This is a genomic window from Nocardia sp. NPDC058666 (genome assembly GCF_042714895.1).
Taxonomy (GTDB): Bacteria; Actinomycetota; Actinomycetes; order Mycobacteriales; family Mycobacteriaceae; genus Nocardia.
Genome location: NZ_JBHXRY010000003.1, coordinates 169584 through 400269, shown reverse-complemented (window position 1 = coordinate 400269; position 230686 = coordinate 169584). Strand labels below are relative to the sequence as shown.

Below are 230686 nucleotides of genomic sequence, written 5' to 3'. Positions count from 1 at the left end.
TTTTCCCTGCCCGACGATGCCGGGTATCGGCCATTTCCGGCGGTGCGCGCCGACTTCGCCGATCAGCACCGGCTCACCCGCGAGTTCGGGGTTCCGGTGCGCACCTACCTGCGGCTGGATTCTCGGCTGGACACGCTCGGCCTGGAGGCTCTGACGTGGGCGCCGTTCTTGCAGGCTGTGGCGCCGGCGCACATGCCCGGCAGCAGTGATCGGTGGGTGGCGCTGGCGCGGGCCGCGGACGGTTCGACCAGGTCCGCGACCGGTCGGGGGCAATCGCTGGCCACGGCGGTGGTTGCCGCGATTACGGTTCGTGCGCTGATCCGGAATCCGGTGTCGGCTCCCACCTGGATCCACCAACTTCTCTCGCTCGACGACATCAGTGCCGACCCACTTGCCGCCGATATTCGATTCCACCGCTGAGCGGGTTCACAGCGCGTTGATGCGGGCCAATGCTTCGAAGGCCAGGTCGCCCGCTTGCCACAGGGCGGTGATCTCGGCGCGGATCACGGGCGCCAACGCTGGGTCTTGCAGGGCTAGGCCGTTGGTGAAGATCACGGTATTCGCACCGAGGTCTGCCGCGATGAGCATCTGCTCGGTCGCCACACCGGCACCGAACAGCTGGTCCAGGCCTTCGCCGACGAAGTAGAACCGCCAGAGTGGGCCGAGGTCGGCGCCGTAGGCAGCTTTGGTGCGGTCGACGATCACGTCACCGACCGAGGCGATGCCTGCCACGATCTTGAAGTAGTCCCCGGCGTTGTCCGGCCTGCTGCGCACCGCCGCCACCGCGTTCGTCAGATCGACAGTGAGATGCGCGTTGTACCCGGCCATGGCGGTGCGGGCGCGCGAGGCACCACAGTCTTGCGCGAGCGAAAAGTAGTGCGCCCATTGCGGTTCCGCGGTCCCGCCGGTGAATTCCGCGTGCAGGTTGTCGAGGAATCTACGCAGCAGGTCGAAGCTGATCGCGTGCGCGTACTCGCGATCCGCGAACGCCGCGGGGTCGCGCTGCATCGGCATCACCGCGGCATATTCGACACCGTCGAGGCCGATCGCGAACAACCCCCGCAGATCGCGGTGCTCGACCAGGATCTCGGTGATCCGATGATGCCGCGCCACCGCGTCCTCGAGCCGGTCCAGACTGCCGGCGCCGGAGATCGCCGAGGTGTCCGATAGGCGCGCGACTTCGGCGACGTCGGTCGGCGACAGGGTCGACCCGCACGCGGTGTCCCGCACAGCACCCTGTGCCGGACCCGCAGGCAGGGCCAAGGTGACTACCGCGACGAAGGCGGCTATTCCACTGGATACGCGCACGCGCCGATTCCACCACCTGCTGCCCGGTTCGTCGCTTCGACGCGCACGATCACCGGCGTGTCGGGGTCTCCGGCCGTCCTGGCCCCTAGGCTGGACCGATGCCGGAGACGATCGCGATTTCAGGAGCCAGCGGACATATCGGCGGCCGCGTTGCGCGGCTACTGGCACCGTCCGGCGCGCGGTTGCGACTGCTCGGGCGCAACGTCGACCACATAGCCCCGATCGACGGTGCCACCACCGCGGCCATCGACTTCGCCGATCCGACCACCGTGGCCGCCGCCCTCGACGGTGTGCAGACCTTCTTCTTCGTCTCCGCCACCGAGAGCGCTGACCGAGCAGACCAACAAATCGCGGTCGTGCGGGCCGCGAAAGACGCGGGCGTGCAACGAATCGTGTACCTGTCGTTTGTCGGTGCGGCCCCGGACAGCACCTTCACGTTCGGGCGCGACCACTGGTACACCGAACAAGCCATCCGCGCCTCCGGCCTGGCCTTCACCTTCCTGCGCGACAACCAGTACCAGGACATCATCCCCCACTTCGCCGATGAGAACGGCGTGATCGAAGGCCCCGCGGGCGACGGCAAGGTCGCCGCGGTGACCCGCGGCGACGTCGCCGATTGTGCGGCGGCAGTACTCGATTCGACCGAACACCATGGCAAGACCTTCGACGTCACGGGCCCACGGGCCTTCGATCTCGCCACCGCCACCGCCGACATGACCGAAATCCTGGGCCGCCCGTACCGGTACGTCGACCAAACTGTCGACCAGGCCTACGCCTCCCGTGCGAAGTACAACGCACCGAAATGGGAAGTCGACGGCTGGGTCAGCACCTACACCGCGATCGCGCAGGGCGACCTCGACCAGGTCACCGACGCGGTCCAACATCTGACCGGCCATCCGGCCACCGACTTTCGCGACCACCTCGAGACCCTGACAGACAAGTCCTGAGGTAGTCGCCAGCTGTCACACGTCGACCGTGTCCGCCTCGGGGATTGCCGCGCTGGGCACCAGCGAGTAGGCCGCGCAGACCAGCGCGAACAGCAGGTATCCCAGCGCTACGCCGGGTGCGGCGGCCCATTCGACCGCGTGCGCGTGGATCAGGCCGATCCAGCTCAACGCCGCGCCGATCAGCGCCGCCGCTGACGCCGCGCGGAATCGTTTGTCGAGGATGAACGTGACGATCGCGCCCAACACCAGGCCGGCCAGCACCGCGCCGGAGCCGAATACCTTCAGCCCGTCATAGACGACACCGGCTTGGCCCAGTGCGTCCGAACCGACCTCGGCCGCCGAAGTCCCTGCGGCGGCCAGCGCGTTGTCGATCTGGGTGACGGCCCATTCCGCGAGGTTGGGCAGCAGTGCGGCCACGACCGCGACCGCGTGGATGCGCGGCACCGCTTGGAAGGCCTGCGCGCCGATCAGCAGGCCGATGTAGAGCAGGATCGGCACGATCGCCGGGATCGGCAGCAGGGTCGCCAGCACTCCGAAAAGGCCTAGGAGACACATGATTGCGATGGTCGCGCCGCTGGCCAGTGAGTAGCCTGTGCGCCCGCCCGCGTCCTTCCAACCGGGGTGGCCGATGTAGACCGCGGGCGGGAACGGGGAGCCGAAGCCCGCGCCGATCACCGCGCCGAAGCCGTCGGCCAGCAGCACACTGCGCAGGTTGTAGTTGTCGCCCGCCGCCGCGGCGCTTTCCACGTTGCTCATCGCTTCGGTGAAGTTGTAGATGCCCAGCGGGATGGCGGTGGCCAAAAGCGGTGCGAGGTTGCTCAGGCCGTCGAACAGCAGACCCAGGCGCAGATCGGGCAGACCCAGTGCGATGTCGCCGGCGGCCTGGGCGACGTCGGGTACAGACATGTACCCGCCGATCCAGCCGATCGCGGTGCCGACCAGCAGTGCCACCAGGCCGACCGGGATATTGCCCGGCAGTTTCACGTCGGTGAAGAAGCCGACCAAGATGATGGCCAGCACCGGCAGCCCGATCCAGGCCACCTCCCACATCTGCGCGGCGGGGCGCATGGCGATGAACGTGATGGAGATACCGGCCAGGGTGCCCAGCATCGCGGCGCGCGGGGTGACCTTGCGAATGTAGGGGCCGACGAACGCGCCGATCATCACGATCACGCCGATCATGAAGGCCCACGCGAGGCCGGCGGCCCACGCCCGCAGCGGATCTCCGGTTGCCAGGTAGATCGGCAGCATCACCACGAACACGACGATGAACATGTGCGGCACGCTCGGCCCGTAGGGCAGCGCGGTGACGTCGGACCGTCCCTCGCGGCGGGCCAGGCGCCGGGCCAGCACCATGTAGTACAGATTGCCCAGCACCAGGGCCACGCCGAGCGCGGGCAAGACCGTGCCGAGCACATCGGTGCTGGGGATCTTCACCACGGCGATGGTCAGGGTGGTCAACGTGAGCACGTTGACCAAGATGTTGAAGGCCAGTCCGAAGAAGGCATTGGTGTCGCCCCTGGTCCACCACGGAAGTGCCAGTGGCGGTGGGGGTTCGGGGGCGGTGGTAGTTTTCGACGTGTCGACCGACATCGTGGATCCTGTTCGTTAAGCCGTGACGGGAGCTGTGGTGGTCAGTGCGGTGATGACGTCCGCGGAGTCCGCGACCCAGCCGAAGATCGCGCCCTGGGCGGCGATCATCGCCAGGCCCACGCGCTGGAACTCGGGGAAGTAGGAGCCGACGCAATCGGCGACGACCACACATTCGTAGCCGCGGTCGTTGGCCTCGCGGACCGTGGTGTGCACGCAGACCTCGGTGGTCACGCCGGCCACGAGCAGGGTGGCGATCGAATTCTGTTGCAGCACATCGGCTAGTTCGGTGGCGTAGAACGCGCCCTTGCCCGGTTTGTCGATCACGGTCTCACCGGCGATGGGTGCCAGTTCGTCGACGATGTCGTGGCCGTATTCGCCGCGAATCAGGATCCGACCGAAACGGCCGGGGTCTCCTATGCGCTGAGAAGGGTTGCCGCGCCGCAGTTTTGCCGGTGGGCAGTCCGACAGGTCGGGCAGGTGGCCCTCCCTGGTGTGGATGACGGTGATACCGGCGGCTCTGGCGCAGGCCAGCAGTTCGGTGAGGGGTTCGATGACCGCGCGCAGCAAGGTGACGTCGTTGCCCAGACTTTCGCCGAAACCGCCGGGCAGCAGGAAGTCTCGCTGCATGTCGATGACGACCAGCGCGGTGGTCGCCGGGTCGAAGGGCAACGGCGTTGGGGTGGCGGGGATTTCGGTCATCGTCGCTCCTGGAGGGATACCGGTCCGAAGTCGTACAGCGTGGGGGTACGGGGTTCGTCCAGCAGGCGGGCGGCGGCGGCCAGGACGACGTCGTCGGCGAGCGCGGGTCCGAACACCATGAGCGACACCGGTCTTCCGTCGCGCGTGGTGCCGGCGGGCACGGCGATCGCGGTGAGGTCGAGCAGGTTGCCGAAGTGGGTGTAGTGGCCGAGCACGGTATTGGTGGCGATGGGGTCGGCCAGCACGTCGGCGACGGTGAAGGTGGTGCCGATGGTCGGCACCACGATCGCGTCGACCGTGTCCCATAGTCGGGCGACCTCCGCACGTAGCTGCTGCAACCGCTGCTGCGCGCGGAAGACGTCGACGGCGCTGAATGTCCTTCCGCTGTCCAGGATTTCCCGAATCACTGGCAGGATCGAATCGGGGCGTTCGGTGAGGAACTGTTCGAACTCGACCAGCCGTTCCGCGACCCAGGGACCCTGGTAGAGCAGTGCGCCCGCCGCGAGGAACGGTGCGAGGGTGGTCTCCACACACTCGAACCCATTGCGTGGCAGCTGGTCTCGCGCAGCCAGGTGTGCGGTGCGCATGGCCTCGTCGCCGAAGAACTCGAGTTCGCGTGGGGCCGGGAGGCCGAGTCGGATCGCGCCGCCATGAAATCGTAGGCCCCGCGCACGTGACCACGGGTCGTCATGGTCGACCGCCATGATCACGTCGGCGACCAGGTCGAGGTCTTCGATCGATGTCGCCATCAGAGTCAGGCAATCCAGCGACTTGCAGGCGGGGACCAGACCGACGGTGCTGATCAGACCGCGTGACGGCTTCCAGCCCACGATGCCGTTGAGCGCGGCGGGCACCCGGCCCGACCCGGCCGTGTCGGTGGCCACGCAGAACGGCACCTGACCCAACGCCACGGCCAGCGCCGAGCCGGAACTGGAGCCGCCGCTGATCAGGTCACCGCCGAATACGCTGCGCGGCACCGGGTATGGCGTTCGGGTGCCGTTGAGCCCGGTGGCGAACTGGTCGAGATTGGTCTTGCCCACGAACAGCGCGCCCGCGTCGAGCAGCCGCTGCACGGCGGGCGCGGTGCGGGTGGCTACGTAGGCGTAGTCGGGGCAGGCCAGGGTCGTGGGATAGCCCGCGACATCGATGCTGTCCTTCACCCCGAACGGCACCCCGTACAGCGGTAATGTGCGAGCACCCGGCCGACGTTCGATAGCTGTTGCCGCACTGAGTAATTCCGCGCGCGATACCGGGGTGATCCAGGTGCCGTCGTCGCCGCGCGCGGCCATCGCGTCGGCCACCCGTGCGGCGGTCCGGGTCGGCGAGCCGCTGCCACTTTGGTGCTGGGCGAGAATTTCGGTGACCGTAGAGCCTGTCATCTTGTCGATTGTCGACAGAATGTGTGACGGCGGTGGTAGCGGTCTGTATCGGATGTGTTAGCAGATACCGAGTTTCAGGTATGTTTGCTCGCCGTGCCTGCGCAGCGCCGCCTCGGCCCGCACCGGGTCGTTGGTCTCCAGGGCGGTCAGCAGTTCCTGATGCCTGCGCACTCCATCACGACGGGCACCCGCCTCGGTTTCCTCGCGCAGGTTGCGTGCCATGGCCAGTTGCAGCTTCACCAGGACCTGCTCATACACCAGGTCCAGCTGCCGATTACCCGCCAGGGCAACGATTTCGGCGTGGAAGCGGCGGTGGGCGTCGTCGCGGGCAACCCAATCTTTGCGCTTGTCCGCGGCGGTCAACTGCTCGAGTGCCGCGCGCACGCCGCCCAGGCGCAACTGCGCGCACGGCAGCGCGGTGGTCAGCGCGTGCTGTTCCAACGCACGCCGCACCTCGAACAACTGCACGATGTCGTGCGCGGACCACACCACCACGCGGTATCCCCGGCGCGGCAGATGCTCGACCAACCCCTGTTCGGCCAAGCGCCGCAACGCTTCCCGCACCGGCGCCCGACTGATCCCCAGCTGCGCGCACAGCGCCTCCTCACCCACCCGCTCCCCCGGCGCCAACGCACCGCCCAGCACCTGCGCGCGGACGTGGTCAGCGGTCATCTCCACCAGACTCGCCGGCAGGTCAGTCGAGTTCGATGCGGCTGCGGTCATGAGTCGAGTCTACGAACACTGCGCCCGATGCCGCCGCGGCCGCTAGGACAGACGCAGACTTTTGATCATCGTCTTGGCCTGGTCGGCGGTGAGCTCGCCGGTGGCGTTGCGGTCGACGAGGATGGTCAGCACCAGCAGGGTGTTGGCGGCGTTGCGGAAGCCGAAGGTGTAGATGGAGTAGGCGTTGGCGGTGCAACCCGGTAGCGACGGGGTCCACGGGCCTGCGGATTCTACGAACTGGCCTTCGATGCCGCTGTCGGTCTTCATCGCGGTAGCGGCGGTGATCTTGCCGCCGGTGTCATCCGAATAGCCGCCTGCCGCAGAGCTTTTCGCGATGGCGGTGGCCGCGGCTGCGGGGTCCTTCTCGGTGGTCGAGGTCACTGCGGCCATGGCGCGATAGGCCGAGCCTGGGCAGTAGGCGGCGCCCTCGGTGGCTTGGCCGCGTCCGTCGATCGTGCCGAACTGGTTGGTGATTTCCAGTGGGTCGGTGGAGGCGTGGATCTTCCAGGCGGCCGGTACGTCGTAGGCGACTCGATAGCTGGAGACCAGCACGCCCTTCGAGCCGGGAGTGATGGGGGCGGTGCTGGTGCCCGATAGTGGGGCCGCTTTTGTGGTGGTGACGGGGGCGGTGGTCGTGGAAGTCGGTGCGGCAGTGGTCTGTTCGGACGAACTGGTCGCGAACGCCACCGTGACCGCTATGCCGATCGCCAGCACGGCGATTACTGCTACGACCGCGATGATCTTCCCCGAGCCGCCTCGGCGTGGGGGTGCCGGAAGTGGTTGTGGGGCAGGGGCGTAACCGTAGGGCTGTTGACCGTAGCCCGGCTGGGCGAAGGGTTGCTGGGGTGAGCCGAACTGCTGGCCGTACGGCTGTTGCGGGTACGGCTGTTGGCCTGTGCCGGGGTGCTGCGCGTAGGGATCTTGGCCCATCCCCGGCTGCTGCGCGTAGGGATCTTGGCCCATCCCGGCTTGCTGCGGGAAGGGTTGTTGCCCCGTGCCTGGCCGCCCGAACTGCTGTCCAGCCGGCGCGTACGGGTGCTGGCCGCTACCGGATGGTTGCTGCCACTGCGGCTGCTGACCGTACGGCTGTTCGCCGCTGCCCACCGGCTGACCGAACACGGTCGGTGGCGCCTGCTGATATTCCCCGCTACCGGGCTGCGGTGCCCCGAACTGCTGGCCTGGTCCCGGCTGACCGAAAACAGTCGGGGGCGCCTGCTGGTACTCGCCACTGCCGGGTTGCCCCGGTCCGGGTTGCTGACCGTACGGCTGCTGGCCCGGCCCCGGCTGACCGAAAACTGTCGGGGGCGCCTGCTGGTACTCCCCGCTACCGGGCTGTCCCGTTCCGGGTTGCTGCCACTGCGGCTGCTGCCCGAGACCGGGTTGCTGCCACGGCTGGCCGCCGATCCCCGGCTGGCCGACCACCGTGGGATCAGCGACCGGATGTTGTCCGCTGCCAGGCTGTCCCGTTCCTGGCTGCTGCCACTGTGGCTGATCATCCGTTCCAGACTGTTGCCCGACAGGCGGCTGCGCACCGTCTTGCGGTGCGGCGCTGGGCTGTTCGGGACCCCTGGGTGGTCGCAGGATGGTCTGGTCCGCGGCGGGTGGTGCGGCGGGGTCGGGGGTCGGGCCGGAGAGTCCGGGCGCCTCCCACCACCGATCGGCGTCGTTTGCCACGTCCGTAGTCCTTCCTCACCCTCTGACCGCGCGACCGTGGAGCGGGTCGCGTTCAGTCAGATCCATTCGTCAGCGTAATGGCGAAACGCCGCTATCGAGTACTCGAAGCCGACTGATCGAAACCCGTTCGGTGCGAAAAGTGCTCGAGAGCACACAATCCAGGCGGTCTGCTGCCCCATGCCGGACGGCGAGACAGTTGCGACAGGCCGGCAGGCGGCGCGCTACTCCACCAGTTCACCGAGTGCGATGCGATCCGCGCACGCCATTGTCGCCGCGCCGAGTTCACTCAGTTCCGCGGCGGACAGCCGGGTGTCGGGGCAGCTGACGACCGCTGCGACGACTGCACCGTTACGGTCGCGGATGGGAGCGGAGAGAGTGACGACGGCGTTTTCGGGGCCGAGCTCGTCGGGGAGGTAGTCGATGGTGATCAGTTCGGTGATGACCGAGCCGAGTTGAGCGCGCAGGGCCGCGGTGACCGGTGAATCACGCAGGCCCGCCAGCACTTCCAGCATCGGCGTCGAGTCGTCGACGAGGCGTTCGACGGAATAACCGCGCGTGCGGATTTCGGCCAGCACGCGAGCCAGCCGGTCGCGATGGGCCGGGTCGGCGGCTTCCAGCCAGGTCTTTCGCGCGGATTCCGGTGCCCAGGCGACGAATTCGCGACACACAGGTGGCGCGAGCGGCAGCCGCCGTCCGGGTCGAATCCAACCGGCCGATGGCTGCCCGACCACCTCGGTGACAACGATGCTGTCCCCGGCCCGTTCGGCGAGGAACACCGGAACGCCGGCCGCCTCCGACAACTGATGCAGATGCGCAATAGCTGTGCGGCGCAACGGAAATGCCGCCTCGGCCCGTCGAGCGACCGTCAGTAGCCGAAGCCCGATTCCGTAACAACCATCATCATCACGCACGGTCCACCCGTCGGCAGTGAGCTGAGCGAGCACGGCATGAGCGGTGGCGCGAGAAAGCCCCGCTTCCCGCACGATCCGGGCCAGCGACAGATGTTCGGTCGCTCGCCTGGACAGCAGTTCCAGCACCTTCACTACCCGATGCGTCGGCGGTGACGCGGCGCCGGGAATCTCGGCATCGCCCAATGAATGCGGGTTCACCTCTTGACCGGCGCCCTCGGCCCGGCTTATCGTCGGTGTCACAATACCGAACGATAGCGTCGAATAGTCGACACCGCAACTCGTCGGAGAAAGTTTTCCGACGAATCGCGCGAACGAAGAGGGTGAACAGTGCAAGCGGGGTACGAGTTATCGCATCTGGCGGCCTTGGAGGCCGAGTCGGTGCACATCTTCCGGGAGGTCGCGGCCACGCTCGCGCGACCGGCCCTACTGTTCTCCGGCGGCAAGGATTCCGCCGTGCTGCTACTTCTGGCACGCCGCGCGTTCTGGCCCGCGCCCCTGCCGTTTCCACTGCTGCACGTGGATACCGGCCATAATTTCGACGAGGTGATCGAGTTCCGCGACCGCACCGTCGAGCGCACCGGAGCACGACTGGTGGTCGCCCGAGTCCAGGACGACATCGACGCGGGCCGCGCCGTAGAACGTCCGGGAGGCACCCGAAACCCCTTGCAGACCACCACGTTGCTGCGCGCGATCGGCGAGAACAGGTTCGACGCGGCCTTCGGTGGAGCCCGGCGCGACGAGGAGAAGGCCCGCGCCAAGGAGCGAGTCTTCAGCTTCCGCAACAGTTTCGGCGAATGGGATCCCCGCGCGCAGCGGCCCGAGGTGTGGAACCTCTACAACGGTCGTCATCAGCCCGGCGAACACATCCGGGTGTTCCCGCTGTCGAACTGGACCGAGCTCGACATCTGGGAGTACATCGATCGCGAGGCCGTCGAGCTGCCGTCGCTGTACTACGCGCACCGTCGACAGGTCATCGAACGCGACGGAATGCTGTTGTCGGCAACACGATTCGTCGACGCGGCCCCCGATGAACGCACCTTCGAGACCACCGTCCGTTTCCGCACGGTAGGCGACGCCACCTGCACCGGCTGCGTCGAAAGCACCGCCGACACCCCGGCGAAGGTGATCGCGGAAACCGCCGCCACCCGCCTCACTGAGCGCGGCGCCACCCGCGCCGACGACCGGATCTCCGAGACCGGCATGGAAGACCGCAAGCGAGAGGGCTACTTCTGATGCGCCGCAACCTTTTACGAATCGCGACCGCGGGCAGCGTCGACGACGGCAAGTCCACTCTGATCGGCCGACTGCTCTACGACTCCAAGTCGCTGTTCGACGACCAACTCGCCGCCATCGAGAAGGTCAGCACCGAACGTGGCGGTGCCGCAGCGGATCTGGCGCTGGTCACCGATGGTTTGCGCGCCGAACGCGAGCAGGGCATCACCATCGACGTCGCCTATCGCTACGTGACCACTCCGCGCCGCAAGTTCGTCATCGCTGACACCCCTGGCCACGTGCAGTACACGCGCAATATGGTGACCGGCGCGTCCACCGCGGACCTCGCGCTGATCCTGGTCGACGCCCGCACCGGCGTGTCCGAACAGACCCGCAGGCACGCGTTCCTGGCCACGCTGCTGGGCGTGCCGCACCTGGTGGTGTGCGTGAACAAGATGGACCTGGTCGACTGGTCGCAGGAGCGGTTCGAGGAGATCCGCACCGAATTCGCCGCGTTCGCAGCCAAATTGACCGTCGGCGACCTGAGCTTCGTTCCCGTGTCCGCCCTGCTGGGCGACAACGTTGTCGACGGTTCGCAGCACATGCCCTGGTATCCGGGGCCGCCGCTGCTACGCCATCTCGAGGACGTGCACATCGCCTCGGATCGCAATCTCATCGATGCCCGACTGCCGATTCAGTACGTCATCCGGGCGCAGGAGGGTCTCGACCACCGCAGTTACGCCGGCACCGTCGCGGGCGGGATCTTCAAAGCCGGTGACGAGGTGGTGGTGTTGCCTTCGGGTCGCGCGACCCATGTTCGGGAGATCTGGGGTCCGGGCGGCACGAAGGTCGACGAAGCGTTCACCGGCATGGCTGTCTCGCTGACACTGGAAGACGACATCGATGTCGGGCGCGGCGACCTACTGGCCCGGCCTGGCAATCGCCCGCATATCGGCACCGAACTGGACGCGATGGTGTGCTGGTTCTCCGAGACTGCTCAATTGCGTGCGGGAGCACAGTATTTGGTGCGCACCGCCGCGCAGACCTCCTCCGCGGAGGTCACCGCCATCGACTACCGGCTGGATGTGAACACCCTGCATCGGGTCGAGGACGTGGAGTCGTTGTCGCTCAACGACATTGCGCGCATCCGACTGCGCAGTCGTCATCGGATGCTGTTCGATTCGTATCGGGAGAATCGGCGCACGGGCAGTTTCATCCTGATCGATCCCGTGACCGACCAGACGGTCGCCGCCGGGATGGTGACCGGTCGGGAGACCGGGTTGGACCACGCTGAGCGGACATTTCTCGCATCATCGGTCGAATCCGCGACCGAAAGCGACGCAATTGTCCGCCCAGCGTGGTCTCTGACCTGGCATCGCTCGGCGGTGACTCGCACCGAACGCGGGCACACCGGCACGACCATCTGGCTGACCGGCCTGTCCGGGTCGGGGAAGTCCACCGTCGCCGTCGAGCTGGAACGTCAGCTGGTGGCGGCCGGGCGGCCGGCCTACCTGCTCGACGGCGACAATCTGCGCCACGGCCTCAACGCAGGCCTCGGCTTCTCCCCCGCCGACCGGGACGAGAACGTGCGCCGCGTCGCCGAAGTCGCAGCATTGTTCGCCGATTCCGGTGCGGTGGCGATCGTGTCGGTGATCAGCCCGTTCGCCGCGCAACGGGCCGATGCCCGCACCACCCATGCCGACCGGGAACTGCCCTTCCATGAGGTCTTCGTCGACACGCCGCTGCCGGAATGCGAACGCCGCGACCCGAAGGGCCTCTACGCCAAGGCGCGCGCCGGTGAGCTGCCCGGCTTCACGGGGATCGGCTCGCCGTATGAACGCCCTGAGCATGCCGATCTCGTCATCACGCCCGACCTCGGGTCCCCGTCCGACATCGCTACCCACATTCTCCGAGAGCTAGGAATCGCAGACCGTTGACCCACTCCAGTACGACCACCGTCGCACCACCCGATCCACTGACCGCCCCCTTCCTCGCCGCGGTCGCGCAGGCCGAAACTCTCATCGCCAGTGCGGAATTCGTTCGCAGCGACCAGGATCTGGCCGAGGGTTACGACTATCTCGCCGCCAGTATCGCAGCCTGCCTGCGTCTTTCGGGCGCGCACGGCACCTCGCATCCGTACTTCGTGTCCTCGACCGGCCCCTACGCGAAAATGGGCCTGGACAACCCGGACACGCTCTACTACCACGCCAACATCGAGCCGACCGCCGAGTACGTGGTGACGGGGGTGCGCGGCAGCACCGTCGACCTGAGTTTCCAAGTGCTCAAAGGTGATTACACCGCCACCGACGTGCCCGGCGGCGCCGACGCGTTCGACGACCGGCGCATTCCGATCGCTGACGACGGTAGTTTCACCCTGCGCTTCGGCCCTGCGAAACCTGATGCGGCTCCGGACTATTTTCCGCTCGGCGAGGGCGCGTCCATGCTGGCCGTGCGCGAGGTCTACGGCGACTGGTCGCAGCGCAAGGGTTCTATTCGGATCGAGCGCGTCGACACCATCGGCACCGCGCCCGTCGAACCGGACCTGGCGCGCATCCGCAAACGATACGGCGCGGCGGCGAAGATGCTGCTCACGCGCGTGCACACCTGGTTCAACTTCCCCAAGTGGTTCTACCTGGACCTGCCGGTGAACACGCTGACCGCACCCCGGCTGACCCCCGGCGGGCTGAGCACCCAGTACTCCTCGGTCGGGCATTTCGATCTCGCCGATGATCAGGCGCTGGTGATCACCGTCCCGAAATCCGATGCGCCGTACCAGGGTTTCCAGCTGGGCAGTCTCTGGTACATCTCCCTGGACTATGTCAACCACCAGACCAGTCTCAATCACGCTCAGGCACAGGTGGATTCGGACGGGATGATTCGGATGGTGGTGAGTAGGCAGGATCCGGGCATTGCGAACTGGATCGAGACCACCGGCCGGACGCGCGGAATCCTGCAGTTCCGGTGGCAGCGCACCGATCGCCCTATGACCGAGGTCGATGGGCCGACGGTCGACGTGGTGGCGATTGATCAAGTCGCGCAACACCTTCCCTACTTTGAAGACAACCGGATCGACGCCGCTGGATGGCGTGACCGGATCAGTGCCCGTCAGCGGGCCTTCGCAGATCGGATGCTGGGATGAGTGGGGCATTGTTGGACGGGAAAGTTGTCGTCGTCTCCGGGGTCGGGCCAGGTCTGGGCCGGTCGATCTGTTTGGAAGCGGCCGCGGCCGGTGCGACGGTGGTGCTCGCGGCGCGCACCGAATCACGACTGCTCGAGGTGGCCGGCGAGATCGAGGCCGCCGGTGGCGCGACGCTGAGCGTGCCCACCGACATCACCGACGAGGCGGCGGTCCACAATCTCGTGGCGCGCACGGTCGACACCTTCGGCCGGGTCGACGCGTTGGTGAACAACGCGTTCTCGGTCCCGTCGATGAAACCGCTGGACCGCACGGATTTCGACCATATTCGGTCGAGTTTCGACATGACGGTGCTGGGTGGGTTGCGAATGACCCAGGCGTTCACGCCCGCGCTCGCCGAGTCCAAAGGTGCTGTGGTGATGATCAATTCGATGGTCGTGCGGCATTCCGAACCGCGGTACGGCAGTTACAAACTCACCAAAGCCGCGCTGCTGGCGATGTCACAAACCCTGTCCACCGAACTCGGCGCCAAGGGCGTGCGCGTGAACAGTGTTCTGCCGGGCTATATCTGGACCGACCAGCTGAAGTGGTACTTCGGTCAGGTCGCGGAGAAGTACGGCATCACCGTCGAACAGGTCTATGAGCAGACGGCGTTGAAGTCGGATCTGAAGCGGTTGCCCGAACCCGACGAAATCGCCCGTGCTGTGGTGTTTCTCGCGTCGGAGTGGTCGTCGGCGATCACCGGTCAGACCCTCGACGTCAACTGCGGCGAATACCACAACTAGGAGCTTCGATCATGACTGTGCGCACCGACGTCGGCACCGTGGCCGACCTGCACGCGTCCGCCACCAAACTCACCGGCCTCACCGATTTCGGCCCCGACGACTACCTCGAGGCACTGCAGGTCCTGCTGGACTCCTATCGTGACGAAGCCGGGCTCACCGAACTCGGCAGCAAGATGTCGCGATTCTTCCTGCGCGGCACGCTGATTGCCCGCGCGCTGAGCGAGGCCGCATGGGCAGCCAACCCCGAGTACGTCGAAACACCGGTCACCCGACCGATTTTCGTCACCGGACTGCCTCGCACGGGCACCACCGCCCTGCACCGCCTGCTCGTCGCGGACCCGGCCAATCAGGGCCTGGAAATGTGGCTGACCGACTTCCCCCAACCGCGCCCGCCCCGCGACACCTGGCCGACCAACCCCGCCTACCAGCAAATCGACGCGGGCCTGCGCCAACACCAGGTCCAGAACCCCGAATTCATGGGTCTGCACTACATGAGCGCCGCCGACGTCGAGGAATGCTGGCAGCTTCTGCGCCAATCCGGCATGTCGCACTCCTACGAATGCCTGGCCTACGTCCCCGGCTATTCCCGCTGGCTGGCGGCGCAGGACTGGACCCCCGCCTACGCCCGCCACCGCCGCAACCTGCAGCTCATCGGCATGAACGACCCCCGCCGCTGGGTCCTGAAAAACCCCAGCCACCTGTTCTGCCTCGACGCCCTGCTGGCCACCTACCCCGACGCCGTCATCATCCAAACCCACCGCGACCCCGCCACCATCATCGGCTCGGTGTGCAGCCTCAACGACCACGCAACCCGAGGCTGGTCCACCACGTTCACCCCCGAAACCATCGGCCGAACCCAACTCGACCTGTGGTCCCGAGGCCTGTCCGACTTCACCGCCGCCCGCACCCGCCACCCCGAAGCCACCTTCATCGACGTCGACTTCGACGACCTACGCACCGACCCCCTGGCCGTCGTAGACCGCATCTACCGCACCACCGACACCCCCCTCACCTACACGGCCCGCACCGCCATCACCACCCTCGACACCGAAAGCCGCACCGGCACAAGAAAACCCACCCACACCTACTCGCTGTCCGACTACGGCCTGACCGAACAGATGATCACCGACCGTTTCAACGCCTGAAAACACCCCGATCCACAGGACCGCCGCCAACGAATAGTGGACAGGCGGGTCGGCCAGGTGCCAATCACACCCTCTTCACTCCCCATGAAGCCGACCCGCCTGCTTTTCACCGAACCTCGACCGTCCGTCACACCGTAGACGTCGACGAATGGGCCTCGCCCAAGCGACTACTTCCCGCCCATCGCTACCTGGTAAAGGGCGGTGAGGGCGTCGTCGATGGGGTGGGGCTTCGGTTTTCCGTCGGGGCCCAGCTCGTTCCAGCGGACCAGGTTCATCGTGACCGACATCTGGCGGGTGCCGTCGGCGCTGGTCAGCGAGAGGGATTGGGTGCCGAAGACGCTGCCGTCGTGGCCCCAGAATATTTCGCCCGCCGGGGTTCGCACCTTGTGCAGGCCGAAACCGTACTCGAGGTGCGAGCCGTCCAGGGCGATGACGGGGACTGTGCGCTGCATCTGCGTCAAGGAATCCTGACTCACGATCTGGCCGCTGAGCAGCATGCGGTAGAAGCGGTTCAGGTCCGACATGGTCGAGACCAGGCCGGCGCCGGGCAGTGCCCACGACATGTCGTAGACGCTGTAATCGCGTGGTGGGTCGATCATTCCGAACAGCGCCTCGTACATGCGCGGGTGCGCAGCGGTCAGGGTCGGCCCGTCCGGGAACGCGGTGTGTTCGAGTCCGGCGCGTGCGATCACGTTCTCGGCGATGTAGGTCTGGAACGCCGTTCCGGTCACCTTCTCCAGCAGTTGGGCCAGCAGGAAGTAGTTGGTGTTGGAGTAGACGCCGGGAGTCGCTCCGGGCGCGCTGGTGGCGGGCGGGGCGCTGACGCCCATGCCGATCAGCTCGACCGGGTCGAACTGGGTGAACCGATGCTCGTCCAGGCTCTCCGACGACAGCTGCGTCCCGCCGAAAAAGGCTGCCAGAGAAGGGAATGAGTACGGCAGATGTTCGGCCAGCCCACTGGTGTTGTCGAGCAGCATCCGGACGGTGATCTTCGCGCCACGCTCACCGGGGACCAGCTGCGGCAGGTAGTCGCCGATCGAAGTGTCGAGACCGATGCGCCCCTGTTCGACCTGCTGCATGATCGCGGCCGCGACGAACGTCTTGGTGATGCTGCCGACTCGGTGAACCATGTCGGGCCCGATGGGTGCGCCGGTGGCGATGTCGGCGACCCCTGCCGTGCCATTCCACGTCTGGTCGCCGTCGCGTACCTCCATGTACACACCGATCATCCCCGCGTCGCGGACCGCGTTCAGCGCGGATTGCAATGCGGCTGGTCGCAGTCCGGAACCTGTTGGCATGCCATCTGTTTCGCTGGACGCTGACTGCATCGTGCACGCGCTGAGGGTCAGCACGGCCACGCCTACCGATATTGCCAGTGGGAACTTCACGATTTCTGTCCTCTCGTGGTCGGCCGCTGTAATTCGAAGCGGCGCACCATTACCGTGGCAGGTGTGACCGACGAGGCGCTTTCGAAATCGTGTGGTCCGGTGGTCTGGATCAGGCCGGGTCATGCCGGGTATCTCGGGCCCGAGCTCGGCGTGGACATGCACTCCGGTTCGGTCCCGGTGCTCACCGTCGGACTCGACGGGCCCTTCGTCCTGGAGACCGCCACCCACGGTGCGATGACCACCCGCAGCGCGTACGCCCCCGCTCGCGCGGTGCACCGGGTGAACACGCTCGGCAGACCGATCTTGCTGCTGTTCGTGGATCCGGCATGGTCGCCGTCCGCTGCTATCGAAGCGCAGATGGCCGACACGGCGGGCCCGTACCGGCTCGATCACTGTCGCGAACGCGAATTGGTCGAACAATGCAACCAACCGGAGCTGGACCCGAGCCGCATTGTGGCGCTGGCCGCCGCGGGGCCCGTCCCGGTTCCCGATCCCCGTCTCGAACGAGTGGCGGCCGCGATCCGACGACACCCGGATCGCACGTTCCGGGCCGAACCGATCGCCTCGGATCTCGACCTGTCCACGTCACACTTTCTTCGCCTGTTCGTCCAGCAGTACGGGACCACGTTCCGCCGATATCAACAGTGGTGCCGCATCATTCACGCGATGAGCAACGTCGCCGCCGGCCACGATCTGACCCGATCCGCGACCGACGCGGGTTTCGCAACGCCGTCCCACTTCAGCGAAACCTTCCACCGCATGTTCGGCATGTCCGCGAACGCGACGCTGCGCACCGGGATCCGATTCGACCTCGAAACCGTGCCGTAACCGGCGAACCTATTCAGTTCCCGTCCGGGCGAACTGGGCGTACCAGCCCAGCAGGGCGGGGTTGTCGACGGCGCTGGGGTCGACAACGGTGGTGGGGTCGGCGCCCTGGAGGAGTTTCTTGATGGGGACTTCGAGTTTTTTGCCGGTGCGGGTTCGGGGGATCCCGGGGGCGGCGATGATGTCGTCGGGGACGTGGCGGGGGGAGGTTTCGGTGCGGATGATCTGCCGGATTCGATCGACGAGATCTTCGGTGAGCGTGAAACCTGGTGCGGGGACGATGAATAGGGGCATCCAGTAGCCACCGTCGGGTTGTTCGGCGCCGATGACCAGCGCGTCGGCGATTTCGGGGAGTTGTTCGACCGCTTGGTAGATGTCGGCGCTGCCCATGCGGATGCCGTGGCGGTTGAGGGTGGAGTCGGAGCGGCCGTGGACGATGATGCTGCCGTGGTCGGTGCGGGTGATCCAGTCGCCATGTCGCCAGATACCGGGGTAGGTGTCGAAATATGCTGCGCGGTACCGGGATCCGTCGGGGTCGTTCCAGAAGCCGACGGGCATGGAAGGCATGGGTTCGGTGATGACGAGTTCGCCGACCTCGTTGTGAACCGAGTTGCCCTGGTCGTCCCAGGCTTGCAGGGACACGCCAAGGTAGGGCGCGGACAGTTCGCCGGGCCAGACGGGGACGGTGGGTGCGCCGCCGACGAAGGCCGAGACTACGTCGGTGCCGCCGCTGATCGCCGCGACCGGTATGTGCGCACCGACGTTGTCGCGCAACCAGATCGACGACGATGGTGGCAATGCTGAGCCGGTGACGCCGATCAGACGCAGAGCGGTCAGGTCGTGGTCGCGGGAGGGGACGACTCCGGCTTTCGCACAGGACAGCACGTAGCCGGGACTGGTGCCGACAACGGTGGCGCCCACACGGGAGGCGATGTCCCACAGTGCATCCGGCGTCGGATAGCTGGGACTGCCCGCGTAGCAGACGATCGTCGCGCCGACGAGCAGTCCGGCGACCTGGAAGTTCCACATCATCCAGCTGGGGCTGGTGTACCAGAGAAACGTGTCGGCGGGTCCGATATCCGATTGCAGCTCAATGGCTTTCAGGTGTTCCAGCAGCACCCCGCCGTGCCCGTGCACGATGCCCTTCGGCAGGCCCGTGGTGCCCGAGGAGTACAGCACCCACAGCGGGTGATCGAAGCCGACCTGGGCGGTCGAGATCGTGGATCGATCACAGCGCTCACAGGCATCCTCCCAGGCCAGCGTGCCGGAGACGGGCTCGTCGGATACCAGCACGGTCGCCACCAGCGTGGGGAGAGCGGCGCGCAGTTCGGCGACCTCGTCGGTGCGGGAATGCGCCTTTCCGCCGTAGCGGTAACCGGCAGCGGCCACCAGCACCACCGGCTCGAGCTGCCCGAGCCGATCCAGCGCTGCCTTGGCCGAGTAGTCCTGCCCGCACGCACTCCACACGGCCCCGATACTCGCGGTGGCGAGGAAGGCGATCACGGCCTCGGGGATGTTGGGCAGGTAACCGGCCACCCGGTCCCCTGCCCGAACACCGAGCCCGCGCAGGGTCTGCGCGAAACCCGCGACCCTGGCCAGCATGTCGTCCCACGACAACTCGGCGACCGAACCGTCCTCTTCCACCGTCACGATCGCGGGCCGATCGGAACGGGCCTGCCGGATCACCTGGTCGACATAGTTCAGCGACACCGAGGGAAACCATTGCGCCCCCGGCATTTCCGCCGAAGCCAACACCGCACCCGGCCGGTCTCCGAGCTCGAAGTAGTCCCACAGCGAACCCCAGAACCCCTCCAGATCGTCGACCGACCACTGCCACAGCGCGTGGTAGTCGGGCACCGCGATGCCATGCCGCGCAGCCACGAACCGAGCGAAGTCGGTGATCCGAGCCCGATCGATGTCGTCACCGTTGGGCACCCACTGCGGTGCCGCTACCACGTTGTTCATCGGGCGCTCCACCCTCCATCCATCACGTACGACGACCCGGTGACCATTCCGGCCGAATCGGAGGCCAGCCAACCGACCAGTGCCGCAACCTCTTCCGGCTCGATCAGCCGTTTGATAGCACTCTCGGTGAGCAGCACCTTCTCGAGCACTTCCTGCTCATCGATCCCGTGCACAGCTGCCTGATCAGCGATCTGCTTGTCCACCAACGGTGTTCGCACATAGCCGGGGCTGACGCAGTTGCTGGTGACCCCGTGCGCGCCGCCTTCCAGCGCCGTCACCTTCGACAGCCCTTCCAGCCCGTGCTTGGCGGTCACGTAGGCGACCTTGAACTGCGACGCCCGAATCCCGTGCACCGACGAGATATTCACGATCCGCCCGAACCCCTGCGCGTACATGTGCGGAAGGGCCGCGCGAATCAACAGGAACGGCGCTTCGACCATCAGCGTCTGCATGGTGCGGAACTGGTGCGGCGCGAAATCCTCGATGGGGCTGACGCTTTGCACGCCCGCGTTGTTGACCAGGATGTCGGTTTCCAGGCGCAACTCCGCCAGCGCGTCGACCTCGAGCAGGTCGACACTCCATGCGTGCCCGGCGATTTCGTGCGCGATCCTCTTCGCTCCGACTCCGTCGATATCGGCGACGGTCACCTCGGCCCCGCGTGCGGCGAGTTCACGCGCGCACGCGGCGCCGATTCCACTGGCGGCACCGGTGACCAGCGCCTTGCGTCCGGTGAGCTCTGCCATCAGGCAACACCTTTCGATGCAGATGCGTCAGCGAGGTCGAGGGTTTCCAGGTCGATTCCGCGAGTTTCCTTGGCGCACAACACCGCAACGATGGTGACGCTCGCCGCGATTGCTAGGTACCAGGCGATCGGCACCGAGGAGTCGAACTCCGACAGCAGTTTCACCGCGATGATCGGCGCCAGCGAACCCGCCACGATCGAGGTGACCTGGTAGCCCATCGACACACCCGAGTACCGCATCCGGGTCGGGAACATCTCGGCCATGATCGCGGGCTGACCGGCGTACATCAGCCCGTGGAACATCAGTCCGATCACGATGGCGGACAAGATGATCATGTGGTTGCCGCTGTCCATCATCGGAAAGGCGAAGAAGCCCCAGGTCGCCGCGGCGACGGCGCCGATCAGGTAGACCGGACGGCGGCCGATGCGGTCACCGAGCCTGCCGGCCAGCGGGATCACCATGATGTGCACGGCGTGCGCGATGAGCAGCCACCACAGGATGTTCTTGGTGTCGGCGTGCACGTGCACCTTGAGGTAGGTGATGGAGAACGTGACGACCAGGTAGTACATGATGTTCTCGCCGAACCGCAGGCCCATGGCGGTGAACACCCCACGCGGGTACTTGCGCAGCACCTCGAAGGGGCTGAACGACGCGGCCTTGACCTGGTCGATCTCCTGCTGCGCGGCCACGAAGATCGGGGCGTCGGTGACCTTGGTGCGCACGTAGTAGCCCACGAGCACGACCACCGCCGACAGCCAGAACGCCACGCGCCAGCCCCAGCTCAGGAACGCTTCGTCGGACAGGGTCGAGGTCAGCACCAGCAGCACGACCGTGGCGAGCAGGTTGCCCGCGGGCACACCGGCCTGCGGCCAACTCGACCAGAAAGCGCGGCTCTTGCTGGGGCTGTGTTCGGCCACCAGCAGCACCGCACCACCCCATTCGCCGCCGATCGCGAAGCCTTGGATGAAGCGCAAGGTCACCAGCATCGCCGGTGCCCAGTAGCCGATTTGGGCGAAGGTCGGCAGACAGCCCATCAGGAACGTTGCCGCGCCGACCAGCACCAAGCTCACCTGCAACAGCTGCTTGCGGCCGTAGCGGTCGCCGAAGTGGCCGAAGACGATGCCGCCGATCGGGCGGGCCGCGAAACCGACGGCGTAGGTGACGAACGCGGCCAGGATCGCGTCGAGGTCGCTGGTGTCCTTGGAGAAGAACACCTTGCTGAACACCAGCGTCGCGGCGGTGCCGTAGAGGAAGAATTCGTACCATTCGACGACGGTGCCCGCCATCGAGGCGGCCACCACCCGCCGCAGTCCGGTGGGGGCTTCGTCCGGGTCGTCACCGGTGGGCCGGGTCGCGCTACGCACGCTCATCGCAAAACTCCTTCAATGATCCAGATCACGCCACCACAAAAATGTGACGTGACCCACAAGCTGTGAGGAGAGTATTCGTGCAGATGCATCTCGGTGACAATGGCCAGTTTCGCAGCGGCTATCTGCGAAACTGCACACGTGAGCCATTCTCCTTCGACGTCGGGACGCCGGCCCAGTGCTGACGATTTGCTGGTGCTGCTCGCGGTCGGCCGGTCCGGGCGGTACATCACCGCCGCCGAAGAGCTGGGCATCAACCACACGACGATCTCCCGGCGCATCGCGGCACTGGAACACGCCATGGGCGGGCGGGTGCTGACCCGTGTCACCGGCGGCTGGGAACTCACCGACCTGGGGCGCGAGGCACTGACCGCCGCCGAAGCGGTGGAGGCCGCGGTCAAATCGCTGGGCTCGACCGCGGGCGAACGCACCCTCGAAGGCGTGGTGCGCATTTCCGCCACCGACGGTTTCAGCGCCTACCTGGCCGCGCCGTCGGCCGCGCGCGTGCAACGCAGACATCCCGGCGTGGCCGTGGACATCATCGCCGCCACCCGACGAGCATCCACCCAGCGAACCGGCCTCGACATCGAAGTGGTGGTCGGCAAACCCCAAGTCCACCGCGCCGAAGCGATCGAACTGGGCGACTACTGCCTGCGCCTGTACGCCTCCCGCGACTACCTCGCCGACCACGGCACCCCCACCACGGTCGCCGACCTGGCCCACTACCCCCTGGTCTACTTCATCGAATCCATCCTCCAAGTCGACGACCTCGACCTGGCCCTGGCCTTCGCCCCCGCCATGCACCGCTCGGTCTCCTCGACCAACGTCTTCGTCCACGTGGAAGCGACCCGAGCGGCCGCCGGGATCGGCCTACTCCCCTGCTTCATGGCCGACCGGCACGCCGATCTTGTTCGTGTGCTGCCCGACGAAGTGCGCGTTCAACTCACGTACTGGTTGGTCATCCGGCCGGAGACTTTGCGCCGCCCGGAAGTCGCCGCGGTTGTCGAGGCCCTGCGAATGACGGTCCGCGATCTTCGCGAGGACCTACTCGGCGACCGCCCGAACACCTAGAACGGTGTCTGCCCCTTGTCTGCCGGTCAGCTCCTTCTCCATGAGCGTGAACGACTTCGGCACACCACCCGGCTGCGGCTTGCCCGCCTTGTGGCCGACGACTCGGTAGCCGAGGTTCGAGTAGTAGGCGTTCAGAGGCACGTTGCCGGCGAGGCAGTCGAGCCGCACGAAATTGCGGCCCACTGCGGCAACCCGGCGCTCTGCAGCCTCCAGCAGAAGCCGCCCAGTACCCGGCTCGGCGACGCTACGATCCACCATCAGCCGATGCACATAGCCGGCCACCGGCGGCTGCGATCCCCAGGCATCCTCGTCGTCCCACCACAGCTCCCACGCCCCGACCACACGACCACCGACCTCGGCGACCCAGACCTCACCCTGCGCCATGGCCTTCCGGAAATGATCCTCGCTCAATTGGCCGGGCTGCCATTGGCCGGTGATTCCGTGGGCGAGCATCCAGTGCGCCGCGTCGTCGCGCAGGCGCACGAGGGTTGCGAGGTCGGTATCCGCCGCCAGTCGGAAGCTCAGGTCGTTCACTTGGCGATCCGCCTTACGTGTCCACCGATTTCGATCGAGCCATCGGGCTTCGGGAAAGTCAGAATCTGCGAACCTCGACCCTGCGTGATCGTCAGGGCCCGGCCGAGAGTTGCCGTCAACAGCAGTGCCGCGGCACCCGTCGCCTCGTCCTCGTCGATGCCGTCGCCGCGACCGGGGAAAGCCCGCGCCCGAACGTGACCGGCCGACTCGTCCTCCCACGCCCACGCATAAATCCATTCACCGGGTCGAGGGACGTCGAGCTCGTTCACCTGCTCGGCCGAGCTGTACTGCCGAAAAGTCCTGGGCGGCACCCACTCCGGCCGCGCCGTGATCCAACTGACCCCGCCTACGCGGCGCGCGGTGACGACCCCTGCAGCGGTGTCGAGTTGCGGCGCATCCAGCAACCACGCCGCGCCGACGCAGGGATGTCCGGCGAACGGCAGACTCACCGACGGTGTCCAGATATCGATGGCGGCACGAACCGGGTCGTCGATGAACACCGTCTCGCTGAACCCGAGGTCGCGCGCGATGCGCAGTCGTTCAGCGGGAGACGCACCCTCCAGACCCTGCACCACGCCGAGTTCGTTGCCGAATTCTCCTGCTGGCCCGCAAAACACGCTGAGGACATCATGATCGATCACGGACTCATTCAACCGTAAGCACCGGTGCACCCTCTGCTGGCGTGGGTGAATTCGGTGAGCAAATCGGTGAATTCGGCGTCACCGATTGCTGTCGATGGCGGCTTTCCTGCCTACCCTGCTCGGTCACCGGTGATTTCCTCCATCAACATGCGGAGCGTCAGCGAATGCTTCTCCGGTGGCAGCGCGTCCAGCGCGGTCTGCGCGTACGCCACTCCGGCATTGCGATCACCAGCGCGAACAAGCATCAATCCTCGGTGCATCTCGAGGTGCGTCGAGAACCTGGGCAGCGTTGGTGGCAGCAGCCGTCTCGCCTCGTCTTGTGCGTCGACCGCCTCGGCTTCGTCACCGAGCCGGGCTCGGAGCAAGGATCGAAAGACCCCGAGTCGCCAGTACGGAACCGCGTAGTCCGACGCTTCGGCATCCTCCGATCCCGACTGGTCGAACATTCGTCGGCCGTCGGCATCGAGCGCTCGCGCGGTGTCTGCGTCGCCGGTGATGGCGGCGGCGTGGGCTTTGCCATAAATGGCGTTCAGTCGGCCTAGAGATGGCTTGTCCGATATCGCGATTGCCTGGTCGGCGAACATGTTCGCGATCGGCAACGAGGCACCCTCGTATCCGAGTGCGATTGCCGCCCGACCGCGCACCCATACTCGGGTGTTCACATCGCCGGATCGGTCGGCGGACTCTGCGGCCATCCGGTACCACTGCACGGCTTTCGCACCGTCGGAGCCAGGAAATGTCTTGGCGAACAACGTCATCAGCCGTGCAGCGTGCGCCCACATCCGGGGGTAGTCGCACTGCTGCTGGATGATCGCGAGGTCGACGGCCAGCCGCTTCTGGATTTCTGCGGCACCAGAGGTCATGTAGTCGGCTCCGTAGCCGACCAGGGTGTGCTCCCATTGCTCGATCCCCGGCCCCGCACCTTGCAGACGAGCCGTAAACCCTTGCGCCAGTAGGTCTGACGCGATCCCAGGCGCTACCGCAGTGGCCGCGAAACTGGCCAGAAACTTGCGTCTATCCACATCGGACTCCATCACTGCCAACGGAACATCCAGCACCGCGGCCAGGTGCCGCAACCAAAACGGAGAGGGCTGATACTTACATGACTCCCACCGCCGGGAGATGTATTCCCGGCTGATCGGGACGCCGGCGTGTTCGGTGAGTTCGTCGGCGAGCCGGGCCTGCGACCAGCCACGCGCAGTCCGCAGATCGCGAATGAGCTTCCCCGTCGTCATCGACCCATCATGCCCGCGCGACCACGAAACCGGCAGGGTGCCACTAGGAATGCCACTGCGGCTGAACATCACTGAGCGCAACGATTGACACGGAGCGGGGAGAGGTCCCGTTGCCACCGGGCCGCCCAGGTGACTTGACCCAGCTCGGTTGCCTGGGCGGGCTCGCCACCGAAAGGACGGAACCGTGCTCGCACAACATATTTCCGAGACCGAACACCCGGTCGAGATCACCCCGCCGGAGGTGATCCGGCGATTGCTCGCCGCGCTGGACCAGTGGGCGCCGAAGCGGCCCGCATGAACAAGCCTGACCGGTTCCAACTGCTGGCCGCCCGCGCTGCGCAGCGGTCGATGACGGTCCGCAAGGCCGAGGAACGGCACGTGTGGGAGTTGGCGAACCCGTGGCGCGTGGTCTGCACCGGATCTTTCGAGAACATCGACGCTTGGCTGACTGCCGCCGAGTCGACCGATCGGCGATGACGATTATCGGCGGTCGTGCCAACTGCCATCGATCAACCGCTACAGCTGAGGCACGCGGCGCCACGTGGACTGAATCCCCGTACAGCCGTGACTAATCTTCTTGTACCGTAAGGTCGTTGGGTATGGGCACCCTCGGAGCGAGCGGATTGAGTTGGCCAAGCAGGTGAATGGCGACACGAAAATCGGCGATGAGCTCGTCACTCGAATCCGGGACGCGGGCATCTCTGATCGCGAGCGCACCACTGCTACGATGGAATTGCTGTCCAGATTGTTCGCTGGTTACGACATTCGGCGGATTGCACCCCTACTTCGCAGCGAAAATACCAACGTTGTACGGGCCGGAACATTTCTAGCTGCGGAACTGTCTGATCGCGCCGGTCCTCTTCTCAACGATATCGGCAGACTTCTGGCCAATTCCGATCCGTGGGTGCGTCATGACGCGATCCAAGTGATACTTGCGGCCGGAACCGCAAGGGACGCACGATTGGTTGCGAAGGCCATCGGCCTCATTGACGACACGAACCCGGCTATCCGCCGGGATGTGATGCAGCTCCTTGCATCGGCGGATTCAGATGTCTTGCGCGGCAGCATAGACCACCTCGATTCTCGTCTAGCGAGTTTTACCCGGTTGTTGATCGACGATGCATCAAACGAGGTGGGTGACCCGGCTCGCGACCTTGCCGACCCCGACGCGATGAAAAGAAGATTCGCTGCTATCGCCATTGTTCGGCTGACCCCCGCAAACACGATACTGCTCGCCGAGGCCGCACGTTCGAACGACCCCGATGTGTCGGCATTTGCCCGCACTCAGCAACGTTCAAAGGGTTGCAGATAGGTTCAGCTACGATCCGGGGCCGTCACAATCCAACTAGCCTATTCGATACCTATGTCGACACAATCTTCAACTGCGACAGCACGGATTCCGGGTTGTTGATGTAGTTCCAGCCATCTATCGGCAGGGTGAACTGACCGAGCACGTTGGCCAATTCACCCCGTTCAGCCTCGGTGACGGGGATCTGACGTTTGACGAGAGTTGCGCACAAGACGTCGACGAGCATGGCCCACTCCCCTGCATCGCTGTACCCCCGATACGTCTGGAGAACATCGGGCGGCAACCGATCGGCGAGATGCTCCAGCAGATCACGTGATTCGGTATGCATCCGATTGATCCGCTGATTTCGCACCGCTACAGCCACAGGGTCTTGCAATCGCTTTCTGGCCTCGCGCGCAGCCCTTCCCTGATTCATCGCCCAGCCTTCTCATCTGATCGGTTGCCTTCGGCGTCGTTCACCCCAACCCTCGAACTGCAACCCGAAGCATAACCATCAGGGCGAAATCATGCGGCGCAGAAGAACTCTCAGATAGCCGATGCAAATCGCTGTTTCATCTAACGGGACGCTGGCTGATCCCACGCGAGGGGGTGGCTTGGATCCGCCGGGCCGAGCACTACACGCGATCGCCGAGCGTGGCGACAAGCGTCGATCTACCGGCCCGGGTGTAGAGACCAGCGATGCCCTTAGCGGTGATCTCCGCCGCCGGGACGACCCGTGGGTCGATGAGCTTGTAACGCTTACCCGCCCGCTGGAGTTCGCCCCCACCGGCGGCGAGCAGGTTTTTGACCCAGTGGCTCTGCGGCCCGTAGAGGATCGGGATCGCAAAGCCTTCCGGGGTCTTGAAGCCCATAATCGGCGTCTTGAACGCGCGGCCCGAGGACCGGCCCGTGTGATGCACGACCGCCCACGGCGGGAGCAGCCACGCCCAGAGCCCCTGGATGTGGTTGGTGACGTACTTGTTGAATGTCGCGACCGCACGGAACTGCACGACGCCGACACTACCCCGAACAGGGATGACCACCGCCTGGATCACGCCACGACCCGCATTCTCAATCACCCAGTGGGCCATGGGAATTCCGCCGATGCGCGGTGTCACCCCCGATGGCCACTTCGCAGCTCGAGACCACGTCGCGCGGTTCGGGCGAAGCAGTTTGTGGCGCAACCATGTCGAGCGGGCATAGGACGTAAGCGATCTTGGTTGAGACAACAGTGTTCACCTCTGCGGGTCGGCCCCGTCTTCACCCGCTTCTGGCTGGGCGATTCAGTCCCTACGCGTTCGATTCCGGGGCGGCGGTGGATGACGCGACGGTCGAACTGCTGCTCGAGGCTGCGCGGTGGGCGCCGTCGGCGGGGAATTCACAGCCGTGGAGTTTCTATCCCGTCCGGCCCGGCGAGGTGGAACACAAGCGGATCGCGATGCATCTGGCACCCAGTTCAGCTCGGTGGGCGTTGGACGCCGGTCTGTTGATCGTCACGTTGACGCACAGATTCGTCGACGATTCCCGCATCCCGTACTCGGAATTCGCCGACTACGATCTCGGCCAAGCCGTCGCCCATCTGACCATCCAAGCCCAGGCCATCGGCCTCGCCTGCCACCAATTCCGCGCCTTCGACCTCGACGCCCTCACCACCGACCTCGCACCGACCGCCGGTTGGGTGGTGATGTCGATGATCGCCGTCGGAGTTCCGCTCGGTGAACCGCGCCGCGGACAGCGGCTCTCGATCGAGGACATGCGGGCGGCACCCTGGAATACCGACAGCCAGTGACGCAATCCGCGAATCCCTCTGGCCGCAGGTCTCAGCGGAACAGTCGTCACCAGCGCGGTTCCCACTCCAGAGCCGTGGCGATCCAACTAGAAGAGGTTCTGGTGGCCGATGTCGAGCACGTCGCGCAGCCGCGACAACCTGCCGTGCCACATCCGTTCCATTCCGTTGCGCGCCATCTTCTGTCGGCGGTCTTCGATATCGAATCCGCTGTGCGTCAACAACAATCGAGTGCCACGCCCCTGCGACAACAATGTCCAGTCGATAACCCAGCGGGTCGGCCGTTCTGCTCGCAAGTCGACCCAGCTCAGGGTCAGCTGCTCACTCGGACGGGCCGTTAGAACTTCGCAGGCGATCTCACCGACAGAGGTCGCTTGCCGCCTGGCCGCCGACGATGGCTGTGGCGGGACGGTGAAGACGAAGTGGGTTCCCACTGATGCGACGAATCCGGTAGACGGCATCAACCACCGTTGCACCACACTCGGATCGGTGAGCGCGTGCCACACGTCGGACGGCGCATGGGGAAGGAAGTTGCCGATCTCGACCGACGCAGGGTCGCGTGTCGGGTCGGATATCACCACGCCACCGCTGCCCAAGTCGTCAACCGATCACAGCGCCAGACCACCGCGCTGCAGATGTATCCCGTCCGCTGCGACACCGTCAAGGGTGGGGTTGCATTCATCGGTCAAGCCTATGCCGCAGACTCCTGTGCCCGTCGATGTTCGGGTCCTTCCCGAGAAGACCGCACCCTGCCCGGGTTTCAGGCGGCGGCCGTGGCGCGCAGGAATCATCCCCCGCACCACGCGCACGCACTACCTCAGTCGTTACTGCGCGATGTTCGGACTCCGATCCCGTTACTCCCGTGCAGTATTCGCGGCCGTGATGAACGCGATCTGCGCGGGCGACGGTCCGCAGTACTCACTTTCGATTCGGGCGGACTCCTCGGCCTGCATCCGATACATGCTGTCGCGCAAGCCCTCATCACCCCCATGGAACCCTTCCAGAAGCTCCATCCACTGGGCAGCCATGCGCCCCGCCTCGGGCGAGGTGGGGTCCATTCCCGCCGCGATCGCTGCGTCGACCTGGGGGATCAGCACAGCCCAGTCGGCTTCGACTTGCTGAATGTGCTGTTCGCCCAACTCTTCTCGGCGCACGGCCAGCTGTGTCAGCTGCTCCTCGGTGAAGTAGTTCTTGATGGTGTCGTCGACCATGACGGTCCTCCTGATCAGTTCCAGGAAGTGGTCGGTGGATGTTTCCGGCTTGCTCTGCGCGGTGGTTGCCAGTGCGTCGACCAGGGCGTGCAGGTCCCTGGTCGCCGCCAGTTGCGCCGCCAGGTAGTCGCGATGGGCCGTCAGAACCTGTGCCATCGGCACGGCACCCTCGAGCAAGTCCGCGATCTGGTCCAGGCCGAGGCCCAGCTGGCGCAGGGCCAGGACCTGGTAGAGGCGCTCGACGTCGCTTTCGGTGTAGAGCCGGTGGCCGGTATTGGTCCGCTGCGCGGGGTGCACCAGTCCGATGCGGTCGTAGTGGTGCAGTGTTCGCACCGTCAGTCCGGCCTCGGCCGCGAGCTCGCCGACCTTCCACACGCGCTGGTCCATCCGTGTCATCCCACTTCCACCAGCGCACTGTGCGCCGGTGTTGTCGACGGTAGGACCTGACCTTACGTCAGGCGCAAGCCCGGATTCGACGCTGTTCTAGACCCGGTCCAGCGCGGTCCACGGTTCGGGCGGCAGTTCGACGAGGATGCTGTCGCCGGGCTGGATCTCGCCGCCGGCGGTGACCACGCCCATGATTCCGGCCTTGCGTACGACAGCGCCTGTCGCGTCCTGGTGGACGAGTTGCTTCAACAGGCCGTCTTGGAATCTGTCGATCTGGGCGCAGGGGTTGCGCAGGCCCGTCACCTCGACGACGGCGTCAGGGCCGATTCGCAGAACTGTGCCCACGGGCAGGGCGAGAAGGTCGAGTCCGGTCGTGGTGATGTTCTCGCCGAGATCGCCGGGCAGTACCTCGAATCCGTGCTCGGCGACCTCGGTGAACAGCTCTTGGTGCATGAGGTGAACTTGGCGCAAGTTCGGTTGGGTCGGGTCCTGCGCGACGCGAGAGCGGTGTTTGACCGTGGTTCCGGCGTGGACGTCACCTTCGACGCCGAGGCCGGCCAGCAGACGGATGCTGGGGCGGGTCGGCTTGGTGAACGAGTACTCACGGTTGCTGTTCACTGCTATCACTGTGCCGCTCATAGTGTTCGAGGCTAGCCGCGCAATATGCTGCGCAACAAGTGAATTCGAGCTCAGCGAGGGGTCGGGCACTCGCCCTCGTAGCGGCTCAAACCGAGGCCGCTGGCCTTCTTGCTGCGGCCGACCGGGCCGTTCTTGGCGGAGCGGACCCAGTTCCCTTCGGTGTCGAGGACGGGCATCCGCTCGCTGAAAGCGCGGCTGTAGCGGATGGTGCCGTCGACGGTGAGGATTCCGTCTTGGACGTCGATGTGGGCGACGGTGGCCCAGAAGGCGTTCTTTCCGTTGCCGACGATGACGGTGATCTGGTCGGCGTCCTCGCCCGGGAGGCCGTCGGGGCCGGGGCGGCCGTAGCGGACTCGAACTCGGGGGTTACCGAACTTGTCGATCGCGCCTGCGCCGTTGTCGACGGATTGGTACACATTCAGGAGCAGGTCGCCGTTTTCGGTGGGGCGGACAATGACTTGTTCACGGGCGGGTTGGTTGTTGGCGCCGGGGCCGCGGGAGTCGCCCTGGTGATGGATGAACGGCCACTTGGTGATGTCGCCCTGGTGGCCCTTTTCGCCGCTCAGGACCACATAGTCGCCGGTGATCTCGTTGCGGCAGAAGAAGTAGACGTCGAGGTCGCCTTCTCCGCGCTTGGTGCAACGGCCGTAGTCGTCGTACACCGCGCCGCGGCCGTCCCATTCGAGGCCGACGGTCAGGACATAGCCGGGGTCGCCCTTGCGCAAGTCGATGGTGGCGCGGCGGTCGGGGGAATCTTTGGTCAGGACGACGTCGACCTTGCGGAGATCGACCGAAGGCGACGGGGCAGCAGCTTGCGGCGTTGGCGTAACAGCTTGCGGTGCAACCACTTCGGTCGGCTCTTCGTCCGCGTCGACAACGATGCCGTGATCGGTCGCGAACGCAGCCAGCCCGGCGCTGTACCCCTGACCGATCGCGTCGAGCCGCCACCCACTCCCCCGTCGATACAGTGCGACAGCTTGCAGCACCGTCTCGGAGTCCAGACCGGGCGGCACGAACGTCACCGACTGGCTCGCCCCGACAACGGACACCCGCAGCCCGACAACCGCCCCGAACCGCATCCCCTGCGCCTCGGTGCTACCGGTGATCACCACCCGGTGAATCTCAGCAGGCAGCGCCGAAAGATCCACCGCGACAACAGCATCGGATTCCAGGCTCACACCGGGCGCGGTCGGATTGTTGAAGAACACGAAATCAGCGTCGGAGCGAACCTTGCCATCGGCGGTCAGCAGCACCGCGGCAACGTCCACCGCACCGGCCGGGCTGTCGAGGTCGAGGCGCACCGTGTACCGCCCGTCGACAAGATCAGTCTTGGACCCTTTGCCCACCTCAACCATCGTTGCCGCGCTCCCACTCATAGCCCTCGCCCCTCATCAGTCGACTGGGTGCCAGGCTACTCGCCTCACTTCGACTCCCTCACCGCCGAGATCGGGTCACTGCGGGTACTTCTCGTTCTTACGTCGCATCTCCGACTGGCCGGCTTCGCTGAAGGCGGCGAGCTTCTTGGCAGGGAAGGCTTTGATCGCCGCGTTGTTGTCGCGGTACTCCGCACGCAGCGTGTCCTTCTCGCGAGTGGTGATCGCGTCGACGGCATCGAGGAACTCGGTCCGCTTCTCGCCGCACTGACCCGCGCGGGTGGTGTCGTTGAGCTCGCCGGTGCCGAAGACCTTCTTCCTGGCCTCCACCTCGGGAACGATGTCGCCGTTGAACTTCCACAGGTGCATCTTCTCGGCTTCGGTGTAGTCGTGGTAGAAGGCAGCGTCGTGAGCCTCGGTGCAGAGGTAGGCCACTACTTGGTCGGTTGTCCATGGTGCGGCGGTCGCGGGTCCGGCGAGCACTGCGGGCAAGACCACGGTGGCGCCGAGAACACACATCACTGTCCTGAGTTTCATGTCGTTCAGCCTCGCGCGGGCGCGCCATTTACGGGTTGATCCGCCCGTCCCAACGGCGAGTCGCGCAGCCCGTTCGCGTCTACACGGCAACCAGACCGAAGTCGAGTTTCACCAACTGATCCGCGCAGTCGAAGTAGCGGTCGTCGTGGGTGATCACGATGACCGTCTTTCCTCGGCGCTTCAGGTCGGTGAGGATCTCGCGGTAGAACACCTCGCGGAAGCGGGGTTCCTGGTCGGCGGCCCATTCGTCGAAGACGTAGATCTGGCGGTCTTCGAGCAGGGCGGTGAGCAGGGCCAGGCGTTTGCGTTGGCCTTGGGATAGGTCGACGGTGGACAGGCTGCCGTTTTCGACGGTGACCTTGTGGGCGATCTGCAGTTCGTGGAGGTAGCGCTGGACTTCGGCGTCGATGCCGGGGCGGTCGAAGCCCAGGTAGTCCTCGAACAGGTGGAAATCGGTGAACACCGCGGAGGAGTTCTGGCGGTACCACTCGATGTTGTCGTGGTCGATCCGCTCGCCGTTGAGCGACAGCGAGCCGGTGCGTGGGACGTACAGGCCGGTGATGAGCTTGGCGAGGGTGGACTTTCCGCTGCCGTTGCCGCCGACGATGAAGGTGATCTGGCCGGGTTCGAAGACCAGGTTGATCGGGCCTAGGCGAAAGCCGGCGTCCTGAGCGTCGTCGAGGGCGGGCGGGGGTGCCAGGGGGCGAATGTCGTTGCCGCCGTGGTCGATCCACTTCTTGCCGTTGACGTCGACCGCGCCGCCGCCGGGATGGGCGGGGTGGGGGTGGCCGTTTCGTGGCGGCATCCCCGGACGTGGCGGTGGTCCACCGTGCCCGCCCGGGTGCGCTCCAGGTGGCGGTGGCACCAAAGATGGTGCGTCGCTGCGGTATACGTAGCTGACGTCGGTGAGTTCCAGCTTGGCCTCCCCCACCGCCGGACGCTCGACATACGGCAGCGCCTGCTCGTCGTGCAGCGTGGTCATCGACAGGTTCATCGCGCGAATCTTGTCCAGGGCGACATCGCCGCGCAGCAGATCGGGAATGCGGTGCATGAAGTTCTGCATCGGCATCGCCAGGAACGTCGTGACCAGCACGTACCCGACCATCGTCTCGCGCGGCAGCTCCAGCGCGGCCGCGATGCCGAACAGGATCAGCGCCATCGTGCCCAACTGCAGCGCCTGGCCGAACCCTTGGGCGTAGGAGAATTTCGAGCCGGCGTCGGTGTTCTGATCGCGCAGGGTGCCCGCCGAACCGAGCAGGTGCCGGTCCATGAAGTCGCGGCGGCGGCCACGGTGCAACTTGAGTTCCTTGATGCCGAGAGTGACAGCCTGGAACGACCGCAGCAGCGCGTCCTCGTTCTCACGAGCTTCCCGGTAGATGCCGCGCACGCGCTTGAGAACCATTTCGACACAGGCGATTCCGACCAGCGTGCCACCCACGGTGATCGCGAAGATCGGCCCCGACACCACCGCGAGGAACACGAAGCAGCCGACGATGGTCGCCACGTCCACGCAGATCGACGGGATCGCGGTGACCGCCTGCGACAGCGAACGCACGTCCTCGGTGAGCGTGGCCATCAGACGGTGCATACCGAGACGTTCGAGGTGTTCCAGTGGGGCAGAGACGATTCCGGAGCTCAGGTCACTGCGCAGCCGGTAGATCGCCTCTTGGGACAGGCGGATCAACAGAACTTGCGACAGCACACCGCTGACAAGAATCACCGAACCCGTTGTGCCGAAACGAAGCAGCAGGTTGTCCGGTTGCGGACGTGGTGAGACCACCGCGTTGATCAACGTCACCAGGTAGGTGTTGGCGGCGCCGCAGATCAGGCCGGCGGCCACGACCGCGGCGATCCTGGCCGGTGACAGCGCGGCGAGAAAACGGAGCAAATGCATGATGGACGGCTCTCAGCTGCGGATGACATCGAACACGATGCCCTCGAGGGTGACACCGGGTGCGAACGAGAACGCCACACCCGTCGAGATCGGTGCGGTGGTCTGCGCGTCGCGAATCATCCGCTCCAACACGAAGATCAGCGAAACACTGAGCATGTTGCCGTGCTCGGCGAGCACCTCCCAGCTCGGCGCGGCCAGCTCGGCCGGGAGACCGAGCGAGCGCGCGGACTCCTCGATGATGCGAGGACCACCGGGGTGGATCGCCCACAGTTCGATGTCGGATTTGCCGAGTCCGTTGCGCGCCAACACTTCCGAGACCACCGGGTCCACGCCGCGGTAGATGTAGTCGGGCAGACTGGTGGCCAGTTCGCAGGTGATGCCCGCGTCTTTCACGCCGAGCACGATGCCGTCTTCGGCGTCGTCGAACAGATGGGTGAAGCTGTCGCGGATCACGACACTGCCCGGGGCGAGCGGCTTGTGCACCTGACCGGCGCCGATCACCACCGCACCGCAACCGTCACCGAACAGGCTGTGAGTGATCACGTCATTGACGTCGTCGTCGAAAACGGCGTTGACCGAAGACAATTCGATGCACAGCACCATCGCCTTCTTATCCGGATGCGCCCGAACGTAGTCCACGGCGGCTCGGATGCCATTCATGGCCGCCGCACAACCCATGAAATTGATGACCATCCGGCCGACCTTGGGCGACAGGCCGAGCTGCTTGACCACCGCGACATCGACGCCGGGGGCGATGAACCCGGTGCTGGTCACGAAGATCAGCTGCCCGATGTCTTCAGCCGGGTTCTCCAAACCCTCGACCGCACGCCGGGCCACGTCGACCGCCAACGGCACCGCGTGTTCGAAGAACAGGTTCATGCGTTCCCGGATGGTGCCCGGCCTGCGGCTGAATTCGAGGAACTCGGGGTCCAGCGGGTCGATCGCCAGGTGGCGGGTGTCGATCCGGGTCTTGGCGTAGATGCGCGGAATGCGCTGTCGCTGAGCAGGCTCGGAGAACAGTTGCGCGACCCGGTCCGCGTTGACCGCCTGATCCACGACCAGCGACGGGGAGCCGGTGGCGACCGCCTCGATCACGCCGACCGTGGTGGGCGGCGTGGGCGGTAGCAGGTCGTGCCCGCGCTCGACATCGGGCTCGCGGAGCAGGTCAAAGGAGAGAGACACGGGCACAATTCCTTTCGAAACAGAACAGAGGTGGCAGCGGGCCGGGTCAGACGGTGCCGATGCCGGAGAAGCCCTGCGCGGTATAGGTCACGCAGGTCTTCAACGCTGAGGGTGCGCAGTGTTCGCGCACGAAACCCCACCGGTTCTCCTGTGCTTCGCGAGACGGCGCGAGCAAGTAGATCCGGACCAGCTTGGGGAAACGATCTCCGAAGAAGCTCTTGGCGGGCAGCCATTCCACGCCGAACTTCGCGGCTTCCTCGCGCACCACGTTCTCGGACGCGATATTGGCAAACCCGCTGCGCTGGAACGGAAGTACGTGATGCGCGCGATGCGAGCTCAGACCCGCGGACAGGAAGCAGTCGACGTACTTGTTGCCGACCACCGTCAGGTCATAGGCCTGCTCGAGCTGGTTGACCGCCCAGTCTTCGGTCTCGGTGTGCAGTTCCTCGGTGGGTACCTCGAAGTCGTGACTGGCCACCACCATGAAAGTGCTGATCCACAGCGTGATCACGAACTGCAGACCCCACGCCAGCAGGTCGCCCGCGAACGCGAAGGCCACGAATTCGGCCACCAGCAGGAACCGCATCCCGAACGAGCCGATGAAGTGCGGCAGCGCGCCACGCCAGGTGCCGTACATGTCCTTGATGCCGACCTTGCGGGTCAGGCGACACACGTCCAGCAGTCGAATGATCATGCCCGTCAACAGATGTCCGAACTTGTGCACGGTGTGCACCGGCACCCGATACAGGCGCGGGATCTGCATCATCATCGTGAAGACGTTCTTCTTGATGTCGACTTCACTTTGGGTATGCGGGTGGTGCAGCAGGGCGTGACCGTCGGCGGTGACGAAAGACAGTGCGACATAGTTCATGTCGAACGCGTTGACCGCGTACTTGTTCCAGCCTTTCTGCGCGCGGTGAATCGCGTAGTGGCCGAAGCCTGCCAGCGAACTACGCAACAGCACCATCGCGATCACGAAGGCGGGCAACGGCATCCAGCTCGTGTCATACAGGCGCAGGGCCTGCACCGCGATGTAGGCGAAGATCAGTACGCCGACCACGATGTCGAATGCGCGGTCCATCCGCTTCAGGCGGGCCGCCAGCTCGGGTTCCTTGAGCCTGGCCTTCACCTTGTGCAGCAGGTCATTCTTGTTGTCGAACTTATACTTCGGCGTGTCATCCCAGCTGTTGAAGCCGTCCTTGAACAGGAAGTCCGGGGCGTTGTTCTTCGGATGAATGTCCTCGGGGATGGCATCGCGACCGAGGCTGTAACGCTCGATCATCCGCGCGATTTTTTCCGGATCACGGTGGTACGAACCGATAATCGAGGTGATGTCGCGGTTCTTGGTGCGGCCGATGAAGAATTCACCGCCTGGATGCTTGGAAATCCAGTCACTGAGGTCGTAGGCTTTCCCGTTATAGACCCAGACATTGTTCACGGGAGGCCGACCCCCGGGCGGGGGCGGTGCGGGGAGCTCGCGCTCGTCTTCATCGGGTCGATCATCGATCGTCATTAGTTCTTCCTCCGTGTCCGATCGGCGTCGAAGCGTGTTGCCTGCCGACCAGCGTCCCGACACGTATAGTCCTTGCGGCGCCTTGCATCTGGCTGAACATTCTCTTATCGGATGCGCTTGCGGGCGAACATGATTCGCGTTTCGCTGGGCACACCCAGACGACACACCGGTCCGGGGCCGCGGAGCGCACTCCACTGACCCCGGACCGGTGTGGTTCGATCCGGTACGTCCGGGATCTAGCCGGCGGGCTTGACGATGTTGACCGGCTTGGCCCAGTTCGACAGGCCGACAGTGACCTCGCCCTGGTCCTTGGTCACCACGGCGCGAACCAGATTGGGGCCGTCGCCGGTGGACGGCGCGTCCGAGGGCTTGGTCGAATCCGACGCGGGCGGGGCGGTGTCCTTGATCCACACGGTGATCGGCATCGTGCCCGCGTTCTGGCCGATGCGGGGCACGATCGGGTCGATCACGGCGGCGTCGATGGTGCCCGACACCTTCACGGTGTTGACCCCGTCGATCACCTCACGACCCTGCGTCTTGGCGTTCTGGATATTGGCGATCACGTTCGCGATGCCCTTGTCCTTGTCCAAGATGACGCCCGGATCGTAAACCTTCTCCGCCGGGCCCGCGGGCACGTAACGGCCGGCGGCCTGGGTGTACAGGACCTTGTCCACCACAAGGAATTTCGCCTCGGTGAACTGCGACTCGGGCGTGAGCTTGACCTTCGCGTCACCCATCGCCGCACCCGAACCCTGCGTCTCGTTGGTGACATCGGCGGACACCGATTCCACCGGCAGCTCGGGCAGGTTCTTGACGTTGATCTTCAGGTGCACGTTGTGCAGGGTCTGCGTGGTCTTCGCCGACTCCTTCACGATCTGCGCACCATCGGGCAGCGCACCGGTGGGCGCCGGGCCCGCAGTGGTGTCCGAATCAGCCTTCGTGCAGCCCGATACCAGCGCCGCGCACACCGCCGCTACCGCGACGACCGAGGTGATGCCGGAACGTCGCACGGAACGGCGACGCGGGGTGGGGTTCGGTGTCATGTCGATCAAGTTTTCATCCCCTGGAGATGGTCGTATAACGCTCGTGACGGGGCAGCCGTAGCTGCCGCCGCCTGCGACCTACTTCCACAGACAATCGGACATCTCGTGCTCCCCCGTCGGCGATAGTACCCGAGGATCTCAGTCTGCGAACTGTCCGCGTGCACAATCGATTTCGGGCATCCGACTGCCTGCCCGTACGGGACCTCCCACCAACGCCCGCGAACAACCTGACACCGAATACATTGTCCGAGTGATCAACTCAGCACCACCGGCAGATTCGCGGCCGCACGCCGAACCCGGCCCACGCCGAACCATCGCTTTCGCTATCGCCTCGTCCGTGGTTGTGGTCGTGACTGTGTCGATCGCCGGCGCGGCTGTCATCGGTGCGTCGTCGGGATGGTGGTGGAAGGAATTCGGCGTTCCGATAGGGGTGGTGGCCGCGTCGTTCTACGTACTTTCGATGCTGACCCCGATCACCGTGGCCGCTGCGGTAGCACTCGGCATCACCGTGCCCTGCTCGGCGCTGGTTCACACCGAGGCGAAACGTGGCCGCATGGCGGCGGCCTGGTCCGCCTGCATCCTCGCTACGCTCGTCACCACGGCCTTGCTCTGGTGGGCGACCGCGTCCGCCTCCTTGTACATCTCGCTGCGTACCGCGTCATGGGCAGGCGGTGTGACATCCAACGTCGCCGAACATTACCTGTGGCAGGATTTCGACCCCTCCAGGTTCTTCTGGTCAGCCGTGCAGACGTCGGTGGTCGTCGCTTTCGTTGCGCTCGCACCCCTGGTCGTCGAACGCCGTTGCGGGCCGGCTGATCCCGCAACAAGCCTCCGACGTGTGCGCATCAGCGCCGCCGCGGTACTCATCGTCTTCGGCGCCGCCTACGCAGCGGTCGCCGTCTACCAAGCGCGCGTCGCCCCTGTTTATTTCGGTCTGAGCTAGCGTTCGGGGCTCCGCGTGCCCCGGCATATAGTCGGAAACTCCGCCGCCGGACCCCGCGTCTGCGGTAGTGGGATTTGGCCCTTCGGAGCGCGCACCGTCCGGTGAACCCAAAGCAAGGGCAGCGCGTTCGGCCGAGATCGACACAGGCACCTGCCGCCGCCGAAGCTCCGAGGGTGAACGGGTTCGAGGATCGTCAGGCGTAATTGTCGTAGGCCGACGCTAGATTGGGCGGGTGACTAAGTTCGTGGACTTCAATCTCAAGCTGGCAGTTATCGAAGAACTCATGTACGGCGAGTCCCCCAAGCTCGAGCCTTGGTCGCTCGAAGAGACGCTGGAAGCCCAGGGGTTCGATGGTGACCTCTGGGAGTACTCCGCCGACAACTACTACGACCAGGTCATGCCGGAAGCTCAGACATACTTCGAGAGCCTCGAGCTTTCTGCCGAACTGCTCGCGGGGATTGAACAGCTCATCTTCGACGGGGGCTGCCAGGTTTACGCCGAATGCTGCCCACACTGGGACGGCGAGGGCGAGCAGTTCGACGTCGCAAGTCTCGACGACCTCCATCGTCTCCCGAATCTGAAGCGCGTTCTAGGTGCGCAATTGCTCGCGCCCCACCTCCAGGCGGTCTTGCGGTCCCGAGGCATCGAGTTGATCCACTAGCCTGATCGCCGTCGGCGCGATGCCAACGCGGCACAGCAGCCGAGGTAGCCCGAACGACCAATGTCCAAGGAACCATTTCTGGCGGGACGCCCCTCAGCGCTGTGTCCGTTCACTGGATTGACCCTTCGGAGCGCGGCTCGGGAAGAGTCGCCGACCAGAGACGGATTCGGTCTTGAATCAGACGGACTCGTCGATCCGGTGGGCGTTCCACACTGCGGCGGCCTGTTCATGAGAGTCGACGCCGACGAAGAAGGCATCCGCGATCGCATCGTAGTCGGGTTCGTCGAATCCGCTGGTCCCCAGGAACTTCAGCCTGTACACGGCGAACCCCTCCGCTGCCGTGTGCGGTCGAAATGGGATAGCCATCCGCACCGATCGTCGTGGCGAGGAGTACTCGACAGCGGTGATGACCAGCGCATCGGTTCGCCCCGTCGGCGAGCGCAGGAACGAATCGACGACGAGCGCGGCGTGCAGCCAGCCCGGCCGGCCCGTCTCCAGCCGCTCGGCTGCGATCCGCGCGGCGTCACCGACGTCGTCGGCAAGGAATCGCTCGAGCCCTACGGATCCGTCGGCATCGACGTAGCCGATGAGCGGAACCAAGAGGTCTGCGTCGCTCACACTCCAGATCCCGTGCGCACCACTGTAACCCGCCGTTTTCGCAATCTCGTACACGGTGCCCGAGCATAGATGGGTTCGACGCTACTGCCACGATGCAAAGAGGGATCTCGAGCTCGATCCACCTCGCGGAGTCAGCCCGCTGCATGTTGGGATGATGCATGGACGCCGACGGCTCAGGCAGTCGAACGCGCTCGCCGGACCAGCGAACGACCCGGGAAACTGACTCCGCGCGTTGAGTTCTCACGTCTGCTGCCCACCTGTCTGGCCGAGGCTGCCGAAGCTCAGCTTCGAGTCACGTCGGTTTCCGCGATCTCGCCGAAGCATTCCAGCGCTGCGATCACCGCATCGTCAGCACACGGAACGGGCCCGCATGCGGCGCGCACCATGTCCAGCGTGGCCGCGGGGCCGGCTGCGACCAATGCGGCGAGGGCACCGAGGTCTGGGGTGTATTCGGGCTCCGTCCAGTCTTCGTCGTCGGATAGCTCTTCGGCGAGGTCGTCGATGACGTCCTGGTAGGCGAGTTCCAAATCTTCGACAATTGAGCGGATTGTGGCCGCGTCGGAGGCTACCGACTCCAACAGGTGCTCGGCACCGTCGTCGTGCTCGTAGGAGGCGCGGCGCCAGCCGGAATCGTCGAATCCGTAAACGAAACCGACGGGACGCTGCCGGTCCGACAATTCGCCGAGGGCTGCGATCCACCACTCGGGCATCCCGGCGACGTGAACCGGAAGTTTTTCTTCGGGCCAGGGCTGCACAAACTGCAGCTCAGAGCTTTCGTGGTCGTTGCCGCAGAGCAGCGCTCGGCCATCACCGAGGCAGGTCAGCTGAGCCCAGTTGCCACCACCGTCGTCGAATGCCCACACCGTCGAATCCGGTGTCCGGCGCATCGAAATCGTGTCGTCGTCGACACCGATCGCGTGATGGATCAGCGCGGATGCAGTCCACCGTCGGTGAATGTCGGCGGGAAGCGGTGGGTGTGCGGAGGTCATGCTCATGGTCACCTTCTGAAGAATCCGATCGACGCATCGTATCGATAGCAACGGGGAACCGACTCTTCAGCGGGGCACTGACGCACATGGCTGGCATACTCTCCGCATGGGATTTCGTGATCAGATCACACGAGGTCGGGGGAAGCTTCGGTCGGTGGTTCGCGCGCGCGTGGTGTTGCGGGTCGTCGCGGTCGCTGTCGGACTCGCCGCTCTTGTCGGGCTCAGCTCGATTGCCTGGATTCGGCACGCGGCCAGCGATTACGCCTACTCCGTCGATTCGGTGCCCGCCGCGCAAGTCGCGTTGATCCCCGGTGCGCAGGTCTACACCGACGGCCAACCCTCGCCATACCTGGCCGCGCGACTCGATCTCGGCCGCCGACTGCTGGAGTCGGGAAAGGTGAAAGCGCTTCTTCTCACCGGCGACAACGGGCGAGCCACCTACGACGAGCCAACCGCCATGCGCGACTACCTCATTCGAAAAGGTGTGCCCGCCAACAAGATCGCGCTGGACTACGCCGGGTTCAGCACCTACGAATCGTGTGCCCGCGCCCACGAGATCTTCGGCGTCGAACACGCGATCGTGGTGACGCAGGACTTCAGCCTGCCGCGCACCATCGCCCTGTGCCGCGACGCGGGCATCGACGCGACCGGAATCGGCGACGACACCCAACCCCACAACGGCATCTACAACAAATGCTGGTTTCGCGACCAACTCGCGGCGACCAAAGCCGTGTACGAGATCCTGTTCAACCCCTCGCCGACCTTCCTCGGGCGCCAAGAATCGACCGTTCGCGACGCGGTCAACGCCCAGTAGGCGGGTTGGCGAGCCATGTCCAGGTAGCGATCTCCCGGTCGGGTCCATCTGCTCTTCGTCGCCGTTCGGCGGGGCGTCTGAGAACTCAGGCGATCAGGGCGGCCGCCTCGGCGCGGGCCTGGCGCAGCCAACTCGCGCGTTCCTCCACCGTGGCGTCGGTGACGGCGCGAAAGACGACTCGTCGGACGTCGTCGACGCCCACGTACGGCAGGACACACGAGGCCCAAATCCGTTGCAGCGGATCACCGAACTCCGCCAACTCTCGATCCAGCGGGGTATCGGAAGTGTTCAGGATCAGAGCCCGGCCCGCAGTCAGCAGCCCCGCCGGTTCCCCGTCGGCGGTGCCGAGTTTGTAGGCGACGCCGGGGGCGAGCACCCGCTGCAGCCAGCCGGTCAGGATCGCAGGGGGCATGCCCCACCAGTTGGGATGGATGAACACCAGCGCGTCCATCCCCGCGATTTCCCTCCGGTGCCGCGCTACTTGCGGATCCTCGGCCGTAGGCGCTGACTCGACCGTGCCGGTCTCGCCGCTCGACAGCGCTGGGTCGAAACCCTCGGCGTACAGGTCGCACGCGCGAACATCGCATCCGCGCCCTCGTAGTTCATCGACGACGGCATGGAAGAGCGCGTGATTGAAGCTGGATCGGCGCGGGTGCGCGAGATAGACCCCGACGTGCATGGACGCCAATGTACAACCGGGTCAACGGAAGTGGGTCCGAGCCCATAGGAGGGCGGCCTGGACGCGGCTGAGCCGATGGACAGCACCGTCTCGGTCGAGCGGATTCGCGCAGCTAGTGGTGCGTGGGCCGGTGAGTTTCGGGTTCGTTCGAGTCGCGATCGTCCAATTCGGTTGGGAGGCAGACGTCGTGGATCGACTGCGCATTCGTCGTACTGAGGGCTTTCACGACCGACGCGGCCGGGGAGACGAACACCTGCGGGTAGTCGACCTCGCCGAGAGCGGGATCAACCGGCCACGCCAGCTGTTCAGCCGTCAGGGAGAACTCGGCCGCGATCCCCGCCTTGTTGCCCCGCGGGTCCTGGCGGTGCCACTTGCCGTCCAGGTACACCGCTACCAAGCCGTGGAGGACGTGACCGTCACCGTGGGTAAGTCGCTGGTAGCAGAGTCCGGTGGGGATGCCGCCGACCCGCAGCACGGCGGTGAGGAGGTGGGACTTCGCGTAACACAGGCCGACTCGCTCCCGCAGCACTTCGCCCGCGGTCAGGGTCACGCGAGGGTCGCCGACGTCGAACGAGTGTCCGACTCGGTCTCGGACCCAGACGAACGCGGCCCGAGCGAACTCGACGTCATCGGGGTTGCCTCGCCGCAGGTCGTGCGCGAGTGCGAGCACTCCCGTGTCGTCGAGTTCGACGACGGAGTCGCCGTGCAGGTAGGCCGATGGATGTTGAGCCTGGGGGACGAAGGATTGTCCTGTCACACAAGACAATCTAGTTTTCGTATGGATGCCGTTGTCGCGTTGGGGCCTGGATCCCGGAGACGGCAATGGATGAAACGAGGTGGGTGTCATCTGCCCTCAGTCACCATTCCTGTTGCGGCACTGATTATTTGAGTACTCGGACGCACAGCGTGGTCCTCATGAAGTCCCCCATCGGCCCTGTTCGGTCGATGTTGATGATGGCGTCGGCGAGCGGAAATTTCCGTCGGCACCAACCCACGGGCGTCGAGTCGACGCCCAGCACTTCGACCTGAGCTTTCGGGTCGGTGCAGGGTGCCAGTTCGAGGTCAGGTCGCGGGTCTTCGATCCAGGTTTCGGACTTCCGGTTGTACAGGCAGTCCCCGGCCGTGGCGGTGCCCGCCCACGGCGTGGGTGGGGCGGATGTCGTAGTCGGTCCGAGCGCCCAGGCCGGAATCGGAGTTTTGGGCGGTGCGGACAGCGTCGGATTCATCGCAGCCGAGATCGCCGACGCCACCAGTGCCGTTGCCGCGATCGGCACCACGAAGCCGACGACCTGCCAACGTCGATACAGCGGCTTCCCCGGCGACATCGGTGGCCACGGGTGAACCTCGGGCGGTGCGAGCGCACCGAGCCTGATCCGGTGGTACAGATTCGCCAGCATAATCACGGGGTTGACCAGCAACGAGAACTTGCCCCACCAGCCGCGCCACAAACTGTCCGCGGTGAGCTCGCGATACGTCGCCAACCCACAGTCACGACAGAACGGACCGTCTACCTTGCTGTTCTGTGACGTGAGAAGCATGCCGCGGTGTCCGCGGAGCACTGCACGGACGGCCGGTTCCGCGCCGCAATGACGGCAGCGAATCGCGGTGGCGAGACGGCGAAACTCGTTCGAGAACAACGGGACCCGATCTGCGAATGGTGGAACTCGGTCCCTCCGCGACGTGCATGTCAGGCGATCGTAGCGCGCCCCTGCTGAACGTCGGCCAGGTGACGTTCGAACAGCGCGACGCTGTGCCACTGAGGGCCGAGGTCGCGGCGACCGACCTGGTCGAAGCCGGCGCGCCGGTAGTACTCGCAGAGAGCTTGGTTGCCTTCGACGCAGTCCAGCCGAAGCAGGGGCGCTCCTTGTCGTCGGGCGGTATTCGCTGCCCAGTCCAGCAGTCGTAGACCGAGCCCGGTTCCGGCGTGGGCTCGGTCGATGACCAGCGAGTGAACGTATCCAGCGAAGGTGTCTCGGTCTTGCCAGACGAAGGGGTCGGTCCAGAGCAGTCGCAGCGTGCCGACGATCTGCGGCCGACCGCTCGTGCGGGCGACGAAGAACTCGCCCGCATCGATCTGCCGGTGAAACACTGGCTCGGGGATTTCGCGCCGTCCCCATTGCTCGACCCCGCTGGTGGCGAGCCAGTCCTCGGCGGCGTGGCGCATCGCAACGACTTCTGCGGCATCGGATTTCGTGGCACGGACGACGTCAAGCACGGCAAGCTCCGGGTTGCTCGAAATGGTGGAGCACCCAGGCGGGCGATGCTCCGACTTCCGCTCCCCGGTGGTAGTCCACCCGTCGCCAGTTGCGTTGCGTCAGCCTATCGGACGAGCGGACCAACGCTGTCGTGGATGCGTGAGGTACGCGACTGCGGTGCAGCGATGGGGCATTGGCGATGCTGGTGCCGTCAGGTCAGCTCAGCTCCGGCGGAAGTGCCAACGACGGGACGAGTGTTGCCAGGTCGACCAGCTCGATGCGTCGGCCGTGAGTACGAACGAAATCCGCGACGGTGAAATCGCTCGCAGGCCCGAAACGTTGCTCAAACCGGGCCCTGGTGTGCGGGGACGACCGGCCGAGAGCCCAGGTGATCGTCGACTTTGATGCCGTAAGAAACCTGACAGGCAACGCACCGACGACGAAAAGCTGAGCGCGCCGACCGCTTTCGTCCAGTGCCAAATGGACAAGGTCTGAGACGACACCTCGTTTGCGCATGGTGTCGGCCCCTTTCCACTGCGCAACTTTGAACTCGGCAATCCGACGGTTCGTTTCTAGATCGAACGGCCGCGACGGATCATTTCCCGCTCCCAAAGAGGGCCGTCGGATGACAACCTCTCCTTCTTCCAAGATGTCGGGTAGCACGCGTGCGATGACGGTCGCATGAATGACGTCATTGAGGCGCCCGACGTGTGCGCGCACTGCCAGCGCGGAGTCAAGAAGGTCGTCGCTGAATCCGTACCTGGTGGTCACGTCCCGGCTCGCCTCAGATCCAGCATGATGGAAATCAGCCTCCGCGGCAGCGAGGTGCGCTGTCAGGTCGTGGTCGGTGAGAAACCGCGACAGCGTCGCGAATGACTCGGCCAATTCAACGATGCCACCGGATCTGTCGGAGGATGCCGACCGATCAGCCTCGACCGGCGGCGGCGTGTAGACGCTGGTGGACAGCCCCAACTGGCGCAACTCTGAGAGGGCGCGATGCGACGTATACGCCGAGCGTGGCAAACCGGTGATCAGCTGATACACCTGCTTGGGCGGATATCGCCTGTTCGCGACAATCACCCAATGCTCGCGGATCGGCTCAGGTTCAACCCTGCTGATCGCTTCGAGCACCGAAGGCTCGATCGATTCTTCCATTCCCGAGAGGTTTCACCACCACCGGTGCGCACGGCAAATCGCTGACAGTGAATTGCGCCCACAAGATGCACAACCGGCGGCAGGAGAGTCCGTTCGATCCGTAGCACTCTCGACCCGCGATGCCCTGCCAATCGCTCGCAGTACCGTCAGTCGCGGATGTGCTGAGGGCGGCGAAAGCGATCACGGCTTGCCGGGCGCCGAAGTCTGCGGAAGTACTGGCCGCGGAACCGGCGTTGCATCGTCTCCTGACCCGCCACCGAATCCTCGGGGTGGTATGGATGTTCGACGGGCGTCGGCGCCCGACGGTGACCTCGTCTCATTGTCTCATTGGTTTCACCGCAAGTTGGTATGACGTCAGACGACGGAACCTGCCCATCCTGGACTAGCGTGGCAGCATGCACGAGCTCAGGGCCGGGGATGTGCTTGCCGGTTATCGGATCGAGCGGGTGCTCGGGGCTGGTGGGATGGGCAGTGTTTATGCGGCTCGGCATCCTCGGTTGCCTCGGGTGGTCGCGGTGAAGTTGTTGCATTCCTCGTATTCGGCGGATCCGGTTTTTCGGGGGCGGTTCGAGCGGGAGGCGGAGCTGGCGGGGCGGTTGGATCATCCGAATATTGTGGCGATTCATGATCGTGGGGCCGAGGGTGGACGGCTGTGGATTGCTATGCAGTATGTGGCGGGGACTGATGCTGAGTCTGCTGTTCGCGCAGGGGGTTTGGGGGCGGAGCGGGCGTTGCATATTGCGCGGGCGACTGCGGATGCGTTGGATTATGCGCACGCCGCGGGGTTGCTGCATCGGGATGTGAAGCCGGCCAATATTTTGTTGGGTGAGGGGGTGGGTGGGGAGCGGGTGTTGCTCACCGATTTCGGGATCGCGAAGGCTGTTGACGAGGGGACGGCGCTGACGCAGACGGGGGCGTTGGTGGCGACGTTGCGGTATGCGGCGCCCGAGCAGCTGGATGGGCGGGGTGCGGGGACTGCGTCGGATCAGTATTCGTTGGGGTGCACGTTGTTTCATCTGCTCGCGGGGCGACCGCCGTTCACCGCGACCAATGCGGGGGCGTTGGTGGGTGCGCATTTGATGCAGCCGGTGCCGCGGATCAGTGAGGTGGTGGGGATGCCCGCCGCGGTGGATCTGGTGTTCGCGCGGGCGTTGGCCAAGGATCCGGGGCAGCGGTTCGGCAGTTGTGCGGAGATGGTGGCGGCGGCCACCACCGCGTTGACGACCGGAGTCGCTCCGACGCAGCCGCTGACCGACGCTGGCGTAGCTTTCGGGTCAGGCCTCACCGCCCCTACTCCTGGCACGGAGATGGATCAAGACGGTCCGGCTTCGGCCGCGGTGCACGGACGACACTGGGGCACAATGGGAGTCGGCTCCGCGGGTAATCGAGCGGTCGGCGTCGGAAGTCGGCGGGATGTCGATGGTCGGGTTCGTCGAGGTAGAACAGCGTGGTGGGTAGCGGGGATCCTCGGACTCGCGGTGGCGATCGGGGTGGCTACCGCGGTTGTCATCAGTCGCGACTCCGGGAGCACCGGCACCTTGCCGACAACCACGACCGTCGCACCCACCACCACGATCGATGCATGGGCGGCGGCCCGACCGACCATCGCGATGTTCCCCGATCTACTTCCTGCCAGCCCCGACAGCGAGGGGTATCGAGGTTTGAAGTGCAGCTTCGCGACGAAGAGCCCAGAAGCAGTGTGGGACACGGGATTTGACTGCACCGACCGCGAAGGCTTGCAACTGCAGGTGATGGCGCACAAGGACGCCGACACCGTCGGGAAGTTCATCGCCACCCTGCCCGCCGGGGCGACCCAGCAGTTGCGATCCCGCTACGGCCGCCCCCTGACCGTGCGCAGTTTCAACGGCTCCACCGGACCATGGTTGCTGGTGCACTTCGACACCGCGCCGTATTCGACTGTGCTGCTCCAGGTTTACTGGAAGGGCCACACCCATCAGGAGATGATCGACCAATGGTTGACCACCGCACCCCTGTGACCGCGCGCTTGGCACTGGGCGCGCTCGCTGTTCTGCTCGTGGGCTGCGGCACCGTCGACGGTGCGGCGGTGCCGGGTGAGATCGATGTGCGAACCCTGGATGTGGGCAGTCATACGACCGCGCCCGCCGATATCGAGGCGGGCCGGAAGCCGACGGACGGGCCGATTCTCGAAGGGTTGAGAATGGCTGGGGCGGTGGTGTTTCCGCGCGAGGTCGATTCGACGCTGCGCCATAACTGGGGCAGCGATGTGCTGGACACACCGCGGCGGACGTCGGACGTGTCGGCGATCTCGAATGTCAATCTGCCGGTGCTGGAACGGCATCGGATGATCGTGGGGTTCGACATCGCGGAGGGCAGTCAGGCGTTCGACAAGGCGAAGCCGGCGATCGAGACCGACGCGCGGGTGACGCGGGTGGTGTTGTTGCGGTTTCCCGGCAAGGAAACCGCCGCGACCGCGGCACGCGAGCTGGAGGCCGCCGATTTCGGGGTCAGCCCGGACAACCAGCCCGTTCCGATTCCCGGTTACCCTGCCGCACACGCACATTGGCGACCAGGTATCAAAACGATCGGTGCGACCTTCGCGCACGGTGAGATCGTGGTGAGCATGTTCCTGCAGCATCCGACACCGGATATCGACGCCCTGGCCCGTCGGGTCGCCGCGATCCTGGACGCTCAGGTCCCGCTGCTGGACGAGTTCACCCCGACCGCACCGGATCGCATCGCCGAACTCCCCCGCGACCCCGATGATCTGTTGCGCCGCACCCTGATTCCCGGCCCGAGCAATCAGCAGATCGCGATCTCCTCGCGCGAATTCTCGGCGTGGATCGGTCGGGCGAGCCTGCACTACCGACCCGCCGAGCCCGAGGAGTTGGGTGCGGCTTGGGATCGCGGCGGGGTGGACGCGGTCGCGAATTCGTACAGCACCACGCTGTTCCGGTTCCGCGACGATGCTTCCGCCACCGACTTCGGCACGACGTGGCAGGAAACCCTCAGCACCGCAGCACATCCCGTGGCCGCACCCGATGACGTGCCGGGTGCGCGTTGCGCGGAGCGGCGCGAAGGCAAGGCGCTGACCCGCTGTTACGTGAGCTACCGCGACTACGGTGCGTTCGTCAGCGGCGCGGAAGCCACCGGCGTGCGCCAGCAGGCGGCCGCGCAATACGCGCTGCTGGCGAACGCCCAGTAGGTCAGAGCTGGGCTTCGATCGCCTGCACGACCTCGTCGGCATCGGGGGTGGTGCGCGGACGGAAGCGGCCCGCGACCGTGCCGTCGCGGGCGACCAGGAACTTCTCGAAGTTCCACTGCACGTCGCCTGCCGCGCCCTCGGCATCGGCGGTCTCCACCAGCGCGCTGTAGAGCGGGTGGCGGTCGTCGCCGTTGACGTCGGCCTTGGCCAGCAGCGGGAAATCCACGCCGTAGGTGACCGAGCAGAACTCCTGGATCTCCTGCGCGGTGCCGGGTTCCTGACCCATGAACTGGTTGCTCGGGAAGCCGATCACGGTGAAACCGCGCTCGCCGTAGGTCTTCTGCAGGTCCACCAGGGCGCCGTACTGCGGGGTCAGGCCGCACTTGGAGGCCACGTTGACCAGCAGCACCGCCCGGTCGCCCGCCAGGTCGCCCAGCGTGGTGTCCTCGCCCGCGAGGGTCTGCACCGCAATGTCTCGAATGTTGCCGCTCATCGGTTCCACCACCAGTTCGTTGTCGTGACGTCTGTACTCGCGCCACGGTACCCGAGCGCGCCGATACACCTTTCTGAAACACGTTCTTGTTTTGTGGGCGGCCAGGCGGCACCATTTCGGTACACACACCGACACCGGAGGCCAGCGTGACCGAAGAACCACCCCGCATCGACACCGTGCGACCGCTGCGTGCCAGTGCGGTGACGCAGTGGGATATCGAGGCCGATGTCGTCGTGGCCGGGTACGGGATCGCGGGGGTGTGCGCGGCCATCGAGGCGGCGCGCGCGGGGGCGAACGTGGTGATCCTCGAGCGGACCGGCGGGTGGGGTGGGGCGGCGGCGCTGGCGGGCGGGTTCGTGTACCTGGGTGGTGGCACGGCGCTGCAGCGGGCGCTCGGGTTCGATGACACCGCGGACAATATGGCGACGTTTCTGACCGCGGCGCTGGGGCCCGGCGTGGACCAGGCCAAGATCGACGATTACTGCGCGGGCAGCGTCGAGCACTTCGACTGGCTGGTCGACTGCGGGGTGCCGTTCAAGGAGTCGTTCTGGGGTGAGCCTGGCTGGGAACCGCCGCATGACGAAGGGCTGATGTATTCGGGGGGCGAGAACTCCGCGCCGTTTCTCGATCTGGCGAAACCCGCACCGCGCGGGCATGTTCCGGAGTTCGCGGAGAAGAAGATCGGCAGGCGCAGCGGCGGGTACATGCTGATGAAGCCCCTGGCGGAGACCGTCGAAAAGCTGGGCATCGCCGTCGAATACGACACCAGGATCCGCCGGTTGATCGTCGATGAGGATGATCGCGTGGTCGGCGTGCTGGCGACCAACTACGGCAAGCCGGTCACTGTGCGCGCGGCGCGGGGAGTCGTGTTGGCCACGGGCAGTTTCGCCTACGACAAGGACATGATCGCGCGCTACACCCCGAAACTGACCGGGCGACCCGGTGCGGCCATCGAGGAACACGACGGCATCGGCATCCGGCTGGCGCAGGCATTGGGGGCGGAGCTCGCGCACATGGATGCCAGCGAGGTCGCGATCTTCGGTGATCCGCAGATGATGGCGCGCGGCATCCTGGTCAACGGGCGCGGCCAGCGCTACATCCCCGAGGACACCTACGCGGGCCGGATCGGGCAGGCCACGCTGCTGCAGCAGGACAATCAGGCGTTTCTCATCATCGACGAGAAGTCACTGGAAGAAGCGCTGGACACGGTGACCGCGACCCCGTTCTTCCGGTTCCCGCCGAAGTGGGTGGCCGAAACAGCGGCCGAACTCGAAGCCGAAATGGGTTTGCCCGCACAGGCTTTGCAGACCACGATCGCCACCTACAACCAGCACGCCGAGAACGGCGAGGATCCGCTGCTGGGCAAGAAACCCGAATGGGTGCGGCCGATTTCGGGGTCGATCGCCTGCTACGACCTGCGCGGGTTCACCGCCGGATTCACCCTGGGCGGGTTGCGCACCGACCTGGATTCGCGGGTGCTGCACGTGAGCGGGGAGCCGATCGCGGGGCTGTTCGCGGCGGGTCGTTGCACGTCGGGGCTGTGCGCGGGCGGGTACGTCAGCGGGGCGTCACTGGGCGACGGCAGCTTCTACGGTCGGCGCGCGGGCAAGGCCGCCGCAGCGGGCTGAGGCGCAGACAACCCATCGCGGGCGCAGTGTCAGTACTCTGCTTGCAGCGCCACGCCCGACGACGAGTCCGGCTGTGCTCGCGGGCTTTTCATGCCCGCGAGCAGGCGCGCCGAATCAGTGACGCAGTGCAGATCGGAGTTGGACAGTGCAAGCAGGTGGGACGTCCGCGGATTACGTGATCGTCGGCTCCGGATCCGCGGGGGCGGTGCTGGCGAATCGGCTCAGCGCCGACCCCGCCACCACGGTCGTACTGTTGGAGGCCGGACCGGCCGACGACGACAAGTTCTGCCACATTCCGGCAGCGTTCTCGAAACTGTTTCGCAGCGAACGGGATTGGGACTACTCGACGGTGCCGCAGGCCGCGCTGGGTGACCGGGAGATCTACTGGCCGCGCGGCAAGACCTTCGGCGGATCGTCGTCGATGAACGCGATGATGTGGGTGCGTGGTTTCCGCGCCGACTACGAGGAGTGGGGGCTGCTGGCGGGCGAGCAGTGGAACTTCGCCGCCGCGGTGGAGCAGTTCCGCAAGATCGAGAACGTGCAGGACGCGCAGTTCCCCGACGAGGGGTCGAAGGGGCCGCAGTATGTGCAGCGGCAGCGCAACCCGCGCGCGTCCACGCACGCGTTCCTCGAGGCCGCGCGTCAGGCCGGTCACGAGCTCGAGGCGGCCAATCGTCCCGCACCCGAGGGGTTTACGCAGACGATGGTCACGCAGCGTGAGGGTCGCCGGTGGAGTACCGCCGACGGGTACCTGCGTCCGGCGATGAAGCGGTCGAATCTGACCGTGCTGGCCGAATCGTTGGCTACGCGTGTGCTTTTCGAGGGCACCAAGGCCGTGGGTGTGGAGTACCGCAAGGGCGAGCAGACGCAGACGGTGACCGCCAACCGTGAGGTCATCCTGTGCGGTGGGGCGATCAACAGTCCTCAGCTGCTGCAGCTTTCGGGCATCGGCGATCAGGAAGACCTGAGAGCACTGGGCATCGAGGTGGTCGCGCACTCCCCCGAGGTCGGCGCGAACCTACAGGACCACCTGATCGCGGCGCTGGGCTACGGCGTGGAATCGGATTCGCTGTACACCGCGGAGAAGCCCCTCGAGCTGATCAACTACCTGGTCCGCCACCGCGGCATGCTCACCTCCAATGTCGGTGAGGCGTACGGTTTCGTGCGCAGCGAACCCGACCTCGAGCACCCCGATCTGGAACTGATCTACGCACCCGCGCCGTTCTACCACGAGGGTCTGGTCGAGGCTACCGAACACGGTGTGGTGCTGGGCGCGATCCTGTTGCGTCCGCGCAGCCGCGGCAAGATCAGCCTGGCCAGCGCCGACCCCACGGCCAAGCCTGTCATCGATCCGCAATACCTGTCCGACCCCGACGGCGCCGACCGCGCCGCGCTCGAGGCCGGACTGCGTCTGTGCGCCGGGCTCGCGGGCCAGCCCGCGCTCAAGAGCGCACTGGGCGACCTGATCTACCCGCCGCAAGCCCCCGAAGATCTCGAGGGCACCATCGCGTTGACCATCGAACAGTTCTCGCACACCCTGTACCACCCGATCGGCACCTGCCGCATGGGCACCGACGCCGCCAGCGTCGTGACCCCGGACCTGAAAGTCCGTGGCGTGGAAGGCCTTCGCGTGGCCGACGCCTCGGTGATGCCGTTGATCATCCGCGGCCACACCAACGCCCCCGCCATCTTCATCGGCGAACAGGCAGCGGACTTCATCCTCGCGCAGGACTGATTTCACCGTCGGCGGTGCGTCCCCTGTGGGCGCGCCGTCGTCGTTCGCCGGGCGCGATCAGAACGCGGGCACGCGGGCGAAGCCCAGGGGTGGGGTGGGGGCTCGGTCCGAGCGCAGGTTGTGGCGGAAGTCCGGGAGTAGCGGGAGCATGTCCGCGTTGCGGGCGGCGTAGCAGCGGACCATCGGCAGCGCGCGGGAGACTTCGGCGCGTTCGATCGGTTCGGCGTCGAGGAAGGCCAGGGAGTCCAGGCCTAGGCCCAGGGTGCCGGCGATGCGGACGATCGAGGCGGATTTGCGGCCCCAGCCGACCTCGACCGCCGAGAACATCTCGTAGACGCCGTGCCGGTACAGGGCGCGCAGGGTTGCGGCGCGGTCGCCGCGGGCGGCCACGGCGTGCAGGATCCCGCGCTCGCTGAGCATGGTCAGCGTGCGCAGCGCCGGCGGGCGCAGCAGGGTGCCGGTCTGGTCGTGGACGACACCCTCCCACAGGGTCTCGTCCAGTTCCCAGACCAGACAACGAACAGCAGGTCGCATGGCGCAGAACTCTACAACCACTGATAGCTCAGAACCAGACTTGTGACCTGTCACTACCCCGTCGCACAGACCTGGGCCCCGTACCCATAACCTGACAATCCATTCCGGTTTGCTTTGTAGTTCGTTAGGGTGGGGTTCGCTGGACAGCGGGGGGTACAGCCGAAATCAGGCGAAGGGAATATAGATGTCCGTCCACAATCCACCCCGGCCGTCATTGACCGTCTCGGGCAAGCCGATGTCGTTGCCGCTGAAGGACGTTCGCGCGTTGTCCCGGCAGATGGTCGGGCATTTCGTGGCAACCGTGGCGCCCTGCGGCACGCTGCCCGGTGACGCCATCTCCGGCGATGTCACCACGATCACCCGGATCTGCCTGGAATTCGCCGTCGGAATGCTCGACGGACGCGATATTCCCAGCAAGCAACAGCGTCTGCAGGACGCGGCCAGCGCGTGGGCTCGCGAGGGCGTGCCGATCGACACGATCCACCACTCGATCGCCGAGGGCTTCAAAATGGGCCTTGATCTGGTGGTTTCCAGCGCCTCGGGCCAGGATTTCGACAGCCTGGTCGGCGGTGTCAAGGTCGTGATGGAACTGCTGGACACCATCACCGCCCAGATCTCCCTGGCCTATGTGCGGGAGCTGCGCGGGGTGGTCAGCGAACATCACACCGCCGTGCACACGCTCACCTCGGCGCTGCTGGGCGGGCACAGCACCTCCACGATGGCCCGCGAATGCGGCATCACCATCGCCGAGACCTACACGGTGCTGGCGCTGTCGATCCCGCAGCATCGCGAGGAGGCCAACCCGGCGCTGGACGCCAAGGTCGTGGCCCGTCGCAAGCTGCGCCGCGTGCAGGCCGAACTGGCCAAGCGCTGCGGTGACTCCGCGTTGTCGCTGCTCAGCGTCGACGGCGGCACCGTGTTGATTCCGGCCGACGCGTTCGATCGCGACGGTCTGGCCGCCCTGGTCGCCCAGCTGTCGCAGGCCGCGCAGGTCGGCATCACCGCCGCGATGGTCGAATGCACCACCACCGGGGTGCCCGACGGCGCCGATCAGGCCCACGAGCTGCTGGACATGGTGCAGCGCCTGGAAGTGACCTCGGGCCTGTACCGGTTCGACGAGCTCGCGTTGGAATACCAGCTCACCCGCCCCGGCCCCGGCCGCGAATTCCTGGGCTCGCTGCTGGACCCGCTGGATCAGTACCCCGAGCTGCTGGAAACGCTGCAGCGGCACATCGCCAACAACCTCAACCGGCAGCGCACCGCGCGTGTGCTGCACGTGCACACCAATACCGTGGACTACCGCCTCAAGCGGATCGGCCAGCTCACCGGGTTCGACCCGACGCAGCCCTCGGGGCTGTGGTACCTGCGTTCCGCGCTGGTCGCGCGCAGTTACCGTTCCGTTCCTGCCTGACTCGACTCACAACAAAGGCGCTGTCCGCGTACGGGCAGCGCCTTTGTTGTGTTGATCCTTAGAGGGAACCGCCACCTCCGATCAGCCACGGGTTGAACGCGCAGGTCAGCTGCGGGTTCTGCACCGGATCCAGCGCGCGCAACACGATCGACAGCGCACGCGGGGAGTACATCAACGTCAGGTGGTCGGAGACGTCCTGTTCACACCCGTCCTGCAGGGTGATGTTGTTGACCGTGGCACCGGGACCTGCCTTCAGGAAGGTCAGGTCGTAGGGGTTGGTCACCTCGTCGTACCGGGTACCGACCACGGTGTAGTTCACACCGGGAACGGTGTCACCGTTGGCGTTGAGGTTGTTCACGAAATCCGAGCCGATGGTCTGCTGGATACCGGCGTGCCCGACGAAGATCTCGATCGGACCGAGAATGTCGATACCCAGGTTGTTGATCATGCGGCCCAGTGCGCCGATGCCGTCGAGGCTGGTGCCGTGGTGCGTGGCACCGAAGGTGATCAGCTTGTCGACCTTGGCCGCGCCACCCTCGAACTTCGTGTAGTGGTTGGCCATGGACCCGCCCTGCGAGTGCGCGACGATGTCGACCTCGTCGGCGCCGGTGGCCGCGAGCACGCGGTCCACGAACGCCGCGGTCTGCTTCGCCGAATCCTCGATGTAGCCGGTGCCCATGACGCCGGGCAGGAACGAGCCGAGGCCACCGCCTTCCATCATGTTCGAGCGGCCGTAGTTGAACGTGAACGTGCAGTAGCCGGCGTCCTTGATGGGCTGACCCATGAAGGCGTAGCCGTTGTAGGCGTTCATCCACGTGCCGTGCAGCAACACCACCGGGCGCGGATGCGCGTCGGTGGGCTTGCAGTTCCAGTCGTTGGTGCCGGGCGCGGCGGCGTCGGGATTGCCAAGGCCGTACGCGAACGCGGCGAGGAACGCCGTGGACGCAGGACCGTACGCGCCGGGGTCGGAGGAGTAGCCGCCCGAAGAGCCGGAGCTGGAACCCGAACCGCCGTAGCAATCACCGGATCCGTTACCCGAACCGGCACCACTGCCCGAGGTGCACGCGGAGCCGGTGCCCGCGCTTCCGTCGACCTGACGGCCTTCGGAGACGATGTCGGCCAGTTCGGCCTCGGTCGGCGCCGCAGCGGGGGCCGCGCTCGCCCCCGGCCCGGTGAACACCATGGACAGCGCGCCGAACCCGGCGAATGCCGCCGTGGCCAACGAACGTCTGCGACTAGGAGTTTTCATGTGTTGACTTGTCTTCCTGTGCGATTCGATATTCGCCGCCCCTTTTCTGCCGGGAGAACGAATGGCTTGTCGAAACCGCCCAAAACATATGCCGCGGAAATCGTGACTCCACGCTTGTCACCTGCGGTCTGGGCAGGTCACCACGTCCCGCCGAAAACTGCCATGACGGGGCACAGGAATTTTTCGAGGTCGTTCACCGGGCACTGTGAAAGATCATCTGTGCGTTCAGCATTCGCTGTGAGCGGGGACTCCGAGCAGTCGTTGGTCCAGCCACAGCATCGCCTCCGGATAGCCCGTGGCCGCCCCGATCAGATGTTCGCCCAGCACCCCGCGATACACCGCGTTCGCACCGAGTTCGCACTGCTGCGCGTAGAGATTGCGGGCACCTTCGGCCGGGATCCACCATTCCTGGTCACCGTTGTAGATATACAGCGGCGTTGCCGAACGCATACCTTGCATTCGGGTCACCTCGTAGATGCCGGTGGCCAGTTCCGAGCGCAGTGGGTCGGCGATATTGGCACCGACGTCGATCGGCAGATGCAGGATTCCCGGTGCCGCGAACACGCTCAGGCAGGTGTCTTTCAATACCGAGGTGGTCGCCCAGCGGCCCAGATTGTTCATCGCGGCGAGGATTTCCGGACGTTCCCGGCCGATCGCGAAGGTCGCGGCCATGAAAACTCCGGAGGCGAGGTTGCCGTTCATACTGCGCGACAGGATCTCGAAATCCGCGGGCACTCCGCCCAGTGCCGCGCCCACGATCGCATCGGCCAATTCCGGTGCGTAGGAGTCGATCAGCTTCGCGGCACCGTGCGTGGCGATGGCACCGCCGGAGTACCCGGTCATCGCGAAGCGACTGTCGCCGTAGGTGACCGGGTCGCTGCCGCGCACCGCCCGGATCGAGTCGAGCACGGCGTGCCCGGCGACATACGGTTCGGCGTAGGCCATCCACGGGCCCTGGTGGTCGGGCACCAGCACCGCGTAGCCGCGCAATACGGCCAGCTGGGTGGTCGGTGGGATGAACTCGGTCGCGCTGGACTGGGTCGAAAGTCCGTGCGCCAGTGAGTAACCCGGGGTGCATTTGCGGCCCAGCGCGTCGATCGGCAGGTTGTTGACCAGCACGGGGCGGTCGCCGGGGCCGGTCCACGCGGTGGCGGGCACGATCAGGGTCGCGGTGGCGTAGGAGGGCCTGCCCTGCGAATCGTCGGTGCGGAATTTCAGCAGGGTCGCCGAGCGGATCGGGACCAGCGTCAGCCAGGCCGCGGTCGCGGTGATGTCGCGCGATTCGATCAGGTCACCCGGCGACAGATCGGCCAGGTCGGCCGGCCAGTGATCGAAGATCGGATCACCCACCGGCGACGGCAGCACCGCGGCGTGCAAGGCCGCCAGTTCCGCGTCGGGATCGGCGGGATCGGACTGGATCGGCGACGGGATCACCTGGTCGATCCAGCGTTGCAGATCGGGCAGGAAACCGGGTGTGCCCAACTGGGGCACCGGGAACTGATGGGTCGGCGGCGGCTGCGCGGCCGCGGTACCGACCGCGAACGTGCACAGCAGCAGCATCGAAAGAATAAGAGCTCGAACAGATCTCATGACACACACGCCTTCGGGTGGCAACAGATTCGTCGATGACGTGCCACAACGGATGTGCTTCGACCCCCGCCGAAACTCCCCCACCGCGCCGTCGTCAGAGTTTCCACGCTACGGGCGGGCACCGCACGGCATCGGCGTTGTTGCCCAGTCGTGTGCGCAATGCCGCTGTATCGCAACAGAATCGGCATGCGAAAAGAAGGTATCGACCCGGATCCGTATCGGGGCGTGCGGATCCGGGTCGAACCCGAACCGGGCTCAGCAGGTGCTGGGCGCCGGTTCCCCCTGCAGCCGGGCATCGAGCCAACTCAGCGCGGAAGGCAATCCGAGCACAGCTGCGGTCAGGTGGTCTGGGACCGGTGTCTCCTGGCTGACGACCTTCGCGCCCGCCGCGCACCACCGGTGCATGGTCGAGGTGATCGCGCCGACGGGAATGAGACCGTCGATGGGCGAATGCCATTCGAACACCGGCATTGTCGGCGCACCGGGGTACAACTCGAGACTGTTCTCCTCCACTACCGCGCGTGCTTCGGGATCCTCCACCAGCGACGTGGTGGCGGCGAAGTCGAGAATGCCGCGGCCAGCGCCGGCGCCGAGGATGTCGTTGGTGCAGGCATCGCGGATCGACGCCCGCGCGGCCAGACCGCTGGCGTTCATCTGCTCGCTGATCGGAAAGCGTTGCGGGTATTCACGTTCCAGGCCGATCCCCGCGGCCAACGCCAGTCCGAAGACCGGATGCGCGCCGAAGCCCAGCCCTTCCAGCATCGACACCAGGTTCATCGGCACTCCGCCCATCGCGGCCCCCGCGATCTCGAGCTCGGGCGCGTACTCGGGCTGCAGGGCCGCGGCCCACGCGGTGGCCATGCCGCCGCCGGAGTACCCGGCCATCGCCACCCGACTGCCGCCGACTCGCAGTTGCTCGACCTGGCGCACCGCCCGGATGCCGTCCAAGGTCACCTGTCCGCCCAATTTGGCTGCGCCATAAGCGAAGTTGGGGCCAAGGTGATCGGGCACCGCCATCGTCCAGCCACGTTTGAGCGCGAAGTTCCACGCCACCGACTCCCGCACCATCAGGTCCGGGTCGTCGGTGTAGAGCACCTTCGACACCGAGCAGCGGGTACCCAGCCCGTTGATGATGTGTTGGTAGGACAGCACAGGGGCGTCGGGGCGGTGGTTGGTGGGCTGCAACACCGTGGTCGTGGCGGCGATCGGGTCGCCCGCGGAATTGGTGGAGCGGAACTGGATCAGGGTGATCGTGGTGTCGGGGAACATCGCCAGCGGCGGCATCGCGCGCACGCCGAGCACGTCGCCGGGCTTGTGGTCTTTCAGATCGGTCGGCTGAGTGTAGAAGGGGTCGGCGTCGGCAGTGGGATACAGCGGTGCGGTGTGGCCCGCGGCGGTCGGCACCACGGTGAGCACCGCTGCCGCCGCGCAGGCCAAAAGTGTTCGGTGCCAGATCATGCAGCTGTTCCTCCCGTGTCGCTACTGTCCACAGCGATCCTCGCCGGTACCGTGGCTGATCGTCGCCGGGTCGCACGAACATCGGCGGAGCTCACAACCTGCGCGGTGCGAGGTTGTGACCGGAGGTAGCCCGCGCGACCGTATGCGCGCACACCGCCGCAGCCACGGATGGGTTGTGAGATCTCCAAGCGAAATCGGAACGTGTTCCTGTCGATGGTGGAAGCCCTACCGTCGAGTAGGAAGGCGCTCACCAGCGCCGGGGCGAAAGGAGTACGCCATGATTCCCATCGACGAGAACATCGCCGCCACGGCCCACCGCACCGACCAGGACGAGATACCCACCCGGCGGATCACGGTGTACTTCGACGGGCCCACGCCCGAGGACGCCCTGGTGCTGGAATACGCGGCCACACAGGCCGAGGCGTGGGAATTCACTTCGGCGGCGGTGCATTCGGGGCTGCTGGTGACCGTCGACGGGCAGGTCGAACCCGGTCTTCGCCGACTACCCTGCCGGTCGCTGTGGCACTGACATCGCACTAGGCTGGTCGCGCGGGCGCGGGCCCCGCGGTGGCCGAAGGGGGCGTTGGTGGCACGGCAGTTCCGATTCGTACTGGCCGCGAGCGTGGTGGCTCTGCTGGCCGGTTGCGGCTCGGCCGAGGAAGTGACTGTCGCGGACCCGCCGCCCACCACCACCATCCGGGTACCTGCCACAATCGCCCCGCGCACCCCCGCCGTCGACCCGTACGCGGGCCTGCCGCTCATCGACCACGTGACCTGGACCTCGAACATCGACGGGCCACGGCTGCTCGTGTTCCCCACCGAGGCGGGTCGTAAAACCGCCGCACCGGGCACCGACGAGCTGGCCTGGCAGGAAGTGCGCGCGCTGGACCCCGATGCCGACGCACCGGGTATGCGCGACCAGTTCGTCTGCCACTGGGTGTGGGCCAGGATGGTGGCACCGGACAAGCCGAGCTGGAATCTGGAACCGTGGCGACCCGACGTCGGCTATCAGGCCACGGTGTCGGCGAACTGCAACCCCGGCGGGCCCGAACGTTGACAATGCCGTTCGGCGCATCGGCCAACACGACTGTGCGATTGCCATAAATTAACTGTCGCAACATATTTCGAACGAGTTACAGCAAACTCACCAGGTGGGGTGCCCCGGTTTTCGGCTCGTGAACACGGCTAACCGCCGGTCACGCCACTATTCGCGGACCGCACCGGGTGAAGTCGGTCCCACGAACCCGGATTCGCCACCCAGAAGCCGGGATATACACCGCATCGAGACGGAATCGATCGTGCAGATGTGCTTGCATCTGAAAGTGACTGCGTCCTAAACTCAGGGCCGCAACACAATTCAGGGGATAGTCAGGGGAGGCCGCGAGCGGCATACCCGGGGCATCAGTTGCCTCGAGTTTGCCACTGCCTGAGCACAGGGGCATTACATGAATAGCACCAACGGTCGATACGGCCTCGCTGATCGCGCAGCGGCCACCCACCCCGAGCACGCGCGGTGGTCACGGGAAAGCGCGGTCGCGTTCGTCATCGACGCGGTGGAATCCACCGGCGCGGCCACCCGCAACGACTTCGATATCGAACGCATCGTCAGTACCGCGCACGAATTGGCCGACGACTGGGATCTGCAGACACTGACCCCCGACACGTTTTGGCGGATCGCCGCCGGCTGTATCAAATACTGAGCGGTAACACATACTGCGCCCTCTCGGATACCGCGCAGTAGCCGCAGCTGATTCAGTCTCGCTCGGCGTGCTCGAGCAGGATCTCGCGTGAGCGATCCGGTCGTTCCGCCTGCACACTGAGCTGATCCATCACCGACAGGTACAGCGCGAGGTCCTGGCGCCGCTCCAGGTACAGCGCGCTGGTGAGTTGCTCCAGGTAGACGATGTCGGGCAGTTCCGGTTCGCCGAAGCGCAGAATGCTGAACGAACTGCCCGCCGCCGCGTGTCCGCCCGCCGCGTACGGCAGCACCTGCACGGTGACATGGGGCAGCGCCGCCAGTTCCGCCAGGTAGCGCAGCTGCGCTCGGTGCACTTCGCGTCCGCCGATCGGTCGGTGCAGCACCGCCTCGTCGATCACGGCCCAGACCACCGGCGGGTTCACCCGGTGCAGTACGTCCTGGCGCTTCTGCCGGACCTGGACTCGACGGTCGGTTTCCGCGTCGTCGACGCCGAGCGTGACCACCGCCCTGGTGTATTCCGGTGTCTGCAACAGGCCGGGCACCAACTGCGCCTCGTAGGTACGGATCTGACTGGCCGCTTGTTCCAGGCCGAGGTAGGTGCTGAACCACGAGGGCAGCAGGTCGCTGTAGCGGTGCCACCAGCCGGGTTCGCTTGCCTGCCTTGCCAATTCGAAGAACGCCGTGCGCTCCACGGGATCGAGCACACCGTAGAGGGTGAGCAGATCCCGGATGTCGCGTTCCTTGAAACCGGTGCGGCCCAGTTCGAGTCGGCTGATCTTGGCGTGTGACCCACGGATCGCGTCACCGGCCGCCTCGCGGGTGATGCCTTTGCCTTCGCGCAACTTGCGCAGCTGACCGCCCAGCGCGATGCGCAAGACGGTGGGGCCGCGGTCGACAACCGGTTGCACGCGACCGATCTCGTGGGGTTCAGCCGTCATAGGTCCAGATGGTACCGATTACCCGGTCAGGTAGTCGAACTCTCCGGCCTTCGCGCCGCGGATGAACGCGTCGATCTCGGGGCGGGTGTAGAAGATCACCGACCCCTGCGGATCGCGCGAGTTGCGCACGGCCACCGAGCCGTCGGCGGCTTCGGCCACTTCGACACAGTTGCCGCTGGGGTTGCTGTAGGTGCTCTTGCGCCACGCCCCGATTTCCGGGCGTTCACGCTGATCATGCTGCATTCCGGACATACCGCACTCCTCGTTACTCGATGACACCCTCGGTACGAACATTGCAGATGCACGCACAAACGTTCTTGCATCCGCGTTGCGCGAGGGCGAGATTAACACGCGCGCAGCTACCGCGCACCGGTCGGTACTTACCCGATCTCAGCACCGGGACGCACGGTCCACCCCGGTGTCCAGCCCCCTGAATTTCCCAGCGCCACAAGCCGATAGCGGCCCGAAACGACCGCATCGACCGTGCAGATGTGCTTGCATATGAAAACGAATCGGCCATCGTCTCGGGCCGCGAGATCACCGGGAGCAACACCGGCGCACACCGGCCGGCACGGCTTCCGCCGCCGGATGCGAGGGGCCATGCGATGAGCAGTCCGTTTCAGCGACATCTCGGTGCCGCGGGCGCACCACCGACCACGTGCGCCGACGAACCGAACACGCTGACCTACCGGCAGGCGCGCGACATGCTGCGCCAGCACGACATCCACGGGCCGCAGTGTCGCCAGTGGCTGGCCGCGGCGGCCTACCTGTCTGCGGGGCTGGACGACGAATAGCGCGGACGTGACGTCTTCGTGCTGGTCACCGGCGTACGGTCAGGTCATGCTGGGGGGCGACGTTTCGATGCGGACAGGCGGCCACGGATGCGGATAGCGGAGATTCTGCGGAACAAGGGCACGGCGGTCACCACGGTGCCGCCGCAGACCACGGTGCGGGAATTGTTGACGGTGTTGGCGCAGCACAATATCGGTGCGGTGGTGGTGTCGCCCGACGGTGCGGCGATCGCGGGCATCGTGTCCGAACGCGATGTGGTGCGACATCTGCCTACCCACGGTGCGCAACTGCTGGATCGCCCGGTCACCGACATCATGACGGCGAAGGTGCGCACCTGTGCGCCGACCGAGGATGTGTCGTCGTTGCGAGATGTGATGACCGAGCATCGGATTCGGCACATGCCGGTGGTGGAATCGGACCGGCTGATCGGGATTGTCAGCATCGGCGATGTGGTGAAGAGCGAGATCACCGAGTTGGCCGCTGAGCGTGAACATCTGGTCGAGTATCTGCAGGGCAACTACTAGCGCGCGGGCCTGATAGTACCGAAAAGTGTTGTCGCCGAGAATTCTTCGGCGGTCGCGCCGGGAACGTGCGTATCGTTGAACGGGTGCACCCCGCCCGGCCCGAGTTCGCCGCCGCCACGGTGATCCAGCACGCGCCCACGCCGGTGCCGTCGTCTGTTCGTGCGCGGTTTCCGGCGTTGGCCGATCCCTCGGTGGTGTATCTGGACAGTGCGGCGACCACGCAGAAGCCCGATACCGTGATCGCGGCGGTCACCGCGTATCACCGCGAGCACACCGCCAATGCGGGTCGGGGTACGTACGGGTGGGCGACGTCGTTGTCGGCTCAGATCGCCGCGGTGCGTGCGCGTGCGGCGGGTTTTGTCGGGGCGCAGCACGCGGACGAGATCGTGTTCACCGGTGGCGCGACCGCGGCGCTGGGTGCGGTGGCGTACAGCTGGGGTCTGGCGGCGTTGAACGACGGCGACGAGATCGTCTACAACCCCGCCGATCATGCCGCGAACGTGCTGCCCTGGCACCATCTGCGCGACACGCTCGCTCGGTTCGGTCGGCGAATCGTGTTGCGGCCCTATCGAAGTACGTCGGCGGGTGAGGCCGATGTCGAGGACATTCTCCGCGTGGTCGGGCCGCGGACCCGGCTGATCACCACCAGCCACCTGCATCACGTGTACGGCGGGCTGACCACCCTCGAAGAACTGCACGGGCGCATCGATCCCGAGATCCTGCTGTGTTTCGACTGTTCGCAAAGCGGTGGGCATCTGCCGGTGGACGTGACCGTTTTGCGTGCGGATTTCGCGGTGTTCGCGGGGCACAAGATGTTCGGCGCGCCGGGTACGGGGCTGCTGTATTGCCATCGCCGGGTACACGATCGGCTGCGGCCGTTTCTGCCGGGTGGGCAGTCGGGGGTCCAGATCACCGAGGCGGGCCTGGTCGGTACGGGGATGCCCTCGCTGCTCGAGGGCGGAACTCCCAACATTCCCGGCATTCTTTCTCTCGCACCGGCTTTCGATCTACTCGATGAACTCGATCGGTTCGCGGTCGCGGCGCACAACCGGGTGCTCACCGTCCGGCTCATCGAGGGTCTGCGGCAGGTTCGTGGGGTCGAGTTCCTGCCCGGTCCCGCGCATGCGGGGTGTGAAGTCGGGTACGGGATCGTCTCGTTCACCCTCGACGGGATCAGTGCGGCCGATCTGGGGTTCGTGCTGGCCGAATCCGGTTTTCTGGTGCGGACCGGGGCGCACTGTGTGCCCGCTGCGGGTGGCGGGGATGGTTCGGTGCGGGTGAGTACGCAGCTGTACAACACCCTCGATGAGATCGATCGATTCGTCGCGTGCGTGTCCGGGATCGCCGGACGCTGACGCGCGCTGTTCTCCAAGTCCCCCGACGCCGAGGAGCAACGATGGATACGCCTATCGCTGATCGTTATGATCGCCGCGCCGCGTCTCGAGTGCTGGCCGGGTTGGCCGCCGCCGGGCTCTTCGCGGCCACTGAACCGTTGTCGCCGGTTCGAATCACCTTTCGTGCCACGGCGTTACGGCCCGAGGATGGGGCAGCGCTGACGCAGTCGCAGCGGATGTATCTGGAGCGGTTCATGCGGCCGTGTCGGCCCGAGCAGGTGACCAGTGCTACGCATCGGATCACGTGGACCGACAGTGCGGGGATTCCCAACGCCGGGTACTTCCATACTGCCGGTGCGGGACCGGAACTCGCGATTGTCGCCCGGGAAACTGTTCTGACGCTGTGGCATTCACTTGCGGCATCGGGGCTGCCGCAGCGTGCTGTTTCGGACCGCGACCGCGCGGTGCTCGAGGCGACCACCACTGATCACGATCCGCACGAGATCTTCCGGGTCGGGGTGGAGGCTGCTGGGCGCGCGCTGGTCCAGCACGGGTTGATCGCCGCCGATACTCCATATGGCGGGATCGTCGAATTCGCCAGGGGGATGCACACTTCCGGCATCTTCACCGCCGTGGCTACGCGGTGGTTCTGGGAGTTGCAGGCGTCGACGTTTCGACGGGGGATGATCCCGGTGCGGTTCGCTCTGCAGCCGGACGGGTCGGTGCGGTACACCGCCGATTCGATTGCGGTGTTGCGGGCGATGAAGGATGCCACTATTGCCGATGCGCGGGCGGTGATGCGGCGGGCTACCACGGAGGAAGGGCTGTCTGTCGAGGCGGCGGTGGCGAAATACCACGACGACCTGGACTTGATTTCGCGGCAGTACGCGTTGCTTCCGGCGGGTGCGCGGCCTGGGTGTTTGGCGGCGGTGCCGCACGATGTCGACGGGGCGTTGGTCAATGTGCTTGCGTTGGTGGCGGATCGGTTCGTCGAGACGTTCGCGGCGTTGGCCGGCTCGGTGGAGGTGGTCGAGGATCTGACCGAGGCGCAGCACGGAACCAGCGACGACGGGGTGTTCTACGTTCCGGATATGAGCTGCCGGCATTGTGTCCGCACGATCACCGCGCTGCTCGAGTCGATGGACATTGCCGTGGTCGAGATCGATCTGGAGTCCAAGCGGGTGATTGCCCGGATTCGCAGTCCGCGCAATCGGTTCCGGGTGTTCGAGGCGCTGCGGGACGGTGGCTACAATCCGGTCGACGAGGTGCCCGCGCAGGTGCCCGGTGCGTCGGTGGGATGATTCCGCCCGCCGTTCCAGCCGCGTTGCATCCACTGGTCGCCGCATTCCTGGCCGAACAGGTTGGTGTGCGAGAGATGTTGCGCCGCTTCGGGTCCCCCGTGCACCTGGTGTTCCCGCAGGTTTTCACCGACAACCTTGCCGCGTTGCACGGTGTGCTCGATGGTCGGTCTATGCGTTATCGGATCTGCTACGCGCACAAGGTGAATCGATCGGCGGCTTTTGTACGTACCGCCGCTCATGCGGGAATCGCGGTCGATGTGGCGTCGGCGCAAGAACTGCGTTCCGCTGTCGGCGCCGGGTTTGCGCCCGAGCTTATCGAGGTGACCGGCCCTAAAGGTGCCGCGATGCTGCGCACTGCGCTGGCGGCGGGGGTGACGATCAACGTGGACAATCTCTGGGAACTCGCGACACTGGCCGAGGTGGTCGCCCCGGGGTCCGCCGTGCCCGTGCTGCTGCGGGTTTCGGGGTTTTCCGGTAGTTCGCCCAGCCGCTTCGGCATCGATCTTCGCGATGCGGGCACCGCGTTGGACTTGCTGGTGCGATTTCGAGAAGGACTGCGACTGTTGGGGTTTGCTTTCCACCTCGACACCGCAGCAACCACCGAGCGCGTCACGGCCGTGGGTGATTGCCTCGAACTGATCGAACGCGCCTACGCACACGGTCTCGCGCCGACAGTCCTGGATATCGGTGGCGGTCTGCGCCAGGTGTTCACCGCTGATGCGCAGGGGTACCACGCCTACGACCACGCGTTACGGGTCGGCTTGCTCGGGCGTGGCCCCGCGATGCACTGGGGCAACAACACTTTCGGCTATCACGTCGCCGACGGAATGGTGCACGGCGGACCTGTGTTCCACAAGTACGCCAACACCGAAACCGCGCCCGCGCTGCTCGCCGAGCTGCTGGACTCCCCACTGCCTGGACACGGCGGGCGGGCGCTGGGGGCGGTGCTGGCCGACAACCTCCTAGAACTGTGGCTGGAACCCGGCAAGGCCCTGGTCGATCACGCCGGAATCACCGTGGCACAGGTGGAATTCGTCAAACAGGCGGGCAACGGCGCGACCCTGGTCCACCTGGATCTGAGTCGCGACACCGTCACCGCCGCCGACCAGGAGGTACTCATCGACCCGATCGTGTTGTCCGAGGAAGGCGAATCCGAGCCTGCCGGTGTCTATTTCGCCGGGCATCTGTGTTTGGAGCGGGACCTGATCACTCAGCGGCAAGTCCGAGTCTCACGGATCCCCGAACCCGGCGACCCAGTGGTGTTCGCCAATACCGCCGCGTATCACATGGATCTGTCGGCGGCGCAGGCCAGTATGCACCCGGTTCCGGCGAAAGTCGCTGTGCTGCACCGTGATGGGCGGTTCGTGCTGTGCCCGGATGCCGACTACCGCCCCGGGGACCGCTGATGGTCTACACCCATATCACCGAGCTCATCGGCAACACTCCCCTGCTGCGCCTCGACCCCGCTGTCCACGGCCTGCCCGATGTCGACCTCTACGCGAAACTGGAGTCGCACAACCCTTTCGGCTCGGTGAAGGACCGGGTCGCGTGGGCGATGATTCGCGACGACCTCGACACGGTTGCGGCGGGCGGACAGTCGTTCATCGAGGCGTCCAGCGGCAATACCGCAAAGGCCTTGCGGGTGCTGGGCGCCCTGCACGGCATTCCGTTGCGTGCGGTCACCAACCGGATCCGAGTCAGCGAGGTCCGACAACTGCTGCAGCTGCTGGGCACCGAGATCGTGGAGCTGCCCGGCCTGTCCGAATGCCCGGATCCCCATGCGGCCGATGATGTTTCGGCCGTCATCGACCAGACCACCAGCCAGGCACCGGACCACTGGTTTCACCCCTCCCAGTACACCAACGAACGCAATATCGCGGCCCATCACGACGGCACGGGCACGGAGATCGCCAGCGACCTTGCGCAGGCGGGCATTACTGACCTGGACTACCTGATCGGTGGCCTCGGTACCACCGGGTCCACGCGTGGCACCGCCACCGCACTATTGCCCCAGCATCCGGGCCTGCGCACCATCGGTGTCGTGTCGGACCGGTTCGACTTCATACCGGGCATTCGATCCGAACGGGAGATGTGGGATGTGGGGCTTTTCCGGCCGGATTTCTACGATGAGATCGTCACCGTGGACTCCGCCGCCGCCATCTCCGCCACCCTGGACCTGGTCCACGGCTACGGCGTGCTCGCCGGACCCACCAGTGGCGCAGCCTATTTCGCCGCACTGCGCACCCTGTCCGCGGCACCGCGACCCGAAGGCCGACCCCTGGTCGCCGTGCTCATCGTGTGCGACCGGATCGAACCGTACCTGTCCTATTTCGCCAAGCGTCGACCTGATCTGTTCGGCAAACCGGCCGCGCCGACACCCCCTAGCCCGGCCGATGCCGCGCCGACCCTGTCCCCCGCCGCCCTGGCCGAACTCGACCGCACCGGCAGACCCACCATCGTCGACACCCGTGGCGCCATGGCCTACCGGGTCGGGCACGTCCCCGGCGCGGTCAATATCCGCGACGATCAACTCGACGACCTGCTCGCGCAAGGAGTGCCGTTTCCCCGGTCGCGGCCGGTGGTGTTCGTGTGCCCGGTCGGTGAGACCTCGCAGCGGTTCGCGGCATCGGCGCACGCGGCGGGCTTCGACGCGTTCGGTCTCGCGGGTGGCATGGTCGCGTGGCGCGACGCGGGCCTGCCCATGGAACGCGGTTGATCACCACCCGGAGATATCCACTTTCCACCGAAAACGCCCAAAAGCCGCGTTACAGTAGCGGCGGGAAAAGTTGAGCGAGGAGTGTGTTGGTGTCCAACGGGAAATTGGTGTCGTTCGATGGGTCACGGGGTTTCGGGTTCATCCGGCCCGATGACGGCGGTCCCGATGTGTTCGTCCACGTCAACGACATCGGCCTCGACGAGGACGAATTGCGCCAGGGTCGGCTGTTCGAATTCGATGTCACCGAGGGTGATCGGGGACCCAAGGCGATCAACCTGACCGCGGTCGGCCCCTCCACCACCTCACCCAAGTCCCGCAAGGGTGACCGACTGGGCCCCGACGAACTGCGTCAGCAGATCACCGAACTACTGCTGGAAGCCTCCCCCGCGCTCACCGCCGCCGAGATCATCACCATCCGCGACCGGTTCACCACCTTCGCCGACGAACACGGCTGGCTGGACCACTGAGCTCGCGCCTGCGCGGCGAACGCCCCCCGGGCACCTAAACTCCGGCCTGATCCCCGGCGCAACGCGCGCCATGGGACCGATCAGGTACAGGAGAACCGGTGACGAGCAAACACACTCGCCCACGTTTCACCCGATGGCTGCTCGACGGCACCGACGAACCCGGCCACGCGCAACACCCCGGCCCGATGCGTTCGGTCGAGCACGCCGAACCGCATCAGCGGCCCTGGTGGAAGGTGATGTGCCTGACCGGCGTCGACTACTTCTCCACGCTGGGCTATCAACCGGGCATCGCCGCGATCGCGGCAGGCGTGCTGTCCCCGTTGGCCACGTTGGTACTGGTGTTGCTGACGTTGCTGGGCGCGCTGCCGGTGTATCGCAGGGTCGCGCGCGAGAGCCCCAATGGTGGTGGCTCGCTGCAGATGTTCGCCGACATCATGCCGCGCTGGTCGGGCAAGCTGTTCATTCTGGTGCTGCTGGGATTCGCGGCCACCGACTTCGTCATCACGATGACCCTGTCCGCGGCCGACGGTGCCGCCCACATCGTGGAGAACCCGTTCACCCCCGCGAGCTGGCACGACGAACGGCTGCTCATCACGTTGGTGATGCTTGCCCTGCTGGCGGCGGTGTTCCTGAAAGGTTTCGCCGAGGCGATCGGCATCTCGGTCGTGCTGGTCGGGGCGTTTCTCACGCTCAACGCGATCGTGGGTGTGGTCGGGCTGTGGCACGTGGTCACCGCGCCGGATCTGGTCGTGGACTGGACGCACGCGATGACCGCCGAGCACGGCAATATCTGGTTGATGGTCGGCGTGGCACTGCTGGTGTTCCCGAAGCTGGCGCTGGGCCTGTCCGGCTTCGAGACCGGGGTGGCGGTGATGCCCCTGATCAAGGGCGAACCCGGCGACACCCCGGCTGATCCGCGCGGACGGATCATCGGTGCCCGCAAACTGCTCACCACCGCCGCCCTGATCATGAGCGTGTTCCTGCTGCTGTCCAGCTTCATCACCGTGGTGCTGATCCCGGAGCAGGAATTCCAACCCGGTGGACAGGCCAACGGTCGCGCGCTGGCCTATCTCGCGCACGAGTACCTGGGCAACGGTTTCGGCACCGTCTACGACGTCGCGACCATCGCGATCCTGTGGTTCGCCGGCGCCTCGGCCATGGCCGGGTTGCTGAATCTGGTGCCCCGCTATCTGCCGCGCTACGGGATGGCGCCGGAGTGGGCGCGCGCGGTGCGGCCGCTGGTGCTGGTGTTCGCGGTGGTCGCGTTCGGGATCACCTGGTATTTCGACGCCGATGTCGACGCGCAGGGCGCCGCGTATGCCACCGGCGTGCTGGTGCTGATCACGTCGGCGGCGGTCGCGGTGACGATGTCGGCGCACCGAAACCGTGAGCGCGGCAAAGTGATCGGGTTCGGGCTGGTTTCGCTGGTGTTCACGTACACCACGATCGTGAACGTGTTCGAACGGCCCGAGGGCGTGCATTTGGCGTCGCTGTTCATCGCGGCGGTGATCGTGGTGTCGTTGGCCTCGCGAGTGCATCGGGCGTTCGAGTTGCGGGCGATCGAGGTGACGTTCAGCCCGGAGGCGGGTGCGCTGATCGATGCGGCCGCGGCCACCGGCGTCATCCGGATCGTGACCCATGACGTGGATGACCATCGGCCCGAGGAGTACGACGAGAAGGAGCGCGTGCAGCGCTGGGAGAGTCACATTCCCGACACCGATTCGATCCTGTTCCTGGAAGTGGTCGTGGCCGACCCTTCCGACTTCAACGCCGACCTGCGCGTGGACGCGGTCGATGTGGGCCGCCACCACATTCTGACTGTCACCGCCGCCGCGGTGCCCAATTCGGTGGCGGCCATCCTGTTCGCGATCCGCGACCGGACCGGGCTGGAACCGCACGTGTATTTCGAATGGACCGAAGGCAATCCGATCGTGAATCTACTGCGGTTCCTGTTCGTCGGCGAAGGTGAGGTCGCGCCGGTGACCAGGGAGATCATCCGCCGGGCCGAGCCCGATCAGGCGCGTCGACCGCACGTGCACGTGGACAGCTGACGACACCGCGCCCGCGATGTCCGCGCACCTGTCGGTACCCCGTCCTACGATCGCCTCACACACCGATGAATCGGGCGTGCTCGCATCGTCGATACGGGTGAACCCACCCGCGAGGAGGATCGCATGGATCTACCGGTGATGCCGCCAGTGCGCCCCATGCTGGCCAAGTCCACACCGTCGCTGCCGCGCGAGCCCGGGCTCAGTTTCGAGCCCAAGTGGGACGGCTTCCGGTGCATCGTGTTCCGCGACGGGGACGAGATCGAACTCGGTTCCCGCAACGATCGCCCGCTCACCCGGTATTTCCCCGAATTGGCCGAATTGCTGAAAGAGGCACTGCCGCAACGGTGTGTAGTGGACGGGGAGATCGTGGTCGTCACCGATCAGGGCCTGGACTTCGACACCTTGCAGCAGCGGTTACACCCGGCGGCCTCGCGGGTGGCCAAGCTCGCCGCGGAGACGCCGGCCAGTTTCGTCGCGTTCGATCTGCTCGCCATCGGCGATCGCGATCTCACCGCCGAGCCGTTCAGCGAACGTCGGCGCGAGCTCGAGTCGCTGCTGGATGCCGCGCCGGGGCGGATCCATCTCACGCCGATCACCCACGATCCCGATGTCGCGCAGGATTGGTTCACCCGGTTCGAAGGCGCGGGTTTCGACGGGGTGATGGCCAAGTCCGACGATCTGGCCTACCTGCAGGACAAGCGCGTGATGCTCAAGATCAAGCACGAGCGCACCGCCGACTGTGTGGTCGCGGGGTATCGGATGCACAAGGACGGGGAAGGGGTCGGGTCGCTGCTGCTGGGGCTGTTCGACGACGAGGGCAATCTGCACCACGTCGGCGTGGCGTCGAGCTTCACCGCGGCCCGGCGCAGGGAACTGCTGACCGAGCTGGCACCCCTGCGCGAGAACGCACTGGTCGACCATCCCTGGCGTGACTGGGCCGACGCGGCCGCGCAGGCCAGGGCCGACGGCAAGATGCCCGGCGGGGTGAGTCGCTGGAGCGGCGGCAAGGACCTGTCGTGGGAGCCGTTGCGGCCGGAATTGGTCGCGGAAGTGCGCTACGAGCACGTGCAGTCGGGGCGATTCCGGCACGGCGGGCGACTGGCCCGATTCCGGGCCGACCGCACCCCGGATTCCTGTACCTACGCCCAACTCGACGAAGTGGCACCCGCCGAACTGGACGCAATTTTCGGAGCACGACGATGAGCGAAGCAGTAGAGATCGACGTCGACGGCCGCACACTGTCGATCACCAATCCCGACAAGGTGTACTTCACCAAACGCGGGGACACCAAGCTGGATCTGGTGCGCTATTACCAGGCGGTCGAACAGCCGCTGCTCGCGGCGATCGGCGGGCGGCCGCTGCTGTTGGAACGGTATCCCGATGGCGCGTCGGGGAAATCGTGGTTCCAGAAACGGGTGCCCAAGTCGGCGCCGGACTGGTTGCAGACCGTGGAGGTATCCACCCCCAACGGCACCACCAGCGACGCACTGGTCGCGCACGACCTCGCGCACATCCTGTGGGCGGTGAACCAGGGCTGCTTGGGTTTTCACGTGTGGCCCAATCACGTACCCGATCTGCGCATCGCCGACGAGTTACGCATCGACCTCGACCCCTCACCCGGCATCTCCTTCGACGACCTGCGCCGGGCCGCGGTGCTCACCCGCGAACTGCTGGCCGAACTGGGCATCGACTCCTCGATCAAGACCTCGGGTTCGCGTGGGCTGCACATCTATTCCGCGCTGGAACCACGCTGGGACGGCTACGAAGTACGCGCGGCCGCGGTGGCCCTGGCACGGGAGCTGGAACGCAGGCACCCCGACCAGATCACCGCGCAGTGGTGGAAAGAGGAACGCGGCTCGCGGGTGTTCATCGACTTCAATCAGAACGCCCCGCACAAGACCGTGTTCGGTGCCTGGTCGGTGCGGCCCAAGGTCGGCGGCCAGGTGTCCACACCGATCGCCTGGGCCGACCTGGACACCGTGGTCCCCGACGAACTCACCCTGGCCACCGTGCCCGCCCGCCTCGCCGAATCCGGTGATCCGTGGGCGAACCGGGCACCGCAGTCGATCGAACCACTGCTGGCGATGTCCGAACGCGATATGGCGGCCGGACTCATGGACGCGCCCTGGCCACCGCAATATCCGAAGATGCCCAACGAGCCACCGCGCGTGCAACCCAGCCGGGCGAAGAAGGAGTGAGACCTACTCGCTGATCCAGGGGGTCCAGACGCCGGTGCCGGCCTTGCCCTCGCACACCAGCGCGTGGTTGTCGGAGGTGCGGCCCGACTTGTCCACCGACGGATCACATTTCGCGCCCGCGGTGTAGTACGACCCGGACACCCGGAACGGCCCCGACCAGTGGTGACCACTCGGCCCGCGCAGGCACAGCAGCGTCGCGCCGTCGGCGGCGACACCGAGCAGGCCCGCCTTCTCGGGGGCACACTCGGTGCCCTTCTCCACGATGCTGCCCTTCTCCACCACCGAGGTCACCGGCACCGGGTTGGTCGCGGACGGCGAACCGTACGACGTGACCGACACCGGCGTGGTCGCCGCGGCCTGCGCCAGCTTCGGCACCTCCACATCCAACCCGCCGAACACCGACAACCCGATCGCCACCGCGACCGCCGCCTCGGACAGACCCAGCAGCAACGCCAACACCGCGATCCCCCGCCCGCGCGGATGCCCGAACGACAGCAGCCCGAACACCACCGCGATCGGGAACAGCAGCACCAGCGCGGCAGCCAACGCCACCATCGCGTACGGATTCACCCGCGGCGGCTCACTGCGACGACCGCCCACCGACCCGTCCGAGGCCACCTGCGGCCACCGCTGACCGTCCCAGCGCCGATCGTCGGACTCCTGCTCGGGGTCGTCGTCCCATTCCTCATACCGTGCCATCAACCCCGGGTCCCTCTCCGATCTCCCCGGGCGCACACAGAAACCGGTGCGACGCCGGGTTACGCGACGAGAATAGGGACTGAAAGCCCGGTATGACACCTCAAACGCGAAATAGGGTCACAGTGACATAACGTGCGACCCCACCCCTGCCCGGCCGGTAACGAACCAGCTAACACCTTTGCCACCTCGCCACGACAGGGTTCATGCTGGTCATCAGGTGAACCACTGCGCGCACCCCTAGTTCGCGAGGAGACCACATGTCCGACAGCACGCGTTCGGCAGACCGTCCATGGCACGCCCAAGCCGGTGACCTGCTGGCCGACGATTACAACGTCCCCGGCATCATCATGTGCGGCATCGCGGTGGCGGGACTGGCCTGCACGTTGGTCGCGGCGGGCACCGAGCACACCGGGTGGGCCATCGTCGCCGGGGTGGTGACGCTGCTGTTCCTCGTCGGCGGCATCGGCGCGCTGATGTTCGAGCATCGCCGGGAACAGAAGATCGAGAAGGCCATCGGCCGCACCGGGCACGCGCCGGGGCGGGCGTCCGCGCAGCGGTACAGCGCCGCCCGGCGCTTCGTGCCCGGCGAGAACAAGCCCGCGCGCCCGGGCCTGTCGAGCTAGCGGTCGGAACCGGGCTCCGCCACCTGCATACTGGGAATGGTCTCGGTGATCATCGTGAGCAAGGTATCGGCCAGTAGTCGATGCACCTGCACCCTGGTCAGCGTGCCCCGCGTGATCCACTCGCGCCCGGCCACCTTCACCAAGCCCGCGTAGGCCAAGACCAGTGCGCGCAACGATGCACTGTGTGCCAGATCGGCGCGCCCGATCAGCACCAGCATGCGTTCGGCGGCCGCGTCATCGGCCTGGTCGAGAATCTGCTGCACCTGCGGGTCATCGCCCACGCCTTCGTGGCTGGTGACCTTCACCCAGGTGGTGCCGTGTTCGGCGATGGTGTCCAGCAGCCAGCCCACGATCGCATCGACCCGTTCCTGCGGGGTGCCGTCGGGGATGGTCACCTTGTCCTGGCGCGGCAGCGTCACCATGCGACGCACCACCGCCAGATACAGGTCGCGTTTGTTGCCGAAATAGTGGTTGATCAGGCCGCGCGCCACTCCCGCGCGCTGGGCCAGTTCCGCGGTCGACACCGCCGCGTAGGGGCGTTCGCCGAACATGTCGATGGCACAGGCCAGGATCTGCGCGCGTCGCTCGTCGGGTTCGAGCCTGCGCCTGCGCGGCGCGTCTGCGGTGTCGGTGTCCAGCGGGGAAATCGGGGTGCTCCGTCGAGTTCGCATCGTCCTCGCGTGGTTGCGGTGACGGTCCATCACGATACCCAGCGGGTCGCGCGCGCGGCCAATGCGACAATAGATGTTGTCCCCCGCTGTCGCACGAAGGAATGTCGCACTCCCCGATGACCGAGAACATGATCGATCCGGACGAGTTGGCGACCTGTCTGCGGGTGCTGGAACGCGCCGGACAGCTGGAGAAGGAACACCCCGATTCCATCGCGGTACAGCGCGCGGTCGGGCACATGTTCAAAAAGCTCAAGACCCGCCGCCGCATCGAGGCCAGAGAACAGATCTCGGCCAACGACCGCGCGGTGATCGCCGCGACCGCGACCGGCTCCCCGCAGCGCATCGACGACGAGACCGCGGGCATCCCGATCAGCTCCGCCGCCGCGGGCGCCAGCGCGGGCACGCTGCTCAAGGCGCGCCCCTGCTACATCTGCAAGCAGAAGTACACCCAGGTGGACGCGTTCTACCACCAGCTGTGCCCCGAGTGCGCGGCCTCGAGCCACACCAAGCGCGACGCCCGCACCGACCTGACCGGCAAGCGCGCCCTGCTCACCGGTGGTCGCGCCAAGATCGGCATGTACATCGCGTTGCGGCTGCTGCGCGACGGCGCGCACACCACCATCACCACCCGTTTCCCCAACGACGCGATCCGCCGGTTCGCGGCCATGGAGGACAGCGCGGACTGGCTGCACCGGCTGCGGATCGTGGGCATCGACCTTCGTGATCCCGCGCAGGTCGTTGCGCTGGCCGACGATGTCGCCGCGCAGGGGCCACTGGACATCCTGATCAACAATGCCGCGCAGACCGTGCGTCGTTCCGCCGGTGCGTACAGCGCGCTGGTCGATGCCGAGACCGCGCCGCTGCCCGCGGGTGTGATGCCGGAGATGGTCACGTTCGGCAAGACCATGCAGGCCCACCCGACCGCGCTGACTGCTTCGCTGACCCCGTCGCTGTCGGCGGTCGATGTCGCCGAACTCGCGCTGGTCGCGGGCTCGGCCACCCCCGAACGCATCGCTGCGGGCGTGGCCATCGACGCCGGCGGCCTCGTCCCCGATCTCGCGCACACCAACAGTTGGGTGCAGACCGTGGGCGAGGTGGAGGCCACCGAACTGCTCGAGGTGCAGCTGTGCAACTCGGTCGCGCCGTTCATCCTGGTGTCGCGGTTGCGTCCGGCCATGGCCGCGGCGTCGGGCAGGCGCAAGTACGTGGTCAATGTGTCCGCGATGGAAGGCCAGTTCGGCCGCGGTTACAAGGGCCCCGGCCACCCGCACACGAACATGGCCAAGGCCGCGCTGAACATGCTCACCCGCACCAGCGCGCTCGAGATGTTCGAGGCCGACTCGATCCTGATGACCGCGGTCGACACCGGCTGGATCACCGACGAACGCCCGCACTTCACCAAGGTCCGCCTGGCCGAAGAAGGCTTCCACGCGCCCCTTGACCTGGTCGACGGCGCCGCCCGCGTCTACGACCCGATCGTGCAGGGCGAAGACGGCGTGGACCTGTACGGCTGCTTCCTGAAGGACTACCGGCCGTCACCCTGGTGACCCATCCCGGTCACCGCAGCGATGCCGAACCGGAATGGTGATCATGATTCCGGTTCGGCGACCTGGAACATATTCTGAATAGGTGCCGTTCCGGGTGCTGGCCGACGTTCTCGCCGTCACCCACGTCGCGTTCATCGCGTACGTGGTCTTCGGCGGTTTCCTCGCGTGGCGCTGGCCCCGCACAATCGGATTGCACGCCCTGGCCGTCGCCTGGGGCTTCGGCACCGTCCTGATCGGCTTCCACTGCCCCCTGACCTACGCCGAGAACTGGGCGCGCAGGCAGGCCGGGGTCAGCGAACTACCCGAAGCGGGCTTCATCGACCACTACCTGACCGGAGTGATCTACCCCGACAGCTCGGTCGGCCTGATGCGCGCGCTCGCGGCGGTGACGGTACTCGTGTCCTGGGTCGGGTACGTGCGCCTGCACCAACGCCGCCTCAGCTCAGATGCCGTGTGATCTCCTGCGCGACCGCCGCGGGCTGGTCATCGAGGTAGAAGTGTCCGCCGGAGAACGTCTGAATGCTGAACGGTCCGTCGGTGACCGCACGCCACTGCTCGGCTTGGGCCACGGAGGTGGTCGGGTCCTGCGTGCTGACCAGCGCGACCACCGGGCAGGTCAGCAGCGGTCCCGGACGGTGCCGGTAGGTCTCGACCGCCTGGTAGTCGGCGCGCACGGCGGGCAGCACGAGATCGGCCAAGCCGGGTTCGGTGCGCAACAGGCGCACCGGCGCGGGGTCGTTGGCCAGCCGTTCGAGGTCGTCGATGAGGGCCGCGTCCGAGGCCTGGTGCAGGCGGGCGGTTTCGACGAATTCCGGTGCGGGACGGCCGGATACGATCAGGGCGCGCACCGGTTGTCCGGCGGCGGCCAGGCGCAGGGCGGTCTCGTAGGCCACCGTGGCGCCCATGCTGTGGCCGAACAGTGAACGCGCGGGCGCACCGGCGAGGTCGGCGGCGATCCGGTCGGCGAGCAGGTGCAGGTCGGTGATCGGCGGATCGTCGAGACGGTCCTGGCGGCCGGGGTACTGCACGGCCGTCACCTCGATACCGGGGCCGATGTGTCGCGCCAGCTCCCGATAGAACGGTGCCGAACCGCCGCCCGGCGGGAAGCAGGTCAGCCGTCCGCGTGCGGCAGTGTCCGGTCGCAGCACCCGAACCCATTGTGTGCCAGTCGTCTTCACGTCCCACTCCTCACCGTTGTCACCGCCACTAGGCTGGTCGGGGTGACCACCGCGCAGCAGCTCGTCCACGCCTATGAGACGGGACTCGGGCTCCCGTTGTCGGGCGATGCCGACGTGCCGGACCCTGATGCGCGGCTGGCGGCCACCCTACCGGTGTGGGCGCTCGCGGCGGGGTCGGTCGCGGCGGCGAGTGCGGCTGCCAACCGGGTTCGGGTCGCGCAGGGTCTGTCCGCCCGTCCGGTTCGGCTCGATGCCGACCGGGTGAGCGCGGCGTTCAGCAGCGAGCGGTTGTTCCGCCGCGGCGGCAGCGCGCCGTCGGTGTTCGCCGAGTTCTCCGGCTTCTTCCGCACTGCCGACGGCTGGGTTCGCACGCATGCCAACTACCCGCATCACCGGGAGCGGATCCTGCGGGCGCTCGAACTGTCCGCTGACAGCGACGCCGCTGGATTCAGCGCCCGGCTGTCCACCATGAAGGCCACCGAAGTCGAAGACGCGGCCGTCGCGATCGGTGCGATCGTGGCACGGGTGCGCACCGAGCAGGAATGGGCGAACAGCTCGATGGGTCGCGCCGCTGCCGCAGGCCCGCTGGTCACGATGGATGTGCGCGAGGACCGCCGACATACCACCGCTGCGCCCGACCGGGCGAGCGACGACCACCGATCCACCGCCGGTACTGCGTGGGTCGCCGGGCACGGGCCCCGAGTCTCCGACCAGGGCCGGGGGCTTGGCGCTGCACCCGTCGCGTCGGCGGCTCCCACGACCGACCGTCCGCTGACCGGTGTTCGCGTCCTCGACCTCACCCGTGTCCTCGCGGGTCCGGTCGCCACCCGAACGCTGGCACTGCTGGGGGCGGATGTGCTGCGCATCGACCCACCGCACCTGCCCGAGATCGACTGGCAGTTCGCCGACACCTGCCAGGGCAAACGATCTACGCTGCTCGATCTGCGGACCGATCTCGCCACCTTCGAGGACCTGCTCGCCGCGGCGGATGTGCTGGTCACCGGTTACCGTCCGGGTGCGCTGGCCGCGGCCGGGGTGCACGTCGGTCCCGGCGTGATCGAGGCCGCCGTTTCCGCGTGGGGAGCGAGCGGACCGTGGAGTGATCGGCGCGGTTTCGACAGCATTGTCCAAGCGGCATCGGGCATTTCACTATTGGAGGGCAGCCCCGGCGCGCTACCCGCCCAGGCCCTGGACCACGGGTCGGGATATCTGTTGGCCGCGGGCGTCATGGATGCGCTGGTGGCTCGCGCGGACGACGGGTTCGGCGCAACCGTGCGGGTTTCGTTGGCCCGCACCGCATCCTGGCTGCTGGCCGCCGAGGGTCGCACGCCCGACCACCCCGCCGCGCCGCCACCCGATCCGGCCGCCACCGTCGCGCACGGCGAATTGGTCACGGCCGCACCGGCATTCGCCGAGTACGACGACTACCGTTGGCCCGCACCACCGTACGGGTCGGCACAGCCGTTCTGGGTGGCGGCGCCCGACCACTACCACCCGGCGTGAGCAGACGTCCCGGTCATTGTCCGGCCAGCGCCGAGACCGCGGTCGTGAGCTGATCGCCATTGGCGACCAGTTCGCCCGGATTCAGCAACCACAACACCCCCAGCCCCTGGACCAGTACGAAGTACATTCGTCCGATGGCCGCGGCCTGCGCGTCGTCGAGTTCGGGGTGCGCCGCCTTGACGTGCGCGGCGAGGTCGTCGAACGCGCCGGACAGCTGGTCGCCGAGTTGGCCGCGCGCGTCGTCGGAGCGCACGATCCGCACGATGTTCTCCAGACTGGCCAGCATCGCCTCGTGGTTGGCCTCGAACACCGCAGGCATCCCGTTCCACAGCCGAGCCAGCCCTGCCAACGGTGAGCTCCCCGCGCCTTCCGCGATCAGCTCGTCCATCGCGTCACCGATGGAATTGCCCAGCGCCTCGCTCAACGCCTCGGTGACCAGGCGATCCTTCGACCCGAAGTGGTAGCCGATCGCCGCCAGGCTCACCCCTGCCGCGCTGGCGATATCGCGCGCGGTCGCCTTCGCGACACCGCGTTCCAGAATCACTTTGCGCGCCCCCGCCAGGAGATCTTCTCGGTTACCCATGGCCGACACCTTACCCGACCGTCTTAGACAGTTGTTCTAGACATCCGTGCAAATCCCTGTTAGACATATGTCTAAGACATTCGTTCATCAGACGGGAAACACCATCATGAGCACCAGCAGCCCCCTGCACGTTCTGGTCTCCGGCGGCGGCATCGCGGGCAACGCGGTGGCATTGCAGTTGCTGCGCAACGGCATTCGCACCACCGTGGTCGAACGCGCCGCGGTCCCCCGCCCCGGCGGGCAGGCCGTGGATCTGCGTGGCCCGAGCAAGGAAGCCGCGCAGCGCATGGGCCTGATGGAAGGCATCGCCGAGTATCAGCTCGACGAGCGCGGCATGTCCTACATCGACGGCGACGGCAAGATCTACGCCCGGATGGCCATGGAGGACTTCGACGGCCAGGGTGCCGTCGCGGAAATCGAGATCACCCGCGGTGACCTGAATCAGGTGCTCCTGGATGCGGTGGCCACCGCCGACAACGGCCAGCTGGATTACCGCTACGGCGAGTGGATCGTGCAGGTCGCGCAGGACGACACCGGCGTCGACGTCACCTTCGCTTCCGGCAGCACCGAGCGGTTCGACCTGGTGATCGGCGCCGACGGCACGCACTCGGCCACCCGCGCACTCGTTTTCGGGCCCGAGGAGCAGTTCAGCACCAACCTCGGCGGCTACGGCGCCTTCTTCACCATGCCCAAGCCCGCCGATGTGGAGCCCGGCTGGTTCAGCATGCGGCTGGTGCCCGGCGCCATGCTCGGCATCCGCCCCGACGGCGACCCCACCACCGCCAAGGCGATCATCACCCTGCGCACCGAACAGGACCCGGCCCTGCGCCGCGACACCGACGCCCAGCGCGCGCTGATCAGGAAGACCATCGGCGATGCGGGCTGGCACGCCCCGGCGGTGCTCGCGGCGATGGAGTCCACACCCGACTTCTATTTCGATGAGATCGCGCGCGTGGATGTGCCGGAATTGTCGGTGGGTCGGGTCACGCTGATCGGCGACGCGGGTTACTGCGGCTCGCCACTGAGCGGCATGGGCACCGCGATGGCGATTGTCGGCGCGTACATTCTCGCGGCCGAAATCGCCGCCAGCCCACACGATCTCGCCGGTGCGCAGCGGCGCTACCAGGACAAGATCTCGCCGTTCCTCGACAAGGCGAAGGAGATTCCCGGGGGCGGCATCGCGATGATGATCCCCAAGTCCCCGCTGCTGACGCGACTGGCCAAGGTGAATGTGCGCCTGATGATGTCCCGGCCGATGCGTCCGCTGACCAAGAAGATCTTCTTCGGCCACACCGAGGAATTCGCGCTGCCGACGTACTGATCCGACGGGCTGCGGACCTCGACGGGGCCCGCGGCTAGTCTCGGTGGCGTGCCGCAGAAGATCTTCCTCGACGTAGACACCGGGATCGACGATTCGCTGGCGATCCTGTATCTGCTGGCCTGCGACGAGGCCGAGATCATCGGCATCGCCGCGACCGCGGGCAATGTGCCCGGGGCGCAGGTCGCGGCGAACACCCTGGCCATGCTGGATCTGGGTGGCGCGCCGGAGATCGAGGTGGCGTTGGGGGCGGCGGAACCCCTGGCTGTCCCATTGCGCACCACCGAGGACACGCACGGTCCGCAGGGTCTCGGTTATGCCGAGTTGCCGGTGTCACCACGCGTGCTGTCGCAGCGGTCGGCGGCGCAACTGTGGGTGGACCTGGTGCGCGCCGATCCCGGCGAGGTCACCGGGCTGTGTACGGGCCCGCTCACCAATCTCGCGCTGGCCCTGCGCATAGAACCCGAGCTGCCGCGCCTGCTGCACCGCCTGGTCATCATGGGCGGCGCGTTCAATCACCCTGGCAACACGACGCCCACCAACGAGTGGAACATCCACGTCGATCCCGAGGCGGCCAAAGAGGTGTTCGACGCGTTCTCGGCGGCGCCGCCGGACCGCAGACCGCTGGTGTGCGCGCTGGATATCACCGAGTCCATCGAGATGCTGCCCGAACACCTCGTGCTACTGGCCGAAGCAGCGCACAGTACGCCGCTCGAACAGGTCGGCACCGATACCGCGGCCGAGTTCCGCTCCGCGGCAAGCAATCCGATCATCGCCTACCTCACCGACGCCGTGCGGTTCTACTTCGACTTCCACCACCAGTACGACCTGGGCTATCTGGCGCACATGCACGACCCGTTCGCCGCGGCCGTCGCCCTGGACCCGAGTCTGGCCGTCACCCGCCCGGCCACGGTCGACGTGGAGTTGGCCGGCACGATCACCCGCGCCACCACGGTCGCGGACTGGGCGGGCATGTGGGGTCGAGAACCCAACGCCGACATCGTGATCGGCACCGACCCCACTGTGTTCTTCGAACGTCTCGTCACCCGCGTCGGCGCCCTGGCCCGTCGCCTGTACCCGGAGCAGCCATGACCGTAGACACCGCCGCCTACCTCGCCGACTTTCGCGCCCGCTACGACCTGCCCGCGATCGTCGACGTGCACACCCACTTCATGCCCGACCAGGTCATGCGCAAGGTGTGGGCGTACTTCGACTCCGCGGGCCCGCTCACCGGCAAGCCGTGGCCGATCACCTACCGCGACGACGAACAGGTGCGTCTGAAAACGTTGCGCGACTTCGGTGTTCGCGCGTTCACCTCGCTGGTGTACCCGCACAAGCCCGAGATGGCGCAGTGGCTCAACAGCTGGACCGCGGATTTCGCCGCCCGCACCCCCGACTGTCTGCACACCGCGACCTTCTACCCCGAACCCGGCGCGGCCGAGTATGTGCGAGCGGCTATCGACAGCGGCGCGCGAATCTTCAAGGTGCACATCCAAGTCGGCGCGTTCTCGCCGTTGGATCCGCTCCTGGATCCCGTGTGGGCGGTGCTCGCGCAACGTCAGATCCCGGTGCTGATCCATTGCGGATCAGGCCCCGCTCCTGGCGAATTCACCGGCCCGAAGCCGATTGCCACACTGCTGCAACGCTTTCCGACGCTGCGCCTGATCATCGCCCACATGGGCACGCCCGAATACACCGAATTTCTGGACTTGGCGGAACAGTATCCGCGGCTGTATCTCGACACCACCATGGTCTGGACGGATTTCAGTGAGGCCGGCGCACCCTTTCCCCCTGCCGAACGCGAGCGCCTGATCCGGTTCGGGGATCGCATTCTTTTCGGCAGCGATTTCCCCAATATCCCGTACCCGTATGCCGAGGCGATCAGCGCGCTGGAGCGTCTCGAACTGGGCCCACAGTGGATTCGGAATGTGTGCCACGACAACGCGGTTACCCTGTTCGACCTGTGACGTTACGCGCACTCGCATTGCTGTGTGGCGGGGCGAATCCCCAGTGATACCAAGCGAATAACTCTACCTCGGGCATTTTCTCGGCGACGTAAACTGGGAAGTTCACGTATCCGGGGTGGAAAGAGTTATTCATGCGTGTTCACCATCTGAATTTTGCCACTTTGAATCCTCGCGGCGGGGGACTGTTCGACGGCAGTGCACGCGCCTGGCATCAGCGGGCGACACTGGTCTGTCACGGATTGCTGATCGAGCACGCGAAAGGTCTGGTTCTCGTCGATACCGGACTCGGCGGCAACGCCGTGTCCGACCCCGCCCGCTGGCTCGGCACCTCGTGGACCACAATCTGGAATCCCCAACCGGATTCGACCAGCACCGCCCGCGCACAGGTGATCGCCCTGGGCTACTCCCCCGACGACGTGCGCGACATCATCGTCACCCATGCCGATCTCGACCACGCGGGCGGCCTCGCCGACTTCCCCGAGGCGACCGTGCACATCAGCACCGTCGAACTCGACGCGCTGACCCATCCGTCGACGATGGCCGAGCGAAACCGCTACCGCCCCTGCCATTTCGACCACCAGCCACACTGGCGGGCACACACCAGCGACGGCGCCGCCGATTGGCGCGGCTTCACCGCCGTCCGCGATATCGAGGGCCTGCCCGCCCAGATCCTGATGATCCCGCTGGCCGGTCACAGCCGCGGGCACACCGGGGTCGCGATCGACACCGGAACCGGCTGGCTGTTGCACGCGGGCGACGCCTATTACGCGCCCGGCCAACTCGATTCGCCGCCGACCTGTCCGGCCGGGATCACCGTCTTCCAGACCTTGGGGCAGGCCGACGGCACCAGTCGACGGCGTAATCTCGCGGCCCTGCGAACCCTGGCCGCCGAAAAGACCGACCCCGTCACCATTTTCAGCTCGCACAGTCACGCCGAGTTCGCCCGCCAGTCGAGCGGGTGAACGCGGTCAGCCGGTGAGTTTGGAGGCGTAGATGGCGAGCCGGATCCGGTTGTCGGTGCCGGTTTTGTCGAGCAGGCTGGCGACGTGGGACTTGACGGTGCTCACGCCCAGGTGGAGTTGCTCGGCGATGGCCTGATTGCCGTGCCCGGCACCCACCAAGCGCAGCACGTCGAGCTCACGGGGGGTCAGATCGGTTGGCAGAGGGGGTGTTTCGGGGGCCGACTGCGCCTGCACGGCCCGTCCGACCAATCGACGCAGCAGTGCGGGCGAGAACAACAGGTCACCCTCCACCGTGCGACGGATGGCGTCCAGCAGCACGGCGGGCTCGGTGTCTTTGACGAAATAGCCTGCGGCCCCGGCGGACAACGCGGGGAACAGGTGCTCGTCGTCGTCGAAGGTGGTCAGCACCAACACTTTCGCGCGCGGTGACATCGCCAGAATCTGCCGGGTCGCGGCGACACCGTCCAGGCCGGGCATGCGCAGGTCCATCACCACCAGGTCGGGGGTGAGTTCGGCATACAGCCGCACCGCTTCGACCCCGTCGGCGGCTTCCCCGACCACCGCCAGGTCGGTGGTGTCCTCGATCAACATCCGCAGGCCCGCGCGCACCAGGCGCTGGTCGTCCACGAGCAATACCGTGATCACGTCTGTTCTCCTGTCCGTGAGCTGTCCGGCAGCCACGCTCGTACTACCCAGTCACTGTCGTGCGCCCCGACGGCGAAGGTCCCACCGGCCAGTTCGGCGCGTTCGCGCATGCCGACGATGCCGTGGCCGGGCGGCCCGGCCGGTTCCCGTCGCCCGCTGACGACCTCGACCGCGATGCCACCGCCGCTGGTCCCGACCCGGAACCGCACCGGGACCTCGCGATCCGCGTGTTTCATCACATTGGTCAGCGATTCCTGTACCAAACGCAGCAGGGTGAGTCGGCTGATCGCGTCCAGGCCGTCGAGGTCTGTGTCCATCACCGCGTCCACGGTGAATTCGGCGGCACGCACCCGATCCAGGGCGGCGGTGATCTCGGTGGCGACGGCGCCGGTGTCGACCAGCGCGACGGTGCCCAGCGCCGGGTCGCGCAGGGCGGCGAGCAGTCGACGGATATCGGCCAGGGCGGCCGCGGCGGTCCCGCGCACATCGTCGAGAACCGCCAGCACGCGCGGATCGGCTTCTCGCACAACGTGTTCGGCCACCGAGATCCGCAGGATGATCGATGCCATGTGGTGGGCGACGACGTCGTGCAGCTCCCTGGCCAGCGCCGACCGTTCGTCGGTGCGCGTGCGGGCTTCGGCGTCGGCGGCTTGTTCGCGCAAGTTCTGCGCCAGTTCACGCTGCCCGCGCAGATACAGGCCCAGCAGCAGCGGCAACCCCACGTACGCGCCCGCTTCGACCATGGTCGACACCCGCCCGATCGACGTGTCGTGCACCCCGAGCCGCCCGATGACCACCGCCGCGGCCCAGCCCACCGCGGCCAGCACCACCGTGGACCGCCGTTGCGTGCGCGCCACGACATCCACCAATGTCACCGCACCCAGCAACCAGGCCAGGCTCGACACCCCCCAGGCGTCGGTGCGCATCATCGGCACCGCCAGCGCCGACAGCACCAACGACACCGTCAGCGGCCACCTGCCCCCGAACAGGAAGACCACCGCCGACGCCATCGCCAGCGCCCAGTAGTGCGGGGGCACCCGGTATTGGCCCGGGTAAGTGCTGGCCAGCAGCAGTATCGGAATCACCAGCAGCGGCACCGCCCGCAACAGGGGGCGCAGTCCATGGCGGGCGCGGATGTCGATCACGCCCCCACGGTAGGTGACCGATCGGCGCTAGCACGTTATCGGCGCGTTCGCAACGGTCGGGCGGGTGAATTCGAGGCGGCGGGGTCCGACTGTTGGGCGGAGTGGCGGCGGCACCACACCGGCGAAGCTGGAGGTTCCCCAGATACAGAAGCTGGAGGTTCCCCCAGATAAGGAGCGCACGTTGGTTTCGCGACGAGGTTTTCTCACCGGCCTGGCCCTGGCACCGGTAGCGGTGTACGCGGCCGGTTGTTCGATCGGCACCTCGGCACCCGGTTCGGTCGGTTCGCCGGCGACGCGGCCGCTGCCGATCCCGCCGCTGGCCCCGTCCACGGTCGGTTCCGACGGCGTGCGTCGGTTCACCCTGCGCGCGCAGACCGGCGTCACCGAGATGGTTCGCGGTTCCTCGACCCCGACCTGGGGGTTCAGCGGCTCGGTCCTGGGCCCCACGGTGCGGGCGCGACGGGGCGAGAAGGTCGCGTTCGCCATCACCAACGATCTGCCCGAGCCCACCTCGGTGCACTGGCACGGCATGCACCTGCCTGCGAAGTACGACGGTGGCCCGCACCAGATGATCGCGCCCGGCGCGTCCTGGGCCCCCGAGTGGACGGTGCAGCAGCAGGCCGCGACGCTGTGGTATCACCCGCATCCGCACGGTGCGACCGAAAAGCATGTCCAGCGTGGACTTTCGGGCCTGTTCCTGGTCGACGACGACGAGGCCAATGCGCTGGATCTGCCGAAAGACTATGGCGTCGACGACATTCCGTTGGTGATCCAGGATCGCCGCTTCAACGCCGACGGCACCCTGAACGAAACCGACAGCACCGACATCGGTCTGCTCGGTGACACCATCATCACCAACGGCATCGCGAACGCCCACCTGCCTGTCACCACCGAGCGGGTCCGGTTGCGCATTCTCAACGGCTCGTCGGGTCGCCTGTACAACCTGTCGTTTGCCGACAACCGCGAGTTCCAGCTCATCGCCACCGATGGTGGCCTGCTCACCAAACCCGTTGCGCTGAAAACGATTCAGCTCAGTCCCGGCGAGCGCGCCGAACTGGTGGTCACCCTGCGCGCGGGCGAGAACGTCACGTTACGGTCGTTGCCGATCACCGAACGCGCGGGCGTGGACAACGCCGCCGAATACGGTCTCGACGACACCTTCGACATCCTGACCCTGCGCGCCGCCACCTCCCTGCGCACCTCCGCGGCCCTGCCCGCCGCGCTGATCCCGATGCGTGCCCTGGCCGCCGCGAACACCCCGCCGACCCGAGCGTTCGAGCTGCAGTGGTTCATGATCAACAACCAGCGCATGGACATGAACCGCATCGACATGACCATCCCGGTGAACACCACCGAGGTGTGGACGGTGCGTAACAAGGACAACTGGCCGCACAACTTCCACGTCCACGACGTGCAGTTCCAGGTCTTGGCCATCGACGGAAACCCGCCTCCCCCAGCGCTTTCGGGCTGGAAGGACACCGTCTACACCACCCCGGGCGCCACCTACACCCTGGCGATGCACTTCGCCGATCACACCGATCCCACGTTCCCGTACATGTACCACTGCCACCTGCTGCACCACGAGGACAAGGGCATGATGGGCCAGTTCCTGGTATTGGGTCCGGGGCAGCAGCCCGCGCCCATGAAGATGGACATGGGAGCTCCCGGCGGAATGGGCGGAATGCACCACGGCTGACCCCAGTTCGGTTGCGCGGGTGTTCGTCGTCGTGGGATGCTGCGCCACGATCGAGGAGAGCGAGGTCGACGCGATGGTGGACAGCCCGAACACCCAGGCACCGGGGCGGCGCAGCATCGGCGACGTGATGACCAGTTCGCCGTTCAGGTCGCGCAGCAGGCGCCACGTGGAGACTGTGCCCAAACCGTCGGTGCCGACCGCGCGGGCGATCGTGGATTGCGCGGCCTATGTCGACGGGGCGCGTCTGCCCGGCCGGTTCACGCCGCAGACCGCACTGGCCGAGATCCGCGGTCGCGGTACGGGTTTCGTGTGGATCGGGTTGTTCGAACCGGATTCGCATCAGATGGGCGAGATCGCGCAGGTATTCGGTCTGCACGAACTGGCCGTCGAGGACGCGGTGACCGGTCGGCAGCGGCCGAAGTTCGAACGCTACGACGACACCATGGTCACCGTGATGCGGACCGTGGGGTATGTCGAGCACGATATGCATTCGGTCAGCGAGATCGTGCAGACCGGCGAGATCATGGTCTTTCTCGGCGCGGATTTCGTGGTCGCGGTCCGGCACGGTGAACACAACGAGCTCACCGCGGTGCGGCATCGCCTGGAAGCCGAACCTGATCGCCTGGCGCTGGGCCCCGGCGTGGTGTTGCACGCGATTGCCGACGTGGTCGTGGACTCCTACATCGATGTCGCGCAGGCGGTCGAGTTCGATGTCGAGTCGATGGAGGAGGAGCTGTTCAGCCCGCGCAGCAAGATCCCCATCGAGGCGATCTACCAGCTCAAACGCGAGGTCGTGGAGCTGCGGCGCGCGGTGCGTCCGCTGGCCGGTCCCCTGCAGACCCTCACGTCACCGCGCACGCCACTGCCCAAGGAAGTACGTCGCTATCTGCGCGATGTCGCCGACCACCACAGCGGTGTCACCGAGCGCATCAACGATCTCGACGAGACGCTCACCACCCTGGTCGGGGCGGCGGTGGCCAAGATCGCCGTGCAACAGAACACGGATATGCGCAAGATTTCCGCGTACATCGCGATCTTGGCCGTGCCGACGATGATCGCCGGCATCTACGGCATGAACTTCGACACGATGCCCGAACTGCGACAACCGTGGGGTTACCCCGTCACGTTGATCGTGATGGCCACCATTTGCACCGGGCTGGCCGTGGTCTTCCGCCGCGCCCGCTGGCTATAGCGGACTATCCGCTCAACGCCATCAGCCGGTGGCTTTTGACCAGCAGTCGTAGGCGGAGGGCGGCGAACCCGCACAGCGTCAGGGTGGCCAGGGTGCGCTTCCACAGGCGGATCAGCGCCTGTTCGAACAGGATGCCCATGCGGTCCGCGCAGGCGGTCGCCTCGGCCACCGCCATCCGGTCGTGCACCAGGGTCGGGTCGCTGACTATTTCGTCCAGTCGTAGACCGTCCATCGCCTGGTCCAGGTCCAATCCCTGTTCGGGAAGCCAGCCGAGTCGCCAGCGGCCGTCGCCTCCCAGGGTCGCTCGCTCCGGCGTGAGATCGCTGCCGATTACCCGGTCTGAACGAAAGATCGCCACTGGTGCCTCCTCGGCCGTTGGGCCTTTCGACACCTTCCATGATCCCCGGAACTGACCTCAGGCAACAGGTGGCAAATCATGCATATAAGAGTTACCATCGGCAAAATATCGGCTCTAGCTGGGGTTTGAATCTCGGCAGGCCGCCAATCAGAGTCGACCTGCCGCGAGTCAGCTATCGCACAGACACAATCTCGGCGATAGCTCAAGCGTCGAAGGCTCCCAGAATGGCTTCCGCGGCGAGTGCCGGGGTGAGGGTGCCGGCACGCACCGCCGATTCCACTTGCGCGCGAACGTCTTTCACCCGCGGGTTGTCGGCCAGGCGGCGCAGGATCTGGTCGTGCACCATGGTCCAGGTCCAGTCGACCTGCTGGCGGCGACGCTTCTCGGCGAACTCGCCCGCGTCGGTGAGCACCCGGCGATGATCCAGGACCGCAGCCCAGAACTTGTCCAGCCCAACACCTTCCAGGCCGCTCATGGTCAGCACCGGCGGCTTCCACAGTGCGTCGTGCGGGTGGATCAGGCGCAGCGCGCCCGCCAGTTCGCGGGCGGCGCCTTTGGCCTCGATCTCGTGTTTGCCGTCGGCCTTGTTGACCGCGACGAGCTCGGCCAGCTCGAGCACACCCTTTTTGATGCCCTGCAACTGGTCGCCGGTGCGGGCCAGGGTGAGGAAGCAGAACACGTCGACCATGTTGGCCACGGTCACCTCGGACTGGCCGACACCGACGGTCTCGACCAGGATCACGTCGTACCCGGCGGCTTCCAGCAGCACGATGGTTTCGCGGGTCGCCTTGGCCACGCCGCCGAGAGTGCCCGCGGTCGGCGAGGGGCGGATGAACGCGTCGGCTTCCAGGGACAGTCGCGCCATGCGGGTCTTGTCGCCGAGGATCGAGCCGCCGGTGCGCGTCGAGGAGGGATCTACCGCGAGAACCGCTACCCGGTGGCCTCTTTCGAGCAGGAACATGCCGAGCGCGTCGATGAACGTGGACTTGCCGACGCCGGGAACGCCGGTGATCCCGACGCGGTTGGAGACAGCGGCGCCGGGTTCGGCGGCCACCCGTAACAGCAACTGCTGCGCCAGTTCTCGATGATCGGACCGGGTCGATTCGACCAGCGTGATCGCCCGCGCCAGCGCCGACCGCTGCCCGTCCTTGACCTGTGCGGCCAGCGCATCGACATCGATCGAGCGGCGAACACCGGCCGCGGTGCGACCCTCGTTACGTGGCGAGCCGACGCCCGCGGTGGTCCCGAGCCGGGGGTGCGCGTCGGCACCCCCGGCTACCTGTGCGGCATCGCTCATGCTGTTCTGATTCGGCATGCTCGGGCGTCCTCCGTGGTTACGCCAGCTACCGCCTCCGGACGCTGACCGCTCATGCCTGTGCGCCGCCGCCGATCTCGTGCCCCAGCGCCGAGCCCAGCTTCTTCAACAGATCGATGGCCGCGTCGGCAATAACGGTGCCGGGCGGGAAGATCGCCGCGGCGCCCGCCTCATACAGCTCGTCGAAGTCACCGGGCGGAATGACGCCGCCGACGATGACCATGATGTCGGGACGACCCACCTCGGCGAGCGCCTGCCGCAGCGCGGGCACCAGCGTGAGATGCCCTGCCGCCAGCGACGACACACCGACAATGTGCACGTCGTTGTCCGCCGCCTGCCGCGCCACCTCTTCGGGTGTGGAGAACAGCGGACCCACGTCCACGTCCATGCCCAGGTCGGCGAACGCGGTCGCGATCACTTTCTGCCCGCGGTCGTGCCCGTCCTGCCCCATCTTGGCGACCAGGATGCGCGGTCGACGACCCTCGGCCTGCGCGAACTCCTCGACGAGCTCGATGGCCGCGCCGATGTTGGTTGCCTTGCCTGCTTCGTCACGGTACACACCGGACAGGGTACGGATTTCGGCCTGATGGCGGCCGTACACCTTCTCCAGCGCGTCGGAGATCTCCCCGACGGTGGCCTTGGCGCGCGCGGCGTTGATGGCAAGGGCCAGGAGGTTGTTCTCCATGCCGCCTTCGGAAGAGGCCGCCGCACGGGTCAATTCGGCCAGCGCCTGTTCCACCGCGACCGGATCACGTTCGGCGCGAAGCTGTTCCAGCTTCTCGATCTGCTCGGCGCGCACGCGCGAGTTCTCGACCTTGAGCACCTCGACCGCGTGGTCCTCTTCGACCTGGTACTTGTTCACGCCGATCACCGGCTGCTGCCCGGTGTCGATGCGCGCCTGGGTGCGGGCGGCGGCCTCCTCGATGCGCAGTTTCGGAATGCCTTCCGAAATCGCCTGTGCCATACCGCCGTGCGCCTCCACCTCGGCGATGTGGGCGCGAGCGCGTTCGGCCAGCTGGTGGGTGAGCCACTCGACGTAGTACGAGCCGCCCCACGGGTCGATCGGACGAGTCGTGTTGGACTCCTGCTGGATCAGCAGCTGCGTGTTGCGCGCGATGCGGGCGGAGAAGTCCGTGGGCAGCGCCAGCGCTTCGTCGAGGGCGTTGGTGTGCAGCGACTGGGTGTGCCCCTGGGTCGCGGCCATCGCCTCGATGCAGGTACGCGCCACATTGTTGTAGGCGTCCTGCGCGGTCAACGACCAGCCCGACGTCTGCGAATGTGTGCGCAGCGACAGCGACTTCGCACTCTTGGGTTCGAACTTCGACACCAGCTCGCTCCACAGCAGCCGCCCCGCGCGCAGCTTGGCGACCTCCATGAAGAAGTTCATGCCGATGGCCCAGAAGAACGACAGCCGCGGCGCGAATTTGTCGACATCCATGCCCGCCGCGATACCGGCGCGGATGTACTCCACCCCGTCAGCCAGGGTGTACGCCAGCTCCAAATCGGCTGTGGCACCGGCTTCTTGGATGTGGTAACCCGAGATCGAGATCGAGTTGAACTTCGGCATGTTGGCGCTGGCGAACGCGAAGATGTCGGAGATGATCCGCATCGACGGCTTGGGCGGGTAGATGTAGGTGTTGCGGACCATGAACTCTTTCAGAATGTCGTTCTGAATGGTTCCGGCCAGCTGGTCGGGCGTGACGCCCTGTTCCTCGGCGGCCACGACGTACAGCGCCAGAATCGGCAGCACCGCACCGTTCATGGTCATCGACACCGACACCTGGTCCAGGGGGATCTGGTCGAACAGCTGCCGCATGTCCAGGATGGAGTCGATCGCGACACCGGCCATGCCGACATCGCCTTGCACGCGGGGGTGGTCGGAGTCGTAGCCACGGTGAGTGGCCAGGTCGAAGGCGACCGACAGGCCCTTCTGGCCTGCTTGCAGGTTGCGGCGGTAGAAGGCGTTGGAGTCCGCGGCGGTGGAGAAGCCCGCGTACTGGCGGATCGTCCACGGCTGGTTCACGTACATGGTCGGGTACGGCCCACGCAGGAACGGCGCCACACCGGGCACGGTATCCAACGGATACCCTTGCGCGACAACAGCATCGCGATCAGCCTTGGTGAACACCGGCGGCACCTCGATGCCCTCGGGCGTCGACCAGACCAGCTGCTCCGGCGTGGCATTGTTGGCCGTGGCGGCCTCGGCCACGAACTGCGCCACCTGCTCGGCATCGACCGCGGCGGGCGCGGGCGCATGCTCGGTGAGCGGCACGTCGGCGAAACTGCCGATGATGTGGGTGATGTCGGAGGTGGTCATCAGGCTCCTACCTTCTCCAGCAGCTGCGACAGGACCGAGACCGCGTCGATGCGCAAGCCCAGATATCCGTCGGGTCGCTGGGTACCGCTGTACTGCTGCACCGAGGATTCCGGTCCGGCCAGCAAAACCGTGTCGATGCCCGCGCCGCGCAATGCGTCGACCGCGGCACCGGCCTGTTCGGCGTACCGCTTGTCCGCCCCGCACAGGACCGCGATGCGCGCCCCCGATTCGGTTGCGGCGGCGGCGATTTCGTCGATCGTGAGTGGGCCGGGGTTGACCGACTCGATACCGCCCGAGGCCAGCACGTTCGCGGTGAAGATCGTGCGCGCGTTGTGTTCGGCGACCAGACCCAGGGGCACGATCAGCGCCTTGGGGCGCGCGCCGTTGGCGGCGAGATACGCGTCGGAACGGTTGCGCAGCGATTCGAACGCCGCACCGTAGCGCGCGATCGAGCTCTCCTGGCGGGCCTGCTCCGACAGCGGCGTCTCGGCGAGGTTGGGGAACTCGTTCACCCCGGTCACCGCGGTGCGGCGATGGGCGACATCGGCGGCGCGGGTGGCGGCGGTTTCGGCGATCCGCTCGGCGAGCACACCGGCGTCCAGGGCGGCGAGGTAGCCGCCCGCGGACTCGAGCTCCTGCATGAATTCCCATGCCTTGGCGGCGAGTTCGTCGGTCAGCGAGTCCACGTACCAGGAACCGGCGGCCGGGTCCTGCACGTGACCCAGGTGCGATTCCTCGAGCAGCAGCAGCTGAGTATTGCGGGCCAAACGCTGCGAGAACGTGGTGGACACACCCAGTTCGCCCGCGGGCAGCGCCGCGTCGAACGGCAGCACGGTCACCGAATCGGCACCACCGACACCGGCACCGAACGCGGCCAGGGTGGTGCGCAGCAGGTTCACCCACGGGTCACGCTGGCTCATCATGGCGGCGGAAGTGATCGCGTGTTGCGGGGCGGCGCCGAACGCGGGGGCACCGCACGCCTGCGCCACGCGAGCCCAAAGACGCCGCGCGGCACGGAATTTCACGATGGTGGCGAACTGGTCGTCGGTGGCCGCGAAGCGGAACTCGAGCTGACCGAACGCGTCGGCGATGTCCACCCCGGCGTTGGTGAGCAGGCGCAGGTAGGCCAGACCGGCCGCGATGGCGGCGCCGACTTCCTGCGCGTCCGCGGCACCGGCGTTGTGGAAGGCGATGCCGTCCACGGTGATCGCACGCACCGTTTCGGGTCGGGCGATCGCGCGCACGGCCAGGGCGACGGTCTGCGCCTGGTCGAGGTCTTCGGCGCCGGTGAAGGCGGAGGTCAGCGGGGCGGCAGCGAGCCCGACCCGGATCTGGGCGCGATCGTCGATCGAGTAACCGTCGAGGATCTCGAACACCTTCGCGGCGGCATCCTCGGTGGCGGCACCGGCGACCAGCGTCAGCGGGGCCAGCTCGAACAGCAGCCCGCGCAGCGCGACCGGGATGTCCTCGACGGCGACACCGTAGGCGCCGACACCGAGCGCGATCGCGCTCACGCCGTTGTCCAGCCCGGTCAGAATCGCCCGGTTGGTGGCTTCGGCGTCCGCGTCACCGGCGAAAGCGCCCACGTACCAGCCGCGTTGCGGATCGCGAGTGGCGTCGCCACCGCGCACGAAAGGGAAGGTGCCGGGCAGCGGCTGCTCGGGCAGCTCGTCGCGGCGGGTGTACAGCGGGGCGATGGTCAGCCCGTCGTAGGTGGTCTCGTCGAGCAGATGCTCGGGTTCGGCAGGCAGCTCCGCGGCGTCGACGCGCCGTGCTTTCGCCAGCACCCCCGCCACACCCTTGCGCCAGGCAGCGAACTCGGGCACCGGATCCGGTGCCAGACCCGCCCCGGACTCTGAACCAATCGGCATAGCTGCTGTTCTCTCTTCCATTCGACGACCGCACCCCGGTGTGCTGCCGATCCGTGAAATCCCACAACGGGGCCCACCGCGAACCGGTAAGTGTCCGGTTCGCTTCTGATGCTATCTGTGACACCGCGTCCGCTCACTCGGGCCATCCCCTACCGCCCGGTATCCTTGCCCGAGTGTCCGCACTGATCCGTTCCCCGCGCCTGCTGATCGCCCTGGCCGGGCTCGCCGCGCTGTTCGTGGTGGCGATGCAGGTTCCGCTGCCGGGCCCCCAGCAGATCCGCGACTGGGCGGGCGGCGCCGGACCGCTGCTGCCACTGTTGTTCTTCCTTTTCTATGCGATCGTCGCGGTGTTCCCTGTCCCGCGCACCGTGCTCACCGTGACCAGCGGCGTGCTGTTCGGCCCGATCCTGGGCTCGATCATCGCTCTGGTGGCTTCGGGAGTCGCCGCGACGGTGGCACTGCTCGGCGTGCGCGCGGTGGGCCGCGACCGGGTCGCGCAACACCTGACCCACCCCGCGGTGCGCGCGATCGACGAGCGCCTGGACCGACGCGGCTGGCTCGCGGTGGCCGCCATCCGGTTGATTCCGCTGGCCCCGTTCTCGATCGTCAACTACTGCTGCGGCCTGTCCTCGGTGCGGGTCGTGCCGTATCTCGTGGCCACCGTGCTCGGTTCGGCGCCGGGCACGATTTCCACGGTGGTGCTGGCCGGCTCGCTGGCAGGCGACAGCCACCCGTTCGCGATCACCGTGTCGGCGATCTGTCTGTCGATCGGAATGATCGGGCTGATCGTGGACTTGCGACTGCCCGTCGACGCACCCGAACCGGAGCCCGCCACTTCCTGAGCACCGGCGCGCCTGCGACCACCGGCCCGCACCCGACCGGATAATCCCTGGTCATGGCAATGGGACGACGAACCGCACTGGCCCTGCTAGCCGGACTCCCACTGCTGGCGGCGGGCACCGCACGCGCGCAGTCCTCGCTGGGCCCCGGCGTCGGACCCGATCCCCACCGACCGCCGAGCCGATACACGATGACCGCCTTCCGCGCCGACAGTGACACCACCCTGGCGGTCTACGAATCCACCGACGGCACCGACTTCACCCCGGTCAGCGAGCACGCGTACACCCCGCCGACCGGCCTGGTCCGCGATCCCAGCGTGCTGCTGCACACCGACGGCCACTACTACCTCACCTACACGATCGCCGGCGACGCCACCGCGATCGGCCTGGCCCGCAGCCGCGACCGGATCACCTGGACGTTCCTCGGCAATGTCCCGATGCTGGTACCGGGCAGGCTCGAAGGCGCGTGGGCACCGGAGTGGTATGCCGACGCCGACGGTCGGGTCGGCATCATCGTCTCGCTGACCTGGGGTCACGGTTTCACCCCGCACCTGCTGCTCCCCCTCGACGCGGCGCTGACCGCCTGGGCGCCCCCGGTCCCCCTGCTCGGCCTCGGACCCGCGGGCCCCGGTTCGCTCGGGCACATCGACACCACCCTGGTTCGCCTGGACGGCCGCCTGTTCGCCTTCGTGAAGAACGAGGACACCAAGTTGATCGAACTCGCCGTGGCCGACCGTCCGATCGGGCCGTACACGGTCGTGGCACGCGGCGACTGGGCCGGATGGGGTGGTCCGCGCGAGGGCCAGTCGGTGGTCGGCCTTCCCGAGGGCGGGCACCGCATCTACTTCGACGCCTACACCGAGGGCCGCTACCTGTTCAGCGACAGTTTCGACGGGTTTCGGACGTGGTCGCCGCCCACCGATCTGCCGGGTCTGTCCGGTCTCGTACGGCACGGTACGGTCCTGACCGAGTTCGGTTCCCCGGTGTGAACGAAAGAGGTGAACAAAAACCCCCTTACTCCAGGGGCAGATGATCTAGGTTGTGATTCGTGACAATTTTGAAAGTGAGCTTCTTCACACCTCTCAATTGTGACTAAGCAATATTTCAGAAAACTCTCAGAGTTATACACTCGGGATAGCCCAGGGTTCGCCAGCTACATCCGGTGCGGGATCCAGAGCAACACCCGGTGACGCGCCCGCGTTCACCGAATCCCCTTCGCGCCGTTTTCGGCTTGCACTCCCTGAGGTACCACCATGGAATACACCCACCTTTCCGAGTTCCAGATCCGCCCCGGCGACCTGGCGATCTGGACCCCCGAACTGACCACTGCCGACGCCTGGCGCGACGACGAACGCCCGCTGGCCAGCGTCCACGAGCAGTACCTGGGCTTCCTCGACCCCGAGGACACCCGGCCCGGCCGGGGCCGCTGGATCGGCACCATCTTCGAGATGGACGCCCCGCTGGACCCGGCCGCGTGGGCCACGACGCTGCAGCGCTGGCACGACCGTCACGAGGGCTTCCGCACCACGGTGGCTCCCACCGGCGACGGCGGCTACCACCGCGTGACCACCGCCCCCGGCACCGTGCGCGTGGCCGGTGTTCCGGTCGCCGATCTGCGCGACGGTGACGAGATCAACGACTACCTGTGCACGCTGCTGGAACTGCGCCTGTCGGCGCTGGTGTGGCCGCACCTGCTGGTGGCCACGGTCGCGCACGACACCGACGACTTCACCGTGCTGGTCGGCGCCGACCACTCGGTGCTGGACGCCTACTCCCAGGCCGTGCTCATCCTGGAACTGCGCACCCTCTACACCGAGGTCACCGCGGGCGAACCGGTCCGCGAATCGGTCACTTTCGGCAGCCCTGCCGATCACGCGGTGCTCGAACGCGCCGCCGCCGAGGAGCTGTCCTTGGACTCCCCCGCCGTGGCGGTGTGGCGGGATTTTCTCGGGGCGCCGGGTTCGCCGATGCCCCGCTTCGCCGCGGATCAGGTTGCCGTCCTCGACGGTGAGCACGCCCAACCCAGTGTGTCGCGCACCCTGCTGAACCTCGAGCAGCTCGAGGAGGTCGAAGCCGCGCTGGACCGGGCCAAGCATCGGCTGTCGGTGACCGTGTTCGCGGCACTGGCCGTGGCGTCGCGAGAGACGTTCGGCGACAACAGGTTCCGCACGGTGATGCCGATCGCCACCCGCCCCGATCTGACCTGGCTCGAGTCGATGGGCTGGTTCGTCAATGTCGTCCCGGTCGACATCACGTTGCCCGCCGGTGCCGACATGCCCGCCGCGCTGGACGCCACCCGCGCCTCGCTCAAGCGCGCGCACCTGTGCAACGACGCGTCCTGGGGTCGCTGCCTGGCCATGGTCGGCGCGACCGAGGGCCCGACCTACGGCGCGTCCTTCCTCGACATTCGCATGCTGCCCAACTACGAACTGGTCGCGGACCTGCGCGGACGTACCTTGCGCGCGGTGTCGTACTCCACCGAAGAGGTGTACTTCTGGGTCGTGCGCGGCCCCGAGGGCCTGTACGTGTCCACCCGCTACCCCGCCGGTCTGCCCGCGCAGGTGATGGACCGCTTCCTCACCGAGTTCGCCCGCGCCATGTACGCGGTGACCATGGTGCCGACCGCGGCCGCACCCGCGGCCGACTCCGCGGCGGCCTTGAGCGCGGGCTGAGCATGCGTGCCCTGCTGGCCTTCACCGGGAGCCGAGGCGATGCCCAGCCCGGCATCCTGCTGGCCCGCGAGCTGCTGGCTCGCGGGCACCAGGTGACCCTGGCGTTGTCGCCGAACCTGGTCGAATTCGCTACCGCGCACGGCATTCCCGCGGTCGGTTTCGGTCGCGACAGTGCCGAGCTGTTGCGCACCCAGCACGACGATCACCGTTTCCGCAGTCCGAGTCCGCGACAGCGGGTGCGGGCGGTGCTGGATCTGCAGCGGCGCGGCGTGGTCGAGGCGGTGCGTGATCTGCTGGTGCTGGCACCTGGCCACGACGTGCTCGTGACCGGGATGGCGGGCGAGGAAGCGGCCGAGAAGGCCGCGCGGCACATCGGATTGCCGCTAGCCGCAGTGCATTTCTTTCCCATCCACCCGAACAGGTCGGTGCCGGTGGTGCCGGCCGCGTGGGGTTCTCGGGTTCCCGCGTCGCTGAATCAGCGGATCTGGTCGGGTCTGCGGTGGGCACGTGATGCCGCGCTGCGGCAGCCGCTGTCGGAGTTCGGGATCGTGGAACACGCACTGCCGAACCGTGTTTCGATCCAGGCCTACGATGTCGACCTGTTTCCCGGGTTGGCCGCCGAGCTGCCCGCGCGCTACCCGGTCACCGGGTTCATGGTCGATCCCGACGGATTCCTCAGTGCCCCACGCGATCCCGCGCTGATGGGGTGGCTCGATGCCGGTTCGGCACCGATCTACGTGGGCTTCGGCTCGATGGCCGTGGACGACCCGGCAGCACTGGTGACCATGTTGCGTTCGGTGTGCGCCCGGCGTGGTCGCCGACTGCTGCTGGCTGCGGGCTGGGCGGGAATCGAACCCGCCCTGACCTCCGACATGGCGATCGTGGGCCAGGTCGACCACGCCTCGGTGTTCCCGCGCTGCGTAGCCGCAGTGCATCACGGTGGTGCAGGCACGACCGCAGCCGCGCTGAGAGCCGGTGTCCCCCAAGTGATCTGCGCGATTCAAGCCGATCAGCCGTATTGGGGACGGGCGCTCGCGCGACTCGGCCTGGCAGGCACTGTGCGCGCCGCGGACCTGTCCGAGACCCAGTTGACCGCACTGTTGGATCACGTCGCCGACCCGAACGTGGTGGCCCGCGCGGCCGCGCAAGCGAGCCGATTCGCCGACACCGGAGTGGCGCGTGCCGCCGACGAAGTGGAATGCCTGCTGCCCGTGTCGATCCCGACACCACTGTCCGTCCATGCCGGGAGGCACCTATGAGCACCGAGATCGCCGTCCGCACCAGCGGCCTGGGCAAGTCCTACGGTGATTTCACCGCTGTGGGCAGTGTCGATCTGAGCATCGCGGCCGGTTCGGTGTTCGCGATGCTGGGCCCCAACGGCGCGGGCAAGACCACCACCGTGCGCATGTTGGCCACCCTGCTGCGACCCGATCGCGGAAATGCCGAGGTGTTCGGTTTCGACGTGGTGCGCGAGGCGACCGCGGTACGTTCGATGATCGGGCTGACCGGCCAGTACGCGTCGGTCGACGAAACCCTCACCGCGAGTGAGAATTTGCGCCTGTTCGGCCGACTGCTCGGCCTGTCACGCCACGATGCCCGCGTGCGAGCCGACGAACTTCTCGAGGAATTCGAACTGACGGCGGTGGCGCGCCGCAGCGTCAGCGCGTTCTCCGGCGGCATGCGGCGACGCCTGGACTTGGCCGCGACCCTGATCACGGTGCCCCCGCTGATCTTCCTCGACGAGCCCACCACCGGCCTGGACCCGCACACCCGCGATCGCATGTGGGGCATCGTGCGCGGCCTGGTCGAACGCGGCGCCACCGTGCTGCTCACCACCCAGTACCTAGAGGAAGCCGACGCGCTGGCCGACCGGATCGCGGTCATCGACCGTGGCACGCTGGTCGCGCACGGCACCCCCGCCGAACTCAAAGCCTCCATCGGCGAACAGGTGCTGCGCCTGGACATCCCCGACACCGCCGACCTGCGCCGGGCCGAGGCCCTGATCCAGGAGATCACCGGCGAGGTGCCCGAGGGTTCGTCGGCGGGGACGCTGACCGTGCCGTTGCGTGACGTGCAGCGCGGTGCCGACATCGTCGCCGCCTGCCGCGACGCCGACATCACCCTGCGCGGTTTCGCCGTGGACCGACCCGATCTCAACGAGGTGTTCCTGTCGCTGACCGGACGCGCCCGCACCGAGGACGCCGCATGACTATGACGATCACCACCGACAAACCCACCCAGGTGGTGCGCAAGCCGCGCGTGACCCGGGTGAGTCCCCTTGCCGCCCTGCGGCATTCGCTGATGATGGCGTGGCGCGGCCTGCTCACCTTCCGGCACAGCCCGCAACTGCTCTACGACGCCATCCTGCTGCCGATCGTGGGCCCCGTGCTGTTCGGCAGCATCTTCGGCACCGCCATCGCGGGCAGCATGCAGGCATATCTGCCGATCATGATCCCCGGCGTGCTGGTGCAGATCGTGCTCACCTCGTCGGTGGCCACCGGTGTGCAGCTGTCGGAGGACATCCACTCCGGTGTCTTCGACCGTTTCGTCGCCATGCCGATCGCCCGATCCGCACCGGTTGCCGGGGCGTTGCTCGCGGGCGCTGTTCGCTACCTCATCGCCGCGACCACCGTGGTGATCGTGGGCTTCTGCATGGGCTACCGGCCCGAGCACGCCGCGGGCTTCATCGCCGGTGCGGTGCTGGTGGTGTTCGCGACCACCGCGATCAGTTGGCTGTTCGCGTTCATCGGCGCCACCATCGCCCGCCCCGCCGCCGTGCAGGGCATGTCGATGCTGGTGCTGACGTTCCTGGGGTTCGCGTCCAACGCGCTGGTGCCCGAGGAGTCGATGCCGACCTGGATGCGGCACGTGTCCGATCTGAATCCGGTGTCCTACCTGGTCTCCGCGGTGCGCACCCTAGCTGCGGACGGCACCGTGGGCGCCGACGCGCTGTGGTCGCTGGTCGCCTCGGTGGTCGTGGTCGCGGTGTTCGCGCCGCTGACCGTGCGCACCCTCCGTTCCCGCTGACGCGCAGTTCCCGATCAGGAGTTCCCGATGACCGTCACCTCCCCCGCCGTCACGGTGGCCACCGCGCCCACCGGCCTCAACCGGATCACCGCCGACGACGACCTGTTCTTCAAACTGCACAGCCTCTACCCCAACGCCCTGGTCAACCAGCTGGCCTACCGGTTCGACACCGCACTGGGGCGAGACCTACTGGCCGACTGGCACGCCCACCTGGCGACCGGCTTCATCGCCCGTCGAGTCCGCACGACGCGGTTCCCGATCGCCCGCGCGCACTGGGAGCCCGCCACCGAGTCGCTGCCGCTGCGCTGGTCCGACACCCCGGTCCCCGAGGACAAGGTGCTGGACTGGTTCCTCGAACAGGCCGCGGTCGAGTTCGATCCCGAACGCGGACTGGTCTGGCAGCTGGCCGGTGCGCCGACCGAATCCGGTGGCACCGTGGTCACGTTGGTCGCCTCGCATGTGGCCTGTGACGGCGGCGGCATGATGCACGCGATCGTCGATTCGCTGGACCGCCTCAACCGGGGTGAGGCACCGGATCGGTTCGCCAGCGCGGGCAAGCTCGTCGGGCCCGTGGCAGGTGCCGGTCGTTTCGCCGCCGACCTCGCCGACGCGCGTGGACAGTTGGGTGCGGTCGTGCGTGGGGTCCGTGCGGCTCGCCGGGCTCGCGGTGTCAGCGAACCGGCCCGCAATCCCCGCCCGACCGAGCCGGTGCTACCCCATGCCGACACCTGGCAGCCCGCCGAAACCATCGTCCAGCTCGATCTGGCCGAATGGGACGCCGTCGCCGCGCAGCACGGCGGGACCACCAACGGCCTGCTGATCGGTGTCGCGGTCGGCCTGCTCGGTCGTAGCGGCCGCATCGCCGACGGTGCGCAGGTCCGCGTGGACATTCCGCATTCGATGCGCGAAGCGGACGACCCGCGCGCCAACGCCACCACCGGCCTGCCGATCAGCGTGGCCTACCGCACCGGCGAACGCACCGATCTGCCCGCCGTGCGCACCGCGCTCAAAGCAGCCGGCCTGGCCTACCGCAACCCCGAGACCATCCCCCCGATCCAGCACCTGCAACCAGTGCAGATGCTGTTGCCGAAGGTGGTCCTGCACCGGTTCGCCCGCACCGCCAAAGCCCCGGAGTGCCTGTGCACCAACATGGGTCGCACCGCACAGAACATCGCCGTGCTCGGAGGGCACCGGGCCCGCGACGTGATCATGCGCCCGGTGGTCAACCCCGGCCCGGTGGCGCTGTTCCGTCAGGTGGAGGTCGGTGTCAACCTCGCGTTCTCCTGCGATGACGACACCGTCACCCTGGTCGTGACCGGCGGCGACCCCGACCGTTTCCCCACCCGCGCGGCCCTGCGCGACCTGCTGGCCGCGGAGTTCGCCGACTGGGGCCTGACCCCGCGGTTCTGGTGATTACGAGGCTTCCTCGACCAATTCCGCTGCGCTATCGGCGTTTTCGATACGGAGGGTGAACCGGAACCCGCACATCGCCTCGAGCGAAGCGGATTCGCGCGCCTGCGGCGCACGGTTGCGCACCTCGATTTTCACGTCCAGATCGTCGAGGCCGACATGGAACGGGTCCGCCATCCACAACTGCGTGTGCCACGCCGTCTGCCCGGCGAGCACATCACCGTCGCCGGGCCGAAACTCACTGCGCCGCACACACATCGGCGTGAACCCGTCACTGCCCGCGGGCAGATACAGCACCACCGGACCGTGCATTTCCAACAGCAACCGCAACACCCGCAGCGCGTCGTCGCTGGCCTGCACCGCACGGTGGCGGTGATCGACCTTGCGGCCGTGGGGATGTCGAACCATGGTGCACTCCTCGCGGATTATCGACGGTAATCGTGCTCGCGAGCCCACTATGGTGGCGAAAGGTTGGTCCAGGGTTGGTACGCGGCCACTCTTGCGAAGATCACTGCCGCGTTCAGGACAATTGCCAGCGGGTGGCGCCATTGGGTTCGGCGGTGCCGACACCGACCACGCTGTGTGGGGTGGCGAAGTACAACTGCCAGGGCGCCGGGCCAGCGCTGGGCGCGCTGTAGGGGGCGGTGAAGGCCGCGCCGTCCACTTCGACAGCCCAGCCCGCCTCGCGATAACGGGCCGCGATGCGTTCGAGGGTGTCCGGTTCGGTGACGATGGCGGCGGTGGCGTCCACGATCAGATCGATGCCTTCGAGCGAAACCGCCACGGTGCAGGCCGAGTTCCTGGCGAGATTGCGCGACTTGCGGGTGGCGGGTCCGCTGGTGAAATAGAAACCCCCGTCGAGCCACAGTGCCCCCACCGCGGCGGTATGCGGGCGGCCGTCGGGTCGCACGGTACTGAGAAATGCCGGGCTGCCCGGGCCGCCGATGTAATTGTCCAACGCCTGTTCGACCCGCGACCACGGCAGCGGTTCGCCACCGTAGATGTCCAAATTGGTTGCTTCGATTCCCATAGTGCTCCCTATTCTGTTGCTCTCCGGCGACAAATTCACCGCGGTGCGTTCAGCTGTGAAAACAAGTCGGCCGCGCAGTGAAGATATTCGGCTCAGCGCACGATCGTGAAGTCGCTCACTGTGTGAGCATCATTCTGCAGTACGGCACCCTGACCGCGACACCGCCCGAACCGGTAGCCAGTACGTTGCCGTGAACTTCACCATGTACGTGTACTGGTGATCTATTCGATAAGGAAGGGTTGCCGATCCTGTGGCAATACCGTGCGACACACAGACAATCGCAGCACACAGTGTGGTGGCTCACAACAGCGCGCGGTCCGTCCGTGGCCGGTAGGGTTCGATTTCGCCGACGATCCGCTGTCGTGGGCCCTCCATTGTCGACCGCATCCGGGAGCTCACGTGTCGCATTCGCGTTTCGAATCCATCGGGGCCTATCTACCGTCGGATGTGTTGTCCACCGCCGAATTGATCTCCCGGCTGCACACCCCGCCGTCGTTCGATCTGGAACGCATCACCGGCGTGCAAGAACGTCGCGTGCGCGACACCCGGCCGGAATCGCTCGAGGATTCGTTCACCCTGGCGATGAATGCCGCACGGGACTGCCTGTCCCGGTCGCGGTACGCGCCGAACGAACTGGACGTGATCATCTCCTGTTCGATCACCCGCAGCAACAACGGCACCCAGATGTACATGGAGCCCTCGTTCGCGTCCACGATCGCCAAGACGCTGGGCGCCGACCGCGCCATCACCTTCGACGTATCCAATGCCTGCGCCGGAATGCTCACCGGCACTTACATTCTCGACCGGATGATCCGCTCGGGCGTGGTGCGCAACGGCATGGTGGTCAGCGGCGAGGCGATCACCCCCATCGCCGAGACCGCGGTGCACGAGATCTCCGAGAAGTACGATCTGCAGTTCGCGTCGCTGTCGGTGGGTGACTCCGGATGCGCGGTCGTGCTCGACCAGGCGGTCGACGACGCCGACAAGATCCATTACATCGAATTGTTCACCGCCGCGGAACATTCGCACCTGTGCCTCGGTATGCCCAGCGACAAGTCGTCGGGCGTGGCCCTGTACACCGACAACCGCAAAATGCACAACGAGGCCCGGTTCCTGCTGTGGCCCGACGCCCAGGGCACGTTCCTCGAGCAGCGTGGCGGCGATTTCGCCGGCGAGCAGTTCGACTACATCATTCACCACCAATTCGGTGCCGCCGCTGTGCCTTACATCAACGCGGTGGCCGCGCGGGAGTTCGGGGCGCCGATGCCGCCGGATCTGAATGTGATCGAGAAGTACGGAAACACCTCGACCACTTCGCATTTCATCGTGCTGCACGATCAGCTGTCCGACGACAAGATCGCGGCGGGTTCGAAATTGCTCATGGTCCCGGCCGCGTCCGGTGTTGTCGCGGGGTTCCTGTCCACCACCATCTCCTCCCTGAAGGTCTGAGGTTCGTCATGGGAATCCGCATCCGGGCAACCGGCACCAGCAGGTCGGCCGACACCCACAGCGTGGTCGAGCACAGCGGGCGCGCCGCGCGACAGTGCCTCGAACAGGCCGGTATCCGTCCCGACCAGGTCGGCGTGCTGATCAACACCGGCATCTTCCGCGACTCGAACACCGTCGAACCGGCGGTGTCCGCGCTGATCCAGAAGGCCGCGGGCATCGGCCTGGATTACACCCGCGACGATGCGCGCACGTTCTCGTTCGACCTGATGAACGGTGCGGTCGGCGTGGTCAATGCCGTGCAGGTGGCGGGTTCGATCCTGTCCACCGGCAGCACCGAGCACGTCCTGATCGTCGCGGGCGACACCCACCCGTCGATGACCAAGTCCAGCGCGGACGCCGAATTCCCCTATGCCACTTCCGGTGCCGCGCTGTTGCTGGAAAAGATTGACGGCCCAGAAGGCTTCGGCCCCGTGCACACCGCCACCTCCCCTGGCACCCCCGCGGGCGTGGCCTACGTCGACACCGCGACTATGGGCACCGTGGGCCGCTCGCTGATGACGGTCGAACGCGAACCCGACTTCGAGGACCGAATCCTGCTCGCCGCAACCGAAGTCGCGCAAGCCGCACTCGCCGACTTCGATGGTGCGTTCGTCGCGTTGATCGCCTCCACGCCGAGCCCGCAGTTCCCCAAGCGCCTGGCCGACGCCCTGGGCATCGACCAGGACGCGGTGCGGGTACCCGACCTGTCCGAGGGCGACCCACACACCGCAGCCCTGCCGCTGGCCTACGCACGTGCGATCGCCGAGGGCACCCTCGTCGGCTACACCCACGTGCTGTTCGTAGCGGCCGGCGCGGGCCCGTCCGCCGCCGCGACGCTATACCAGCTGGGCACCCCCGCGTGACGACCGCGACCTACTGGCAGACCATCGACCGATTCCGCGCCGTCGCCCGCGAGCAACCCGATCGCGACGCGGTCATCTACCCCGAGGGCACGACCGCGCACGGCCTGCCCGACTACCGCACCCTGTCCTACGGCGAGCTCGATCGCTGGTCCGATGCGATCGCCGAACACCTCACCGCCACCGGTGTGCGCAGCGGCACCCGCACCATCGTGCTCGTGCTGCCGAGCCCGGAACTGTACGCAATCCTGTTCGCGCTGTTGAAGATCGGCGCGGTGCCGGTGGTGATCGATCCGGGCATGGGTGTGCGTCGGATGGTGCATTGCTTGCGCGCGGTCGAAGCCGAGGCGTTCATCGGCATCCCGCAGGCGCACGCCCTGCGGGTGCTGTTCCCGCGCAGTTTCCGGGGCGTGCGCACCACGCTCACGGTGGGACGCCGCTGGTTCTGGGGCGGGCCGACCCTGTCGTCGTGGAGCCGCATACCGACCGGGATCCTGCCCGAACGGGTGGCCGCCGACCCGGACGAGCTGCTGATCATCGGCTTCACCACCGGCAGCACCGGCCCCGCCAAGGCCGTGGAACTGACCCACGGCAACCTCGCCGCGATGGTGGAGCAGGTGCACGCCGCCCGCGGCCACACCCCGCCCGACACCTCGCTGGTGACCTTGCCGCTGGTGGGCGTGCTGGACCTGCTGCTCGGGTCGCGGTGTGTGCTGCCGCCGCTGATCCCGAGCAAGGTCGGCTCGACCGACCCGGCCCACGTGATCGACGCGATCACGCGTTTCGGGGTGCGCACCATGTTCGCCTCGCCCGCGCTGCTCATTCCGCTGCTGGAACGGTTGCGTACCCACCCCGACCAGCTGAAGTCCCTGGTCAGCATCTTTTCCGGCGGAGCGCCCGTGCCGCACTGGTGCATCGCCGGTTTGCGCGAAGTCCTGCATCCGGACGTGCAGATCTACGCCGGGTACGGGTCGACCGAAGCGCTGCCCATGTCGACCATCGAATCGCGTGAACTGCTCGCCGGTCTGGTCGGGCGGGCCACGCGCGGCGAGGGCACGTGCATCGGCCGACCCACCGATCGAGTCCAGGTTCGACTGCTGGGCATCACCGACGAACCGGTCGCCAGCTGGGCGGATGCCAGCGAACCTGCCGCGGGCGAGGTCGGCGAGATCGTGGTCGCGGGCCCGAATGTGAGTACGCGGTATTACTGGCCCGAGCACGCCAATGCCGCGGGCAAGATCGCCGACGGCGAGCAGGTCTGGCACCGCACCGGTGACCTGGGCTGGCTCGACGGGCAGGGCCGAATCTGGTTCTGCGGGCGCAAGAGTCAGCGGATCACCACCGCTGCGGGTCCTCTGTTCACCGTGCAGGTCGAGCAGGTGTTCAATGCGGTCGCGGGCGTCTCGCGCACCGCGCTGGTGGGTGTCGGTGCTCCCGGCAACCAGCAGCCGGTGCTGTGCGTGGAGCTCGAGCCGGGCGCGGACGAGATGGCGGCACTGACCCGGTTGCGCACCAGGGCAACAGAATTCGACACCCTGGTGCCGATCAGCGACTTCCTGGTCCACCCCGGCTTCCCCGTCGACATCCGGCACAACGCCAAGATCGGCCGCGAACAACTCGCCCGCTGGGCCACCCGACGACAGGACTCCCGCCGATGAAGATCCTGGTCACCGGCGCCTCCGGGTTTCTCGGCGGTGCCATCGTGCGCGCACTGGTCGCCGACGGTTCGCACGAGGTCTCAATCCTGGTGCGTCGCACCAGCATTCTCGACGATCTCGGCCCCGCACGGGATCAGGTCACACTGGTGTACGGCGATCTCACCGACGCGGACTCGCTGCGTAAGGCCGCGACCGGCATCGACGTCGTGATCCACAGCGCGGCCCGTGTCGACGAGCGTGGCACCAGAGACCGATTCTGGACCGAAAACGTCAGCGCCACCGAACAACTCCTCGAGGCGGCGCGCAGCGAGGGCGCCGGCCGGTTCGTCTTCATCTCCAGCCCGAGCGCCCTGATGGAACGCGACGGCGGCGACCAGATCGACGTCGACGAGTCGCTGCCCTACCCCCGCCGCTACCTCAACCACTATTCCGAAACCAAGGCCGCCGCCGAACGAGCCGTACTCGCCGCCGACACCACCGAATTCACCACAGTCGCCCTGCGCCCGCGGGCGATCTGGGGTGCAGGTGACCGCTCCGGCCCGATCGTCCGCCTGCTCGACCGCACCGCCACCGGCTCGCTGCCCGACCTGTCCTACGGCCGCACCATCGAGGCCTCACTGTGCCACGTGGACAACATCGTTCACGCCTGCCAGCTCGCGCTGAGCTCGAATGCGGTGGGCGGCAAGGCCTATTTCATCGCCGATGCCGAAACGACTGATGTATGGGGCTTTCTCGGTGAGGTCGCCACCCGACTGGGGTTCCAGCCGCCCACACGCCGACCGAACCCCCGAGTGCTCACCGCCGTGGTCGCCACCATCGAAACCCTCTGGCGCATACCGGCTGTCGCGAACCGCTGGTCACCACCACTGTCACGCTATGCCGTCGCCTTGATGACCCGCACCGCCACCTACAACACCAGCGCCGCCCGCCGCGATCTCGGCTACGCCCCGGTCATCGACCGTGCCACCGGCCTGACCGGGTTCCTGACCTGGCTCGACGAGCAGGGCGGCATCGAAGTGCTCGCCCAAGACTTGCGATAGGCAAACATGAACAGCAGCAACGCTTTTCGACGCCCGATCACCACCACCGAACGCATGTACTTCCCCATGCGCGACCTCGCCCCACCCTTTCTCATGCAACTGGTCATTCCCGGTGACGGCAACATCGACCCGGAAGCATTGCGCACAGCGGTAACCGAGGCCGCACGAGTCACCCCCGGCGCGCGACTGCGCCGCCACAGTAACGAGTGGATCGACAGCGGCATCACCCCCGCCCTGCGCGTGGTCCACGACCACGCACTGACCGCCCGCGCCCTCGAAACCGACCCCGTCCTCACCAGCGCGATCGGCCCCACCCCCGACACCACCGTCGAAGTCCTACTCCTGACCGGCGCGACGACCACCCTGATCTTCCGTGTCTTCCACGGCGTCATGGACGGCGGCGGCATGCTCGCCTGGGCGACCAACGTGCTGCGCGCGCTACGCGGCGAAGACCCGATCCCCCAACAGGACGCGGTCGCCGACCAGGAACTGGTTTCCCGAGTGGGCGCCCCCGGCCGTCCCACCCCCATGATCCCGCGCTACCGCACCGCCGTCGGCCGAGGCCGCCAACACCGCCACCTCGCCCCGCACCTACTGCGTCACCGCACCATCGAAGCAGCGGGCCCCGGCGCCCTGGCCCGAGTCTGCGCGCTGCTCGCCGCCGAAACCCCCGGCACCTCGCGCATCATGATGCCCGTGGACCTGCGCCGCCACGACCCGCAACTGCGCTCCACCGCCAACCTCGCCCTGCCGCTGTTCCTCGACATCGAACCCGGCCAGGACTGGTCCACGATCAAAGCCCACATGAAGGCAGGCCTGGCGGACCGACGCGAACTGAATCAACTGGCCAACACCCGAGTAGCCCTCATCCCCAGCCCGATCACCCGCGGCGTCCTACGCACCACCAACTGGCTCGGCGCCCGCCTGGGCCGAAACCTGGCGTCCGCCACCGTGTCCCACATGGGCCGCTTCACCACCGACGAACTCGCAGTCCCCGGCTTCCGCCCGACCGGGCTGTACGTCCTCCCCCAACACAGCGTCGCCATGCCCCTACTGTTCGGCCTCACCGAATTCGACGGCCGCACCGAACTGACAGTCTCCGCCCGCAACGGCACCGGCATCGAAACCCGCCTCGAAGCGCTCCTGGACCGCATCGCCGCCATGCTCGCAGCGGAACTACCCTCGGTAAACCCAGCTGACCAGCACCGATAGCCACGGTTCACCGCGGGAAATCGACCAGCTGACCACCGCGACTATCGTGGAGTCGTGGGCATCATGGGTGAGCTGTTTCCGGGCAAGAAGCTGCAGAACGAGGGCACCGGCGATTCCGACGGCCAAAACCACGAGCCGCGCATCGATATCGACCTGGATGCGGGCGTGATCCGGGTGTCGGGTGCGATCGAACCGACCGAAAGCGACTAACGCCGACCGGGCAACTGCATGTCGAAGATGCTGCGCTCGACGATCGGGTCCGGCACGCGCAGCAGGTCCGCGGCGCTGACCTCGCACCAGTCGTATCTGTCGTTCTCACACTGCAATTCGACCAGCGACACCGCGGACACCGTGTCATCGATGCTGAAATCGGTGAACCCGTCCTGCTCCAACGCCGCGGTGATCTCCCGCACCGGCATCGGCCTCGTCGCGTGCGCCAATGCCAGGTAGGGCCGCAATGGTTCGCCGAATTCGGGGATTCGTTCGCGAATCCACACGTCGGTCAGTGCGCTGGTGAGATCCTCGCGTACTCGCAGCAACTCCTCCGGTAGCGCGATCGGCAGTCGCACCGAATCCGCGGCAACCACCGGCGGTCCGAAGGTGATCTGGAACGGTGCGTGCCCGGCGAGCAACTTCCGCGCCCCGGCGACCAGGGCCGCGAGGTGCAGACCCTTCACTCCGTCGACAAAACCGATGCCCTGCACCCCGATTCGCAATCGCGCCGCGTCGACCTGCTCGAATCCGGGCAGGGTCGACAATGTCGGGGCGAAGATTTCGACCAGTTTGTCGGCAACCGGCTGCGTCGGCACGACCTGCCAGTCGTAGAACGAGCGACCCGGTGTCCACCCCGGCCGCCACCACCAGCGGCTGGCAACGGTCATTTCGCTCGCGATCATGCTGCGCCACCTCCCAGTCTCGACCGACCTGTCGGGTGAGCACCCGGCCAGCCGGTCGTCAGCCCGACACGATCGGCATCGAAGCGTGCGATGCCAGTTACCTATCAGCGACGGTATTCCCGCTGTGACCGGCGGGCAACCTGACGAGACCGTTCCGTTGTCGCTTCGATCCCGAGTCCACGCATTGGGTCATCGCCCGCCCGCGCGCACTACACTGATCGCATGCCTGTTCGACGGCTGATCACGCTTTCCGCGTTCGCCCTCCTGCTTCCCTTCGCCGCTTCCGCCTGCACCATGAACGGACCCGGCACCACCTCCGAATGCACCCTCAGCGGCTGCACTGTCACCTTCGAACGCGGGGTGAGCGCCAAAGCCTCGGTCCTGGGGATCGACGCGGAACTGGTCTCGGTCAACGGTGACCTGGTCACCTTGAGCATCGGCGGCCAGCAGGTCACGGTTCCCGTCGGCCAGTCTCAGGCCAGCAACGGTATGGACGTGCGGGTCAACGAAGTCACCGACGAGAAGGTGGTCGTCGTGATCGCCAGTGGCCTGAACCCGAGCTGATCACCCGGCCTCACTGCCGACCCACGGCGCGTTCGGCTGGTCCAGAATCCACCGCCAACTCCCATCGGGCTGCCTGCGCGCCACCTCGACGGTCCCACCGGTGCCGCCGGGTAACCGCGACGACGTCAACGCCAGATCCCCCGCTCGCAGAACCGGCGCCTGCGGTCCCGGCTGAAACACCGGCCGATCAGCCACCAGCCGTGCGTACGCCGCCCGTATCTCCCCCACGCCAGTTGCCACCACCCCATCCGGCAGCGCCAACACCGCATCGCTTTCGTACAACTCCACCAGCCCCTCCACATCCCCGGCATTCAACCGCTGCACCACCAGCCGGCTCAGATCCTCCGGGCACTGCGCACGCTCTCGCCCACTCTCGGTCATCGCCACCCTCCTCGACTCGCGTTATGCGACAACGGTAAACCGGGGGTACGACACAAACCCGATCCTCGGCCCGAGGAAGCCCCCACCAACGACGAAACCCCCGAAAGCCGGTGGCCCCCAGGGGTTTTCAGACGTCGAGCGTGACCTCAACGGATCACAGGGGCGGGAACCCCGACGAGCCGGTGGCCATCCAGTTCCAGAACTCGGTGACGCGGTTCAGGACCAACGCCATGATATCGAGGGCAGTGCTTCCCATGAGCTTCCTAACATCGAACGAACACTTCGCGAGTTCACCCTAGCAACCGGCGACGCGGAGGCAGTGTTGTGATCTCGGACCAATGCGACAGTTCGCATATTGTGGACGGCTGATGAATTGCGTCAGATGAACGCGCGGGAAACACAGTTGGACGACCGCCCATCTGCGGTGTGATGACGCCGACATGCATCAATTCTTTCGCGGTGAACAAAATATCGGCAGACGTCAGCGTTCCTGAACAGAGATAGTCCAAATCGCTTGCCCGCCAGCAGGTATCGGCCAGGAACGTCAACAAATGCGCAGGCCGCAGAGTTATGTTCAGCGAAATCGTGACCGCCGTCACGGTAATGCTTTCAGCAAATTCACAGATACGATCGAGCTCGCAGTTATCAAGCATCAGGCGGCACACCGAGGTGCACTCCCGATTTCCACCCTTCCGCCGTTTCGGCACATTGGTCACGAGGTGAACCCGGTCATGGAATACACCCACCTGTCCGAATTCGAGATCCGTCCGGGCACCCTGTCGATGTGGACGCCGCAGGTCCCCGCGCACGCGTGGCAGTCCGACGACCGCCCGCTGACCAGCGTGCATGCCGGCTACTGCGGCAGCGTGGACCCCGCCGATCCGCTGCCCGGTCGTGGCCGCTGGATCGGCACCATCTTCGAAATGGACGCACCGCTGGACAGCGCGACCTGGTGCGAAACGCTGCGGCGCTGGCATGCCAGGCACGAAGGACTGCGCACCACGGTGAGCACCGAATCCGCGGGCGAACCGCGCAGGCTCGTCGCCAGCGGCACCGAGGTCGGCATCGCCGAAGAGCCGGTGCACGGCCTCACCGACGGCACCCGCATCAACGAATTCCTCAGCGGCACACTCGAACAGCGACTGTCCCCGCTGACCTGGCCGCACTGCCTCGCGGCCACCGTGGCACACGACACCGACGATTTCACCGTCTTGGTCGCCGCCGATCACTCGGTGATGGACGCGTACGCCCAGGCCATCCTGATCCTGGAATTACGCACGCTGTACCGCGAGGTCATGGCGGGCGAGCAGTCGCGCGAATCGGTCACGTTCGGCAGTTCGGCCGACTTCGCCGTGCTCGAGCGCGCGAACGCCGCCGAGTTGGACGTGAACTCTCCCGCGGTCGAAACCTGGCGAGAATTCCTCGCCGACGGTGCGATGCCGCGCTTCGCCGCGCACGCTCAGCGCCCTGCGAGCGCGGATCTGCCGCAGCCCAGCGTGTCGCGGAAGCTGCTCGATCTGGCCGAACTCGAGCAGGTCGAGTCCGCGCTGGATCAGGTGCGGCATCGGATGTCGGTGGCGGTGTTCGCCGCGCTGGCCGTGGCCCATCAGCAGCGCTTCGGCGACGACCGGATGCGCACGGCGATGCCGATCGCCACCCGCCCGGACGTGCGCTGGATGGAGTCGATGGGCTGGTTCGTCAACGTGGTCCCCGTCGACATCGCGCTCACACCCGGCTCGGGCATGGCCGACGCCATGGAGCGCACCCGCGCGGCGTTGCGCAGTTCGCGCACCGCCAACGACGCGTCCTGGTCCCGCGTGATGGAACTGCTCGAGGTGGCCGAAACGCCGCGCTTCGGGATCTCCTTCCTGGATATCCGCGTGCTGCCCGGTTATGAACTGGTCGCTGACCTGCGCGGTCGCACCTTGCGCGCGCAGTCGTACTCGCCCGACGAGGTCTTCCTGTGGATCGTGCGCGCCGCCGACGGCTTGTATGTGTCGACCCGGTACCCCGCCGGACTCCCGGCCGAGGTGATGGACGAATTCCTGTCCGCGTTCGGGCAGGCGATGTCGTCGATCGTGGACACAGTGACTTCGGCCGATGCAGGGCTGCCGCGCGTCGCCGTGCAGGCGGGGTGAGGGGATGCGGGCGCTGTTGGCTTTCACGGGCAGTCGCGGTGACGCGCAACCCGGCATCCTGCTGGCGCGGGCGTTGCGAGCGCGCGGTCACGACGTGACTGTGGCGCTGGCGCCGAACCTCGTCTCGTTCGCCGAAGACCACGGCGTGCCCGCGGTCCCGTTCGGTCGCGACACCGCCGACCTGCTGCAGGCGCAGCGCACCGATCAGCGGTTCGCCAGCCGCGATCCCCGCGCCCGGCTGCGCGCACTGTTCGACCTGCAGCGACGAGGCGTCCCCGAGCAACTGCACGACCTGCGCGCGCTGGTCCCGGACCATGATGTGGTGGTCGCGGGGATGGCGGGCGAGGAAGTCGCCGAGTCGGTGGCGCGGGAGGTCGGGCTGCCGTTCGCGGCGGTGCACTTCTTCCCGATTCAGCCCAACAGTGCCGTTCCGGTCGCGCCGGTGAGCTGGGCGGCCCGACTTCCCGGATTCGCCCATCGGTGGGGTTGGACGATGCTGGCCCGCGCCCGAGCCGCCGCGCTAGCACCGGTCCTGCCCGCCGCATCCCGAGTTACGGTGCGGACCAAGCGAATTCAGGCTTACGATCCGCAGTTGTTCCCTGGTGTCAGCGACCAGCTACCAGGCCCGTTCACCGGCTTTCCGGTCGATGCGGACGGATCCCTCACCGGCGCAACAGATTCCACCTCCCTTCACCAGTGGCTCGACGCGGGAACCGCACCGATCTACGTCGGCTTCGGCTCCATGGATGTCGGCGACCCGGCCGCGTTCGTCGCGATGCTGCGGCAGGTGTGCGCCCGACGTGGCCGCCGATTGCTGCTCGCGTCGGGTTGGGCGTCGATCGCCTCGGGCTTCGAACCGGATGTCGCCGTTGTCGGACAGGTCGATCACGCCCTGGTGCTGCCCCGTTGTGTCGCCGCGGTACATCACGGCGGAGCCGGCACCACCGCCGCCGCCTTGAGAGCCGGTGTGCCGCAGGTGATCTGCTCGGTGCAGGCGGATCAGCCGTACTGGGGCCAGGCATTACAGCGTCTCGGCCTCGCCGCCACGATTCCGGCGAAGCAGCTGACCGGCGACCGCCTCGAAGCCCTACTCGACCGGATCACCCACCCCGAGGTGGTCCTGCGCGCCGCCGCCTATGCCGCCGATTTCGCCACCGACGGTGTCGAACGGGCCGCCGATGCGGTCGAGGAACTGGCCATTTCGCCATCGACAGAGTTGTTCCATTCCGCCGGGAGGCAACTATGACTACCGAGATCGCCATCCGCACAACCGGTTTGGGCAAGTCGTACGGCGATTTCACCGCCGTCGGCAGCGTCGACCTCACCATCGAAGCGGGCACCGTGTTCGCCCTGCTCGGCCCCAACGGCGCAGGCAAAACAACGACCGTTCGCATGCTCGCGACCCTGGTGCGCCCCGATCGCGGCACCGCCGAGATCTTCGGCTACGACATCGCGCGCGACGCCACCGCCGTGCGTTCGATGATCGGCCTCACCGGCCAGTACGCGTCGGTCGACGAAACCCTCACCGCCGGTGAGAATTTGCGCCTGTTCGGCCGCCTGCTCGGCCTGTCCCGCCGTGACGCCGCACGGCGCAGCGCCGAACTCCTCGAAGAATTCGAACTGTCCAAGGTCACCGATCGTCCGGTGCACCAGTTCTCCGGCGGCATGCGCCGACGCCTGGATCTGGCGGCCACGCTGATCACCGACCCGCCGCTGATCTTCCTCGACGAGCCGACCACAGGCCTGGACCCGCACACCCGCGACAAGATGTGGGGCATCATCCGCAAGCTCGTGGCCCGCGGCGCGACCGTGCTGCTCACCACGCAGTACCTCGAGGAAGCCGACGCGCTCGCCGACCGGATCGCCGTGATCGACCGCGGAACCATCGTCGCCGAGGGCACCGCCGCGGAACTGAAGGCTTCGATCGGCGACCAAGTGTTGCGCCTGGATCTGGTCGATGCGGCGCAGTCTGCCCATGCCGAGTCCATCGTCGCCGAGCTGACTGGGGAGGTGCCCGAGGGATCGTCGGCGGGCACGCTGACCATCGCGCTGACCGATGCCGGCATCGCCGCCGACATCGTCGCCGCCTGCCGCACCGCGGGGATCGGCCTGCGAAGTTTCGCCGTCGACCGTCCCGACCTCAACGCCGTGTTCCTCGCTCTGACCGGCACCGACCGCGTCGCCGCCTGATCCGAAAGACCGAGGCCATCATGACCGTCACCATCGCTGAGAAGCCTGTCGAACGGACCACGATCGACCGCCGCCCCCGCATCACCCACGTGAGTCTGCGCGCCTCGCTGTTCCAGTCGCTGATGATGGCGTGGCGGGGTCTGCTCACCTTCCGGCACAGCCCGCAGTTGCTCTACGACGCACTGTTGCTGCCCATCGTCGGGCCGCTGCTGTTCGGCAGCATCTTCGGCACGGCCATCGCGGGCAGCACGGAGGCGTATCTGCCGATTCTCATTCCGGGTGTGCTGGTTCAGATCGTGCTCACCTCGTCGGTCGCGACCGGTGTGCAGCTGTCGGAGGACATTCGGTCGGGGGTGTTCGATCGATTCGTCGCCATGCCGATCGCCCGGTCGGCGCCGGTCGCGGGAGCGCTACTGGCCGGGGCCACCCGGTACGTGATCGCCGCGACCACGGTGGTGATCGTCGGGTTCTCGATGGGTTATCGGCCCGATCATCCGGTCGGGTTCGTCGCCGGCGCGGTACTGGTTGTACTGGCTACCACGGCGATCAGCTGGCTGTTCGCGTTCATCGGCGTCACCGTGTCCAGACCCGCTGCGGTGCAAGGCATGTCGATGCTGGTGCTCACCTTTCTGAGCTTCGCGTCCAACGCGCTGGTGCCCGAATCCGCGATGCCGACCTGGCTGCGATACGTCTCCGACTACAACCCGGTGTCCTACCTCGTGTCCGCGGTGCGTGGTCTGGCCGAGGACGGCGTGGTCGGTGTCGACGCGCTGTGGTCGGTGGTGGCCTCGCTCGTGATCGCCGCCGTGTTCGCACCCCTGACCGTCCGCACGCTGCGTGCTCGCTGAGGAGTTCTGATGACACTCACTACTTCCGCGCCGGTCAACCGGCTCACCGCCGACGACGACCTGTTCCTGAAGCTGCACAGCCTCTACGGTAATGCCCTGGTCAACCAGCTCGCCTGGCGTTTCGACGAGCCTGTCGGTCGCGACGTGCTCGCCCGCTTCCACGCCCAGCTCGCGCAGGGTTTCCTTGCCCGTCGAGTGCACAACGCGCGACTGCCTTTCGCCCGGCCGTACTGGCTGCCCGCGACGGCATCGCTTCCGCTGGGCTGGGACTCCACGCCGGTGGCCGACGACGAGATCCTGGACTGGTACTTCGCCCAGAGCCGCGTCGACTTCGAGCCCGAGACCGGGCAGGTATGGCGACTATCCGCCGCGCCGACCACCTCGGGCGGAACCCTGGTTTCGCTGGTGACCTCGCATGTGGCGTCCGATGGTGGCGCGGTGCTCTTCGCCGTCGGCGACGCGCTGGCCAGACTCGGCGAATCCCCCAACCGCGCAACTGGTTCGGGACTCCTGGTCGGCATCAAGCCACGAAACACACTGAGCGCGAACATGATCGACGCAGGTCGCCAATTGCGCGCCGTCGCGAAAGGTATCCGAGCAGCGATCGCCGCCCGCGCCGTCACCGAACCCGACCGCAACCCGCGACCCGACACACCCCCGCTCCCGCTCCCCCCGCGTTGGTCACCCGCGGACCTGGTCGTCCAACTCGACCTCGCCGAGTGGAATGCCGCCGCCGCAACACATTCCGGCACCACCAACGGCCTGCTGATCGCCCTCGGCGCTGGGATCCTGGGCCGCAGCGGACGCGTCGGCGACACCGCCGACATCCGCGTCGACATCCCGAACTCGATGCGCACCACCGACGACCCCCGCGCCAACGCCACCACCGGCCTCCCGATCTCGGTCACCTACCGCGCTGGCGAACCCATCGACCTCGCAGCCGTCCGCGCAGCGGTGAAACGCGCCGCCACCGCCTACCGCGACCCAGCCACGACGCCCGCACTGCAACACCTCCAACCGGTGCAAATGATCCTGCCCCGCTTCGTCCTACGCCATTTCGCCCGCACCGCTAAGGCACCGGAATGCCTGTGCACCAACCTCGGCGAAACCGCCCAGGGCGTGTCCACCATCGCAGGCCACAAAGCCTCAGCGGTGCTCATGCGCCCCGTCGTGTGCACCAACGACACCGAGATGTTCCGCCGAGTAGAAGTAGGCGTCAACCTGTCCTTCGCCACCGACGGCCACACCATCACCCTCGCCATCACCGGCGCAGACCCCGACCGCTTCCCCACCCGCACCGCCTTGGGCGCCCTCGCCACCGCCGAATTCGAATCCTGGGGTCTCACTGCCCATTTCTGGTGACGACCGGGTTGCTCACCGCGCGCACGGCTGCGCGGGCGGCGACGAGAATGGGATCCCAGACCGGCGAAAACGGCGGGGCGTAGCCGAGATCGAGGAAGGTCACCTGCTCCACCGTCATTCGCGCGGTGAGCGCTACCGCGGCGATGTCGATGCGTTTGGCGGCACCGTTGCGGCCGACGATCTGCACGCCGAGCAGTCGGCCGGTGCGGCGTTCGGCCAGCATCTTCACCGTCATGGGTTGCGCGCCAGGGAAATATCCCGCGCGTCCGGTGGATTCGATAGTGACACTGTGGAATTGCAGCCCGGCACGGCGAGCGTCCTTCTCCCCCAGGCCGGTTCGCGCCACCTCCCACTCGCACACCTTGCTCATGGCGGTGCCGACCACACCGGGGAAGGTAGCGTATCCGCCGCCGACACCCGTGCCGATCACCTGCCCGTGCTTGTTCGCGTGGGTGCCCAGCGGAATGTGACGCAGCGTGTCCGACACCAGATCCAGCACCTCTACACAGTCACCACCGGCCCAGATATCGTCGAACCCGCGTACCCGCTGAGCGAGATCGGTGAGCAAACCACCACTGGCACCCAGCGGCAGCCCCGCCTCGCGGGCCAGATCAGTGGCGGGCCGCACACCGATCCCCAGCACCACAACATCGGCCGGGTAGTCGCCGTGCGCGGTCGTCACAGCGCACACCCGCCCGTGCTCGCCGATGCGCATCCCGGTCACCTCGGTATCGCGAACAAGCCGAATTCCCATCCCCTCCATGGCTTCCCGCACCAGCGCACCCATATCGGCATCCAAGGTCGCCATGGGTTCGGCCGCCCTGGTGATCATGGTGACCGCGAACCCTCTGCGCACCAACGCTTCTGCCATCTCGACACCGATATACCCGGCACCGACCACGACGGCTTCGCGCCCGGTCGCGGACTCCAACGCCTCGATGAGCGCCTGCCCGTCGTCGAGAGTCTGCACCCCATGAACACCGTCTGCATCGATGCCAGGCAGTGGCGGACGAATCGGCGTCGCCCCCGTGGCAATCACCAGCTTGTCGTACTCCATCCAAGCCTGCGCGTCGCTATCGAGATCACGCGCCAGCACCCGCTTGCGCTCGGTATCGATCTCGATCACCTCGGTCCGCATCCGCAGATCGATATCGCGTGCGCGATGTTCGTCGGCGGACCGCGCGATCAGATCATCGGCCTCCGCCACATCCCCGGCAACCCAATACGGAATACCGCACGCCGAATACGACGCGTGATCCCCCTTCTCGAACACCACAATCTCGAGCTCCCCAACCCCCCGCAACCGACGAGCCTGCGACGCCGCCGCCATCCCCGTAGCATCCGCGCCGATAACCACCATGCGTTCGCCCATGCCTCCACCGTATGCCCGCCATCGCTCGACATGGCGGTGCGCGCACGCGGATGTCACGCGGCGAGTTCGGCCTGTTCGGCCGCGATCAGGTTCCGTACCGGCTGTTCTCGATCGCGATCCCGGCGCAACGGAGTTCCCCCTCCGGCGACCAGTACTCGCAGGTTCGGGCGAACTTGCGCTTCTGCTCGAGGAAGAGCGGAAAGCGGCGCGGGGTTCGTTCTAACCACCCCCACCGACAACGAAACCGCATGCGCCCTCGCGCCCCACTTGTGGTGGGGCAGAGTAGGCCGCAATGATCCTGTACCGAAGTCTCGAACCCATAGACCGGGAAGACGGTGTCGCCCAACTCGAATCGCCCGACAGCACGGCGGTCGTCGATGCGATCCTGCGTTTGTCGCTACACGACCCCGATGGCAGCTGGGTTACCACGCGGGCGGTGTCCCTGCTTTCCAGTCGCGACAGTGCTGTGCGAGGCGCCGCAGCAACCGCTCTCGGCCACGTCGCTCGCATCCATCGGAGTATCGACACCGACCTCGTCGTGCCGGCTCTACGGAACCTGTTGGGTGACAACGAGATCGTCGGCCGGGTGGAGGATGCGCTGGACGACATCGCAGTCTTCGCTACGCCGAGCGATTCAGATTCTCAACCGTAGTTGCGCGCGGACAACGCTAAGGCCCGCTCAATCCATGGTGTAGTCGGCGACGAAATCGTAGCGGTACCAACGCCCGTCGAAGGGCGTGTAATGCGTGGAGTTCGCGGGCTCGGCGACCGGCTCCACACTGGGCGGAAAGTAGGCCAGCCCATCACGACCCATTCGATCGCCGACTCGGAAATGGCACGCGCCGTTGCGATTTCGAGCCATTTCCTCGACCAGGAACACACCGACCCACTGCGGCCTCGCCATCCGCTCACACTGTTGCGCGGCAGCAGTCATCCTGGATTCGGACACCAACCAGGCCGCCCGCTCCGGTAGATGCAAGAGCGCCGCCACCACCCCACAGACAACCATCACCGGCTGGATCACCAACAGCAAGTGCCCGCCGGCCTGGGTCGAAGTCTCTCCGGCGGACAGCACCATCCACCAGATCGCAGTCCCCACCACAACGGGAACACCGTAATACCAGGCAACAAACCCGGGCGACACAGCCTCGCTGACCAAGATCCCCACCACAGCGGCACCCGATATCACCGCCGAAATCCCCACCGAGACAGCAGCAGACCGTACCTGCCGCCGTTCTCGCCGCTGCAATTCCCGCACCGTCGCCATCCCGCGAGCCTAACGCCGCGCACGATCCACTAAGGATCCGAGACGTTCTCGCACGTCTGCGAGGGTGGGTTGACGGGCATAATCCGGCCCACCGGCTCGGTCGGCTCAGTCATGCATGATGGGCATGGTGTACCGGTACCAGTTCGGGGCGAAGGGCTCATACACGTAGCGGTAGGGCTGCGGTGGCCCGTCCGGCGGCGTCGTTCCAGGAGCGAAGTAGGCCACGCCGCCGTTGGTGGCGTACCGCGAGAACCCGCACCCTCCGTCGGACCGGTGGACGTAGTCGACGTACATGACACCGAACCAGTCACCACCGCTGTCGGAACAATCCTGTGCGGCCTGCGTCAACGACCCCTCCGACAGCCACCAGGCGAGCCGATCCGGCAACCCCGAAAAGACCAGGCCGGCACCGACCGCCACCACGATCGGAGCGATGGCAACTGCCCGATATTGCCGAAACTTGGCGCAGCCGATCGGAGCGAGCACCATCCATGCCACCCCGGCAACGAACAGCAGAGCGCCCGCTACCAGCAGGGCGAGCAGATCGTAATCAGTGACGAGCTCGAACAGCAGCACCGCAATCCCGAGGCAGGCCACCACCGTCGTCGCCCGCATTGCCAGCTGCCACACTCGCGGCGTCTCGACCCCTACCGCTTTCGTCACGACCAGCAGCCTAGGTTAGCCAGATTGGGGCACATAGCCGACCACGCGTGTCATTCCTCGAAGTGGGCAACAGTTCGGTTGTCGCTCCCTCCATTGTCGGTTCGTGCGGAAAATCCCTGCTCGCCACAGGTACTCCGGTCGCCGCGTCATAGGCCCAGATCTGAGCCCAGTGTTCACCGTTTCGCTGGCAATCCAGGCGTCGATAGACGGTGTCGTCGGTGTGCACCTGGTCGCTATACGGGTTCAAGTCGGCGTCACCGCCTGGGCATCGGGCCAGGTCAATCTTGGTGCGCCACATCACGGTTCCCGAGCGCGCATCGTAGCGCGCGATATGTGCAGATGGAACCGCCACTAGCTCAGGCGAAATGAACCAGACCGAAATAGCTAGGGACGACGCGCGCTTGGTAGACGGCGATCGCCGCGTAGGCGACACCGAACACGACGAGTACCGCGGCAGAGCTGATGCGCACACGTCGGATCCTCGTTGCGGGATCAGCTGGCCCGCATAGGCATTCGACGACCAGGGGTGCAAGCACAACGAACGCGGCGACCACTGAAGTCTGCACGGCTGACCAGAAGACCCTAGCGGGGTCGAAAGTCTGCCACAGGTAGTGCTGGGCGAGGCCGGATGTCACACCACCTGCCCATGACGCGGTATGGAGCGAGATAGACAAGGTCACAGACGCGGTCGCCCACCAGAACAACGCGGTGGTGACGAGCGTAGCGAGGATGCAGGCGACCCAGGTCGCCGCCATGCGGCCACGTGTCGCCCCGGTGTGAATCAGCGCCGAGCAGGGCACGGTGACGCCGAGTGCTACCGCAGCGGCAACAGTGATCGGGGTCAGCATCGAAAAGACGTAGAACGACGCCGCCACCACCCCTATCGGAGCGCCGGATTCGTTCCACCACCATCCCGACGACACACCGATGACACCCGCGCCAACTATCGAAAGTAACACGAGCACAACCACTGCCGAGGCGACAGCACGAGCGACAGGTCGACGTGGGGCGGCTTCGGCATGCGGCCGCAAATCCACCGGCGGTGCTGAGTTGATCACTCGGACAATGTATTCGACGTCGGCTTGTTCGCGAGCGATGATGGGCGGTAGCGGGCATCAGCTACGGCACCCCAGACGATTCCCGTCAGCTGCTCCAACAGCTCGAAGACGTAGTCCTCATCGAGCGGCTCGGGAGCATCCTCCTCTTCAGGAATTCCGTCAGTGATTCGGTGCTAGCTGCGGGACTCCGCGAGTGCAACAAACTCGTCAACAGCGATCGGGATTTCTTCGCCGAAGATACTCTCGAGCACAGGCAGCGAGATGATCGAGAGCGGGCCTCGTGCCTCGAGTTCCCACGTCACGTCATAGCAGCCGTCGGTGTTCAGCTCGATCCGGTGATGCCAATCGGTATGGGTCCACAGCAGGCTCTCGAATCGGTCCGTATATCCGTTCTTCGGGTCTACCTCGATGATCCTGTATTCGATCGGGCCCCGTCCTTCGACTTCGACCGTCCCGGACGTACCCGCCTCAAAGGGTCCGTCCACGTTGATGTACTCCAAGCCCTTGTCCCATTCGACGCGCTCGGGCACGTTGGCCCACAACTCCCACATCACGTCTCGGTCCGCACAGGTGGATCGAGTCACCGTGACGATGTGGCTGTCGCGCAGGCTGCCGATGGTGGCGAGCAGCGCAACGGCGGCGAGTGGGATGCCCACGAGGGTCAGGACGACCTTCCGGCGTCGAGTCATGACAGGGTTCTCCTCGGCTGGACTGCGGAGTGATCGCCTCCGGTATTGTCGCCCTGTAATCGTACATACGTGTGGCACAAGCGTGCAACACGAACGTGCAAGGAGGTTGCGCATGCGTGGAGACAACCGGAGCGCGTTGTTGCGCGGGGCCCGAACATGTCTCGACGAGAGTGGGTACGCTCGAACTCGTGCCCGTGATGTCGCGTCGGCTGCGGGAGTGAGCACGGCGGCGATCGGCTACCACTTCGGCACCACCGATGCTCTGCTTATCCAGGCTTTGCTGGACGGCTTGGAAGAATGGTCGGTAGTCCTTGACCAAGAACTGAACGCCCTTCCCGACGCAGACTTCCCAGAGCATCTTGCGAACGTCTACCGATGCGTTGTCCAGTCCTTCGAGGGGAACCGCGGTGTCCTCGCTGCTTCGTTCGAGTTGATGGCTCAGGCCGATGACAACGAGCAGGTCCGGCAGCAACTACGGCACGCTGTCGAGCATGCGCGGTCATCGCTCGTCAGCCAGATTCTTCGTATAGATGCGGACACTGATCAAGTGCGGGTGTTCGGCACGGCCGGCTACGCGATGCTCAGCGGCCTCATCGTTCAGTGGCTCGTAGACCCGGACAACCTACCCACACCTGAAATGGTGAGCGCGCAGCTGCTGCGGTGGAATGCGATGGGCAGGTAGCCCGCTTGTCCGCCAAGTCGATCTCGCCGGTCACCGCATCGAACGCCCGATATTCGAGCCCGCGCCAGCTGGCCAGAACTACTGCGCCGTCGTCAACGTGGCTTTGGTGGTGAAGTCTGGAGTCGGTTGGTGTCGTCGTGCTATTCGGTGTGAGCTAGGGGTGGGCGTCGATGCGGAAGACTGCAATTCGGTCTGCGGCCTCAGCGACTGCCTGCGGGGTCGGGTCCTCGACCAAGCCGGTCGTGACCAACAGCTTGGCGACTCGTGGGTGGCTGTTCTCGATGTGGTCGTGCAGAATCGGCCGACGTTCCTCGACGGGCAGCTCGACCAACTTCACGACCGAGGATCGACGGCCTCGCGAGAGGGTGACAGTCTGCGCTGCCCGAACGTTCGCGACCCAGGCTGCTTTCGGGTAGGCCTGGAAGATGTAGCGTCGCCCTGCGATGGGAATCACCCCGATCGCCGTGATACGTGGCTGGCCGGTTCGGCGCCCGGTCGTGGTGATCAGGTGGTGTGGTCCGAGGGCTATTCCCATCTTCTGCAGTCTGATGATCACCTTGTTGAACTTCTCGACGTTGCGGCGAAATTGCTCCGCGGTTTGAGCCATGATTGTCTTCCTCCCCGCCAGACCTTCTCGTCTGGACTGCTCACCTCGGCTGATCGGTCGGCCGAACGCGAATAACGTGCGACAGCACCAGCCAGTGATGGCGCTCCGTCCGCCGACGATGGTGTCGCTTCACCGACCTCGACTGTTACTCACTTGCAGCCGAAGAGCTTGTGACTGTTCGTATTCCAGCGGCGGGGCGGGGGTAGCTTTTGCCAGCTCGGGTGCGGGCGAGTCGGTAGGAGTCCGTGCCTGTTTCGACGACGATCGCGAGTCCAGGTCCGTCGTCAGTAGCCACAACCCACCGATACGCACGCCATCGACGTTGATGATCCGTGAACCTTTCTGCGCCAAAACCATTGGTGAATCCAACGCCGCGACGTCCACCCTTGTCGAGCGCTTCTCCCCGGTGGACAGCGTTTGCTGACGTCCCGTTCGCTCGCACTGCAACGCCGCGTCGAATATGGTTCGCGCATGTTTCCCACGTGGCGAATCGCGTATGTCGCAGCGGCTATTCAGCAAGCGCCCCGAGATGCCGTGGCTCGCGGGCTGGCGAGTTGGATCGTGACGGTCGGGGCTCCGGCGGTGTTTCTCGGGATCGTGGTTACGGTCGAATCACGGTCCGCCGCAGGGGGACTCATTATCGTCTTCTGGGTGGCGCTCATGGTCGGGGTCCTGCTCGTCGCGGGCGGGCTTTGGGCGTGGCGGGTCAGTGGGATCGTCGATAAGGAAACGAGCGCGCTCTACAACGTACTGGGAGTGGTCGAGACCGCACGGCTGGTGCTGCGCCCACCGGTACCGCAGGACGCGGTTGCGCTCGCCGCCACGATCGATCCGCAGATGCTCACCGGGAACGGGTGGACCGAACGCGAGGCTCGGGCAATGGTGAAGTCCGTCAGGTCGGGGTACCCGACGCCCGGGCTGCTGGTGTTCCAGGCGTGCTCGGACGGCGCCCTAGTAGGTGGCGCAACCGTGCACCCGAGTGAAAGTGACCCTTCGGCGCGAACTCTCGGCTGGTGGATCGGACCACGGCACCGGCGCGCCGGCTATGCCACCGAAGCGGTGGCCGCGCTGGTCGAGGCGATCCACGACGCCGGTTTCGCCACCGTCGAGATCGGTACGACCGAGTCGAATCTCGCGGTGCAACGCATTTGCGACAAGATCGGTGCGATCGAAAAGGACCGGCGCGCACAGCCATTGCCGAACGGATCGGTCGTCCCAAGCATCTGGTACGCACACCGGCAGGCGTTGACCACTACTTCCGTCGAAGAAATGCTCCCCTGACCCGCGCGTGCTTTCACGCTGGCGGCGCCAAGGAGATTTCGTTCATGCGGGGAGAGCGATCAGCCCTAGTCGGCGGCGGCGCTCTTCGCAATCCCGCGCCCAGCCGCGATGAAAACCACCCCACCGAGCATGAACCACGGATTCCACAGCACCAGACTCCACCATGTCTGATGCGACCCGACCTCGCCACGAACCCCGCCCACATCCACCGCCAGCGCGACCTCGACCAACACACCACGAACCAGCAACACCACCCCGGCCAGCCCAATCAGCCATCCCATCACCCGACGCCGACGACGCGACATAGGTGCCACTGCCGCCACTCCAACGAACACAGCACCCACCAGCAGCGCACCGCCCACGCCCCACAGGCCGACCGCGACGAACATCGGCGGACGACGAGTCGCTAGATCAGCACCCGCCGACGACGCCAGCCCCACGGACCCGCCCAAGGCCCAGAACACATGCACTGCCGCGAACACACAACTCCACGCGACCGCAGCGATTACGGCCCATCCCCCAGCGGACTGCCTCACCTGCTCCCCCTCCGTCGATTCTCGATCCCGTTCCTGCGCAACAGCATCCGCCCCACCGGCTCGACCTGTCCAGGTTGCCACTCAGTCGTGCATGACGGGCATCCTGAACCGATCAATGGCCAGCTCGTTGTGAACGCCGCCCCGAAACCACGCCACCAACTGCGGATCCAGCGCGTGGTTCGCGTTCTGGTCGATGCGGTACCCGCGGACTCGCTAGTACTCGACGGAGTCGGCGTAATCATCGGAGACGACGAACCGATCCCGGATGCCCTGGTCACCAGCACCCACTGAACGGGTCCTCCCCCACCGACACATCGCAGCAGCGTTGGGTGTATGAGTGGTGGAACCGCACACGGCGGATTCTCGTTGCGGGCTCAGCTGGCCCGCATAGGCGTTCAACGACCAGGGGTACGAGCACAACGAACGTCACCAACCGCATCCAGGGTCTCTGGGCGTGGCGGCTCCCGCCGTGGGCGGTCGTGCATCACACGGGCCGGTAAGCGGTACCGGCTCGTCGACCCGCGGGTCGTCCCGGCGTCGGAGATCACCGCGAAGGGCATCGCCGACGTCTAGACCCGGGCTGGGAAGTCGACGCTAGTCGCCACGCTCGGCGAGCGCGTGTAGTCCTCGACGGACGATACCGGGCAGGTTCCGCGCCGGGCTGCAAAGATGAAGCCCTGTCCGGTGATTCACCGAGCAGCCGCACATTTCGCGCCTTCAGTTGGAGCTCGGCCATGCAAGAAGACAGCCCTGTCCGGAACTGGCTCTACGCCCTCGGCACCGGAGTGGTATCGCTGATTTTCCTCGCTGGCAGCGCACCGGGTTATGACGAAGTCCTCGTCTTCGACGACCAGGTCGTGCAGTCCTACGACACCTGTATCACCATCGGCAGTGGGGGTTCCTCGGAGAGCGATTGCGACGAAGTCGCCACGCGCGAAACACGATACGAAGAGGCATCGCCGTTCGGATACCTGATAGCGGCGGCGTTCGCACTGTCCTCCGCCTTCTCAGTGAGAGAAGCGCTCAAGGGCAGGAATCCGGCATCGCCGGGACGCGGAGAGACGCTGGCGCCTCCCCCGCTGCCGTTGAACGCAGGCGTATCGCAGTCACCGCAGCCCGCTCCTCAGCTTCGAAGTGCGCCCATCGCGGCACCGAAACCCTCAGCGGAACAAACCGTTTCGTCGTACACGCTGCCCCTGAGCGGCTCCGTGCGAGTCGCGCTGCGTATGCGGTCATCTGCCCCACCCGCCAACGCCCGCGACCTGGGCCTGACGCTGACCGTCATGAACGGCCAGATCCTGCACAACGGCCAGCGCACGGCCACCACCACGCTATGGAGTAACGACCTCACCAACGGCACCACCGTCGAATTCCACGCAACAGGCCCCGCCCCGATCGCCAGTTTCACCCCGGTCCGCCTGGATTCGAGCACCGGCCAGACCACCGCGAACACCAACGGCGTCCGCGTCGAAACAGGCACACCAACCCTGTTGCACTGCAACACGAATGGACATCACTCGACTGCGGAGTTCGTGGTCGAGATAGCCCAATCCTGACCGCGGGACGAGCCGGCATTCGAGGTGATCTCCGGAGACGGCATCCGCTGGTCGATCACTGACGCATAGTTGCCGATGAGACCGACCTGTGCGAACGACGGCCATAGGATGGAAGCGATGACCACCCTCACCACACCGACTGCTGCTCGGCTCGCCGGGATCACCAGAACGCTGAGTGAGTGGCAGACCGCCGACTGGAAGGGATTCCTGCATCCCGGAGACCTGGGTTGGAACTCGATGGCCGGGGCCGAGAAATCCGCCGCGGACCTGCGGTGCTGGACTGCGGATGGGACGGTCGTCGCGATCGGCATGTTCGACGGCGAGGATCTGTTCCGCATGGCGATGGACCCCGCAGCCCTCGACGACGACGAACTGGCGCGCCAGATCGAAGCCGATCTCACGAGCGGACGCGTGCTCCCCGCCGGGACGGTGACCGTCGAAGCCCGCGGCGCGCTCGCACTGCGGAAGCGGCTGCGCGCCCGAGGGTGGAACGAGGGTGAACCCTGGACTCCGTTGCGGCTCGACCTGCGCACCCCCGTCCCCGCGCATCCGCGCGACGCGGCACTGCGAGTCGAGGAGATCGGCCTCGACCAGGCAGACGACTGGATCTCGGTGCACTGGTCCGCATTCAAGGGAACACCGCCGAGCAGCGACGACAGGCGCAGGCTCGTCCACCGGTGGACAACCATGGCAACAGGCCCGTTCGCACACCTGGCCCACCACCTCATCGGCTACGACAACGCCGACCAGCCCGTCGCCGTCACCACCGTCTGGACAGCCGGAGACGGACGCCCCGGCCTCATCGAACCGATGGGAGTGCACGGTGCGCACCACGGCAACGGTTACGGCACGGCCATCACCCTCGCCGGGGCGCGGGTTCTGCAGCAGCACAGCGCTTCTGCCGCAGTCGTCGTCGCCGAGAACTCCACCGCAGGCGCCCTCGCCACCTACCTCGCAGCCGGATTCACCGCGAGCGAACCCGTCACCGACCTCATCGGGTCCGTCACCCAACGGCATCCCTGATCCGGCGCAGCTACTTTTCTCGGAAGCAGTAAGCGACGCCGGTGCGCTTGTCGATGAAGTTCTTGCTCTTGACGCGTATGTACTCGATCTTGCCGGCGTAGTCGTCGTCGGCGATCGGTGGATCACACACGGCTACGTCGCTGATTCCAGAAAGGGTCCGGTCCAGTCGGAACGAGTCGGGATCGGTGCAGGAGGCGTCGTAGATGTTGATGGCCAACCTTGGCACGTAGCAGCGTCCGGCGGTCAGGTTCGGGCCGGCGCAGCCGTGCGCCACGCCGAGGGAACCGTCTTTGAGACCGGTGATGATCAGCAGCGTTTCGTTGTCCATGCATGTGACGGTCTTGCCCCCGTCGCCCGAGACGATCTCGATCACCTTGACCTGGCTCGTCGCTGCAGGGTCGGCACAGTCCATCACGGTGATCGGTCCGTGCTGCACGAATTCGTGGATCTTGGCGCAGTCGCCTACGGCCGGCAGTTGCGGCGTGGTCGTGTCGAGCTTGGGGTCAGCGATGCCGGCCGTCGGTTGAGCTTGCCCGGTCACGGTCGTGCCGCACGCGGACACCTCCAGCGCTAGGACCAGCGCAGCCACTACAGTGCCCCCGATCCGCGCGAGCTGAGACGGACGTGATGGCCACCGCGGCTGTGTGATTCGCATGGTGTACATCATGCCGACTGGTGCGCTTCGCCGATGCCGAGGTCATCGAGTGCGACCATCAGCGCTCCCGCTTCCAGGTTGCTGTCCCACGGAGTTTCGGTGCGCAGCAACGACTTCGCCGCGTTGAGCGATGTGTGACCGTTTATGTGACCGTTTTGAGCGTGACACGCCGGTATTCGACGTGATTTCCGGTGACGACGAAGGCCCCGCATCGGATTTCTCCGACACGGGGCCTCGAGCGAAAAGTACTGCTACAAGCTACTTTTCAATCACAGCACGTCACTACTTCTGCGCGGCCTTGAACTCACGACGGCGCCGGTGCAGGATGGGCTCGGTGTAACCATTCGGCTGCGAACTACCTTCCAGCACAAGCTCTTTCGCAGCCTGGAACGCGATGTTGTCATCGAAGTTCGGAGCCATCGGCGTGTAGGTCTTGTCGCCGGCGTTCTGACGATCGACAACAGGTGCCATCCGCTCGAGGCTGGCGATCACGTCGGCCTCGGTGACCACACCGTGGCGCAGCCAGTTGGCGACCAGCTGGCTCGAGATGCGCAGGGTGGCACGGTCTTCCATCAGGCCGATGTCGTTGATGTCGGGGACCTTGGAGCAGCCGACGCCGTGGTCGATCCAGCGGACGACGTAGCCCAGGATGCCCTGGGAGTTGTTGTCCAGTTCCTGGCGCTTCTCCTCGTCGGTCCAGTCGGTGGACTGGGCGAGGGGGATTTCCAGGATCTGGTCGACGGTGGCGCGGGGGCCGCCCTTGGCGATCTGGGACTGCTGCTTGAACACGTCCACCAGGTGGTAGTGGGTGGCGTGCAGGGTGGCGGCGGTCGGCGAGGGGACCCAGGCGGTGTTGGCGCCGGACTTGGGGTGGCCGACCTTCTGCACGAGCATGTTGGCCATCAGGTCGGGCATGGCCCACATGCCCTTGCCGATCTGTGCCTTGCCGGGTAGGCCCTTGGCCAGGCCGGTGTCCACGTTCCAGTCCTCGTAGGAGGTGATCCAGGTCTGGGCCTTCATCTCGGCCTTGCGGACCATCGGCCCGGCCTCCATGGAGGTGTGGATCTCGTCGCCGGTGCGGTCGAGGAAGCCGGTGTTGATGAAGACCACGCGGTCCTTGGCGGCTTCGATGGAGGCGGCGAGGTTGACCGTGGTGCGGCGTTCCTCGTCCATGATGCCGACCTTGAGGGTGTGGCGGGGCAGGCCCAGCACGTCTTCGATGCGACCGAACAGCTCGTTGGTGAAGGCGGCTTCGGCGGGGCCGTGCATCTTCGGCTTCACGATGTAGACCGAGCCGGTGCGCGAGTTCAGGCGGGTGTTGTCGCCGTTGAGCGAGTGCACCGCGATCAGCGAGGTGATCAGGCCGTCCATGATGCCTTCGCCGATTTCGTTGCCGTCGGCGTCGAGGATGGCGTCGGAGGTCATCAGGTGGCCCACGTTGCGCACGAACAGCAGCGAACGACCGTGCAGGACCAGTTCGGAACCGTCGAGCGCGGTGAACACGCGGTCGGGGTTCATGGTGCGGGTGAAGGTCTTGCCGCCCTTGGAGACTTCCTCGGCGAGGTCGCCCTTCATCAGGCCCAGCCAGTTGCGGTAGCACACGACCTTGTCGTCGGCGTCGACCGCGGCGACCGAGTCCTCGAAGTCCATGATCGTGGTGAGCGCGGATTCCAGGACGATGTCCTTCACGCCCGCGGTGTCGGTGGAACCGATCGGCGAGGTGGGGTCGATCTGGATCTCGATGTGCAGCCCGTTGTGCTTCAGCAGGATCGAGGTCGGGTTCTCGGGGTCGCCGAGGTAGCCCACCAGCTGCGACGGGTCGGCCAGGCCGATGTCGGTGCCGTCTTCGAGGCCGATCTCGAGCTCGCCGTCGACGATCTTGTAGTAGGCCGAACCCAGGTGGGACCCGGTGATCAGGGTGACGGCGTCGTCGAGGAAGTTGCGACCCCACTCGATGACCTTGTCGCCGCGCACGCGGTTGTAGCCGGTGCCCTTGTCGGCGCCGTTGGCCTCGGGGATGGCGTCGGTGCCGTAGAGCGCGTCGTACAGCGAACCCCAGCGCGCGTTGGCGGCGTTGATCGCGAAGCGCGCGTTCATCACCGGCACCACCAGCTGCGGGCCCGCGGTGGCGGCGATTTCGGCGTCGACGTTCTCGGTGCTGATCTGGAACGGCGCGGGCTCGGGCTGCAGGTAACCGATCTCGGTCAGGAACTGCTTGTAGGCGCCCTTGTCGTAGTCGGTGCCGGTGTTGTCCTGGTGCCAGGCGTCGAGCTTGCCCTGGAACTCGTCACGCTGCGCCAGCAGCTCCCGGTTGCGCGGGGCGAGGTCGTTGATGACCTGCTCGGCACCGGCCCAGAAGGCGGCGGAATCTACGCCGGAACCGGGGAGCGCCTCGTTCTCGATGAAATCGTGGAGAACGCTCGCCACCTGGAGCCCGCCGACCTGAATCCGCTCTGTCATCTACTGCCTCACTTTGGTGAAAACCGGGTGGGATAAGTCGATGTCATGTTACCCGTGGGTAGAGGTGACACCTCGTGTGGGTGGGAACGCCTCGCGGCGCCGCACCATTCCGACACACCGTGTCAGGGTGTGCCGGGTCACCGGTCGATTGTAGTGGCGTCGCGCGGACACGAACACGAGGTCCGACGTCCCTGATCCGGCGGTCGGCACGAACTAGCCTTCCACGCATGGGTGGCGCCGGGAACGACGACAGTACTGACCGAACACCTACCGAGACCCCGGTACATCCGGTTGCTGACCGGCGCTCGGTCAACAAGCCCGTGTTCCTCACCGCGGCCGGCATCGTGCTCGCCTTCGCGATCTGGGCGCTGATCTCGCCGTCGAGCGCGGAGACCGTGGTCAGTGAGGTGAAAACCTTCATCTCGACCTGGTTCGGCTGGTGGTATTTCGTGCTCGCCACGGCCATTCTCGGACTCGTCGTCTTCCTCGGCGCGAGCAAGTACGGCCGCTACCGCCTGGGCCCGGAGGAATCGCGTCCCGAATACAGCCTGTTCTCGTGGACGTCGATGCTGTTCGCGGCGGGTATCGGCATCGACCTGATGTTCTTCTCCGTCGCGGAGCCCGTCTACAACTACCTGCACCCGCCGTCGGGCCCGCCCGAGACCGATCAGACCGCCCGCGACGCCGTGACCTGGACGATCTTCCACTACGGCATCACCGGCTGGGCAATGTACGCGCTCATGGGCGGCGCGCTGGCCTACTTCGCGTTCCGACACAATCTGCCGCTCACCATCCGGGCTGCGCTGTACCCGATTTTCGGGAAGCGGGTGCACGGACGGTGGGGCGACGCGATCGACGTGGCCGCGGTGCTGGGCACCATCTTCGGCATCGCCACATCCCTTGGCATCGGCATCGTCCAGCTCAACTACGGGTTGCACGAACTGTTCGGGGTCTCACAGGGCAAGGCGGCGCAGATCGGGCTGATCGTGCTGTCGGTGATCATCACGACGATCTCGGCGACCACCGGCGTGGACAAGGGCATCCGCCGGCTGTCCGAACTCAACGTCATCATGGCGATCGCGCTGCTGATCTACATCCTGGTCGCGGGCCGCACGGACTTCCTGCTCAACGGCTTCACCCAGAACGCGGGCGACTACATCTCCACCTTCCTGGACCGCACGCTGAATACCTTTGCCTGGGAACGCAATCCGGAAACCGCGAATCAACCCTCGGCCTGGCTGGACAGCTGGACGCTGTTCTTCTGGGCGTGGTGGGTGGCGTGGGCGCCGTTCGTCGGACTGTTCCTGGCGCGTATTTCGCGCGGAAGAACGTTGCGCCAGTTCATCTTCGGCGTGCTGGTCGTGCCGTTCAGTTTCACCGTGCTGTGGATTTCGATCTTCGGCAACAGTGCGTTGGAAGTCGCGAGAAAAGACAAAGCGTTCGCCGAACAGACCGCTGCCAGAGCCGAATTGGGCTTCTACTCGCTGCTCGAGCAGTACCCCGGCGCGACCTTCCTGCTCGCCATCGCCACCATCACCGGGCTGCTGTTCTACGTCACCAGCGCCGACTCGGGATCTCTGGTGATGGGCAATTTCACCTCGAAACTGCCCGATCCGATGGCCGACTGCGCGCGCGGCACCCGCATCTTCTGGGCGGTCGCGATCGGCGTGCTCACCCTGTCGATGCTGTTCGCGGGGTCCGGCGGTTCCATCACCACCCTGCAGAACGCGACCATCATCATGGGGTTGCCGTTCTCGTTCGTGCTGGCGCTGATCGGCGTGGCACTGCTGCGGTCGCTGCACAACGAGTCGTACAAAACCGACAGTTATCGGGCGGCGCTGCCCCATGCGATCGCGGCGGGGCGCGGGCCCAGCGAACAGACCAGTTGGCGACGCAGACTGTTGGGCACGATCCACTATCCCGGCGCGGCGGCCACCCGCAAGTTCATCCTCAACACCGTGATCCCGGCGATGCGCGAGGTCTCGATCGAGTTCGCGAAAATGGGCGTCACCGCCACGGTCGACGAATCCGACGTCAACGAAGGGCTGCCCGCACCCCGGCTGATCGTCGATCAGGCCAACGAGCCCCGGTTCGAATACGGCGTGTACCCGGTCTCGGCACCCGCACCCAACTACGCGGTGCTCGCGCAACGTTCCGACGACCGCTACTTCCGGTGCGAGGTCTACCTCGCGGAAGGTTCGCAGGGGTATTCGCTCAACGGCTACACCAAGGAACAGACGATCGGCGACATTCTCGACCAGTACGAACGGCACCTGGGCTACCTGCACCTGCGGCGCGCGGCCACCGACAACCACGACCCCGAAGCGGCCACCGACAGCGAACTGTAAAGGACATCCATGAGCGAGACCCTCTACATCGATGGAACCTGGCGGGCGGCCGCTTCCGGCGCCACCCGTGAAATACGTTGCCCGGCAGACGATTCCCTGGTCGGGGTCGTGGCGGAGGGCGGTGCCGAGGACACCTTGGCGGCGATCGCTGCGGCCCGGCGAGCCTTCGACCACGGGCCGTGGCGCGAAACCTCGGCCGCTGAGCGAGGTGACCTGCTCCTGCAAGTCGCCGACGCGATCGATGAGCGGCGGGAGGAGTTCGCCAACGCCGAGACCCTCGACACCGGCAAGCGGCCCTACGAATCCGAGATCGACATGTCCGATATCGCGAACTGCTTCCGGTACTTCGGCAAGCTCGCCGCCGACGACGCGGGCCGGGTGGTCGACGCGGGTTCGCCCGATATCGATTCCAAGATCGTGTACGAACCGGTCGGGGTGTGCGGGCTGATCACGCCATGGAATTACCCGCTGCTGCAGGCGGCGTGGAAGATCGCGCCCGCGTTGGCGGCGGGCAATACGTTCGTGCTCAAACCGGCCGAACTGACCCCGCACACCGCGATCCTGCTGATGACGGTGCTCGACGAGCTGGACGTGCCTGCGGGCGTGGCGAACCTGGTGCTCGGTGCGGGGGCGACCGCGGGAGCGCCGCTGTCGGAGCATCCCGACGTGGACCTGGTGTCGTTCACCGGCGGGCTGGCCACCGGCAAGATCATCGCGCGCGAAGCGGCCGCCACCGTGAAGAAGGTGGCCCTGGAACTGGGCGGCAAGAACCCGAACGTGGTGTTCGCCGATGCCTGCGACACCGATGAGCGGCTGGCGGCCAGCGTCGACAACGCGTTGAACGCGGCGTTCCTGCATTCGGGTCAGGTGTGTTCGGCGGGCGCGCGGCTGGTGATCGAGGAGTCCGCGCACGACCGATTCGTCGACGAACTGGTCCGCCGCGCCGAGCAGATCCGACTCGGACTGCCCTACGCCGAGGGCACCGAAGCCGGGCCGCTGATCTCGTCCGCCCATCGGGACAAGGTCAACGCCTACGTCGAGCAGGCGCGCGCCGACGGGGCGGTGATCCGCACCGGCGGCGCCTTCGCCACCGGCGACGAAGGGTCGGGAAACCTCGACAACGGCTGGTTCTACCTGCCCACGGTCATCGACGGCGCCACCCGCGACATGGCGTGCGTGCACGACGAAGCGTTCGGGCCGACCGTGACGGTGGAGACGTTCACCACCGAGGACGAGGCCGTGACCATCGGCAACGACACCGAATACGGTCTGGCGGCCGGGGTGTGGTCCAGCGATGCCGCGCGGGCGCGTCGCGTGGCGGCCCGGTTGCGGCACGGCACGGTGTGGGTCAACGACTTCGGACCCTATCTGCCGCAGGCGGAGTGGGGCGGGTTCGGCCGGTCGGGTGTCGGGCGTGAGCTCGGGCCGTCCGGATTGCACGAGTATCGGGAGGCCAAGCACGTGTACGAGAACCTCCGGCCGGGTGTCACCGGCTGGTTCGCCGTTCGGGAAGGACAGGCATGACCGCATACGATTACGTGATCGTCGGCGGCGGTTCCGCGGGTGCGGCCGTGGCGTCCCGGTTGTCCGAAGACCCTTCTGTCACAGTCTGTTTGCTCGAAGCGGGACCGTCTGATGTCGACGATCCGGCCATCTTGCAATTGGACCGCTGGATGGAACTGCTGGAATCGGGTTACGACTGGGATTACCCGATCGAGCCGCAGGAGAACGGCAATTCGTTCATGCGGCACGCCCGCGCCAAGGTGCTGGGCGGTTGTTCCTCGCACAACAGTTGCATCGCGTTCTGGGCGCCGCGTGAGGATCTGGACTCGTGGGAGAACGATCACGGCGCGACTGGGTGGGGTGCCGATTCGGTGTATCGGCTGTACCCGCAGATCGAGACCAATGACGCGCCCGGCGAGCACCACGGACGTAGCGGACCGGTCAACATCATGACGGTGCCGGCGAACGATCCGTGCGGTGTCGCCCTGCTGGATGCCTGTGAAGAGGTCGGCATTCCGCGCGCGGAGTTCAACGCCGGACGCACAGTTGTCAACGGGGCCAACTTCTTTCAGATCAACAGCCGCACCGACGGCACCCGTTCGTCCTCATCGGTCAGCTACCTGCACCCCAATCTCGACCGCCCGAATCTGACCATTCAGACGGGCGCGTGGGTGAAGAAGATCGTGATCGAGAACGGTCGCGCCGTCGGCGTCGACATCACCGACAACGCGTTCGGCCGCACCACCCGGATCGACGCCAACCGCGAAGTGATCCTGTCCGCCGGTGCCATCGACTCGCCGAAACTGCTCATGCTGTCGGGCATCGGACCCGCGGATCACTTGCGCGAGAACGGAATCGACGTGCTCGTGGACTCCCCCGGCGTCGGCGCGCACCTGCAGGACCACCCGGAAAGCGTGATCGGTTTCGAAACCACTCGACCGATGGTGGACAGCTCCACGCAGTGGTGGGAGGCGGGGATCTTCACCCCGACCGAAGACGGCCTGGACCGACCGGACCTGATGATGCACTACGGCAGCGTCCCGTTCGACATGCACACCCTGCGCCAGGGTTATCCCACCGCCGAGAACACCTTCTGTCTGACTCCGAACGTGACCCACGCCCGCTCGCGCGGCACCGTGCGGTTGCGCTCGCGCGACTTCCGCGACAAGCCGAAAGTCGACCCGCGCTACTTCACCGACCCCGAGGGCCACGACATGAAGGTGATGATCGCCGGCCTGCGCAAGGCCCGCGAGATCGCCGCGACGGAGCCGCTGGCGGACTGGGTGGAACGCGAGCTGTATCCGGGGCCCGACGTGCAGACCGACGCCGAGCTGGCCGACTACATCCGCCGCACCCACAACACCGTCTACCACCCCGCGGGCACGGTCCGCATGGGCGCGGTCGACGACCCGATGAGCCCCCTGGACCCAGAACTGCGGGTCAAGGGCGTGCAAGGGCTGCGTGTAGCCGACGCGTCGGTGTTCCCCGAGCACACCACGGTCAACCCGAACATCACGGTCATGCTCGTGGGCGAACGCTGTGCGGAACTGGTCGCGGCCGACCGAAAATAAATCAGCCGACATTTCGGGCGGCATGTGTCACCATCATTTCACGCAGGTGATTCGCAGCGGGCGAGGAACCGAGAGCAGCATCGAGAGGAGGAGACGGCCGTGAAACAGCAAGCGCCACAGCGACAGTGGGAAAAGACCTATCGCCGCGCGGATTCGGTCCATCGCGCGATGCGCCTGGATATCGATGGCTTCGGCCGTCTCCTGTTCGTGGCCTGACCGGCCCGCCTCCCGACGTTCGCTTCTTCCGAAACATGGTGATTCCCATGCTGATTCGTCATGCCGTCGACTCGACGGTGCCCGCTTCCGACACCTGGATACGCCAACGCGTGCTCGTGCTCAATGCCAGCTACGAGGCACTCGACGAGATCACCGCCGATCGCGCGGTGACATTGCTGATCAGCGGTGCCGCCGAGACCGTCATCGAGCGCGTGCCGCACTTCCCGATCCGGTCGCAGCACCTGGTCATCGGGTTGCCGGAAACGATCCGGTTGGTGCGCTACGTGTACTTGGCGCACGTCGAGCCGATCGGCGACGACAGCCGCGCCACGTTGGCCGGTGTATTGCGCCGCGACAAGCACCGGTGCGGCTACTGCGCCGACTGGGCCCACACCGTCGACCACATCCGCCCACGTTCCAGGGGCGGCCCCAATACCTGGAGCAATCTCGTCGCCTGCTGCGCCCCGTGTAATTCGGGCAAGGCCGACCGCACGCCCGAAGAAGCGGGGATGCGGTTGCTGTGGGAGCCCAAGGCTCCCGACCCGCTTGCCCGCAAGCAGCGCCGGATCTGGAAGGAGTACGCGCCATGACCACCACCGACCTCGCCCTGACCGAACTGCTGACCCTGTCCGATTCCGGTGAATGGCATCGCGCCGCCTGCCGGGGCGATCCGAACCACGAGGCGTGGTTTCCGTACCCGTCGCAGGACTTCGACTACGCCCGCAAGATCTGCGCCGACTGCCCGTTGCTCGCGGGGTGCACCGAGTACGCGGCGCGGACGGGTCAGTCGGGGGTGTGGGGCGGTCGTGAGTACGACCGTGGTCGCGTGATCCGTGCTTGACCGGCTGAGCCGGGTGTCGCTGGGCACCCGGCTCGGCTTGTTTCGGCACACGGTGCAGGGTTGCGGGTGCTGCCTCGCCGGGGCTGATCACGCAGACGCACGCTGTGACCTGCGATGATCCGCATTTGTAGGCGCTGTGCTGCGGTTGTGCGGGATGTCCTTAAACTTGCCGCGTGGGTACGCATCGCAATGGGACCAGTTCTCGAGGCATCAGCAAGGGTCCGGTGATCGCGGTAGCGGTACTCGTGCTGGTGATCGTCGCCGTTTTCGCGTGGTTCCAGCTCAGTGATCGCGCGGATTCGACCGACGTCGCGGCTGCCGCGGAGTGTGTCGAGGGGGCCGCGACGCTGGATGTCACGGTCGATCCGGCCGTGTCCGGTCCGGTCGAGGCCGCGGCGCAGCGGTTCAACGCGAGCAAGCCGCGAGTGCGTGATCATTGCGCGCAAGTGCAGGTGGCGGTTCGTCCGTCTGGTGCGGTCGCCGCTGGTCTGGCCGATCTCGCGAAGTGGGATCCGAACCTCGGTTCGAAGCCGGGACTGTGGATCGCGGACTCGAGTCGCACGATCGAGCTGGTGCGGGTGCCCGGTCTGATCGAGGGCACGCCCGCCTCGATCGCGACCAGTCCGATCGTGTTGGCCGTGCCCGATGCTGTGCGCGCGGCGCTGGAACAGCATCAGATCACCTGGGCCGACCTGCCGCGTCTGCAGCAGGGGTCGCTCGACGAGATCGGGTTGTCGGGCTGGGGTGGGCTGCGGATGGCGCTGCCCACCGGTGACGCGACCACCGCCGCGGCGGCCTCGATCGGTGCCGCGATCTCGGGGACTGAGCCGTTGACCGAGCAGGCGGCTGGTTCCGGTCAGGTCGTCGCCGCGATCTCCAGCCTGGCCGCGGACGCGCAGACACCCGCGGACCTGATGACCGCGATGTCGGCGATCACCGCCGCCCCCACCGGCGACGTGCACGCGGTCGCGGCCACACAGCAGCAGCTGGGCACCGGTGGTCTCACCGCGTACCGGCCCGTGGGCAGCGCGCCGCTGGCCGACTATCCCGCGGCGCTGCTGTCGGGTGACTGGGTGGACAAGACCCAGAATCTGATCGCGTCGCGGTTCATCGATTTCCTGCGCGCACCCGAGCAGGCGGGCGCGCTGGCCACCCAGGGTTACGGTCCCGCGATCGGTTCCGCCCCGGCGAATCCGCCGCGCGCCGCACTGGAGAAGGTGCAGGCCACCCTTGCCAACCCGGTGCTGGGCGTGAACGCCACGGTGCTGTTGGACGTGTCGTCGTCGATGAGCACCACCGACGGGTCGACCACCCGCTTGAAGAACTCGATCGCCGCGGTCGCCTCGACCTTGCAGGTGATGCCGCCCGATTTCGGTCTGGGTTTGTGGACGTTCGGGAAGAACCTCGTCGGCACCGATCCGTACAAGGTGCAGGTGGCCACCGGGCTGCTCACCGATGCGCAGCGCAACGCCGTCGGGTCGGCGGTCACCTCCGTGCAGCCCAGTCAGGTCACCGCGGACCAGGCGTACCCGACGCTGCTCGCGGCCTACCGCGCCGCGGTCGCGGGCTACTCCCCCGGTCGCACGAACTCGATCCTGCTGATCACCGATGGTCCCGACGACGATTCGACCCTGACCGGCACCGCCCTGGTCAACGAGATCACCGCGGCGACCAACTCGGCGAAACCGATCCGGATCGACATCATCGTGGTCGGCGGCCAGGGCACCCAGACCCTGCAGGCCCTGGCCGAGCAGACCGGCGGCACCTACACCAAGATGCCCACCAGCAACGACCTCGGTTTCGGCACCGCGGTGGTCAAGGCCCTGACCACACCCTGATTCGGCTCACGCCCGCGCTGCGTACACCTCGTGCAGTTCGGTGCCCGCCAGGGACTTGTCCTGGCGGGTTTGGGCGGTGAGACCGTGCAGGGTGAGGACTTCGCAGAACTGTGCGAGCCGGTCGTCGCGGTCGTGGACCTCGGCGACCACGCAGCGGATGCGCGACCAGTCGGATTCGGTAATGCCCAGCAGCACATCGAATTCGGCGCGTTCGACGTCGATCTTCAGCACGCCGATCTCGGCGGTCGGGTCGTACTGGGACAAGATCGCCGACACCGTGGTGACCTCGACGTCGATCTGTTCGCCGTCGTGCAGGCCGGTGGTGATCAGGGTGATCGCCTCGTCGGGTAGGCCGCTGTTGCGCAGGAAGGTTTTGGTGGCGTCGTCGTCGGCTTCGCGGTCGGCGTACAGGCTCGAGTTCGCGGTGGCGCGCGGGTACCAGGTGAACGGCAGCACGCCGGGTGCGGCGCCGACCGCGACTTCCAGGGCGATTCCGCCGGGCACGTAGGCGGCCATGTTGCGGTGCAGGCAGTCGTAGGTGGCGGGGGCGGGTTCGGCCGCGATCACCCGCACGGCGGGGTCGACTTCGGCGAACATCATGGCGCTGAGTCCGATATTGGCGCCGATGTCGATGGCGAGGTCGCCGGGTCGCAGGGTGGCCGCGGCCCGGCGGTAGTACCCGTCGACGATCATCTCGTTCCAGAGCATGCGCGCTTCGGCGGGGCTGGTGCAGGTCACGGTGCGGCCGTCGTCGAGGCGCAGTTGCTGCTGTGTGGTGGTCATGTGGTCATGAATCCTTCGAGGATCGGGCCGATCACGGCCAGCGCGGACGGGTGGGTCAGTTCGAGATGGCGGGAATCCAGGACAGTGTTGTGGATGCGGCCGGTGATGTGCGGTTGCCACGTGGCGGCGATGGCGTCGGTATCGTCGCGGTCCTTACCTGCGGTGAAGAAGATCAGGTCGCCGTCGAAGGTGCGCGGCCGGTAGCTCTGCGCGAGTTCACCTGCGGGGGCGAAACTTTCCATCACCCGGTCGATCTGTTCGCCGCTGAACAGGCCGGTGCCGGTGATCTGATCGCGCACGACCTGCCAGGCCTGTTCGGGGGTGCTGGCGGTGACGGTATCGCCGAGATCGAACAGCTCACGCCACCCACCCAGCAGGTCGGCCATCAACTCCCCCGGTGCGGATTCGGGGGCGGCCGCGGTCGGGGGCGCACCGGCGGCACTATCCATCATGGCCAGCATGGCGACCTGTTCGCCGCGGTCCTGCAGCTGTGTCGCCACCGCATGGGCGATTTCGCCGCCCAGCGACCAGCCGAGCAGGTGATACGGGCCCGTTGCCTGGGTCTGTCGGATCTCGTCGACGTAGCGGTGCGCCAACTCATCGATCGACGTGGCACTGGCCTCGCCGGCGACGACGTGGGGGTCCTGCAGGCCGAACACCGGCCGGTCGTCGCGCAGGTGCCCGACCAGTCCGCCGTAGAACCAGGCCAGCCCGCCCGCGGGGTGGATGGCGAACAAGGCGGGGGCGTCGCCGGTGGGGCGAAGGGGCAGCAGTACCTGCATACCCGAGCCGCCTTCGGCCTCGTCGACTCGGCGGGCCAGTGCGCGGGGGGTCGCGTCGTCGAACATCCAGGGCAGTTCCAGTTGTACGCCGCGGCCTTGGAGTTCGGCTACCGCCATGGTGGCCAGCAGCGAGTTGCCACCCAGGTCGAAGAATCCGTCGCCGGCACCGACCCTGTCCACGTTCAGCGTGTTCGCGAAGACCTCGGCGATGGCGATCTCGGAAGGTGTTCGCGGCGTGTCGAATTCGTCTCTGGCGACCTCGAAGTCGGGTGCGGGCAATGCCTTTCGGTCGAGTTTGCCGTTGACGGTGACCGGGAGCTGGTCCAGCACGACGATGGCCGAGGGCACCATGTAGCCGGTGAGCAGCTCGGTGACGGCTGCGCGGATCTGGACCGGGTCGATGGTCTTGCCTTCGACGGGCACGACGTAGCCGATCAGCTGGTCGACGTCTTTCGCGTGCCGGTGCACTGTCGCAGCGGCCTGGGCGACGTCGGGGTGGCGCAGCAGCGCCGATTCCACTTCGCCCAATTCGATACGGAATCCACGCAATTGGATCTGGGCGTCGGCGCGGCCGAGGTAGTCCAGTTCCAGTGTGTCTCCGTTGCGGTGCCACCGGCCGATGTCGCCGGTGCGGTACAGCCGAGTGCCCGGCGCACCGAACGGATCGGCGATGAACCGACCGGCGGTGAGCGCGCCTGCGCCGTGGTAGCCGCGCGAGAGTTGTCCGCCGCCGACGTAGAGGTCGCCGGTGACGCCGACCGGGACCGGCCGCAGGCGTTGGTCGAGCACGTAGACCGCCATACCCGGTAGGGCACAGCCGATTCCGCTATTAGCTGCCTGGTCGATGTCGGCGTAGGTCACGTGCACGGTGGTTTCGGTGATGCCGTACATGTTCACCAGGTGCGGTGTTCCGGCCGGGTGGGTCTGGAACCAGCCGGTGAGTCGGGTGGTGTCGAGGGCTTCGCCGCCGAACACGATGTAGCGCAGGGCCAGTTCGTCGCCGCTGTGTCGGCGTTGCGCATCGATGAATCCATAGAAGGCAGAGGGTGTTTGGCTCAGGACGGTGACCTTTTCGCGGGCTACGAGGTCGACGAAGGCGTCGGGGGTGCGGGTCGTGTCGTAGTCGACGACCACCAGGCGTCCGCCGGACAGTAGTGCGCCCCACATTTCCCAGACCGCGAAATCGAAGGCGTAGGAGTGGAACAGCGTCCACACGTCGTCGGGTCCGACGTCGAATTTCTGGGCGGTGTTCGTGAGCAGGGTGACGACGTCGCGGTGGGTGACGGTCACGCCCTTCGGCCGTCCGGTGGAGCCGGAGGTGTAGATCATGTAGGCGATATTGTCGGGGCGAGCTGTCGTGGTCTGACCGCTCTCGACGGTCACGTTGTCATCCAAATGGATTATCGGGCCGTGGAATTCGGGCACTTCCGCTGCCATCGTGGATGTGGTCAGCATGGCTACGGGTTGGGCGTCGTCGAGCACGAAGCGGAGTCGCTCTGCCGGGTATGCCACGTCCAGCGGCAGGTACCCGGCACCTGACATGACCACCGCTAGCAGTCCGACGACCAGGTCTGCCGAGCGCGGCAAGGCTACCGCCACCAGAGTCTCCGGTCCCGCGCCACACGAGATGAGTTGGGCGGCAACGGTCTTTGCTCGCTCGTCCAGTTCTCCGTACGTCAGGACCGTCGTTCCGTCGGTCACCGCGACAACGTTCGGGGCGGCGGTCACCCGTCGCGCGAACAGGTCGGCGAGCGTTTCCTCTGGAACCTGGGCACCCGGCTGCCCTGCCGCCTCGAGTACCTCGTGGCGTTGGTGCGGGCTCAGGAAGTCGATTTCGCCGACGAGGATTTGCGGGTCGGCGGTGACGGTTTCCAGGATGCGGAGGTACCAGCGGGCGAATCGCTGCATCGACTCTTCGACGAAAAGGTCGGTGGCGTAGGTCAATCGGCCGATCATGCCCAGCGGGTTGCCGTCGGCGTCGAAGCGTTCGACCAGCTTCACATTGAGGTCGGACTGTGCCTGGTCGATGTAGTCCTCGACCGGTTGCACCGTGACGCCCGGCAGGTCCAGTGCGGCGCGATCTAGGTTCTGGTAGTCGATGGTGACCTGGTACAGCGGCAGGTGGGCGGTGGAGCGCGGTGGGTTCAGTGCCTCCACGACCTGTTCGAAGGAGATCTCGGCGTGCGCGAGGGCGGCCAGATCCGCGGCCTTGATGTCCTTCAGTAGTGCGTGGAACGGTTGATCGGCGGGGACGGCCGTGCGCAGGACGACGGTGTTGACGAACATGCCGATCAGGTCGTCGAGTTCGCGTTCACCACGCCCGGAAACCGGGGTGCCGACCGCTACGTCGTGGGTGTTGGCCAGGCGGGCGAGCAGGATGCTCAAGGCGGCGTGCGCCACCATGAACGGGGTCGCGCCCGCCGCGCGTGCGACCGCGCCGATTCGTTCCTGTAGTGCGGGTTCGATGGTGAATTCGGTGACCCGCCCCCGCATCGACGCGACCGGGGGGCGCGGCATGTCGGTCGGCAGTTCCAGGAGTTCCGGTAGGCCGGCCAGGGTTTCGCGCCAGAAGGCGAGTTGGCGTGACAGCATCGATGCGGGATCGTGCTCCTCGCCGAGCAGATCATGTTGCCACAGTGCGTAATCCGGGTATTGGACTGTCAGTGGCGGCCAGGCGGGGTCGGTGTCGGTGCGGACCGCGTGGTAGGCGGCGGCGACGTCGCGGGCCAGGGGGATCATCGACAGGCCGTCCGCGCAGATGTGGTGCACGGCGATCACCAGTACGTGATCGTCGGGGCCCAGTTCGAACAGTTCCGCGCGCACGGGCGGCGCCTCGGTGACCTGGAAGCTCGCCGACAGCAGGGTCGCGGCCGCCTTCGGCAGCACCGATTCCTCGATCGACACGGGGGTCAGGTCGGGCATGACCTGTTCGGCGTCGACGACCACCTGATGCGGAATACCGTCGATCACAGGGAATTTCGTGCGCAGTGACTCATGGCGGTCGATCACCAGCACGCAGGCTTTGCTCAGTGCGGCGATATCGAGTTCGCCGGTCAACCGGATCGCCAGGGGCACGTTGTAGGCGCCGACGGAGGCGTCGAGTTGGTTGAGGAACCACATGCGTTGCTGCGCGGGCGACAGTGGCACCGGGCCGCTGCCGGTGCGTCGGGTCAGTGCCGGGCGGTCGACGTGATCGCGGCCGGTCAGACGGGTCGCAAGGTCGGTCAGGGTCGGGTACTCGAACAGGTCGCGCACGGCCACCCGGATACCCAGTGCGGTGCCCAGTCGTGCGGTCAGGCGGGTGGCGGTCAGGGAATTGCCGCCGAGGTCGAAGAAGTTGTCGTGCATGCCGACTCGGGGCAATTCCAGGACTTCGGCGCAGGTGTCGGCGATGAGTTGTTCGGTCGGGGTGGTCGGGGCCACGTATTCGACGGCGGCGAAGGTCGGCATCGGCAGTGCGGCGCGGTCGAGTTTTCCGGTGGTGGTCAGTGGAAGTTGTTGCAGCACAATGCAGATGTCGGGAACCATGTGGGCGGGCAGTCGACGTCGTGCCGTTGCGCGCACCTGTTCGGGGTCTACGTCGTCGCCGGTGAGGTAGCCCACGAGTCGGTCCGTGCCGTTGTCGTCGGTGCGCAGCAGCGTTACCGCGTGTGTGACGGTGGGGTCTTCGGCCAGGACGGCTTCGATCTCGCCGAGTTCGATGCGTTGGCCGCGGATCTTGACCTGGTGGTCGGCGCGGCCGAGGTATTCCAGGGTGTGGTCGGGGGTCCAGCGGACCCGGTCGCCGGTGCGGTACATGCGCGTGCCGGGATCGTAGGGGTTGGCGAGGAAGGTCGTGGCGGTGGCGGCGGGGCGGCCGAGGTAGCCGCGGGCCAGTTGGATGCCGCTGACATACAGTTCGCCGGTCACACCGATCGGCACTGGCCGCAGGTGTGCGTCCAGGACCACCGCGGAGGTGCCACGGATGGGGCCGCCGAGGGTGATGGGTTCGCGGGCTGTCAGGGGGTCGCTGATGGCGACCATGATCGTGGTCTCGGTGGGTCCGTAGCCGTTGAACAGGTGGCGGCCGGGCGCCCAGAGTGCGGTCAGTTCGGCCGGGACCGCTTCGCCACCGGCGACCAAGACCTCGAGGCTGTCGAGCCCTTCGGGTGACATGGTGGCGAGGACGGTCGGGGTCAGGAAGGCATGGGTGACGGCGTTGTCAGCGATGAGCTGCGCGAGTTCGGTGCCCGCGTAGGTGTCGGGCGGCGAGATGACCAGGGTCGCGCCGTGCGGGTGGGCCATCAGGATCTCGAGCATGACCGCGTCGAATCCTGGTGCGGCACACTGCAGCACCTTCGCCTCGGGGGTGACTTGATACCGATCCCGTTGTTCGGCAGCGAAGTTCGCCAGGCCTGCGTGGGTGACCGCGACGCCCTTCGGGGTGCCGGTGGTTCCCGAGGTGTAGATGACGTAGGCCAGGTCGGTCTCGCGGACTGTCTTCAGCACCGGGGTGGTCGGTTGCTGTGCGATCTGTTCGGCCGACGACGGGTCATCGATGACCAGCCGCGTCCAATCACCTTGCGGGGCACCAACATCGGTCAGGGTCAACACGACACGGGCATCGCAGTCGGCGAGCATGACCGCGAGCCGTTCGTCCGGATTGCGCGGGTCCAGCAGGGCGCAGGCGGCGCCGACTTCGGCCAGGGCCCAGATGGTGGTGATCAACGGGATCGAGCGCGGCATGACCACGCCGACGGTGTCGCCGGTTTCGACGCCCTGTTCGATCAGCCAGTGGGCCAAACGGTGTGCGCGAGTGTCCAATTCGGTGAAGGTTGCGCTGTCCGATCCGAACATCACTGCCACGCCGTCGGGCCGTTCGACCACGCCGCGTCGCAGCAAGTTCGTCAACGACTCAGGTGACGCCTGCGCCGCGCCCCTGGCTGGGACCAGTGCCGCGTGCTCTACGGCAGATAGCAGGTCGATATCGACGATTCGGCCGGTGGGATCGGTGGCGATGCCACGCAGGACCCGTTCGATACGTTCGGCCAGACCCGTGGCAGTTACGTTGTCGACGCGGGCCGGCTGGTAGCGCACGCGGATATGCAGGGTGTCGGTGTGGTGGGCCTGCACGGTGATCGGGTAGTGGGCGGCGTCGGTGCCGACCACATCGGTGACTCGCACGCCGTCGATGTCGGCGTCGCCGAGTCCGCTGCTGTCGACCGGGTAGGACTCGTAGGCGACCAGGGTGTCGAACAGTGGCCCGCTGCCCAGTGCCGCCATGATCGCCGACAGTTCGATGTGGTGGTGGTCCAACAGTGCGGTCTTGTTCGCCTGCAACTGTTCCAGGGCCTGCACGAAGGTGCGGTCGCCGCGCACGTGGACGGGGACGGGCAGGGTGTTGATGAACAGTCCGATCATCTGCTCGACGCCGGGCACCTGTGCGGGCCTGCCGGACACGGTTTCACCGAACACGATGCGTTCGCGACCCAGTTGCTTGGAAAGCACTGTGGCCCAGGCGAACTGAACGATGGTCGACATCGTGACGCCGACGGTGCGGGCGAGTTCGGTCAGGGCGGTGGTTGTCGCGTCGTCGAGGTCGATGGTCAGGTCGACCGGTACCTCGACGGTGGCATCGGAACCCGTTTCGGCGATCAGGGTGGGTTCGGTGAATCCGGCCATGGCGTCACGCCAGGTCTGGATGCCTGCGGTGGTGTCGCGTTGTGACAGCCAGGTCAGGTAGGTGCCGTAGGACGGTGCAGGCGGCAGGAGGGCCGCGTCGTCGCCTGCGGCGTACAGGCCGACCAGGTCGCGCAGCAGCAGTGGCAGTGACCAGCCGTCGAGCAGGATGTGGTGGGCGGTCATGATCAGCCGGAACTCGGTGGGGGTCACGGTGGCCAGGACGAAACGCACCAGCGGCGGGTCGGCGGGGTCGAAGGCCAGTGCGCGTTCGCCTGCGAGGATTTCCGGCAGGTCCGCTTCGGCTGTTTCGATAGTGCGCCAGTGCAGGGTGGCGTGTGCCGGGACGACCTGTGCGACAACACCATCGGTGGTGCGGGTGAAGGCCGATCGCAGGTTCGGGTGTCGTTGCAGCAGGTCCGCGGCGGCCTTGCGGAGCCTGGCCTCGTCGAGCGGGCCGGTCAGGGTCATCTCCGATTGCGCGGTGTACACGTCCAGTTCGCCCGCGGCGAGTTCGGCGTGGAACAGCAGGCCGGCTTGCAGCGGCGCTATCGGCCAGACGGCTTCGAGGGGGCCGTAGCGCTCGGTGAAGGTGTCCAGGTCTTGCTGGGTGAGGGCCACGAGCGGGGTGTCCGACGGGGACAGGCCCCAATCTGCTTCCTGTACTGCGGTTTCCGCCAGTTCGGTCAAAACCGCTGTCCACTCATCGAGGAGTTCGCTGACGTCCTCGCCATCCAGTAGCCGTGTGGCGTAACCGATCTGGGCAGACAGCGTGGGGCCTGCGGGGGTGTCGATGATGCTGGTGTCGACGGTCAGGGTGGCGGCGGCGGGCATGTCCGGGTCGAAGGCGGCTTGACGGTCGAAATCGTCGGTGGCGGGGATCCAGGCGACGCCCGACAGTGCGGCGATGTCCACGCCCGCACGGCCGAGGTTGTTGAAACTGATCTGCGGTGCGGACAGCTTCGACAGTTGGTGCGCGGTTTCCGGGTTCAGGTAGCGCAACATGCCGTAGCCGACGCCCTTGTCGGGCACCGCGCGCAACTGTTCCTTGACCGACTTCACCGCGGCACGGGGATCGGTGCTGCCGATGTCGAGGTCGACGGGGTAGGCGCTGGTGAACCAGCCGACCGTGCGGGACAGGTCGGCGCCGGGGGCGAGTTGTTCTTCGCGGCCGTGACTTTCGAGCAGAATGCGGGCACCGCTGTGCTCGACGCCACGGTTGGCACGCCAACGGCCCAGTGCCAGAACGAGTCCCGCGAGCAGGGCATCGTCGGTAGTGGCATGTGCCGCGCCGGGCACGGCACCCATCAGGGCTGTGGTGAGTTCGACGGGCAGTGTCAGCGTCAACCGCCCGACCGTGGCTTGCACGTCGACGGTCGGGTCGAGGACGTCGCGACCCAGCAGCGGTTCAGGACGTGCACCCATCCCCTGCCACAGTGGCAGTTCGTCGGCACGGCTTTCCGCTGCCGCCGAGACGGCGTGCGCCCAGCGACGCATCGAGGTGCCCACCTCTGGCAGCTCAGCCGTGCGGCCCTGCTCGATCTGCTGCCATGCGGCGACGAAGTCGGGGATGAGGATTCGCCAGGAGACGCCGTCGACGACCAGGTGGTGGATCGCGATCAACGCGCGGCCCGGCGCGGCCACGCCGGGCTCGGGCAGCAGGCACACGACCTGCACCATCACGCCATCGGCTGGGCTCAGCCGTGCCGACGCTTCATCGAGCGCATTCTCGAGTAGCGCTGTGAAACCATCACTGCCGGGGCCACTGTCGGCTCCGAACGTGCGCACCGAGACCAGCTGTTCACCATCGACGGTGCCTGGTGACAACACCTCGAGGTACGGCTGGGCCGCTGCGTCCGACAACGCATCCTGTTGCCCGGAACTCAGACGCGCACGCAGCATGTCGTGCCGGTCCAGCACGGCCTGAACGGTGGCGACCACATCTGTCGGGCGGGCATCGCCGGGGAGCTCGACCAGCAGTGACTGCGCGAACCGGTCGGCAGCGGGGCGGTCCAGATACCAGGACACGATCGGGGTGCGCGCGATCTCGCCGACGCCACCGCCGGGCAGTTCCTCGAGGGTGACTCGACCCGCATCCTCGGCAACCGCGGCCAAGCCACGAACTGTCCTGTGCTCGAAGATGTCTCGTGCCGTGACGACGACTCCGGCGGCCTTCAAACGGGATGCCAACTGGATGGACATGATCGAGTCGCCGCCGAGTGCGAAGAACGACTCGTCAGTTCCTACCGAGGCTACCCCCAGCACCTCGGCGAAAACTGTCGCGATGGTCTTTTCCAGTTCGGTCACGGCGACCGCCGAATCCTGTGCCTGGGCAACAGGTTCGGGCAACGCGCGCCGGTTCACCTTGCCCGTTGCCGACACAGGCATTTCGTCGAGGACCATGATCACCGCGGGCACCATGTGCTCGGGTAGTGCACCCGAGATCCGGTCGCGGATCGCGGCGGTGTCGATCGTGGCACCGTCGTCGGCGACCAGGTAGGCGGCCAGCATCGGCTGGCCCGCCTGGCCGCGCTTGCTCACCGTGACTGCCGAGGCGACGTTCGGGCAGGCGACCAGCGCCGCGTCGATCTCGCCGAGTTCCACGCGCTGACCACGGATCTTGACCTGGAAGTCGGCGCGGCCCACGTATTCGATGGTGTGTTCGGCGCTCCAGCGCACGAGGTCGCCGGTGCGGTACATCCGGGTGCCGGGGGCGCCGTACGGGTCGGCGACGAACGAGCTCGCGGTGGCTCCGTGGCGGTTGATGTAACCGCGTGCCAACGCTCTGCCTGACACGTACAGCTCGCCTACCACGCCGATGGGAACTGGGCGCATTCGATTGTCGAGGACGACGGCCCGCACCCCCCTGATCGGCGCACCAAGGGTGATCGGGTCGCCTGGCCGCAACTCAGGACTGACGCTCACTGCGACAGTCGCCTCAGTCGGGCCGTAGACATTGTGGAATCGACGTCCCGGCGCCCAGGCTGCCACGAGTTCAGCGGAAACCGCCTCGCCGCCGACCGTGAGCATCTTCAGCGAGTCCAAGCCACCCGGACGAAGGGTTGCCAAAGCGCTCGGCGTCAAGAAGGCATGCGAAACTTGGTGGGTGCGAATGAGTTCGGCCAGCTGCTCACCCGCGAAGGTATCGGCGGGCGAGACAACAAGCGTCGCGCCGGCGGCATAGGCCATCAGAGATTCCATGACGAACGCATCGAACGCCGGCGCGGCCACCTGCAGGACCCGCGAAAATCGGTCTACCTGGTAATGCTGATGCTTCTCAGCCGCGAAAGCTGCCAACCCCGCATGCGTGACCAGCACGCCTTTGGGTTGACCAGTTGAGCCGGACGTGTAGATCAGGTATGCGGCGTCGTCCAGTCGCGGCCGGGTCCCGACGCGACCCATCGGCCCCGCCGACAGTTCAGCCTTCGTTCGGTCGTCGAGGTGAATCCAGTCGACCGAACCGGGCAACTCCGAACTGACCGATTTCAGCGCAACACCGAGCGTCGCCCCGGAATCTTGTGCCATATGTGCGAGCCGATCGGCGGGAAAGCGCAGATCCATCGGCATGAAGGCCGCACCTGTCTTGGCAATTGCCCACAACGCAACGTGGAAGGCCACCGACCGGGGAATGCCCAGGGCGACAACGACTCCGGGCTTTGCCCCGGCGCGGGTCAGCAATACGGCCAAGTGATCGGACCGGCGGTCCAGTTCACCGTAGCTCAGGATTTCATCGTCACCGATAAGCGCGGTCGCCGTCGGATCAGCTGCCGCGACTGCCAGCAACTCCGGCAGCGTTTTCGGCACCACGGCCGCGTCACGCCCGGCAGGCAGGAGCTCCTCGGCCTCCGCGGCGCTGAGCAAGCCGATGTCCGCGATTGTTACGTCCGGCTGTGCTGCGACCGTGGTCAGGATTCGCAGCAGTCGGTCAGCGAATCGGGTCGCTGTGGCACCGGTGAACAGGTCGGTGGCATAGATGATCTCGCCGTCGATACCTGTCGCGTCCGCGCGTTCGGTCAGCGAAACCGTCAAGTCGGTTTTGGCCTGTGCCACCCCGGTATCGAGCATCTCGATCCGGAGATCGTCGAGTTCGAAGCGCGCGGTGTCCGCATTGCGGAAACCGAGCATCACCTGATAGAGCGGCGAGTATGCCGTCGAGCCTGCCCGGTCGAGCACCTCGACGAGTCGCTCGAACGGTACGTCGGCGTGCGCCAATCCCTCCAGGTCGGTGTCACGCACATCGCCGAGGAACTCGCGGAACTGGAGCTGCTGGTCCACGCGTGTGCGCAAGACCGCCGTATTGACGAACATCCCGATCAAGTCGTCGAGTTCGGGGCGGCCACGACCACTGACAGGTGTACCGATCATGATGTCGTCGGAATGGGCGGTACGCGAGAGCAAGATCGCCAGCGCGGCATGGAGAACCATGAACACGGTGACGCCTTCGCGACGCGCTAGCGCACTGACAGCGTCGTACAAATCTGCGTCGACGGTGAAGCTGACGCTGCCGCCGTCCGTCGATAGCACTGCGGGTCGCGGTCGGTCGGTCGGCAGCGCGAGCAGCTCCGGTGCGTCGGCGAGCATCCGTTGCCAGTAGGCAATTTGGCGGCTCGACAATGAAGTCGGGTCGTCCTCGGCCCCGAGCACCGCGCGCTGCCAGACCGCGTAATCGGTGTAACTCACCGGCAGTGGCGGCCACAGAGGTGCCGTGGCGGTTCGACGAGCCCGATATGCGGCGAATACATCTCGAGCCAGGGGTGCCATCGAAGCGCCATCAGCCGCGACGTGGTGCACGACAAGCACGAGCACATGCTCGTCGGCACCGATGCGGTACAGCCGTGCGCGGACCGGAGACTCGGTGGCGATGTCGAAGCCGGACTCGACCAATTCGCGCAGCCGTGCTGCGAGCCGTGCTGGATCGCCAGCCTCGACGAGTTCGACATCCGCAGCACACGCTGTGCTGTCCTGGACAAGCTGATGTGGTTGTCCCCCGACCGCAGGGTAGATCGTGCGCAGGGTTTCGTGCCGCACGACCACGTCGGCCATCGCGGCGCGGAGAGCCTCCACATCGAGATGTCCGGTCAGCCTGGCCGCGAAACCGATGTTGTACGCACCCGATGTCGGGTCGAGCTGATTGAGAATCCAGATCCGTCGCTGTGCAGCGGCCAGCGGAATATCGGTGGGATCGTTGTGGTGTACCAGCGGTACTCCGGCGTACCGGTCGCGTGTGGCGACCCGCTCCGCCAACGCGGCGATGGTCAGTACCTCGAAGATGTCCCGGACGCTGACTCGTACCCGCAGGGCCGCTTCGGCACGGGCCGCGATCTGGGCCGCTGACAGCGAATTCACGCCGATGTCGAACAGATCGGCCGCGACGCTGACGCTGTCCGCACCAACGACCTCGGCCACGATCTTTGCCAGTACTGCCTCCCGATCGTCGCGCGGGGCGACGAAATTCTCGGCATCATCGAACACCGGGATGGGCAGTGCGGCACGATCCAACTTGCCGTTCGCGTTGAGCGGCAACTCGTCGAGTACCACGACCGCGCCGGGAATCAAGTAGGACGGCAACAGGCGAGCGAGCCGGTGGCGGATCTGCGGTCCGTCGAGCACCGCGGGCGCAGCCGGGGTGACGTACGCGGTGATCCGATCTTCGGTGACGATGGCGACAGCACGCGCGACCTTGTCGATCGAATACAGCGCGGCTTCGATGTCGCCGGGTTCGACCCGTTGGCCGCGAAACTTCACCTGGAAGTCGGTGCGACCGACGTATTCCAATGCTCCGGTGCGATTCCACCGGACCAAGTCTCCGGTGCGGTACATCCGTGCCGACGGTGTGAAGGGATTGGCCACGAATCTCTCCGCGGTGAGGTCGGAGCGTGCGATATATCCGCACGCCAGCTGGTCACCGGCCAGGTACAGTTCACCGACGACTCCGCTCGGCACCACACGCAGTCGTGAATTCAACACGTACGCCGCGGAATTCCACTCGGGAACGCCGATCGGCACAGTCGCAGTGCGACTGTTGTCCGCACGTTCGTGGGTTATCGACACAGCCGCTTCCGTCGGGCCGTACAAGTTGTACAGTCGCGCATCCGATATTTCGCGAAACGCCGAGACGGTTTCGGGCCGAAGTTCCTCACCGATAACGAAGACATCGCGCAAGGTAGGCATGGTCGCGGGCTCGGTGACTTCAGCGAACACCGACAACATCGACGGCACGAAATCGGTCACCGTAACACCGTGCGTCTTGATCATTCCGGCGATGTAACTCGGATCCCGATGCCCGGCGTGAGTGGCGACAATGAGCTTGCCACCGCTGCGTAGTGGCAGGAAGTATCCCCACAGCGACACGTCGAATGTCGTGGCAGTCTTCTGAAGGTAGACATCATCGGCGGTCATGGGATATTGCGCCAGCATCCATGTCAACTGGTTGACGATCGCTTCGTGCGACACAGCGACGCCCTTGGGGCGTCCGGTGGATCCCGAAGTGAAGATGACATAGGCCGGATGCTGCGGCAATACCGGACGCAACAGCTCAGCGGCGGTCAACGGCTTGCCCGACAGGTGTCGGAGCGGAACCGAATCAACCACAATCACCGGTGTTCCGGCGCCGACCTCAACCACGTCCGCGGTGCTCATCAATACGCAGACAGGTTTCGCGGTGTCGAGAATATGGGCGATCCGCTCGGCCGGGTGATCGGGATCGATCGGTACATACGCGCCACCAGCAGCGACAATCGCATACATACCGACCACCAGATCCAGCGAGCGGCGCATAGCCAAGCCGACCAGCGATCCCGAGCCGACTCCCTGCTGTACCAACAGCCGGGCCAACCTGTTGACGCGATCGTCGAATTCGAGATAAGTCAACTCTGTGCCCTCGAAGGACACCGCAACCGCATCGGAGTGTCCGTCTACCGCACGCCGGAAACCGTCGAGTAGCAGCTGGGGCTCGATATCATGATCAGTGCCGTTCGAGTGCGCCAGAATTCGGCTGCGGGCGGTTGGACCCAGTAGCTCGATATCACCGGCAGGCAGGCTCGGGTCAGCAGTCACCTGGGAGAGCACTCGCACCAAACGGTCGGCCACAGTGCGCGCAGTGTCCTCGTCGAACAGGTCCATTGCATAGGTCAGTCGCAGGTTCATGCCGGCGATTTCGTTCTGCGGTCCCCGATCCTCGGTGACCATCAACAACAGGTCGCAGATGGCCGCATCCGCGCCGACGTCGATGGTACTGATGGCGAGGTCGGGTAGTTCGAGGCGAGCGGGCGCCATGTTCTGGTAAGCCAGCATCACCTGAAACAGTGGCGAATGCGCGGTCGAGCGAGTTGGATTCAGTACTTCGACCAACTGCTCGAACGGAACGGTGGCGTGGTCGAAAGCTTCGAGGTCGGTGCGTCGGGTCAGTTCGATCAGGTCTGCGAAACGCTGCTCGGGACGCACGCGCGTGCGCAGGACGAGTGTGTTGACGAACATGCCGACTAGCCGGTCGAGCGACCTATCGCCGCGTCCGGCGTAGGGGACGCCGATGGCGATGTCGTCGCTCCCCGACAGTTGGGCGAGCAATACCGCCAACGCGGTGTGCACCACCATGAACGGAGTCGCCCCGCTGCGCTGCGCCAGTGCCACGACTGATTCCGCCACCACGCCAGGCACAGTGGCGTGGATGGTTGCGCCGCGGTGGGACTGTTCGATCGGGCGCGGCCGGTCCGTTGGCAGCGCCAACACATCCGGAATCCCGGCGAGCTGGGAGCGCCAGTACCGGAGGTCGCGACCCACCGGCGAATCCGGCGCGTCCAGTTGCTCACGCTGCCACAGGGCGAAATCAGCGAATTGCACTGGTAGCGGCGAACATTCGGGTCCGGCACCGAACCTGCGGGCGCTGTAGGCCTCGATGATGTCGGCAGCCAAGGGTGCCACCGAGTATCCGTCACAGTTGATGTGGTGCACCGACAGTGCCAGCGCGTGCGAGGTTTCGGTGCGGCGGAACAGCGCCACCCGCAGCGGCGCACCTGTGGAAACGTCGAATCCGGTGCCGAAGAACCGGGTCAGCCGTGGAACCAGGTCCGCTTCGTACACCGGGTGCACGGTGAGATCGCAGCCCGCCATGACCTCCTCGGCGGACAGCACCACTTGACTGGGGGTGCCGTCGTGGGCCGGGTAGGTGGTGCGCAGGATTTCGTGCCGCTCGATGACATCGTGCAGGGCGGCGATCAGCGCCTCGATGTCGAGTTCGCCGTCGAGGCTGATCGACAGGGGCACAACATAACTCGCCGCGTCGGGATCGAGCTGGTTCAGCAACCACATCCGACTCTGCGCAGGCGAGAGCGGGATGCGCTCGGGTCGCCGCCGCGCGACCGGGCCCGCGACGCTGCCGACCGCGCGCAGACGTTCGACCCAGCGGGCGAGTTCGGACACCGTCGGAGCTTCGAAGATCGCGCGCACGGGGATGGTGACGCCCAGTACCTCGCCGATTCGGCTCAGTGCCCGGGTGGCCAGCAGCGAATTGCCGCCGAGGGTGAAGAAGTTGTCGTCGGCGCCGACCCACGGGGTGTGCACCAGGTCGGCGATCACCCCGGCGATGGTTTCCTCGGCGATCCCGCTGGGCGCGCGGTAGTGGGTGGCGGTAAGTGCCAGTGGGGTGGGCAGGGCGCGGTGGTCGATCTTGCCGTTGGCGGTGAGTGGGATCGAGTCGATCCGAATCACTTGGGCGGGAACCATATACGCGGGCAGGCGTTCCAGTAGGAATGCTCGGACCTCGTCAGGGTCGATCGTGTCGGCGCTCACGGCGTAGGCCACCAGCACCTGCTCGTCGGCGATGCCGTGCACTCTGACCACCGTCGCGCCGATGTGGTCGTGCGCGAGCAGTGCGGCTTCGATATCGCCGAGTTCGACGCGCAGGCCCCGGATCTTGATCTGGGAATCGCTGCGGCCGACATAGCGCAACCGGCCCGCCGAGTCCCAGCGAGCCAGGTCGCCGGTGCGGTACAGACGCGCACCCGGTGCCGAGCCGAAGGGGTCTGCGACGAATGCGGCGGCGGTCAGGTCGGGGCGGGCGTGGTAGCCGCGGGCTAGGTGGATGCCACCCAGATACAGCTCGCCCGTGACACCTGCCGGGACGGGTCGCAGCCGTGAATCCAGCACGTGAGCAACGACATTCGCCTCGGGTGTTCCGATCGGGACGGTGGGGCCGTCGAGCTCGCCGATCTCCCAGGCGGTGGCGCTGACCGCGGCTTCGGTGGGGCCGTAGAGGTTGTCGACGCGCGCGTCGCTCACGCCGCGGAACCGGCTCACGGTGGCCGAGTCCAGGGCCTCGCCGATGCACAGCACCTGCCGGACGGTTGCGAGATCGTCGCGGGTCGCGGTGTCGAGGAATGCCGCCAGTAGCGAGGGCACGAAGTCGACCACTGTCACGCTGTGGTCAGCGATCAGCCTGGCCACGGCGGCGGGGTCGGTGTGGTCGTCTCGGCCCGCGACGACCAGTGCGGCACCGCAGGTGGGTGCGGTGAACAGTTCCCACACCGAAAGGTCGAAGGTGACGGGGGTACGCAGTAGCAAGGTGTCATCGGTGCCGATGTCGTAATGCCCAGCGAGCCAGCGCAATTGGTTGACAACGGCTTCGTGGGTGAGTGCGACACCCTTGGGCACGCCAGTCGAGCCGGAGGTGAAGATGACGTAGGCCAGGTCATCCGGCCGCAGTGGCCTGACGCGGTCGGCGTCGGTAACCGGCGCGGTGTCAGCCGTGCCGTTCACAGCAGCGGCATCGGTCCCCGAGGCCGCGATATCACCCGCCCGATCGGTGCCGAGCATGGGCTTGCCCCGACGCGCGCGGAGGTCGGATAGACGCAAGACTGGTGCGTCAGTGGGTATTTCGAGGTCATCGTGGATCAGCACGGCGTCCGGTCGCGCCGTAGCGAGGACCGTGCGAAGGCGGTCGACCGGATGGTCGGGATCCAGCGGCAGGTAGGCAGCACCCGCCGCGTGGATGGCGTACAGCGTGGTGAGCAGGTCGACCGAGCGTCGCATCGACACTGCCACAACACTTCCCGGACCGATGCCGTAACCGATCAGCACCCGCGCCAGGGAATTCACCTCGGCACCGAACGCACCATAAGTGAGCGTGGAACCACTGTCGGCGTCGATGACCGCGGTGAGTTCCGGTGTCGCCGCGACCTGCGCCGCGAACAGGTCCGCGACCGTCGCACCGTCGCCGGGGACTTCGGGCCCGGTTTCGCGCAGCGCCAGCTCGTCGAGTTCGCGCGGACTCACCAGCGGCAGGTCGCCCACGGGCAGGCTCGGGTCGGCGACGACACCGCGCAGGATCGCGACGAACCGTTCGAACATCGGCGCGATGGTTGTCTCGTCGAAAAGATCAGTGGCGTAGCCGAATTCGACCTGCATGTCGCCCGGCGCACCGTCGGCATCGAGCGAGTCGACCAGGGTGAGATGCAGGTCGTACTTGGCGACGCCGGGTTCGACCAGGTCGGCCGCCACCGTGAGCCCGCCCAGGCGCAGGGTCGGGATGTCGATGTTCTGGAACGAGAAACCGACCTGGGTCAGCGGTTCATGCGCGGTACTGCGGGGCGGGTTGAGGACCTCCACCAGCTGTTCGAACGGGATCGCCGCGTTGTCGAAGGCGCCCAGATCGCACTCGCGGGCACGGTCGAGCATCTCGGTGAACGAGGCGCCGGTGTCGACCTGTACGCGCAACACCAGCGTGTTGACGAACATGCCGATCAACGGGTCCAGCGCCGGCTCGCCACGGCCGGCGACCGGGGTGCCGACCGCGATGTCGCCGGTGCCCGACAGGCGCGCCAGCAGGACCGCGAACGCGGCGTGGGCGACCATGAACAGCGTCGTGTCGTGGCGTCGTGCCAGCGCGATCAGGTCGCGGTGCAGGTCGGCGGGGATGGTGGTGGACAGGTTCGCGCCGCGGAACGATTGCACCGCGGGGCGCGGGCGGTCGGTGGGCAGGTCCAGCATCTGGGGCAGGTCGGCCAGCGCCGCGAGCCAGTACCGGATCTGGCTGGCGGTGAGGCTGCTGGGGTCTTCCTGGGTGCCCAGGATCTTGCGTTGCCACAGCGTGTAGTCCGCGTACTGGACCGGCAGCGGCGCCCAGTCGGGTTCCTGGCCGGTCGAGCGGGCCTGGTAAGCCACGGCCAGGTCTGCGGCCAGCGGGGCGAGGGAGGAGCCGTCGATGGCGACGTGGTGGATGGTCAGCACCACCGTCCACTCCTCGGAGGTGGTGCGCAGCAACAGGATTCGTACCGGCACAGTAGCGCTCACATCGAAGCCGATGGCGGTTTCTCGCGCGATGCGGTCCCTCACCTCAGTCTCGGCGACTGTCTCGACGGTGAGTTGGGGAACCGCGTCGTGGTCAGCGGGCAGGATCTGCTGCCATGGCCCGTCGTCGCTGTCGGGGTAGCGGGTGCGCAGGGTTTCGTGCCGGTCGATGACGTCGGCGAGGGCGGTTCGCAGCGCCTCGACATCCAGTGGTCCGGAGATCCGCACGACCACGGGCACGTTGTACACCGCCGCCGCGGTGTCGAACTGGTTGAGGAACCACATGCGGGCCTGCGCGGGCGACAAGGGAATCCGGTCCGGTCGCTGCTGGGGCATCAGGCGCACGTGGGTAACGCCCGGGATGTCTTGCAGTCCAACGGCATCCAGTGTCCGGGCCAGCGCGTCGACGGTCGGGGTCTCGAACAGGGCGCGCACCGCGATATCGGTACCGAACACGTCCGACAGTCGCGAGGCGACCTTGGTCGCGGTCAGTGAGTTGCCGCCCAGATCGAAGAAGTTGTCCAGCGCGCTGACATGGGACGCACCGAGCACGTCGCGATACACACCGGCGACGAGTTGTTCGGTGGGTGTGCGCGGCGCGATGTCAGGGGCGGTCTGCGGGAACACCGGCTCGGGCAGGACGGCACGGTCGAGCTTGCCGCTGGCGGTGAGCGGGAATCGATCAAGCACCATGCAGACATCGGGCACCATGTGCGCGGGCAGCCGGTCACGCGCGGCCGCCCGCACCCGCTCGCCGTCGACGCCCGTGCCGACCAGATAGCCCACGAGACGGTCACTGTCGTGGATCACCACCACGGCGTTGGTCACCGCCGGGTCTTGCGCCAGCACGGCTTCGATCTCGCCGAGTTCGGTGCGCTGGCCACGGATCTTCACCTGATGGTCGGCGCGGCCCAGGTACTGCAAGGTGTTGTCCGAAGTCCATCGGACCAGGTCGCCGGTGCGGTACATGCGAGTGCCCGCACCACAGGGGTCGGCGACGAAACTCGTCGCGGTAGCGGTGGGTCGGCGCAGGTAGCCGCGCGCCAATTGCACACCGCCGATGTAGAGTTCGCCGGTCGCGCCGACCGGGACGGGCCGCATTCTGGCGTCCAGGACCTGCGCGGTGATGCCGCGGATGGGGCCGCCGATGGTGATCGGGCCGTGCGCGAGGATCGGGTCGCTGATGGCGACCATGATGGTGGTCTCGGTGGGTCCGTAGCCGTTGAACAGTCGACGGTCCGGCGCCCAGGTCGCGCCCAGGTCGGCGGTGAGGGCTTCACCACCGGAGACCAGGACCCGCAGGCACTGCAGGCCCTCCGGCGACATCGAACCGAGCACGGTCGGGGTCAGGAAGGCATGCGAAACCTGGTGTTGCCGAATGAGTTCCGCCAGTTCTGTGCCCGCGTACACATCGGGCGGGGACACGACCAGCGCGGCGCCACCGGGGTGGGCGAGCAGGATTTCCAGCATCACCGCGTCGAAGCCCGGACCGGCCGCCTGCAGCACGCGCGCGGTGGGGTCGACGTCGTAGCGGTCCTGCTGTTCGGCGGCGAAGTTCGCCAGCCCCTGGTTGGTGACCTCGACACCCTTGGGCACACCGGTGGTTCCCGACGTGTAGATCACGTACGCCACGTCACCGGGGTGCACAGGCCTGACCCGGTCGGCGTCGGTGATCGGGGCGGGCGAATAGTCGGCGGTGATGCTGCGCGAGACCGGGTCGGCGACCACCAGCAGCGACCACGGACCCTCGGGCGCGGCGCCCTCGACCTCGGCGCTGGTCAACACCACGCGCGGCGCGCTGTCTGCGAGCATGGCGCCGACGCGGTCCCGCGGATTGCGCGGATCGATGAGCACAAGGGCCGCACCGGTCTTCGCGACGGCCCACACGGCCACCACGAAATCGGCCGAGCGCGGCAGGACCATGGCCACCACTTCGCCTGGCCGGGCGCCCTCGTCGAGCAAACGTCGAGCGAAACGGTTCGACGCCGCATCCAGCTCGGCGAAGTCGAGGTGTTCGGTGCCCGAGATGACCGCCGGACCCTCCGGGGAAATCTCGACACCGCGCGCCAGCAGATCCGCCAAGGCGATTCCGGGCACCGCGTCGGCCCCCCGAACCGGTTGCAGTGCAGTATGTTCCGCAACCGACAGCAGCTCGACGTCGCCGACCGGCGTGGACGGGTTCGCCACCATCGCGTCCAGGATGCGGCGCAGACGGGCGGCGAGCTGCTCGATAGTGTCGGGGTCGAACAGGTCGGTGGCGTAGTTGATGCGTAGCGCGACATCGCCGGTGCCCGCCGCGTTGGCGCCGACGGTGACCACCAGGTCCACCTTCGCGGGTTCAGCCCCGGGATCGAGGACTTCCACCGTGAGATCGGGCAGGGTCAGGCGGGGCAGGTCGGTGTTGTCGAAGGCCAGATACACCTGGCACACGGGCGCGTAGGCGGGGGAACGTTGCGGGTCCAGCTCCTCGACCACGCGATCGAACGGCAGGTCACCGTGCGCGAAGGCGTCCAGGTCCACGTCCTTGACGCGTTCGAGGAAGGCGGTGAACGACTCGTCGCCGCGCACCGGGGTGCGCAGGGCCACGGTGTTGACGAACATTCCCACCAGGGGCGCCAAATCCTGTTCGCCACGGCCGGCCAGCGGCGCGCCGATGACGATGTCGGTAGTGCCCGACAGGCGGGCCAGCAGGACGGCGAGGGCAGCGTGCACGACCATGAACGGGGTGACGTCCGCGGCGCGGGCCAGGCGTTCGATGTCGGCGTAGGTCTGTGCGGGGAGCTGGGTCGCCATGACCGCTCCCTGCATGGAACTGCGCGCGGGGCGCGGGCGATCGGTGGGCAGTTCCAGCACGGCGGGGATGTCGGTCAATTGTGCTGTCCAGTAGGTCAATTGGTCGGCCGCGAGTGAGTGCACGTCGGTTTCGTCGCCGAGCAGCTGACGGTGCCAGTCGGCGTAGTCGGCGTACTGCACCCGCAGCGGTGGCTGATCGGGTGCGGTTTGCTGTGATCGTGCCGCGTAGGCGGTGGCGAAGTCGACGGCCAGTGGCGCCAAAGAGGTACCGTCACAGCAGATGTGGTGCAGCACCAACACCAGCACGTGATTGTCGGGGGCCGTGGTGAGCAACGCGGCGCGTAGGGGCGGGCGAGCACAGACGTCGAAGCCTTCGGCGGACAGTTCGTGAATTCGGTCCGCGAGCTTGTCCTGCTCGACTTGTTCTGGGGTGCAATCGAACTCGTTCAGCGCGGTCTCCGCGGACATGATTTCCTGCGTGCCCTCGCCGTCGCGGGCGGGGTAGCGGGTGCGCAGCGCCTCGTGGCGTTCGAGGACATCACCCAGTGCCGCACGCAACGCGCCGGGGTCCAGTCGACCGGTCAGGCTCAGGACCAGCGGGATGTTGTAGGCGGCGGACGTGGGGTCGACACGGTTGATCAACCACATGCGATGCTGCGCGGGCGCCAGCGGCAACAGCCCGTCGCGGGCGATCGGTGCCAGTACTGGACGCACCCGGCGACGCGCCCGTCCGACGCACTCGGCGAACCCGGCCACGGACGGGTTGGCGAACAGATCACGCACCGACAGTTCGCATTCGGTGGCATCGGCGACGCGAACGACCGCACTGGCAGCGGTGAGCGAGTTGCCACCGACTTCGAAGAAGCTGTCGAACGCGCCGACCCGCTCCACACCCAGTACTTCGGCGAACACTTCCGCGACAGTTCGCTCGAGCTCGGTCCGTGGCGCTACCTGGTCCGAGATCGCCACCGACACCGGGGCAGGCAACGCGCGCAGGTCGAGCTTGCCGTTCACGGTCAACGGCAGTTCATCCATGATCACCACGGCATTCGGGACCATGTACGCAGGAAGGACTGAGCTAGCCTGTGCGACAACGGCTTCGACATCGCAAGCCGCGCCCTCGGGGACCACGTAGCCCACCAATCGCGCCGCGGCGGTATCGGCCCCGTGCACCACCACCGCCGCCGCGGCGACCGTGGGGTGGGTCAACAGCGCGGTGCGCACCTCGTCCAGTTCGATTCGGAATCCACGCAACTGCACCTGTTGGTCCGCACGACCGCGGTATTCGAGTTCGCCGTCGTGATTTCGGCGAACCACGTCACCGCTGCGATACATCCGCGCGCCGGTTTCACTCCACGGGTCGGCGACAAAACGCGCCGAGCTCAGAGCAGGTTGCCGCAGGTACCCCCGCGCCAATTGCGTTCCCGCGACATAGAGTTCGCCCCAGGCGCCGACCGGTGCAGGTCGCAGCCGCCGATCCAGAACGTAGGTGTTCAGACCGGGAAACGGCGTTCCGATCACGCTAGGTGCACCGGGTACCGCCATATCAGCGCGCAGAGCACTGCTGGTGACGAACACCGTGGTTTCAGTGATGCCGTAGACGTTCACCAGGAGTGGACCGGAGGGGTTGACCGAGTACCACGGCGACAGCGCCGCCGGATCGAGCCCCTCGCCGGCGAGTACGACCAACCGCAACGACAACGCCCCGTCACGCGCACCACACGCGAGATATCGCCGCTGAGCTGACGCGAACTGGTAGAAGGCAGAGGGGGTCTGACTGAACACAGTCACGCCCTCCCGTGCGGCCACCTGTACCAGCTCGTCGGGCGCACGCGCGGTCATCGCGTCGACTACGACGATGCGGCCACCGGTAACAAGCGGACCGAAAACCTCCCAGATCGTGTAGTCGAAGGCCACCGAGTGCAGCCAGGTCCACACATCGCCCACCTGAACGTTCAGCGGCCCACAACTGTTGACCAGATACGCCACCACCGAGCGGTGGCTGATCACGACTCCCTTTGGCCGACCGGTCGAACCGGAGGTAAAGATGACATACGCGGCGTCGTCCACCCGAAGTGACGCGCGGCGTTCGTCATCGCCGATTGGGTCAGCGTGTCCGTCGAGATAGTCACCAGGTTCGAGAACCAACATCTTGTCTGCGCACCCTGGCACCATCGAGCAGGAACGCGAATCTACGATTACAACGGCCGGGTCGGCTTGGCCGACAACGTAAGCCAGTCGATCGGCGGGGTGCGTGATATCGAGCGGTAGGAACGCCGCACCAGATTTCAGCACGGCGAGCATCGCGACGATCAGCTCAGAACCGCGCGGCAGCGCGATGGCGACCACAGAGCCCCGAGCCGCGCCCAGCTCAATCAACCGACGTGCGAAGCGGTTCGAGCACTCATCTAGCTCCCGGTATGTCATCGTCACACCATCGGAGGTCACGGCACCCGCCACAGGTGTCGAATCAACCTGCCTCACCAGCAAATCCACGAGCGACCCACTCGATGCGACACCCTCGACAGAGGATTCATCGATAATGCGCCGCTCGTCAACGGGCGCCATCAGCGCCACATCCACCACCCGTTCGTCGGGATCGGCCGCGACGAAGCGGTGCAGGAAGTCGATGAAACCGTCGGCGTGCGCGTCGATATCACGCCTACTGTAGAGACTTTCGTTGCCGTGCAGCTCGATCAGAAGTGGGGTGTCCGGACCTGTTCGATACAAGTTGACCTGCAGGTCTTCCAGGGCACCCGACGTGAGCGCGTGGTAGCTGCCGACAGCGTCGCCGAAACGGATCTCAGAGTCGAAAAACAGGATGTTGAGAACTGGCCCGAAGGCGATAGCGGAGGCATCGATCGCGTCGGACTCACGCCGCAAGTCCTCGAAGCGGTAGCGCTGGTGCCGCAGCGCGGATACCAGCTCGGTGATCGACGTCCGCACAAGCTGTGCGACGGTTGTGTCTTCTGTGACCCCTAAGCGGATCGGCACCACATTGGCCAGCATCGCGGCGGCATTGCGCAGCTTTGCCGTAACGCGGGCGCTCATCGGGACCGACAACGTCACCTCGTCGGCACCGGTCATCCGCGTGAAGAACGCCGCGAACGCCGCGACTACTACCTGCGCGGCCGAGGCGTCGAGTTCTGCCGAGCGTCGATCGAGTAGCGAGCACAGACCAGCCGGCACCTCGCGCGCCGCAACCTCATCCACGGTGCCCGCCCGGGCCACCCGTCCGGACAGACCGACGGGCCCTGGCAGTCCTTCGACTTTGTCCAGCCAGTACTGCCTGTCCGTCTCGAACCGCGAGCTCTCCCGGTATTTCTGCTCGTCCGCAGCGATATCGATCAGGCGCGCAGCCACCAGCCGAGCGGGCCCGCGATTCTCTGTGAGGGCGTTGTAGTGCTCAGCGACCCTGCTCACCACATTGAACGCGCCGTAACCGTCGATCACGAGGTGGTGGGCACGGGCGTACCACAGGTGCCGGTTTTCGCCGATCCTGATCAGTCGCGTGACCGCTAGTTGATGCTGGGTGATGTCGAGTGGCCGGGTGTAGTCACAGCGCATCCATTCGAGCGCGGCGGCCATCGGATCGCGGTCCGTGCTGAGGTCGAGCACCAACTCGTTGAAAGTGATGCTGCGATCGACCAGTTGATACGGGCGGCCGTCGACCTCGACGATGCGCACCATCATCGACTCGGTCTCCTCAGCCGCCTCGTGCACCGCCCGGTTGAACACCGCGACGTCGATCGGACCCTCGATCTCGACGTACTGCGCGATATTGGTCGCCGGACCACTGTGCGCACTATCCGCGAACCACATGCCGTATTGCGCGGACGAAAGCGGGATCAGATCCCGATTTCCGGCACAGCTTTCGACAGACTCCATGATTACCCGACCCCTCGCATGACTGACGACCTCACACGAACTCCGAGTACGGAGTCACGTGTACTTCCCTACTAGCGTGTCGCGCGTGCACTACTGCCGTACAGGCATACGTTTTCCCCTTGTAGTTTCGCCGAGCCGACGTCCCGCGCGGCGTGGTACCCAACGGTCTCTGCTGCTAAACACCCCACCGACATTAGCCTGACAGCAAACAGCTGGCATACGAATTACAGGGAACGCACTAGTAACAATTCCTGGCGCGTCCACCACAAATTCAGACATTCCGCGCGAAACTACTATTTCGCGGATAGTCCTGCTCAGCAGCTCAGAGCGTTGACCGGTCACCGACGAAGACCCTGTACACACCCGGATCCCAACCAGATACGCGGGAAGAAATCTCAGACGATCCCCCGCAAAACAGGCCATTTTCTGGCAACCCCTGCCGAAACTGATCGATTGACCGAATCGGAGAATTCTCCATCACGTCACCAGGTGGCATCGCACGAAATCACCGGAGCGGGGCGACACATGGCTGAAGAGCCACACATCCAGATCTCGCGCGTGTCGCCCGGTCATATTGCCGAATCAACTCCCGCCAATACTAGGGGCTTGACTTATTCGCGGGTTCCAACTTCTCGAGACAACAAACTGGACATTCGCGGGGCGCGAAACAACTGAACAAATAGTTTGTTACACGCGAACAATACGGGCCCAAAGAATTCACCTTCAGCAACCCTGTCGCGACCCAACCGTCACCTGGCCCGCCCGAACGACAACGGGCCCCGCCGAACAGTTCGGCGAGGCCCGCTCTCGGGTGTCGATCAGTCTTCGTACGAGTCCATCGGCGGGCACGAGCAGACCAGGTTCCGGTCACCGAACGCACCGTCGATGCGCCGCACCGACGGCCACACCTTCGGGCGCGCGTGACCGATGCCGCGCGGGTACACGGCGGTCTCACGGCTGTACGGGTGGTCCCATTCGCGCACCAGGCTGGCCGCGGTGTGCGGGGCACCTCGCAGCGGGTTGTCGGTCACCAGCCAGACACCGGCGGCGACCTGGTCGATCTCGCCGCGGATGGCGATCATGGCCGCGATGAACTCGTCGATCTCCTCGAGGTTCTCGCTCTCGGTGGGCTCCACCATCAGGGTGCCCGCCACCGGGAAGCTCATGGTCGGGGCGTGGAAACCGTAGTCGGCCAAGCGCTTTGCCACATCGTCGACGGTGACACCGGTCTGCTTGGTGATCTCGCGCAGGTCCAGGATGCACTCGTGCGCGACCATGCCGTTCTCGCCGGTGTACAGCACCGGGAAGTAGGCGTCGAGGCGGCGGGCGATGTAGTTGGCCGACGCGATCGCGGTCAGGGTCGCCGCGCGCAGGCCCTCCGCGCCCATCATCCGGATGTAGGCCCAGGTGATCGGCAGGATCGACGCGGAACCGTAGTTGGCCGCGGACACCGCGTGCGAACCGGCTTCGAGGGGGTCGCCGGGCAGGTACTGCGCCAGGTGCGCACCGACCGCGACCGGGCCGACGCCCGGACCGCCGCCGCCGTGCGGGATGCAGAAGGTCTTGTGCAGGTTCAGGTGGCTCACATCGCCGCCGAACCGACCCGGACGGGCAAGGCCGACAAGGGCATTGAGGTTCGCACCGTCGACGTACACCTGACCGCCCGCGTCGTGCACGAGCGCGCACAGTTCGGCGACCTCGTGTTCGTAGACGCCGTGGGTGGACGGGTAGGTGATCATGATGCAGGCCAGCCGGTCTGCGTGGTCGGCGATCTTGGCGCGCAGGTCGTCGAGGTCGACGTCACCGTTGGCCCGGCACTTCACCACCTCCACGCGCATGCCGACCATGGCCGCCGAGGCCGCGTTGGTGCCGTGCGCGCTGGACGGGATCAGGCAGGTGTCGCGGTGGTCGTCGCCGCGATCGAGGTGGTAGCGGCGGATCGCGAGCAGGCCCGCGTATTCGCCCTGGCTACCGGCGTTGGGCTGCAGGCTCACCGCGTCGTAGCCGGTGATCTCGGCCAGCCACTGCTCGAGGTCGGTGATGAGCTTGCGGATGCCGGGGGTGTCTTCCAGCGGCGCGAAGGGGTGCAGGCGGGCGAAACCGGGCCAGGTGATGGGTTCCATCTCGGCGGTCGCGTTGAGCTTCATCGTGCAGGAACCGAGCGGAATCATGCTGCGGTCCAACGCGATATCTTTGTCCGACAGCGCGCGCAGGTAGCGCAGCATCGCAGTCTCGGTGTGGTGGCGGGTGAAGGCCGGGTGGGTCAGGTAGTCCGAGGTGCGGGTCTCGATCGCGACCGGTTCGGTGCTGCCGCCCTGCTCGGGAGTCTGTGTGGTGCCGAAGGATTCGAGCACCGCGGCCACGTGCGCGTCGGTGGTGGCTTCGTCGCAGGCGATCGCGACGTGGTCGGCGTCGACCAGGCGCAGGTTGATGCCCTTCGACTTCGCCTTGGCGACAACGGCTTCCGCACCACCGGGCACCTGTGCGAGCACGGTGTCGAAGAAGGCGCCGTGCACGGCCGCCCCGCCGAGACCGGTAGCCACGGCGACAGCGTGGGCGTGCACTCGACGCGCGATGGCGCGCAGGCCGTTGGCCCCGTGGTAGCTGGCGTACATGGCGGCCACGATGGCCAGCAGCACCTGGGCGGTGCAGATGTTGGAGGTGGCCTTCTCGCGGCGGATGTGCTGCTCGCGGGTCTGCAGGGCGAGGCGGTAGGCCAGGTCACCGTCGGCGTCCACGGACACACCGACCAGGCGGCCGGGGAGCTGACGGGCGAAGGCGGTGCGCACGGCGAGGTAGCCGGCGTGCGGTCCACCGAAGCCCATCGGCACACCGAAGCGCTGGGTAGTGCCGAAGCACACGTCCGCGCCCTGCTCGCCGGGGGCGGTGATCAGGGTCATCGCGAGGAGGTCCGCACCGGCGGCGACCAGCGCGCCACGCTCGTGCGCGGCGGCGAACACCGGGGTCCAGTCGACGATGCGACCCGACGCACCGGGGGTCTGCACGATCACGCCGAAGAAGTCACCCTCGGGCAGCTGCCCGGTGGACAGGTCGGCTTCGACGATCTCGATACCGAGGGGTTCGGCCCTGGTGCCGATGATGGTCTTGGTCTGCGGGAACAGGTCGGCGTCCAGCAGCAGCCGGTTCGACTTGGACTTGCCGGCGCGGCGCAGCAACGTCATCGCCTCGGCGGCGGCGGTGGCCTCGTCGAGCATGGAGGCATTGGCCACGTCCATGCCGGTCAGGTCCGACACCATGGTCTGGAAGTTGAGCAGCGCTTCGAGGCGGCCCTGGCTGATCTCGGGCTGGTACGGGGTGTAGGCGGTGTACCAGGCGGGGTTCTCGAGCAGGTTGCGCACCAGCACCGGCGGGGTGAGGGTGTCGTAGTAGCCGAGGCCGATCATCGAGGTGGCCACGGTGTTGGCCGATGCGAGCGCGGCCAGTTCGTCGAGTACCTCGTGCTCGGAGGCGGGGGCGGGCAGCGCACCGAGGCCGGACTCGTCCAGGATCGTGGCGGGCAGCGCCGTGGTCGCCAACGCGTCGATGGACTCGACGCCGATGGTCGCGAGGATCCGGGCGAGTTCGTCGGAATCGGGTCCGATGTGGCGGTCGGCAAACGAACGGGTCACGGCAGCAGCTCCAGGTCGGGCGGGTCGACCGTAGGGTCGACGGATACCAGCCCTCCCCCTCTGTCTGTGCGCCTGAGAGATTCGGTAGCCGACCACAAAGACCGGTGTCCCTTTCCCCGTGGGCGGGCAGCCGGATGCCACCGCTTTCCAGAGGCGTCGAATCACCGTGCGGTCCCTGTTGCCTGAGAGATTGACGGGGAGGTGCTGCTCCTTCGGCGCCCGGATTCTCACGAATCAAGGACTCTCCCGCACGGCGGCGACGCCCGCCCAGTCTAGTGGCATTTGCGCCACGCCGAGAATTCGGGCCGGATTCCGGCGCGCAGAAGAGGCCGGCATCGGGCGGCGCGGCTCATCAGTGCGCCTGACCGTCTCCCGATGGCGCGAACGGGCTCACTGAATCATCATGGAGGACAACCGCATTCCGCGAGGGAGTGCCCGCAGTACAGCTGTCCCGCAGAAACGGAGAAATCGGTGTTCGCCGCCTACCTCACGGTCACCATCCTCGGCGCGGTCTTCAACGGCGCCGCCGCCGTCACCTACCTGATCGGCCACGAATACCCCAAGACCCAGGCGGATATGAAGGGTGTGCCCCGCAAGTGGGTGCCGGTGCTCGGCCTCCTGCTGGCAGCGGGCACCGTCGGCCTGCTGGCCGGACTGGCCGTGCCGCTGCTGGGAACCCTCGCTGCCGTGGGCCTGGTGCTGTACTTCATCGGCGCGATCATCGCCCACCTGCGAGTGGGCTCCCGCAATGTCGTCGGCGGGATCGTGTTCCTCGCTACCGCGGTGGCCGCCTTGACGCTCGGCCTGCTCTATCACGGCGCCTGGTAGCCCCGCGGCACGAGGCGAACTAACCGGTCTTGCGGTTCTCCCGCACCTTGCGGCGGAAGGACAGCTCGTCTTCGGGTCGGTCGGTGATCGCGGTGGCGCGTTCGGCCGGGAAGGCGGCGATCGCGCCGGTCAGCTCACGCATGGCACCGCCGACGGCGATGCCGAATACGCCCTGGCCGCCCTGCAGTAAATCGACGACTTCCTCGGGTGACGTGCACTCGTACACCGAGGTGCCGTCGGAGAACAGGGTGATCCCGGCCAGATCGCCCACGCCACGACTGCGCAGGTGATCGACGGCGATCCGAATGTTCTGTAAAGAGATGCCCGCGTCCAGCAGCCGCTTCACGATCTTCAGGACCAAGATGTCCTTGAACGAGTACAGCCGCTGACTGCCCGAACCCGCGGCGCCCCGTATGGACGGCACGACCAGCCCGGTGCGGGCCCAGTAATCCAGTTGCCGGTAGGTGATGCCCGCGACCTGACAGGCGCTGGGCACCCGGTAGCCGACCAGATCGTCCGGAACCGAATCGTCCGGGAACAAGCCAGGCTGTACGACATCCTGCGTCTGTTCTTCCACTGACCGCTCCTTCTGCCGACGTTCTCGGGTCGCCAGTCACGATGGATGTTGCCCGACTTTCGAGGTTACTCCTGCCATTGTCCGACCTGCGGTGTTGTCTGACCAAGCACCTGGACCAGCGATTCCCTCGACCTCTACTTCAGGTTTACCAATTCGTGATCAGCTGTCGGTGGCCTTGAAATCGTCAGGCGAGACCGACTCGAGGAACTCCTTGAACTTCTCGACCTCGTCCTCACGTTCGTCGGGCATGACCAGTCCCGCTTCCGCCAACACCGGCTCCTCGGCGTAGATCGGGCACCCCACGCGCAGCGCGATCGCCACCGAATCCGAGGGGCGCGCGGAGACCCGCAGGTCGCCGTCGAAGACCAGATCGGCGTAGAAGGTGCCCTCCTGCAGATCCACGATCCGCACTTCCTTGAGGGTGTGGCCCAGGTCGGTGATGAGGATCTTGATCAGATCGTGAGTCAACGGCCGGATCGGGGTTACCCCCTCCTGCTCGAGCACGATCGCGGTCGCCTCGGCCTGCCCGATCCAGATCGGCAGATACCGCTCCCCTGACGCTTCTCGCAGCAGCAGCACGGGCTGGTTCTGTGGCTGCTCGACACGGATGCCGATGACGCGCATCTCACTCATGAAGTGTCCTGCCTCCCATACTCGCCGCCGGCCGGCACGACAGCTGCACAGCTGGCCGTATCAACGAGTCTAGGCGAATTCTGGGGTGTGTATCGGAGTCGTTCGAGCCGAAATCGGTGTGTGGCCGGGGCGATACCTGATCACCGTGCCGGGTGTGTCAGCCGCCGAGGGCCGCGCGCACGGCGGCCTTCACCAGTGCGGCGTGCAGGTTCAGTGAGATCGCGGCGAGCTCGCGCACGGTTTCCTCGGCGCGGGCGCGCGCGTCGGCGTCGCGACTCTTCGCGATCGGCGCGGCGATCTGCGCGATGAGCGCGGCCTCACGGTCGGCGGCGAGTTTGAACGCGCGCAGATGCCGTGCCTCCAAACCGAATTCGGCCATCGCCTTGGCCGCGTTGGCCAGGGTCACCGCATCGGATTCGAAGAACCCGCCCGCACCGGGCACGATCAGTCCCGCGTGCAGGAGATCGTCGAGGAAGCGGTCGTCGATGTCGGCCTTGGCCAGCAGATCCGCTCGGGTGAGCCGCACGCCGATGTCCACGCGCAGTTCTTCCGGGGTGATCTCGCCGGGAACGACACCGAGGCGTCGCGGCGGGGTATGGCTTTCGCCGTGGACACCCACGGAACCGGACACAGCGTGCCCGGCTTCCGCGGTGCCGTGGTGGGAGTGTGCGCGGGCGCGCGCTTCACGCACGCCCAACGTCGCCGCACCACTGTCGATCGCTTCCAACTGCTCCTTGATCACCTTCAACGGCAGGTACTGATCGCGTTGCGCGGTCAGCACGAAACGCAGCCGTTCATAGTCGGAGCCCGAGAACCGCCGGTATCCCGACGGTGTGCGCTCCGGCCGGATCAGGCCCTCGGATTCGAGGAACCGGATCTTGGAGATGGTGATGTCAGGAAAATCTGGTCGCAGCAGGTCGAGTACGGAGCCGATCGACATTCCTCCGCGCGCCCACTGCGCCGCCCCTGTCACAGCACTGTGCCCTTCGCGAACCTCGCGGACACCAGTACCGTAGGGGTCATCGCGACCCCGCGCCCGACGCCGATTCGTTGGCCTGCGCGCGCGGACCGGTCAGGAAGACCAGTCGGAACTTGCCGATCTGGACCTCGTCGCCGTTCTGCAGTTCCGACGAATCCACCGGTTCCCGGTTGACGTAGGTGCCGTTGAGGCTGCCCACATCCACCACCTGGAACGAGTCATCGTCCTGACGGAACTCGGCATGCCGACGGCTGACGGTGACATCGTCGAGAAAGATGTCACTGTCGGGATGGCGGCCTGCCGAGGTGGTCGGCTGATCCAGCAGGAAACGCGAGCCCGCGTTCGGGCCACGCTTGACCACTAGGAGGGCCGCGCCGGCAGGCAGGCCCTCGACGCCCTGAACCGGCTGTTCGCCGGCCGGCTCTGCGGAGCGCGACGCGTCGACCTCGTTGAGGAAGTCCGCGCGGAAGACCGATGTCGTCTCGGCCGCGGTTTCCCCGTAACCCGGGTCCCTGTTCTCGCTCACCGTTTCTCTCCTCCTCGAACCTGATTATCCATGCAAACAGGTGCTGTATTCGGCGACACGACCGGCGCGATCACATCGCCAGGAAAGATCCCGGCGTCGATTCCCCGACGTATCCGCTTGGCTTTGACCGTACCCTGCCGGGGCGTGCCCGTGCAGGGAGAACTGTGAAGGCTGCGTCAGCCCCCGATAACTCCTTGGTAACCCGCCGCATCCAGCAGTTCACTCAGCAGCGCGTCCAGGGTGGCCTCGTCGTCGAACGAGAGCTCGAACAGCCAGCCCGCATCGTACGGATCGGTGTTCAGTGTTTCCGGTGCCTGCACCAGATCCTCGTTCACCGCAACGACTTTGCCGCTCAGGGGTGCGTAGATGTCGGACACGCTCTTGGTCGACTCGACCTCGGCGATGCTGTCGCCGACGGTCACGTCGTTGTCGACGTCGGGCAGTTGGACGAACACGACGTCACCCAGCTGTGACTGGGCGTAATCGGTGATGCCGACACGGACCGCCGTGGGGCTGGTCCGCCGCACCCATTCGTGCTCTTCGGTGTAGCGCAGTTCCTCAGGGGTCCGGGTCACTGGACGTCCTTTCCTCGTCGACGTTGCGCGTAACAGTATCGACTAGCTCCCGCGGTGCGGCACAGGCGGTGTCGATCGCGCCACCGCGACAGCCAGCCCCGCGTAGAGCACCCCGGTCCACACATACAGCGCTGTACCCCAGATCAGCAGCGCCCAACCGAACGCCCAGCCGAAACCCGCGCCCGCCCAGTCCATCTCCCCGGTCAGCAGCCACGGCAGCGCCGACATCAGCGCGAAGGTGGCGGCTTTGCCCAGGTAGATCACTTCCGGCGCGGGCAGTTCGCGGCGCTTGTAGACCGAAAGGCACGCGGTCAGTACCAGGTCGCGAGCGATCAAGATCACTGCCAGCCACCACGGAATCAGCCCGCGGGCCACGAACGCCACCAGGGTGGTGACCAGATACACCCGGTCGACGAACGGGTCCAGCAGCGCACCCAGCCGGGTGGACTGGTCGAGCAATCGGGCGAGTTTGCCGTCGAGGAAGTCGGTGAAACCGATGGCGATCATCATGATGAACGCCCAGCCGTCGGCATGCCGGACCACCATCAGCCACAGGAAGACCGGGATGGCGAACAGGCGCAGGATGCTCAAGACGTTGGGCACGGTCAGGATGCGGTCGCTGAACACACCACCGGTGTCGGTGTCGTGCGTGCTCGGCCGTCCCGATTCGGTTGCCACGCCCATGCTTACCGCAGCCACCCCCGCTCGCGCCATCCGGCCACGCCGAAACGCCGTGGATCCGCTGCGGTGTACCGCGTGGCGCCGCCGCCCGCGCGCGGACCCGGTAACCTGGGCAGTCGTGTCCGACAGTGGTATTGATCTGCGCTCCTACGTTTCCGCCGAGGACGCCCGCGCACGCGGCCGCGCCGCCAAGGCGAAGGTTCCCGTCACCGAGCGCGACCGCGCGGCGGAAAGTCCCGATCGACCGTCGGTGCGCGAATTCATCGACACCAGCAACCGTGGCCGCATCGAACGTCTGATCCCGTTGCGGATCGGCCGGATGATCGCCTCGCCGTTCACCTTCTTCCGCGGTGCCGCCGGGCTGATGGCCGCCGACCTGGCCGCGGGGCCCGACAGCGGTCTGACCGCCCAGATCTGCGGTGACGCGCACGCGGCCAACTTCGGCCTCTACGGCACCCAACGTGGCGAGATCGTCATGGACATCAACGATTTCGACGAGACCGTGCTCGGCCCGTGGGAGTGGGATCTGGAACGCCTGGCGGCGAGTTTGGTGCTGGCCGGGCGCGAGAGCGGCGCCGACGAGGACGACTGTTTGCGGGCCGCGCGCGATGCCGCCCGCTCCTACCGCAACACCGTGGCCGAACTGGCCCAGATGCCGTTCATGCAGTCGTGGACGGCCCTGCCCGACGAGTCGATCCTGACCAGTGCCAAGGCCGAGGATCTCCTGGACAACTTCAAGAAGGCCGCGAAGAAGGCTCGCAAGAACACCAGCGCCAAGGTGGTGGCGAAGTGGACGCAAGCCATCGACGACCACGAGACCGATATCCGCAAGCACCGTTTCGTCAGCGACCCGCCGGTGCTGACCGCGGTCGACGAGCAGGTCTGCAACGCGGTCATCGACGGACTGCAGCAGTACGCGGGCACCATTCGCGAATCCCGGCGCAACCTGTTGGACCGGTTCGCCGTGTCCGATGTCGCCTTTCGCATCGTGGGCACCGGCAGTGTCGGGCTGCACAGTTATGTGGCGCTGCTACACGGCAACGAGGGTGAAGCGGTGGTGCTGCAGGTGAAGGAGGCGCGCCCGTCTTCGCTCACGCCGTTCCTGCCGCCGACCACACCTCGGCACGAGGGCGAGCGGATCGTGGTCGGCGCGCGGACCGTGCAGTCCGAAACCGACATTCTGCTGGGCTGGACCACCATCGAACTCGACGAATCGACGCCGTTCATCGTGCGCCAGTTCCGCAATCTCAAGGGCAGTATCGACCCCGCGACCCTGTCGGCCGACGACCTCGACGATTACGGCCGCCTGGCGGGCGCACTGCTGGCCCGCGCGCACGCCCGCTCGCTGGACCCGCGCGCGCTGGCGGGTTACCTGGAAACCGACGATGACGACGACGACCGGTTCGAGGAGTCAGTGGCCCGTTTCGCGGTGCGGTACGCCGACCGCACCGAGGCCGACCACGCCGAGCTGGTCGCCGCGGTGGAGGCGGGCACGTTCGCCGCCGAACAGGATTGATCCAGCTACGATGTACGCCAACGGTTCTCGGCTCGATTTCGCCACGCCGGCGCGAACGACCAACGAAGGGCGGTCTCCATGCTCGTGCGCGTGCAGAACCCGGCTGGCAGCGATGCCGAGTCGGCGCTGATCGACTGGATGCGCACCTGGAAGGACCTGTCCAGCCCGCGCGGCGTGGCCACGATCAACTGCAGCCTGTTCCATGCCGACAAGCTGCACCAGTTCGACGCGGTGGTCTGGACTCCGACCAGCTGCGTGGTGATCGAGGCCGAGACGTTCACCGCACCCCAGGACGGCGTGCTGGAGATCCCGCTCAACGGCCCGTGGATGGTCTCCGGTGAGCTGGCGCAGTTCGCGGGCGCGGAGAAGTCGACGCCGCTGGAACGCTCGCGCGACCACACCTTCGCCCTGCAGGACTATCTCGCCGCGCGCGGTCTTGGCCAGCGCGCGGTGCACGGTCTCGGCCTGATCGTGCCGATGCCCGGCGCGCAGATCGACGTGCATCAGGGGTGGAGCGACCCGAGTTTCGATGTGATCGTCACCGACGACCCGCACCGCCTCGAAGAGTATTTCGAGTTCCTGGCCGCCAAGGAACACAACCTGTGGACGGCCAACGACATCGCCATCGCGTTCCGCGGCCTCGGCATCCTGCCGTACCTGCCCGCACCGCAGGACCTGCTCAACGAGGGATTCCTGGGCCCGATCGATGTGACGCTGTGGCACGGCGGTCCCACCCAGGCGGCAGCGGAGCAGTACGCCGACGAACAGGCCGAGCTCGAGCAGCAAGCGCAGTCGCGGGGGTTGGTCGCGCCCTGGTACAGCCCGTGGAAGCTGTATCCGCGCGTCGGCGGCGATCTCGATTTCGGGGCCGCGTTCCTGCGAATCACCCTCGCCCTGGGCATGATCGTGGCCATCGTGTGGGTGCTGTGGTTCGTGGTCACGGCGGTGCTCACCTACGGTCCCGCCTGACCCGGCGGCTATCGTCGCGGGCGTGAATGTCCGCAGCGCCACCGTCGCCCGAGTGACCGCGATCGGTGCCGGTGCCGCCGTCACCGCGGCGATTCCGCTGACGTTTTCCGCGGGTGGCGGTGCGAGCGGGCTGGATTCCGCGGTCCCCGACGTCTCCCCCGGTCTGGCCCCACTGTTGGTGATCCCGAGTAACGCGCCGGTGGTCGCTGCGCTGTTGCTGGTTGCGTGCGCCTGGTTCGTGCTGCGTCGTCAGTGGTGGCAGGCGGTGACGATGCTGGTGGTGCCCGAAGTCGCGTTGGCGGTCAACACCTGGTTGTTGAAACCGTTGTGGGACCGGCAATTTCACGACTTCCTCGCCTACCCCAGCGGGCACACAGTCCATATGGTCGCTGTGGCAACGACTTTCGCGTGTCTGGTCACCGATCGACTGACGCGCGTCGTGGTCGCGGTGCTGACCGTGCTCGCACTGATCGTGATCACCCCCGGCATGGCCGCATTGGGGTACCACCGCCCCACCGATGTCCTCGGCGGGGCGGCAGCGGCCGTGGCCATGTCGATCACCCTGTGCTGGATCTCCGACGCCCTACGGGGTGGCCGAGAGCAGGGCGCCTGACCTAGCGGCGATCGAAAACGCTGGCATCGTGCAACATTTCGGCGCGCAGCATCGACTCCGGCACACCCATCGCCTCCACCAGCGTCAGCGCATCGGGACGCAACCGGTCGACCAATTCGTTCACCCCGCGCCGCACCGACTTGGCCCGTTCCACCGACATGAACCGGTGCATGATGTACCAGGCCAGGTTCTCCTCCAGCGACGCGTACACGTAGAGGTCGCAGACGGTTTCGGCCAGTGCCTTGGCGTCGGGGTCCTCGATGGCGGCGATCCCGTCGACGAATTCCTCGAGCACGAGCCGGTCGATATGCGCGGCACCGGCGGCCAGGATGTGGTCCTGGGCGTTGTTGAACGCCTCGAACGGGCCGGTGTCCTCGGCGCGGGCGCGCAGCCGGTGGGCGGCGGTGCGCAACAGGTAGTCCTCGCGGTCGGCGAACAGCGCCAGTTGCACATCGCGTTTGGACAGGTCGCCCTCGTCGACGGATTCGTCGTTGCGGTCGCGCAGAGTCTGGATCAGCTGACGCACGCCCGAGCGCTTGCGCACCACGTCACCGGCCATGGTGGCGGCGAACCGCACCCAGCCCAGCGCGTCCAGGTCACGGATTTCGTCGGAGTACGCGGTGAGCAGTTCCTTGGCCACCAGCTGGGTCAGAACAACATTGTCACCTTCGAAGGTGGTGAACACATCGGTATCGGCCTTCAACGTCACCAGTCGGTTCTCGGTGAGATAGCCTGCGCCGCCGCATGCTTCGCGACATTCCTGGATCGCGCGCGTGGCGTGCCTGGTCTGCGCGACCTTCAAACCGGCCGCCCGCTTCTCCAGCGCGCGCTGCGAGCTCGGCTCGGTATCCTGCCCGCGCTGAATCAAATCCATCCGACGCACAAGATCGTTCTGCGCGAACGCCAGCGCGAACGACTTCGCCACCAGGGGCAGCAGCCGACGTTGGTGACTGCGGTAATCCAGCAGCAGGGTTTCCTCGCCGGTGTCGGGATCGGCGAACTGGCGGCGAGCCAGCGCGTACCGCACGGCGATGCTCAGGGCGACCCTGGCACCCGCGGCAGCCGCACCACCGACGCTGACGCGTCCGCGCACCAGCGTGCCCAACGTCGTGAAGAACCGGCGACTCGGGTTCTCGATCTCGGAGCTGTACGTGCCGTCGGGCGCGACGTCGGCGTAGCGATTGAGCAGGTTCTCGCGCGGGATCCGCACGTGATCGAACACGATGCGCCCGTTGTCCACGCCGGGCAGACCACCCTTGAGGCCGTCGTCGTAGGTGGTCACGCCGGGCAGGTCAGCGCCGAGTTCGTCGCGGATCGGCACCAGCAGACAGTGCACGCCCTTACTCTCCCCGCCCACGATCAGCTGGGCGAACACCGCCGCCATCCGGGCGTGCACCGCGGCGCCGCCGATGTAGTCCTTGCGCGCCGACGGGGTCGGGGTGTTGATCACGAATTCCTGGGTGGCCGGATCGTAGGTGGCCGTGGTTTCCAAGTCGGCGACGTCGCTGCCGTGCCCGGATTCGGTCATCGCGAAACAGCCCAGCAGATCCAGGGAGATCAGCTGTTTGATGAAGTCGCGGTGCCGTTCGGTGCCCAGGTTTTCCACCGCGCCGCCGAAAAGTCCCCACTGCACACCGGATTTCACCCACAGTGACAGGTCCGCGTAGGCCAACATCTCCAGTCCGGTGACCGCGCCGCCGGGGTCGCCGGTGCCCCCGTTCTCGGGCCGGAAACCCTTCTCCGGGTAGCCCATGGTCGCGATGACGCGCATCTGGTCGAGCACGCGCGCCCTGGCCGCGTGGATGTCGAGTTCGGGATCGTCGGTGAGTTCCTCGCCGGAAAGCTGTGTGCGCGCCTGCTCCCTGATCGCGCGCCACGGTCCGTCCAACGCTGCGCGGAGATGTTCTGCCGTCGTCGATGTGCCGGTAGCCATGCTTCGACCCTAGCCCGCGTGCGCGGTGTCTCCCAGGCCCGAAACTCGGTACGGCCGAACTCTTGCCAACGGATTGAACGGCGTCCGGGCGATCGGCGCGGCCGCGGGGGTTTCGCCCGGGCTGGTGAACCATCACTTCGGCTCCAAGGACGGACTGCGCGCCGCCTGCGACGAGCGTGTGCTCGAGATCATCCGCGAAGAGAAGCTGCGCAACCTCCAGTCCCCGTCACCGGCGGGGATCCTGCACGCGATGGCCGAGATCGAGATCTACGCCTCCCTGGTGGCCTACATGCTGCGCAGTTTCCAGGCCGGCGGCGCACTGGCCATCTCCTTGCTGGAACACATGATCAGCGACGCGCAGCAGTACATGCAGGCGGGCGTCGACGCGGGCACGATCAAGCTCAGCCGTGATCACGCCGCGCGCGCTCGCTACATCGTGCTGTGTCACGTCGGTGCGATGAACCTCTACCTGCAGATGCGCACCCCCGGCGACGGAAAGCTGGACTACCGCAAGGCCATTCGAGAACTGTCCGACGAGATCACCTTCCCCGCGCTAGAGCTCTACACCCAGGGCTTGCTCACCGACTCCACCATGCTCGACACCCTTTTCGAGGAGTAGACGATGCTCACCTCCAGCACCGACCGGGTCATCGAGGTCGCGGACCTGCGAAAGACGTTCGGCCACTTCACCGCACTGGACGGATTGGACCTGCGCGTGAACGCGGGCGAGATCCACGGCTTCCTCGGCCCCAACGGCGCCGGAAAGTCCACCACCCTCCGCGTTCTGCTGGGCGTGCTGCGCGCCTCCGGCGGCCGGGCGACGGTGTTCGGGCACGATCCATGGACCGATGCGGTCGACCTGCATCGCCGAATCGCTTATGTCCTAGGCGATGTCACGCTGTGGCCGTCGCTGTCGGGTGGCGAGACCATCGATCTGCTCGCCCGCATGCGCGGCGGGATCGACCAGGCGCGACGCGGCGAATTGATCGAACGGTTCGAGCTGGACCCGACCAAGAAGGCCCGCACCTATTCCAAGGGCAACCGGCAGAAAGTCGCACTGGTGTCGGCCTTTTCGGCGAACGCGGACCTGTTGATCCTCGACGAACCGACCTCGGGCTTGGATCCGTTGATGGAGAAGGTGTTCCAGGACTGCGTGCGGGCCGCCGCCGCGCGCGGTGCGACCGTGCTGCTGTCCAGCCACATCCTGTCCGAGGTCGAGCACCTGTGTGACCGGGTCACGATCATCCGGTCGGGTCGCACCGTCGAATCAGGATCGTTGAACGACCTGCGGCACCTGAGCCGCACCGCCATCACCGCGGACCTGATCGGCGATCCCGGCGATGTGAGCGCGCTGCCTGGTGTCGACGATGTCGAACGCGACGGCTCCACGCTGCGCTGCCGGGTCGACGCCGAACACCTGGGCGCGCTGATCCGGGTCCTCGGCGACGCGGGCGTGCGCAGCCTGACCAGCGCCCCGCCCACCCTCGAAGATCTGTTCCTGCGCCACTACCACGTCGACAACACCGAGACCGCGGAGAAGGTGCACGCATGACCACCCTCGCCGCCACCCCGCACCGAACATCAGGCACCGCAACCGAATTCGCGGGCACCGGCCAGATGCTGCGTCTGTACCTGCGTCGTGACCGCGTGATCGCGCCGCTGTGGTCGGTGCTGATCGGGTTGATGCCCGCCCTGCTCGTGGCATCGCACTGGGCGCGGCGTTCGCCGTGCGGGCGGTCGGTGACGCGGGAAACGGTGTGCTGTCGTGGTTTTCGCCGCTGGGCTGGTGCCTACAGATCCGTCCGTTCGCCGAGGAACGCTGGTGGGTACTGCTGCTGTTGGCGACACTGGGCACCGGCGCGACCCTGCTGGCCTACCAGTTGCTGCGCACCCGCGATCTCGGTGCGGGCCTGCTGGCCGACCGCCCGGGTCCGGCCGTGGCACGCGGTGACCTGTCGGGTCCGGTGGGCCTGGCATGGCGGCTGCAGCGTGGCTCGCTGATCGCCTGGACCACCGGATTCGCCCTGTACGGGCTGCTGATCGGCGGGGCGGTGACCAGCATCGGCGGCATGCTCGACGACAGCGGCACCCTGAGCGATGTGGTCACCGCGCTGGGTGGGTCGGCGGATCTGGAGAAGTCGTTCATCGCCTACGCGGTCACCATGCTGGCCGCGGCCGCGGGCGCCTACTCCGTGTCGGCGGTGCTGCGACTGCACGAGCAGGAGAGCACGGGCCGCGCCTAAACGGTCCTGTCCGCAGCGGTTGGGCGCGTGCGGTACGCGCGACTCGGTGGGCAGCTTCCCGCAGTGGATTCTGGATCTGGCCCCCTTCGTGCACCCGCCGAAACTGCCCGGCGCGGGGTTCGACATCGTGCCGATCGCCTACCTGCTCGCGGTTGCCACCGCGGGACTGCTGTTGGGGCTCATGGCATTCCGCCGTCGGGACCTGCACTGACAGGGTGAGCTCCGCCTACCGGCCGAACCGGGGTGGCGTCGACTCGCCACCCCGGTGTCAGTACGCCCCGTCGCCGCGAGTGACCGCCCCGACCGTGCGCGCGATCAACGCCAGGTCCAGCACCATCGACCAGTTCTCCACATACGACAGATCCAGCCGCACCGAATCCTCCGGCGACAGATCCGACCGCCCGCTGACCTGCCACAACCCGGTCACGCCCGGCTTCACCAGCAACCGCCGTCGCATCTCCCCGTCGTAGCTGTCGACCTCACGCTGCACCTGCGGGCGCGGCCCGACCACGCTCATGTCCCCGCGCAGCACATTGAAGAACTGGGGTAGTTCGTCGAGGCTGTACTTGCGTAGGAACCGGCCCACCGAGGTCACCCGCGGATCGTCTTTCACCTTGAAGAACACCGGGTTTCCGCCGTTGCTCTCGATCAGCGCCTCCACCGCGCTCTCGGCGTTCACGAGCATGCTGCGGAACTTGATCATCCGGAACGGGATGCCGTCGCGGCCGATCCGCTCCGACAGGTAGAACACCGGCCCCGCGCTGGTCGCCTTCACCGCGATCGCGATCACGGCCAGCATCGGCGCGATGAGCACCAATACCAGTGTGGCGAAACACAAGTCGAACAACGCTTTGTGACTGGACTTGGCGCGCCCGTAGCGCGGGGGGTCGATGTGCAACATGGGCATTCCCGCCACGAGTCGATTGGTCAATCGGGCCCCCGCGATGTCCACCACACCGGGCGCCACGATCAGATCCACGCCCAGCGGGTCCAAAGCCCAAGCCATCCGCCGTAATTCGGCGGGCCCGAGATGCTCGGTGGCCGCCACGGCCACCGAATCGGCCCCGCTGCGGCGCACCGCGTCCAGCACCGAGCGATCGTCGCCGACCACCGCCGGACCATCGGTGGTATCGAACTGCGCGCCAACAGATCCCGCGGGCACACACACCCCGACGATGCGATAGCCGGAGCCGGGGTCGCCGGTGAACGCGGTGGCCATCGCATGCGCGGCCTCGGGCGACCCGACCACCAACACCGAGGTGTGGCACCGTCCGCGAGCTCGCCACTGCCGCAACCGCATTCGCCATGCCAGGCGTCCCGCGATCAGCGCCGCCAAGCCGGCGGGCAGTGCGATGGCGAGATAGCCCCGCGCGACCTCCACCCGGAACAGCAGCGCCAAAATCGCCAGCACCCCGAACAGTCGCAGGGTCGCCGACACCAGCCTGCGGAACTCCTCGCCGCCGGTGCCGATCGTCTGCGGTGCGCGGCTGCCGTACCCGTGCAGCAGCGCCAGCCACCCCACGGCCAGGGCCAGCGACACCACGGAATAGCCCACCTCGTAGGGCAGCGGCCAGGCCAGCGGTGGCGCGGCGGGGCCGCCGAAGCGGATGGCCTGCGCGGCCCCGACCGCGCCGAACACCGCGACGACGTCGGTGACGGCCAACCGCTGGACGAACGTGGACTGCCAATTCTCGCGTTGCGTACGGCGCATCGCCTGGACACCGTTGGCGACCTCTACGTCGCCGATACCGGTGAGCTCGTAGCTCATGAACCCACACCTCCCCTTCGGGAGACGAATCGTTTCCCGATCCCCGTCGACCGGGACGCGGCCACAGCGGCCGTGCCTGTTTCCCGTCGATTCGATCCCCGCTCGATGATTGTTACAGACCCTGTCGCGGCATTCATGCCGAAGTGTCACTGTCGCAATCGATTCCGATAGTTAGCCAGATCACACGGCAACCCGATGGCTATCACGAATATCGCTATCGCCTTTCGATATGAGTGCAGGACAGCCGCTTTCGGCAGTGAGTGGCGTCACAGAAATGTGAGAATCGGTCGGCCTCGCCGACAGTTAGCCGGTGCCGGATCGACCTGGTCGAACTCCGAAACATACCACGAATCTGTTTCTGCCCCGGCACCTTTCGGCGCCGGATGCCGCGCGCCGCTGTAACGTCTGAGCCCGTCGGGCCGACGTCCGGCATGACCGGCATCAGCCGTGACATTTTTGGTGAACGGGTATGAAGGTGGGGGCTCCACGTGCAATGTCGACTCTGTGATTCCGAGAGGCTGCGCAGCGTTCTCGATTTGGGCGCGACGCCCCCGTGCGAGAGTTTCCTGGCCACGGCCGAACTCGACCTGCCGGAATCGACGTACCCGCTGCATCTGCGGCTGTGCGAGGACTGCCTGCTGCTGCAGATCCCGGCGCTGATCACCCCCGAGGACACCTTCACCGAGTACGCGTACTTCTCGTCGTTCTCCGACAGTTGGGTGCGCCACGCCGAACAGTTCGTCACCGACGCGGCGCAGCGCCTGGACCTGGGTCCTGATTCGTTCGTCGTGGAGGTGGCCAGCAACGACGGCTACCTGTTGCGGCACGCGGTCGCGCGCGACATCCGATGCCTTGGCATCGAGCCCTCGGTGAACGTGGGCCTGGCCGCGCGCAAGGCGGGCGTTCCGACGGAAACCGCGTTCCTGGACCAGGTTTCGGCCGCGCGGGTGCGCGCCGAGCACGGCCCGGCCGACCTGGTGGTGGCCAACAACGTCTACGCGCACGTGCCGGATCTGCGCGGGTTCACCCACGCGCTGCGCACCCTGCTCAGCGACGACGGCTGGCTCAGCATCGAAGTGCACCACGCGCTGAACCTGGTCGAACTGGGCCAGTTCGACACGATCTATCACGAGCACTTCCAGTACTACACCGTGCATTCCGCGCAGCGCGCGCTGGCGATCGCCGGTCTGACCGTGGTGGACGTCGAGCTGCTCGGTACCCACGGCGGTTCGATTCGACTGTGGGCCCGTCCCGACGCGGTCGCACAGCCGACGGCCCGGGTCGAGGAGGTCCTGGACCTCGAGCGTGCCGCGGGCCTGCACGAACCCGGCGGGTACGACACGCTGCGCGCCCGTGCGGAATCGGTGCGGCAGGAACTGCTGCGGTTCCTGCTGGACTGCCGCGCGGCGGGCAAGCGGGTGGTCGGCTACGGCGCACCGGGCAAGGGCAACACCCTGCTCAACTACTGCGGCATCCGCCCCGACCTGCTCGAGTACACCGTGGATCGCAACCCGTACAAGCACGGCCGCTTCACCCCCGGCACCCGCATCCCGATCCACGCGCCCGAACGCATCGACGCCGACCAGCCCGATGTGGTGCTGGTGCTGCCGTGGAATCTGGAAACCGAGATCACCGCCCAGCTGCGCCACGTCGCGCAGTGGGGTGGCGAACTGATCTATCCGCTGCCGGTGCTGCATCGCGGCACCATCGACGTCGGTACGCCGGTGACGGCCGGCGCACACTCCGAAGGAAAGTGAACCAACCGATGAAGGTCGTCCTGTTCTGCGGCGGATACGGCATGCGCATGCGCGGCGGTTCCGGCGATGTCGTGCCCAAGCCCATGCAGCTGGTCGGCCCGCGCCCGCTGCTGTGGCACGTGATGCGCTACTACGCGCACTACGGCCACAAGGAGTTCGTGCTGTGTCTTGGCTACGGCGCCGAACACATCAAGAACTTCTTCCTGACCTACCAGGAGTCCGCGTCCAACGACTTCGTGATCCGTAACGGCCAGCTCGAGCTGCTGGGCACCGATATCAGCGACTGGTCGATCACCTTCGTGGACACCGGCGTGGAGTCCGCGATCGGGGAACGGCTGCGCCGCGTGCGTGACCACCTCGACGGCGACGAGTACTTCCTGGCCAACTACGCCGACGTGCTCACCGACGCGCCCCTGGACACCATGATCGAACGTTTCCACGCCTCGGGTGCGGCCGCGTCGATGATGGTGGTGCCCCCGCAGTCCTCGTTCCACTGTGTCGATATCGCGCCCACCGGCGAGGTGAAGGACATCATCCCGGTGGCGCAGATGCCGCTGTGGGAGAACGGCGGCTACTTCGTGCTCAGCCAGGAGATCTTCGATCTGCTGCCGCCCGGCGGTGACCTGGTCGCCGACGCGTGCGGCACGCTGGCCGGGCAGGGCAGGCTGTTCGGGTATCAGCACATGGGCTTCTGGAAGCCCGCCGACACCTTCAAGGAACGCGCCGAACTCGACGATGCCTACCGCAACGGCACCCGCCCGTGGATGGTGTGGGACCAGCCGTGATCGGGTTGTTCACCCAACCACCACGCCGCATCGCGGTGTTGGGCGCGCACTGCGACGACATCGCGATCGGTATGGGCGCAACGCTTCTCGCGCTCACCGCGGCCGATCCGCAGGTGCGGGTGCGGGCGCTGGTGCTGTCGGGCGGCGGCACCGCACGTGAGGACGAGGAGCGCGCGGCACTGACCGCGTTCTGCTCCGGCACCGAACCCGACCTGCGGGTCCTGGACATCCCCGACGGTCGCGCACCCGCGCACTGGGACCGGATCAAAGACGCACTGGCGGAATTTCGTCGCGGCGGCGAACCCGAGGTGGTGTTCGCCCCGCATCGCGGCGACGCCCACCAGGACCACCGTCTGCTGGCCGAACTGGTGCCTACCGAGTTCCGCGACCACCTCACCCTGGGTTACGAAATCCTCAAGTGGGAGACCGACACCCCGACCCCGACGCTGTACCACCCGTTGAGTCATGAACTGGCCCAACAGAAGTCGGAACTGCTGCACAAGCACTACCCGTCGCAGACCGGCCGCGACTGGTTCGACGACCAGGCTTTCCTCGGGCTGGCCCGGCTGCGTGGCGTGCAGTGCCACGCACCGTATGCCGAGGCGTTCGTGCTCGACAAAGCGATCATCAGATGGGAACAGACGTGAACATGCGGGTACTTGTCACCGGACATCAGGGCTACCTCGGCACCGTGATGGTGCCGGTATTGCAGGCTGCGGGCCACCAGGTCACCGGCCTGGACATCGGCTACTTCGCCGACTGTGTGCTCGGTGAATTCGCCGGTGACCCAACGGGTTTGGCGGTGGACCTGCGCGAGGTAACCGTCGAACACCTGCGCGGTTTCGACGCGGTGATCCACCTGGCCGCGCTGTCCAACGATCCACTGGGTGCCCTGGCACCGGAGATCACCTACGACATCAACCATCACGCGTCGGTGCGCCTGGCCCGCCTGGCCAAGGAGGCCGGGGTCGCGCGGTTCCTGTACGCGTCCACGTGTTCGGTCTACGGTGCCGCCGGTGCCGACCTGGTCACCGAGGACGCTCCCCTGCGTCCGATCACGCCGTACGCCGAGAGCAAGGTGCGCGTCGAAGACGACGTGGCCGCCATGGCCGACGACAGCTTCGTGCCGGTATTCCTGCGCAACGCAACAGCTTTCGGGTTCTCACCGCGTCTGCGCGCCGACATCGTGCTCAACAACCTGGTCGGTTACGCCGTGCTCACCGGCGAGGTGAAGGTGCTGTCCGACGGCACTCCATGGCGTCCGCTGGTACACGCGCAAGACATCGCGACTGCGTTCGCGACCTGTCTGACCGCGCCCGCCGCGGACGTGTCGTGCAAGGCGTTCAATATCGGCACCGAGGTCAACAACCTCACCGTGGCCGAGATCGCCGCCTCGGTCGTGGAGGCCGTACCGGGTTCGCGACTGCTGATCACCGGCGAAAGCGGTGCCGACCCACGTTCCTACCGGGTCGACTTCTCTTACGCACGTGAGGTTCTCGGCTTCGAAGCGCAGTGGACGGTACCCGCGGGCGCGGCCGAGCTGTTCACCGAGTACACCGCGCGCGGACTCACTTCCGACGCGTTCTTCCGCCGCTTCACCCGGCTGCCGCACCTGCAGGGCCTGTGCGATTCCGGCGTGCTGGACGCGCAGCTGCGTCGGATCAGTGCGTCGGCGTCAGCCTAGCCAGCAACGCGGCCCAGCTGTCGGCCTGCGCGTCGCGCGCGGAGACCGGGCCGATGGGCAGCGGCCAGTCGATGGCCAACTCGGGGTCGTCATAGGCGACCCCGAGGTCCTCGGCGGGATCGTGCGGACGGTCGATGCGGTAGCAGACATCGGCGACTTCGGTCAGCGCCTGGAAACCGTGCAGGAAACCCGGCGGTACATACAGGTGGTGGAAGTGCTCATCGTCGAGCCGAAATGCTTGGCGCGCACCGAAAGTCGGCGATTCGGGACGAATGTCGACCAGCACGTCGTACACCGCACCGTGCGCGCACCGCACCAGCTTCGCCTCCCCACGCCCACCACGCCCGTGCATCCCGCGGATCGTGCCCAGCACCGACCTCGACTGCGAATCCTGCACGAAACTCGCCGCCGCCCCTGGTACGCCCAGGTGAGCGTCGAATTCGCCCGCGTCGAAGGTTCGGGTGAACAGTCCACGCTCGTCCCGGAACGGTTCGGGAACCAGCACCACCACGTCGGCCAATTCGGTCTGCTCGATACGCACGAGGACATCCTGCCATGACCCGCCGATGCCGCGGCTGCGGAAATTCCACGCTCACACCCGTTCTCGATCTGGGGGCTGTGCCCGCGGCCGATCACTTTCCGCCACGTGACACTGCGATCGCGACCTGCGAGGCGGGCCACCCGCTGCGCATGGACCAGTGTGCCGACTGCGGACTGGCCCAACTCGCCGACGACGACACCGTCACCGCCGAACCCCGCGGCATCGAACCGCAGGCACTGCGCGACCAGGCCGCCGCAGCGGTGCGCCTGGTGCACGATGCCGGGCTACTGCACGGGCACACGGTCACCGAGTTCGGCAGTCCGCACGGGGGCACCTGGCTGCCACTGTTGACCGAACACGGCTTCACCGAAACCGCTGGTGGCCCAGCCGATATCGTTCTCGACTGTTTCGGCATCATGCACGAACCCGACCAGCAGGCCGCCTTCGCAGCTCGGGCCGCCGCCACCGCCCCCGATGGCGTGCTGCTCGTGCAGTACCACTCGCTGGCCACCATCGTCGCCGAAGGCCAGTGGAATGCCTTGCGGCACGGGCACTTCGCCTATTACAGCCTGCGAACTCTGCGTAGCCTGCTGCAGGCCGCGGGCATGAGCGTGGTCACCGCGTGGGAGTTCGACCTCTACGGCGGCACCGTGCTGCTCGCGGTCCGCCACGGCGACCACGCACCCGACGCCGCGGTCGAGAAGATCCTCGCGGCAGAGGCCGAGGCGCTGGAAGCCACCGCACAGCTTCAGGACACCGTCGACCGGCACGTCCACGCCCTACGCGACTGGCTGGAAGACGGTGCGGCACAAGGACACCGGGTGTACGCCTACGGCGCCGCCTCCCGCGCCGTGGCCCTGCTGGCCATGGCGGGCGCGCACCGCGGCCTGCTCGCCGCCGTCGCCGACGCCTCACCCGCCAAACAGGGCTGCCGCATGCCGGGCACCGACGTGCCCATCATCTCCCCCGCCGAACTGGTCGCCGCGAACCCCGACGTCGTGCTGTTGACGCTGCCCGACCTGCTCGCCGAAGTCCGCACCGCCCTGCCCGAACTCGACGGTCGCTGGACTATCGACGATCCGGGTGGCCCGCGCCGGTAATAGTGTCGTGCGAAGACTGTGGCATAGACGATCTTATGTTGATCAGCGCATGATCGAATCCCGTGGGATACTCGGAACGCCCAGCGCCGCACCATGATCGAACTCCGATCACCGCTGGACCACCGCAGCGTCGCGGTGGCCGGCGCCCAGATCGTCAGGGGGCCAGCGGCGTCGAACGCAGCGTTCGACGGGCGAGTATCCAGGGGACATCTGATGAGGGGAAACACTGTGTTTCGTCCGCGCGCGCTGCGCATTGCCGCGATGACTTCGGCCATCGCCGTCGGTCTGGCGATGGGGGCCGGCTCCGCCGGTGCCGGAATCGACAGCAGCAGTACCGTTCTCGACGGCAAGAACCGCACCGTCGAGGCCATCCAATCCGACACCCGAATCGACTTCGTCGCCCCGCTGGACGGAAACCCGCTCACCCGTGAGTGGTTCCACAGCGGCGCGGCCTCCTACCTGGTCACCGGCCCCGACGCCGCGGACTGGTCGGGCCACATCACCATCGGCTACCAGGTCGGCTACCCTGCCACCCTCGACGGCAAGCTCAAGTTCGAGTGGTCCACGCCCAGCCTCGGCATCGAACTCGGCAGTGACCCCAGCGCCACGATCGACGGCCTGATCCCGCAGGCGGGTATCGAGCTGGCCGTGGGCTTCGGGCCTGGCATCCAAGAGGTCGAGGTCGCGGGCGGCGACATCTCCGGAGCCGAAGGCGTGCTTCGCCTTTCGGGCTTCCACGGCACCGTCACCGGCGTGCTCGGACAGACCAACGTCCGCCCGTTCGTGAAGATCGTGGGCGCGGGCGGCGACACCGTGGTCACCTACGGCAAGACCTTCTCCATCTGATCCGAAACGCCCCGGCGGGAATCGACCCGCCGGGGCGTTGGAACATCGTGCGCTGAACTATTTTCCGCCGGGGCGAAGCGCTATCCGCCGGGGCGAACCGCACCGACCGCACCCAGCGTGCGCACCCGCACGCGTTCCATGATCTGACCCACCAACCGCAGGTCCCCGGTGAAAACATCACCGCGCGTGACCAATTCGGGGTAGTCGGTGGCGATCCGGTGATGGAAGCGATACATATCGGTGAGCTTGGACCTGGTGGTGGTGCGGCTGCACAGGTTGAACGAGGAATTGCGCCAGGCCGCCACGATGCGGTCCATCCCGACGAAGTGCCCACCGGTGGCCACCCGCGCGAACAGGTCGACATCCATCGGGAACACCAGGTCGGGCCGCAGCCCACCCACGCGCTGGTAGTCGGCCAGCCGGAACATCGCCGCGGCCGTGGGCCCGAACTCCGCCGGTCCCCGTCGCACAATGACTTTGGCCAGTTCCCGTGGCGTGCGACGCCCCAGCAGTCCCGGCAGTCCGAGGTCGCTTTCCAGCAGTTCGCCCTGCTCGTCGATCACGTCGAAGCGTCCCGCGCAGATCGCCACCGACGGGTCCGCCATCAGCGCCCACTGTTCGGTCAGCGCACCGGGGCGCAGAATGTCGTCCGCGCACACGACTTTCACCAGGTCACCCGACGCGGACCGGATCACCCGGTCCCAGTTGGCCCCGATCGGCAGCACCGAATCGTTGCGCAGCACCCGCACGCGCGGATCGCCGGTGGAGTGGGCGATCTCGCCGGTGCGGTCGACGCTGGCATTGTCGAGCACGAGCACTTCGAAGTCGGCGTCTTCGGCGAGCACCGACTCGAGTGTGACCGCGAGCGTGCGCTCGGCGTCGTAGGCAGGTATACACACCGTCAACGCGGAAACCATGTAGGCACTCCCTGTTATCGGGGCGCGCCTTGTTGCACCCCCTCATCCCCTGTGACGAATCTACACCGCGACCGCACTGGCCGCCGCCCGGTAGGCTCGCAGGTGATTACTCCCCTAGACTATGGGTATAGAGCGATTTCGCCGGTCGGGATGCACTTCGCGGGACACATGATGAAGGGTGCGGGGGTTGACGACTGCGACCGCAATGCTCGGTGTGCACATGACCGGTTCCGAATGGTTCGGTGCCACACCGGGCGGACTGAACCGGTATTTCACCGATCTGTACCGCGCTGTGGCGCGCCGCCCGGAGTTGGCGGTGACCGCGTCCGCGTTCGGCCCCGCCGACGACGCGAGCGCCCGATCATGGGGGCCGACGGGCGGTTCCACCCTGCACCGCGCCCGCACCGCGTTGCTCGCCCGCCACGAACTGTCCCCCGGCACCGTCGTGGACCGGCACTTCTGCCTGTACGGCCCGGTCGCGCGCACCGCGACGTCGAAGCTGCCGCTGGTGGTCCACTTCCACGGACCGTGGGCGCAGGAGAGCGCGATGGCGGGCGAGTCGGCGCGGGCGGTGCGCGCCAAGTACCTGTTCGAACGACTGCGCTACCGCGGCGCCGACCGGTTCATCGTGCTGTCGCAGCACTTCGGTGACGTGCTCGAACGCGACTATCACGTTCCCGCCGAACGGATTTCGATCATCGCTCCCGGCGTAGACCTGCACCGGTTCCGCGCCGCACCCCTGGATGCCGCCGCCGCGACCCGGACCGTGCTGTGCGTGCGCAGGCTCGAGCGGCGCATGGGCATCGACGTGCTGTTGCGTGCGTGGCCGCAGGTGCTGGCCGCGCACCCCGACGCCCGCCTGGTCGTGGTCGGCACGGGCACCGCCGAAGCGGAACTGCGCGCCGCGGCGGCAACCCTGCGCGACACTGTCGATTTCACCGGCCGGGTCAGCGACGACCAGCTCACTCAGCTGTACGCCGAAGCCACCGTCTCGGTGGTTCCCACGCTCGCGCTGGAAGGGTTCGGCCTGATCGCGCTGGAATCGCTGGCCGCGGGCCGACCGCCGATCGTCACCGACTGCGGCGGGCTGCCCGACGCGGTCCGCGGTCTGGACCCCACGCTCGTGGTCCCCGCCGGCGAGCCCGATGCCCTGGCCGCCCGTTTGGTCTCCGCACTGAACGGCACGGTCCCCGATCCCGCCGCCTGCCGAGCGCACGCGGAAACCTTCACCTGGGATGTCGCCGCGGCCCGGCACGCGGACCTGTATCGGACGCTGCGATGACCACCGCCGTGTTCCTCGCGCACACCGCCGCGCCGTCGGGCGCCGAACTGGCCACGCTGCGCCTGCTGGACGCCCTGCGCGCGACCGGCCGCTACCGGGTCACCATGATCTACACCGAAGACGGCCCGATGGTGGCCCGCATGCGGGCACGCGACATCGAAACCCTGGTCGTACCGGGACAATTCGACTCGCGTGCGATGCGGATCGGCACCGGCGTGCTCGGCCTGCTCACCGGCTTCCTCGCCCTGCTGCGACTGGGCTGGAATGTCGGCGCGGCGGTGAAATCGGCCGGCGCCGATGTCGTGGTCGCCGAGAGCACCAAGGCCCTGGTTCTGGGCGCGGTGGCCGCCCGCCGCGCCCGCGTTCCCCTGGTGTGGCAGGTCCACGACCGCGTCTCCCCCGACTACTTCGGTCGAATTCCCGCGATGGCCATCCGCGCGCTGGCCCGACTCGCGTGCCGCGGCCAGTTGGCCAACAGCCACGCCACCGCCACCACGTTGCCCGACCTACCCACCGCGATCGCCTACCCCGGCGTGGAACTGCCTGTCACACAAACAGATCCGCGCACCCGGCCGGCAGCCGAAGCGGTGGTTGTCGTCGTCGGCAGGCTCAGCCCGTGGAAAGGCCAGGACGTGTTCCTGCACGCCGTCGCGGCACTGACCGTGCGCCCCGCGCGGGTAATGCTGGTGGGCGGCACCTTCTTCGGCGAGGAACCGTACCGCGCACAGCTGGAGAAACTCGCGGCCGAACTGGGCGTACCGGTCGAGTTCACCGGCCACGTCGACGACCCCACCCAATACCTCACTACCGCGGACATTCTCGTGCACTGCTCGGTGCTGCCCGAACCGTTCGGCCAAGTCGTGGTCGAAGGCATGGCGGCGGGTTGCGCGGTGATCGCCGCGACACCGGGTGGCCCGGCCGAGATCATCGACACCGGCGTCCACGGCCTGCTCGTGCCCGGCGGCGACGTCGGCGCACTCACCGCGGCGCTGGAAACCCTGCTCGACGACCCGGCCGCCCGCGCACGCCTGGCCCGCGCGGGCCGGGACCGCGCCCGCGACTTCGACATCCACACCAGCGCCCGCACCGTCGCCGACTTCCTCGACACCATGGTGACCCGCGGTGACTGAGCACGACCGCTACCTGGCCACCGTCACCACCGACGTCTTCCCGCACGTGCAAGCCGTGCCACGCCAGTCCGGCGCGCACCGCCGCCCCGACGACGAGCGCGGCTCCGGCGGCGGCGGCAAGCACGTCAAGTCCAGTCCGCTGGCGGTATTGCGTGACATCGGCTTCGTCAGCTTCGGCAAGTACGGGCAGTACCTGGTCACGTTCATCACCGTGCCGCTGATCGCCCGGGTGCTGGGCGCGCACGGCCTCGGGCTGCTCGCGATGGCGATGTCGGCCTACTTCATCGGCTCGCTGATCGTGGACCTCGGCATCACCTCGTTCATGGCGGCACGCGTGCCCGACGCCGAGGAAAGTCACGGTGCGGGCGCGCGTTTCGCCGCGATCAACCAGTTGCGCGGCGACTACCTCGCCGTGCGCGTCACGCTGCTGCTGGTACTGGGCCTGGCGCTGGGGGCAGGGCTGGCTTTCGGTGTCCCCGAGCCGGTGCAGATGATCCTGCTCGGCCTGTTCGCGGGCGGTTTCTGGTCGATGTCGGAGGACTGGCTGCTGATCGGCCAGGGCCGTTTCGGCGCGTCGACCGCCTACCAGGGCATCGGCCGACTCGGCTACCTCGCCCTGCTGGTCGGTGTGCTGCCACGGATGCCGAGCGCCCAGGTCGCGGTGCTGTGCCTGCTGGTCTCGTCGATCCCCACGGTCGTGGCGACCTGGATCGATACCTCCCGACGCTACGGCGCACCGTCGCGACCCAGCGATGTGCGCGAGCTGTTGCGCACGGGCGCACCGGTTTTCGCCTCCCGCCTGCTGATCACCACCTACGGCCAGGGCGCCGCCGCGATCTACTCGGTGGTCCTGAACGCGGCAGCCCTTGGCCTGTACTCCGCGGGCGACCGCCTCGTGCGCGCGCTGCAATCACTGCTGGACCCCATCGGTTTCGCGCTGCTGCCCCGCATGGCCCGGCGCAGCGGCGACGCCAACTTCTGGCGCGACAGCATGCGTGTCCTGGCGGCCTGTGTGGCGCTGGCGTCGCTGGTCAGCGCGCTGGTGTGGGTGACAGCACCCTGGCTGATCGAAGTGATCTTCGGCACCGAATTTCTCAGTGCCACCGCACTGTTGCGGATCGAGATCCTGATCCTGCCCGCCACCACGGTCACCTCGTTCGTCACCACCGCCCTCCTGCCGGTGCGCCAGGACACCTTCGGGGTACTGACCGGCGCGGTGATCGGCACCGTGATCGCGGCCTGCGCGCTGGGCCTCACATTCCACACCCGCTCGGTACATACTCTGGTCTACGGCAGCGTGCTGGTCGAATACACCGTGGCTGCTTGGTATCTCGCGCGGGTCAGGATGCTGGTCCTGCGCGACCGGCGCAACAAGGATCCGCACGCATGAGAATTCTGTTCATCGGCGACGACTGGCTCGGCAGCAACGCCCGCTCGCTGGCCGACGGTTTCCGGCAGGCCGGCCACGACGTGCTCGTGATCGACTCCACCGCGATCACCCTGCCGACCCGGTTGTCGCCACCGTGGATCTACGCCAAAGCGCGCGGCGACCGGGCCCCGTGGCAGGTGCGCGCATTACACGAGCGAATCGAACGTAGCGCCGCGGCCTTCGATCCCGATATGGTGTTCGTGTTCAAGGGAATCCATCTCGACCAGCGCAGACTGCTCGATCTGCCCGGCGCGCTGCACGTGCACTACAGCGCCGACGATGTGGCGAACCCGGAAAACCTCACCCCCGCCTACCTCGCGCACGAAGCACAGTGGGATCTGGTGGTCACCACCAAACGCCACAACGTGCCCGAGCTGACCGCCCGTGGTGCGCGCGCCGTCGGTTTCGTGCGCAGCGCCTACGACCCCGCCTGGCACCACCCCACCGCGCGCCGCGACGGCCGCGACTTTCTCGTCGGCTTCATCGGCGTGTGCCGTCCCGACCGTCGCACCGCCATGGTCGACCTGGCGAAACGGTACGGCGATCGCATGCTCGTGCGCGGCCCCGGCTGGCGCCGAGTTCCCGAACTGCGGGCCACCGGCGCGCACGTGGGCGGGGCCGTCTACGGTGCCCAGTACTCGGCCGCGGTGGCCCAGGTCCGCGCGAACCTGGTGCTGTTGAACTCCGACAACCGCGACACCCACACCTGCCGCACCTTCGAAGTGCCCGCTGCCGGTGGCCTTTTCGTCGGCGAACGCACCGACGAGCACGCCGAACTGCTCGACGACACCACCGAATGCTTCCTGTTCTCCGACACCGACGAACTGCACGACATCCTCGATCGGTGTGCGGCCGAACCCGACAAGGTCGCCGCGGTGGCCGACGCCGGACACCGCCGCGTGCTGGCCGACGGGCACCGCTATGTGGATCGGGCGCGCGAGATCGTGGCGCTGGCACAGGAGGTGCGGCCCTGACCGGTTACGCCACCGTCTCCGTCGTCGCCGCCGCGCTGCTGGTCATCGCGGTGGCCGCGCTGTGGGTTCCCGGCGTGGCCCGGGTGTTCCTGGTCGCGCAGGCCCTGTTCTGGTCGCTGTCGTATGTCGCGCGACCGCTGGTGCTGATGACCGTGCAGCCCGTTCCGCACTTCGGCGACAACGTGCCCGACCCGCGCCTGGCCGACCTGGGCTACGACCGCGGGATCGCGTTGGCATTGCAGCATGTTGTGTTCGGGCTGTGGGTGTACGCGGGACTTGTTGTCGCCTATGCGATCTGGTCGCACCGCCGACCGCTGCGTCGGCCCGCGGCCCTGGACGACGCGGATTTCGTACCGGCTCTGCTGGCGCTGTACATCATCGGCATGCTCGGCCGGATCGCGAGCAAGGCCACGGGCACCGCGGGCACCGCCGGTGAAGTCGGCAGCGCCAACCCGCTGCTGGCGTTCCTCGCGGTCCCGGCCTCGATCGCCGCGATCGGCCTGATCATCTTCTTGCGCCCGCCCGACCCGCGCCGCACCGCGATCATGCTCGCGGCACTGCTGGTCGGCGAACTGTGGTGGTCCTCGGCGGTGCAGTCCAAGACCCCGATCCTGGGCGCCGCGCTGGCACTGGCCATCCGGTTCTCGATGATCGGCTGGAACCGGCGCACCGCGCTGGGCGTGGCGGGCATCGGTGTGCTCGGCGTGATCGGCTTCGGCTGGTTGCAGTCGTTCAAGTCCACCGGCACCGCCGCCCGCGACGCCGCGTCGGTGGATTCGATCTACCCCGACAACGTGCAACCGTTCCTGAGCATCCTGCGCCGATTCGACCTACTCGAAGCCGCGACCGACGCCCTGTTCTACGGTCCCGGCGGCTGGCTGACCCCGTCGGAGGTGGTCCAGCACTCGACGCTGAGCCTGATCCCGGCACCGCTGCTGGGCCTCGAGAAATTCCAATCAGGCACGGCCTGGGCCAACCAGGTACGCGGCGCCTCGGTGGATATGAGCACGGTGACGGTCTCGCTGGCCGAGGGCAATTTCAACGAAGGCTACGTGCTGGGCGGCTACGCCGGGGTGGTGATCTGCGCGCTGTTCACCTTCGCGCTGTTGCTGGCCTGGTCGTATTCGCTGTATTCGCGGTGGTTTCCGGTGGTCGTGCTCGGTTTGGCGATCACCGGCGCCTCGACGCTGTTCGAGCGCGGAATTCTGGGCAGTATGGAAAATATCGGCAAATTCATGCAGACCGCCGTGCTGGCGTGGCTGGTGTATCTGGTCGTCGAAGAGTTCCGGCGCACCGAATCATGTGTAGTACCAGGGGAAATGGAGTCCCAGCGATGGGTTTGATCGATATCTGGCGCATTGTTCGACAGCGATGGCTGTTGATCGTGGCCGTGGTGCTGGTATGCACGGGGGCCGCGTGGGCCTATGCGACCACGGTGCCGAGCACGTACTCCGCGTCGAGTTCGATGTATGTGTCGATGGCGACCGGCACCTCGGTCAACGACTCGTATCAGGGCGGTCTGGCCGCTCAACAGCGCGTGCGGTCCTACCTCGACCTGGCGGCCTCGACCACGGTCGCGGCCAGGGTGGTCGACGAGAAGGGCCTGCAGATCACGCCGGAGCAGATGCGCGCGAAGATCACCGCCAGCTCACCGCCCGCGACCTCGGTGATCATGATCGCGGTGGAGGACTCCTCCCCCACCGGTGCCCGCGATCTCACCGATTCCGCGGTGTCGCAGTTCCGCAAACTCGTCGACGAGCTCGAGTCGATCCAGCGCGACGCCGCGCCCGCGGCCCGGGTCGCCGTGGTCGATCGCGCGCAGGTGCCCAGCACACCGCTGGGTCCGCAACCGGGCAGGTTCGTGCTGCTCGGGCTGATCGCGGGCCTGATGCTGGGTGCGGGTGCGGCGTTGCTGCGCGAACGCACCGACCGGTCGCTGCGCACACCCGACGCGGTCGCGCGCGCGCTGCCGGTTCCGGTGTTGGGCGTGATCGATGCGGGCAGGCCCGCGGCCGCGGGTGAGACGCGCCGGTTGCGCAGCCGCTTGCTGCAGCACGACCCGGCCAAGTCCGTGCAGTTGACGAGCCTGTCGCCGCGCTCGGAGCCCGATGTCGCGATGGCACTTGCCCGTTCGCTGGCCGACAGCGAACATCACGTGGTGCTCGTGGACGCCGATACCAGCGGCGGCGGCAGCTCCAAGTTCATCACCAGCGACAGCCCCGGGCTGGCCGCGGTATTGCGCGGCACCCTGCCGGTGGCCAAGGCGCTGACGCCGTGGTCGGAGACCGGGATCGCGTTCCTGCCGGTGGGTGCGTCGGATCAGCAGACCCCCGACCTGCTGGCCTCGGGTCGGTTCGCCGAACTGCTCACCGATCTGGCGTCGCGTTTCGACCATGTCATCGTGGAGACCGCGCCGGTCACCGTCGCCGCGGACGCGCTCGGCGTGGCACCCCTGTGCGACGCGACCGTGGGCGTGGTCGAACTGGGTGCGCTGTCGGGGCCCGGATTGCGTGGTGCGCTGGCGACGTTGGGCACCGCGAAACTCACCGGTGTGGTCGTGTACAGCAAGCCGTCGGCGGGGCTGACCCGATTCCTGGAGCGGCTGCCGGTATGAGCGAGGAGTCGGTAGGTCGTCGGCGGCTGCTGGCCGCCACTTTCGGTGCCGCGGCGGTGCTGCCGCTGGCCGCGGCGTGCGCCGCCGAGCCCGAACCCGGGGCGGAATTCCGCTCACCGCACGTCAGCGATACCCCCGCGGCCCGCAATGTGCGGGATTTCGGTGCCGTGGGCGACGGCAAGGCCGACGACACCGCGGCCATCGCCGCGGCCGCGGGCGCCCGGGATCGACCGGTGGTCCTGTACTTCCCCGCGGGCACCTATCGGGTCCGCTCCTGGCCCGAGATGCCCGACTACGCCACCGTTCTCGGCGACGGCGGCGATGCCAGCGTGATCTTCTGCGAAGACGACATCACGCTGATCCACCTGGACAAGCGCAGCCGGGTTCGGTTCTCCCGCATAGGTTTCTACCTCACCGGACCGCGCGCCACCTGTTTCGTGCTGTCGGAGTGCTTCCGCTGCTCGTTCGACGGGGTGGTGATCCGCGGTAATCACCTCAGCGACAACCACCCTCGGTACCTGGCCCAGCGCGGCGTGGTGCTGGACCGCAATACCGGCGGCACCGCGTTCATCAACTGCGATATCAACAATTTCGGCGTCGGCCTGGAAACGCAGTGCATCCAGAACTACGTCACCTCGTCGAAATTCACCAGCAATTACGTGGGCGTGCTCGGCACCGGCAACGACCACAATGCCGGTCTGGCACTGACCAATACCGAATTCGTGTCCGATCGTGATCCGCGCACCACCGACCGGCACATCCTGATCGACGGCGCGGCCAACGACTGGTGGCTGACCAATATCTGGTTCGAGGGCGCCGACATCGCGGTCTCGGTGGGCACCAAGGGCAAGGGCGGACCCGCCCAGTTCGGCATGGTCAACTGCAAGGTGGCGGCCCGCTCGGTCGGCATCGACCTGGTGTACTGCAGGCAGCCGTACCTGGCCAATGTGGTCTTCGACCAGGAATCCGACCGTCCCGCAACGGAATTGCGCATCGACCCCGCCGACTGCGCCGAGGGCACCGCGATCAACCTCATCTCCGGCACCGCCGACGATCTGCGGGCCGGCGTGTTCCCCGACGGGTGGCAGGTGATCGGGCGCAGCGGAATGCGCACCTCACGATTCACCGGCACGGTGATCACCAGGGCAGGCCAGGGCGACGCCGACCTGTTCCAGGCCCAGGGCAACGACGGCGCGGTGCGCTCGGCCGTATTGTCCAGTGGCGCTTGGTTATCCGATCACGCCGAAGCGGGTGTGGTGCTCAAGGATCCCGCGGGCGGGTTCTGGCGCCTGGTGGTCGGCACCGACGGGGCGTTGCGCACCGTGTCCATGGGCAAGCAACGGCCGCGACGATGAGCACGTCCTACGCTTCGGCGCGGATCGGACCGGTCCGCTTACACGGCGCGACCGTGCTGCTTCGCCCACCGAGGTTCGACGATTACGCGCAGTGGCGGCGGATTCGGCTGCGTGATCGCGCGATGCTGGAACCGTACTGGTTCAGCTCGCCGCTGTCGTGGGAGCAACGGCATACGCCCGCGAGCTGGGTGCACGAATGCCTCAGTGCGGCAGCCGAATCCGCGGCGGGTCGCCGGGTGGGCATGGTGCTCGAGATCGACGGACGGTTCGCCGGGCAGATCGAACTGGTCGGCATCGACCAGCACGCGCGGTCCGCGGAAATGAGCGTGTGGGTCGATACCGAGATCGGCCGCCGCGGGGTCACCGGTTACGCGGGGTCGATGCTGCTGGACTTCGGGTTCGACACGGTGGGCTTGGAACGGATCACGGCTCCGATCGCGGTGACCAATGCCGATGCGCGCCGCGCGGTGCGCAAGCACTGGCAGTGCGAGGCGGTGATGACGCGGTACTTCGACGCGGGTGGTGCCAGGGTCGACCACGAACTGTGGGCGGTGACGCGGGATCGGATACCGCCGGGTGGGTTCGCGGCCGATTGGTTGGCGGGGTATCTGGCCGCGCATCCGGCATCGACGGCGACGGCGCACGATCTCGCGGCACCGAGCGACCCGGGCAACTCGGGCAACTCGGTCGACAGGCACGACGCGACGTCCTCCAACAGGCGGGGCGCGCCGTCCTCCGACGTGAACGACCCGGCGACCGATGACGTCAGCCACACGATCGCCCGGTCGGTGATCCTGCGCGCCTTGGCCAGGCGTCTGATCGGGAGATTGCGCCATGTCGCCGACCCGATCCACCGCTCCCAAACGGTCGCCTTGCACGACGAAGAACGCGCGGTGACCGTACGCACCTGGCGCCGAACGGATTTCGCCGGCGACGTGGGCGCACCGCTACCACCCACAACCCGCCGCCCCGCGATGCGATTGCGCACGATCCGGACGTGGTGGCAGTCCTTCACCGCATCCCGCGCGGGAATCCGCAGCGCGCACGGCCTGCTGTTCGCCGTCGAACACCGAGGCCGCTACGTCGGCTACTGCCGCCTGTTCGACCAGGACATGTTCGACCACAATGTGCGTGCGGCGGTGGAGGTTTCGCCGTCCAGCGACCCCAGCGTCGCGACCACCGCACTGCGCATGCTGATCACGTACGCCATCGAGCAACGCGGTATCTGGCGGGTCGCGTGCGCGATCCCCGCCACCGACGCGACCGCGGCGGCGGTAGCGCTGGCGGCCGGGTTGCGCCACGAGGGCACCCTGCACCGATTCCGTGGCAGCGACGGCACTTTCACCGATCACGACCTGTGGGCGTTGTGCACCGCACCAGATTCTGTCGACGCCGGAGGGGCACCCGCATGACCGAGCATCACGGTTTCGACCGCAGCAACGACCTGCAGGACCGCCTGCACGACCTGGTCCCCGGCGGCGCCCACACCTACGCCCGCGGCGCCGACCAGTACCCCGAAGGCATGGCCCCGATCCTGGTGCGCGGCAACGGCGCTCACGTCTGGGACGCCGACGGCAATCGCTATGTCGAGTACGGGATGGGCCTGCGCGCGGTCACCCTCGGGCACGGGTACGCCCCGGTGCTGGCCGCGGTGACCGCCGCGATCGCCGACGGTGTCAGCTTCAGCAGGCCCACCGAACTGGAACTGCTTGCCGCACAGGACTTCCTGGCGCTGGTGCCCGGTGCCGACATGGTGAAGTTCGCCAAGAACGGCTCCGACGCCACCACCGCCGCGGTGCGCCTGGCCAGGGCCGTCACCGGCCGCACCACCGTCGCGATCTGCGATCAGCCGTTCTTCTCCGTGGACGACTGGTTCATCGGCACCACCGAGATGGCAGCCGGCATCCCGGCTGTCGACACCGTCAAATTCCCGTACAACGACCTCGACGCGCTGGCGGCAGTGCTGGCGCACGGCACCGTGGCCGCGGTGTTCATGGAGGCCGCAACCGCCATGGCAGAACCACTGCCGGGATACCTGGAAGGTGTTCGCGCACTGTGTGATCGGCACGGCACGCTACTGGTGTTCGACGAGATGATCACCGGTTTCCGCTGGGCAGCGGGCGGTGCCCAGGCCGTCTACGGGGTGACGCCTGACCTGTCGTGCTGGGGCAAGGCGATGGGTAACGGGTTTCCTTTGTCCGCGCTCGCGGGCAAGCGCGAGTACATGGAACGCGGCGGCCTACGCACCGATGAGGATCGCGTGTTCCTGCTCTCGACCACCCACGGCCCCGAAACCTCCGCCCTGGCCGCGTTCCGCGCGGTGGTGCACGCCTATCGCACGCAGGACCCGGTGGCGCGCATGGAACAGGCCGGTCGCACCCTCGCCGACGGCGTCAACAAGATCGCCGCCGACCTCGGCATCGCCGATTTCCTCCAGGTGCGCGGCCGACCGTCCTGCCTGATCTACCGCACCCTCGACGCCGAAGGTGCACCGTCGCAAGCCTTTCGAACGCTGTTCATCCAGGAACTGCTGGTTCGCGGCGTGCTGGGCCAGTCGTTCGTCACCTCCGCCGCCCACGACGACGACGCGATCGCGACCACGATCGCCGCCTGCGCCGAGGCGGCACAGGTCTACGCCCGCGCGATCGAGCGCGGCACCGTGCACGGGCTGCTACGCGGCCGCCCCGTCGCCCCCGCGCTGCGTCGCACCGCCGCACCCCGACAGATCGAAACGAGCACCGTCGCATGACCCGTGTCGCCATCGTCCACGAACGTTTCACCGAGTTCGGCGGCTCCGAAGCCGTGGTCTGCGAATTCGTCGAAACCTGGCCGCAGGCACAGGTTTTCGCGCCGATCGTCGCCCCCGGCGGCGTGCGTGAACCCGTGCGCGATGTCCACGACACCTGGCTCAGCAAGGCCCATGACCTCACCGGCGGCAGGCACGCACCCCTGCTCCCCCTCGCACCACGCGCATTACGCCGAATGCCGTTGCGCGACTTCGATGTTGTGGTGATCAGCCATCACGCGTTCGCCACCCAGGCCGCCCTGGCCACCGACGCACCCGTGGTCGCCTACGTGCACTCCCCCGCCCGCTGGGCCTGGGACCGCGAGTTCCGCGCCCAGGAAGCCGGCGGACGCGCGGGCCAACTCGCCCTCGGCGCCCTCGGCACGCTGGCTCGCCGGGGCGAACTACGCGCCGCGCCGCGCCTGACGCACGTCATCGCCAACTCCCACGCCGTGGCGCAGCGCGTCACCGACTGGTGGGGACTGCCCGCGTCGGTGGTCAACCCGCCCGTGCAGGTCAGCCGGTTCACCCCCGACTCATCCGTGCCGCGGGAGGACTTCTTCCTGTGCGCGGGCAGGCTCGTGCCCTACAAGCGCGCCGACCTGGCCATTCGTGCCGCACAGCTGGCCGGGGTACGCCTGGTCGTGCTCGGCGAGGGCCGCTTCCGCGCCCAACTCGAACAGATCGCAGGCCCGGAGACCACGTTCCTGGGTGCCACCTCCGGCGATCTGCTGCAGGACATGTACCGGCGCTGCCAGGCCCTGCTCATGCCCGGCATCGAGGATTTCGGCATCGTCCCGGTGGAAGCCATGGCCTGCGGCACCCCGGTGCTGGCTGTGGGCGCGGGCGGCGCCCTGGACACCGTGCGCCCCGGCGTCACCGGCGAATACGTGCCTGCCGGTTCCGATGACGAGGTCGTGGCGGCACTGGCACAGGTGATGCGCGACTTCCGTTCGCAGACCTACGATCCCGCCAAGGTCCGCGATCACGCCATGACCTTCGCGCCGGAGGTGTTCCGCGCGAAGATGGCGGGAACCGTCAGCGACGTCCTGTCCGCACGGTAGCGACAAGTTGTCTGCAACTCGCGGTTACTGAAAGTATCTGTCACACATACCCTTTGACCTGCGACAACAGGTGACAAACCCCACACGGTCACAGACACCTGCGAGCTTGCCCGCTCAGGTTACTCACGAGTACGGTTGGTCACAGCCGAGACGACGATGTGCCCGGTTTCTTTCCAGCCATTGCGTGCTGGAACCCGCGCCCTTGATACCGCATCCACCGCCGCATGCCGGATCACTGTTGCGCGACAACATGTTTCATGAGTTTCAGGAGGGGCGATGGTTTCCTACATCGTGACAGGCGGTACCGGATTTCTGGGTCGGCGTGTGGTGCGGGGGTTGCTCGCAGCCGATCCGACCGCGATCGTGCACGTGCTGGTGCGTGCGGAATCGCTGTCCAAGTTCACCGCGCACAATGCGGAAAATCCCGACGGCGACCGCGTCTTCGCGCTGGTCGGCGACCTGACCGCCGACAACCTCGGCCTCGGTGACGGTGCCCCGCGCGCCGATCACGTGCTGCATCTGGGCGCGGTCTACGACATGACCGCCGACGAGGAAACCGCCCACGCGGCCAATGTCGCGGGCACCCGCTCGGTGATCGAGCTGGCCCGCAGCCTCGACGCCACCCTGCACCACGTGTCCTCGGTGGCGGTCGCCGGTGACCATCGGGGCAAGTTCTTCGAGGAGGATTTCGACCTCGGCCAGAACCTGACCTCGCCGTATCACCGCACCAAGTTCGCGGCGGAGAAGCTGGTGCGCGAGGCCACCGATGTGCGCTGGCGGGTGTATCGCCCGGCGATCATCGTCGGCGATTCGCGCACCGGCGACATGGACAAGATCGACGGCCCCTACTACTTCTTCTCGGCGATCTCGGCGCTGGCGGCGCTGCCGTCGGAACTGCCACTGCCGCTTCCCGACCTGGGTAGCACCAATGTGGTGCCCGTCGACTACGTGGCCGACGCGATGGTCCGACTGGTGGGTCGAAAGGGCCTGGACGGGCGCACGTTCCACCTGGTCAACCCGCGTCCGCAGCCGTTCGGGGAGATCTACCACGCCCTGGCCGCCGCCGCCGGTGGTCCCGTGGGCATCGGTACCGTGCCCGGCAGCGCCCGTGCACTGAACAGCCTCGGACACCTTCCCGGCGCACATGCGGTGCGCGACTTCCTGTTCGAGCAGGCGGGCATTCCCGCCGAGGTCGCCCCGCATGTCGGTTTCACCGCCGAGTTCGTCTCCGATTCCACGCAGGCGCAGCTGCCCGGCTTGTCCGTGCCCGCGTTCGGCACCTACGCGGATCGCCTGTGGGAGTACTGGCGCGCCAACCTCGACCCGAACCGTGGCCGACTGGCGCCGAACACGCCCCAGCTCGAGGGGCGCACCGTGCTCATCACCGGGGCTTCCTCTGGCATCGGTCTGGCCACCGCCCACGCCGTGGCCCGCCGGGGCGCCATCGTGCTGATGATCGCGCGTGGCATCGAAGACCTCACTGCCGCAGCGCAATCCGTGCGTGCCGAGGGCGGCACCGCGGTGGCCTACCAGTGCGACATCACCGACGCCGACGCGGTCGACCTGCTGGTGAAGACGGTGCTGACCGAACACGGTCACGTCGACTACCTGATCAACAACGCGGGCCGCTCCATCCGCCGCTCGGTGGCCAATTCCGTGGACCGCATGCACGACTTCGAACGCACCATGGCCGTGAACTACTTCGGTGCCGTGCGCCTGATCCTGGGCCTGCTGCCCTCGATGCGCGAACGCCATTTCGGCCACATCGTCAACATCTCCTCCATCGCCGTCCAGACCAAGGTCCCCCGCTTCGCCGCCTACGCCGCGAGCAAGTCCGCCCTGGACAACTTCAGCGATATCGCCGCGGTCGAAAACCGTGGTGACGGAGTAACTTTCACCTCCATCCGGATGCCCCTGGTCCGCACCCCCATGATCGCCCCCACTGACATCTACCGCTCCCTCCCCCTGCCCGACCCCGACCGCGCAGCCGAAGTAGTGGTCCGCGCCCTCCTGGAACGCCCCGACCGCATCGACACCCCCATGGGCACCTTCTCCCAGGCCGTCGAAATGTTCCTCCCCACACTCAAACGCGCCATCATGCACACCGGCTTCCGCCTGGTCGGCGAATCCACTGCCGCACAACGCAAGCCGACCGACACCCCGAAGCCAGTGGAACCGGCGGAACCCACTCGCAACGCCCTCACCGTCCTCGGCCCGGTCCTGGCCCCCCTGATGGTGATGCCCGGCCCGGCCGCCCGAATGAGCCGAATGCTCCCCGGCGTCCACTGGTAACCACCCACGAACCGGCCGACCACGACATTCGTGGTCGGCCGGTTCGCGTGGCATCGACTCACAGTCGAGCGCTCACCTGGCCCGCAGCGGCGGCGAAGGCCCATTCGTAGGTGCCGTGGGCGGCGGGGAAGACTCCGCCCGCGCAGACCGGATCGCCTGCGGCGCAATAGTTTGCGGTGCGGTCGGCGTACAGGGGTGTGACCGTGCCGCCGACCAGTCGCATCGGGTCGCCGAACAACAGGACCGCGACCACCCGGTCGGACAGTTCCGGGGGCAAGGTCCATGCTCCGGGGACGGCCGCGGAGCCCAGAACCGCGTGGGTGACCACGGCGCCCTGGGAGTAGCCGACCAGCACGAAGCGTTGGTCGGGGCAGGCCGCCGCCTGGTGGAGCAGGTGGGTGGTCATTGCTCGGGTGCCGTCGGCCATCGAGGACGGGACCAACAGATCCGCGGGGTATTCCACGCGGTGGGCGACGGTGTCCACCGGTAGTTGCGCGCTCAGCACCGCGTAGAGCGGGTCGCCGATCGCGGCTCCCAGGTAGCCGGGTTCTACTGTGCCGCGGGCGATTACGACATCGACGGTGGCGCAGCTCTGCGCCCATGCTGTCGATCCGTGGGACATCGCTGTCCCGATTCCCGCGGCCAGTAGCAACACCGACAGCGCTTGCGCTGTACGCCTTGCGACGATCCGAACTGCCTTCCGATAGGTCATGACGACCACCTGCTCACGCCGTTGTGAGGAATAGATAATGAGCCTTAGCTCACTGGTGGAATACCCGCTGACCTGCAACTACATGACACGTACTCGGCATCGACTGCGGCACGTTTGCGTCTCGGATCGCCTGCGGCACAACGCCGCCCACTAGATCAATGCTTCTTGGACTTCTTCTTGTACTTGGGCTTGTCGTGGTCGGGCTCCCACTCGTACCCCGGCGTGCCGCGTTCACAATAGGAGTCGGCGACATGCACGTCGCCCAGGTCGCGCTCACACCAGCGGGACTTCGAGCAGGAGGTGGCGCCCAGGCCCGCCACCACGGCGAGTGTGAGGACGGCGGCGGCGGTGCGGGTACGGACGTTCATGATCTCGCGTGAGCCTTTCATGTATGAAACATCGCTGGTCAGAGCGTTTTCCAGGACTTACCCCCGGCCCCCGACGAACCAATGCTACGTTCCAGGGCATGTCGAGCACTGTGCCAGAGCCCATCGAAGATTTCATCCCCGACGCCATTGTCGTCGGCGCGGGACTGGCGGGCTTGGTCGCCACGCACGAGTTGGTGCTGGCCGGGCGCAAGGTCTTGGTGCTGGATCAGGAGAATCGCGCCAATCTCGGCGGGCAGGCGTTCTGGTCGCTGGGTGGTTTGTTCGTGGTCGACAGCCCCGAGCAGCGGCGCTTGGGCGTCAAGGACTCTTATGAACTGGCACTGCAGGATTGGCTGGGTTCGGCCGGTTTCGACCGCGAGGACGAGGACCGGATGGGTCGCGAGTGGGCCAAGGCCTACGTGCGGTTCGCCACCGACGAGAAGCGGGATTACCTGCACGCCTTGGGTTTGCGCTTCACGCCCTTAGTCGGCTGGGCCGAACGCGGCGGCGCATTGGCTGGCGGACACGGCAATTCGGTGCCGCGGTTCCATCTCACCTGGGGCACCGGCCCCGAAGTGCTGCGCGTGTTCCTCGAACCGGTTCTGCGCGGTGAGGCAAAGGGCCTGGTGCGCTTCGCCTTCCGGCACCGCGTCGACGAGCTGATCGTCGAAGGCGGTGCCGTCACCGGTGTCACCGGCAGCGTGCTCGCCGACTCCGACACCGACCGCGGCCAGGCATCGAACCGGGATGTGGTGGGCGAGTTCACCTTCCGCGCACCGGCGGTGATCGTGAGCTCGGGCGGCATCGGCCACGCCCACGACCTCATCCGCCGCAACTGGCCCACCGAACGTCTGGGCCCGTGCCCGGAAACGATGATCTCCGGCGTGCCCGCCTATGTCGACGGCCGCATGCTCGGCATCTCCGAGCAGGCCGGTGCCGCGCTGGTGAACCGCGACCGCATGTGGCACTACACCGAGGGCATCAACAACTGGGATCCGATCTGGCCCGATCACGCCATCCGCATCATCCCCGGCCCGTCCTCGCTGTGGTTCGACGCGAACGGAAAGCGTTTGCCCGCACCGTGTTTCCCCGGTTTCGACACCAACGAGACCATGCGTCAGATCCTGTCCACCGGCTACGACTACTCGTGGTTCGTGCTCAACCAGTCGATCATCGAGAAGGAATTCGCCCTGTCGGGTTCGGAGCAGAACCCCGACATCACCGGCAAGGATTTGAAGTTCACGGTGCGCAGCAGGCTCGCCAAGGGCGCGCCGGGGCCCGTGGAGGCGTTCAAGCAGCACGGTGTGGATTTCGTGGTCGCCGATTCGCTGGCCGAGCTCGTGGACGGCATGAACGAGATCGCGCGCGGACCGAAACTGGACGTGGCCACCCTGGAACAGCAGATCGTGGCCCGCGACCGCGAGACCACCAATTCCTACTCCAAGGACGCGCAGGTCACCGCGATCAACAATGCGCGCAAGTTCGTCGGCGACAAGATCCGTGTGGTGAAACCGCACCGCGTTCTCGACCCCGCGCACGGCCCGCTGATCGCGGTGCGCCTGAACGTGCTGACCCGCAAGACCCTGGGCGGCCTGCAGACCGACCTGGATTCGCAGGTGCTGCGCCCCGACGGTTCGGTGTTCCCCGGGCTGTATGCCGCCGGTGAGGTCGCCGGGTTCGGCGGCGGCGGCGTGCACGGCTACAACGCGCTGGAGGGCACGTTTCTGGGCGGGTGCATCTTCTCGGGTCGCGCGGCCGGTCGGGCGATCGCGCGGCGCACGTCCTAGTGCGAGTGCCGGGGGGTCAGTGAACGCGCGGCTTCCTTGGCCACCTCGGCCAGCGCGCGGGCCAGGCGTGCGGTGTCCAGTGCGGTGCGTTCGCCGTGGACCGTGCCCGACAGCGAGATCGCCGCCACCGCGACGCCGCGCCCCCGGATCGGCACCGCCACGCACCCCACACCTGGTAGCGCCTCCTCGGTGTCCACGGCCACTCCCTGCCGGTTGCGGATGCGGGCGAGCTCGCGGTGCAGTTCGCCCCGGTCCACGATCGTGCGCGCGGTGCGTGCCACGGCGTTGCCGCGCAGACAGGCTTCCGCGATCCCGGGTTCCAGCGTGGCCAGCAACGCCTTGCCCACGGCGGTGGAATGCGCAGGTAGTCGCCCGCCCACCCGTGTGGGAATGACGACCCGCCCGCGCCCGCCCGAACGATCCAGGAACAGCACCTCGCGCCCGTCCAGCACGGCAAGATGCCCGACCAGCCCGGTCCGCTGGCTCAGCTCGTACAGCATCGGCCCGACCACTTCGCGCAGCTCGTTCTGCTCCGCGGCCAGCCCACCCAGTTCCAGCACCCGCAGACCGAGCCGATAGCCGCCGGGGGTGTGTGCCAGCCAGCGCAGCCGGATCATCTGATCGAGAATGCGGTGCACGGTCGAACGCGGCAGCCCGGTGCGTTCGGCCAGGCCCAGCAGCGTCAGCGAGGGGGTGGTGGCGTCGAACGCGTCGAGAATCAGCGTCATCCGCTCGATCATCGACGTCGGCGGCGCCCCGGCCGCCCGATCCGATCCGGTCCACAGATCTTCCGGCGCCGGTTCGGTCACGATCTCGACCGTCATTGATCCAACCTCCACAGTGCGTAGCGGTAACAGACTAGAGCCGTCAGCTCCGCTTACGCACTATTTCGCCTCGATCAGGCCATGACCCTGTTGGGAGGTGTCACCAGCAGCGGTCGGCGCACGATCGGCGCGAGGGCCGCCGCGATCTCCCGCACGGCCTTCGCGGGCGCGCTGTCGGGGTCGGTGTGGACGAACGGCGCGCCGTCGTCGCCTGCCGCGCACACGGCCGGGTCGAACGGGATGCGGCCGAGCACGGGACAGTGGGTGTCGAGCAGCCCGCTGAGCGCGCGACTCACCGCCGTGGCCCCGCCGGCGCCGAACGGTGTGTGCCGGGTGCCGTCGGCGGTGTCGTACCAGGACATGTTCTCGATGATGCCCGCCACCCGCTGGCCCGTCTGCGCGGCGACGGCGCCCGCGCGTTCGGCGATGCGGGCGGCGGTGCGCTGCGGGGTGGTGACCACGAGAAGTTCTGCGGCGGGCAGCAATTGGGCCAGCGAGATCGCGATGTCGCCGGTGCCGGGCGGCATGTCGATGAGCAGGATGTCGAGCTCACCCCAGTAGACGTCGTTGACGAATTGCTGCAGGGCGCGGTGCAGCATCGGCCCGCGCCACACGACGGGGGCATTGCCCTCCACGAACATGCCGATCGAGATGACCCGGATGCCGAAAGCTCTGGGCGGCATCATCATCGACTCCACCAGCGTCGGAGTTTCGGTGATGCCGAGCATCGCGGGCACCGAGTGACCGTGAACGTCGGCGTCCATGATGCCCACGCGCAACCCACGCCGGGCAAGGGCAACGGCCAGATTCACCGTGACACTGGACTTTCCGACACCTCCCTTGCCCGACACCACGCAGTAGACCTTCGTCGGCGAATCAGGTTGCGCCAGTGCGGAAACGGCTTCGGGCCCGCGAAGTTGGACGCGCAAGTCACGGCGTTGTTCGTCGGTCATCACGCCGAAGTCGATATCGACCCCGGTGACGCCGGGCACTGCGGTGACCGCCTCTCGGATGTCGTTGCCGATCTTGGTCCGCAGCGGACAGCCCGCGATCGTGAGCAGAATCCGTACGACGACCTGACCGTGCGCGTCGATGGTGATGGTCTCGACCATGTTCAATTCGGTGATGGGACGGCCGATCTCGGGGTCGTCGACGCCGGCCAGCGCGGTCGCGATCTGGGCTTCGGTGGGCATGTTCGTGTTCCTTACTGAGACATGCTGGCGTGCAGCATGTCCGCGCGTTCGACGACCTTGACTCGTTCGCGTCCCTGGGGTGTGCCGAGCGCGCGTTCGTGGGCGTCGAGTCGGTACCAGCCCTCCCACGTGGTGAAGGGAATGCCTGCACCGGTGAGGAATTCGATCACCGCGTCGGGATCCGGGCGGGGTGCCGGGGTCAGGCGGTCGCGGTCGGCGAGCAGGCAGGCGACGGTTTCGTTGGCGTCGCCTTTGGTGTGGCCGATGAGGCCGACGGGGCCGCGTTTGATCCAACCGGTGACGTACACGCCTGCCAGGTACCTGGCGGACTCACGCGCTTTCGGGTCGATGAGCACCCGTCCGGCTTCGTTGGGGATGGTGCCGGTGCGGTCGTCGAACGGGATGTCGGCGATGTCTTCGGAGCGGTAGCCGACGGCGCGGTACACGGCCTGCACCGGCCAGTCCCGGTATTCGCCGGTGCCCTGCACGTTTCCGGTGCCGTCGAGCTGCGTGCGCTCGGTGCGCAATCCGACGACCGTGCCGTTGTCGCCCAGTACCTCGCACGGCGATTCGAAGAAGTGCAGGAACAGCTTGTGCGGGCGATCGCCGTGATCGCGAATGGCCCACTGTTCGAGGGTGTTCGCGACCATGTCGACCTGCTTGGAGTTACGCCGCGCGGCTTCGGAGCCCTCGTCGTAATCGATGTCTTCGGGGTTGACGATGACCTCGATGGTGGGCGAGTGGTCCAGTTCGCGCAGTTCCAGCGGCGTGAACTTGGCCTGCGCGGGACCGCGACGACCGAACACGTGCACCTCGAGGGCTTTGTTGCCCTTGAGGCCTTCGTAGACGTTGGGCGGGATCTCGGTGGCCAGCAGCTCGTCACCGGTCTTGGCCAGTACCCGCGCGACATCCAGCGCGACGTTGCCCACGCCCAGCACCGCGACCTTCTCCGCGTCTAGGGGCCAGGTGCGCGGCACGTCGGGGTGGCCGTCGTACCAGGACACGAAGTCCGCGGCACCGAAGGAACCGTCGAGTTCGATGCCGGGGATGTCCAGCGCACGGTCGGCGTTGGCGCCGGTGGAGAAGATCACCGCGTCGTAGAACTGGCGCAGGTCATCGAGGGTGATATCGGTGCCGTAGTCGATATTGCCCAGCAGCCGCACCTGGTCCTTGTCCAGGACCTTGTGCAGCGCGGTGATGATGCCCTTGATACGCGGGTGATCAGGTGCGACGCCGTAGCGGATCAGGCCGAAGGGCGCGGGCATGCGCTCGTAGAGGTCGATGCTCACGCCCTCCGGTAGAGAGGACTTCATCAGGGCGTCGGCGGCGTAGATACCGGCGGGACCGGCACCGATAATCGCCACCCGCAGTGGACCTTTCACTTCTCGTACCCCGCGACGAAGGGCGTGTCCACACCGAGATCACCGACCGAATCCGCGCTGCCCGGCGAACCGAGCGCACTGGCGCGGCCGGGCAGCGGGATGTGGAAGAACTCGGCGTTGGTGGCGACGAACCCTTCCTGGCCGGCGGGGATGTCGGTATCGAGGTAGATCGCCTCCACCGGGCATACCGGTTCGCACGCACCACAATCCACGCATTCGGTGGGGTGGATGTAGGCCATCCGGTCACCGGTGTAGATGCAGTCGACCGGGCATTCCTCCACGCAGGCGCGGTCCATGATGTCCACGCACGCGGCGCCGATGACGAAGGTCATGGCTGTAACTCCTTCTCGTTCGGCTCGCCGAGTGCGGCGAGGATTTCGTAACGCAGGCGGGCGAATTCGGGTTCGAACCTGGCACCGGGCGCACGCGGGGAGTCGATCTCGATGACCCGTTGGATGCGGGCGGGTCGCGGGGTGAGCAGCACGATCCGGTCGGCCAGCAGCAGCGCCTCGTCGACATCGTGGGTCACGAACAGCACCGTGGTCTGGCGTTGCTGCCACACCGAGATGAGCAGTCGTTGCATGTCGGCGCGGGTCTGCGCGTCCAGCGCGCCGAACGGTTCGTCCATCAGGAGCACTCGTGGTTGTGCGGCCAAGGTTCGCGCCAACTGCACCCGCTGACGCATTCCGCCCGACAGTGCGCCGGGCAGGTGATCACCGAAGTCGGTGAGCCCCACCAGGTTCAGCAGTTCCTGGGCTTCGGTGCGACGGTTGCGGCGTGACACCCCACGCAGTTTCAGCGCGAACTCGACATTGCGTCGGGCCGTGCGCCACGGCAGCAGCGCGTCTTCTTGGAACACCATCGAGCAGTGTTGTTCCGAGGGCCCGCCGTCGACGGTGACCGTTCCACCGATGGGTGGCAGCAGCCCGGCCATCGCTCGCAGAACCGTGGATTTGCCGCAGCCCGAGGGGCCCAGCAGCACCACGATCTGGCCCGCGTCGATGTCGAGATCCACTTCGGCGGCGAGACTTTCGCCGTAGGCGATGCGCAGTCCGTGCAGCCGCACCGCGGCGCCGGCGCTCATCGCTGTGCCCTGGGCAGCCACCGGTTGACCCGGCGTCCGGCCAGTTCCACCAGCCACGCGGTGAACCACCCGAGCAACCCGATGGTGAGCATCCCGACGATCACCCCCGGATAGTCCAGGAGCCCGTAGGACTGCCAGGTGAAGTACCCGATGCCGAACTGGCCCGAGATCATCTCCGCGCTGATCACGCAGATCCAGGCCACGCCCATGGCCACCGACAGCCCGGAGAAGATGCCGGGCAGTGCACCCGGCAGCGCGATGTGGAACAGGATGTCGCGTCGACGCGCACCGAGGGTGTGCGCCGCCTCTTCCCACACCTTGGGCAGCGCGTGCATGGCGTGGATGGTGCTCACCGCGACCGGGAAGAACGCGGCGAAGAAGGTGATGAACACGATGCCCTGTTCCCCGGTCGGGAACAATAGAATGGCCAGTGGCACCAGCGCGATCGCGGGAATGGGCCGGAACACTTCGAGCACCGGCCGCACCAGTGCGCTGACCACCGCGGAGCGGCCGACGGCCATGCCGATGAGCACACCCGACACCGTGGCCAGGCCGAAGCCGATCAGGATGCGGCGGGTGCTGGAGAAGATGTCGCGGTAGTAGGTCGACGCACCGATCTGGGTGCTGAAGGACTCGAATACCTGTGCGGGCGTGGGGATCTTGTCGAACCGTAGCCAGAACACGACCTGGTTCGTGGTGAGCAGGTACCAGGCCAGCAGCAGTGCTGCCAACGGCACGGCGGTCAGTGCGGCTTTGCGCACCTTGCGCGGCACGGTGAACCGGGTAGCCGTTTTCGGGAGTGGGACAGTGCTTTCGGGCGCCGTGACGGGTGCGGCGAGGGGTTTGACGGAAAGGGTCATGGTGAGCCTCCTGGTCTCACGTGACGGATCTAGCGGGCCTTCAGTGCTGCGGAATAGTCGATGACCGTGGCGCCCGGATGGGCGGTGGCGTACTGCTGTGCGGCGACGCTGGTGGCGAAAGGCAGCAACCGATCGTCGGGTCCGGCGGCGGGATCGCTGACCCAGGTCGCGGTGGCGGCGAACAGCCTTGTGCCGGTGGCGAAGTCGGGCACGTACGCCGCGCGCACTGTGGTGCCGGTGGCCGCGATCTGCCGCAGCAGGCAGGTCGGGGTCTTGGCGACGGCGGTCTTCGGACTGTCGGCGAACCACACCTCCGAGGCGGAGGCCAAGCCGTCGACCGCTCCCCCGCAGGTGGCATCGGTGCCGGTCAGCGGGGCGGGTGCGGCCACCGAGGCGCTGGCGGCGTCGTAGTCGGCACCGTAGACGGTGCGGATGTAGCGGTCGTCGACGAATTCGTCGAGATTCAGATCCGATAGTGCGCCAAGGCTTTTCAGGAACGGCAATAGTTTGCCCAGTGCGTCGACCTGTTGGGTTTTGATCGTCGGATCGAAACTCACCAGCCCGTTCGGCCCGTTGTAGAGATACACGACCTCGGCGGGCAACCCGGTGATCTCGGCGACCCGCAGGGCGGCTTCGAGGGGGTTCTGGTTGAGATAGTCGGTGGTCTTGCGCACCGCGGTGAGGAACGCGGTGACCACATCGGGGTTCTCGGTGCCGAACCGTTCGCCGGCGACCACCGCGTGGAAGGTCGGAATGCCCGCGCTCCCACCGTCATACAGCAGTTTGGCTTTGCCGTCGTAGACCAGTTTCTGCGGCCACGGCACGAACTGCGCCAGCGCGGCCACCTGATCACCCTGCAGGGCCGAAGCACCGACGGCGGGATCCTGACCGAGCAGCTTCACGTCCTCGAGGGTCATCCCGGCGGCCGACAGCCCGGTGGCGAGCATGCCGTGCGCGGCCGACCCGACGCTGGTGGACACGATCTCACCGCGCAGGTCTGCGATGGTGGACGCCGTCGAATTCGTCGGCACCACAATCTGATTCAGCGAACCGCGCAGGTTGTAGCCGGTGACGGCGATCAGTTCGGACTTCACATCGGCGTGATCGCGGGTCTTGGAACCGTTGACCAGGATCGGGGCGTCGCCCATGGAACCGATGTCGACCTGGCCGGCCAGCATCTGCGCGGTCAGCGGCGGGCCCGCGGCGAAGTCCTTCCACTCCACCTTGTAGGTCAGGCCTTTCGCCTTGCCCAGTTCGGCCAGTTCGGCCTCGAAGGTGCCGCGATCGCGCAGCAGGGTGCCCGCGGTGACGGTGTTGATGGTCTTGGACTGGTAGCCGATATCGACGGTGACGGTCTTGCCGTCGTCGCCGGCGCCGCAGCCGGTGGCCAGCGCCGCGACCGTGGCGGCACCCAGCAGCAGTACGGGAATTCGGATGCTCATGACGGCTCTCTCAACGCAACAGGAACGGGATGTTCACGGTGACGGCGCCGACCGGGCACCGCGCGGCACACGGCCCGCAGTACCAGCACTCGTCCACGTGCATGTAGGCCTTGCCCGAATCCGGGTGGATGGCAAGGGAATCCAGCGGACACATGTCCACACACAGCGTGCAGCCGTCGATACATTTGGCCTCGTCGACCGTGACGGGGACATCGAGACGAGCATTGACCAGGGCCATCAGAGTTCCTTTCCAGAGTTGGCGATGCCGATGCGGGCGAAGGCGCGGACGTCGGCGTCCGGGTCTTCGAGCGCGGCCTGCAGCGCCGAGGTGATGTCGCGTCGCTGCGCGATCCGTTCGGCCAGGCCGCGCACCGCGGCCTTGCGAACGTCGAGGTTGGGATCGGAGACCGCCGACAGCAGCGGTGCCGCGGCGAGTTCGGGGTCGGCGGCGGCCAGGGCGATCGCGGCCGCCTGCCTGACCTGCCAGGCGGGGTCGGTGATGGCCGCGGTCGCGGTGGCGGCGGCCTGTTCGTCGCAGCCGGTGCCCGCCAGGCTCGACAGGGCGGCGGCGCGGACCAGGGGTTGCGGGTCGGTGGCCAGCACGAGCAGGGTCACCGCGCCGCGCGGATCACCGACGGCCGCAATGCCTTTCGCGACGCCGATGCGCACGTTCTGGTCTTCGTCGGCGGCGGCTACGGCGAGTTCGTCGAGCGCGTCGACCGAGGTCAGACCACCGACCACCGTGCGCCGCACCGCGACATTCGGATCGGCCATCCATGTCGTGAGTTCGTCGGCGCCCACTCGGCGGTGTCGCCACAGTGCCTCGATCGCGGCCGAGCGCACCGCCGGTTCGGGTGCGGTGACGCTATGACGCAGTGCCGCATCGAATTCCGGGCCGGGAACCAGCACTTCGAGGAGTTCGGTGAGGAAACCGATCGCGGTGTGGCGAACGTCGACATCCGGGTCGGCCAGAGCTGTGGCGAAGATCGGTGCCGCCTGCGCCCAGGCGTCGGTGGTCTCGCTGAGCACCGACAGCGCGGTGCGGCGAACCTCCGGGTCCGGGTCGGTCAGGAATTCGGTGAGTTCGTCCAGTTCCGGGCATTCGTCGGCCAGGTCGAGCAGGGCAAGCAGGCGCGCGCTCATCGTGCACCCCACGCACCGACGAGTTCGGGAGCGGCCACATCGGCGACACCGTCGGGCCGCACGAAGCCGGGCACCGGCACGATGTAGGGCGCCACGGGGCGGGTCTTGAACTCCATGGCACCGCTGGCGCCGCGATAGAGATTGAGGTGACAGAACCACTCGGCGTCGTTGGTGGCAGGCCAGTCCGCGCGCTGATGGTAAAGGCCCCAACGACTTTCGGTTCGTCGCAATGACGCCCTGGCTGCCATTTCCGCACAGTCCCTGATGAAGGTGACTTCCGCGCAGCGCATGAGTTCGTGCGGCGTGTGTCCGCCCATCGCGGCGATGTCTGTGTTCATCCGTTCGAACGCTTCCACCCCCAGGGTCAGGTACGACTGCGCCTTGGGCGGTTGCAGGTAGTCGTTGACGAAGCGGCGCAGCTTGTATTCGACCTGGGTTTGCGGCGGGCCGTCGGGGTTGCGCAGCGGGCGGTAGATCAGCTCGTGCGCGGCTTCGATCTGGTCGGCCGGCAGCTCCGGATGTGCTGCGCCACGGGCGAATTCGCTGGCGTGCTCACCGGCGATATCGCCGTATACGAACGCGCCGATCATGTAGTTGTGCGGCACCAGCGCCATGTCGCCCGCGGCGTAGAGGCCGGGCACGGTGGTCGCGGCATGTTCGTCGACCCACACTCCTGACGCGGAATGCCCACTGCACAAACCGATTTCGGAGATGTGCATTTCGATGTCGCTGGTGCGGTAGTCGGTGCCGCGCCCTTCGTGGAAGGTGCCGCGAGTGGGGCGTTCGGTGGTGTGCAGGATGCCCTCGATCTCGCGGATCGTGGCGTCGGGCAGGTGGCTCAGTTTCAGGTAGATCGGGCCGCGGGCACTGTCGAGTTCGGACTTGACCTCCGCCATCATCTGACCGGACCAGTAGTCGCAGTCCACGAACCGGTTGCCTTCGGAGTTGACGGTGTAACCGCCGAACGGGTTGGCCACATAGGCGCACGCGGGACCGTTGTAGTCCTTGATCAGCGGATTGATCTGGAAACACTCGATGCCCGACAGTTCCGCGCCCGCGTGGTACGCCATGGCATAGCCGTCGCCGGCGTTGGTGGGGTTCTCGTAGGTGCCGTAGAGATAACCCGAGGCGGGCAGGCCCAGTCGTCCACACGCGCCCGCCGCCAGGATCACCGCACCGGCCGAGATGGTGACGAATTCGCCGGTGCGCGTGTCGAATCCGACCGCGCCGACCGCGCGGCCGTCGACGGTGAGCACCCGCACCGGCATCACCCGGTTGTTGATGGTCACCTTGGATCGGACATCACGAGCGCGCAGGGTGCGGTAGAGCACCTTCTTCACATCGCGACCCTCCGGCATCGGCAGGACATACGAGCCGGACCGGTGCACCTTCCGCACCGCGTATTCGCCGTGCTCGTCCTTCTCGAACTTCACGCCGTAGTTCTCGAGACGCTGCACCATCTCGAAACCCCGTGTGGCGGTTTCGTAGACGGTGCGCTGGTTCACGATGCCGTCGTTGGCCACGGTGATGTCGGCGACGTAATCCTCGGGACTTGCCTTGCCCGGCACGACCGCGTTGTTCACGCCGTCCATGCCCATGGCCAGCGCGCCGGAGTGCCGCACGTGGGCCTTTTCCAGCAGCAGCACGTTGGCGCCGTGGCGGGCGGCGGTCAGCGCGGCCATGGTGCCCGCGGTGCCGCCGCCGACGATCAGGACGTCGCAGACCAGTTGTCGCCGGTCGGTCAGCGGTGGAATCTGCATGGGGATCAACCCCTTTCGTTGTTGTCGCGGGTGCGCCGCGAAGTCACCGGGACGCGATCCAGTCGCCCGGACAGGGAGAACCGGTCGCCGCGATAGCGGATGTATTCCAGATCCACGGGTCGACCGGAATCGGTGTAGGTGAGCCGTTCCAGGAACAGCAGCGGGGAACCGGCGCGCACCTGCAGCAGTCCCGCGACCGTGGGGTCGGCGGCGACCGCTTCGATCGCGACCGCGGCGGAGCCCAGCGGCAGACCGAGTTCGGCTTCCAACAGGCCGAACACGTCGCAGGTGGCGAGGTCTTTGTCCAGCAGCGGGATGCCGATGTCGGCGGTGAGGTAGCTGGCATCCAGCGACAGCGGGGCGCCGTCGAGGTAGCGCACGCGTTCCAGCGCGACAACGGGGTCGCCGGGGGCGAGCTCGAGCCGTTCGGCGACCAGCGGCGTGGCGGGCACGACCTCGGCGAGCAGGACCTGGTTCACCACCCGGTCGCTGCTGGTTTCGAAGGTTTCGGCCAGGCCACGCAGGCGGTCAAGACCCTGGACGGCTTTGTCGGCGACGACGAAGGTGCCCGCACCGGGGACCCGGTCGATCAGGCCTTCGTCGCGCAGCAGGGTCAGTGCGTCGCGGACGATATTGCGGCTGGTGGCGAAGTCGGCGGCGAGCAGGGCTTCGGCGGGCAGTGCCCGGTTGCCGTAGACGCCGCTGCGGATGCGGGCGCGCAGGATGTCGCGGATACGCCGGGCCGGTGCGCTGCGTCGGCCCGAACCCGGATCGGGAGGCCGGGGCCTGGCCGAGGAGGAAGTGGCTGTCATGCGGCAAATGCTGCGAACGTCGCGTTACAAGGGACGTTTCGGGCAATTACCGGATGGTTACGCCAGTTCCGGGCTTTCCGGCAAGCCCTCTACCTGCGGTGATACCGACGGTCCCGGTAGTCCCACCACTGCGCCTCTGGCGTTTTCCAGGCGCGCGGCCCGTTCGACGAGTAGTTCGCCCGGTCCCGACGGTGGGGTGTTGCGGCGCCAGATCGCGCGGAATTTGCGGGTCAGGCGGGCGGCGTCGGCGCAGGGGACCTGGACCAGGGTGCCGGTTGCCAGGTCTGGTGCCGCGATCAGACGGCTCAGGACGGCGGGGGCCATTCCTGTTCTCGCGGCGGCCACGATCGCGCCGGTCGAGCCCAGTTCGGCGGCGGGGTCCGCGGGTGGGGCCGCAGTGGCCAGTAGGTCCCAGACGGTGTCGCGGGTGCCCGAGCCGGGTTCGCGCCACAGCAGGGCCGTGTCGGCCAGTTCTCGGAGTGTGATCGGCGTTTTCCGTTGTGCCCAGGGATGATTCGGTGCCACGACCACGACCAGGTCGTCGGCGCCGAGTACTCGGCTGCCGAGGCCGGCCGGTGGATGTGGGCCTTCTACGAAGCCCAAGTCGGCGGTCCCGTCTCTGACCAGCCCGGCCACCTGCGTGGAGTTCTCGACTTCCAGCGAGATCACCACTTCGGGATGGTCGGTGCGCAGGGCGGCGAGCCAGTGCGGAATCCGGTGGTCGGCAATGGTTTTCGAGGCAGCGATGCGTAGGCGTGGGGCCTGCGCGGTGCGGAGTCTGGCGACATCGTCCACGAGATCTTTGACCGCCGACAGGACCGTGCGCGCGTGCGCGACCACCGCGCGGCCCGCATCGGTGAGTTCGGAGCCGGTCGGGCCACGATCGAGCAGCTTCACGTGCATCCGGCGTTCCAGGGCGCTGATCCGCATACTCGCGGCGGGCTGACTGACCCCGTGCCTGCGGGCAGCGGCGCCCAGGCTGCCCAGTTCGGCCACCGACACGAGCAGGTCGAGGACCTCCAAGTCGGGCGTTCCGGGTGGCAGGGTCATGCGCTGATTATGGGTCAAGCATCGTGAATGCGATCGTGGTGGAGCTTCTTGGCGATGCTGTAGACGGCGAAGACCGGCTTCAGCGGCATCCATTCACCGAAGCGGTAGTCGCGGCCGCGCACCAGGCGGGACGCCAGTTCCGGGCTCTGGTCGGCGAGGAATTGCCGGGCGATCTCGGCGTGCGTGGGCAGCGAGACAATCTTGATCCGGTCGACGTCTTTCAGGAACGGGATCGCGAAAGCGATGTTCTCCCAAGTGGATCGGCTCGACTCCTCCAGCACGAGTTCACCGTCGTACCCACACTCTTGCGTGGCATAGGCAGCCATCAACGACGCCTCGGACCGCGTTCCGGCGCACGCCCCACCGCACACCACCAGCCGAGTCTGCGACGCCATCGGATCCATGGATCGCAACCCAGCACGCACCCGCCACCTGTTCATGGCATTGGCCCGCGGCCCCGCATCGCGGTAACCCAGCACCACGACAGCCTCGGAGCCAGTGTTCCCGGTCCCGAGACTGCGACGCGAGGCCCGCCAATTCGCCCACTCACCCCACAGCAGGACACCGAGACCGGCGGCGATGGCGAGACGAGTCCGTTTCCGCACCTGTCCAGCAAACCACGGACCCACCCGGCTTTCCCACCCGTTCCTGATCATGATCCGCCGGATTTCCAGCATCAGACCGGCGTAATCACCCAAAACGTCGCCAAAAAGTCAGAAAACTGACTTTCGAGCCGCCGATTGTACGATTACGCCGGTTCCCCTCCGCCGTGGCGGCCTGCACATAAGCCACACTTATGGGTACCCGGTGAATCGGCCTCTACCTGGACATCCGCCGCCCGGCGAAGGTGGAGAGGTGAACCGCGCTCGAACTCTCGCCCCCGGCCTGACCCTCGCCCTGCTCATCGCCGCCGCCGCAACACCGGCAGGCAAGGCGTTGCCGATGGTCGGCGCTCCGGTGCTGGCACTGGGTGCGGGAGCGGCGGCCGGCATGGTGTTGCGGCGCAGTCCGAGCACGGTTTTCGAACCCGGCCTCGATGTCGCACGGCAACGGCTACTCGGCCTCGCCATCGTGCTGCTCGGCCTCGGCCTGCCGCTGGGGTCGGTCGTGGCCGTGGGACGCGAGACGGCTGTGGTGCTGATCGGGACGCTGGTCGTCGGCGGTGTCGCGGCGTTCTTCGTCGGACGGATGCTGGCGGTGGACAAGGAATCGGCGACGCTGATCGCCGTGGGCACGACCATCTGCGGGGCCTCCGCGATCGCCGCCGCCACCGCGGTACTGCGCCCCGACAAGCAACGCGTGGCCTACGCGCTGGGCACCATCTTCATCTTCAATGTGACTGCGGTACTGGTCTATCCGCCGCTGGGCCGCGCGCTGGGCCTGTCGCAGGAGGCTTTCGGACTGTGGGCGGGCACCGCGATCAACGACACATCGTCGGTCCTGGCCGCGGGCGTCATCTTCGGAGCCGGCGCGGCACATTTCGCGGTAATCGTGAAGATGGTCCGCAGCCTCGCCATCATCCCCCTCTGCATCGGCCTGCACGCCGGCCGCCGTCACCTCGCCGAGCGGGCCGACACACCCACGGCATCGCTGCGCCAGGCGGTCCCCCTCTTCGTCATCCTGTTCCTCGCCGCCTCGCTCATCGCGAGCCTGAACATCCTGCCCACCTGGCTCACCGAATCCCTCACCACCACCAGCAGCTGGCTGATCGCCACCGTCCTCGCCGCCATCGGCACCTCCCTCAGCCTCGCCCGCCTCCGCACCGCAGGCCTGCGCCCCCTAATCCTGGGCGGCACACTCGGCCTGATCCTGGGACTCACCAGCCTCGCACTGATGTCCCTCACCGGGTGGTTATGACGGATCGCTTCGTCGCTGCGGTAAGCCCCAGCGCCGATCAGCCGGGCATCGCAGCGGCGACAAAACCCATCACGATCGTGGTCAACGACAGCGAACCGGTGCCGAACGCGGCAGCGATCGCGTACCCGACCAGGACGTCTTCCACGGTCGGCTGCGGTGGTTCGACCACCTGGTTGAGAACCTTCTTGGGCAGCGCCCAGACGACGTCGACCGCGCCGTCCGCCTTCGCGGTCAGCTCACCGAATTCCTTCTCGATTTCATGCGGCTTGCCGTTGACAAAGGTCGCCGTCTCGATGTCTTTGGGGCGCATGCTGAGATAGCGCCCGTCGATCTCGGCGGTGATCCGATAGCTGCGTTTCAGCAACTTTCCCCGCCCGATGTCGAGGGCGAAAGCACGACCGTTCACGACCGCGGACACCGCCGCACCATCCCGGCTACCGAGGTGGCATCGCTTGTCCGTTCGTGGCCCGCGCCGCTCGATGACTGCCGAGAACTCCGTGTCGGACCGCAGAAATGTTCGCACACCCGCGTCGAACCGCTCGATCACCAACGTCCCCCAGAACCCGGTATCCACCTCGACACGGTCGACATCCGTCGTCCCCATTTCGCACCCCCGTACACCGCCGCCGAAGCCAGCGGCCTCCATCCCTCACTGTACGTACCACCGAATCAGCTTGCAGCCCTGACATTTCCAGCCGCGAGAAGATCCCACGCAGTCACTAGCCCGGCATTCGAACCACCCGCACCCCGAATCGCGCGGCACCGCCTGTGCGGCCACCGCCCCGCAGCCGACTAAACCAACTCGACCTCGTCGAAACCAACGGTCAGCTTGTGCCGTCGCTCGCGCAGCACATTCCCTTCGCGATGAACGGTCCCCTCCCCGAACTCGATGCGCAACTGTGCACGGCGAGTGTCGACCTCACGGACAACCCCGCAAATGCCACTGAATGGTCCCGACGGAAAAATCACGACGTCGCCTGGGCCGTACTCGGTAAACCCCACGGCGACACTGTAATCCACGTCACCGGATTGCGACGGCCGCTGTCCGGCTGCACAGTCTCCCTATCCACCGAAGTCCAGGTCGAAGTCGGCTAGGAGTTCGTCGGCGCGGGATAGGGCTTGGTCGAGTTCGTCGGTGACGGAGTCCATCAAAAAGATGTCGGCGAGCATGTCGGAGAGTTCGGTGTGGAGGGCGTGGAGTTCGGCTATGGCGGGGTCGATGGTGGTCCAGGCGACGGTGTCGGACCACCAGGTGTCGCGTTGGATCCAGGACCAGAAGATGTCGCGGACCAGGAGTGCCTCGGTGGTGAACAACTGGCGGTGCTCGGTGGCGGTGGCGTGTTCGAGTTCGTAGGTGCCGTCGGGGAGGTAGCGCGCTTGGATGCTCTCACCGGGGGTGCGCGTGAGCAGGAGGAACGGGTGCTCGGGGGCCGGTGCGGTGGCCGCGGTCCCAGGCCGCGTGGGGTCGACAGCGTGCGGCACGTCGGAGCCGTCACCGACGTGGACTACGACTTCGGGCTGGTCGTCGCGCTCATCACCCATCGGGTCAGTGTGCCGGATCGGCGCGCCCGCCGAACAGCCGCACCGATGAATCGGTGACGCGTACAGCGTCTATATCGACGACAGGAATTCTGCCGACAGAGAGGCTCCACTGTGAGCGACAGCGAAGTCAGGGCCGCGACGGCGCAACAACGCGCCGAAACGGCCGAGTTCTTGGCGGGCTTGGACGCGGCGTCCTGGGATGAGCCCACTTTGTGCGAGGGCTGGCGCGTCCGGGAAGTCGCCGCGCATTTGAGCATGCCGTACCGGACCTCGCTCCCGCGGTTCGTCCTCGGCATGATCGCCGCGCGCGGGAATTTCGATCGCCTCGCCGATCGGGTCGCCCGCGACGACGCCGCGCGGTTGAGCACCACCGAATTGGTGGCCGCCATCGGTGACAACACCGAGCATCCGTGGAAACCACCCGGCGCCGGATTCGCGGGTGCGTTGAGCCACGATGTGATCCACGGCCTCGATATCACCGTGGCGCTCGGCCACACCGACCCGTTGCCGCTCGACCGGATGCGCATGGTGCTGGACCCGCTGAATCCGCGCTCGGTCAAATATTTCTCGGTCGATCTGGACGGAATCGCCTTGCAGGCAACCGATCTCGACTTCCGCTACGGCGAAGGCGAGATGGTGTCCGGGCGCGCACAGGATCTCCTGCTCGTGCTGTGCGGACGCAAACTCCCGCCGGGCTATCTCGAGGGCGAATCGGCAGCGCGGTTCACCAGCGGCTGAAATCGAGCTGCGGGACAACGCGACCCGGGGGTAGCGTCGTCTCGATGACGTGGAAAGCACCCGAACTCGAGCCCACCAAGACCCTGGTGGGGGCGGACGAACGAGCGATGCTGCAGTCCTGGTTGGACTTTCATCGTCAGACGTTGCTCGGCAAGTGTGGCGGTCTCGACGGCGAGCAATTGGCAACGCGCTCGGTGGAGCCGTCGACGCTGTCGTTGCTCGGGCTCGTTCGTCACATGACCGACGTCGAGCGGAGCTGGTTCCGGGCGCGGGCAGCGGGCGAGCAGATCGGGCCGATCTACTACTCCCAGGCCAAGCCCGACGACGACTTCGACGACCTCACCTCACGATCCGCCGAGGACGTTTTCACTGCCTTCCACGCCGAAGTGGCCGCCTGCGACGCCGCCATCGCCGACCTGCCGCTCGACCACGTCTTCCACGTGCCGTGGCGCACCGACGACTACTCCTTGCGCTGGGCCTACCTGCACATGATCGAGGAGTACGCCCGCCACAACGGTCACGCGGACCTGTTGCGCGAGCGGATCGACGGCGTCACCGGCAGTTTCTGACTCAACCGGTGATGACCTCGGGTGTGAGCTGGTCGAGGTTGTCGATGACCGCGTCGGCCAGCGCCAGGGCGTCGGGCAGCGGCGGGAACTGCGGGCGCGGCGCGGCGATCAGGCGCATGCCCGCACTGTGCGCCGAGATCAGCCCGTTGGTCGAATCCTCCACGGCGGTACAGCTTTTGGGGTCCAGTTCGAGCCGTTGCGCGACGGCGAGGTAGACGTCGGGCGAGGGCTTGCCGTGGCCGACCTCCTCGGTGGACATCACCGCCGAGAACAGATCGAGCAGCCCTGACTTCGCCAGCACCAGGTCGATCAGGGTGGCAGGCGAGGAACTGGCGAGACCGAGCTTGAACGACCCCGCGCACCGCCGCACGGTATCGACCGCACCGGGCAGCAGCGGAATGTGCTGGGAGTACTTGTAGGCCATCAGATTGATGATGTTGTCGGCGACCACCCCCGGCTGTTCCGCCACACCGAGATCGTCGGCCATATAGGTCGACCACTCGACGGTGTTCATCCCCATCATCTTGGTCTGCGCATCCGGTTGCCACCGGCCATCTTTGAGGTTGACGTAATCGTGCCGGACCTGTTCCCAGATCGGTTCGGAGTCGATCAGCACGCCGTCCATGTCGAACACAACCGCCGCGATACCCATGCGCCCAGCCTTTCGCCGTCTTTCGCCAACGTCTCGACCTGCTCGGTGATCACCGTTGAGCCTAATAGACCCAGCAACCTCACCGCACCCATCCACGCGGCAGCGATCCCCAGCGAGAACATCCAGCTCGGGCCCTATAACGTGTTGCATATGGATAATGCACAGGCCGGAAACGCGCTGCCGAACGCAGAGCACCAGCTGCCAGACGCTGAGCATCACGAGGGCGGCTTCCGACCGATCGCCGAGCTGATCCAGGCGAGCAAAGACGCGGACCAGGGTCAGTTGCCCGGCGGTCCGCAGTACGGTGAGCTGGTCGAACAGGTCCGCGAGCTGATGGACCGGGTGCGGCTGATCAACCCCTCCGACGAGCTGGCCAAGGAAACGATCGCCACGCTCGAGCAGCTCAACGCCCGCCTGGACGCGGCCGTGGTCGACGAGTGGTCCTCGCCCAGCTGGACCCGCACCGACCTGCCCGCGCGCGGCAACATCACCCTGCCGCCGTACACGGTGCGCACAGTCAGCCGCGACGGCGTGACCGCGGACCTGACCTTCCGCACCTTCCACCTGGGTGGCAACAGTGCCGCGCACGGCGGCCACATCGCGCTGGCCTTCGACGACCTGTGCGGCATGGCCGCCGCGGTCAACACCAAGGAGATCACCCGCACGGCCTCGCTGACGGTGGACTACCGGTCGATCACCCCGCTCAACACCGCGCTGACCCTGCGTTCGTGGGTCGAGAACCGTGAGGGGCGCAAGGTGTATCTGCGCGCGACACTGCACGACGGTGAGCGGCTGTGTGCCGAGGCGCACGGGTTGTTCATCGTGCTCAATCCCGGCCAGCCCTGATCGAACGTCGCGCGGCGACATTGCGATCGGCGTGATCGCAATGTCGCCCGCGTGCGTCCAGGTGGCGCAATAGCGGCCTGTTCCCGAATTGTCGCAGGTCGCGCGAATCGTCACCCGGCGTAGAAACATCCCCTGAATTCGCGGCCGGATCGCGGCGCAGCGGTGGTCGCGAAATCGCCGCTATCGTCGCTGTTCATGCAGGTCAGCGAGAGAACCGAACCCACTCCGATCCGCGGCCAGCGTGCCGATCGGGCCCGCCGGGTCGCCGATATCCTGCGCCACCAGATCCTGGCGGGCGCGGTGGTCGGCGCGTTGCCCGGCGAGCAGGAACTGGCCGCCGAGCACGACACCTCCCGCAACACCGTGCGCGAGGCACTGGCGTTGTTACGCGACGAGGGCCTCATCGATCGTGCGCCCAAGGTCGGCACCCGCGTGGCCGCCCGCAAATTCGACCACGGTCTCGACGCGCTGCTCGGCTTGCAGGAAACGCTGAAGGGCCACGGCACCGTCCGCAACGAGGTCCGGGCCGCGACCACGATCACCGCTCCCCCGGCGGTCGCGCGCCGGCTCGAGCTGGCGCCGGGCGACAAGGTCGTCTATATCGAACGGCTGCGTTTCCTCGCCGATCTGCCGCTGAGCCTGGACCTGACCTATCTCGCCCCCGACGTTGGCACCGAACTGCTGGCCCACGATCTCGAGTCCACCGATGTGTTCGTCCTGCTCGAGCAGATCACCGGACAGTCGTTGGGCGCGGCCGATCTCGCGCTGGAAGCCGTTGCGGCAGACCCACATACGGCCACCACGCTCGACACTCCGGCGGGCGCACCGCTGTTGATGCTGGAACGTCTCACACACCTCGACGACGGCCGTCCCGTCGACCTCGAATACATCCGTATGCGCGGTGACCGCATCACCATGCGCGGTCACCTCACCCGCAGCACCCCCGAATGGAAGGTCCTGTAATGGCACTGGTCCCCCAGCGCGCCGACGTCCCGGTGACGATCGACGAATCGCTGTGCATCACCGGCTGCACCCTCTGCGTGGACATGTGCCCACTGGATTCCCTTGCCATTCACCAGGATTCGGGCAAGGCCTACATGCACGTGGACGAGTGCTGGTACTGCGGCCCGTGCGCGGCGCGCTGTCCCACCGGTGCTGTGTCCGTCAACATGCCCTATCTGCTCCGCTGAAACCCGGGAACCTCACGCATGAAGATCACCGCATTCGCCCCTGTCGCACTGGCTTTCGCGCTCACCGTGGCCGGCTGCTCGCTCGAAAGTTCCGATGCCGCACCGGCGGGCACCGTCAAGGTCGTCATCGGCTACCAGTCCAAGACCATCAACACCGTCACCGCGGGCACGCTGCTGAAAGCACAGGGTTACCTGGAGCAGCGGCTGCAGAAGATCACCGACGGTGGTGGTGCGAAGTACCAGGTGGAGTGGCAGGACTACGACACCGGCGCGCCGATCACCGCGCAGATGGTGGCCGAGAAGATCGATATCGGTTCGATGGGCGACTATCCGTTGCTGATCAACGGATCTCGCACGCAGGCCAATGAGCGCGCCCGCACCGAACTGGTGTCGATCACCGGGTACAACCCCAAGGGTGCGCTGAATATGGTTGTGGTGCCCAAGGATTCACCGGCGCGTTCGCTGACGGATCTGGCCGGGCAGAAGATCTCGGCGAGTGTGGGTTCGGCCGGGCACGGCACGCTGGTGCAGGCCCTGTCGCGGGCCGGGATCGACCCGGCCAAGGGTGTGGAGGTGCTCAACCAGCAGCCGCAGGTCGGGGCGACCGCGCTGGAATCGCATCAGGTGAGCGCACTGTCGCAGTTCGTGGCGTGGCCGGGGCTGCTGGTGCACCAGAACAAGGCCACGCTGCTCTACGACGGTGCGGAGCTGAACGTGCCGACTTTCCACGGTGTGGTGGCGCGGCGCGGGTACGCGGCTGATCACCCCGAGGTACTGCAGGCGTTCCTGGCCGCCCAGTTGGATGCGACCGCGTTCCTCAACGAGAAGCCTTTCGAGGCAGCCGATCTCGTCGCGAAGGGGTCGGGTCTGCCGCAGGAGGTCGTGTACCTCTACAACGGTCCCGGCGGTACCAGTTTCGACACCACGCTCAAGGCGAACCTGATCGCGGCGTTCAAAGATGATGTGAACTACTTGAAGTCGATCGGAGATTTCGCCGATCTCGACATCGACGCGTTCGTCCAGGACGGACCGCTGCGCAAGGCCTTCGCCGAGACCGGCCGCAACGACTACGACACCGCACTGGCGTCGAGGGTCAACCCGAGCAAGGTGACCGGCACCGATCCAATTTGCGCTGTACCCGTGAGCGATCCGGCGCTGGCCGGGGAGATCTGGGTCGACGGCGCCGACAAGCCGCAACCCGCCGCCGATCCCGGCTGCTTGTTGCGGGCCGTGCAGGCGGCGAAGGCGCAGGGCAAAACTGTTCGCGCGGTGTACATTCCGGATGCAGAGCTCGGCACCCGCTGGTTCGCCGACAAGGCGATCTGGTTGCGCGAGGATGCCCGGTACCTGCCGTTCACCACGCAGGCGGCGGCCGACCGTTACCGCGCCACCCATCCCACCGCCACGCCGGTCGCCTATGAGCAGGCTGTGACGGAAGTCCGCGGATGAGCACGATTTCCGAGCAGGCCGCCCCGATCACGACCCTTCCCGTGGACAACAGATCTGTGTGGGTGTCGAGGGTCATTCGTGTCGCCTCGGTCGCGGGCGCGATCGGCCTGTGGCAGTTGCTCACCGCGGGCGATGTGCGCGCCGGACTGCGGTTCGACACCCTGCCGACGGTGACCGAGATCGTCGCCGAGTTCGGTGAACACCTGGGCACCGGCCAGTACTACCTCGATATCGCGCAATCGCTGATCCGCATCATCACCGGATTCGGACTGGCCGCGGTCATCGGCGTGCTCGCCGGCATCGGCTTGGGCCGTTCACGCCTGCTGGCCGACGTATTCGGTCCACTGGCCGAACTCATCCGCCCGATCCCCGCGATCGCGCTGGTGCCGGTGGCGATCCTGCTGTTCCCCAGCGACGAATCCGGCATCGTGTTCATCACTTTCACCGCGTCACTGTTTCCCGTGCTGGTGAGTACGAGGCACGCGACGCGGGCGCTGCCGACCATCTGGGAGGACGCGATCCGCACGCTGGGCGCGTCGCGGCGGGAGGTGCTGACCCGCGTGGTCGTGCCCGGCATCCTGCCCGGTGTGTTCAGCGGCCTGTCGGTGGGCATGGGCGTGGCGTGGATCTGCCTGATCTCCGCGGAGATGATCTCCGGGCGCCTTGGCATCGGCTACCGCACCTGGCAGTCCTACACCATCGTCGACTACCCGGCCGTGTTCGTCGGCATGATCACCATCGGGGTGCTCGGCTTCCTCACCTCCGGAATCGTCGAACTGGCAGGCCGCCGGGTGACCCGCTGGCTGCCGCGAGAGGTTGCGTCATGACCACGACCACCGCCGCGCCCGCCGTCTCGGTCGGCATGCGATTGGACCTGGAGTCCGTGCGCATCGACTACGGGCCCAAAACCGTTGTGCACGCCCTGGATCTGACGATCGCCGCCGGTGAGATCCTGGTGCTGGTCGGCAAATCCGGCTGCGGCAAGTCGACCCTGTTGCGCGCGATCGCCGGTCTGCGCAAGCCGAGCGCGGGGCAAATTCGCGCCGACGAGGTCCAGGTCACCGGCCCCTCGGCCGATCGCGCGCTGGTGTTCCAGGACGACGCGCTGCTGCCGTGGCGAACGGCGCGCGCCAATATCGATCTGGCGCTGCGTCTTCGGGGAGTGTCCCGTAGCGAGCGGTCGGCGCGTGCGCAACGTTGGCTCGACGAGGTCGGGCTCAGCGGCTACGCCGACTATCTGCCGCGTGACCTGTCCGGTGGTATGCGCCAACGGGTTCAGCTCGCGCGCAGCCTGGCGGGTTCGCCGCGCGCGGTCCTCATGGACGAGCCGTTCGGCGCGCTCGACAGTCAGAC

201 protein-coding genes, 1 pseudogene and 2 riboswitches (2 of these 204 only partly in view) are annotated in these 230686 nt (G+C 66.8%); of the genes and pseudogenes, 108 read left to right on the top strand and 94 right to left on the bottom strand.

The window, feature by feature from the left end; translation table 11 throughout:
- A protein-coding gene (locus tag ACFWVD_RS11285) for an NAD-dependent epimerase/dehydratase family protein (protein ID WP_379241910.1) crosses the window boundary here: on the top strand, positions 1 to 420 show its final stretch. Its footprint begins 513 nt before the window's first position; the window shows 420 of its 933 coding nt (coding positions 514-933); the start codon falls outside the window, past its left edge; its stop codon occupies positions 418 to 420.
- Positions 421 to 426: 6 nt separating this feature from the next.
- On the opposite strand, the gene ACFWVD_RS11280 is transcribed toward ACFWVD_RS11285, so the two are convergent.
- Positions 427 to 1308: a DUF5995 family protein gene (locus ACFWVD_RS11280; protein WP_379241909.1), complete on the bottom strand. Its 882-nt coding sequence runs from the start codon at positions 1306 to 1308 to the stop codon at positions 427 to 429.
- Positions 1309 to 1406: 98 nt separating this feature from the next.
- Between ACFWVD_RS11280 and ACFWVD_RS11275 the strand changes: the two genes are divergently transcribed.
- Positions 1407 to 2255 (top strand): SDR family oxidoreductase, encoded by an 849-nt coding sequence (locus tag ACFWVD_RS11275; RefSeq protein ID WP_379241908.1) that lies wholly within the window; start codon positions 1407 to 1409, stop codon positions 2253 to 2255.
- Between the two features lie 15 nt (positions 2256 to 2270).
- Here ACFWVD_RS11275 and ACFWVD_RS11270 read toward each other — a convergent pair whose 3' ends face one another.
- The 6 genes from ACFWVD_RS11270 to ACFWVD_RS11245 form a co-directional block, all read right to left on the bottom strand.
- The gene (locus ACFWVD_RS11270) at positions 2271 to 3848 is read right to left on the bottom strand and encodes a regulator (protein ID WP_379241907.1); all 1578 of its coding nucleotides are present in this window, start codon (positions 3846 to 3848) and stop codon (positions 2271 to 2273) included.
- A 15-nt stretch (positions 3849 to 3863) separates the two neighbouring features.
- Complete coding sequence (locus ACFWVD_RS11265) at positions 3864 to 4547, bottom strand: cysteine hydrolase family protein (RefSeq protein ID WP_379241906.1); 684 nt, start codon at positions 4545 to 4547, stop codon at positions 3864 to 3866.
- Positions 4544 to 5926 (bottom strand): allophanate hydrolase, encoded by a 1383-nt coding sequence (locus ACFWVD_RS11260; RefSeq protein ID WP_379241905.1) that lies wholly within the window; start codon positions 5924 to 5926, stop codon positions 4544 to 4546. The genes ACFWVD_RS11265 and ACFWVD_RS11260 overlap by 4 nt, the downstream gene beginning before the upstream one ends.
- A gap of 57 nt (positions 5927 to 5983) precedes the next feature.
- Positions 5984 to 6649: a GntR family transcriptional regulator gene (locus ACFWVD_RS11255; protein ID WP_379241904.1), complete on the bottom strand. Its 666-nt coding sequence runs from the start codon at positions 6647 to 6649 to the stop codon at positions 5984 to 5986.
- A gap of 42 nt (positions 6650 to 6691) precedes the next feature.
- On the bottom strand, positions 6692 to 8323 hold the full coding sequence (locus tag ACFWVD_RS11250; protein WP_379241903.1) for a hypothetical protein: 1632 nt from the start codon (positions 8321 to 8323) through the stop codon (positions 6692 to 6694).
- Between the two features lie 221 nt (positions 8324 to 8544).
- On the bottom strand, positions 8545 to 9474 hold the full coding sequence (locus ACFWVD_RS11245) for an IclR family transcriptional regulator (RefSeq protein WP_379241902.1): 930 nt from the start codon (positions 9472 to 9474) through the stop codon (positions 8545 to 8547).
- Between the two features lie 87 nt (positions 9475 to 9561).
- On the opposite strand from ACFWVD_RS11245, the gene cysD reads away from it, so the two are divergent.
- Genes cysD through ACFWVD_RS11220 form a run of 5 tightly spaced genes read left to right on the top strand, consistent with a single transcriptional unit; the run spans position 9562 to position 15512 of the window.
- The gene (gene cysD / locus ACFWVD_RS11240) at positions 9562 to 10467 is read left to right on the top strand and encodes a sulfate adenylyltransferase subunit CysD (protein ID WP_379241901.1); all 906 of its coding nucleotides are present in this window, start codon (positions 9562 to 9564) and stop codon (positions 10465 to 10467) included.
- On the top strand, positions 10467 to 12383 hold the full coding sequence (gene cysC / locus ACFWVD_RS11235) for an adenylyl-sulfate kinase (protein WP_379241900.1): 1917 nt from the start codon (positions 10467 to 10469) through the stop codon (positions 12381 to 12383). The genes cysD and cysC overlap by 1 nt, the downstream gene beginning before the upstream one ends.
- Entirely contained in the window at positions 12380 to 13585 is a 1206-nt protein-coding gene (locus tag ACFWVD_RS11230; RefSeq protein WP_379241899.1) for a hypothetical protein, read from the top strand. Before cysC ends, ACFWVD_RS11230 begins: the two co-directional genes overlap by 4 nt.
- Positions 13582 to 14367, top strand: coding sequence for an SDR family oxidoreductase (locus ACFWVD_RS11225; RefSeq protein WP_379241898.1), 786 nt, complete (start codon positions 13582 to 13584; stop codon positions 14365 to 14367). The genes ACFWVD_RS11230 and ACFWVD_RS11225 overlap by 4 nt, the downstream gene beginning before the upstream one ends.
- An 11-nt stretch (positions 14368 to 14378) precedes the next feature.
- Entirely contained in the window at positions 14379 to 15512 is a 1134-nt protein-coding gene (locus ACFWVD_RS11220) for a sulfotransferase family protein (protein WP_379241897.1), read from the top strand.
- Between the two features lie 167 nt (positions 15513 to 15679).
- Here the strand turns inward: ACFWVD_RS11220 and ACFWVD_RS11215 are convergent, their stop codons facing one another.
- Positions 15680 to 16900: a serine hydrolase domain-containing protein gene (locus ACFWVD_RS11215; RefSeq protein ID WP_379241896.1), complete on the bottom strand. Its 1221-nt coding sequence runs from the start codon at positions 16898 to 16900 to the stop codon at positions 15680 to 15682.
- A gap of 63 nt (positions 16901 to 16963) precedes the next feature.
- Between ACFWVD_RS11215 and ACFWVD_RS11210 the strand changes: the two genes are divergently transcribed.
- A complete protein-coding gene (locus ACFWVD_RS11210; protein ID WP_379241895.1) occupies positions 16964 to 17728 on the top strand; it encodes a helix-turn-helix domain-containing protein in 765 nt (254 codons plus the stop codon).
- Between the two features lie 9 nt (positions 17729 to 17737).
- Here ACFWVD_RS11210 and ACFWVD_RS11205 read toward each other — a convergent pair whose 3' ends face one another.
- The 3 genes from ACFWVD_RS11205 to ACFWVD_RS11195 are packed head-to-tail and all read right to left on the bottom strand — an operon-like array spanning position 17738 to position 21803.
- On the bottom strand, positions 17738 to 19690 hold the full coding sequence (locus tag ACFWVD_RS11205; RefSeq protein WP_379241894.1) for an acetoacetate--CoA ligase: 1953 nt from the start codon (positions 19688 to 19690) through the stop codon (positions 17738 to 17740).
- Positions 19687 to 20433 (bottom strand): 3-hydroxybutyrate dehydrogenase, encoded by a 747-nt coding sequence (locus ACFWVD_RS11200; RefSeq protein WP_379241893.1) that lies wholly within the window; start codon positions 20431 to 20433, stop codon positions 19687 to 19689. The genes ACFWVD_RS11205 and ACFWVD_RS11200 overlap by 4 nt, the downstream gene beginning before the upstream one ends.
- Positions 20433 to 21803, bottom strand: a complete 1371-nt coding sequence (locus ACFWVD_RS11195; protein ID WP_379241892.1) for an MFS transporter — start codon at positions 21801 to 21803, stop codon at positions 20433 to 20435. Before ACFWVD_RS11195 ends, ACFWVD_RS11200 begins: the two co-directional genes overlap by 1 nt.
- A 99-nt stretch (positions 21804 to 21902) precedes the next feature.
- Between ACFWVD_RS11195 and ACFWVD_RS11190 the strand changes: the two genes are divergently transcribed.
- Complete coding sequence (locus ACFWVD_RS11190; protein WP_379241891.1) at positions 21903 to 22871, top strand: LysR family transcriptional regulator; 969 nt, start codon at positions 21903 to 21905, stop codon at positions 22869 to 22871.
- Here the strand turns inward: ACFWVD_RS11190 and ACFWVD_RS11185 are convergent.
- The 3 genes from ACFWVD_RS11185 to ACFWVD_RS11175 form a co-directional block, all read right to left on the bottom strand.
- Positions 22845 to 23405 (bottom strand): GNAT family N-acetyltransferase, encoded by a 561-nt coding sequence (locus ACFWVD_RS11185; protein WP_379241890.1) that lies wholly within the window; start codon positions 23403 to 23405, stop codon positions 22845 to 22847. The genes ACFWVD_RS11190 and ACFWVD_RS11185 overlap by 27 nt on opposite strands.
- Positions 23402 to 24046: a PhzF family phenazine biosynthesis protein gene (locus tag ACFWVD_RS11180; protein ID WP_379241889.1), complete on the bottom strand. Its 645-nt coding sequence runs from the start codon at positions 24044 to 24046 to the stop codon at positions 23402 to 23404. Before ACFWVD_RS11180 ends, ACFWVD_RS11185 begins: the two co-directional genes overlap by 4 nt.
- A gap of 110 nt (positions 24047 to 24156) precedes the next feature.
- Positions 24157 to 25281 carry a helix-turn-helix transcriptional regulator gene (locus ACFWVD_RS11175; protein WP_379241888.1) on the bottom strand — a complete coding sequence of 375 codons (1125 nt, stop codon included), beginning with the start codon at positions 25279 to 25281 and terminating at the stop codon, positions 24157 to 24159.
- A gap of 294 nt (positions 25282 to 25575) precedes the next feature.
- Here ACFWVD_RS11175 and ACFWVD_RS11170 point away from each other — a divergent pair, with 294 nt between their 5' ends.
- Complete coding sequence (locus tag ACFWVD_RS11170) at positions 25576 to 25758, top strand: hypothetical protein (protein ID WP_379241887.1); 183 nt, start codon at positions 25576 to 25578, stop codon at positions 25756 to 25758.
- 151 nt (positions 25759 to 25909) lie between these two features.
- Positions 25910 to 26593: a hypothetical protein gene (locus tag ACFWVD_RS11165; RefSeq protein ID WP_379241886.1), complete on the top strand. Its 684-nt coding sequence runs from the start codon at positions 25910 to 25912 to the stop codon at positions 26591 to 26593.
- Positions 26594 to 26642: 49 nt separating this feature from the next.
- Here the strand turns inward: ACFWVD_RS11165 and ACFWVD_RS11160 are convergent, their stop codons facing one another.
- Complete coding sequence (locus ACFWVD_RS11160; RefSeq protein ID WP_379241885.1) at positions 26643 to 26918, bottom strand: DUF6189 family protein; 276 nt, start codon at positions 26916 to 26918, stop codon at positions 26643 to 26645.
- A 286-nt stretch (positions 26919 to 27204) separates the two neighbouring features.
- Entirely contained in the window at positions 27205 to 27687 is a 483-nt protein-coding gene (locus ACFWVD_RS11155) for a nitroreductase family deazaflavin-dependent oxidoreductase (RefSeq protein ID WP_379241884.1), read from the bottom strand.
- Between the two features lie 113 nt (positions 27688 to 27800).
- Here ACFWVD_RS11155 and ACFWVD_RS11150 point away from each other — a divergent pair, with 113 nt between their 5' ends.
- Positions 27801 to 28358: a nitroreductase family protein gene (locus tag ACFWVD_RS11150; protein ID WP_379241883.1), complete on the top strand. Its 558-nt coding sequence runs from the start codon at positions 27801 to 27803 to the stop codon at positions 28356 to 28358.
- An 86-nt stretch (positions 28359 to 28444) separates the two neighbouring features.
- On the opposite strand, the gene ACFWVD_RS11145 is transcribed toward ACFWVD_RS11150, so the two are convergent.
- From ACFWVD_RS11145 to ACFWVD_RS11105, 9 genes are all read right to left on the bottom strand, one after another.
- A complete protein-coding gene (locus ACFWVD_RS11145; protein WP_379241882.1) occupies positions 28445 to 28936 on the bottom strand; it encodes an SRPBCC domain-containing protein in 492 nt (163 codons plus the stop codon).
- 273 nt (positions 28937 to 29209) lie between these two features.
- The gene (locus tag ACFWVD_RS11140) at positions 29210 to 29962 is read right to left on the bottom strand and encodes a MerR family transcriptional regulator (RefSeq protein WP_379241881.1); all 753 of its coding nucleotides are present in this window, start codon (positions 29960 to 29962) and stop codon (positions 29210 to 29212) included.
- Positions 29963 to 30049: 87 nt separating this feature from the next.
- Positions 30050 to 30571 (bottom strand): MOSC domain-containing protein, encoded by a 522-nt coding sequence (locus tag ACFWVD_RS11135; RefSeq protein WP_379241880.1) that lies wholly within the window; start codon positions 30569 to 30571, stop codon positions 30050 to 30052.
- 71 nt (positions 30572 to 30642) lie between these two features.
- Positions 30643 to 31947, bottom strand: coding sequence for a TerD family protein (locus tag ACFWVD_RS11130; RefSeq protein ID WP_379241879.1), 1305 nt, complete (start codon positions 31945 to 31947; stop codon positions 30643 to 30645).
- 96 nt (positions 31948 to 32043) lie between these two features.
- Complete coding sequence (locus ACFWVD_RS11125; protein WP_379241878.1) at positions 32044 to 32502, bottom strand: hypothetical protein; 459 nt, start codon at positions 32500 to 32502, stop codon at positions 32044 to 32046.
- 79 nt (positions 32503 to 32581) lie between these two features.
- Positions 32582 to 34396: an ATP-binding cassette domain-containing protein gene (locus tag ACFWVD_RS11120; protein ID WP_379241877.1), complete on the bottom strand. Its 1815-nt coding sequence runs from the start codon at positions 34394 to 34396 to the stop codon at positions 32582 to 32584.
- Positions 34397 to 34408: 12 nt separating this feature from the next.
- The gene (locus tag ACFWVD_RS11115; RefSeq protein WP_379241876.1) at positions 34409 to 35578 is read right to left on the bottom strand and encodes a type III polyketide synthase; all 1170 of its coding nucleotides are present in this window, start codon (positions 35576 to 35578) and stop codon (positions 34409 to 34411) included.
- A 46-nt stretch (positions 35579 to 35624) separates the two neighbouring features.
- A complete protein-coding gene (locus tag ACFWVD_RS11110) occupies positions 35625 to 37091 on the bottom strand; it encodes a fatty acid desaturase (RefSeq protein WP_379241875.1) in 1467 nt (488 codons plus the stop codon).
- A 236-nt stretch (positions 37092 to 37327) separates the two neighbouring features.
- Positions 37328 to 38134, bottom strand: a complete 807-nt coding sequence (locus ACFWVD_RS11105) for an LppX_LprAFG lipoprotein (RefSeq protein WP_379241874.1) — start codon at positions 38132 to 38134, stop codon at positions 37328 to 37330.
- A 349-nt stretch (positions 38135 to 38483) separates the two neighbouring features.
- On the opposite strand from ACFWVD_RS11105, the gene ACFWVD_RS11100 reads away from it, so the two are divergent.
- On the top strand, positions 38484 to 39077 hold the full coding sequence (locus ACFWVD_RS11100) for a hypothetical protein (protein WP_379241873.1): 594 nt from the start codon (positions 38484 to 38486) through the stop codon (positions 39075 to 39077).
- Positions 39078 to 39309: 232 nt separating this feature from the next.
- Complete coding sequence (locus tag ACFWVD_RS11095) at positions 39310 to 39738, top strand: DUF6892 domain-containing protein (RefSeq protein ID WP_379241872.1); 429 nt, start codon at positions 39310 to 39312, stop codon at positions 39736 to 39738.
- A gap of 177 nt (positions 39739 to 39915) precedes the next feature.
- On the opposite strand, the gene ACFWVD_RS11090 is transcribed toward ACFWVD_RS11095, so the two are convergent.
- A complete protein-coding gene (locus tag ACFWVD_RS11090; protein ID WP_379241871.1) occupies positions 39916 to 40410 on the bottom strand; it encodes a hypothetical protein in 495 nt (164 codons plus the stop codon).
- A gap of 227 nt (positions 40411 to 40637) precedes the next feature.
- Positions 40638 to 41345: a hypothetical protein gene (locus ACFWVD_RS11085; protein WP_379241870.1), complete on the bottom strand. Its 708-nt coding sequence runs from the start codon at positions 41343 to 41345 to the stop codon at positions 40638 to 40640.
- A 154-nt stretch (positions 41346 to 41499) separates the two neighbouring features.
- Here ACFWVD_RS11085 and ACFWVD_RS11080 point away from each other — a divergent pair, with 154 nt between their 5' ends.
- Positions 41500 to 42159, top strand: a complete 660-nt coding sequence (locus tag ACFWVD_RS11080; RefSeq protein WP_379241869.1) for a vancomycin high temperature exclusion protein — start codon at positions 41500 to 41502, stop codon at positions 42157 to 42159.
- An 85-nt stretch (positions 42160 to 42244) separates the two neighbouring features.
- Here ACFWVD_RS11080 and ACFWVD_RS11075 read toward each other — a convergent pair whose 3' ends face one another.
- From ACFWVD_RS11075 to ACFWVD_RS11055, 5 genes are all read right to left on the bottom strand, one after another.
- A complete protein-coding gene (locus ACFWVD_RS11075) occupies positions 42245 to 42838 on the bottom strand; it encodes an NAD(P)H-dependent oxidoreductase (protein WP_379241868.1) in 594 nt (197 codons plus the stop codon).
- Between the two features lie 112 nt (positions 42839 to 42950).
- Positions 42951 to 43595 carry a transglutaminase family protein gene (locus tag ACFWVD_RS11070; RefSeq protein WP_379241867.1) on the bottom strand — a complete coding sequence of 215 codons (645 nt, stop codon included), beginning with the start codon at positions 43593 to 43595 and terminating at the stop codon, positions 42951 to 42953.
- 124 nt (positions 43596 to 43719) lie between these two features.
- Positions 43720 to 44376, bottom strand: a complete 657-nt coding sequence (locus ACFWVD_RS11065) for a hypothetical protein (RefSeq protein WP_379241866.1) — start codon at positions 44374 to 44376, stop codon at positions 43720 to 43722.
- 149 nt (positions 44377 to 44525) lie between these two features.
- Complete coding sequence (locus tag ACFWVD_RS11060; RefSeq protein WP_379241865.1) at positions 44526 to 45053, bottom strand: GNAT family N-acetyltransferase; 528 nt, start codon at positions 45051 to 45053, stop codon at positions 44526 to 44528.
- 25 nt (positions 45054 to 45078) lie between these two features.
- A riboswitch (ZMP/ZTP riboswitch) is annotated at positions 45079 to 45156 on the bottom strand.
- A 93-nt stretch (positions 45157 to 45249) separates the two neighbouring features.
- Positions 45250 to 46188 (bottom strand): hypothetical protein, encoded by a 939-nt coding sequence (locus tag ACFWVD_RS11055; RefSeq protein ID WP_379241864.1) that lies wholly within the window; start codon positions 46186 to 46188, stop codon positions 45250 to 45252.
- Between the two features lie 395 nt (positions 46189 to 46583).
- On the opposite strand from ACFWVD_RS11055, the gene ACFWVD_RS11050 reads away from it, so the two are divergent.
- A complete protein-coding gene (locus tag ACFWVD_RS11050) occupies positions 46584 to 48185 on the top strand; it encodes a protein kinase (RefSeq protein ID WP_379241863.1) in 1602 nt (533 codons plus the stop codon).
- Positions 48161 to 49372 (top strand): hypothetical protein, encoded by a 1212-nt coding sequence (locus tag ACFWVD_RS11045; RefSeq protein ID WP_379241862.1) that lies wholly within the window; start codon positions 48161 to 48163, stop codon positions 49370 to 49372. Before ACFWVD_RS11050 ends, ACFWVD_RS11045 begins: the two co-directional genes overlap by 25 nt.
- A 1-nt stretch (position 49373) precedes the next feature.
- On the opposite strand, the gene ACFWVD_RS11040 is transcribed toward ACFWVD_RS11045, so the two are convergent.
- Entirely contained in the window at positions 49374 to 49865 is a 492-nt protein-coding gene (locus ACFWVD_RS11040; RefSeq protein WP_379241861.1) for a glutathione peroxidase, read from the bottom strand.
- A gap of 146 nt (positions 49866 to 50011) precedes the next feature.
- On the opposite strand from ACFWVD_RS11040, the gene ACFWVD_RS11035 reads away from it, so the two are divergent.
- Both ACFWVD_RS11035 and ACFWVD_RS11030 read left to right on the top strand, forming a co-directional pair.
- Entirely contained in the window at positions 50012 to 51493 is a 1482-nt protein-coding gene (locus ACFWVD_RS11035; RefSeq protein WP_379241860.1) for an FAD-dependent oxidoreductase, read from the top strand.
- Between the two features lie 145 nt (positions 51494 to 51638).
- Positions 51639 to 53228, top strand: coding sequence for a GMC family oxidoreductase (locus ACFWVD_RS11030; RefSeq protein ID WP_379241859.1), 1590 nt, complete (start codon positions 51639 to 51641; stop codon positions 53226 to 53228).
- Between the two features lie 57 nt (positions 53229 to 53285).
- On the opposite strand, the gene ACFWVD_RS11025 is transcribed toward ACFWVD_RS11030, so the two are convergent.
- Positions 53286 to 53762: a hypothetical protein gene (locus ACFWVD_RS11025; protein ID WP_379241858.1), complete on the bottom strand. Its 477-nt coding sequence runs from the start codon at positions 53760 to 53762 to the stop codon at positions 53286 to 53288.
- 184 nt (positions 53763 to 53946) lie between these two features.
- Between ACFWVD_RS11025 and ACFWVD_RS11020 the strand changes: the two genes are divergently transcribed.
- Entirely contained in the window at positions 53947 to 55173 is a 1227-nt protein-coding gene (locus ACFWVD_RS11020; RefSeq protein ID WP_379241857.1) for a PucR family transcriptional regulator, read from the top strand.
- A gap of 58 nt (positions 55174 to 55231) precedes the next feature.
- Here ACFWVD_RS11020 and ACFWVD_RS11015 read toward each other — a convergent pair whose 3' ends face one another.
- The 3 genes from ACFWVD_RS11015 to ACFWVD_RS11005 form a co-directional block, all read right to left on the bottom strand.
- The gene (locus ACFWVD_RS11015) at positions 55232 to 56422 is read right to left on the bottom strand and encodes an esterase/lipase family protein (protein WP_379241856.1); all 1191 of its coding nucleotides are present in this window, start codon (positions 56420 to 56422) and stop codon (positions 55232 to 55234) included.
- 225 nt (positions 56423 to 56647) lie between these two features.
- Positions 56648 to 58012, bottom strand: coding sequence for a lipase family protein (locus ACFWVD_RS11010; protein WP_379241855.1), 1365 nt, complete (start codon positions 58010 to 58012; stop codon positions 56648 to 56650).
- Positions 58013 to 58267: 255 nt separating this feature from the next.
- Complete coding sequence (locus ACFWVD_RS11005; RefSeq protein ID WP_379241854.1) at positions 58268 to 59470, bottom strand: lipase family protein; 1203 nt, start codon at positions 59468 to 59470, stop codon at positions 58268 to 58270.
- A gap of 277 nt (positions 59471 to 59747) precedes the next feature.
- On the opposite strand from ACFWVD_RS11005, the gene ACFWVD_RS11000 reads away from it, so the two are divergent.
- From ACFWVD_RS11000 to ACFWVD_RS10990, 3 genes are all read left to right on the top strand, one after another.
- On the top strand, positions 59748 to 59999 hold the full coding sequence (locus tag ACFWVD_RS11000; protein ID WP_379241853.1) for a hypothetical protein: 252 nt from the start codon (positions 59748 to 59750) through the stop codon (positions 59997 to 59999).
- A gap of 57 nt (positions 60000 to 60056) precedes the next feature.
- Positions 60057 to 60527, top strand: coding sequence for a DUF2599 domain-containing protein (locus ACFWVD_RS10995; protein WP_379241852.1), 471 nt, complete (start codon positions 60057 to 60059; stop codon positions 60525 to 60527).
- A 388-nt stretch (positions 60528 to 60915) separates the two neighbouring features.
- Positions 60916 to 61170, top strand: coding sequence for a hypothetical protein (locus ACFWVD_RS10990; RefSeq protein WP_379241851.1), 255 nt, complete (start codon positions 60916 to 60918; stop codon positions 61168 to 61170).
- Between the two features lie 52 nt (positions 61171 to 61222).
- Here ACFWVD_RS10990 and ACFWVD_RS10985 read toward each other — a convergent pair whose 3' ends face one another.
- On the bottom strand, positions 61223 to 62107 hold the full coding sequence (locus ACFWVD_RS10985) for a helix-turn-helix domain-containing protein (RefSeq protein WP_379241850.1): 885 nt from the start codon (positions 62105 to 62107) through the stop codon (positions 61223 to 61225).
- An 18-nt stretch (positions 62108 to 62125) separates the two neighbouring features.
- Complete coding sequence (locus tag ACFWVD_RS10980) at positions 62126 to 62359, bottom strand: DUF397 domain-containing protein (RefSeq protein ID WP_379241849.1); 234 nt, start codon at positions 62357 to 62359, stop codon at positions 62126 to 62128.
- A gap of 353 nt (positions 62360 to 62712) precedes the next feature.
- On the opposite strand from ACFWVD_RS10980, the gene ACFWVD_RS10975 reads away from it, so the two are divergent.
- The 10 genes from ACFWVD_RS10975 to ligD all read left to right on the top strand — a co-directional run bounded on the left by ACFWVD_RS10975 (position 62713) and on the right by ligD (position 73490).
- Positions 62713 to 62901, top strand: coding sequence for a hypothetical protein (locus tag ACFWVD_RS10975; RefSeq protein WP_379241848.1), 189 nt, complete (start codon positions 62713 to 62715; stop codon positions 62899 to 62901).
- 87 nt (positions 62902 to 62988) lie between these two features.
- The gene (locus ACFWVD_RS10970; protein ID WP_379241847.1) at positions 62989 to 63423 is read left to right on the top strand and encodes a CBS domain-containing protein; all 435 of its coding nucleotides are present in this window, start codon (positions 62989 to 62991) and stop codon (positions 63421 to 63423) included.
- Between the two features lie 83 nt (positions 63424 to 63506).
- Positions 63507 to 64778: an aminotransferase class V-fold PLP-dependent enzyme gene (locus ACFWVD_RS10965; RefSeq protein WP_379241846.1), complete on the top strand. Its 1272-nt coding sequence runs from the start codon at positions 63507 to 63509 to the stop codon at positions 64776 to 64778.
- A gap of 41 nt (positions 64779 to 64819) precedes the next feature.
- On the top strand, positions 64820 to 66058 hold the full coding sequence (locus ACFWVD_RS10960; RefSeq protein WP_379241845.1) for a heavy-metal-associated domain-containing protein: 1239 nt from the start codon (positions 64820 to 64822) through the stop codon (positions 66056 to 66058).
- The gene (locus ACFWVD_RS10955) at positions 66055 to 67464 is read left to right on the top strand and encodes a decarboxylase (RefSeq protein ID WP_379241844.1); all 1410 of its coding nucleotides are present in this window, start codon (positions 66055 to 66057) and stop codon (positions 67462 to 67464) included. The genes ACFWVD_RS10960 and ACFWVD_RS10955 overlap by 4 nt, the downstream gene beginning before the upstream one ends.
- Positions 67464 to 68774: a pyridoxal-phosphate dependent enzyme gene (locus ACFWVD_RS10950; RefSeq protein WP_379241843.1), complete on the top strand. Its 1311-nt coding sequence runs from the start codon at positions 67464 to 67466 to the stop codon at positions 68772 to 68774. The genes ACFWVD_RS10955 and ACFWVD_RS10950 overlap by 1 nt, the downstream gene beginning before the upstream one ends.
- An 83-nt stretch (positions 68775 to 68857) precedes the next feature.
- Positions 68858 to 69241: a cold shock domain-containing protein gene (locus ACFWVD_RS10945; RefSeq protein WP_379241842.1), complete on the top strand. Its 384-nt coding sequence runs from the start codon at positions 68858 to 68860 to the stop codon at positions 69239 to 69241.
- 98 nt (positions 69242 to 69339) lie between these two features.
- Positions 69340 to 71292, top strand: coding sequence for an amino acid transporter (locus ACFWVD_RS10940; protein ID WP_379241841.1), 1953 nt, complete (start codon positions 69340 to 69342; stop codon positions 71290 to 71292).
- A 123-nt stretch (positions 71293 to 71415) separates the two neighbouring features.
- Entirely contained in the window at positions 71416 to 72495 is a 1080-nt protein-coding gene (locus ACFWVD_RS10935) for an ATP-dependent DNA ligase (protein WP_379241840.1), read from the top strand.
- Entirely contained in the window at positions 72492 to 73490 is a 999-nt protein-coding gene (ligD, locus tag ACFWVD_RS10930) for a non-homologous end-joining DNA ligase (RefSeq protein ID WP_379241839.1), read from the top strand. Before ACFWVD_RS10935 ends, ligD begins: the two co-directional genes overlap by 4 nt.
- Positions 73491 to 73493: 3 nt before the next feature.
- Here ligD and ACFWVD_RS10925 read toward each other — a convergent pair whose 3' ends face one another.
- On the bottom strand, positions 73494 to 74189 hold the full coding sequence (locus ACFWVD_RS10925) for a hypothetical protein (RefSeq protein WP_379241838.1): 696 nt from the start codon (positions 74187 to 74189) through the stop codon (positions 73494 to 73496).
- A 257-nt stretch (positions 74190 to 74446) separates the two neighbouring features.
- Between ACFWVD_RS10925 and ACFWVD_RS10920 the strand changes: the two genes are divergently transcribed.
- Positions 74447 to 74812 (top strand): hypothetical protein, encoded by a 366-nt coding sequence (locus ACFWVD_RS10920; protein ID WP_379241837.1) that lies wholly within the window; start codon positions 74447 to 74449, stop codon positions 74810 to 74812.
- Here ACFWVD_RS10920 and ACFWVD_RS10915 read toward each other — a convergent pair.
- Positions 74809 to 75483, bottom strand: a complete 675-nt coding sequence (locus ACFWVD_RS10915) for a TetR/AcrR family transcriptional regulator (RefSeq protein ID WP_379241836.1) — start codon at positions 75481 to 75483, stop codon at positions 74809 to 74811. The two genes, ACFWVD_RS10920 and ACFWVD_RS10915, sit on opposite strands and share 4 nt — an antisense overlap.
- A gap of 116 nt (positions 75484 to 75599) precedes the next feature.
- On the opposite strand from ACFWVD_RS10915, the gene ACFWVD_RS10910 reads away from it, so the two are divergent.
- Both ACFWVD_RS10910 and ACFWVD_RS10905 read left to right on the top strand, forming a co-directional pair.
- Entirely contained in the window at positions 75600 to 77030 is a 1431-nt protein-coding gene (locus ACFWVD_RS10910) for an SDR family NAD(P)-dependent oxidoreductase (protein WP_379241835.1), read from the top strand.
- An 82-nt stretch (positions 77031 to 77112) separates the two neighbouring features.
- Positions 77113 to 77487, top strand: coding sequence for a DUF2784 domain-containing protein (locus tag ACFWVD_RS10905; protein WP_379241834.1), 375 nt, complete (start codon positions 77113 to 77115; stop codon positions 77485 to 77487).
- On the opposite strand, the gene ACFWVD_RS10900 is transcribed toward ACFWVD_RS10905, so the two are convergent.
- Entirely contained in the window at positions 77468 to 78208 is a 741-nt protein-coding gene (locus tag ACFWVD_RS10900) for a thioesterase II family protein (RefSeq protein WP_379241833.1), read from the bottom strand. The genes ACFWVD_RS10905 and ACFWVD_RS10900 overlap by 20 nt on opposite strands.
- 42 nt (positions 78209 to 78250) lie before the next feature.
- On the opposite strand from ACFWVD_RS10900, the gene ACFWVD_RS10895 reads away from it, so the two are divergent.
- On the top strand, positions 78251 to 79711 hold the full coding sequence (locus ACFWVD_RS10895; protein WP_379241832.1) for a CoA transferase: 1461 nt from the start codon (positions 78251 to 78253) through the stop codon (positions 79709 to 79711).
- A 13-nt stretch (positions 79712 to 79724) separates the two neighbouring features.
- On the opposite strand, the gene ACFWVD_RS10890 is transcribed toward ACFWVD_RS10895, so the two are convergent.
- Positions 79725 to 80294, bottom strand: coding sequence for a TetR/AcrR family transcriptional regulator (locus tag ACFWVD_RS10890; protein WP_379241831.1), 570 nt, complete (start codon positions 80292 to 80294; stop codon positions 79725 to 79727).
- Between the two features lie 106 nt (positions 80295 to 80400).
- Here ACFWVD_RS10890 and ACFWVD_RS10885 point away from each other — a divergent pair, with 106 nt between their 5' ends.
- The 4 genes from ACFWVD_RS10885 to ACFWVD_RS10870 all read left to right on the top strand — a co-directional run bounded on the left by ACFWVD_RS10885 (position 80401) and on the right by ACFWVD_RS10870 (position 84541).
- Positions 80401 to 81615, top strand: a complete 1215-nt coding sequence (locus ACFWVD_RS10885) for an FAD-dependent monooxygenase (protein WP_379241830.1) — start codon at positions 80401 to 80403, stop codon at positions 81613 to 81615.
- A gap of 48 nt (positions 81616 to 81663) precedes the next feature.
- Positions 81664 to 82704, top strand: coding sequence for a nucleoside hydrolase (locus tag ACFWVD_RS10880; protein ID WP_379241829.1), 1041 nt, complete (start codon positions 81664 to 81666; stop codon positions 82702 to 82704).
- Entirely contained in the window at positions 82701 to 83579 is an 879-nt protein-coding gene (locus ACFWVD_RS10875) for an amidohydrolase family protein (RefSeq protein WP_379241828.1), read from the top strand. Before ACFWVD_RS10880 ends, ACFWVD_RS10875 begins: the two co-directional genes overlap by 4 nt.
- Positions 83580 to 83710: 131 nt before the next feature.
- A complete protein-coding gene (locus tag ACFWVD_RS10870) occupies positions 83711 to 84541 on the top strand; it encodes an MBL fold metallo-hydrolase (RefSeq protein ID WP_379241827.1) in 831 nt (276 codons plus the stop codon).
- A gap of 6 nt (positions 84542 to 84547) precedes the next feature.
- On the opposite strand, the gene ACFWVD_RS10865 is transcribed toward ACFWVD_RS10870, so the two are convergent.
- Entirely contained in the window at positions 84548 to 85186 is a 639-nt protein-coding gene (locus ACFWVD_RS10865) for a response regulator (RefSeq protein WP_379241826.1), read from the bottom strand.
- Positions 85183 to 86331 carry a sensor histidine kinase gene (locus ACFWVD_RS10860; protein ID WP_379241825.1) on the bottom strand — a complete coding sequence of 383 codons (1149 nt, stop codon included), beginning with the start codon at positions 86329 to 86331 and terminating at the stop codon, positions 85183 to 85185. The genes ACFWVD_RS10865 and ACFWVD_RS10860 overlap by 4 nt, the downstream gene beginning before the upstream one ends.
- Positions 86332 to 86512: 181 nt before the next feature.
- Here ACFWVD_RS10860 and ACFWVD_RS10855 point away from each other — a divergent pair, with 181 nt between their 5' ends.
- A complete protein-coding gene (locus tag ACFWVD_RS10855) occupies positions 86513 to 88027 on the top strand; it encodes a multicopper oxidase family protein (protein ID WP_379241824.1) in 1515 nt (504 codons plus the stop codon).
- Positions 88028 to 88154: 127 nt separating this feature from the next.
- Positions 88155 to 89219 (top strand): magnesium and cobalt transport protein CorA, encoded by a 1065-nt coding sequence (locus ACFWVD_RS10850; protein WP_379241989.1) that lies wholly within the window; start codon positions 88155 to 88157, stop codon positions 89217 to 89219.
- Positions 89220 to 89223: 4 nt separating this feature from the next.
- On the opposite strand, the gene ACFWVD_RS10845 is transcribed toward ACFWVD_RS10850, so the two are convergent.
- The 4 genes from ACFWVD_RS10845 to ACFWVD_RS10830 all read right to left on the bottom strand — a co-directional run bounded on the left by ACFWVD_RS10845 (position 89224) and on the right by ACFWVD_RS10830 (position 95080).
- Positions 89224 to 89577 (bottom strand): hypothetical protein, encoded by a 354-nt coding sequence (locus ACFWVD_RS10845; protein WP_379241823.1) that lies wholly within the window; start codon positions 89575 to 89577, stop codon positions 89224 to 89226.
- Between the two features lie 202 nt (positions 89578 to 89779).
- Positions 89780 to 90874 carry a methylmalonyl Co-A mutase-associated GTPase MeaB gene (gene meaB / locus ACFWVD_RS10840; protein WP_379241988.1) on the bottom strand — a complete coding sequence of 365 codons (1095 nt, stop codon included), beginning with the start codon at positions 90872 to 90874 and terminating at the stop codon, positions 89780 to 89782.
- 70 nt (positions 90875 to 90944) lie between these two features.
- Positions 90945 to 93209: a methylmalonyl-CoA mutase gene (gene scpA / locus ACFWVD_RS10835; RefSeq protein WP_379241822.1), complete on the bottom strand. Its 2265-nt coding sequence runs from the start codon at positions 93207 to 93209 to the stop codon at positions 90945 to 90947.
- A complete protein-coding gene (locus ACFWVD_RS10830) occupies positions 93209 to 95080 on the bottom strand; it encodes a methylmalonyl-CoA mutase family protein (RefSeq protein WP_379241821.1) in 1872 nt (623 codons plus the stop codon). The genes scpA and ACFWVD_RS10830 overlap by 1 nt, the downstream gene beginning before the upstream one ends.
- 173 nt (positions 95081 to 95253) lie before the next feature.
- Here ACFWVD_RS10830 and ACFWVD_RS10825 point away from each other — a divergent pair, with 173 nt between their 5' ends.
- The 7 genes from ACFWVD_RS10825 to ACFWVD_RS10795 all read left to right on the top strand — a co-directional run bounded on the left by ACFWVD_RS10825 (position 95254) and on the right by ACFWVD_RS10795 (position 103031).
- The gene (locus ACFWVD_RS10825; RefSeq protein ID WP_379241820.1) at positions 95254 to 95922 is read left to right on the top strand and encodes a TVP38/TMEM64 family protein; all 669 of its coding nucleotides are present in this window, start codon (positions 95254 to 95256) and stop codon (positions 95920 to 95922) included.
- A 53-nt stretch (positions 95923 to 95975) separates the two neighbouring features.
- Positions 95976 to 96908 carry a hypothetical protein gene (locus ACFWVD_RS10820; protein WP_379241819.1) on the top strand — a complete coding sequence of 311 codons (933 nt, stop codon included), beginning with the start codon at positions 95976 to 95978 and terminating at the stop codon, positions 96906 to 96908.
- A 264-nt stretch (positions 96909 to 97172) separates the two neighbouring features.
- Entirely contained in the window at positions 97173 to 98591 is a 1419-nt protein-coding gene (locus ACFWVD_RS10815) for a condensation domain-containing protein (protein WP_379241818.1), read from the top strand.
- 2 nt (positions 98592 to 98593) lie between these two features.
- The gene (locus tag ACFWVD_RS10810; RefSeq protein ID WP_379241817.1) at positions 98594 to 99850 is read left to right on the top strand and encodes a glycosyltransferase; all 1257 of its coding nucleotides are present in this window, start codon (positions 98594 to 98596) and stop codon (positions 99848 to 99850) included.
- The gene (locus tag ACFWVD_RS10805) at positions 99847 to 100800 is read left to right on the top strand and encodes an ATP-binding cassette domain-containing protein (protein WP_379241816.1); all 954 of its coding nucleotides are present in this window, start codon (positions 99847 to 99849) and stop codon (positions 100798 to 100800) included. The genes ACFWVD_RS10810 and ACFWVD_RS10805 overlap by 4 nt, the downstream gene beginning before the upstream one ends.
- On the top strand, positions 100797 to 101618 hold the full coding sequence (locus tag ACFWVD_RS10800; protein ID WP_379241815.1) for an ABC transporter permease: 822 nt from the start codon (positions 100797 to 100799) through the stop codon (positions 101616 to 101618). Before ACFWVD_RS10805 ends, ACFWVD_RS10800 begins: the two co-directional genes overlap by 4 nt.
- Positions 101619 to 101645: 27 nt before the next feature.
- Positions 101646 to 103031 carry a hypothetical protein gene (locus ACFWVD_RS10795; RefSeq protein ID WP_379241814.1) on the top strand — a complete coding sequence of 462 codons (1386 nt, stop codon included), beginning with the start codon at positions 101646 to 101648 and terminating at the stop codon, positions 103029 to 103031.
- Here ACFWVD_RS10795 and ACFWVD_RS10790 read toward each other — a convergent pair whose 3' ends face one another.
- Positions 103032 to 103436 carry a DUF779 domain-containing protein gene (locus ACFWVD_RS10790; protein ID WP_379241813.1) on the bottom strand — a complete coding sequence of 135 codons (405 nt, stop codon included), beginning with the start codon at positions 103434 to 103436 and terminating at the stop codon, positions 103032 to 103034.
- A 112-nt stretch (positions 103437 to 103548) separates the two neighbouring features.
- Positions 103549 to 104058, bottom strand: a complete 510-nt coding sequence (locus ACFWVD_RS10785; RefSeq protein WP_379241812.1) for a pyridoxamine 5'-phosphate oxidase family protein — start codon at positions 104056 to 104058, stop codon at positions 103549 to 103551.
- 399 nt (positions 104059 to 104457) lie between these two features.
- Here ACFWVD_RS10785 and ACFWVD_RS10780 point away from each other — a divergent pair, with 399 nt between their 5' ends.
- Genes ACFWVD_RS10780 through ACFWVD_RS10755 form a run of 6 tightly spaced genes read left to right on the top strand, consistent with a single transcriptional unit; the run spans position 104458 to position 110526 of the window.
- Positions 104458 to 105507: a 3-oxoacyl-ACP synthase III family protein gene (locus tag ACFWVD_RS10780; protein ID WP_379241811.1), complete on the top strand. Its 1050-nt coding sequence runs from the start codon at positions 104458 to 104460 to the stop codon at positions 105505 to 105507.
- Between the two features lie 8 nt (positions 105508 to 105515).
- Positions 105516 to 106409: a hypothetical protein gene (locus tag ACFWVD_RS10775; RefSeq protein WP_379241810.1), complete on the top strand. Its 894-nt coding sequence runs from the start codon at positions 105516 to 105518 to the stop codon at positions 106407 to 106409.
- On the top strand, positions 106406 to 108064 hold the full coding sequence (locus tag ACFWVD_RS10770) for a fatty acid CoA ligase family protein (protein WP_379241809.1): 1659 nt from the start codon (positions 106406 to 106408) through the stop codon (positions 108062 to 108064). The genes ACFWVD_RS10775 and ACFWVD_RS10770 overlap by 4 nt, the downstream gene beginning before the upstream one ends.
- Entirely contained in the window at positions 108061 to 109104 is a 1044-nt protein-coding gene (locus tag ACFWVD_RS10765) for an NAD-dependent epimerase/dehydratase family protein (protein ID WP_379241808.1), read from the top strand. The genes ACFWVD_RS10770 and ACFWVD_RS10765 overlap by 4 nt, the downstream gene beginning before the upstream one ends.
- A 6-nt stretch (positions 109105 to 109110) precedes the next feature.
- On the top strand, positions 109111 to 110316 hold the full coding sequence (locus ACFWVD_RS10760) for a peptide synthetase (RefSeq protein WP_379241807.1): 1206 nt from the start codon (positions 109111 to 109113) through the stop codon (positions 110314 to 110316).
- Positions 110317 to 110370: 54 nt separating this feature from the next.
- On the top strand, positions 110371 to 110526 hold the full coding sequence (locus ACFWVD_RS10755) for a hypothetical protein (RefSeq protein ID WP_379241997.1): 156 nt from the start codon (positions 110371 to 110373) through the stop codon (positions 110524 to 110526).
- On the opposite strand, the gene ACFWVD_RS10750 is transcribed toward ACFWVD_RS10755, so the two are convergent.
- Positions 110523 to 111212: a hypothetical protein gene (locus ACFWVD_RS10750; RefSeq protein WP_379241806.1), complete on the bottom strand. Its 690-nt coding sequence runs from the start codon at positions 111210 to 111212 to the stop codon at positions 110523 to 110525. The genes ACFWVD_RS10755 and ACFWVD_RS10750 overlap by 4 nt on opposite strands.
- Before the next feature lie 222 nt (positions 111213 to 111434).
- Here ACFWVD_RS10750 and ACFWVD_RS10745 point away from each other — a divergent pair, with 222 nt between their 5' ends.
- Positions 111435 to 111776 (top strand): hypothetical protein, encoded by a 342-nt coding sequence (locus tag ACFWVD_RS10745; protein WP_379241805.1) that lies wholly within the window; start codon positions 111435 to 111437, stop codon positions 111774 to 111776.
- Here ACFWVD_RS10745 and ACFWVD_RS10740 read toward each other — a convergent pair whose 3' ends face one another.
- Together ACFWVD_RS10740 and ACFWVD_RS10735 are read right to left on the bottom strand one after the other, a co-directional pair.
- Positions 111777 to 112157: a YybH family protein gene (locus ACFWVD_RS10740; RefSeq protein WP_379241804.1), complete on the bottom strand. Its 381-nt coding sequence runs from the start codon at positions 112155 to 112157 to the stop codon at positions 111777 to 111779.
- Positions 112158 to 112447: 290 nt separating this feature from the next.
- Positions 112448 to 112873 carry a hypothetical protein gene (locus ACFWVD_RS10735; RefSeq protein ID WP_379241803.1) on the bottom strand — a complete coding sequence of 142 codons (426 nt, stop codon included), beginning with the start codon at positions 112871 to 112873 and terminating at the stop codon, positions 112448 to 112450.
- Between the two features lie 15 nt (positions 112874 to 112888).
- Here ACFWVD_RS10735 and ACFWVD_RS10730 point away from each other — a divergent pair, with 15 nt between their 5' ends.
- From ACFWVD_RS10730 to ACFWVD_RS10710, 5 genes are read left to right on the top strand one after another with little or no spacing between them, the layout of a single operon-like run.
- Complete coding sequence (locus tag ACFWVD_RS10730) at positions 112889 to 114295, top strand: condensation domain-containing protein (protein ID WP_379241802.1); 1407 nt, start codon at positions 112889 to 112891, stop codon at positions 114293 to 114295.
- Positions 114296 to 114299: 4 nt separating this feature from the next.
- Positions 114300 to 115541: a glycosyltransferase gene (locus ACFWVD_RS10725; protein WP_379241801.1), complete on the top strand. Its 1242-nt coding sequence runs from the start codon at positions 114300 to 114302 to the stop codon at positions 115539 to 115541.
- Entirely contained in the window at positions 115538 to 116485 is a 948-nt protein-coding gene (locus ACFWVD_RS10720; RefSeq protein ID WP_379241800.1) for an ATP-binding cassette domain-containing protein, read from the top strand. Before ACFWVD_RS10725 ends, ACFWVD_RS10720 begins: the two co-directional genes overlap by 4 nt.
- Before the next feature lie 20 nt (positions 116486 to 116505).
- The gene (locus tag ACFWVD_RS10715) at positions 116506 to 117333 is read left to right on the top strand and encodes an ABC transporter permease (protein WP_379241799.1); all 828 of its coding nucleotides are present in this window, start codon (positions 116506 to 116508) and stop codon (positions 117331 to 117333) included.
- 9 nt (positions 117334 to 117342) lie between these two features.
- On the top strand, positions 117343 to 118695 hold the full coding sequence (locus ACFWVD_RS10710) for a hypothetical protein (protein WP_379241798.1): 1353 nt from the start codon (positions 117343 to 117345) through the stop codon (positions 118693 to 118695).
- Here the strand turns inward: ACFWVD_RS10710 and ACFWVD_RS10705 are convergent.
- Entirely contained in the window at positions 118676 to 120067 is a 1392-nt protein-coding gene (locus tag ACFWVD_RS10705) for an FAD-dependent oxidoreductase (RefSeq protein ID WP_379241797.1), read from the bottom strand. The genes ACFWVD_RS10710 and ACFWVD_RS10705 overlap by 20 nt on opposite strands.
- A 292-nt stretch (positions 120068 to 120359) precedes the next feature.
- Here ACFWVD_RS10705 and ACFWVD_RS10700 point away from each other — a divergent pair, with 292 nt between their 5' ends.
- Positions 120360 to 120719 (top strand): hypothetical protein, encoded by a 360-nt coding sequence (locus ACFWVD_RS10700; protein WP_379241796.1) that lies wholly within the window; start codon positions 120360 to 120362, stop codon positions 120717 to 120719.
- 27 nt (positions 120720 to 120746) lie between these two features.
- Here the strand turns inward: ACFWVD_RS10700 and ACFWVD_RS10695 are convergent, their stop codons facing one another.
- From ACFWVD_RS10695 to ACFWVD_RS10680, 4 genes are all read right to left on the bottom strand, one after another.
- Positions 120747 to 121334, bottom strand: a complete 588-nt coding sequence (locus ACFWVD_RS10695; protein WP_379241795.1) for a hypothetical protein — start codon at positions 121332 to 121334, stop codon at positions 120747 to 120749.
- 105 nt (positions 121335 to 121439) lie between these two features.
- Positions 121440 to 121997 (bottom strand): hypothetical protein, encoded by a 558-nt coding sequence (locus tag ACFWVD_RS10690; protein ID WP_379241794.1) that lies wholly within the window; start codon positions 121995 to 121997, stop codon positions 121440 to 121442.
- Between the two features lie 356 nt (positions 121998 to 122353).
- Positions 122354 to 122968, bottom strand: a complete 615-nt coding sequence (locus ACFWVD_RS10685) for a hypothetical protein (protein WP_379241793.1) — start codon at positions 122966 to 122968, stop codon at positions 122354 to 122356.
- Between the two features lie 260 nt (positions 122969 to 123228).
- Entirely contained in the window at positions 123229 to 123744 is a 516-nt protein-coding gene (locus tag ACFWVD_RS10680) for a hypothetical protein (RefSeq protein ID WP_379241996.1), read from the bottom strand.
- Here ACFWVD_RS10680 and ACFWVD_RS10675 point away from each other — a divergent pair.
- A complete protein-coding gene (locus tag ACFWVD_RS10675) occupies positions 123647 to 124426 on the top strand; it encodes a TetR/AcrR family transcriptional regulator (protein WP_379241987.1) in 780 nt (259 codons plus the stop codon). The genes ACFWVD_RS10680 and ACFWVD_RS10675 overlap by 98 nt on opposite strands.
- Positions 124427 to 124580: 154 nt before the next feature.
- Here the strand turns inward: ACFWVD_RS10675 and ACFWVD_RS10670 are convergent, their stop codons facing one another.
- On the bottom strand, positions 124581 to 125033 hold the full coding sequence (locus ACFWVD_RS10670) for a nitroreductase family deazaflavin-dependent oxidoreductase (RefSeq protein WP_379241792.1): 453 nt from the start codon (positions 125031 to 125033) through the stop codon (positions 124581 to 124583).
- A gap of 471 nt (positions 125034 to 125504) precedes the next feature.
- Here ACFWVD_RS10670 and ACFWVD_RS10665 point away from each other — a divergent pair, with 471 nt between their 5' ends.
- The gene (locus tag ACFWVD_RS10665; protein ID WP_379241791.1) at positions 125505 to 126314 is read left to right on the top strand and encodes a GNAT family N-acetyltransferase; all 810 of its coding nucleotides are present in this window, start codon (positions 125505 to 125507) and stop codon (positions 126312 to 126314) included.
- A gap of 65 nt (positions 126315 to 126379) precedes the next feature.
- Here ACFWVD_RS10665 and ACFWVD_RS10660 read toward each other — a convergent pair whose 3' ends face one another.
- The gene (locus ACFWVD_RS10660) at positions 126380 to 126850 is read right to left on the bottom strand and encodes a DUF3995 domain-containing protein (RefSeq protein ID WP_379241790.1); all 471 of its coding nucleotides are present in this window, start codon (positions 126848 to 126850) and stop codon (positions 126380 to 126382) included.
- Between the two features lie 734 nt (positions 126851 to 127584).
- Between ACFWVD_RS10660 and ACFWVD_RS10655 the strand changes: the two genes are divergently transcribed.
- Positions 127585 to 128406 carry a hypothetical protein gene (locus ACFWVD_RS10655; RefSeq protein ID WP_379241789.1) on the top strand — a complete coding sequence of 274 codons (822 nt, stop codon included), beginning with the start codon at positions 127585 to 127587 and terminating at the stop codon, positions 128404 to 128406.
- 117 nt (positions 128407 to 128523) lie between these two features.
- Complete coding sequence (locus ACFWVD_RS10650) at positions 128524 to 129429, top strand: GNAT family N-acetyltransferase (RefSeq protein WP_379241788.1); 906 nt, start codon at positions 128524 to 128526, stop codon at positions 129427 to 129429.
- Positions 129430 to 129439: 10 nt separating this feature from the next.
- Here ACFWVD_RS10650 and ACFWVD_RS10645 read toward each other — a convergent pair whose 3' ends face one another.
- Both ACFWVD_RS10645 and ACFWVD_RS10640 read right to left on the bottom strand, forming a co-directional pair.
- Complete coding sequence (locus ACFWVD_RS10645) at positions 129440 to 130018, bottom strand: hypothetical protein (RefSeq protein WP_379241787.1); 579 nt, start codon at positions 130016 to 130018, stop codon at positions 129440 to 129442.
- Between the two features lie 348 nt (positions 130019 to 130366).
- Positions 130367 to 132544: a malate synthase G gene (locus tag ACFWVD_RS10640; protein ID WP_379241786.1), complete on the bottom strand. Its 2178-nt coding sequence runs from the start codon at positions 132542 to 132544 to the stop codon at positions 130367 to 130369.
- 227 nt (positions 132545 to 132771) lie between these two features.
- On the opposite strand from ACFWVD_RS10640, the gene betT reads away from it, so the two are divergent.
- The 6 genes from betT (at position 132772) to ACFWVD_RS10610 (ending at position 140861) form a co-directional block, all read left to right on the top strand.
- A complete protein-coding gene (gene betT / locus ACFWVD_RS10635; protein ID WP_379241785.1) occupies positions 132772 to 134892 on the top strand; it encodes a choline BCCT transporter BetT in 2121 nt (706 codons plus the stop codon).
- A 9-nt stretch (positions 134893 to 134901) separates the two neighbouring features.
- Positions 134902 to 136416 (top strand): aldehyde dehydrogenase family protein, encoded by a 1515-nt coding sequence (locus tag ACFWVD_RS10630; RefSeq protein WP_379241784.1) that lies wholly within the window; start codon positions 134902 to 134904, stop codon positions 136414 to 136416.
- Positions 136413 to 137966: a GMC family oxidoreductase gene (locus tag ACFWVD_RS10625; protein WP_379241783.1), complete on the top strand. Its 1554-nt coding sequence runs from the start codon at positions 136413 to 136415 to the stop codon at positions 137964 to 137966. The genes ACFWVD_RS10630 and ACFWVD_RS10625 overlap by 4 nt, the downstream gene beginning before the upstream one ends.
- A gap of 263 nt (positions 137967 to 138229) precedes the next feature.
- A complete protein-coding gene (locus ACFWVD_RS10620) occupies positions 138230 to 138772 on the top strand; it encodes an HNH endonuclease (RefSeq protein ID WP_379241782.1) in 543 nt (180 codons plus the stop codon).
- Positions 138769 to 139023, top strand: a complete 255-nt coding sequence (locus ACFWVD_RS10615; RefSeq protein ID WP_379241781.1) for a WhiB family transcriptional regulator — start codon at positions 138769 to 138771, stop codon at positions 139021 to 139023. Before ACFWVD_RS10620 ends, ACFWVD_RS10615 begins: the two co-directional genes overlap by 4 nt.
- A 173-nt stretch (positions 139024 to 139196) precedes the next feature.
- A complete protein-coding gene (locus ACFWVD_RS10610; RefSeq protein ID WP_379241780.1) occupies positions 139197 to 140861 on the top strand; it encodes a VWA domain-containing protein in 1665 nt (554 codons plus the stop codon).
- Positions 140862 to 140867: 6 nt separating this feature from the next.
- Here the strand turns inward: ACFWVD_RS10610 and ACFWVD_RS10605 are convergent, their stop codons facing one another.
- From ACFWVD_RS10605 to gcvP, 3 genes are all read right to left on the bottom strand, one after another.
- A complete protein-coding gene (locus tag ACFWVD_RS10605) occupies positions 140868 to 141644 on the bottom strand; it encodes an FkbM family methyltransferase (protein ID WP_379241779.1) in 777 nt (258 codons plus the stop codon).
- Complete coding sequence (locus tag ACFWVD_RS10600) at positions 141641 to 166048, bottom strand: non-ribosomal peptide synthase/polyketide synthase (RefSeq protein ID WP_379241778.1); 24408 nt, start codon at positions 166046 to 166048, stop codon at positions 141641 to 141643. The genes ACFWVD_RS10605 and ACFWVD_RS10600 overlap by 4 nt, the downstream gene beginning before the upstream one ends.
- A gap of 818 nt (positions 166049 to 166866) precedes the next feature.
- Positions 166867 to 169677, bottom strand: a complete 2811-nt coding sequence (gcvP, locus tag ACFWVD_RS10595) for an aminomethyl-transferring glycine dehydrogenase (RefSeq protein WP_379241777.1) — start codon at positions 169675 to 169677, stop codon at positions 166867 to 166869.
- A 159-nt stretch (positions 169678 to 169836) separates the two neighbouring features.
- A riboswitch (glycine riboswitch) is annotated at positions 169837 to 169936 on the bottom strand.
- A 212-nt stretch (positions 169937 to 170148) separates the two neighbouring features.
- Between gcvP and ACFWVD_RS10590 the strand changes: the two genes are divergently transcribed.
- Positions 170149 to 170505 (top strand): DoxX family protein, encoded by a 357-nt coding sequence (locus ACFWVD_RS10590; protein ID WP_379241776.1) that lies wholly within the window; start codon positions 170149 to 170151, stop codon positions 170503 to 170505.
- 19 nt (positions 170506 to 170524) lie between these two features.
- On the opposite strand, the gene ACFWVD_RS10585 is transcribed toward ACFWVD_RS10590, so the two are convergent.
- From ACFWVD_RS10585 to ACFWVD_RS10560, 6 genes are all read right to left on the bottom strand, one after another.
- Positions 170525 to 171082 carry a MerR family transcriptional regulator gene (locus tag ACFWVD_RS10585; protein ID WP_379241775.1) on the bottom strand — a complete coding sequence of 186 codons (558 nt, stop codon included), beginning with the start codon at positions 171080 to 171082 and terminating at the stop codon, positions 170525 to 170527.
- Positions 171083 to 171241: 159 nt separating this feature from the next.
- Complete coding sequence (locus ACFWVD_RS10580) at positions 171242 to 171715, bottom strand: bifunctional nuclease family protein (protein ID WP_056817654.1); 474 nt, start codon at positions 171713 to 171715, stop codon at positions 171242 to 171244.
- A gap of 157 nt (positions 171716 to 171872) precedes the next feature.
- Complete coding sequence (locus ACFWVD_RS10575; RefSeq protein WP_379241774.1) at positions 171873 to 172655, bottom strand: MerR family transcriptional regulator; 783 nt, start codon at positions 172653 to 172655, stop codon at positions 171873 to 171875.
- Positions 172656 to 172734: 79 nt separating this feature from the next.
- On the bottom strand, positions 172735 to 173220 hold the full coding sequence (locus ACFWVD_RS10570) for an FHA domain-containing protein (RefSeq protein WP_379229676.1): 486 nt from the start codon (positions 173218 to 173220) through the stop codon (positions 172735 to 172737).
- A gap of 176 nt (positions 173221 to 173396) precedes the next feature.
- Entirely contained in the window at positions 173397 to 173795 is a 399-nt protein-coding gene (gcvH, locus tag ACFWVD_RS10565; RefSeq protein WP_379241773.1) for a glycine cleavage system protein GcvH, read from the bottom strand.
- 42 nt (positions 173796 to 173837) lie between these two features.
- A complete protein-coding gene (locus ACFWVD_RS10560; RefSeq protein ID WP_379241986.1) occupies positions 173838 to 174479 on the bottom strand; it encodes a CDP-alcohol phosphatidyltransferase family protein in 642 nt (213 codons plus the stop codon).
- A 115-nt stretch (positions 174480 to 174594) separates the two neighbouring features.
- Here ACFWVD_RS10560 and ACFWVD_RS10555 point away from each other — a divergent pair, with 115 nt between their 5' ends.
- The 3 genes from ACFWVD_RS10555 to ACFWVD_RS10545 all read left to right on the top strand — a co-directional run bounded on the left by ACFWVD_RS10555 (position 174595) and on the right by ACFWVD_RS10545 (position 177574).
- Positions 174595 to 175992, top strand: coding sequence for a DUF2252 domain-containing protein (locus ACFWVD_RS10555; RefSeq protein WP_379241772.1), 1398 nt, complete (start codon positions 174595 to 174597; stop codon positions 175990 to 175992).
- Between the two features lie 90 nt (positions 175993 to 176082).
- Positions 176083 to 176961, top strand: a complete 879-nt coding sequence (locus ACFWVD_RS10550) for an NERD domain-containing protein (RefSeq protein ID WP_379241771.1) — start codon at positions 176083 to 176085, stop codon at positions 176959 to 176961.
- A gap of 22 nt (positions 176962 to 176983) precedes the next feature.
- Positions 176984 to 177574 (top strand): phosphatase PAP2 family protein, encoded by a 591-nt coding sequence (locus tag ACFWVD_RS10545; RefSeq protein WP_379241770.1) that lies wholly within the window; start codon positions 176984 to 176986, stop codon positions 177572 to 177574.
- Position 177575: 1 nt separating this feature from the next.
- Here ACFWVD_RS10545 and ACFWVD_RS10540 read toward each other — a convergent pair whose 3' ends face one another.
- The gene (locus ACFWVD_RS10540) at positions 177576 to 179507 is read right to left on the bottom strand and encodes an acyl-CoA dehydrogenase (protein WP_379241769.1); all 1932 of its coding nucleotides are present in this window, start codon (positions 179505 to 179507) and stop codon (positions 177576 to 177578) included.
- Positions 179508 to 179580: 73 nt separating this feature from the next.
- Here ACFWVD_RS10540 and ACFWVD_RS10535 point away from each other — a divergent pair, with 73 nt between their 5' ends.
- From ACFWVD_RS10535 to ACFWVD_RS10520, 4 genes are all read left to right on the top strand, one after another.
- On the top strand, positions 179581 to 180126 hold the full coding sequence (locus ACFWVD_RS10535; RefSeq protein WP_379241768.1) for a TetR family transcriptional regulator: 546 nt from the start codon (positions 179581 to 179583) through the stop codon (positions 180124 to 180126).
- 3 nt (positions 180127 to 180129) lie between these two features.
- Entirely contained in the window at positions 180130 to 181059 is a 930-nt protein-coding gene (locus tag ACFWVD_RS10530; protein ID WP_379241767.1) for an ATP-binding cassette domain-containing protein, read from the top strand.
- A 109-nt stretch (positions 181060 to 181168) separates the two neighbouring features.
- Positions 181169 to 181750: a hypothetical protein gene (locus ACFWVD_RS10525; RefSeq protein ID WP_379241766.1), complete on the top strand. Its 582-nt coding sequence runs from the start codon at positions 181169 to 181171 to the stop codon at positions 181748 to 181750.
- A 46-nt stretch (positions 181751 to 181796) separates the two neighbouring features.
- Positions 181797 to 181961 carry a hypothetical protein gene (locus tag ACFWVD_RS10520; RefSeq protein WP_379241765.1) on the top strand — a complete coding sequence of 55 codons (165 nt, stop codon included), beginning with the start codon at positions 181797 to 181799 and terminating at the stop codon, positions 181959 to 181961.
- 57 nt (positions 181962 to 182018) lie between these two features.
- Here ACFWVD_RS10520 and ACFWVD_RS10515 read toward each other — a convergent pair whose 3' ends face one another.
- Positions 182019 to 183518, bottom strand: a complete 1500-nt coding sequence (locus ACFWVD_RS10515) for a sugar transferase (RefSeq protein ID WP_379241764.1) — start codon at positions 183516 to 183518, stop codon at positions 182019 to 182021.
- Between the two features lie 488 nt (positions 183519 to 184006).
- On the opposite strand from ACFWVD_RS10515, the gene ACFWVD_RS10510 reads away from it, so the two are divergent.
- Genes ACFWVD_RS10510 through ACFWVD_RS10495 form a run of 4 tightly spaced genes read left to right on the top strand, consistent with a single transcriptional unit; the run spans position 184007 to position 187744 of the window.
- Positions 184007 to 185275: a methyltransferase domain-containing protein gene (locus ACFWVD_RS10510; protein ID WP_379241763.1), complete on the top strand. Its 1269-nt coding sequence runs from the start codon at positions 184007 to 184009 to the stop codon at positions 185273 to 185275.
- 8 nt (positions 185276 to 185283) lie between these two features.
- On the top strand, positions 185284 to 186060 hold the full coding sequence (locus ACFWVD_RS10505; protein WP_379241762.1) for a glucose-1-phosphate cytidylyltransferase: 777 nt from the start codon (positions 185284 to 185286) through the stop codon (positions 186058 to 186060).
- Positions 186057 to 186707 (top strand): PIG-L deacetylase family protein, encoded by a 651-nt coding sequence (locus tag ACFWVD_RS10500; RefSeq protein WP_379241761.1) that lies wholly within the window; start codon positions 186057 to 186059, stop codon positions 186705 to 186707. The genes ACFWVD_RS10505 and ACFWVD_RS10500 overlap by 4 nt, the downstream gene beginning before the upstream one ends.
- 2 nt (positions 186708 to 186709) lie before the next feature.
- Positions 186710 to 187744: an NAD-dependent epimerase/dehydratase family protein gene (locus ACFWVD_RS10495; protein ID WP_379241985.1), complete on the top strand. Its 1035-nt coding sequence runs from the start codon at positions 186710 to 186712 to the stop codon at positions 187742 to 187744.
- Here the strand turns inward: ACFWVD_RS10495 and ACFWVD_RS10490 are convergent.
- Positions 187722 to 188285, bottom strand: a complete 564-nt coding sequence (locus tag ACFWVD_RS10490) for a dTDP-4-dehydrorhamnose 3,5-epimerase family protein (RefSeq protein ID WP_379241760.1) — start codon at positions 188283 to 188285, stop codon at positions 187722 to 187724. The genes ACFWVD_RS10495 and ACFWVD_RS10490 overlap by 23 nt on opposite strands.
- 14 nt (positions 188286 to 188299) lie before the next feature.
- On the opposite strand from ACFWVD_RS10490, the gene ACFWVD_RS10485 reads away from it, so the two are divergent.
- Together ACFWVD_RS10485 and ACFWVD_RS10480 are read left to right on the top strand one after the other, a co-directional pair.
- The gene (locus ACFWVD_RS10485) at positions 188300 to 189385 is read left to right on the top strand and encodes a class I SAM-dependent methyltransferase (protein WP_379241759.1); all 1086 of its coding nucleotides are present in this window, start codon (positions 188300 to 188302) and stop codon (positions 189383 to 189385) included.
- 213 nt (positions 189386 to 189598) lie between these two features.
- The gene (locus tag ACFWVD_RS10480; RefSeq protein WP_379241758.1) at positions 189599 to 190231 is read left to right on the top strand and encodes an MspA family porin; all 633 of its coding nucleotides are present in this window, start codon (positions 189599 to 189601) and stop codon (positions 190229 to 190231) included.
- Between the two features lie 80 nt (positions 190232 to 190311).
- On the opposite strand, the gene ACFWVD_RS10475 is transcribed toward ACFWVD_RS10480, so the two are convergent.
- Positions 190312 to 191148, bottom strand: a complete 837-nt coding sequence (locus tag ACFWVD_RS10475) for a glycosyltransferase family 2 protein (protein WP_379241757.1) — start codon at positions 191146 to 191148, stop codon at positions 190312 to 190314.
- 220 nt (positions 191149 to 191368) lie between these two features.
- Between ACFWVD_RS10475 and ACFWVD_RS10470 the strand changes: the two genes are divergently transcribed.
- The 11 genes from ACFWVD_RS10470 to ACFWVD_RS10420 all read left to right on the top strand — a co-directional run bounded on the left by ACFWVD_RS10470 (position 191369) and on the right by ACFWVD_RS10420 (position 206073).
- Positions 191369 to 192430: a glycosyltransferase family 4 protein gene (locus ACFWVD_RS10470; RefSeq protein ID WP_379241756.1), complete on the top strand. Its 1062-nt coding sequence runs from the start codon at positions 191369 to 191371 to the stop codon at positions 192428 to 192430.
- On the top strand, positions 192427 to 193560 hold the full coding sequence (locus ACFWVD_RS10465) for a glycosyltransferase family 4 protein (protein WP_379241755.1): 1134 nt from the start codon (positions 192427 to 192429) through the stop codon (positions 193558 to 193560). Before ACFWVD_RS10470 ends, ACFWVD_RS10465 begins: the two co-directional genes overlap by 4 nt.
- A gap of 139 nt (positions 193561 to 193699) precedes the next feature.
- The gene (locus ACFWVD_RS10460; protein ID WP_379241984.1) at positions 193700 to 194950 is read left to right on the top strand and encodes an oligosaccharide flippase family protein; all 1251 of its coding nucleotides are present in this window, start codon (positions 193700 to 193702) and stop codon (positions 194948 to 194950) included.
- A complete protein-coding gene (locus ACFWVD_RS10455; protein ID WP_379241754.1) occupies positions 194947 to 195963 on the top strand; it encodes a glycosyltransferase in 1017 nt (338 codons plus the stop codon). The genes ACFWVD_RS10460 and ACFWVD_RS10455 overlap by 4 nt, the downstream gene beginning before the upstream one ends.
- Positions 195964 to 196013: 50 nt before the next feature.
- Positions 196014 to 197306 (top strand): hypothetical protein, encoded by a 1293-nt coding sequence (locus ACFWVD_RS10450; RefSeq protein WP_379241753.1) that lies wholly within the window; start codon positions 196014 to 196016, stop codon positions 197304 to 197306.
- Entirely contained in the window at positions 197297 to 198577 is a 1281-nt protein-coding gene (locus tag ACFWVD_RS10445) for a Wzz/FepE/Etk N-terminal domain-containing protein (RefSeq protein ID WP_379241752.1), read from the top strand. The genes ACFWVD_RS10450 and ACFWVD_RS10445 overlap by 10 nt, the downstream gene beginning before the upstream one ends.
- Positions 198574 to 199932: a glycosyl hydrolase family 28-related protein gene (locus ACFWVD_RS10440; protein ID WP_379241751.1), complete on the top strand. Its 1359-nt coding sequence runs from the start codon at positions 198574 to 198576 to the stop codon at positions 199930 to 199932. Before ACFWVD_RS10445 ends, ACFWVD_RS10440 begins: the two co-directional genes overlap by 4 nt.
- Positions 199929 to 201344, top strand: a complete 1416-nt coding sequence (locus ACFWVD_RS10435) for a GNAT family N-acetyltransferase (RefSeq protein ID WP_379241750.1) — start codon at positions 199929 to 199931, stop codon at positions 201342 to 201344. The genes ACFWVD_RS10440 and ACFWVD_RS10435 overlap by 4 nt, the downstream gene beginning before the upstream one ends.
- Positions 201341 to 202681: a glutamate-1-semialdehyde 2,1-aminomutase gene (locus ACFWVD_RS10430; protein ID WP_379241749.1), complete on the top strand. Its 1341-nt coding sequence runs from the start codon at positions 201341 to 201343 to the stop codon at positions 202679 to 202681. Before ACFWVD_RS10435 ends, ACFWVD_RS10430 begins: the two co-directional genes overlap by 4 nt.
- Positions 202678 to 203781 (top strand): glycosyltransferase, encoded by a 1104-nt coding sequence (locus ACFWVD_RS10425; RefSeq protein WP_379241748.1) that lies wholly within the window; start codon positions 202678 to 202680, stop codon positions 203779 to 203781. Before ACFWVD_RS10430 ends, ACFWVD_RS10425 begins: the two co-directional genes overlap by 4 nt.
- 276 nt (positions 203782 to 204057) lie before the next feature.
- The gene (locus ACFWVD_RS10420; protein ID WP_379241747.1) at positions 204058 to 206073 is read left to right on the top strand and encodes an SDR family oxidoreductase; all 2016 of its coding nucleotides are present in this window, start codon (positions 204058 to 204060) and stop codon (positions 206071 to 206073) included.
- Positions 206074 to 206131: 58 nt separating this feature from the next.
- Here ACFWVD_RS10420 and ACFWVD_RS10415 read toward each other — a convergent pair whose 3' ends face one another.
- Positions 206132 to 206785, bottom strand: a complete 654-nt coding sequence (locus tag ACFWVD_RS10415; protein ID WP_379241746.1) for a cutinase family protein — start codon at positions 206783 to 206785, stop codon at positions 206132 to 206134.
- 155 nt (positions 206786 to 206940) lie between these two features.
- The gene (locus ACFWVD_RS10410) at positions 206941 to 207174 is read right to left on the bottom strand and encodes a hypothetical protein (protein WP_379241745.1); all 234 of its coding nucleotides are present in this window, start codon (positions 207172 to 207174) and stop codon (positions 206941 to 206943) included.
- Positions 207175 to 207251: 77 nt separating this feature from the next.
- Here ACFWVD_RS10410 and ACFWVD_RS10405 point away from each other — a divergent pair, with 77 nt between their 5' ends.
- A complete protein-coding gene (locus ACFWVD_RS10405) occupies positions 207252 to 208940 on the top strand; it encodes an FAD-binding dehydrogenase (protein WP_379241744.1) in 1689 nt (562 codons plus the stop codon).
- Here ACFWVD_RS10405 and ACFWVD_RS10400 read toward each other — a convergent pair.
- From ACFWVD_RS10400 to ACFWVD_RS10345, 12 genes and pseudogenes are all read right to left on the bottom strand, one after another.
- A complete protein-coding gene (locus ACFWVD_RS10400) occupies positions 208937 to 209764 on the bottom strand; it encodes an IclR family transcriptional regulator (RefSeq protein ID WP_379241743.1) in 828 nt (275 codons plus the stop codon). The genes ACFWVD_RS10405 and ACFWVD_RS10400 overlap by 4 nt on opposite strands.
- A 74-nt stretch (positions 209765 to 209838) precedes the next feature.
- Positions 209839 to 210957 carry an Mrp/NBP35 family ATP-binding protein gene (locus ACFWVD_RS10395; RefSeq protein WP_379241742.1) on the bottom strand — a complete coding sequence of 373 codons (1119 nt, stop codon included), beginning with the start codon at positions 210955 to 210957 and terminating at the stop codon, positions 209839 to 209841.
- A gap of 11 nt (positions 210958 to 210968) precedes the next feature.
- Positions 210969 to 212321 carry an FAD-dependent oxidoreductase gene (locus tag ACFWVD_RS10390; RefSeq protein ID WP_379241741.1) on the bottom strand — a complete coding sequence of 451 codons (1353 nt, stop codon included), beginning with the start codon at positions 212319 to 212321 and terminating at the stop codon, positions 210969 to 210971.
- A 14-nt stretch (positions 212322 to 212335) separates the two neighbouring features.
- Positions 212336 to 212671 carry a ferredoxin gene (fdxA, locus tag ACFWVD_RS10385; RefSeq protein ID WP_379241740.1) on the bottom strand — a complete coding sequence of 112 codons (336 nt, stop codon included), beginning with the start codon at positions 212669 to 212671 and terminating at the stop codon, positions 212336 to 212338.
- Complete coding sequence (locus ACFWVD_RS10380) at positions 212668 to 213423, bottom strand: ABC transporter ATP-binding protein (RefSeq protein ID WP_379241739.1); 756 nt, start codon at positions 213421 to 213423, stop codon at positions 212668 to 212670. The genes fdxA and ACFWVD_RS10380 overlap by 4 nt, the downstream gene beginning before the upstream one ends.
- Positions 213420 to 214283 (bottom strand): ABC transporter permease, encoded by an 864-nt coding sequence (locus tag ACFWVD_RS10375; protein ID WP_379241738.1) that lies wholly within the window; start codon positions 214281 to 214283, stop codon positions 213420 to 213422. The genes ACFWVD_RS10380 and ACFWVD_RS10375 overlap by 4 nt, the downstream gene beginning before the upstream one ends.
- A 29-nt stretch (positions 214284 to 214312) precedes the next feature.
- Positions 214313 to 215725 carry an ABC transporter substrate-binding protein gene (locus tag ACFWVD_RS10370; protein WP_379241737.1) on the bottom strand — a complete coding sequence of 471 codons (1413 nt, stop codon included), beginning with the start codon at positions 215723 to 215725 and terminating at the stop codon, positions 214313 to 214315.
- Positions 215726 to 215735: 10 nt separating this feature from the next.
- Positions 215736 to 215963 (bottom strand): ferredoxin family protein, encoded by a 228-nt coding sequence (locus tag ACFWVD_RS10365; protein WP_358188605.1) that lies wholly within the window; start codon positions 215961 to 215963, stop codon positions 215736 to 215738.
- Positions 215963 to 218628, bottom strand: a pseudogene (locus ACFWVD_RS10360) (fumarate reductase/succinate dehydrogenase flavoprotein subunit). Before ACFWVD_RS10360 ends, ACFWVD_RS10365 begins: the two are co-directional and overlap by 1 nt.
- Before the next feature lie 5 nt (positions 218629 to 218633).
- Positions 218634 to 219440, bottom strand: coding sequence for a GntR family transcriptional regulator (locus ACFWVD_RS10355; protein WP_379241736.1), 807 nt, complete (start codon positions 219438 to 219440; stop codon positions 218634 to 218636).
- Between the two features lie 57 nt (positions 219441 to 219497).
- Positions 219498 to 220490, bottom strand: coding sequence for a LysR substrate-binding domain-containing protein (locus ACFWVD_RS10350; RefSeq protein ID WP_379241735.1), 993 nt, complete (start codon positions 220488 to 220490; stop codon positions 219498 to 219500).
- A 14-nt stretch (positions 220491 to 220504) separates the two neighbouring features.
- Entirely contained in the window at positions 220505 to 221095 is a 591-nt protein-coding gene (locus ACFWVD_RS10345; RefSeq protein WP_379241734.1) for a YdcF family protein, read from the bottom strand.
- 250 nt (positions 221096 to 221345) lie between these two features.
- On the opposite strand from ACFWVD_RS10345, the gene ACFWVD_RS10340 reads away from it, so the two are divergent.
- Entirely contained in the window at positions 221346 to 222347 is a 1002-nt protein-coding gene (locus ACFWVD_RS10340) for a YeiH family protein (protein ID WP_379241733.1), read from the top strand.
- Between the two features lie 37 nt (positions 222348 to 222384).
- On the opposite strand, the gene ACFWVD_RS10335 is transcribed toward ACFWVD_RS10340, so the two are convergent.
- The 3 genes from ACFWVD_RS10335 to ACFWVD_RS10325 form a co-directional block, all read right to left on the bottom strand.
- Positions 222385 to 222951 carry a hypothetical protein gene (locus tag ACFWVD_RS10335; RefSeq protein WP_379241732.1) on the bottom strand — a complete coding sequence of 189 codons (567 nt, stop codon included), beginning with the start codon at positions 222949 to 222951 and terminating at the stop codon, positions 222385 to 222387.
- A gap of 188 nt (positions 222952 to 223139) precedes the next feature.
- Entirely contained in the window at positions 223140 to 223349 is a 210-nt protein-coding gene (locus ACFWVD_RS10330) for a hypothetical protein (RefSeq protein WP_379241731.1), read from the bottom strand.
- Between the two features lie 60 nt (positions 223350 to 223409).
- Entirely contained in the window at positions 223410 to 223889 is a 480-nt protein-coding gene (locus tag ACFWVD_RS10325) for a hypothetical protein (RefSeq protein WP_379241730.1), read from the bottom strand.
- Positions 223890 to 224000: 111 nt separating this feature from the next.
- Here ACFWVD_RS10325 and ACFWVD_RS10320 point away from each other — a divergent pair, with 111 nt between their 5' ends.
- Together ACFWVD_RS10320 and ACFWVD_RS10315 are read left to right on the top strand one after the other, a co-directional pair.
- Positions 224001 to 224627, top strand: a complete 627-nt coding sequence (locus ACFWVD_RS10320) for a maleylpyruvate isomerase family mycothiol-dependent enzyme (protein ID WP_379241729.1) — start codon at positions 224001 to 224003, stop codon at positions 224625 to 224627.
- A 44-nt stretch (positions 224628 to 224671) separates the two neighbouring features.
- On the top strand, positions 224672 to 225196 hold the full coding sequence (locus ACFWVD_RS10315; protein ID WP_379241728.1) for a DinB family protein: 525 nt from the start codon (positions 224672 to 224674) through the stop codon (positions 225194 to 225196).
- A 1-nt stretch (position 225197) separates the two neighbouring features.
- Here ACFWVD_RS10315 and ACFWVD_RS10310 read toward each other — a convergent pair whose 3' ends face one another.
- Positions 225198 to 225848 (bottom strand): HAD family hydrolase, encoded by a 651-nt coding sequence (locus tag ACFWVD_RS10310; RefSeq protein WP_379241727.1) that lies wholly within the window; start codon positions 225846 to 225848, stop codon positions 225198 to 225200.
- 150 nt (positions 225849 to 225998) lie between these two features.
- Here ACFWVD_RS10310 and ACFWVD_RS10305 point away from each other — a divergent pair, with 150 nt between their 5' ends.
- From ACFWVD_RS10305 to ACFWVD_RS10280, 6 genes are all read left to right on the top strand, one after another.
- Positions 225999 to 226694: a PaaI family thioesterase gene (locus tag ACFWVD_RS10305; RefSeq protein ID WP_379241726.1), complete on the top strand. Its 696-nt coding sequence runs from the start codon at positions 225999 to 226001 to the stop codon at positions 226692 to 226694.
- A 195-nt stretch (positions 226695 to 226889) separates the two neighbouring features.
- Complete coding sequence (locus ACFWVD_RS10300) at positions 226890 to 227657, top strand: GntR family transcriptional regulator (RefSeq protein ID WP_379241725.1); 768 nt, start codon at positions 226890 to 226892, stop codon at positions 227655 to 227657.
- Positions 227657 to 227884 (top strand): ferredoxin family protein, encoded by a 228-nt coding sequence (locus ACFWVD_RS10295; protein WP_379241724.1) that lies wholly within the window; start codon positions 227657 to 227659, stop codon positions 227882 to 227884. Before ACFWVD_RS10300 ends, ACFWVD_RS10295 begins: the two co-directional genes overlap by 1 nt.
- 18 nt (positions 227885 to 227902) lie before the next feature.
- Entirely contained in the window at positions 227903 to 229333 is a 1431-nt protein-coding gene (locus tag ACFWVD_RS10290; protein ID WP_379241723.1) for an ABC transporter substrate-binding protein, read from the top strand.
- Positions 229330 to 230160, top strand: coding sequence for an ABC transporter permease (locus ACFWVD_RS10285; protein ID WP_379241722.1), 831 nt, complete (start codon positions 229330 to 229332; stop codon positions 230158 to 230160). Before ACFWVD_RS10290 ends, ACFWVD_RS10285 begins: the two co-directional genes overlap by 4 nt.
- Positions 230157 to 230686 carry the 5' portion of an ABC transporter ATP-binding protein gene (locus tag ACFWVD_RS10280; protein WP_379241721.1) on the top strand. It continues 214 nt past the right edge of the window, so 530 of the gene's 744 nt are visible here — the first part of the coding sequence; it begins with the start codon at positions 230157 to 230159; its stop codon lies off the right edge, out of view. The genes ACFWVD_RS10285 and ACFWVD_RS10280 overlap by 4 nt, the downstream gene beginning before the upstream one ends.

Coding starts and splice junctions, on each gene's coding strand:
- ACFWVD_RS11110 (WP_379241875.1), bottom strand. CDS start 37,091: ATGACGATCGATGATCGACCCGATGAAGACGAGCGCGAGCTCCCCGCA.
- ACFWVD_RS10310 (WP_379241727.1), bottom strand. CDS start 225,848: ATGGGTATCGCGGCGGTTGTGTTCGACATGGACGGCGTGCTGATCGAC.
- ACFWVD_RS10810 (WP_379241817.1), top strand. CDS start 98,594: ATGCGTGCCCTGCTGGCCTTCACCGGGAGCCGAGGCGATGCCCAGCCC.
- ACFWVD_RS10850 (WP_379241989.1), top strand. CDS start 88,155: ATGACCAGTTCGCCGTTCAGGTCGCGCAGCAGGCGCCACGTGGAGACT.
- ACFWVD_RS11270 (WP_379241907.1), bottom strand. CDS start 3,848: ATGTCGGTCGACACGTCGAAAACTACCACCGCCCCCGAACCCCCACCG.
- ACFWVD_RS10960 (WP_379241845.1), top strand. CDS start 64,820: ATGGATACGCCTATCGCTGATCGTTATGATCGCCGCGCCGCGTCTCGA.
- ACFWVD_RS10925 (WP_379241838.1), bottom strand. CDS start 74,189: ATGGCACGGTATGAGGAATGGGACGACGACCCCGAGCAGGAGTCCGAC.
- ACFWVD_RS11075 (WP_379241868.1), bottom strand. CDS start 42,838: ATGCACGTCGGGGTCTATCTCGCGCACCCGCGCCGATCCAGCTTCAAT.
- meaB (WP_379241988.1), bottom strand. CDS start 90,874: ATGAGCGATGCCGCACAGGTAGCCGGGGGTGCCGACGCGCACCCCCGG.
- ACFWVD_RS10470 (WP_379241756.1), top strand. CDS start 191,369: ATGACCGGTTCCGAATGGTTCGGTGCCACACCGGGCGGACTGAACCGG.
- ACFWVD_RS10870 (WP_379241827.1), top strand. CDS start 83,711: ATGCGTGTTCACCATCTGAATTTTGCCACTTTGAATCCTCGCGGCGGG.
- ACFWVD_RS10630 (WP_379241784.1), top strand. CDS start 134,902: ATGAGCGAGACCCTCTACATCGATGGAACCTGGCGGGCGGCCGCTTCC.
- ACFWVD_RS11255 (WP_379241904.1), bottom strand. CDS start 6,649: ATGACCGCAGCCGCATCGAACTCGACTGACCTGCCGGCGAGTCTGGTG.
- ACFWVD_RS11260 (WP_379241905.1), bottom strand. CDS start 5,926: ATGACAGGCTCTACGGTCACCGAAATTCTCGCCCAGCACCAAAGTGGC.
- ACFWVD_RS10700 (WP_379241796.1), top strand. CDS start 120,360: ATGATCCTGTACCGAAGTCTCGAACCCATAGACCGGGAAGACGGTGTC.
- ACFWVD_RS11020 (WP_379241857.1), top strand. CDS start 53,947: ATGTCCGTCCACAATCCACCCCGGCCGTCATTGACCGTCTCGGGCAAG.
- ACFWVD_RS10640 (WP_379241786.1), bottom strand. CDS start 132,544: ATGACAGAGCGGATTCAGGTCGGCGGGCTCCAGGTGGCGAGCGTTCTC.
- ACFWVD_RS10730 (WP_379241802.1), top strand. CDS start 112,889: ATGGAATACACCCACCTGTCCGAATTCGAGATCCGTCCGGGCACCCTG.
- ACFWVD_RS11190 (WP_379241891.1), top strand. CDS start 21,903: ATGGCCAGTTTCGCAGCGGCTATCTGCGAAACTGCACACGTGAGCCAT.
- ACFWVD_RS10985 (WP_379241850.1), bottom strand. CDS start 62,107: ATGACGGCTGAACCCCACGAGATCGGTCGCGTGCAACCGGTTGTCGAC.
- ACFWVD_RS10415 (WP_379241746.1), bottom strand. CDS start 206,785: ATGACCTATCGGAAGGCAGTTCGGATCGTCGCAAGGCGTACAGCGCAA.
- ACFWVD_RS10665 (WP_379241791.1), top strand. CDS start 125,505: ATGTTTCCCACGTGGCGAATCGCGTATGTCGCAGCGGCTATTCAGCAA.
- ACFWVD_RS10305 (WP_379241726.1), top strand. CDS start 225,999: ATGGATAATGCACAGGCCGGAAACGCGCTGCCGAACGCAGAGCACCAG.
- ACFWVD_RS10455 (WP_379241754.1), top strand. CDS start 194,947: ATGAGAATTCTGTTCATCGGCGACGACTGGCTCGGCAGCAACGCCCGC.
- ACFWVD_RS10675 (WP_379241987.1), top strand. CDS start 123,647: ATGTGGCTGTCGCGCAGGCTGCCGATGGTGGCGAGCAGCGCAACGGCG.
- ACFWVD_RS10805 (WP_379241816.1), top strand. CDS start 99,847: ATGAGCACCGAGATCGCCGTCCGCACCAGCGGCCTGGGCAAGTCCTAC.
- ACFWVD_RS11225 (WP_379241898.1), top strand. CDS start 13,582: ATGAGTGGGGCATTGTTGGACGGGAAAGTTGTCGTCGTCTCCGGGGTC.
- ACFWVD_RS11120 (WP_379241877.1), bottom strand. CDS start 34,396: ATGCATTTGCTCCGTTTTCTCGCCGCGCTGTCACCGGCCAGGATCGCC.
- ACFWVD_RS10435 (WP_379241750.1), top strand. CDS start 199,929: ATGAGCACGTCCTACGCTTCGGCGCGGATCGGACCGGTCCGCTTACAC.
- ACFWVD_RS10430 (WP_379241749.1), top strand. CDS start 201,341: ATGACCGAGCATCACGGTTTCGACCGCAGCAACGACCTGCAGGACCGC.
- ACFWVD_RS10775 (WP_379241810.1), top strand. CDS start 105,516: ATGGGAATCCGCATCCGGGCAACCGGCACCAGCAGGTCGGCCGACACC.
- ACFWVD_RS10295 (WP_379241724.1), top strand. CDS start 227,657: ATGGCACTGGTCCCCCAGCGCGCCGACGTCCCGGTGACGATCGACGAA.
- ACFWVD_RS10380 (WP_379241739.1), bottom strand. CDS start 213,423: ATGAGCGCCGGCGCCGCGGTGCGGCTGCACGGACTGCGCATCGCCTAC.
- ACFWVD_RS10650 (WP_379241788.1), top strand. CDS start 128,524: ATGACCACCCTCACCACACCGACTGCTGCTCGGCTCGCCGGGATCACC.
- ACFWVD_RS11125 (WP_379241878.1), bottom strand. CDS start 32,502: ATGAAACTCAGGACAGTGATGTGTGTTCTCGGCGCCACCGTGGTCTTG.
- ACFWVD_RS11265 (WP_379241906.1), bottom strand. CDS start 4,547: ATGACCGAAATCCCCGCCACCCCAACGCCGTTGCCCTTCGACCCGGCG.
- ACFWVD_RS10975 (WP_379241848.1), top strand. CDS start 62,713: ATGAGCAGTCCGTTTCAGCGACATCTCGGTGCCGCGGGCGCACCACCG.
- ACFWVD_RS11195 (WP_379241892.1), bottom strand. CDS start 21,803: ATGAGCGTGCGTAGCGCGACCCGGCCCACCGGTGACGACCCGGACGAA.
- scpA (WP_379241822.1), bottom strand. CDS start 93,209: ATGACCACCTCCGACATCACCCACATCATCGGCAGTTTCGCCGACGTG.
- ACFWVD_RS10370 (WP_379241737.1), bottom strand. CDS start 215,725: ATGAGCATCCGAATTCCCGTACTGCTGCTGGGTGCCGCCACGGTCGCG.
- cysC (WP_379241900.1), top strand. CDS start 10,467: ATGCGCCGCAACCTTTTACGAATCGCGACCGCGGGCAGCGTCGACGAC.
- ACFWVD_RS10790 (WP_379241813.1), bottom strand. CDS start 103,436: ATGGTTCGACATCCCCACGGCCGCAAGGTCGATCACCGCCACCGTGCG.
- ACFWVD_RS11175 (WP_379241888.1), bottom strand. CDS start 25,281: ATGACGACGGGGAAGCTCATTCGCGATCTGCGGACTGCGCGTGGCTGG.
- ACFWVD_RS10300 (WP_379241725.1), top strand. CDS start 226,890: ATGCAGGTCAGCGAGAGAACCGAACCCACTCCGATCCGCGGCCAGCGT.
- ACFWVD_RS10815 (WP_379241818.1), top strand. CDS start 97,173: ATGGAATACACCCACCTTTCCGAGTTCCAGATCCGCCCCGGCGACCTG.
- ACFWVD_RS10600 (WP_379241778.1), bottom strand. CDS start 166,048: ATGGAGTCTGTCGAAAGCTGTGCCGGAAATCGGGATCTGATCCCGCTT.
- ACFWVD_RS11170 (WP_379241887.1), top strand. CDS start 25,576: ATGAACAAGCCTGACCGGTTCCAACTGCTGGCCGCCCGCGCTGCGCAG.
- ACFWVD_RS10620 (WP_379241782.1), top strand. CDS start 138,230: ATGCTGATTCGTCATGCCGTCGACTCGACGGTGCCCGCTTCCGACACC.
- ACFWVD_RS10935 (WP_379241840.1), top strand. CDS start 71,416: ATGGATCTACCGGTGATGCCGCCAGTGCGCCCCATGCTGGCCAAGTCC.
- ACFWVD_RS10625 (WP_379241783.1), top strand. CDS start 136,413: ATGACCGCATACGATTACGTGATCGTCGGCGGCGGTTCCGCGGGTGCG.
- ACFWVD_RS10335 (WP_379241732.1), bottom strand. CDS start 222,951: ATGGGGACGACGGATGTCGACCGTGTCGAGGTGGATACCGGGTTCTGG.
- ACFWVD_RS10575 (WP_379241774.1), bottom strand. CDS start 172,655: ATGTCGATCGGCTCCGTACTCGACCTGCTGCGACCAGATTTTCCTGAC.
- ACFWVD_RS10465 (WP_379241755.1), top strand. CDS start 192,427: ATGACCACCGCCGTGTTCCTCGCGCACACCGCCGCGCCGTCGGGCGCC.
- ACFWVD_RS10515 (WP_379241764.1), bottom strand. CDS start 183,518: ATGAGCTACGAGCTCACCGGTATCGGCGACGTAGAGGTCGCCAACGGT.
- ACFWVD_RS10315 (WP_379241728.1), top strand. CDS start 224,672: ATGACGTGGAAAGCACCCGAACTCGAGCCCACCAAGACCCTGGTGGGG.
- ACFWVD_RS10440 (WP_379241751.1), top strand. CDS start 198,574: ATGAGCGAGGAGTCGGTAGGTCGTCGGCGGCTGCTGGCCGCCACTTTC.
- ACFWVD_RS10955 (WP_379241844.1), top strand. CDS start 66,055: ATGATTCCGCCCGCCGTTCCAGCCGCGTTGCATCCACTGGTCGCCGCA.
- ACFWVD_RS10395 (WP_379241742.1), bottom strand. CDS start 210,957: ATGCCCACCGAAGCCCAGATCGCGACCGCGCTGGCCGGCGTCGACGAC.
- ACFWVD_RS10890 (WP_379241831.1), bottom strand. CDS start 80,294: ATGGGTAACCGAGAAGATCTCCTGGCGGGGGCGCGCAAAGTGATTCTG.
- ACFWVD_RS11205 (WP_379241894.1), bottom strand. CDS start 19,690: ATGAACAACGTGGTAGCGGCACCGCAGTGGGTGCCCAACGGTGACGAC.
- ACFWVD_RS10740 (WP_379241804.1), bottom strand. CDS start 112,157: ATGACCGAGAGTGGGCGAGAGCGTGCGCAGTGCCCGGAGGATCTGAGC.
- ACFWVD_RS10695 (WP_379241795.1), bottom strand. CDS start 121,334: ATGGCGACGGTGCGGGAATTGCAGCGGCGAGAACGGCGGCAGGTACGG.
- ACFWVD_RS10355 (WP_379241736.1), bottom strand. CDS start 219,440: ATGACAGCCACTTCCTCCTCGGCCAGGCCCCGGCCTCCCGATCCGGGT.
- ACFWVD_RS10980 (WP_379241849.1), bottom strand. CDS start 62,359: ATGTCCGGAATGCAGCATGATCAGCGTGAACGCCCGGAAATCGGGGCG.
- betT (WP_379241785.1), top strand. CDS start 132,772: ATGGGTGGCGCCGGGAACGACGACAGTACTGACCGAACACCTACCGAG.
- ACFWVD_RS11045 (WP_379241862.1), top strand. CDS start 48,161: ATGGTTGACCACCGCACCCCTGTGACCGCGCGCTTGGCACTGGGCGCG.
- ACFWVD_RS10375 (WP_379241738.1), bottom strand. CDS start 214,283: ATGACCCTTTCCGTCAAACCCCTCGCCGCACCCGTCACGGCGCCCGAA.
- ACFWVD_RS10505 (WP_379241762.1), top strand. CDS start 185,284: ATGAAGGTCGTCCTGTTCTGCGGCGGATACGGCATGCGCATGCGCGGC.
- ACFWVD_RS10750 (WP_379241806.1), bottom strand. CDS start 111,212: ATGATCGCGAGCGAAATGACCGTTGCCAGCCGCTGGTGGTGGCGGCCG.
- ACFWVD_RS11130 (WP_379241879.1), bottom strand. CDS start 31,947: ATGGTTGAGGTGGGCAAAGGGTCCAAGACTGATCTTGTCGACGGGCGG.
- ACFWVD_RS10655 (WP_379241789.1), top strand. CDS start 127,585: ATGCAAGAAGACAGCCCTGTCCGGAACTGGCTCTACGCCCTCGGCACC.
- ACFWVD_RS10705 (WP_379241797.1), bottom strand. CDS start 120,067: ATGGGCGAACGCATGGTGGTTATCGGCGCGGATGCTACGGGGATGGCG.
- ACFWVD_RS10875 (WP_379241828.1), top strand. CDS start 82,701: ATGACCGTAGACACCGCCGCCTACCTCGCCGACTTTCGCGCCCGCTAC.
- ACFWVD_RS11160 (WP_379241885.1), bottom strand. CDS start 26,918: ATGCATACCGAATCACGTGATCTGCTGGAGCATCTCGCCGATCGGTTG.
- ACFWVD_RS10615 (WP_379241781.1), top strand. CDS start 138,769: ATGACCACCACCGACCTCGCCCTGACCGAACTGCTGACCCTGTCCGAT.
- ACFWVD_RS11015 (WP_379241856.1), bottom strand. CDS start 56,422: ATGAAAACTCCTAGTCGCAGACGTTCGTTGGCCACGGCGGCATTCGCC.
- ACFWVD_RS10820 (WP_379241819.1), top strand. CDS start 95,976: ATGGCAATGGGACGACGAACCGCACTGGCCCTGCTAGCCGGACTCCCA.
- ACFWVD_RS10285 (WP_379241722.1), top strand. CDS start 229,330: ATGAGCACGATTTCCGAGCAGGCCGCCCCGATCACGACCCTTCCCGTG.
- ACFWVD_RS10710 (WP_379241798.1), top strand. CDS start 117,343: ATGACACTCACTACTTCCGCGCCGGTCAACCGGCTCACCGCCGACGAC.
- ACFWVD_RS10885 (WP_379241830.1), top strand. CDS start 80,401: ATGAGCACCAGCAGCCCCCTGCACGTTCTGGTCTCCGGCGGCGGCATC.
- ACFWVD_RS10760 (WP_379241807.1), top strand. CDS start 109,111: ATGAACAGCAGCAACGCTTTTCGACGCCCGATCACCACCACCGAACGC.
- ACFWVD_RS10915 (WP_379241836.1), bottom strand. CDS start 75,483: ATGCGAACTCGACGGAGCACCCCGATTTCCCCGCTGGACACCGACACC.
- ACFWVD_RS10745 (WP_379241805.1), top strand. CDS start 111,435: ATGCCTGTTCGACGGCTGATCACGCTTTCCGCGTTCGCCCTCCTGCTT.
- ACFWVD_RS11200 (WP_379241893.1), bottom strand. CDS start 20,433: ATGGCAGAGCTCACCGGACGCAAGGCGCTGGTCACCGGTGCCGCCAGT.
- ACFWVD_RS10800 (WP_379241815.1), top strand. CDS start 100,797: ATGACTATGACGATCACCACCGACAAACCCACCCAGGTGGTGCGCAAG.
- ACFWVD_RS11010 (WP_379241855.1), bottom strand. CDS start 58,012: ATGAGATCTGTTCGAGCTCTTATTCTTTCGATGCTGCTGCTGTGCACG.
- ACFWVD_RS11025 (WP_379241858.1), bottom strand. CDS start 53,762: ATGCGACCTGCTGTTCGTTGTCTGGTCTGGGAACTGGACGAGACCCTG.
- ACFWVD_RS10765 (WP_379241808.1), top strand. CDS start 108,061: ATGAAGATCCTGGTCACCGGCGCCTCCGGGTTTCTCGGCGGTGCCATC.
- ACFWVD_RS11055 (WP_379241864.1), bottom strand. CDS start 46,188: ATGGAAGAATCGATCGAGCCTTCGGTGCTCGAAGCGATCAGCAGGGTT.
- ACFWVD_RS10425 (WP_379241748.1), top strand. CDS start 202,678: ATGACCCGTGTCGCCATCGTCCACGAACGTTTCACCGAGTTCGGCGGC.
- ACFWVD_RS10405 (WP_379241744.1), top strand. CDS start 207,252: ATGTCGAGCACTGTGCCAGAGCCCATCGAAGATTTCATCCCCGACGCC.
- ACFWVD_RS10475 (WP_379241757.1), bottom strand. CDS start 191,148: ATGGTTTCCGCGTTGACGGTGTGTATACCTGCCTACGACGCCGAGCGC.
- ACFWVD_RS10485 (WP_379241759.1), top strand. CDS start 188,300: ATGACCCGCCGATGCCGCGGCTGCGGAAATTCCACGCTCACACCCGTT.
- ACFWVD_RS11005 (WP_379241854.1), bottom strand. CDS start 59,470: ATGATCTGGCACCGAACACTTTTGGCCTGCGCGGCGGCAGCGGTGCTC.
- ACFWVD_RS11105 (WP_379241874.1), bottom strand. CDS start 38,134: ATGACACCGAACCCCACCCCGCGTCGCCGTTCCGTGCGACGTTCCGGC.
- ACFWVD_RS10795 (WP_379241814.1), top strand. CDS start 101,646: ATGACCGTCACCTCCCCCGCCGTCACGGTGGCCACCGCGCCCACCGGC.
- ACFWVD_RS10715 (WP_379241799.1), top strand. CDS start 116,506: ATGACCGTCACCATCGCTGAGAAGCCTGTCGAACGGACCACGATCGAC.
- ACFWVD_RS10495 (WP_379241985.1), top strand. CDS start 186,710: ATGCGGGTACTTGTCACCGGACATCAGGGCTACCTCGGCACCGTGATG.
- ACFWVD_RS11000 (WP_379241853.1), top strand. CDS start 59,748: ATGATTCCCATCGACGAGAACATCGCCGCCACGGCCCACCGCACCGAC.
- ACFWVD_RS10325 (WP_379241730.1), bottom strand. CDS start 223,889: ATGGGTGATGAGCGCGACGACCAGCCCGAAGTCGTAGTCCACGTCGGT.
- ACFWVD_RS10350 (WP_379241735.1), bottom strand. CDS start 220,490: ATGACCCTGCCACCCGGAACGCCCGACTTGGAGGTCCTCGACCTGCTC.
- ACFWVD_RS10680 (WP_379241996.1), bottom strand. CDS start 123,744: ATGACTCGACGCCGGAAGGTCGTCCTGACCCTCGTGGGCATCCCACTC.
- ACFWVD_RS10990 (WP_379241851.1), top strand. CDS start 60,916: ATGAATAGCACCAACGGTCGATACGGCCTCGCTGATCGCGCAGCGGCC.
- ACFWVD_RS10540 (WP_379241769.1), bottom strand. CDS start 179,507: ATGGCTACCGGCACATCGACGACGGCAGAACATCTCCGCGCAGCGTTG.
- ACFWVD_RS10445 (WP_379241752.1), top strand. CDS start 197,297: ATGGGTTTGATCGATATCTGGCGCATTGTTCGACAGCGATGGCTGTTG.
- ACFWVD_RS10400 (WP_379241743.1), bottom strand. CDS start 209,764: ATGACGGTCGAGATCGTGACCGAACCGGCGCCGGAAGATCTGTGGACC.
- ACFWVD_RS10950 (WP_379241843.1), top strand. CDS start 67,464: ATGGTCTACACCCATATCACCGAGCTCATCGGCAACACTCCCCTGCTG.
- ACFWVD_RS10720 (WP_379241800.1), top strand. CDS start 115,538: ATGACTACCGAGATCGCCATCCGCACAACCGGTTTGGGCAAGTCGTAC.
- ACFWVD_RS10830 (WP_379241821.1), bottom strand. CDS start 95,080: ATGCCGATTGGTTCAGAGTCCGGGGCGGGTCTGGCACCGGATCCGGTG.
- ACFWVD_RS11140 (WP_379241881.1), bottom strand. CDS start 29,962: ATGACACGGATGGACCAGCGCGTGTGGAAGGTCGGCGAGCTCGCGGCC.
- ACFWVD_RS10290 (WP_379241723.1), top strand. CDS start 227,903: ATGAAGATCACCGCATTCGCCCCTGTCGCACTGGCTTTCGCGCTCACC.
- ACFWVD_RS10480 (WP_379241758.1), top strand. CDS start 189,599: ATGAGGGGAAACACTGTGTTTCGTCCGCGCGCGCTGCGCATTGCCGCG.
- ACFWVD_RS10970 (WP_379241847.1), top strand. CDS start 62,989: ATGCGGATAGCGGAGATTCTGCGGAACAAGGGCACGGCGGTCACCACG.
- ACFWVD_RS10920 (WP_379241837.1), top strand. CDS start 74,447: ATGTCCGACAGCACGCGTTCGGCAGACCGTCCATGGCACGCCCAAGCC.
- ACFWVD_RS11040 (WP_379241861.1), bottom strand. CDS start 49,865: ATGAGCGGCAACATTCGAGACATTGCGGTGCAGACCCTCGCGGGCGAG.
- ACFWVD_RS10365 (WP_358188605.1), bottom strand. CDS start 215,963: ATGGCCCTGGTCAATGCTCGTCTCGATGTCCCCGTCACGGTCGACGAG.
- ACFWVD_RS11085 (WP_379241870.1), bottom strand. CDS start 41,345: ATGACCTCCGCACACCCACCGCTTCCCGCCGACATTCACCGACGGTGG.
- ACFWVD_RS10785 (WP_379241812.1), bottom strand. CDS start 104,058: ATGGGAATCGAAGCAACCAATTTGGACATCTACGGTGGCGAACCGCTG.
- ACFWVD_RS10560 (WP_379241986.1), bottom strand. CDS start 174,479: ATGGGCGTGGCAACCGAATCGGGACGGCCGAGCACGCACGACACCGAC.
- ACFWVD_RS10605 (WP_379241779.1), bottom strand. CDS start 141,644: ATGACCACCACACAGCAGCAACTGCGCCTCGACGACGGCCGCACCGTG.
- ACFWVD_RS11050 (WP_379241863.1), top strand. CDS start 46,584: ATGCACGAGCTCAGGGCCGGGGATGTGCTTGCCGGTTATCGGATCGAG.
- ACFWVD_RS11220 (WP_379241897.1), top strand. CDS start 14,379: ATGACTGTGCGCACCGACGTCGGCACCGTGGCCGACCTGCACGCGTCC.
- ACFWVD_RS11065 (WP_379241866.1), bottom strand. CDS start 44,376: ATGCTTCTCACGTCACAGAACAGCAAGGTAGACGGTCCGTTCTGTCGT.
- ACFWVD_RS10530 (WP_379241767.1), top strand. CDS start 180,130: ATGCTCACCTCCAGCACCGACCGGGTCATCGAGGTCGCGGACCTGCGA.
- ACFWVD_RS11275 (WP_379241908.1), top strand. CDS start 1,407: ATGCCGGAGACGATCGCGATTTCAGGAGCCAGCGGACATATCGGCGGC.
- fdxA (WP_379241740.1), bottom strand. CDS start 212,671: ATGACCTTCGTCATCGGCGCCGCGTGCGTGGACATCATGGACCGCGCC.
- ACFWVD_RS10725 (WP_379241801.1), top strand. CDS start 114,300: ATGCGGGCGCTGTTGGCTTTCACGGGCAGTCGCGGTGACGCGCAACCC.
- ACFWVD_RS10910 (WP_379241835.1), top strand. CDS start 75,600: ATGACCGAGAACATGATCGATCCGGACGAGTTGGCGACCTGTCTGCGG.
- ACFWVD_RS10410 (WP_379241745.1), bottom strand. CDS start 207,174: ATGAAAGGCTCACGCGAGATCATGAACGTCCGTACCCGCACCGCCGCC.
- ACFWVD_RS10670 (WP_379241792.1), bottom strand. CDS start 125,033: ATGGCTCAAACCGCGGAGCAATTTCGCCGCAACGTCGAGAAGTTCAAC.
- ACFWVD_RS10420 (WP_379241747.1), top strand. CDS start 204,058: ATGGTTTCCTACATCGTGACAGGCGGTACCGGATTTCTGGGTCGGCGT.
- ACFWVD_RS10580 (WP_056817654.1), bottom strand. CDS start 171,715: ATGAGTGAGATGCGCGTCATCGGCATCCGTGTCGAGCAGCCACAGAAC.
- ligD (WP_379241839.1), top strand. CDS start 72,492: ATGAGCGAAGCAGTAGAGATCGACGTCGACGGCCGCACACTGTCGATC.